Below are 225433 nucleotides of genomic sequence, written 5' to 3'. Positions count from 1 at the left end.
ACAGCACCGTCGACCCGCGGAACCGCAGCTGTGCGAACGCGTACCCGGCGAGCAGGCTGATCGCCGTGGTCAGCACGGCGACCGACACCGCGATCGCCGTCGAGTTGCCGAGCCACTCCACGACCGGGAACGACGAGAACACGCGGTCGAGGTTCTCCAGGGTGAGTGTCCGCGGGAAGAACCGCACGGTCCCGCCGAGCAGTTCGGAGCGCGGGGAGAACGCGACGACGACCATCCAGTAGAGCGGCGCGATGACGATCAGCGCGACGACCACAGCGACGACGGTGCGGAGGACGAACAGCGTCCGGGCCCGGGCGGTCATCCGGCGAGGTCCCGGTTCCTGCTGCCGCGCCACTGCGCGATCGCGAACACCACGGCGAGCAGGAGCAGCACCATGCCGATCGCTGCGGCGTAGCCCTGGTCACGGGTGACGAACCCGGTGTCGTAGGCGTAGGTCACGAGCACCGACGTGGCGTTCCGCGGTCCGCCGCCGGTCAGCACGAACACGATGTCGAACACCTGGAACGAGTAGATGACGTTGAGCACGGTGAGGAAGAACGTCGACGAGCCGAGGAGCGGCACCGTGATCGAGCGCAGGCGTCGCGACCAGCCGGCACCGTCGAGCATCGCCGCCTCCGGGAGCTCCGGGCCGATCCCCTGCAACCCGGCGAGGTAGATGAGCATGTTGAAGCCGACCCGCCACCAGATCGTCACGAGGACCACGGACGCGAACGCCGCGGTCGGGTCCGACTGCCACTGCACCGGGCTGATGCCGACGAGTCCGAGCAGGGCGTCGAGCACGCCGGAGTTCTGGTCGAACACCAGAACCCCGATGAGTGCCGTCGCCACCCCGGACACCGCCATCGGCGTGATGAGCACCGACCGGAAGAACCCCCGGGCGGGCAGCACGCTGTTCAGGAGCAGTGCGGCGAGCAGTCCGAGCCCCATCGAGATCGGTGTCACGAGCACCGTGAAGAGGACCGTGTTGAGCAGCGCCCGCCAGAACAGCCCGTCGCCGAGCAGCCGCTGGTAGTTCGCGAGGCCGGTCCACTCGGCAGCGCCGAAGCCGTTCGTGCGCTGGAAGCTGATCACGAACGCCCCGACGAGCGGGACGAGCACGAACAGCGCCAGGAGCACCATGTTCGGTGCGACGAAGGCGTAGGCAGCACGTTCCTCCCGACGGGCGCTCAGCGACCGGCGCCCGGACGTGCGGTCGGCTCGTGTGCTCGTCGCTCGCGCACCACCTGCGGGCGGGTTGCTCGTCTGCGCGCTCATGCTCGTCCTCCGGTCGCGTCGGCGATGCCACGCTGCAGGGTCGCGACCGTCTCCCGGGCACCGGCTCCGCCGACGAAGGCGTCCTCGAGGCCGTTCTGCAGCACGGTGATGATCGACGCCATGTCCGGCGACGCCACCTGCGCGACGTCCTCCGGCTGGATCACCGACGCCTGGTCGACGAACGTTCGGGTGAGCTCCGGACGCACCCGGAACCGCAGGCCGCCGTCGACGAGGTCGCGCCGGGTCGGGAGCAGCGACGCCCGCTCGCAGAAGTCCTGCATCTGCGGCCGCCGGGTGATGAAGTCGAGGAACGACGCCGCGAGGTCCGGCTTGGTCGTCTGCGCGGTCGCGACGAGGGCGTTGCCGCCGAAGTCACTGCCCCCGCGCTCGTGCCGTGGCGCGTAGGTCGCGGTCCAGGGGAAGTCGAGGGTCTGCGCGGCGTCCGGGATCTGGAACGCACCCGACCACACCATGGCGACCCGCTGCCGGTACCAGGTGTCGCTCGCGTAGGTGGCGGACTTGATCGAGTCGTTGGCCGGCACCCAACGCTCCTCGAAGAACCGCTGGGCGAAGGACACGGCCTCCCGCCCGGCAGCGCTGTCGATCGCGGGTGTCTTCTGATCCGCGTCGAGGAACGCGCCCCCGGCCTGGAACAGCAGGCTCAACCAGCGCGTCACACCGTTCCCCTGCCAGTTGTAGGCGAACGGGTAGACGTCGTCCGGCAGCGCGTCGCGCAGCTTCCCGGCGATGTCGCCGAGCTCGTCCCACGTCCACGCCTCGTCGACGGACCGCGGCAGGCCGGTCACCCCGGCCTTCCGCATCAGGTCGGTGTTCACCAGCATCGCCGAGGTGTCGGTGTGGTGGGGCACGCCGTACGGGCGGCCGTCGGACTGCACCGCGGCCCACGCCGTCGCGGTGAACCGGTCACCGACGCCGGCGTTCAGCGAGCGGGACAGGTCGAGCAGCTGGCCGCGGCCGGCGTACGCGCCGAACGAGTAGTACGGCACGCGGAACACGTCGGGCGGGTTCCCGGCCTGCAACTGCGCGTCGATGTTCGTGAACATCTGCTCGTACGGCACCGCGTTGAGCGCGACCTTCCGGCCCGGGTACGTCCGCTGGAACGCGCGGATGGCGGAGCGGAAGCCGGCCAGCTCCGCGTCGGTGCCCCACGTCGTGAACGTCAGGGTGTCCGCGTCGGCCTGCCCTCCGGTGTCCTGCGGGACGAAGCCGCACCCCGCCAGGGCCACGGGCAGCGTGACGGCACCGAGCCCCGCGAGGAGCGTTCGGCGTGTGATGTGCACTTGTTCTCCGATGATCGGTCCGGGGCTGGGACGACATCTGTTGCGCCAGCATGCTCCCTCGGGGCCGAGCCGGTGCGGTGCGGCGCGATCCGTACCCCGTTCGAACCAATCGGGGGACACGAACCTGCGGCCCGGCCGCGAGCCACACGATCGCGGCTGGTTGTGTTCGTGGCACAGGCGCCGGGGACCCTCGGCGGTTCCCGGAGGAAGGAAGACACCATGTCGCTCGGAGACAAGGCAAAGGACGTCACCCAGAAGGTCGTCGGCAAGGTCGAGGAAGCGGTCGGCAAGCACACCGACGACGACGAGCTCAAGCACCAGGGCCAGAAGGACCAGGTCATGGGCGAGGGTCGTCTCGAGACCGAGAAGGCCAAGGACAAGCTGACGGGCAACTGATCCGCCCGTTGCGCTGACGCCCGTACCGCTCGGCGGTGCGGGCGTTCGCTGTTCGCTGTTCGCCGCTCGCCGTCAGAACGCGTAGCGGATACGGCAGCTCGGCAGGTGCTCGGCCACGAGCTCCCGGAACCGCTCGACGAGCTGGCCCTTCATCCCCGAGCGGTACCGGACGTTGACGGCGCCGTTCTGCGAGACCTTCTGCTCCTGCAGGTCCGGCCGCCACAGCAGGTCCTCCGCCTTGGGGTGCCAGCCGAGGTTGACCTCGTGCAGCGGCTCGTTGTGCGTGAGGAAGATGACCTCGGCCGCGAGTTGCGCCTTCGCCGCCGGGGAGAGCACGTCGTCGACCTGTCGCAGCAGCTCGGCCCAGTCGGACTCCCACGTCGGCGTGAGGATGACCGGCGAGAAGTTCAGGTGCACCTCGTACCCGGCGTCGACGAAGTCGTTCACCGCGGCGATGCGTTCCGCGATCGGACTCGTGCGGATGTCCGTGACCTTCGCGGTCTCGTGCGGCATGAGCGAGAACCGGATGCGGGTGCGACCCATCGGGTCCCAGTCGAGCAGGTCGCGGTTGACGTACTTCGTGGCGAACGACGCCTTCGCGGTCGGGGTCATCCGGAACAGGTCGCAGAGGTCGCGCACGTTGTCGCTGATCATCGCGTCGACCGAGCAGTCGCTGTTCTCACCGATGTCGTACACCCAGGCCTCGGGGTCGCACTGGTTCGGCTCGGTCTTCGGCCCCTGCTTCGCGATGTTGCGGGCGACGTGCTTGGTGATCTGCTCGATGTTCGCGAACACCGTGACGGGGTTCGAGTACCCCTTGCGTCGGGGCACGTAGCAGTACGCACACGCCATGGCGCAACCGTTCGCGGTCGACGGGGCGATGAAGTCGGCGGAGCGTCCGTTCGGTCGGGTGACGAGCGACTTCTTCACACCGAGCACGAGCGCCTCGGTCTTGATCCGCACCCACCGCTGGACGTTGCGTTCGTCCCCGTGGACCTCGGGGATGTTCCAGTGCGAGGCGACGGGGACGATCTCGGCGTCGGGCCAGCGTCCGAGCACCTCTTGCCCGCGGGGCAGCTCGAGCGCGGTGTCCTCGGCGTAGATGCGTCGGACGTCGAGCATCGGACGCGTGCGTGCTTCGCTCATCGCCACCTGTCTACCGCCGACCACCGACGGTGCAGACTCAGGACCATGACCGCCGAGCCCGACGACCACTTCTTCGTCGTCGACGGTCGGCGGTGGCGTCGGACGGACCCGGTGGTCCCCGAGGACGTCGCCGCGGCGCTCCGGTCGCACCTCGGGCGAGGGCGCAATGCCGTGAAGCAGGCGAAGCGGTCCGGTGACGAGGAGGCTCTCGCGGCCGCACGGCACCGCAACGGGTTGGCGAAGCACGGGCTCGGCGAGCGGGGACCGGAGTGGTGGTCACGACCGGAGTCCGATCGGGTCACCGACGCCCGGCGTGCGCTCGAGGAGCTCGACGCCCTCGACCGAGACGGCTAGGGCCGGTACTCGTCGCGCTTCGCGGGGGGCGGGGTCGGCGTCGCTCCGGGGCCCACGTTGCCGTTCGACCCGAGACCGTCGAGCGCGCGGGCGAGCACCTGCAGCACCGTCACGACCGCCCGGCCGGCCGCCTTCACCACGTCCCACATCGCGTTCCCCCTCCGACCGAGCACCAGTGCGGCCAGGGTAGTCGAGCGATCAGCCCTCGGTGTGGCCGAGGTCCGGCTCGGTGAGCAGGCACACCGTGCGGGTCGCCGCGGCGTGGACCTCGAACACGACGACCTCGTTGCGGCCCTCGCGGAGCACCGGACCCGGCACGGCGAGGGTCTTCTGCGGCCCGCGCGACCAGTACCGCCCGAGGCAGAAGCCGTTCACCCAGGCCACGCCCTTGCGGAAGCCGTCGAGGCACAGGTACCGGTCGTCGACGGACGCGAGCTCGAACGACCCGGACGCGAACACCGGTCCAGCGAGCACGTCGCCCGGCTCCGGAGAAGTACCGGCGAGCAGGGCCAGGGCGGCCGGCGCGATCGGGTCGAGGGCGAGCGGCGACGCCGTCCACCGGGACAGCAGCTCGCCGTCGACGCGGACGTCCCCGATGAGGCCCTTCGGCTCGCCGATGCGGGGACCGTAGTCGACGCGTCCCTGGTCCTCGACGAGGAGCTCCAGGGTGCCGGTGACGGGCGGGAGCGTGATGGCGCGGTCGTGGTGCTCACGTTCGAGGACGCCGACGACGACCCCGTCGGCGGAGACGAGCACCCGGTCGCGGACCTCGGTCCCGACGGTGAGCACACCGCCGGACGGCAGCGCGACCTCGGTGCGGTACAGCACGAATCCGGAGGCGGCGCCGAGCGCGTCGAACGTGGGCGGTGCGTCGTGCGCGGTCCACGTGGTGAGCGACGGCAGCAGCGTCGCCAGGGGTGCGACGTGGTCGAGACGGACGGCGACGTCCGTGGCGGGGGCGACCCGTGCCTCCAGGCCGGAGGCGAGGCGACCCGACCCACCCGGCTGCATCGACTCGGGCAGCGGCGGCACGGGCGCGTAGCGCTCGATCACCGCACGGAAGGCGTGGAACTTCGCCGTCGGGCGTCCGGCCTCGTCGAGCGGGGCGTCGTAGTCGTACGACGTCGCGATCGGCCGGTACACGCCCTTGTCGTTCGCGCCGTTGGTGAACCCGAAGTTCGTGCCGCCGTGGAACATGTAGATGTTCACGGAGCCTCCCGCGGCCAGCAGCACGTCGAGCTCCGCCGCGCTGTCCGACGCCGGTGTCGTGTGGTGGTGCTCGCCCCAGCTGTCGAACCAGCCGTCCCAGAACTCCGAGCACATGAGGGGCCCGGTGGGCTGGACCTCACGGAGACGCTCGATGCGGGCGGCGGCGCGGGATCCGAACGAGCCGGTCTTGTGGAGCGACGGGAGCGAGCCGTCCTCCAGCATGGTGCCCATCGGCTGGTCGACGCTCGTGAACGGCACGGTCAGGCCGATGTCGCGGTGCATCTGTTCGAGCGCCCGCAGGTACGACGAGTCGGACCCGTAGGCGCCGTACTCGTTCTCGACCTGCACGAGCACGATCGGGCCGCCGTCGTCGATCTGCCGCGGGACGAGGACCGGGGCGAGCTGCTCGAGGTAGTTCTGGACCGCCGCGAGGAAGCCCGGCTCGTTCCGCCGGACGCCGACCGTGCCGTCTGAGAAGAGCCAGTACGGCAGGCCGCCGTTCGTCCACTCGGCGCAGATGTAGGGGCCGGGCCGGACGATGGCGTGCATGCCCTCGGCGGCGACGAGGTCGAGGAAGCGCCCGAGGTCGAGTCCGCCCGTCAGGTCGAAGACCCCGGGGCGGGGCGCGTGGGCGTTCCAGGCGACGTACGTCTCGATGGTGTTCAGGCCCATGAGCTTGGCCTTGCGGATCCGGTCCTGCCAGAGGTCGGGGTGGACGCGGAAGTAGTGGATCGCGCCGGACAGGACGCGGTGCGGCTCGCCGTCGAGCAGGAAGTCGGTGTCGCCGATGGCGAAGCGCATGGGAGGGGCCTTTCAGTGGTCGGGGCCGCGCGGACGGTGTCCGCGCGGCCCCGCTCCGGTTCGAACGAGTGCGGTGGTTACTTCGAGGTGACCTTGAAGCCCTGCTCGTTGCCGTACTTCACGATGGCCTTCTGCCAGGCCTCGAGTCCGGCGTTCAGGTCGGTCTTGTTCTGGTAGGCCTGGCCGACGGTGTCCGCGTAGACGCTGTTCGCGTAGACCTGGAACGGCAGGTACTGCCATCCCTCGGCCACGCTGGACGACGCCTTCGAGAGGGTCTCGTTGATCGCCTCGCCGCCGAAGTACTCCGGCTTCTCGGCGGTGAAGGACGACGAGGTGAGCTGTGCCTTGGTCGACGGGAAGCCACCAGACTTGAGGAACACGTCGATCGAGTCCTGCGAGGAGTTCAGCCACTTGAGGAAGCCGGCGGCGAGGGCCGGGTTCTTCGACTGCTTCATGACGACCTCGGCGGAACCACCGTTGTTGGCGGTCACGTCGGAGGAGCCGTCGTAGGTCGGGATCGGGGCGACGCGCCAGTTGCCGCTGCCGTCCTTCACGCTCGACTCGAGGACGCCGGGCATCCAGGCGCCGGTGACCATCGTGGCGATCTCACCGTTGCCGAGCTGCTTGTACCAGTCGTCGGTCCAGCCGGGGGTCTGCGAGAGCAGGCCCTTCTCGACGAGCTGGTTCCAGGTCGAGGTCCACTTCTTGGTGCCCTCGTCCTGCAGGTTGACGGTGACGTCGGTGCCCTTGACCTCGAACGGGCGGCCGCCGGCCTGCCAGATCATCGAGGTGGTGAAGCCCGCGTCGCCGGAGTCGGCCGCGATGTAGGCGTCCGGGTTCGACTTGTGGATCTTCTCGGCGTCGGCGACGTACTCGTCCCACGTCTTCGGCGGGGTGGTGATGCCGGCTTCCTTGAAGGTCTTCTCGTTGTAGAACATCGCCATGGGGCCGGAGTCCTGCGGCAGGCCGTAGACCTTGCCGTCGAGGTCGACCGACTGCCAGGTGCCCGCGCCGTACTTGTCGGCGAGCTTGTCGAACCCGTACGACTTGAGGTCGACGAGCGAGTCGCTCAGGGCGAACTGCGGCAGGGCGAAGTACTCGATCTGCGCGACGTCGGGGGCGCCCGAGCCGGCCTTGATCGTGTTCTGCAGCTTCGTGTACTGGTCGTTGCCGGTGCCGGCGTTGACGAGCTTGACCTTCACCTTGGGGTAGGCCTTCTCGAACGCGGCGACCTGGGCCTCGGCGGAGGGGGTCCACGACCAGTAGGTGAGCGTGCCGCCCTTCTCGAGGGCCTTGGTGATGTCGTCGGACGACCCGCCGGAGCCGGAGCCGCCGGAGGCGCAGGCCGTCATGGCGATGGCTGCGGTGACGCCGATCGCGAGGGCGCTGAGCCCGCGCCGGAGACGCTTGTGCATGGGTGTGCCTTTCACTTCTTCGTGGAGAGGGGTGGTGCTGCTGTGTGCCGGGCCGGGAGGCGCGTGGCGGGGTCGCCCCGCGCCTCCCGTCCGGCCGGTCACGCCTTGACGGAGCCGGCCGCGAGGCCGGACTGCCAGGAACGCTGGAGGAAGAGGAACGCGACGACGATCGGGATGATCGTGAGGAGCGATCCGGTGACGACGAGGTTGTAGATCGGGTGGGCGGAGACGCCGACGGCCTGAGCGCTCCACTGGTTGAGGCCGACCGTGAGCGGGTAGAGGTTCGGGTCGCTCAGCATGATCAGGGGCAGGAAGTAGTTGTTCCAGGTCGCGACGACCGCGAACAGCAGGACCGTCACCACACCGGGTGCGAGCAGCCGGAGCGCGATCGTGAAGAAGATCCGGAACTCGCCGGCGCCGTCCATGCGGGCCGCCTCGATGACCTCGGTCGGGACCGCGTCGATCGCGTACGTCCAGATGAGGTACATGCCGAAGGGGCTGATGAGCGAGGGCAGGATGATCGCCCACGGGGTGTTCGTCAGGCCGACCGACGAGAACAGCAGGAACGTCGGGACGGCGAGCGCGGTGCCCGGGATGGCGATCGCGCCGAGCACGACCGCGAAGACCGCGCGCCGACCGGGGAACCGGAACTTCGCCATGCCGTAGCCCGCGATCGTGGCGAGCAGGGTCGCGCCACCAGCGCCGACGACGACGTAGAGGACGGTGTTCGCCAGCCAGCGGAGGTAGATCCCGCCGTCGTAGGTCAGCGTCTCGCCGATGTTCTGGAAGAGCGAGAAGCCGCCGCCGAACCAGAGTCCGAAGGTGCTGAGCAGGTCGTCCTGCGACTTCGTCGCGTTGACGACGAGGTAGAAGAGCGGCAGCAGCGAGTAGACGGTGATGACGATCATCACCACGAGCAGCAGGGGTGACTTGCGTGCGCGCGGTCCGCGGCCCTTCGGGCCGATCCGGCCGTTCGTCCCGTTCGTTCCGTTCGGCCGGGAGGCACGGGTGCGGCCCGCCCCGCTGCGACCGCGGGTGGTCACCGCCTCGGTCACGGTCGCGGCCGGGGTCTGGGTCTCGACGGCGCTCATCGGTTCTCCGCTCGGGTCCCGCGCACCTGGACGATGTACGCGATCACGGCGGTGATGACACCCATGACGATCGCGACGGTGGCGGAGTAGTTGAACTGCTGGCCGCTGAAGGACAGCGAGTAGGCGTACATGTTCGGGGTGAAGGCGCTGCCGATGACGTTCGGGGCGAGGGTCTTCAGGAGGTTCGGCTCGTTGAAGAGCTGGAAGCTGCCGATGATCGAGAAGATCGTGGCGATCACGATCGAGCCGCGGAGCGCCGGGATCTTGATCGACCAGACGGTGCGCAGCGGACCGGCACCGTCGATCTCGGCGGCCTCGTAGAGCTCGGTGGGGACGACGCGGAGCGCGGCGTAGAAGATCAGCATGTTGTAGCCGACGAACTCCCACGTGACGATGTTGCCGATCGACGCGAGGACCCAGTCGGGACTGAACGGCTGCAGGAGGTCGATGCCGAGCGCGGAGTTGATCGAGCCGGTCAGGCCGAACTGGTTGCCGTAGATGAAGCCCCAGATGAGCGCCGCGACGACGCCGGGCACCGCGTACGGCAGGAAGATCGCGATGCGGAAGAACGACGAGGCCCAGAGGCGGGCGCTGTCGAGCGCGAGGGCGGCGACGAGCGCGACCACGAGCATGATCGGCACCTGCACGACGAGGAACAGTGCGACGCGGCCGAACCCGGTCCAGAACTTGGCGTCCTGGAAGAGCTGCACGTAGTTGGCGAACCAGACGAACTGGTTGCCACCGATGAGCTGGTCGCGGAAGAGGCTGAGCCAGAGTGCGTAGCCGATCGGGACGACGAGCATCGCGACGAGGACGACGACGAACGGACCGACGAACATCCAGCCGGTCCAGCGGCCGCGCTGCTTGGTGCGGCGCCGCGGCGGCGTGGCCGGAGCTGCTGCGGCTCCTGGCGCACGCGCTTCGAGCGTGGTCATGTGACTCCCTTGTCGTGCTGGTGCTGCGGCCGGGCGGCGATCGGTGCGCCGGCCGTGCTGCGTTCGGGTGCGTCGATGTTGACGTCAACATCGAACGCCGCGACGATAGCATGGCAACGTCAACATGCGCTAGCGTCTCCGGAGTCGGGCTCGATCACGATCCGATGACGAGCGCCGAGGGAGGCCGCGTGACCACGGAACTCAGCGGCGTGCGCCGTGCCCCGTCGATGGCCGCGGTCGCCGAGGCCGCCGGCGTGTCGATGCAGACCGTGTCCCGCGTCGCCCGGGGGTTCGACAACGTCTCCCCCGACACCCGCGACCGCGTCCAGCGGGCGATGGACGCCCTCGGGTACCGGCCGAACCGTGCCGCTCGGGCACTGCGCTCCGGGCGATTCCGGACGATCGGCGTGATCATGTTCACGCTCGCGTCGTTCGGCAACATGCGCACCCTCGAGGCGATCGCCGACGCCGCGGGCGCCGCCGACTTCACGATCACACTCCTGCCGATGGCCTCCCGGACGGAAGAGGGCGTGCGCTCCGCGTTCTCACGACTCCACGAACAGGCCGTGGACGGCGTGGTGATCATCATCGAGTCGCACATCATCGACACGGCCGAGGTGGTCCTGCCCGACGGTGTCCCGATGGTGGTCGTCGACAGCACGGGCACGACCGAGCACCCGGCGATCGACACCGACCAGGCCGACGGCGCCCGCCTCGCGACGCAGCACCTGCTCGACCTCGGACACGACACCGTGTGGCACGTCGCCGGACCGACCTCGTCGTACTCGGCAGCACGTCGTCTCGCGGCCTGGCAAGACACGCTCGAGCGGGCCGGGCGGACGGTGCCGCCGGTGTTCCACGGCGGTTGGAACACCGAGTCCGGCTACCGCGCGGGTCAGGTCATCGCCGCGCGCCCGGACATCACCGCGGTGTTCGCCGCCAACGACCAGACCGCGCTCGGCGTCCTCCGTGCCGCACACGAGGCCGGCCGGTCCGTGCCGGAGACCCTCAGCGTGGTGGGGTTCGACGACTCCCCCGAGGCCGACTCCTTCTGGCCGCCGCTGACGAGCGTCCACCAGTCCTTCGACGAGGTCGGTCGCCGCGCGGTGGCGAACCTGCTCGCACAGATCGACGGCGACCCGGTGCCGGCGGGGACGGACCTCGTGCCGGTCCGGCTCGTCGTCAGGTCGAGCACCGCCCCGCCGCCCGCCTGACGCGTGCCGTCGGGGCCAGGGGTGACGCGGGCCCCGACGCCCCGGTCGAACTGCGAAAGCGACATGGAACCAGGCGCGGAGCCCGGTTCGATGTCGCATTCGCGGTTCGCAGCGACGGCCCCGGCGCGACGAGCGACGCCGCTCGCGCTCAGTGCAGCCGCAGCGACGTCACCATCGGGCAGGCGAACGGGTCCCGCGCCGCGAGCCCGACCCGGTTGAGGTACGCCACGACGATGCCGTACGACCGCAGGAGTGTCGTCTCCGTGTAGGGGATCCCGAGCGAGCGGCAGTGCGCCTGCACGAGCGGCTTCGCCCGCCGCAGGTTCGGCCGCGCCATGCTCGGGAAGAGGTGGTGCTCGGCCTGGTGGTTGAGGCCGCCGAGCAGGTGGTCCACCCACCGTCCGCCGACGATGTTCCGGGAGGTCCGCACCTGGCGTGAGAAGAAGTCGATGCGCGCGTTCTCGGCGATGACCGGCATGCCCTTGTGGTTCGGTGCGAACGACGCTCCCATCATGACGCCGAACACCGCGACCTGCACGCCGATGAACGCGAAGCCGATGCCGATCGGCAGGAACGCGAACACGGCCCAGAAGTACAGCCCGAACCGGGCGAGGAGGAGCACGCCCTCGACCGCTCGGCCGCGCGAGGTGCCCTTGACGTGCTCGCCCGTGACCACCGCGCGGATGGACAACCAGTGCAGGTTGAACCCCTCCATGGTGAGCAGCGGGAAGAACGCCCAGCCCTGCACGCGCGTCAGCAGCCGCAGGAGCCCGGTGCGCTGCGCGGCGTCCTCCTCGATGAACGACACCGTGTCCTGCGCGATGTCCGGGTCCTTCCCGATGGTGTTGGGGTTGCCGTGGTGTCGCGTGTGCTTGTTCATCCACCACGAGTAGGACATGCCGACGAGGAACACCCCGACGAACCGTCCGGCGTGGTCGTTCCACCGGTTCGACGCGAAGATCTGCCGGTGCGCGGCCTCGTGCGACAGGAACGCGAACTGCGTGAACACCATGCCGAGGACCCCGGCCGGGATGAGCGCGAACCAGCTGTGTCCGACGAACGCGGTCACGACGAAGGAGACCGCACCGACGGCGACGAGGACGGCGAACACCGTCCAGTAGAAGCCGGTGCGGCGCTGCAGCAAGCCGGCCTCCTTCACCTGCTGCAGGAGGTCCTTGTAGGTGGAGGTCCCGGAGCGTGCCCCCGCCGGTCGCGGCGAGGTCGGGCGGTACAGGGTGGACGAAGTGGCCATGGGGCTGCTTCCGTCAGGGACAGCCCTTCGGCCGAACAATGGGTTCCCGCGTGCGCGGTTCCGGCAACCGTAGGGCCTCTCCCCGTACGTCCGCAGGGAGCTGCGCGTACTGTCCGGAAAGAGTCGGTCCAGCTGTACCGGCTCCGGATGGGCGCCGACTCCCTCTGTCCGGAACACTCGTCCGCGCGTGCTCACCCCGCCACCGCAGCACGGATCATGAAGCACATCGTCTACGGACTCACCGCCGTCCTGACCACGGACGAGGCGGCCGACGCCGTCCTGGACTACGCCGCGGCGCTCGCCCACGCCGGTCTCACGGACGTGATCGCCGTCCCGACGGTCGACCCGTTCGGTACCGAGACCACGACGTCGTTCCTGCTCGCCCCGGCGCTCGGGGTCCTCGTCGAGGACGCACCGGACGACCCGCTCGGGCCCGACACCGCTGCGTTCGTCGCCGAGATCACGTGGCGGTCGCAGGCAGTGCGCTCCGCACCGCCCCACCTGCCCCCCGCGTGACGGAACCGCGCAGCGCGCGTCGTTCCCTGGTCGTGACCGCCCGCCGGCCTGGAGGCACGGGTCGGGCCCGCACCGTGCCTCCAGGCCGGTGGTCAGCGCGTCATCACGACGCACCGCCGGGTCGGTGGTCGGCGCGTCAGCGCGCCGGCAGCTCTGAGAGCACGGCCGTGGCGATGCGGTCCGCCGCCTCGGCGGGGCCGATCGTGGTGGTGTCGACGACCTCCGCCTGGACGTGCAGCCAGGTGCGCGCCGCCTCGGCGTAGCGGTCGACGTACCCGAGGCGGAAGGTCGACGGCCCCATCACCTCGTCGTGCAGGATCCGGTGTCGGAGCGTCTCGGGGTCGGTGTGCAGCACGAAGTGCCGGACCGGGATGCCGTGCCCCGCGAAGCCGTCGCTGATCTCGCGCCAGTAGGGCTCGACGAGGACGGTCATGGGCATCACGAGGGTGCCGCCGGCGTAGTCGAGCACCCGGCGCGCGGTCTCCACGACGAGCGGGCGCCACGGGTCCCAGTCCTGGAAGTTGCCGGTCCACGGCAGGCTCGGCGAGACGTCCATCAGCGTCTCCCCCACCTTCTCGGCGTCGAGCACGCGCGCGTCCGGCAGCCGTTCCTGCACCAGGCGACTCGTCGTCGTCTTCCCCACACCGTGCGTCCCGTTCACCCAGACGATCATGCGGGGACTGTAGCGTGTGGTCATCGACGATCGGGGGGACGATGCTCGCAGGGGACGTCGCGGCCAAGCGGTTCGCGCCGACGAAGTGGCGTGAGGGGTACGACCAAGAGCAGGTCGACGACTTCCTCGCGCGGGTCCAGGCCACGCTGGCGGAGTACGAACGCGGACGGCTGGCCGATCCGTTGCGCGCCGAGGACGTCGTGGCGTCGCGCTTCCGGCCGACGCGGTTCCGCCCCGGCTACGCGCAGGACGAGGTCGATGACTTCCTCGACGAGGTCGCGGTGGAGCTGCGCGGGCACGAGGCACGGTGGGGCGCCCGCGACTGACGGTCAGGCGGCGAACGCGGACGCGAAGAGGAGCACGGCCGCGAGTCCGATCAGCAGCCCGACCGCGACGATCGCGCCTGCGGTGAGCAGCGACACCATCCCGACGAACACGGCGCCGAGTCCGCCGAGTCCTGCGGCCTGACCGAGCGCGGACGGTTCCGACACGGACTGCGTTCCGCGAGCGAAGAGCTCGTCCATGTCGCGGGGGACGTCATCAGCGGGCACGCGCCGAGCCTACGACGACGAACGGGAGGCACGGTGCGTCGCCGCACCGTGCCTCCCGTCGGGTCAGCCCGCCAGGGCTGTGCGGCTCACTCGCTCGTCGTCACCCAGTCGATGAGCAGGTTGCCGCTGGCACCCCAGTTGCCGGTCTGGAACATGAACCGGTGCGGGGTGGTCGGGACGTCGTGCGTGATCGTCCCGATGACCTTGCCGTCGACCTTGTACGTGACCGACTTGCCCGGGTCCCAGTCCACCGTGTAGGTGTGCCAGTCACGCCAGGAGACACCCGTGGGGATCTGGACGCGCTCGGCCTCCTGCCCCGGCGTCATCGAGTGGTGGAACGCCATGGGCTCCGACTCGAAGTTGCCCTCGGGGAAGTCGATCTCGCCGTCGGACCACTTGTTCGAGGTCGGCCACAGCATGAACGCCGCGCCGTTGCCGTCACCGCCCGTCGCCTTCGCGCGGACGGAGAACGAGCCGCCGACGTGGTCGTACGCGCCGGTCTTCGTGCCGAAGGTGCCGGCCGTGCCCGCCCCGCCGAGGCGGGCGTCGAGGACGCCGTCGTGCACGGTCACGGTCTGGCTCGGCGCGTAGATGCCGGACGTGCCGTCCGGGTACGGCTGCCACGCCTGCTGGTAGAGGTTCGCGACGTTGCCGAGCGCCGCCGAGAGGTCGAAGTCCTCGACGAACGACGCCTCCGGGGGTGTCGCACCGCTCGGGTTGTCCGCCTGGGCGTCGGCCGACGCCTGTTCGGTCGGCTCGTCGCTCGGCGACTCGGTCGGGGTCGACTCCTCGATCGGCTCGCCGGTGGGCGTCGCGTCGGGGGTCGGGGTCGCGTCGTCCGAGGGCGTGGTGTCGTCGGACGGGTCGGACGTCGCGTCGTCACCAGGCGTCGGGTCCTCCGACGGCGACGCCGTCGGGGTGGGGGTCGGGTGCCAGTGGTGGTGCCAGCCCCACCAGGGGCTCGCGGAGGCAGCCGTCGGGATGCCGATGATGAGCGCGGCAGCGGCGGTCGTCGCGATGACGACGTTCCGGCGCTTCACCGGGCGCTCCGTCCGTCGGCGGACAGGGGGGTTCTTCGCGCGCGGAAGCGCGTGGTCGAGACAGAGATGTCGAGCTCCTCGGAGGGTTCGGGATCAGGGGCGCAGGACGCGGGACGGACGCGGCGAGCGGTGGTGCCGGGCAGTGCTGTGGGGTGCTGTGGTGCTGCGCTCGGTGATGCGTCCTCGAACATTGTGCCTCATGTGTGCCCCGTTCGGGGGGTATTGATGACCCCTCACCAACTGGTGCGTGATCCGGCGAGTACGACTGGGCCCATGACACCTCCCCGGAACCCCTTCCGCGGCCTCCGTGCCGTCGTCACCGGAGCGAGCGGCGGCATCGGCCGTTCGCTCGCCCTGCAGCTGGCGGACGCCGGCGCGGACCTCGTGCTCGTGGCCCGGTCCCGGGATGCGCTCGAGGCCGTGGCGGACGAGGTCCGCGCGCGCGGGACGACGGCGTCCGTGGTGGTCGCCGACCTCGCGACGACCGACGGAGTGGAGCAGGTCGTGACGCGGCTCGCCGGGTCCCGGATCGACGTCCTCGTGGCGAACGCGGGAGTCGGCGCCCACGGTCCGTTCGTCGACGAGTCGCCCGAGCGGACCGCCACGCAGATCGCCCTGAACTGTGCGGCGGTGACGGCCCTGACCCACGCGTTCCTGCCGGGGATGCTCGCCCGCGGAGTCGGCGGCGTGATGACGGTCGCGTCGACGGCGTCGTTCCAGCCGACCCCGGGCATGGCGGTCTACGGCGCGACGAAGGCGTTCGTCCTGTCGTTCACCGAGGCCCTGTGGCAGGAGACCCGCGGGCGGGGCGTCCGGGTGCTCGCGCTCTGCCCGGGCCCGACCTCGACCGGCTTCTTCGACGCGGCCGGGGCCGGCAGCGGGGTGATGGCGCGCGGACGACAGACGCCGGACGAGGTCGCCGCCGTCGGGCTCCGGGTGTTCGCGCGTGCCGGAGGCCCGACGGTGGTGTCCGGTGCCGGCAACCGGGTCACGGCGAACGCGCACCGGTTCGTGCCGCGTGGGCTGATGGCGAGGATGTCGGCTCTGGTGACGGCCGGCTGAGGAGCGGCCGTGGCGGCGACCGCGGCCGGTACTGCTGGCGCTGCCGTCAGTCGTAGCCGAGGACGACTCCGTCCTCGGCAGCGTCGTCCGCGCCCGGTCCCGGTTCGCTCAGCGGGTCCACGTGCCACCCCGTCGCGGCGTCTCCGGCATCGCGCTCCACACGTCCGCCCAGAGCAGCTCGAAGTCCACCGCACTGATCTGCCCGGCGAGCGCCGCCCGTTCGTACACGAGCAACGCGTCGAGCGACCCCGCGAGCAGCCGAGCGTCCCCGTGCCCGCGAGGCCGGCCGCCGCCGTGGAAGGTGGTCACCGTGAGCGTCCGGACCGAGGGCCGTGTCCGCCGCGTCGAACGTCGGAGGACGAGGAACCCGGAGCCGTACAGCGCGACGGCCACGAGGACCCCCCACAGCGCGGAGCCGTTCAGCGCGGCCATCACGCCCAGCGCCGGCAGCGCGCCGACCACACCCCAGACGTGGAGGGCACGCAGCAGGAAGCGCTCGCGGGGACTCGTGCCGGGCGGGAAGACCACGAGCGTGCGCGAGCTCCACAGGGTGCGCCCGGCGGGGTGGACGGTCTCGCGGCCCCACACGTGCAGGTGGCGGTCTCGGAGCGTGGCGAGCGGGAGCGGTGGCTTCGTGGACGAGAACACCCCCGTACCGTGCACCCGCGGCCCTCGGCGGCGCAGCGCTCCTGACGGACTCCTCACGCCCCGCCCCTGGATCCTGATGCGCCGCTCACCGGCCGCGTCGATGGGACGGACCTTCGGGGTTGCGGACCCGGCGGACTGCGGGTATACCTGAACCGGTTCAATGAAACCGGTTCAAACGGTCCGGTCCGATGCACCGCGGCGAGGAGGCCCCCGATGGAACGACGACCCACCATCGTCGACGTCGCGCGGCAGGCCGGCGTCTCGAAGGGCCTCGTCTCCCTGGCGCTCAACGACCGGCCAGGCGTGAACCAGGCCACGAAGGAGCGCATCCAGGCCGCCGCAGCCGAGATCGGCTGGCGCCCGAACCCGGCCGCCCGCAGCCTGACCAGCCGTCGCGCGTACGCCCTCGGGCTCGTCGTGAAGCGGGACCCGCGCATCATCGAGACCGACCCGTTCTTCGCCGCGTTCATCGCCGGTCTCGAGACCGTCCTCGCGGACCGCGGGCAGGTCCTCGTCCTCAGCGTGGTGCCCGATCCCGGTGCCGAGGAGCGTGCCTACCGGTCCCTCGCGGCGGACGGCCGCGTCGACGGGTTCATCCTGACCGACCTCCTGCGCCACGACCGCCGGATCGCGCTGCTCGCCGAGCTCGGCGTCCGCGGGGTCACCCTCGGCAAGCCCGACGTCCCGACGACCCTGCCCGCCGTGCGACGCGAGTACGAGCACGGCATCGACGAGCTCGTCCGGCACCTCACCGACCTCGGGCACGAGCGGATCGCACACGTCGCCGGCAACGAGGACATGCTGCACGGCCGTGCTCGACGGGAGCAGTTCGAACGGGTCGCCGCCGAACTCGGGCTCGATGCTCGCGTGGTCCCGACGGACTTCTCCCCCGAGCAGGGTGCCGAGGCGACCCGGAGGCTCCTGACGCTCGCGCCCGAGGTCCGCCCGACGGCGATCGTCTACGGCAACGACCCGATGGCGGTCGCCGGCATGGCCGTGGCCCAAGGTGCCGGCCTGCGGATCCCGGACGACCTGTCCGTGACCGGACTCGACGGCTCCCAGATCGGGCAGTACGTCTACCCGGCGCTCACCACGCTGGACAACGACCCGGTCGAGTGGGGGCGCGTCGTCGCGTCCACGCTGCTCGACCTCGTCGACGGCAACGACCCCGTCGACCGCACCCTCACCCCGGCACGGCTCATCGTGCGCGGGTCGACGGGCGCGCCCGCACCCCGGCCCTGACGCCGGACCCGACCAGGACGGACACGCGGAGCCCCGCGACTCCGGACGCGTCGGCAGAGCACAGCACACCCGACCACCGACGAAGGAGTCACCATGCAACGGCGCATGCTCGCCATCGGGACCGCGATCGCCGCGGCCACCGCACTCGCCCTGACCGGATGCTCCGGCGGGGGCAGCGCGTCGAACAGCGACGCGATGAAGGCCAAGGGCCCGATCACCATCTGGTACTCGAACAACGCGCAGGAGGTCCAGTGGGGCAAGGCCGCGGTGGCCTCCTGGAACGAGGACCACCCGGACCAGCAGGTCAAGGGCCAGGAGGTCCCGGCCGGCAAGAGCACCGAGGAGGTCATCGGCGCGGCCATCACCGCGGGCACGACGCCCTGCCTGGTGTTCAACAACCTGCCGGCGGCGACGGGGCAGTTCCAGAAGCAGGGCGGCCTGGTCGACCTGTCGAAGTTCAGCGGCGCGGACGCCTACATCGAGGCCCGCTCCGGTGACACGGCGGACCAGTACAAGTCGTCGGACGGTGACTTCTACCAGATGCCGTGGAAGTCGAACCCGGTGATGATCTTCTACAACAAGGAGATCTTCAAGAAGGCCGGGCTCGACACCGAGGACCCGAAGCTCAGCACCTACGACGACTTCCTCGCTGCGGCGGCGAAGATCAAGGCATCGGGTGCCGCGCCGTACGCGATCTACCCGACCCCGACGAGCGAGTTCTTCCAGCCGAACTTCGACTACCTGCCGCTCTACGCCGCGGCGACCGGCGGCAAGGGCATGGCGACGAAGGACGGCAAGGCGACCTTCGACACGCAGGCCGGTCGCGACGTCGCCGGGTTCTGGAAGACCGTCTACGAGAAGGGCTACGCGGGCACCGAGCAGCTGCAGGGCGACGCCTTCGCCACCGGCAAGGCCGCGATGGCGATCGTCGGCCCGTGGGCGATCGCGTCCTACAAGGGCAAGGTCGACTGGGGCAGCGTGCCCGTCCCGACGAAGGACGGCGTCTCCGCCGACCAGACCTGGACCTTCCCGGACGCCAAGAACGTCGGCATGTACTCGTCCTGCAAGAACCAGGGCACCGCGTGGGACTTCCTGAAGTACGCCACGAGCAAGGACCAGGACCAGAAGCTCCTCGAGACGACCGGGCAGATGCCGATCCGTAAGGACCTCGCGACCACGTACGCCGACTACTTCTCGCAGAACCCTGCGTACCAGGAGTTCGGCTCGCAGGCGGCCCGCACGGTCGACGACCCGGCCGGCGCGAACACGATCGCCGCACTCCAGGGCTTCCGTGACTTCTACACGAAGGCCGTCATCTCCGGGCAGGGGAACCTCGACTCGCAGCTCGAGGCCGCCGCGTCGAAGTTCACCCAGCAGATGCAGCAGCAGTAGGACGGGAGGCCCGGCTTGACCACGCAGACCGCGTCACGTGCGCGCGGGGTCACGCCGGGCAGCCCGGCGGGCGGCGGCCGGAAGCCGCTGCACGTCCGACTGCTCGGCAAGAACCCCCTGGGGTGGCTCTTCAGCGCCCCCTACCTGGTGTTCGTCATCGCGATCTTCGCCTACCCGGTGTGCTTCGCGGTGTACATGTCCTTCAAGGACTACTTCTTCGCCGCTCCGGGTGTGAGCGTCGACCGCCCGTGGGTGGGACTGCAGAACTACGTGCAGGTCTTCCAGGACCCGCAGGTGCTGCAGTCGTTCCGGAACGTCGGTGTCTTCCTCGTCATCAACGTGCCGCTCACCGTCGTGCTCGCCCTCGTGCTCGCGTCGGCGCTCAACGGCGCGGTCCGCTGGTCGACGTTCTTCCGGGTGAGCTACTACGTGCCGTACGTCACCGCGAGCGTCGCAGTCGTCGGTGTCTGGCTGTTCCTGTTCAGCCAGGGCGGTGTCGTGAACAGCGTCCTCGGCCCGCTCGCCCCGAGCCCGTCGTGGCTCAGCAACTCGGCCCTCGCGATGCCGATGATCGCGGTCTTCGTGACGTGGAAGCAGCTCGGGTTCTACATCCTGCTCTACCTGGCGGCACTGCAGAACGTGCCGAAGGAGCTGTACGAGTCGGCGTCCACCGACGGCGCGGGCAAGATCCGGCAGTTCTTCTCGGTGACCGTCCCGGGCGTCCGCCCCGCCACGGTGCTCGTGCTCCTGCTCAGCACCGTGACCGGCGCCAACCTCTTCACGGAGCCGTACCTGCTGACCGGCGGCGGCGGCCCGAACGGTGCGTCCACGAGCCCCGTGCTGCTCATCTACCAGCAGGGCATCCAGCAGGGCCACCCCGGGTACGCGGCGGCCATCGGCATCGTCCTGATGATCGGCGTCCTGATCATCGCGTTCCTGCAGAACCGGTTCGCAGGTGGGAGGGAATCATGACCGAGGCGACCATGCCCCAGGCCGCAGGCGAGCTGACGGAGACGACCCGCGCCTCCCGGCAGGACACCCCGAGGCGGCGGCGACCCCGCCGCATGGACGGGGTGCAGCTGACCCGCGGCCAGGCCGCGCTGCGCTTCGTCGTGCTGCTCGCCGGTGCGCTGCTCTTCCTGTTCCCGTTCTGGTACATGGTGATCGGCTCGCTCCAGCGCGAGCCGGACACCTCCGTGGCCGGTGCGTTCCCGAACCCCGCGAACATCGACCTGCACAACTACGCACAGATCGACTCCCGTGTGGACCTGCTGCAGGGCCTCGTGAACTCGGGCATCTTCACGGCCGGGGTGGTGCTCTGCACGGTCGTGTTCGGTGTCCTCGCCGGGTACGCGCTGTCGGTGCTGCAGTGGAAGGGCCGCGGCGTGACGTTCGCACTCGCGCTGCTCGTGCAGGTCGTGCCGTTCCAGCTGCTGATGATCCCGCTGTACGTCCTCATCGCCCGTGACTACGGCCTGAGCGACAACTACCTCGGGATGATCCTGCCGTTCGCGATCAACTCCGCCGCGGTGGTGATCTTCCGGCAGTACTTCCTGCAGGTCCCGCAGGAGATCTTCGACGCCGCCCGCATCGACGGTGCCGGGGAGCTCCGGGTGCTCTGGAGCGTCGCGCTCCCCCTCATCCGACCGGCGCTCGTCACCGTCGTGCTGGTCACGTTCATCGGGCCGTGGAACGAGTTCCTCTGGCCGTTCCTCATCACGAAGGAAGCCTCCATGCAACCGCTCGCCGTGTCCCTGGCGAACTACATCTCGAACGTCGCGTCCTCGACCGCGAACCCGTACGGCGCGATCCTCGCCGGCGCGGTGGTGCTCGCTGCCCCGGTGGTCATGCTGTTCATCGTGTTCCAGCGCTGGTTCATCGCGACCGACATCGGGTCGGGGGTGAAGGGCTGATGCCGGCGCTCACGACCGATCTGCTCGCGGAGGAGTACCAGCGGGCACTGCAGCACACGAACGCGCTGACCGACCGCATCTCGACCGACGACTTCTCGGCGCACTACGCCGACCCGCCCGCGTGGATGATCGGGCCGTTCCGCCGCGACCCGTCGCTCACCTTCACGGCGCCGGAGTGGACCGACCCGACCGACATCGGTTGGACCGCGTCGTCGGTCTTCAACCCGACGCTCGTGGTCGCGCCCGACCAGCGCGGCACCGTGGTCGCGGTGGACCCCGACACCGGCCGGGAGGCACGACACGCCCTCCACCTCGTCTACCGAGCATCCCCGGTGAAGGAGTCGACGTCGTCCCGGATCGGGCACGCGGTCCTGACCGCGGACGGCTGGGTCGACGACGGCGCGCCGATCCTCTGGCCGACGGAGGCGAACGAGGGACTCGGCGTCGAGGACCCGAAGCTGTACCGCGCCGAGGGGCGCTGGTGGTGCTACTACAACGCGATCTGGGACACCCGGGGCAGTGCGCTGCGGGACAGCTACCCGGACGCCGGGGACGTCGGCTGCGACATCGCCCTCGCGGTCTCGGACGACCTCGTGCACTGGGAGAAGACCGGCGTCGTCGTGCCGTACGAGGTCTCGCACCTGTGGGCGAAGGGCGCGGTCATCCCCCGGGACGACCGCGGCAACGCCGTCCGGATCGGCGGCGAGTACCTCATGTACGTGTCCGAGGGGTGCGGCGGGAAGCTGACGGTCGGGCACTCGGACGACATGCTCCACTGGACCTTCACGCACGAGGACTACCTCGACGTCAGCGCGCTCGGCCAGCACGTGCACGAGGTCGCCTGCGCCGTGGTCGACGGCGACCGGCTCGTCCTCGACTTCTTCCTCGCCGACCACGACGGCGCGTTCGCGGCCGGACAGGCGCTGTACGACGTCGATGCGCCGTTCACGCAGCTCGACGTGCACGCCGGTGGTTCCCTCGCCTGGGGCGGACTGCTGCGGTGGCCGACGCCGGACGGTCCGCGGCTCTTCGCACAGGGGTGGGACGCGCCGCGCGGCAGCCGCGAGCTGTACTGCTACGAGGAGGTGCCGGCATGACCCGGACCGTGCCGGCAGCCGACTTCCCGTACGCCCTCGAACGGGTCGGTCTCGTGATGGAACCGCTCGCCGACGAGCCCCTCGAGGCCGAGGGCGTGCTCAACCCGGGCAGCGGGTACGGACCGGACGGCGAGCTCTACCTGCTCCCCCGGCTCGTGGCGGACGGCAACGTCTCCCGCATCGGCATCGCCCGGGTCGTCGTCGAGGACGGCGTCCCGACCGGTGTCGAACGGCAGGGTGTCGTGCTCGAGCCCGAACGGTCGTGGGAGGTCGGCGCGGTGAACGCCGGCGTCGAGGACCCGCGGACCACGTGGGTGTCGGCGCTCGACCTGCACGTGATGACCTACGTGGCCTACGGACCGCTCGGGCCCCACACCGCCGTCGCCGTGTCGAACGACCTCCGGACGTGGCAGCGCCTCGGGCCGGTGCGGTTCGGGTACGACGACGCACTCGACGTCGACCTCGCGATGTACTTCAACAAGGACTGCGTGTTCCTGCCGGAGCCCGTCACGGCGCCGGACGGCACCGAGAGCCTCGCGGTGCTGCACCGGCCGGGCTGGGACCTGTCGGAGATCCGGCCGTCCGAGGGGCTGCACCCGCCGGGCTGGGTCGAGGACACCCGTCCGTCGATCTGGATCTCGTTCGTGCCGCTCGACCGGGTCCGTGCGGACGTCGGGGCGCTCGCCGAGTGGCACGGGCACCGGGTCCTCGCCGGGCCGACGGAAGCGTGGGAGGAGCTCAAGATCGGCGCGGGGCCGGCTCCGATCCGGGTGCCGGAGGGCTGGCTCCTGCTCCACCACGGCGTCACGGGTGAGCTCGTCGGCTCGCTCGCGCAGCAGCAGAACGTGAACTACGCCGCCGGGGGCATGATCCTCGACGCCGAACGCCCGTGGGAGGTGCTCGTCCGGACGGCCGAGCCGCTCATGACCGCGGACACCGACGACGAACGGTCCGGCATCGTGCCGAACGTCGTGTTCCCCACCGCCGTCGAGGAGATCGACGGCGTCCACCACGTCTTCTACGGCATGGCGGACTCCAAGATCGGCGTCGCACGACTCGTGCGGCGCTGATCGCCCCCACTCCCCCCTCGAACGAGGAGATGCAATGGTGCATCGCACCCTCCTGGCCGCGCTCGTCGCGGCTGCCACCGCCGCGGTGACCCTCGTCGCCGCCCCGGCGCAGGCGACCACCCCGCGCACCGCGACCGCCGAGGCGGGCGCGAGCAGTGCCTCCCGGCAGGTCACGAACCTCGACCACCTCGACTTCCTGCTCGACGACGTGCCGCTGCCGGACGTCCCCGGACACAGCACCTACCAGCAGACGCAGCACCCGACCGCGACCGCACCGTGGGTCTACGCGGACCGGAACGCCGACGGGACCTACCGCCGCGTCGGCGGCGGCACGCTCGACCCGGCGACCGGGCACTGGGGGCAGGGCGCGTTCGACGCCGACGACATCAGCCGCGCTGCCGTCGTCTACGTCCGCGACTGGCAGCAGAACGGCACCGCATCGAGCCGGGAGCACGCCCGGGAGCTCCTGCGCTCGCTCACCTACCTGCAGACCGACAGCGGGCCGGACGCGGGCAACGTCGTGCTGTGGCAGCAGACCGACGGGACGCTCAACACCAGCCCGACACCGCCGGACTCGCCGGACCCGTCCGACTCCGCCGACTCGTTCTGGGTCGGCCGCACGATCTGGGCGCTCGGCGAGGCCTACCCGGCGTTCCGGCACGCCGACCCGGGCTTCGCGCGGTTCCTCCAGGACCGCCTGCGTCTGTCGCTCGGCGCGCTCGAACGGCAGTCGCTCGCCTCCTACGGCCGCTACGACACCGTGAACGGATCGCGCGTCCCGTCGTGGCTCATCGCCGACTCGACGAGCGCGACCGCGGAGGCCGTGCTCGGGCTGAGCGCCTACGTCCGGGCCGTCCCGAGTGACCGACAGGCGCGCACGGTGCTGCAGCGGGAGACGACGGGCATCGCGGCCATGCAGCGCGGCGACACGACCTCGTGGCCGTTCGGAGCCGTGCTGCCGTCCGCGACCTCGCAGTCGACCTGGAACGCCTGGGGCGGGTTGGCACCGGCAGCACTCGCGTCTGCCGCGTCGGTGCTGCACCGCGCGGACTGGCAGCGGGGCGCGGAGCGTGAGACCGCGCAGTTCGCCGCCCAGGTGCTGGCCTCCGGCGGACCGGACAACGGGTGGACGCCGACGCCGTTCGACCGGACGCAGATCGCGTACGGCGCCGACTCGCTCGTGCAGTCGTTCCTCGCCGTGGGCGGAGCCGGGCAGGACCGCCTCGCCGCGATCGCCGCGGGCTGGTACTTCGGCGCGAACCCGGCGGGGGTCCCGGTGTACGACCGGTCGACCGGTGCGTGCGTCGACGGCATCGCCGCGGACGGCACGGTCAACCGGGGCTGCGGCGCCGAATCGGCGATCCACACCGCACTGTCGATGCTCGCGCTCGACGCCCACCCGGCGGTCCGTACTGCGGCCGAGACGGTCACCTCCCGGTCCGACGTCGACGGCATCACGACCGTCGAGGCCGAGGGCGGGGCGCTGTCCGGTGGCGGGGGCGGCCACGTCCCGAACGTCGTCCGTCCGGATGCGGCGTGGACCGGCTCGGCGAACTGGTCCGGGCAGGCGTACGTGCACGCGCCCGCCGGATCGACCATCACGATCACCGTGCCCGCGTTCCGCCAGGACACGCTCCTCTCCCCGGTCGTCTCGCAGGCCTCCGGTCCGTCTGGTCGCACGGACTGGACAGTGCGCGGAGCAGACGGCCGGACCCGGTCGCTCGGCTCGACACCGAACGGCGGCGCGGGGCCGCAGGGCACGGCGCCGACCTCGTCGTTCCTGCACCCGCTCTCGTTGGGCCGGACCGCCCCGGCGGGCACGACGACGATCACGGCGACCGTGCGCGGCGGATCGGCCGACCTCGACGCGGTGCTGCTCCGGCCGGTGGTCTCGCACCTCGGGCTGGGGGCCGGTGCGTCGCCGTCGGACCTGTTCGTGAACGGGACGACCTCGGCACGATCGACCACCGCGACCTTCGAGCAGCGCTCGACCGTGTCGGTGTACGACCGCTCCGGTCGGCTCGTCCGGACCATGCAGGTCGCTCCTGGAGCCCAGCGGGTGCCGCTCGTGCCGGCCGGGTTCACGGTGGCGGCACCGCGCTGACGCGGCGGACCACACTCGCCGTGCGCGTGTGCCCCGCTACCGTTGGGGCATGCGCGCACGGCTCCGTCTCCACGCACCGGCCCTCGTGCTGCTGTTGCTCGCCGGGGTGGCCGTCGTGGTGGCGGTCCTCGCGGAGACTCTGGCGTGGCCGGTCGCCCCGGCGTTCCCGTCGCTGCACAGCGGCAGCTACTCGTACGTGGCCGGGTCGGCAAGCTTCCGCGCGGCGCTCGTGGCGCGGGCAGTGGCGTGGACCGCCGCGGCCCTCGTCGTGCCGCTGGTCGTCGCTGCCCTGCTCGCCGTCGTCGTCCGCGGCAGTCGCCCCCGCCGAGGGACGGCCGGGTCGTGATCGCCCTCAGGCCGTGGCGTTCCACCGACGCCGACGCGCTGGTCGCTGCACGCACCTCGACCGACGACCTCGGCACGCAGTTCGCCCCGCTGCCGGACACCGGAGCGGCTGCACGCTTCATCGAGACCGTGCTCGTGACGGCCCCCGACCGGCAGCACTGGGCGATCGTGGTCGACAGTGTCGCGGTCGGCAACGTCGGCCTCACCGCGATCGAGCGACGGCACGACACCGCGTGGGTGTCCTACTGGCTCGCGCGCTCCGGTCGTGGTCGCGGACTGGCGACCCGCGCGGTGGCCACGGTCGCCGAGCGGGCGTTCCGTGACGGGCTGTTCCGGCTCGAGCTCGGGCACCGGGTGAACAACCCCGCGTCGTGCCGCGTCGCGACGGGTGCCGGCTTCCGGGCCGAGGGCATCGAGCGACGGAAGCTCCGGTACGGCGACGAGCGGTTCGACGTCGAGACGCACGCTCGGTTGGCGACCGATCCTTCCCCCGAGGTCGAGCCGCTGCCCGTCGACGCATCCGCCTGACGGTCCCGCCCGGAGCGGGTTCAGAGTGCGGACCACCCGCTCGGGAGCGCTGCCCGTCCGGTGAGCGCGCGGAGCAGCACGGGGGCGTCTCCCGAGGACGGATCGGCGTCGCCGACGAGCAGCCCGAGCACCCGCAGCGCTTCCGCTGACGCTGCCGCTGGCGGATCGAGGTCGAGCCCCGCCGCCACCCGGAGGTCGATCGTGTGCACGGTCAGCTCGAACACCCGCGTCGGCAGGTACGCGGCGAGCGCCCACTCCCCCATCGGCGCATCGATCCGGCGATCTCCACCGGCATCTCGGACCTGGGCGACGACCCGCTCCACGATCACCGCGACGCTCGCCGGACGGTCGGTCCCGAGGTCACGTCCGGCCTGCCGCCCTCGCTCCGCCACGGCCGCCGGATCCGCGCGTGAGGAGCGGACGACCCGGTAGTAGTCGAGCGTGGTCGCGGTCGACGTCGTCGTCCCCTCGTCCAGGTACTGCTCGACCGTGGTGAGTGCCCGCACGGTGTGCCCGACGAGGTCGCTGCGGCTCCATTCGCCGAGTGCCGGACGGTCCCACCCCAGCGGTTCCGCGACGTCGAGCGCCGCCACCGTCGCCGCGAACCACTCCGCGGCGGTCGCGAACGCGTCCAGCGTGTTCGTCCAGGTCATGTCCCACCCTCCCGACCCCATGCTGGCGCGTGCGGTCGATCGGCGTTCAGGCGAACCGCGCTCCCGTCAGCCGCAGGGACTCGTCCCAGACCCGGTGTGCCTCGGTGTCGTCGGTCAGGGACGGCCAGGCGTCGATCCAGCCCGCTGGCCCGCCGACGCCGAGGCGCCACGTCGGGGCCGCGAACCGTCCCGCTCCCGCCGGGTCGGTGGCGGCGAGGAGCACCGGGTACGCGGCCGTCTCGGGGGTGCCGACGACCCAGCCCCGGGCGGAGAGCCAGCGGATGAGCCGGACCGCGGTGGTGTCGGTGCTCCGGCCCATCTCCGGCCGCGCGGCGAGGAGACTCGTCGGCGCGACTCCCGGGTGGCTGATCGTCGTGGTGATCCCCCAGCCCTGGGCCTCGCTCCGCCGTCCGAGCTCGAGCGCGAAGAGCGCCGGGGCGATCTTCGACTGGCCGTAGGCCCGCATCCCGTCGTAGGACCGTTCGGACTGCAGGTCGTCCCACCGCACACGGGCTCGACGGGCGGCGATGCTCGTCTGCACGACGACGCGAGCGCCCGCAGCGCGCAGCAGCGGGAACAGCGCGGCGACGAGCGCGACGTGCCCGAGGTGGTTGGTGCCGAACTGCAGCTCGAAGCCGTCCACCGTGGTCGTGCGCGACGGCGGGGTCATCACGCCGGCGTTCGCGACGAGGAGGTCGATCGGTCGACCGTCCCGGACGAGCCGCTCCCCGAGCGCCGACACCGAGGCCAGGGACGAGAGGTCGAGGGACTCGGCCTCGAGCCGTGCTCCCGGGCGCTCTGCCCGGATGCGGTCCTGCGCCATCGCGAGTTTCGAGGCGTTGCGGGCGGGCATAACGACCTCGGCGCCGGCCGCGGCGAGGTGGGCGGCGATCCGCACGCCGATGCCGTCGCTGGCGCCGGTGACGAGGGCCCGGCGCCCGGTCAGGTCGGGGATGGTCGGTGCGTGGACGGTGCGTGGCATGGTGTGTCCTCCGTGGTCGGTGCCCTCAGCCTGGCCCGCAGCCCGTCCCGGAGCCACGGCCTGACGATCCGTGGCTGGGAGCACCGTGGTGCGAGAGGATCGCCGCATGATCGACCGAACCGGGCTCGCCGACTTCCTGCGGAGTCGTCGCGCCGCGCTCCAGCCCGAGGACGTCGGCCTGCCACGAGGGGCCCGACGTCGCACGAGCGGACTCCGGCGCGAGGAGGCGGCGCTCCTCAGCAACATGTCCGCCGACTACTACGCGCGGCTCGAACGGGGGCGCGGACCGCAGCCCTCGGACCAGATGCTCGCGTCGATCGCGCAGGGACTGCGGCTCTCGCTCGACGAACGCGATCACCTGTTCCGCCTGGCCGGGCACGAACCGCCGACGCGCGGTGCCGGGTCGGACCACGTCGGTCCGGGGATCATGCGGATCCTGGACCGTCTCGTCGACACCCCGGCCGAGATCGTCACCGAGCTCGGTGAGACGCTCCGCCAGACACCGCTCGCCGCCGCCCTGGTCGGGGACGCGTCGATCCGCACCGGGCACGCCCGGAGCATCGGGTACCGCTGGTTCACCGACCCGGCCGCGCGGGCGCTGCACCCCGAGGACGAGCACGAGTTCCTGTCGCGGATGTACGTCTCCGGTCTCCGCGGTGTCCTCGCTCGGCGTGGCCCCGGCTCACGGGCCGCCGCCCTCGCCGAGGACCTCCTCGCCCGGAGCGCCGAGTTCCGCGCGGTGTGGGCGCTCCACGAGGTCGGCATCCGTCCGGCCGAGGAGAAGCACTACGTCCACCCGGAGGTCGGCCCGCTCACCCTGCAGTGCCAGGTCCTGCAGGACACCGACCGCGCGCAACACCTGCTCGTCTACACGGCCGAGCCCGGCAGCGACAGCGCCGACCGGCTCCGACTCCTGTCGGTCATCGGTTCGTCCACCGCGACGCACGCCTGACCGCGCGCGCCGCTGACGCGTCAGCGCCGGAGGAACGCCCCGGCGACGAGTCGGAGCGGCAGCAGCCCGATGCAGGTCGCGGCCCGGACCGCGACCGGCTGCCGCAGCGCATCGCTCGGCACCGCGGCGCGCGCGGTCGCGCCCTCGGTCTCCCAGTCGGTCGGTACCGGCACGGCTCCCCCGCCGTCGGCACGATCCCAGGACGCACCGGTGCCGGCCTGGAGGCACGGCGCGGCTCCGTCAGGACGCGCGGCCCACGGGGTGGTCACGCCGGGTGGGAGCCGCCCCACGTCACGGCGATGATCGTCACGTCATCGGCGCGGTCGCCGCGCTCGGCGAGCGCCGCGACGTCGGCGACGAGACCGTCGATGTCGTCGCGGGCATCGACGAACGCCTGCCAGCGGTCCAGCGACGCGAGGTCGCCGCCGAACAGGTCGAGGACACCGTCACTGACGCTGACGACGCTGTCCCCGGGCTGGAGGTCCGTCTCGACGCTGGTCCACCCGGACCCGACCCCGAGCGGCAGGTGTCCGGAGCGGAGGAACTCGCTGCCGCCTGCCGCCCGACGGACCAGGGTCAGCCCGTGACCGGCGTCGACCCATCGCAGGGTCCCGTCGAGGCTGATGCGGCCGTGGAAGCACGTCGTGAACTGCGCACTGACCATGTCCACGGAACCGGTGCTCAGGCCGGCGGAGGTCCACCGGAACGCGAGCGCGGGGTCCGGCTCCTCGAGGCTGCTCCGAATGACGGCGCGGACGGCGGCGGCGATCATGCCGGCCCCGACGCCCTTGCCCATGACGTCGCCGAGCGTGAAGCCCATGCCACCGTCCGGTGTCGGGTACCAGTCGTAGAAGTCGCCGCCGACGGTGCGGGCCGGGACGCAGGTGCCCGCGACGCGGATCGCCGACGGGAGTCCGTTGCCGTCGACGGGCTGCAGGGAGCGCTGCACGATGGCGGCCTGGGTGACCTCGGCCTCGGCGACCCGGCGGGAGCGCTGGGCGACCGTGAGCTGCGCGAGGGACCGTCGGGAGAGCTCGTTGACCACGGCGGCGGCTGCACTGTAGACGACGGCGGCGATGACCAGACGGACGACTTCGCTGCCCGGGAACGCGCGTCCGGGCGCGAGGGCGAGCGGCAGCAGGATCGTCACGAACACGCCGAGGACGGGGACGAGGACCCGCCACCGTCCGTGCCCGGCGGCGATCCAGACGACGGGGAGCACGAGGATCGCGAGGAACACGGACCGGGTCTCGCCCGTGCCGAACCGCAGGAGTCCGACGGCGACGAAGTCGAGCAGCGGGATGACGATCTCGGCGCGCGCCAGACGGGTCGACCGTGCCATGAGCGCCGCGAGGCCGAGCAGCACGACCGCGAGACCCGCTCCGGTCCACATCGCCGTGGCGTCGGTCACCGTCAACCACACCGGCAGGAGGGTGCTCGCCGCGGCCGCGCCGACGATCAGCGCGGCGACCAGTGCCTGTTTCGCGAGCGGCTCCCACGCGGCCCGCAGCCCGGACAGCACGATGGGACCCGTGTCGGTCGCTCGGACGGTCCGACGGGGTGGTGCCTGCGTCATCCCGCTCCTGTCGACGGCGCTGTCGTCCCGGTGACGGACGACGTTCCCACGGACCACAGTAGTCCGCCGACACGTGTCGAGCGCGCTGATCGCCGCGCCGGCCCGTGGTGCAGGCGACCGTCCTGCCGGAGCCGAGCCGTGCCTCCAGGCAGACCGCGCGGAGCGCGCCGCACACGGCAACGGGTGCCGACCCGCTGTCGCGACCCGGCACCCGCTGTGCTCACTCGACGCTCGCCGTGGCGCGCGCCGAGGCGTCCTCAGCCGATCGAGACGGCCGTCCAGGAGACGGGCGGCAGTTCGATGGTGATCGTGTCGCCCTCGCGGTGGACGGTCTCGTTGGTGCGCAGGCCGACGCGCTCGGTGTCCGAGAGGTCGTTGACGAGGTGCACGTCGTCCTCCCAGATGCCCTCGGCGCGGACCTCGCCGTCCGCGCCGATGCCGGCGAGGTCGATCGTGACGGTGGTCGACTCGGTCTGGTGGCGGTTCACGAGGAACACCGCGGCCGTGCCGTCCTCGATGGTCGCGGCGGAGTCCACGACCGGGACCTCGCCGTACTTGCCGCCGTCGACCGTGTCGCCCGAGGCCTTGACCTGGAGCGAGGTGCCGTTCGCGAGCTTGGACGTCAGCGAGAACGGGAAGAACGTCGTCTGGCGCCAGGCCGGGCCGCCCGGCTCGGTCATGATCGGGCCGATCACGTTGACGAGCTGCGCGATGCTCGCCGAGGCCACACGGTCGGCGTGACGGAGGAGCGAGATGAGCAGACCACCGACGACGACGGCGTCCGCCACGGTGTAGATGTCCTCGAGCAGGCGCGGCGCCACCGGCCAGTCCTGCAGCTCGAAGGTCTTCTGCTGCTCGTTCCACTTGCTGAGCGACCAGACGTTCCACTCGTCGAACGAGATGTCGATCCGCTTGTCCGACTTCTTGTGCGCCTTGACGTGGTCGGCGGCGGTCGTGACGGTGTCGATGAAGTGGTCCATGTTCACGCCGGACGCGAGGAACGACGACATGTCGCCGTCCTCCTCGTAGTAGGCGTGGGCGGAGATGTAGTCGATGTCGTCGTAGGCGTGCTCGAGGACGGTGCGCTCCCACTCGCCGAACGTCGGCATCGACGCTCCGGAGGACCCGCAGGCGACGAGTTCGAGGTCGGGCTGGATCTGGCGCATGGCCTTGGCGGTCATCGCGGCGAGCTTGCCGTAGTCGTCCGCGTTCTTGTGGCCGAGCTGCCAGGGGCCGTCCATCTCGTTGCCGAGGCACCACATCTTCACGGCGAAGGGCTCCTGGCGGCCGTTCGAGCGGCGGTACTCGCTCAGTGCGGTGCCGGCGTCGATGTTCGCGTACTCGAGGAGCTCGATGGCCTCCTGCGTGCCACGGGTGCCGAGGTTCACCGCGAGCATGAGCTCGGAGTCCACCTGGTCGAGCCAGTGCTGGAACTCGTGCAGCCCGACCTCGTTCGTCTCGGTGGAGTGCCACGCGAGATCGAGGCGCCGGGGACGCTGGTCGACCGGGCCGACGCCGTCCTCCCACTTGTAACCGGAGACGAAGTTGCCGCCCGGGTAGCGGATCGCGGACACGTTCAGCTCCTTGACGAGCTCGATCACGTCCTTGCGGAAGCCGTGCTCGTCGGCGGTCTCGTGCGCGGGCTCGTGGATGCCGTCGTAGACGTGCCGTCCGAGGTGCTCGACGAACCCGCCGAACAGGCGACGGCGCACCGGCCCCACGGTGAACGCGGCGTCGAGGACGAGGTGTGTGCGGGGCATGGATCTCCTTCGATCGTCGTGCGTCGGGGTGACACGAAAGTGAGCGCTCACCCAGTCACAACGCTAGCTGGTTCGGGGCGGGGACGAAAGGGGTGGTGCTCCGGCGTGTCCAGCGCTAATGTGAGCGCTCACGGAGCGATGATGCCCCCACGGCACGTCGCCCCGACCGGAGCAGCGAAGGAGCCTCACCACGGGGCTGCGACGCCGCAGCAGTACGGAACACCGACCCTGTTCCGCTCGGCCCGTCCCGATGGAGTGATGCCATGCCGATCCGACCAACCCCGCCCGTGCAGCCGCGCGGCGGGTCCTTCACCCGGCGGAGCCTGCTCGCCGCAGGAGCCGCGGCCGCCACCGTGCTGCCGCTCGCCGCCTGCTCGAGTCCGCTCGCAGCGGGCATCGCCGGTGCCCCGCTCAACCCGGAGACGCTCGTCTTCTGGAACCTCTTCGGCGGCGGTGACGGCGCTCGCATGCAGCAGATGGAGGCGGGCTACGCCAAGCAGCACGGCGGACCGTCCTCGATCCAGGCGACGACGTTCGCCTGGGGCAACCCGTACTACTCGAAGGTGACACTGGCCACCGTCGGGAACAAGCCGCCGGACGTCGCGATCGCCCACCTCACCCGCGCGAAGCCGCTGTGGGACGGCGACCTGCTCGACCCGATCACCTCGGACGACCTCGCGAGCGTCGGCCTGAGCGCCAGCGACTTCAACCAGAAGGCGTGGACGGCGCAGAAGACCGACGGCAAGAACATCTGCATCCCGCTGGACACGCACCCGTTCGTGCTCTTTTACAACGTTGACGTGTGCCAGAAGGCCGGCCTGATCGACAGTGACGGCAAGCTCAAGGACCTCTCCGGACTGGAGGCGTTCGAACAGGCACTCGCGGCCGTCTCGAAGGTCACCGGCGGTGTCGCGCTCAACGTGGCGAACGTCAGCGAGATCGCGACCCCGTGGCGCTTCTTCTGGACGATGTACAACCAGATCGAGGGGTCGACGCCGTTCATCAGCGACGGCGGCTCGAAGCTCACGGTGAACGAGGACAACTACACCAAGGTCACCACGATGACCGAGAAGTGGGTGAAGAACGGCTGGCTCAACAAGGGCCTCGACTACGCCACCGCCGAGACCCTGATGTTCACCGGCAAGGCCGGGTTCTTCATGCAGGGCGAGTGGGAGATCAGCACGGCGCAGTCGATCAAGGGGCTGAAGTTCGGCATGGCGCCGATCCCGCAGCTCTTCGACAAGCCGGCCACCCAGGCCGACTCGCACACGTTCATCCTGCCGAGGAAGGACCGCACGCCGGAGCAGCGGAAGGCGCACATGCTCTTCATCAAGCAGATGCTGGAGCAGAGCATGACGTGGGCCGAGGGCGGGCACGTGCCGGCCTACATGCCCACGTTCGACAGCACGGCCTACAAGAAGCTCGAGCCGCAGTCGGACTACGCGTCCGCTGCCGAGAGCGCCGTGTTCGACGACCCCGCCTGGTACGGCGGCTCCGGGTCGACGTTCGAGAACACCGTCGGGGCGCAGCTCGCGCTCGTGCAGCAGGGCGCCTCGAGCCCCGCGGCGGCCCTCTCGGCGATCAAGAGCCAGCTCAGCACGTACCTCAACACCCCCAGCCCGCTGTAAGCCCCGCGCGAAAGGCACGACGACGTGACCGCAGCACCAGTCCTGACCCGCCCGACGGAGGCCGCAACGGTCCCGCGGCGGCTCCGCACGCGTGTGAACAGCACCACCCGTGGCCAAGGCCGCAGCGGATGGCTGTTCCTCGCCCCCTTCGGCCTGTTCTACCTGGCCTTCCTGCTCGGCCCGACGGTCTGGATGATCGTCTCGAGCTTCTTCAACACCTCCACCGTCCGCACCGGGCTCGGCAGCTTCGCCGGGTTCGCGAACTACGCGGAGATGCTCGGACGCGCCGACTTCTGGTCGTCGCTCTGGCACACCCTGCAGTTCACGCTCTACACGACCCCGCCACTGGTCATCCTGGCGTTCGTGTTCGCGGTGCTCACGAACCGGATGAACCGCGGCCAGTGGTTCTTCCGCCTGGCGTTCTTCCTGCCGTTCATCCTGCCGTCGGCGACGATCTCGCTGATCTGGGTGTTCATCTTCACCCCCGCGACCGGCCTGTTCGCGTCGGTCCAGCAGGCCCTCGGCATCACGCCGGGCGCCGGCGTGCTGGCCAGCCCGAACACCGCGATGATCGGCGTCGCGATCGCCACGGTCTGGTGGACCCTCGGGTTCAACTTCGTGCTCTACCTGGCGGGTCTCCAGGAGATCCCGCGCGAGCTGTACGAGGCCGCGGCGGTCGACGGGGCGTCGAGCTGGCAGCAGATCAAGTCGATCACCCTGCCGCTCCTCGGCCGCACGACGACGCTCGTCATCCTGCTGCAGATCATCGCGAGCCTGAAGATCTTCGACCAGGTGTACCTGATGACGAACGGCGGCCCGGGCATCTCCACCCAGGTGTCGCTGCAGCTCATCACGGGTGTCGGCTTCACCGACAACCGCCTCGGTGCCGCGTCGGCGGCGTCGGTGCTCCTGTTCATCGTGATCGTCGCGATCGCGGTCATCCGGCAGCTCGTCGAGCGCGCTGCCGCCAAGCGAGAGATCGGTGCCTGACGTGACCACCACCGAGAGCGTCACCACCGCCCGGCCGAAGCTCCGTTCCGGGGTGTCGGCCGCAGCCCCCGCGAACGCGGCGAAGATCGGCGTCTCCGGCAGGGGCTTCAACATCGTGGCCGGGATCATCCTCGGGGTGTTCGCGGTCATCTGGCTCATCCCGAGCCTGTTCGCCCTCAAGACATCGCTGTCCGACAACGGTGTCGCCGCGCTCGGGGCGAACTCGATCCTGTCGAACTGGAACCCGACGCTGCACTCCTACGCCGCGCTGTTCCAGGCCGGCGACATCTGGAACTGGTACCTGGCCTCCGGCATCACGAGCCTCGTGACGACGGCACTCACGGTGCTGTTCGCCTCGATGGCCGCGTTCGCGCTGTCGCGCCTGGTGTTCCGCGGTCGCAACGTCGCGTTCCTGCTCATCATCCTGGGCATCATGATCCCGACGCAGGTCCTGATCATCCCGATCTTCCAGGAGCTCAACGCGGTCGGTCTGCTCAACACCTACTGGTCGGTCATCTTCCCGCAGGTGCCCGCGGTCATCGCGGTGTTCATCTTCAAGCAGTTCTTCGACGGCATCCCCCGGGAGCTCGAGGAGGCTGCACGCATCGACGGTGCGGGCATGTGGAAGATCTACTGGTCGGTGATCCTGCCGCTGTCGCGTCCGGTCATCGCCGCGGTCGCGATCCTGACGTTCGTCGGGGTCTGGAACAACCTGCTGCTGCCGCTGTTCGTGCTGTCCAACCCGGACCTCATGACGATCCCGGTCGGGCTCGCCACGGTCCAGGGCAGCTTCGGTCAGCGCTACGCCGACATCCAGGCCGGTGCGATCCTCGCGGCGCTGCCGCTGATCATCCTCTACCTGATCTTCCAGCGGCAGATCGTGGAGGGCGTGACGGGGTCCGGCCTCAAGGGCTGACGCCACCACCTCACGAACGGGAGGCACGGTGCCGGCTGGCACCGTGCCTCCCGTCCGTCTGCTGCCCGCGCAACGCGCGGGGTGCCCCTCAGATCGGCGCGAGCCGCGTGCGCAGCAGGCAGAACTCGTTGCCCTCCGGGTCCTGCAGGACGTGCCAGGACTCCTCCCCCGTCTGCCCCACGTCGGCCGGCCGTGCGCCGAGCGCCAGCAGTCGCTCCAGCTCGGCGTCCTGGTCGCGGTCGACCGGGCTGAGGTCGAGGTGCAGCCGGAGGGGCTGCGCCTTCGCGTGCTCGACCTTCGCGAGGATGATCGTCGGCGTCGCGCCGCCGAACCCGGAGGCCGGACCGATCTCGATGCCGTCCTCGTCCTTCCCGAGTTCGACGTGGTCGAGCACCGCGCACCAGAAGCGCGAGAGGGCCTCGGGGTCGGCGCAGTTGAGGACGAGTTCGCTCAGTCGGCTGCTCATGCCGCGGACGCTACCCGTCGGTGGGCCCACTCGGTCGTCCGCGACGACGACCCGGAGCACAGGCCGCGCGGCTAGCCTTGCTCGTCGTGACGCTCCCCCGCCGGCCCCTGCGCGCCCTCGTGCTCGCCGCGGTGGTGGCGTGCGCGCTGACCCTCGCCGGGTGCAGCGGGACGTCCGGCACGGAGACCGCCCCGGACGGCGGGCGTGGTGGCGGTGGCGGTGGCGACGCGAGGACCACCGGCTGGTCGTACCAGGACGCCACCGGCACGACGATCCGCCTCGACCACCGCCCCGAGCGGGTGGTCGCCCTCGACGACCTCGCGATCTCGATGGTCCGCTCCGGCCTGCACCCGGTCGGGACCTTCGGCCGGCTCCCGCTCGCCGAGGACGACCGGTGGGACGGCCTCGACACCGACGGCATCGCGGACGTCGGATCGGCGAGCACGACCGACGGTGCCGGCGACGGCTCGGACGGCATCGACGTCGACCGGGTGGCCGCGCTGAGGCCCGACCTCATCGTGACCACGATCGCGCCGGTGGACGCCTCGGGCACGCTCCCGACCGACCACGTCGGGACGGGCATCGCCGACGCTCCGCAGCAGCGGGAACTGGCGAAGATCGCGCCGGTCGCCGAGGTCCGGTGGGGTGGTGACGGCGCCGACGTCGTCCGCGACGTGACCGACCTCACGCTGTCGCTCGGCGCCGAGCAGTCGGTCGTCGACGCAGCGGAGACCGAGTTCGACGACGCCGCGTCGGCGCTGGAGGCAGCGACCCGCGACCACGACGTCCGGCTGACCGCGCTCTACGCCGACCACGACGGTGTCTACGTCGCCCGTCCCGAGGACGTCCCCGCGCTGCAGCTCTGGGCGTCGTACGGTGCCGACCTGACCGTGCCCGGGCCGAAGGGCTACGCGTGGGGCGTGTACTCCTGGCCGAACGCCGGCAAGGTCCGGGGCGACGTGCTGCTGCTCTCGGACCAGGGCTACCAGGCGGACGACCTCGTGCGGCAGCCGACCTTCGCCGACCAGCCGGCCCTCGTCGCGGGGCAGGTGCACCCGTGGACGTCGCCCGTGCTCGACCACGCGTCCCAGGCCGCAGCGATGCGCCAGCTGACCACGTGGATCACCGAGAGCGAGCGCCTCGACCGGTAGCGGAGCGCCCGCGCCCGCGAGCGCGCGGGCCCGCGCGCCCGCGCCTGCCCGGCGAGTCTCGGCCCCGCGGACAGTCCCGCAGCCGGAGGGCCGCGAAACTGTCCGCCCAGCCGAGTCTCGGGAGACCGGCAGCGCTGGCTGGCCGTGCTGCGCCCACCCCGCGGCACGGCGGCGGTCACCCCGCCGGGTAGGCCGCGTTCACCGCCTCCTGCGCCTGCTTCCACACCGATGCCCGCGCACCCGCGTACGTCCCGCCCTGGCCGTTGCCGACGTACCGGAGGTTCGTCTTCCCACCGTCCGTGTTGCCCTGCCAGTACGCGGTGACCACGCGGGAGGTCCCACCGACGAGCCACACCTGGTCCGCGACGTCCGTCGTGCCCGTCTTGCCGAACAGCGTCATGCCGTCGGCGGTCTGCCCGCCGGTCGCCGTTCCACCGCGGAACGCGCCCTGCATGACCTCGAACGCGGTTGCGGCGACGGCGGGCGAGAGCACCCGTCGGCAGGTCTCCGGCTGTCCGCCGAGGTCCTTCCCGGTGCGGTCCACGACCTCGTCCACCACGACCGGGTCGCAGCGGACGCCGCCGTTCGCGATCGCGGTGTACGCCGACGCCATGGTGAGCGGCGCGATGTTCTCGGTCCCGAGGATGGCCGCCGGGTTCGCACCGACCCGGCCGCCCGTCGCGAGGTGGACGCCGAGCCGCTCCGCGACGTCCCGGACGTCGCAGAGGTCGAGCTGCGCGGCCATCGACACGTAGGCGCCGTTGACCGACTGCGCCGTCGCCGCACGGACCGAGTACGGACCGGTCTGGCCCGGTGAGTCGTTCCGCGGGTTCCACGGCTCGTCGATCGTCTGTCCGCACTGGGTCCACGTCCGCTGCTCGTGCCGGGTGCCGTCCACCACCGTGTCCGGGCTCCGTCCGGCCTCGAGCCAGGCGAGCAGCGTGAACACCTTGTAGGTCGAGCCGGGCTGGAACCCGGTCGCGTCGCCGGAGGCCTCGTCCACGGCGTAGTTCAGCGAGCTCGACCCTCGGGGTGCCGCCGCCGAGCGGTCGTACGCGGTGTTCTGCGCCATCGTCAGGACACGTCCGGTCGAGGCCTCGACGGAGTCGAACGTCGCGCCCAGGGCGAGTGCGGGTTCGGCGGCCGGGTCGTACCGGTCGAGCAGTGCCTCCTGCTGGGCGTTCCGGTCGAGGTCGAGCGTCGTCTGCACCCGGTACCCGCCCGTCCGCCAGGCCTCGTCGCGTTCGGCCTGCGTCGCTCCGAGCTGCGGCAGCGACCGGGTGACCTGCACGGCGTGTTCGCAGAAGTACTGCGCGCCGTCGACGACCGACGCGCACCCCTGCTGCGGCGCGGTGAGGTGCACGTACTCCGCCGGCTCCGACGCGAGCGCGGTCCGGAGGTCACGGCCCGACAGGTGCCCCTGCTCGTGCATCGCGCGGAGGATGACGTCTCGCCGGGCCTGGTTGTCCCGGTGGTGGGCCGGCGTCGAGAGGTCCCGGCGCTCCGGCCACTGCACGATCGCCACGAGTGACGCCGCCTCGGCCGGGCTGAGGTCCGTGGCGTCCTTGCCGTAGTACCGCTGCGCCGCGGCCTGCACGCCGTAGGTCTGGTCGCCGAAGTACGCGATGTTGAGGTACGCGGTGAGGATCTCCTCCTTCGAGTACCGCTTCGCCAGGCCGATCGCGAGCTTGATCTCCTCGAGCTTCCGCTGCGGGGTCCGGGCCGTGGCCTCCGCGACCGCCGCCTCGGCCTCGGCCGCGGGCAGCTGCGACGCCTGTTCGATCTTGATGTTCCGGACCAGCTGCATCGTGAGCGTCGACCCGCCGGACCCGCCCTTCCCCTGCTTCGCCGCGACGCTGACGACACTGCGGACGAGCGAGGTCGCGTCGACGCCCCCGTGGTGCCAGAACCGCTTGTCCTCACCGTCGACGGCGGCGTGCTTGAGCGTGTCGCTGATCCGGTCGTACGGCAGCTGCTCGCGGTTCCGGTCGAACACGTCCGCGAGGTGCACGGGCTTCCCGCCGCGGTACGCCCACACCTCGTTGCGGCTCGGCAGCTCGCCGACCTCGATGTACTCCGGCAGCGACGAGAACGCGTCGATTGCCGACGACGTCCCGAACCCCGCCAGCGCGACCGCCGGGGTCACGCCGACGCCGACCACCAGGCCCGCCAGCACGCTCCCGCCGACGAAGCCGCTCACGGCCGCGATCGCTCGTCCGAACCCCATGTGTCCCCCTCGTGCACCGCGGATCGGTGCGTTCCGTGTCGGACCGTGCCGGGCGGACCCGGACGGTCCCCGGGATCTCCCGGGGGATCCCCGGCGCGTGGACTGGGAGAGCGCCGAGTCGGTACGGATCGTTACCCCGTGACGGCCGGGAGGCCCGTGGCGGCGCCGCCACGGGCCTCCAGGCCGTCCTCCGGTCACGTTCCGGCAACGGCCGCCGATCCTGGGACCGCCGGCGGTAGCGAGCGCCGCCGTCAGCGGCGCAGCGCTCCGACCGCGGTCTTCGTCGCGGCGGCCACGAGCGCGTCCGAGGGCTCGGCGTCCGAGCGTTCGGTGCGGGTCATCACGACGAGCACGATCGGTCGCCGGCCCGGGGGTGTGACGACACCGATGTCGTTCCGGACGCCGTACGACCCCGTGCCGGTCTTGTCGGCGACCCGCCAGCCGGACGGCACCCCGGCGCGGATCGTCCCGTCGCCCGTGGTGGTGCCGAGCATCGCGGTCCGGAGCACGCGCTGGTCGTCGGCGTCGAGGGCGTCCCCGAGGAGCACGGCACGGAGGTCGTCCGCGAACTGCTCGGGCGTGCTGGTGTCCCGGTCGTCGCCGGGCGTCGCCGCGTTCAGGTCGGGCTCGAGCCGGTCGACGCGGGTCACACGGTCACCGATGCCACGGAGCCAGGACTCGACGGCGTCCGGGCCGCCGAGGCGCTCCACGAGGAGGTTCGCCGCGGTGTTGTCGCTCACACTGACGGCTGCGTCGACGAGCGCCCGGACGGTCATCCCGGTGTCGACCGAGCGCGAGGTGACCGGTGCGTACTCGAGCAGGTCGCCGCGGTCGTAGTGGATGATCGTGTCGAGGTCCGCCGCCGTCGACCGGTCGAGCACGGCCGCGGCGATGAACACCTTGTTCGTCGACGCGAACGGGAAGCGCTCGTCGCCGCGGTACGCGAGCGTCGTCCCGGACTCCGTGTCGACAGCGACGACACCGAGTCGGGCGTCGGACTCCCGTTCGAGCGCAGCCAGGGCGCCGTCTGCCGAGACCGTCGGCGCGGCGGTCGGGACGTCGGTGGGTGCAGCGGCTCCCGGAGTCGTCGCCTGCCCGACCGGTGCGCCGGGTCCGGAGCACCCGACGAGGGCTGCGGTGAGGCCGGCACCGACGACCAGGGCCGTCCATCGTGGAGCACGCACGACCCCAGCCTGCACGAACGACGGCCTCAGGGTTCGATCGACACCCAGTCGATGAGCACGTGGCCGGGCTTGCCGGTGTTGCCGATCTGGAACGTGTACCGGTGCGGGGTGGTCGGCACCGACTCCGTCACCGTCTCGAGCAGCACCCCGTCGAGGAAGTAGCTGACCGACTTCCCCGGCACCCAGACCGTCGTGTACGTGTGCCATTCCTTCCACGACGCGTCGGTCAGGATCCGGTACGCCTTGTCGGCGTGGCCCGGCACCATCGAGTGGTGGAACACGTCCGGCTTGCCGGAGAAACCGCCCTCGGGGTAGTCGAGCTCCCCCTCGGACGCGTCGTTCGACGTCGGCCAGAGCATGACCGCCGTCCCGTTGCCCCGACCGCCCTCGACCTTCATGCGGATGCTGAACGTGCCGCCGGTCTGCGCCCACGCCGTCGCCGGCGGTCCAAAGACCCCGGCCGCGCCCTGGGTGCCGTTCATCGCGACGTCCATGGAGCCGTCGTGCGCGCTGATGAGGGCGCCGGAGTAGTACTTGTCGCTCGTGCCCTCGTCGTACGCCTGCCAGGCGTTCGCGTAGGTCGCGGCGAACTGTCCCTCGCTCGCCGCCGGGGTGGTGAAGTCCTCGAAGAACGCCGCCTGCGGACCGAGCACGGGTTCCGGAACGGTCGGGGTGGGTGTGCGGGGTTGCACGGCGCCCTCCGAGGTCGAGCCGGACGCGTGCCCGGAAGCGGCACCGCCGGCTGGCTCACCGGAGGCGGTCGTGCCGTCGGGAGCAGCACCGTCCGGCGCCTGCCGCGTCGGCGTCGCGCGGCTCGGCGACGCGCCGCTCGGCGACGCGCCGCTGGGCGACGGCGACAGCGACGGGACGAGCTCGCTGCCCTGCGCCGGCGTGAGGAACGCCAGCATCACGGCGACGGTGACCCCGGCGACGACCAGCACGACGGCTCCGCGGAGGAAGCCCCCGCGCGTCGAGGTGGTCCGCTCGCGCCGTTGCGAGGTGCGTTGCCGTGTCACGATCTGCTCCTGTACTGCCCTGTCACCATCAGGTTCACGCACGGAACGAATCGGCGCCTCCCTTCGCAGGGTCCACGGCGGCAAGCCGCACGGGCGTGCGGGAAACCGAGCGCCGGTACCGTGGCCCGCATGGCCGTCCGACTCACCCGTCTCGACCCCACCGGCGCCGACCGGGAGGCCCTGGTCGCCTTCCTCACGACCGAGGAGTTCCCCTTCCACGTGCGGCGCCGCATCGACCGTGCCGACGCCGAGCGCGGCATCGACGCGAGTGCGTGGCGCGACGACGAGCACGACTCGTTCTGGATCGACTCGGACGAGCGGGGCCGCGTCGGGGTGCTCCGGCTGGAGGACCTCGAGGACCCGGTACCGCTCTTCGACCTCCGGATCGCGGGGGCGCACCGCGGCCAGGGACTCGGCGTGCAGGCGCTCCGCGCGGCGACCGACCACGTGTTCCGCACGCTGCCCGAGGTCACCCGGTTCGAGGGGCAGACCCGCGAGGACAACACCGCCATGCGGCGGACGTTCCTCCGCGCGGGGTGGGTCAAGGAGGCGCACTACCGGGAGGGGTGGCCGGTGCCGGGCGGCGAACCGCTCGCGTCGGTCGGCTACGGCGTGCTGCGGCGCGACTGGGCGTCCGGCACCACGACCCCGGTCCTCTGGGACGACGAGCCGTCCTGATCGCCGGGCTCGGCGCTCACGCGGTCGCCCAGCGCGCCGACTCGTCGAGCCCGGGGTCGTAGCCGTCGGTCGTGTCGACCTCGAGCAGTGGGCAGCCGAGGTCGAGCGGCGGCACGGTCGCCGGCGCGTTCGCGAGCGCGCGGTCGTTCAGCCGCGCCTCGTGACCCCGGGCGACGAACCGCTCGTGCCACGTCGGCGTCACGCAGTGGAGGTTCCGGATCGGCCACCGGCCGCCGAGGACGTCGCGGACCTCCGCCTCGGACTGCCCGCGGTACAACGTCGCCTCCGCGATGACGCTGGACCCCGCCCGGGCGTACGCCGCCGTCACGCTCCAGAACGCGGCGACGCCCTGCGGCACGACCTCGTCGCGGTCCCCGTCGCCCGCGGCCGTGATCCCGGCGTAGAGCTCGTCGCGGTGCACCTGCGGCCAACCGAGCTGCGCGGCGAGCGCCGTCGCGAGCGTCGTCTTGCCGCTCCCGGGTGCGCCGCTCACGAACAGGATCGTCACGGCGCTCCCCAGACGACGACGCTCCGCCAGAAGGGTCCCGGCCACACCCGGGCGTCGGGCAGGTGTCGCCGGGCGGACGACCGCAGTTCCCGGTGGGACAGCGTCGGCGCGACCGTCGGTGCGGTCATGTGCTCGGGAGCGCGATCGGTCCCGAGCGGGTGCCGTACGAACCCCACGATCGGGTTGGCCACGAGCGAGAGGACCTCGCGGGGCAGGTCACCCCACGTCGAGCGAGTGGGGGCGATCGCGACGAGTCGCCCGCCGGGGCGGACGAGCGCGCGCAGCCGTGGGAGCGCGTCGTCGGCGTCGAGGTGGTGGAGCGAAGCCACGAGGACGACGAGGTCGACCGGTTCAGCGGGCAGCTCCGCGGTGATCCGCGCGCCGCTGCGCGCGGCGAGTCGCGCCATCCGTGGGTCCGGCTCGACACCGGCCGCGTCCGGGAGCACGCGACCGAGCCGGGTGAGGAGCAGCCCGGCGCCGCAGCCCACGTCGAGGACACTGCTCCCCCCGCGCCGCCGGAGCGCGCGGGCATGGGCGACGACGAACCACGAGTAGGCCGCGTTGTGCGACCAGGGGTGTCGCGCGTTCCAGCGGTCGAGGGTGGCCGCCAGCGCGTGCATGGTGTCCAGCCTACGGACGGGAGGCCCGTGGCGGGAGCCGCCACGGGCCTTCCGTCCGTCTCTCGGTCGCGTGAGCGACGCGCGTCGGGGGACGAATCTGAGCATGCACTCGGAGTCGTTGCACCCAGTGCATCGATGCACCTAGTGTTCACAGACGTGACCCTCGCACCCGACCGCCGTGCCGCCCTCAAGGCGAAGCACCGTGCAGCGATCCTGCAGGCCGCGCGCGACCTCATCGCGGAGCAGGGCGGACGCGAGTTCGGGGTCGACGACCTCGCGGCGCGGGCCGACGTCGCGCGACGGACGGTCTTCAACCACTTCGCGTCCCTCGACGAGGTCCTCCTCACCGTCTGCGAAGAGGAGCTGTCGGTCATCATCGACCGCTTCCTGGCCGACATGGCGAAGACCCCGGTCGGTGACGGGTCGCGGTCGTCAATGTTCGACGAGCTCGAGTCCGCCGCCCGCGGAGCCGACCTCGCGCCGGCGATCGCGAGCATGTACCGGATCCTCGGCGAACCCGGCAAGTCCGACCCGAAGGCCGCGGTGCTCACCCAGACCGCGTTCTCCCGGGTCACCGAACGACTGCGCGACGAGGTCACCCGCCGCCACCCGGCCGCGGACGAGCTCGACGCCGCGCTGCTCGTGGAGTCGCTCATGAGCGGCATCGTCGTGATCGCGGACCACTGGCTCACCCACACGGGCCCCTCGCTCGACCGCGCATCCCTGGACGCGTGGGACGCGCTGCTGAGCAGACTCGTCCACAGCGTCCGCAGCGGCTACATGCCCACCGACTGATCGTCACCCCCAGGGGTCCACCGGCGCACCCCGTCACCACACAGCACGCACAACGAAAGGAACGGGGCTCTCCGCATGGCCGGTCTCCTCTACCGACTCGGGCGCTTCTCCGCCCGCAGGCACTGGCTCGTGATCATCGCGTGGATCGTGATCATGGGCATCGCCGGGCTCACCTACAGCCTGTTCGCCGGCTCGATCTCGTCCTCGATCTCGATCCCGAACACCAAGACCAGCCAGGTGCAGGACGAGCTCGCGGACAAGTTCCCGTCCGCGAACGGCGGTACCGGCACGCTCGTCTTCACGACCACGAACGGCAAGGCGTTCACGGACGACCAGAAGACCGAGGTCAAGGACTTCCTCGACGGGCTGAAGAGCGAGGACGGCGTCAAGGACGTCACCGACGGCTTCACGACGCAGCAGCAGCTCGACGACCAGCGGCAGAAGATCGTCGACGGCCGCGAGCAGATCAGCGACGGCCGGAAGCAGATCTCCGACGGCCGGAAGCAGATCGAGGACGGCCAGGACCAGCTCGACGCGCAGAAGTCGCAGCTCGAGTCGGGCAAGACGAAGATCGAGCAGGCGCAGCAGCAGCTGGACGCGCAGAAGGCCCAGGCCCAGGCCGCCGGTGCCGCTGCCTCCGCAGCCGCGCAGGCACAGCTGCAGCAGGCCCAGGCGCAGATCGACGCGCAGCAGCAGCAGATCACCGCGGGTCAGCAGCAGATCACGGCAGCCCAGCAGCAGATCGACGAGAACACGAAGAAGCTCGACGAGAACGAGCAGAAGCTGGACGACAGCGAGCAGGAGCTCGAGCAGGGGTCGAAGCTCCTCGGCCTGTCGAAGGACATCCGGTTCGTGTCCTCGAACGACTCCGCCGCGATCGGCACCGTGCAGTTCACGAAGTCGACCTACGAGGTGCCGCAGAGCACGAAGCAGGCCATCTCGGACAAGGCCGAGGCGGCGAAGATCAGCGGCGTCGACGTGTACGTGTCGAACGACATCGCGCAGGGCGTGCCGTCGATCCTCGGTCCGGGCGAGATCATCGGCGTGATCATCGCCGCACTCGTGCTGTTCCTCATGCTCCGCACGGTGATCGGCGCCGCGATCCCGCTCGTCTCCGCAGTGCTCGGCGTCGGCGTCGCGTCCCTCGCGGCGCTGTCGTTCTCGAGCCTCGTCGAGTTCATCTCGGTCACGCCGGTCCTGGGGGTGATGCTGGGCCTGGCGGTCGGCATCGACTACTCGCTCTTCATCCTCAACCGACACCGCACGCAGCTGAAGGCCGGCATGGGCGTGCACGAGTCGATCGGCCTCGCGAACGGGACCTCCGGCAACGCGGTCGTCTTCGCCGGTACGACGGTCATCGTGGCCTTGCTCGCGCTGAACATCACGGGCATCCCGTTCCTCGGGCTGATGGGCACGGTCGGCGCCGTCGCGGTCCTGTTCGCGATCCTCATCGCGACGTCGTTCACCCCGGCGCTGCTCTCGCTGCTCGGCATGCGCATCCTGCGTCGCAAGGAGCGCGAGCGGATCGGCAACACGGACTCGATCCGGGTGCCGAACAAGCCGATGTCGACCTGGCGCGCCGTGATCACGCTCGTCGCCGGCGTCGCCGTGCTCGGCACCATCGCCCTGCCCGCGACGCAGATGCGACTCGGCCTGCCCACGGGTGCGTCGGAGGACGTCGAGTCGTCGCAGTACCAGGCCTACAAGACCCTGTCGGACGAGTTCGGCGCCGGTCAGAACGGTCCACTGCTCGTCGTGGCGAACCTGCCGGAAGCGGTCAGCAAGGACGACGTCACCGCGACCGAGGTCACCATCGGCCAGGCCCTGGCGAAGAACGACGACGTCAAGGCCGTGCTCCCGATCGGGGCGTCGAAGGACCGCGACATCATCGCGTTCCAGGTGAAGCCCGCCGGCGGCCCGGACAGCGTCTCGACCGAGACGCTCGTGAAGGACCTGCGCGAGCAGCGGGTGAGCGTCGACGACGGGACGGCCACGCTCGGCGTCGCGGGCAACGCCTCCGCGAACATCGACGTGTCCGAGAAGCTCTCGAACGTGCTGCCGCTCTACCTCGCGGTCGTCGTCGGACTGTCGCTCATCATCCTGATCATCGTGTTCCGGTCGTTCCTCGTGCCGATCACCGCGACGGCCGGGTTCATCCTGTCCGTGCTCGCGTCGTTCGGTGGCCTGACCGCGATCTACCAGTTCGGCTGGCTGGGCTCCGTGTTCGGCGTGCACGACCCGGCGCCGATCCTGAGCTTCCTGCCGATCATCGAGATCGGGATCCTGTTCGGGCTCGCGATGGACTACCAGCTGTTCCTCGTGTCGGGCATGCGCGAGGCGTACGCCCACGGCGCGTCGGCGAAGGTCGCGGTCCAGCGGGGCCTGCACGCCGGACGGGCCGTGGTCACGGCGGCGGCGATCATCATGATCTCCGTCTTCGCGGGCTTCATCTTCTCCGACTCGTCGACGATCAAGCCGATCGGCTTCGGGCTCGCCTTCGGTGTGCTGCTCGACGCGTTCGTGGTGCGGATGCTGCTCATCCCCGCGGTCATGCACCTGCTCGGACGCAGTGCCTGGTGGATCCCGAAGTGGCTCGACCGCATCCTGCCGGACGTGGACGTCGAGGGCGCCAAGCTCGAGCGCGCCCACCCGAGCGGCGGGCACGGCGAGCAGTCGTCCGACGCCGGGTTCGCCCAGCGGGGCGGCGATGCCGAGCACCACGGCGCGCACGCCGCGGCGGCCGAGCCGGACGCGAACCCGCACGAAGGCCACACGCCGACGCACCGCGCGTAGCCCGCGGGGCGCTCCGCGCCCGACGCAACCGCCTGGAGGCGCGGTGCCGGTCGCGCAGCCACCGCGAACCCGGTCGTTCGTGCACGAAGCGTAGGGTGGGGGCATGATCGAGACCGACGTGGACCCGCTCGCCCTCGACCGGCAACTCTGCTTCGCCCTCGCCGCGACGAGTCGGAGCGTCATCGGTCTGTACCGCGACCTCCTCGAGCCGATGGGGCTCACCCACCCGCAGTACCTCGTGATGCTCGCGCTGTGGGAGCGCGATCCGCGGTCCGTGCGGGAGATCGCCCGCGAACTCCGTCTCGACTCCGCGACGCTCAGCCCGCTGCTCAAGCGACTGGAGGCCTCTGGGTACGTCAAGCGTGCTCGCAGCACCGCCGATGAACGCCAGCTCGAGGTCTCCCTGACGACAGCAGGCCGAGCGCTCCGCGACCGTGCCGAGGCCGTGCCGCTCGCCGTGGCCGACCGTCTGGGATGGCCGCTCGACCGGCTCGAGGCCCTCAAGGACGAGCTGACCGAACTGCTGGAACGGGTCGACGACATCTGACCCTGGCGCACCGCAACGCTTCGTGGCAGAATCATTCGTGCACGAACGAAAGGAAGGGCGATGGGTCGCTTCGGCCGCTGGTACGAGAAGTGGAACACCACGCTCATCGAGAAGATGGGTCCGTCGCAGATCGGCGCCGGCCACCCCGAGGGCGTCGACGACCGGACGGTCGACCGCCCCTGCCCCATCTGTGGGCAGCCCCTGTCGCTGCACCAGGTCATCCGACCCGAGGGTCAGGTGCGCTCGTCGACGCTGGTGTGCCCCGGTCGCTGACGATCCGCTCCGAACAGGAATTGCACCCGGCAACACGTGGTTCAACGGACACGTGAAGCTCTTCGAACCCGCCGACTTCGGCGCACTGCACCTCCGCAACCGGATCGTCATGGCACCGCTCACGCGCACCCGCGCCGGCGCCCAGGGCATCCCGAACGACCTGCTCGTCGAGCACTACCGCCAGCGGGCCGGCCTCGGCATGATCATCACCGAGGGCACCTGGCCCGTCCAGGAGGGCCGCTCCTACCCCGGGCAGCCGGGCATCGAGACCGACGAGCAGATCACCGGTTGGCGTCGTGTCACCGACGCCGTGCACGCCGAGGGCGGCACGATCGTCATGCAGCTCATGCACGGCGGCCGGGTCTCGCACACGTCGATCTCCGACACCCCGCGCATCGTCGGCCCGAGTGCGATCGCCGCACCCGGCCAGACCCACCTCGCCGACGGCACCAAGGCCGACATGCCGGTGCCGCACGAGCTGACCACCGACGAGGTCCGCGAGGCCGTCCAGGGCTTCGTGCAGGCTGCTCGCAACGCGGTCGCCGCCGGCCTCGACGGCGTCGAGGTCCACGGCGCCAACGGGTACCTCGTGCACGAGTTCCTCTCCCCCGTCTCGAACACCCGCACCGACGAGTACGGCGGCTCCCCCGAGAACCGCGCGCGCTTCGCCGTCGAGGTCACCACCGCCATCGCCGAGGCCATCGGGGCCGACCGCGTCGGCATCCGCCTCTCCCCGCAGCACAACATCCAGGGCGTGCTCGAGGAGGACGACGCCGACGTCCTCGCGACCTACACCGCGGTCGCGGAGGGCCTGGCGCCGCTCGGGCTCGCGTTCGTCGACGTGCTCCAGGCCGACCTGACCTCGGACCTCGTGCAGACGATCCGTCGGACCGCCGGCGCGCCGTTCATCGCGAACTCGGGCTTCTCGTCGGTGACCACCCGTGAGGAGGCGATCGCGCTGCTCGACTCCGACCACGTGGACGCCGTTGCCGTCGGTCGTCCGGCGATCGCCAACCCGGACCTCGCGCTCCGTTGGGAGCAGGACGAGGAGCTCAACGAGCCGCGTCCGCAGTTCTTCTACGGCGCGACGGCCGAGGGCTACACGGACTACCCGACGCTGGCCGAGTCGCGCGTGCAGGTCGCGTAGTCGACGCGACCACCGAGCTGACGGGAGGCGCGGTGCCGGCTGGCACCGCGCCTCCCGTCCGTCTCGGGGATGCGCGTGCACGCGCGAGCCTCACGAAGCGAGCGATCGTCATCGATAGCGTTGCACCGTGAACAACGGTTGGAGAGACGGCATCCTGGCCGTGTGGGTCGTGTCCCTGATCGCTGCGATCGCCCTGTGGGTCACCGCGGTGGTCCTCGTCAACAAGGGGCCGGACGCGATCGACCTCCTGGCGGCCGTGCCGTTCGTGGCCGGTGCAGCCGCGCTCATGACCTTCTGGTGGTTCGTGTCGATGCTCCTGTGGTTCGCCGTGAGCGCGATCGTGCGAGAGCACCACAAGGACCGCGAGGCGCTCCGCCGCGGCTGACGGGAGCCGCGATGTCGGCGGCCGCTGCTCGCCCGCTGCCCTGCTCGAAGCGCCGCCTGGGCTGGGCTGAGCAGGGCGCGCTCTGGTCCGTGGAGGGTGTGTCAGGACGCGAGGCGCGTGATCAGGTCCGCCGCGAGGCCCGTGCGCTGCACCATGCCGTCGATCGACACCCACTCGTGCCGAGCGTGTGCGCCGTCGCCGACGGCTCCGAGGCCGTCGAGGACGGGCAGGCCCAGCGCGGCCGCGAAGTTGCCGTCGCTGGCGCCGCCGACGGAGACCTCCGCGGCTTCCCACCCGTGGTCGACCGAGACGGCCCGGGCGGTCTCGAAGAGGGAGGCGATGGCGGCACTCCGCTGCATCACCGGCCGGTTCCATCCCCCGGTGACCTCCAGGCGCGCGCGGTCGCGGTGCGGCCGGAGCGCACCGAGCGCGGCGTCCACACGGTCCATCTCGGAGCGTTCGGCGACGCGCACGTCCACCTTCGCCGACGCCCGACCGGCGGTGACGTTGGACCGCGAGCCGCCGACGATCGTGCCGACGTTGACGCTGGTCCCCGCGGCGAGGTCCGCCGTGCCGTGCAGCGCCAGCACCGCTCGTGCCATCTCGTCGATCGCGCTGACGCCGTTCTCCGGGTCGAGTCCGGCGTGCCCCTCGATCCCGTGCGTGGTCACCTCGAAGATGCCGACACCCTTCCGTGCCGTCTTGAGCGCCCCCTGCGCGCTCGCTTCGAACACGAGCACGGCGTCCGATCCGGCGACCGCGTCCTCGATCACCGGCCGGGATGCGGGAGACCCGATCTCCTCGTCGCCGTTGAGCACGAGACGGATCGCGGGGAGAGGACGTCCGGTGCCCCGGGCGAGTGCGAGGCCGTGCACCGCCTGCACGAGGCCCGCCTTCATGTCGAACGCGCCCGGGCCGGTCAGGCGGTCACCGTCGATGGAGACGGGCCATTCGGCGAGCGTGCCGAGCGGCCAGACCGTGTCGTAGTGGCAGAGCAGCACGACGGTCCTCGCGCTGCCGCCCGTGGCCGGCCAGTCGAGGACCGCGCTGTCGCCGTGGATCCCGCCCGCGACGGTCCGCTCTGCCGCGGGCACGCCGAGGTGACGCTCCACGAACGCCCGCACCCACCCGAGTCCCTCGGCGAGCGCTGCACGGTCGTCGGAAGGCGTCTCCTGCTCGATGTACTCGGTGACGTCGGCGACGAGGCGGTCGCGCAGCGCTTCGGCTGCCTGCACTGTGGTGGTCATGCCGCGGCCAGCCGATCGAGTTCCGCGAGGTGTGCTTCGTCCATGGCGACCGCGTGCGTCTCCAATGCGGTGATCCGGTCGACGAGCCACGACAGGAGGGGGGTCGGGATGCCGTGACGCTCGGCCGCGGAGAGCACCGGACGGTACTGCGTCGGGACCTCCGTCCGGCGCCCGCGGACGGCGATGTCCCGCCAGATGCCGGACCGCTTCTTCGTCTGGGCGCCGAGCCAGGCGACGAGCCCGTCGGTGGCGGTGTCCGCAGCGGTCGCGGTGTCCGCGTCTGTGGCGGGGTCCGCTGCGATGGAGGTCGGCGTCAGGTACGCCTCGGGGTCGAAGGCGTCGAAGCGTTCGAGTGCGATGCCCTCGGCGGTGGCGACCGTCAGCACCTCGCGCACGAGGGCGTGCATGCCCGTGCGGTGGCGGTCGATGAGGTCGCCCATGTCCTCGTCGGCGAGCGCGGTGGCGACGAGCATCGCCCCGAAGCCGAGCTTGGACCAGAGGTACCCGGGCACGTTGTCCGACACGATCGGTGTGCCCCAGTGGTGCAGGTCGCGCGCCAGGGCTTCGACCCGCGGGCTCGATCCCCCGGCGTACTCGCCGAGGGCGATGTCCCCGATGCCGCCGTCGCGCACGACCCCGGGGCCGACGACGTCGGCGAACAGGTCGACGAACGCCGCGACGGTCCGGTCCGCGCCGACGTGCTCCGCGATGGTCGACTCGTTCAGGCCGTTCTGCATCGAGACCACCCAGCCGTCCTCGGCCAGACGCGGAGCGATCCAGGCCGCAGCGGCGTCGGTGGCCTGGGCCTTCACCGCGAGGAGCACGGCTCCGAGCTGCTCCGGTGCGTCCTCCGGTGTGGAGATCGTGGGCCGTGCCGTGAGGGGGCCGTCCGGTGCCTCGATCCGGAAGCCGCGCTCCCGGACGGCTGCGACGTGTTCCTCGTCGGCGTCGACCAAGTGGACCTCGGCTCCACCGAGCTGGAGGTGCACGGCGAGCGTGCCCCCGATCGCTCCGGCGCCGACGATCGTGTACTGCGGGGTCATGCGTGTTCCTCCCGGCCGTCGGCCGTCCAGTGCTGCGGGAGGTTCCACGCGCCCGTCGACGATCCGCCGTCGACGCGCAGCACCTCCCCGGTGATCCAGTTCGCCTCGTCGCCCGCGAGCCAGACGACCGCGCGAGCGATGTCGTCGGGCAGGCCGCGTCGCCCGAGGGGGTTGTCGCCGACGGCGTCCGCGTACTCGTCCGTGACCGGGTTGACCGCGGAGTCGACGGTCACGAAGCCCGGGGCGACGGCGTTCACGCGGATCCCGTGGTGGCCGAGCTCGAGCGCGGACGCCCGTGTGGCGGCTTCGAGCGCTGCTTTCGAGGTCGAGTACGGCGCGGCTCCCGGGCGGGCCCGCAGTGCCGAGCCCGAGGAGATGTTCACCACGCTCGCACCCCGGCCCGCGGCGACGGCTCGACGGGCGAGCGCGACGGTGAGGAGGACGGGTGCACGTGTGTTGACGTCGAGCACGCGGTCCCAGGTCGTCGCGTCGAGGTCGAGGAACGGCGTCGCCGGGTACACGCCGGCGCTCGAGACGAGGACGTCGACCGGAGCGTGGTCCCACGCTCCGTCCACCACCGCGCCGGGGGCGTCGCCGTCCCGCAGGTCGGCGGTGAGCACGATCACCCGACCGGCTCCGGCCTCCCGGGCGAGTGCCTCGGTCTCCCCGAGCGGCCCGGCGGTGCGGTCGCAGAGCGTGAGGTCCGCACCGGTGCGCGCGAAGGCGAGGGCGATCCCACGGCCGATGCCGGATCCGGCACCCGTGACGAGGACGTGCCGCATCAGTCGAGCACCTTGCCCTTCGTCTCCGGCATCGTGAGGTAGACGACGAGGCCGATCGCGGCAGCGGCCGAGGCATACACCCACACCCAGCCGCTGAGGCCGACGGTGTTCATCCAGGTGGTGACGTACGGCGCGGTGCCACCGAACAGGGCGACGGCGATCGCGTACGGCACACCGATGCCGCTCGCCCGGACCTCCGGCGGGAACTGCTCGGCCATGATGACCGCGCAGTTCGCCGAGTACCCGAGCAGCAGGACGATCCCGACGAGCTCGACGAGCAGGAGCGACCAGAACCCACCGCCGATGATCTGGAACGCGGGCCAGGCGAAGATCAGGAACCCACCGGCGAACGCGGCCATCGTCGGCTTGCGGCCGATCCGGTCGGACAGGATGCCCGCGAACGGCAGGAGCACGAGGAACACGATCATCGCGATCACGTTCGCGAGGAGGGCCTCGGAGAGCGGGATGCCGGTCGTCACCGCGGCGTAGGTCGGCATGTAGCTGACCCACATGTAGTAGAGCAGCGTGCCGGCGATGGTGATGCCGAAGACACGGGCGACGGCTGCCGGGTGCTCCTTGAACATGCGGAAGAACGAGCTCTTGTGGTCGCCGGCTGCTTGGTTCGCGGCGTTGCGGTCCGCCGCGACCTGGAACGACTCGGTGTCCTCGACGGAACGGCGGAGCCACAGGCCGACGAAGCCGAGCGATGCTGCGAGGACGAACGCGAGCCGCCAGCCCCAGCTGTCGACCGCGTCCTCCGGGAGGGCGCCGGTGATGAGTGCACCGATGCCCGAGGCGATGAGGACACCGCCGCCCACCGAGACCTGCTGCCACGAGCCGGCGAAGGCGCGTCGGGTGGGCGCCGCGGACTCGACGAGGAACGCCGACGACGAGCCGAACTCGCCGCCCGCTGCGAAGCCCTGCACCATGCGGGCGAGGACGAGGAGTGCCGGCGCGATGATGCCGATCTGCGCGTAGGTCGGCGACAGGCCGATCACGAGCGTCGCCCCGGCCATGAGTGCGATCGTGAGGACGAGACCCTTCTTGCGACCGTGGCGATCGGCGAAGGCCCCCATGACGGCGGCACCGACCGGTCGCATCACGAACCCGACAGCGAAGATCGCGAGCGTCGACAACAGCGCAGCGGCCTCGTTGCCGGCAGGGAAGAAGTGGTGGGCGAAGATCGAGGAGAAGGTGGTGTAGACGGCCCAGTCGACCCACTCGACGGCGTTGCCGATCGAACCGGCGACGATCGCCTTCTTCCCCTTCCTGCTGAGTTTCGTCGCGTGGACGGTGTCACGGGCGGTGGTGGTCATCTGCGGGCTTCCTCGCGGGTCGGGCGGAGCTGTGGACGGCGGGGTGGAGCTGCGGTGCTGGTGGGGCTGCTCCGGTGGCGTGCCGGAGCGGGTGTCAGAGCTGGGTGCGGACGTGCGCGGCGAGGTCGGCGTGGGTGCCGATCCAGACGTCGTCGTACGAGCGGATGTGTGCGAGCAGGTCGTCGAGGATCCGGAGCCGCGACCGGTGGCCGATGATGTGCGGGTGCATGGTGAGCTGGAACACGCCGCCCTCGTCACGCGCGGCGTCGAACTCGTCGATCCAGATCTGCAACAGGCTGCGCGGCGGCATGTGCGGCCGCAGCCCGCCGAAGCGGTCCATCATCAGGTACGGAGCATCGTCGCGGATCCACTCGACGGGGATCTCGACGACGCCGGTCCGCGCCCCGTCCTCGAGGAGCTCGTACGGTTCCGCGTCGGCCATGAGCGACGAGTCGTACACGAAGCCGAGCTCCCGGATCACCGCGAGCGTCGACGCGGAGAAGTCCCACGACGGCGTCCGGATGCCGGTCGGGCGCAGGCCCGTCTGCCGCTCGAGGACCCCGAGGCTGCGGTCGACCAGCTCGAGCTCGTCGTCGTGCCCGAGCGCGGTGTTGCGCTCGTGGATCCAACCGTGGACCGCGACCTCGTGCCCGGCGGCGACGTAGCCGGGGGCTTCCTCCGGCCGGAGCAGCGCACAGACAGCCGGCATGAAGAACGACGACGGGGCCTCGTGCCGGGCGAGGAGGTCGAGGATCCGCGGGACCGCGAAGCGTGCGCCGAACTCCCCCTGCGCCATGCGTCCCGGCGAGGTCTCGCCGTCCCGGAGCGCTGGCGTCTCGTGGTCAGAGTCGAACGACAGGAGCACGGCGACCTGCGCCCCGCCCGGCCACCGCTCGGTCGGGTCGTCGTGCACGAGGCGCTGCCCGGCACGGACGTGCTCGACGTGTCCGCGCCACTCGTCCTCGCTCCACTGCCACGGCTGCTGCGTACCCATGCGTTCCCTCTCGGACGAACTCGGCGACCACGGTGTCGCCGATGTAGGCGACTGTAGGAAAAGAGACAATCATGCGCAAGTCAAATGGGGATATCGATCGTGTTTCGGTTCTGTGACGGGGAATCCGGTGCGTGACGCTCCACGACGGCGCCGCCGGTACATTGATCGGGTGCCCCGCCACAGTTCCCGCGCCGCTCGGCCGGCCCTCGACGAGGTGGACCTCGACGTCGTCGCCGCGCTCCACGTCGCCCCACGCGTGCCGATCGCGGCACTGGCCGACGTCCTCGACATCCCCACGAGCACCGCCGCGCGCCGGCTCGCCCGGATGCAGGACGAGCGACTGCTCCAGGTCGTCGGGCGGTTCGCCTGGGAGCTCATCACGTCGAGCAACCCGTTCGAGCTCTGGATCACCTCGGCACCCGGACGGTCGCGGGCGGTGCTCTCCGAATTGCTCCGGATCCCGGACGTCCAGTTCGTCCTGCACACCTCCGGTCCGGCAGACCTCTACGTGAACCTCTTCCCGCTGCTCGGGTCGGACCACGAACAGCTCCTGACCGAGACCATCCCGAGCATCCCCGGCATCCGTGCGACCGACAGCCGGATGATCCTCGAGCCCGCGAAGGTCGGCCAGTCCTGGCGGTTCCGACGACTGGACGCCGAGCGGACCGCGGCGCTCGAGGGGCACGCGACGGTCACGACCGGACCGCCGGTCCGAGACCTCCGCGACCTCTCGGACCTGGAGTTCCGCACGATGCGGCTGCTCGGCACGAACGGACGCATCACCGCGGCCGAGGTCGGTCGCACCCTCGGGGTGTCCGCGTCGACCGCTGCCCGTGCGATCCGGCTCCTGGTCGGCTCCGGAGCCGTGTCACCGCGCGTCGAGGTCCAACCCGAACTGCTCGGTTTCCCACTGAACGCCATCGTGACGATCGACGTCCGGCCACGGGACGTCCGGGGCGCGCTCGACGCCCTCGCCGCCCACCCGAACGTGCGCCTGCTGTCGACGGTGACCGGCTCGGCCCCCGTGAGCCTCGCCGGGGTGTTCGAGGGTCCGGGAGCGCTCGCGACGTTCGTACGGGACGACCTCGGGGCGCTGCCCGGCGTCCGGTCCGTGCAGTCGGTGGCGGGTCTGCGTCTCGAACGCCGGTACTGGATCGACCGGGAGGGACCGCGGCTGGGCGGCCAGGTGCAGGACGTCCTCCGGCTGCCGCACTCGAGCTAGCGTCGACGCGGGGCCGTCGCGAAGGCGACGACGACAGCCGCGACGACGAGAGCGGCGTCCGGGAACAGAAGACGCCCCCGGCTCCGATGGAACCGGGGGCGTCATCCCTGCTGTCTCAAACAGTGTGCGCTCGAAGGGACTCGAACCCCCAACCTTCTGATCCGTAGTCAGATGCTCTATCCATTGAGCTACGAGCGCGTGGCGTTTGCGGCCGTGGAAGACTCTACAACAGGTGCGGGCCACGCGCCAATCGAGGGCCTCCGGACCGGCCGCTCGGCGTGTCGCGCCATCGCCGACGACCTAGGCCTCCTCGTCGAACACCTCGCCGAGGAACGTCTGCAACGCCTGCCACGACCGCCGGTCCGCCGTCGCCTGGTACTGCGCGCCGTGGTCCGGAGCGTCCGTGCCCGGGACGGCGAACGCGTGCATCGCGCCCGAGTAGGTGACGACCTGCCAGTCGACCTCGGGCGCCGCACGCATCTCGTCCTGCCACTCGTGCACCTTCTCGTCGGGGACGACCGGGTCGGAACCACCGGTGAGCACCAGGAGCTTCGCCCGGATCTGGTGCGCGTCGGACGGTTCGTGGGCGATCAGACCGCCGTGGAACGACACGGCGCCGACGAGGTCCGCTCCGGTGCGGGCGAGCTCGAGGGCCGTCGAGCCGCCGAAGCAGTAGCCCATGACGGCGATGCGGGTGTGGTCGACGTCGGGGTCACGGCGGAGCTGCTCGAACCCGGCGAGTGCACGCGCCCGGAGCAGCGGGAGGTCCTGGTAGTACGAGCCGGCGACCTGGCCGGCCGTGTCGTCGCCGGGTCGGACGTCGGCGCCGTAGATGTCGGCGCCGAACGCGACGTACCCGAGGCGCGCGAGCATCGTCACACGGGCGTGCACGTGCTCGTTGACGCCGTGCCAGTCGTGCACGACGAGCACGGCGGGGCGCGGGCCCGCGATGGCGTGGTCCTTCGCGAGCACGCCCTCGAGGACGGTGCCCTCGAGGTCGTAGCGCACGGTCTCGACGCGCACGTCGGCGCCGGCGGGGTCGGGGACGGTCTGCAGGATGTCGTCGATGGTGGTCACGAGCCGACGCTACGCCCGCTGACCGGGCGGCCGCCCCGCCCAGGTGCGTGGTGACCGGACGACGGACGGGAGGCACGTGACGGCCCCGCCACGTGCCTCCCGTCCGGTGGTCGGCCGCTCAGGCGTCGATGTTGTCCCAGCCGTCCGGTCCCTCGGACCCGGCGGCGTAGTCGTCGAGCGGCGTCTTCCCGTCGCGCCAGGCCTGGAGGAACGGCTCGACGACCTTCCAGCCCTGCACGGCGCTGTCCCCGCGGACGGAGAGCGTGGCGTCGCCCTCGAGGACCCCGGCGAGCACCTCGCCGTAGGCACTCAGCCGGCCGGGGTTGAAGGTCACCGACAGCGCGGTGTGGTCGATCGTGTACGGGTCGCCGGGGCCGTTCACGTTGAGTTCGAGCTGCATCTCGTCCGGGGCGATCCAGATGCGGAGCCGGTCGGGCCGCTCGGCGCCGGACAGCCCGTTCGGCACGTGCGGCGAGTCCTTGAACGTGATGACGATCTCGCGACGCTGCTGCCCGAGCGCCTTGCCCGACCGGAGCGTGATCGGGACGCCGGCCCAGCGCCAGTTCGCGACCTCGAGGGTGAGCTGCGCGAGCGTCTCGGTGCCGAGCGAGGGGTCCACGCCGTCCTCGTCGACGTAGCTCGGGAGCTTCCGGTCGCCGACCGTGCCGGCCGTGTAGCGCGCCCGCTTGCCGGCCGCGACGACGTCGCCACCCCAGGGTCGGACGGCGCGCAGCACGAGTTCCTTCTGCGTGCGGAGGTCGTCGGCGTCGATCGACGCGGGTGCCTCCATCGCGACGACGGCCATCACCTGGAGCAGGTGGCTCTGGATCATGTCGACGAGGGCGCCGGCCTTGTCGTAGTAGCGGGCACGTCCCTCGAGTCCGAGCGTCTCGTCGTAGACGATGTCGATGCGCTCGACGTGCTGGGACGACAGCAGCGGCTCGACGATGCGGTTGGCGAAGCGCAGGCCGAGCAGGTTGAGCACGGTGGAGCGGCCGAGGAAGTGGTCGACGCGGTGGATGCGCTCCTCGGGCAGGAACCCGTGCAGCACGTCGTTCAGGTGCTCGGCGCTCGCGGCGTCGGTGCCGAACGGCTTCTCGAGCGCGAAGCGGGTGCCCTCCGGCAGGTCGAGCCCGGCGAGCACCTCGCAGCTCTTCTCGGTGACGGCCGGGGGCAGGGCGAAGTACACGGCCGGGTCGTGGTGGCAGTCCGCGAGGAGGGCCTTGAGGTCGTCGGCGCTGGTGACGTCGGACTTGCGGTAGCTCGACGCCTCGACGACGGCGCGGAGCCGGCCGCTCAGTCGCTCGGAGCCGTCGTGCGCGCCCTCGTCCTCCTCGTTCTTCGACGCCTGTGCGTTCTCGAACGCATCGTGCACGAGACGCTTCCAGTCGTCGTCCGACAGGTCCTCCGTGCCGGCTCCGACGAGCTGCACGTCCCAGTCCTCCTTCACCTCCAACAGGGTGGCGAGACCGGGGAGCAGCAGCCGCTTGGAGAGGTCGCCGCTGGCACCGAGGATGAGCAGGGTGGTCTGGAGGCTCGACATGCCCCAGAACGTACTCACGAGTCCTGCAGGTGGCCGGGTCCGGACCCGTCCCGTCGGGCTGCGCGCCGCGCACACCACCGGCGGGCGTGGGCCCGGTCGCGCCGCTACGGTGGGGGCAGTCCGGCGCGAGGGAGCACCATGAGCAGTGAGCACGACGGGCGGCGCCTCCGCGTCGCGGTGATCGGCACGGGCATGATCGCGGGCGTGCACGTCCGCGCGGCGTCGGCCGCGGGTGCCGAGGTCCTCGGGGTCCTCGGACGCACCCCGGACCGGTCCGCCCAGGTCGCCGAGCAGCTCGGGCTCCCCCGTGGGTACGGGTCGCTCGACGAGGTCATCGCGGACGCTCCCGACGTCGTGCACGTGTGCACCCCGAACGGCCAGCACCACCCGCAGTCCCTCGCGGTGATCCGCGCCGGCATCCACGTCGTCTGCGAGAAGCCGCTCGCGCTCGACCCCGAGCAGGCCGACGAGCTCGTCGCCGCGGCGGCGGAGGCCGGTGTCGTCGCGACCGTCCCGTTCGTGTACCGGTACCACCCGGTCGTCCGGGAGATCCGCGCCCGTGTGGCCGAGGGCGAGCTCGGTCGGCTGCTCGCCGTGCACGGGCACTACCTGCAGGACTGGATGCTCGACGAGGACGCCTCCTCATGGCGGGTCGACCCGTCCTCGAGCGGTGCATCGCGGGCGTTCGCCGACATCGGCTCGCACTGGTGCGACCTCGTCGAGTTCGTCACCGGCCAGCGCTTCGTCGAGGTCTCGGCCGCCACCGACGTCGTCTACCCGACCCGACCCGCGGCGTCCGGCCCGTCGTTCTCCGGATCCCCCGACCCGGACCCGCTCGCGGACGCCAGCCAGCGCGCCGACGTCACGACGGAGGACACCGCGGTCGCCACGTTCCGCACCGGTGCCGGCCGCATCGGGAACGTCGTCATCTCGCAGGTCTCCGCCGGCCGCAAGAACCGGCTCTGGTTCGAGGTCGACGGCACCCTCGGGTCGGCCGCCTTCGACCAGGAGCAGCCGGAGTCGGCCTGGTTCGGCACCGAGCGCGGCGCCCAGATCATCGTGCGCGACCCCACGCAGGGCACCCCGGACCAGCGGCGCCTCGCGGTCGTGCCGGCCGGCCACCCGCAGGGCTACCTCGACGCGTTCACGGCGTTCGTCGCCGACACCTACGACGCCGTCCGTGGCGGGTCACCCGAGGGACTCCCGACCTTCGCGGACGGCGCGCGCGCCGCGGCGATCATCGCGGCGGTCCTCGACAGTGCGCGCGACCGCGCCTGGCACGCGATCGGCTGAGCGCTCCGCGCCCGACGGGAGGCCCGGACCACGTGGCCGACGTCGGTCACGTGGTCCGGGCCTCCAGTCTGAACGCGTACAGCCTGCGGGAGGCACGCTGGTCGCATGGGCACCACCGTGAGCGACTTCGTCATCGACCGCATCAAGTCCTGGGGCGTGTCCCGGGTGTTCGGCTACCCCGGGGACGGCATCGGCGCGTTCGACGGAGCGCTCGGCAAGGCGGACGGCAGCGAGCGTGCCCTCGAGTACGTCCGGCCGACGCACGAGGAGATCGCCGCGCTCATGGCGACCGCGCACGCGAAGTTCACCGGCGAGGTCGGCGTGTGCGTCGCGACGTCCAGCCCCGGAGCGTTCCACATGCTCAACGGCCTCTACGACGCGCAGATGGACAACCAGCCGGTCGTCGCGATCGTCGGACAGCAGGGCCTGGCGTCGATCGGGACCTTCACGCAGCAGGAGTCGAACCTCGAGCGGGTGTTCGCGGACGTGGCGTGCTACGTCGAGACCGTCGCCTCGCCGGACGCAGCCGGGGTCGTGATCGACACGGCGTTCCGCACCGCGATGCTCCGGAAGCAGCCCGCCGTGGTGGTCCTCCCCCACGACGTGCAGGCGATGGCGTGGGAGGAGCCCGCGGCCGAGCACTGGGTGTCGCGGTCGAGTGACGTCCCCGCCTCCACCCGCATCACGCCGTCGGCCGACGACGTCCGGCGGTTCGCGGAGATCCTCAACGCCGGCGAGAAGATCACCTTCCTCGTCGGGGCCGGTGCCCGCGGTGCGACCGACCAGGTCCTCGCCGCCGCGGAGAAGACCGGCGCCGGCATCATCACGGCCCTCCGCGGCAAGGACGTCGTGCCGTCGGACGTGCCGTACCACACGCAGCAGGTCGGGCTCCTGGGGTCGCGGCCGAGCCTGACGCAGATCAAGGAGTGCGACACGATCGTGCTCCTCGGCACGAACTACCCCTACGGCGAGTACCTGCCGGCGACCGGGCAGGCCCGCGGGGTGCAGGTCGACATCAAGCCCGAACAACTCGGCCTCCGCTACCCGACCGAGCTCAACCTCTGGGGGGACGTCGGGGCGACGCTCGAGGCGGTCCTGCCGCTCCTCGAGCAGACCACGGACTGCTCGTGGCAGGAGCAGCTCGCCGGCGAGATGCGGGAGTGGGAGGCCGAGATGACCCGCCAGGCCGAGGTCTCCTACAGCGACGGCGTCAACCCGCGGCGGGTGATCAGCGCCGTGAACGAGCGCCTGCCCGAGGGCGTCACGGTGACCTGCGACGCCGGGACCACGGCGGACTGGTACGGACACCACATCCGCCTCCGCCGGGGCATGCACGGCGACATGTCCGGCCGGCTCGCGACCATGCTCGCCGCCATGCCGTACGCCGTGACCGCCAAGTTCGCCTTCCCGGACGCTCCGGCCGTGTGCACCATCGGCGACGGCGCGTTCCAGATGCTCGGCATGAACGAGCTCATCACCGTGAAGAAGTACATGGCGAGCTGGCCGAACCAGCAGCTCGTCATCGTGATCATGCACAACGACGACCTCGGGCAGGTGTCGTGGGAGATGCGCACCGAGGACGGCAACCCGATGTGGCGGGGCTCGCAGGACGTCGAGACGATGGACTACGCGGGCTACGCCGAGCTCCTCGGGTTCACGGGCATCGCCGTGCACGACGACGCCGAGGTCGAGTCGGCCGTCGAGCGCGCGTTCGCGAACCCGGGCGTGACCGTGATCGACGCCTACGTCAGCCGGAGCGTGCCGCCGCTCCCGCCGCACATCACCGCGGAGTACGCGATCAACACGGCGAAGAGCCTGCTGAAGGGCGACCCGGTCGAGCTCGACGTCGTGAAGGACTCGGCGAAGGCCATGGCGGCGGAGGCCGTCGAGCGGGTGAAGGGCGCACTCGGGCGCGACTGAACGTGTTGCTCGTGTGAACATCGTGTGACGCGTTCGGGGGGCGCCTGGCGTGTTGCCTGTGCGTCCTCCTAGGTTCGTCGCCGATGAACACTTCCCACCACTCCCGAACGCGTCGTGGGCGCCTCGTCGCGGGCGCTGCGCTCGCGACCGCCGCTGTCCTCGTCGCGCTGTCCGTGCCGTCCGTCGCCAGTGCTGCCGAGAGCGACACCACGATCGACATCGTCGACATCAACGACTTCCACGGCCGCATCGAGTCCGAGGGCACGACCGCCGACAAGGCAGCCGGCGCAGCGCGGCTCGCGAACGTCGTGCAGGCGTACCGCGAGGCGAACCCGAACACGATCTTCACGAGCGCCGGGGACAACGTCGGCGCCTCGACCTTCACGTCGCTGATCCAGCAGGACACACCGACCATCGAGGCGCTGAACGCCATGGGCCTGGACGTCAGCGCGATCGGCAACCACGAGCTCGACAAGGGGCAGACCGACTTCATCGACCGCATCGAGGAGGCGGCCGCCTGGCAGTACGTCTCAGCGAACATCGTGCAGGAGGGCACGACGACGCCCGCCTTCGAGCCCTTCAAGGTCGTCGAGAAGGACGGGGTCAAGGTCGGCTTCATCGGAGCGACCACGGAGGACCTCATCCCGGGCCTCGTCAGCCCCGGTGGCGTCGAGGGCCTCGCGATGGCCCCGATCGTCGGTCAGGTGAACCGCTACGCCGAGCAGCTCAAGGACGGTGACCCGGACAACGGTGAGGCGGACGTCCTCGTGCTCCTCGTCCACGAGGGCGCTGCGTCGAACACGATCGCCGACGTGACCGGCACCAGCAGGTTCGCGCAGATCGCCGCGGGCGTCGACGAGCGGGTCTCGGCCATCGTCTCGGCGCACACGCACTTCTCCTACGACCACGAGGTCGCCGGGCCGACCGGCAAGCTGCGGCCCGTCATCCAGACCGGGTCCTACGGCATGAACTACGGGCACCTGCAGCTCACCGTCGACAGCGCGAAGCAACTGACGAACATCACCGCCGAGGTGAAGCCCGTCAACACCGATCCGCTCGTCCCGACGAACACCCAGCCGGCGCAGGACGTCGCGAAGATCGTCGCGGACGCGAAGACCGTGGCTGACGAGAAGGGCGCGCAGAAGCTCGGCACCGTCACGGGTGACCTCCGGCGCGCCGTGCAGTCCGACCGCACCTCCGAGAACCGCGGCGGCGAGTCCGTGCTTGGCAACAACATCGCCGAGGTCCAGCGGGCCGCCACCGAGCGCAACGGGTCGCAGGTCGCGTTCATGAACCCCGGTGGACTCCGCACCGACATCCTGTACGCGTCGAGCGGTGCGAACGATGCGGACGGGGTCGTCACGTACAAGGAAGCCGCCCTCGTGCAGCCCTTCGCCAACACGCTCGTCACCGAGGACATGACCGGCCAGCAGATCAAGGACGCGCTCGAGCAGCAGTGGCAGCCCGACGGGGCCGACCGGCCGTTCCTCAAGCTCGGCGTCTCGAACGGCTTCGCGTACACCTACGACCCGTCGAAGGGTCGCGGCGAGCGCATCACGACGATGACCCTGAACGGGAAGCCGATCGCGCTCACCGACACCCTCAAGGTCACGGTCAACTCGTTCCTCTCGACCGGCGGTGACAAGTTCTCCGCCTTCACGACGGGCAGGAACATCGCCGATTCCGGGCAGGTCGACCTGCAGGCCCAGGTCGACTACTTCACGGCGAACCCCGTCGTCACGCCGCCGACGGACCAGCGCGCCGTCGGGGTCACGGTCACCCCGACACCCGCCGACGGCTTCCAGCCCGGCGACGAGGTGACCGTGCGACTGTCCTCCCTGGTCTTCTCGTCCGACGAACCTGCGGAAGCGGGCTCGGTCTCGATCAGCGCCGACGGTGACGAGCTCGCCTCCTCGGCCATCGACCCGACGATCGAGGACACGACGGACGAGCAGGGCAAGGCCACGCTCACCTTCCGCGTCCCCGGCGGCGAGGACGAGCAGGCCGACGCCGACCAGGCAGGGGTGGCGCGCTCGGCGCTGACGACGCGCGCGGCGGCCACGACCGACGAGCCGCTCGTCGTGACGCTGCCGAACGGGCAGACGATCACCCTCGCGGTCACGATCCCGGTCGCCGCCGAGACCGAGGACCCCGGCACTGACCCCGGAACCGACCCGACCGACCCCGCTGACCCGGGCACGACGCCCGGCGCGGGCACCGTCGGTGCCGTCGACGGCGGCGCGGGAACGGGTGTCGACACGGACGGTGACGGCACGGTCGACGTGGTCGTCGCCGACGACGCCGACGGCGAGCTCGCCTTCACGGGCGCCGAGTTCACCGGTCCGGCGATCGCCGCCGGGCTGCTCTTCCTCGCCGGCATCGCCGGTCTGGTGGTCGCTCGACGAGGACGCGCCCTGCGCGTCGGAGCGGTCACGACCGACTGACGACGCGACCGGATGACGGACTGGAGGCGGGGGGGGCCCGGGGGCCCCCCCCCCCCCCCCCCCCACCCGGCGGCCGGGCGGGGGGGGGGGGGGGGGCCCCCGCCCCCCCCCCCCCCCCCACGCCGTCATCCGGTTCGTTCAGGTCCCTGTCCCTGCGGGGTGGGGCGGCGTATCCTCAGCCGTGTCGCACAGCGACGCGTCGCGCCGGGTCATCTCTCATCCGCCGGCGGTGGTTCCGCTCGGTGCGGACTCCGCGGCGCGGGTGCTCTCCGTCTCCAGGGAAACGACGGAGGGCACCCACCACCCGGCCCGTCAGCGGAAGAGCTGCTCCGCGATGTACGAACCCTTCCGGGGCGCCGGCGGGACCGCGAAGACCCCGGATCCGATGTGCGAGACGTACTCGTTCAACCGGTCGGACGCGCCGAGCTTCCGCTGCAGGCGCGTGAAGTGCTCCGGGTCGGACACGTACGCGGCGAACAGCAGCCCGGCGTCGAGCTGCCCGTACTGGTTCAGCCCGTCCGTGTAGTTGTAGCCGCGTCGGTGGATCTTCACGCCACCGTTCGCCTCGTGCGCCGCGAGCGCGATGTGCGAGCGGACGTCGATCTTCGTCGTACCGTCACCGTGCGCCGCGTGGAAGTCGGGCGTCGTGTGCTCGGAGCCGCCGGACAGCGGGGCACCCTCGATCTTCGTCCGGCCGAAGACGCGCTGCTGGTCGCTGACGTTGTCGGCGTCCCAGGTCTCGAGGTTCATCCGGATCTTCCGGACGACCTGGTACGTGCCGCCGCGCATCCACGCGGCGCCGTCGCCCGGGTCGTCGACCCACACGAAGCGGCTGAACTCCTCGTCGGTGGACACGTTCCGCGTGCCGTCCTTGAACCCCATGAGGTTCCGCGGCGTCGACTGCGAGGGGCCGGCGGAGGCCCGTCCGAAGCCGAGCACCGTCCAGCGCACGGTCGCGGTCCCGCGGGCGATCCGGGCGAGGTCGCGCACCGCGTGGTACGCCACCTGCGGGTCGTCGGCGCACGCCTGCAGGGACAGGTCACCGCCGGTCAGCTGCTCGTCGAGGTTGTCGCTCGGGAGCGTCGGGATCGCGGCGAGACTCGCCGGACGCTTGTCGGCGAGACCGAAGCGCTCGTCGAACACGCCGGGGCCGAGCCCGACCGTGACGGTGAGGGACGCCGGGCCGAGGTCGAGGGCCTCCCCCGTGTCCGCTCCGACGCCGTTCTCGTGCGCAGGCTCGACGCTGCCGACGGTCTTCCCGGCCTGCAGCTGGGCGATCGCCGCCGACCAGCGGGCGAGGAGCACCTGCAGGTCCGTCGTCACCGACGTCGACAGGTCGAACGTCATGAACACGCAGTGCCGTTGCGGGACGGTGCGGATGCCGCCCTGGGGCTGCCCGGACGCCGTCGCGTAGAACGGGTGCTCCTGGGACAGGTCGATCGACTCGTCGCCGTTCGCGGCCGCGGCGAACGGGTTCACCCCGGTGGCTACGGTCGCGCCGGCGACGCCGACCGCGGCGCCGACACCGGCCCCGGCCGCGGCGAGGCCGGCGCCGAACAGGCCGCGTCGGGACACGCCGCCCCGGCCACGATCGGCCGACGCGGCGGGCGAGGCCGCACCGGGCGCGCCCGCGACGTCACCGCCGTACGCGCCCGGCGCGGCGTCGCCGTGCTCGTGCGTCACGCGGTCGCGACCTTCTCGGCCAGTCGGGACAGCGGGTCCTGCAGCGCCTGGACCTGCTGCGAGATCGCGTTCGCGTCGTCGCGCTTCAGGTCGCCGGTCCAGGACTCGAACCCACCGAGTCCATCGGCGTCACGGTAGCCGTCCATGAGCGTGTTCGTCGCGTCGAACTGCTCCGCGATCTGCTTCGTCAGCGTGGGGTCGGTCTTGGCGAGCCCCGGCTTGAGGTACGCGAAGGCCTGACGAGCGCCCTCGACGTTGGCGGCGAGGTCGACGAGGTCGATGTGGCTGTAGGCCTCCTCCTCGCCGGTGATCTTGTTCGACTGGACCTCCTCGAGCAGGCCGGCCGCACCGTTCGCGAGGTCCTCGGGCTTGTAGTCGAGCGTCGGGACGAGCTTCGCGAGCAGGTGCACGTTCTCGGTCAGCGCCGCGGCGGTCTTCTTCGTCGACGCGGTGATCTTCCCGGCCTCGAAGAGGTCCTTCTCCACCGCGTGGAAGCCGCTCCACCCGACGGACTCGTCGAGGTTCGAGGCACGCATGTCGATGAGGTAGTCGAGGTTCCCGGCGTTGTCGGTCGCCTTGTAGCCCTGCTTGACGAAGCCGTCGACATCGCTCTCGATGTGCTCGTAGAACGGCCGGGCGTTCGCGTAGTCGGTCTTCGCCGCGGCGAGGTCGCCCGCGTCGACGTGCGCCTGCAGCTGCTCGACGGCCGCCACCATGTCGGTGACCTGGCCGTCGACGTAGGTCGCGTAGCCCTTCGTGCCGTCGGCGAGCAGGGTCGCCGCGCTGCTGTTCGCGGTGTTCGCGACCTTCCCGGTCACGGTGAAGTCCGTGAGCTCGGTCGTCGCACCGGGGCAGTAGACCTGGTACTCCCCGCCGCTCAGCGTCGCGGTGAAGTGCACGGGGTCGAGGCCGGGCGCGAGGTTCTCCTTCTCGCCGAGGATCCGCTGGTCCTGGAGGAGCTCGACCTCGGTGATCGCCGTCGACGACTCGTTCTTGACCGTGAAGGTGACCGGTCCCGCCGGCACCTTCGTCGTGGAGACCGCGCAGGCGTCGGAGCCGTCGTTCGTCAGCGTGACGGTGACGCGGGCGACCTTCCCGGAAGCGGACGGGTCGCTCGACGCGGAGGACGAACCGGACGCGCAGCCGGTCAGCGCGAGCGCGGTCACGGCGCCGAGGGCGCCGAGGGTGATCAGGGGACGGACGGTGGACTTACCGAGCGGCATACGCGGGGCTCCTCGTGGGGTCGTCGGCGGGCGGGCCGCGCGACGCGGTGGTGTCGGGGTCGGGCGCAGGGGTGGCTGTGGTGCGGCGGCGGTCACGGAGCGCGAGCAGCAGCTGTGCTGCGGCCGCGATGCCGAGCGCGAGCGGCAGCCAGGCTGCCCAGAGCTGCAGTTCCGCCCCGCGAGTCGCGGCGGTGGCCGCGGTCGCGGCGGCGCGCTGGGCGACGGCGTCGGGGACGCTCCACACGGCGCGGTCGAGCGTCGTGGTGCGAGCGGACGGGAGGCCCCCACCGCTCAACGTGAGCACGTCGCGTTCCGAGGCGGTCGCGTCCAGGACGCCGCCGGCTGCGGTCCAGAGGGTGGTGGTCCGCTTCGTGGCCCACTCCGCCGTGAACGGGCCGGGGTTGGTGGACGGGGAGATGCCGACCGGGATGCGGCCGAACAACCCGACGAGGTCGTCGAGTGTCAGGCTGCTCGGCTGCGCGGAGGACGCACCGGCGTCGACGACCTGCCAGCGGTCGGCAGCGACGCCGTCGCGGGTGACACGGCGGTGCGTCGACGCGGGCAGCTCGACCTCCGCCTGCGAGCCGTTGCCCCGGGTGCGGAGTGCACCGGCCGAACCGTGCACCTCGGCCTTGAGGCTCGTCTGGTCGCCGTCGAGGCGGACGGTGTCGGACAGGTGCGGGGCGGAGGCAGCGACGGCCGGGACGCCGACGGCCAGCGCGACGGCGGCAACGGCCAGACCACCGGCGACGACCGTGCGGACGAACGGCACCCGCGCCGGGGCCGGGCGCCAGGCACGCGGCCAGAGGGACAGCGCGAGCACGGGCACGAGGTAGAGCACCCAGCCGAGCACCTCGATGACGCGGGGGTCCGGTGGGATGCCCAGCACGCCGGTGACGAGGGCGCCCTGCACCGAGCCGTTCGGCGCGAGCCAGGACAGGTCGACGGTGCGCTGCTGCCCGATGACGACCCAGCCGGCCTCGTGGGCGTGACGGATGGCAGTGAGGACGAGCCCGGCCGCGACGAAGACGAGGAACACCCCGGTGCCGGTGAAGAACCGCGACAGGTTCAACCGGACGCCGCCCGTGTAGATGCCGTAGCCGATGAGGACCGCCGCGGCGATGCCGATCACCGCGCCGAGGGCGGCCGAGCCGGTGTCGCTCGACGCCTGGAACGTCGCGAGCAGGAAGACCGCCGTCTCGAAGCCCTCCTTGAGGACGGCGAGGAAGGCCATGCCGGCGAGGGCCCACGCCGTCCCGCGGCCGAGGGCTGCCGTCGCACTGGCCTCGAGGTCCTTCCCGAGCGACCGCGCATGCCTGCGCATCCACACGATCATGCCGGTGACGAAGACGACCGCGACGATGCCGATGATCGTCTCCATGCCCTCCTGCTCGGCCTGCGGCAGCGCCTGCTCGACGAGCTGGAGCCCGAAGCCGACCGCGATGCTGAGCAGCACGGCCGTGCCGACGCCGAGCCACATCGGCGCAAGGGGGACGCGGTTGCGACGCAGGAACGCGGCGATGATGCCGACGATGAGCGTCGCTTCGAGGCCTTCGCGGAGGCCGATGACGAGTGTGGCGAGCATGGCGTAGGTGAGGCTAACCTAACCCGGGCTCGGCTCGCCACTCCTGCCGCGTGGGGTTTGATGGTTCTCATGAACCTGCTGACCGCCGAGAGCCTGGCATCGGTCACGAACGTGCTCGACCTCGCCGGTGTCTTCGCGTCGGCGCTGCTCGGCGGGTCGATCGCTCGGACGATGGACTTCGACCTCTTCGGGTTCCTCGTCGTCGGGTTCGTCTCGGGCCTCGGCGGCGGCATCCTGCGCGACACCCTGCTGCAGAACGGTCCCCCGGTCGCGCTCGTCGACCCGCTCTACGTGCCGGTCGCGATCGCCGGGGCGCTCGTGGCGTTCTTCGTGTCGTTCTCCGAAGTGACGTGGGACCGCCTCTTCACGATCCTCGACGCCGCCGTCATCGGCATCTGGTCCGTCGTCGGCGTCCAGCGCACGTTCGACGCGGGGCTCGGCTGGCCCGCCGCGATCATCATGGGCACGATCACCGCGGTCGGCGGCGGTGCGATGCGTGACCTGCTGCTCCGCCGGGTCCCCGCCGTGTTCGGCGGGAACGCCCTGTACGCCACCGTCGCCGTCGCCGCCTCGTCCGTGATGGTCGTCGCCTCGTTCCTCGGGTCGCCCTCGATCGGCATCGTGGCCGCCATCGTGCTGTCCCTCGCACTCCGGTGGGGTGCCGTCCGGCGTGGCTGGGGGCTGCCGAACGGACGCGACTGGCAGCCGCAGTCCACCCTCGGCTCCCTGCTCCGCCGCGGTCGAGGCCTGCGGGTCGTGCGGCCGGACGCCCTGCGCCTCCTCCGCCGACCGGGTCGTCGTTCGGGCGTCGGCAGCGTGCACGAGCACCACGACCCGGACGCGGAGAGCCAGGACACGTAACGGACTACCGCCGCGAGGTCGCGCGGGCGTAGCATCGAGACCGCCGGGTATCGAGTCCGGCGCACGTGACACCGAGCACCGACGCGACCCGAACGCGGCGGTTCACGAGCAGCGTGCCGAGGGGGCTTCGCTGATGCCGCGCGGGATCAGACGCGCGGCGCGGCAGGTCTCCGCGGACCGAGGACGTCCGGACGACGCGAGCGTGTCGGACGGTGTCGTCGGACCCGCCAGAATGGTCCCGACCACCACCACACGCTCCACGACGTCGACCCGACGACGAGCGAGGGGGCACTGTCGAACCAGGATCAGATGAGCGACGTCGCTTCCCCCACTTCGCGAACCCCTCGGGCAGAGGTCCGAGAACGACTGCTGACCGCGGGCGCGCAGGTGTTCGCCGAGCAGGGCGTGCACGAGTCCCGGCTCGACGACGTCGCCGCGCGCGCCGGCTTCAGCAAGGGTGCCGTCTACTCGAACTTCAGCTCCAAGGAAGACCTCGTCGCACAGGTGATGCAGCGCGCGACGAACCTCGTGCTCGGGTCGTTGCAGGAGCTCGTGCACGCCGACATCGCCTCGGTGCAGATCGGCGACGTCGTCCGGCAGGCGTTCGGCCGCCACGACCAGAGCGCGCAGTTCGCCCTGCTGTCGGAGTTCCGCGGCTACGCGACGCGCCACCCGGAGCTCATGCCGGAGTTCGTGGCGCAGCGCCGGAGCCTGCAGGACGGCGTGCGGGAGCTCGTGGACCTGTGGTTCGGCGCCCACCCGGAGATCGACCCGGGCATCCCCCTCGACACCTTCGCGACCGCCCTGATCGCGGCGAACGTCGGCCTCGTGTTCGACGCGCCCGCCCTGCCCGGGGTCAATCCCGGCGAGGTCGTCGCGGCGCTCGTCGAGGCCGTCGTCCGCCCGCGCTGACCGAGCGCACCACCGGCCTCGACGCCTCGCCGGACGTCGCGCCGCGACCGCTCGCGACGGGGACCCGACGCTACGCCGGGCTCCGGCGTGTCCGGCGTCCCTCGTGCGACCACGCCGACGAGGGCAGCAGGCTCGGCGGCAGCACGCGCGATCGCACCCGCCGACCGGCGGACACCGACGCGTCCAGCGCACCACGGGCCTCCCGGATGGCCTGCTCGAGTGCGTCGCGATCGGACGCGTCGGCCCCGGTCGCCCCGAACCGCTCGTGGTCGACGGCGTCGACCACCCGGTCGAGCGCCGGGACGACGGCCGGCGGCAGGCCCGGACGCAACCGACCGAGCACCGCCCGTGCGGTCCGGGCGGCGGCTGCGGCGTCACCCGGTGGTGCCAGGCCCGGCGCGTAGCCGTGGTCGGCGACGTCGTCGAGGACCTCACGCCAGGCAGCCGCGGCCGGGGAGCGTCCCGACCGGACTGCTGCGAGTCGCGACCGGCGACGGAGAGCACGCACCACACCGGGTGCGAACAGGAGCGCGACGGCGAGGACGATGCCCGCGGCGAGGCCGAGCGCGCCGTTCCCACCCCCGGTGCCCGGCGTGGCCGCGGCACCCGGCGCTGCCGAGGCCGACGGGGTGGCCGAGGGCTCCGTCTCGGCGGGTGCGGAGCGGTCCGGCGCCGGGAGCGGGGTGTCGGGCGTCCCCGGTGTCGCGGACTCGGAGGGCTCGGTCGAGGGCTGCGCCGCTTCGTCGGAGTCGGGCGTCGGCTCGAACGCCACCCACCCGGCGCCCTGGATGTACAGCTCCGGCCAGGAGTGCAGCTGCCGGTTCGACACCGTGTACTCGCCGTCGGCCTGGTCCGTGCCGGCGCGGTAGCCGACCGCGATGCGGGACGGGATGCCGAGCGTGCGGGCCATCACCGCCATGGCGGACGAGAAGTGCACGCAGTACCCCTCGCGCACCCGGAGGAAGGTGTCGATGACGTCCATGCTGTCGCCGTCGTAGCCCTGCTCGACCGGGGCGGTCTCGGAGTAGGTGAAGAGGTCGCTCCGGAACCACCGCTCGAGGGCACGTGCTTCTTCGTAGTCGTTCCCGGCGCCGGCTGCGACCCGCGACGCCGTGGACGCGATGTCCTTCGGGAGGTCCTTCGGGAGCGCGAGGTCGGTGCGGAGCTGCTGTTCAGACGGCCGGGCGAACCCGCGCCCGTCGACCCTGGCGAGCATGCCCGTGCGGGCGAACGCGTCGAGGTACTCGTTGGCGAAGGTGGAGGCGCCGTACACCTCGTAGGTGGCGCCGCGCGGCGTGGCCGGGCCGGTGGACCGCAGCGTGTTCGACTGTCCCATCCACCGCCACTGCTGCAGGTCGAGGTTGGTCGAGCGCGCCTGGACGGACACCGCGCCCGACGGCACGGGCAGGTAGTTGCTCGACAGCCCGGTGATCCGGATCGTGACGTCTCCGCGTGTGGAGAGCCGCGGGTTCACCCCGACGGCCCACTGCTGCTGGTCGGCCGTCTCCGACTGGCTCGCGTCGGTGACCGTCGGGACCCAGTCGCCGCTGCCGAACTCGTCGAGGTCCGCGAGCTTGAGGTACTCCGGCTGGCCGTCGGACGACCGGTACCGGAAGACCTCGAGCGCGTTCGGCCGACGGAGGTCCTGCCCGAGGTTGAGCAGCGTGCCGGGACGGCCGGGCTGGATCGGCGACTGGATCGCCCCCGTGACACCGGAGAGCCAGCTCGCGTTGAGCGGGATCACCGACGGCAGACCGACCGCGACCACGAGGCCGATCGCCCCGACGACGGCCGCGGGCAGCGCGCGTTGCACGGGCCGGACCGACAGCCAGAGGATCGCGAGGAACGCCACTGCCGTGAGCACCACGAGCACCGGCGACGCGGGCGTGCCGGTGATGATGCCGGGGACGATGAGGATCACGAGCGCGGGCGTCGCGGCGAGGGCGGCCGTCGGGGCGACGGCGGCGAGGAAGAGGGACACCGCGGCGACCCAGGCGATCGCGACGACCACGACGAGCCGGATGGCGTCGGTCTGCGGCAGTGGCGCGGGGTTCAGCCGGATGGCGGCGATCGTCTCCCCGAGCGCGCCGTTCCGGTCGAGCCACCCGAGGGGTTGCACGTCGTTCACGAGTGCTGCGGCGCACGAGCACGCGATCACGGCGGCGACGAGCGCGACGAACCGGATGCCGGGTGCGCGTCGACGCACGGCGAGCACGACGGCGACGAGGACGGCCGCGACGACGACGCCGCCGACCCACCACGCGATCCCCTGCACGAGCGGGCGCAGGGCGAGCGCGGCGATCAGGACGGGCACTGGCGCGAGGACGGTGATCCACGCGCCGGGGGTGTCGCGCTGCTCGTCCGGTCGGTCGAGGATCTCGTGCACGTCGACCCCGCGCCGACGGGCGGGCGTCTGCGTCCCGGTCACCGGATGCTCCCGGGTGCGGACGCCCCGGCGACGGGGACGACGAGCGTGCGCCAGCCGCCGCGGTCGAGGATGCCGCGGACGACCGGCTCCGGCGGGACGATGGTCGCCAGGATCCCCCGGCTCGACCCGATGGTCGCCGACACGAGCTCGGCGGCCTGCTCGGCGGTGCACCGCCCGGTGACGACGGCGGTCATGCCGTGCACGTCGCGGCCCCGGACGTCGGGGAGCACCTCGGTGACGTCGCGGGCGTCCGAGCGCACCTGCACGTCGGCGAGGCCCACCAGGACGTCGGTGAGCCCGCCGGCGTCACCCGCGTGCCGGGTGACGCCGTCCGGGTCGTCGCTCACGAGGACGACCCGCGAGGTCCGGGCGGCGAGGGCGCGGGCGACGCTGGCGGCGACGACGACCGCGTGCTCGAACGCGGCGTCACCGCCGAGGTCGGACAGTTCGGCGAGGTCGTCACGGCCGAGCGCCTGGTAGGACTCCCGGCGGACGTCGAGCGCGATCACGGCCTCCGGCGGCTGTGCCTGCGTGGTCTGGCGGACGTGGAGTTCGCCGCGCCGGGCGCTCTGTCCCCAGTGCACGCGGCGGATCGGGTCGCCAGGACGGTACGGGCGGAGTTCGCTGTCGTCCGCGGAGCCGCCCTGGCCCACACGGCCCTCGTCGGCGGACACCGCACCCGCGAGGGCACCGGTGTCGATCGCGGTGAGCGGCGTCGACGCCGGCACCACCACCACCTCCTCCGCGCGGACGACGGGCCGGTCGATGCGCAGCAGTCCGAAGGGGTCCTCGACGCGGATCGTGACCGGGCCGACGAGCCCGCGGCCGCGGTGCATCGCCAGCGCCTCGACGTCGAGCACGGCCGGCGGGGTGCGGGGTCCGACGGTCGCGTACGTCTCCGCGTCGGACACGCTCGCGAAGACGTCGTCGAGCTGCTCCCGGACGAGCAGTGTGGACCGGGGCCCGAACTGCAGGCCGGTGCCCCGCAGGGTGACGCGCTCGCGGTACACCTCGCCGACCTGGACGATGGCCCGCGCGGCGCTCCGGCTCCCCCGCAGCGGTGCCGCGACGACGAACGCCATCACGGTGCCCAGCACGAGCAGGACGAGCAGCAGCAGTCCTGCCGACACCGCGACGCTCGTGCTGCCGACGAGCCCGCCACCGACGAGACCGATGCCGACCGCGAGCAGCGTCCATCCGCGCACGGTCGGGCGCGGGAACGGCGTCCGACGCGCCAGCGCCAGACCGCGTCGCCCGTACCGCACCGCGACCGAGCGCGCCGCTCCCGCCCGCCGGGCGAGCGACGAGGGTGCCGCGGACGAGGACATCAGGACCGGACGGGGGTGGCGGTGAACGGCACGCTGGTGTCCGAGACGATGCGGACCACGATGTCGCGGACCGTGTCGTCACCGGACCCGCCGAGGCCGCGCGCGACCGGCACGAGACGGTGGGCGAGCACGATCGGTGCGAGCGCGGCGACGTCGTCCGGCGTGACGAAGGGGCGGCCGATGAGCGCGGCGTGCGCCCGGGAGGCCTGAGCGAGGTGGAGGGTGGCCCGGGGGCTCGCCCCGAGCACGAGGTCGGGGTGGTGTCGTGTCGCGCGGACGATCGCGACGATGTACGCCTCGACGTCGGGCGAGACGTGCACGCCCCGGACGGCGGCGATCATGCCGCGGAGCGTCGCGACGTCGACGATCGGTCGGAGTGCGGACAGCGGGTCGCGGCCGCCGCGGTTCGCGAGCATCTGCCGCTCGGCGTCGAGGCTCGGGTACCCCATCGCGATGCGCGCGGTGAAGCGGTCGCGCTGGGCCTCGGGCAGCGGGTACGTGCCCTCCATGTCGATCGGGTTCTGGGTCGCCACGATCATGAACGGCGACTCGAGCGGCCGCGTCACGCCGTCGACGGTCACCTGGGCCTCGGCCATGGCCTCGAGGAGCGCCGACTGGGTCTTCGGGCTGGTCCGGTTGATCTCGTCGCCGATGACGACGTTCGCGAAGACCGGGCCGGGCGAGAACCGGAAGGTCCCCGACGACTGGTCGAACACGTTCACTCCCGTGACGTCGGAGGGGAGCATGTCGGACGTGAACTGGATGCGGTTCACGGACCCGCCGACCGACGCGCCGAGTGCCTTCGCCAGCACGGTCTTGCCGACCCCGGGCACGTCCTCGACGAGGAGGTGTCCCTCGGCCAGCATCACCGTCAGCGCTGTCCGGATCGCGTCGGTCTTGCCGTCGACGACGGTCGAGACGGCCGCGACGATCGCGGCGCCCGCGTCGCGGACGTGCTCGAGCGGGACGGCTGGGGCGGTCGGTTCCGGCACGCAGGCCTCCTCGGCTCGGGACAGGTGTCGTGCATGCTACAACGGCCCGGTGACAGCCAGCGGAGGATGCGTCACCGACCGGACCCACCGCTCTCGACGCGGCGAGGGACGGACGGGAGGCACGGCATCCGCTGGCACCGCGCCTCCCGTCCGACCTGTGGTCGCGTCTCAGACGCGGGCCGCCAGCGCCGCGTCCGCCGCCGTCAGGACGCGCGCCGCCACGGCGACGCCCTCCTCGCGCCCGAGCTCGGTGTCCTCGTGCTCGATGTTCACCCAGATGTCGGGGTCGACCTCGTGGAGCGCGGCGAGGAACTCCGTCCAGTAGGCGACGTCGTGCCCCTTGCCGAGCGCGACGAAGTCCCACGCGGCCGGCTTCGGCCACTCGTTCGCCCACTCGTCGCCGCCGAGGTTCGTGCGCGCCTCGCCGGGCGACAGGCGACGGAAGGAGTTGTCGAGCACACCGTTGATCGCCGCGTGGGGGTTGACGCGGACGTCCTTCGCGGCGGCGTGGAAGACGAGCGGGCCGAGGTCGCGCACGACCGCCACGGGGTCCATCTGCTGCCAGAACAGGTGGCTCGCGTCGAGTTCGACACCGGTGTTCGTCAGCCTGCCCCGCTCGACGAGCTCGCGGACCGACGCCGGGTTGAACACGAGGTTCTGCGGGTGCAGCTCGAGGGCGACCCGCACACCGAGCTCCCGGGCGAGCGCGTCGATCTCCTGCCAGAACGGCACCGCGACGCTCCACTGGTGCTCGAGCACGTCGAGGGCGGCGGAGTTCCACGCGTTGACGATCCAGTTCGGTCGACGCCCGCCCGGCTCACCGGCGGGGAGGCCCGACATGGTGACGACCCGGGTCTGCCCGAGGCGGGCTGCGAGCCGGATGCTCCGACGGAGGTCCTCGGCGTGCGCCGGTCCGATCGCGGGGTCCGGGTGCAGCGGGTTGCCGTTGCAGTTGAGTCCGGCGATCTCGACCCCGGTGCCCTCGAACTGCGCGAGGAACGCGTCGCGTGCGGCGTCGTCAACGAGGATCGCGTCGATGTCCGGAACGTGCACCGGGGGCAGGAACCCGCCGGTGTTGAGTTCGATGCCGGTGAGGCCGTTGCCCGCGATCGCCGTCAGGGCGTCGGCGAGCGGCCGGTCGTGGAAGATCGCGTTGTAGAGACCGAGCTTCATGCGAGCGCTCCTTCGGTGGTGGGGACGTCGACGGTGGCCCCGCCGGCCGCGGCGGACCGTGCCACCGCGTCGAGGACCTCCATGTTGTGGACGCCGTCGTCGAACGTGGCGTTGGCCGGCAGCGGGTCGGCGGTGTTGCCGACGACCTCGTCGAGGAAGGCACGGGCCTGGTACTCGAACATCTGGTTCTGGCCCCAGCCGACGCCCGGCGCGTCCATCGCCATGCCGCCGGCGACGTACGGGTGGTCCGGGCCGAGCACGACCTGCCGGAACCCGCCCAGCCGTGCGCCGTCGGAGCGCAGGGCGAGGCCGATCTCGCTCGGGCGCTCCTGGTCCCACCGCGCAGCACCCTGCTCGCAGAAGACCTCGACGACGAGGCCGTTCGGGTGCCCGGCGGCGACCCGCGAGACCTCGAACGAGCCGACCGCGGCGCCGTCCCCGAGCCGCGCGCCGAACGTGGCGTAGTCGTCGTTCTCGACGTCGGCGTACTCGCCGGTCAGCGGGACCGCCTGGCCGCGGAGCGCGAACCCGGCTGCGATCGGACGCTTCGTGATCGCGGTCGTGAACATGCCTCCGTTGACGCTCCGGACGTCACCGGTGAGGAACTCGGCGACGTACGTCAGGTGCGATCCGACGTCGGCGAGTGCGCCGGTCCCGGGAGCGCCGGCGAACCGCCACGAGAACGGCACCTCGGGCGAAACGCCGTAGTCGGTCCAGTACCGCCCGGAGACGTGCAGGACCCGGCCGAGTGTGCCGTCCTCGACGAGCTGCCGGATCGCGGCGAGCCCCGGGGCACGCCGGTAGGTGAAGCCCACACGGCCGAGAACGCCGTCCGCCTCGGCGGCACGAGCCGCGTCCGCCATGGCGCGCGCGTCGTCGAGCGTGTCCGACAGCGGCTTCTCGCACAGCACGTGCTTGCCCGCCGCGAGCAGCCCCTCGACGATCTCGCGGTGCAGGTGGTTCGCGACGACGACGCTCACCACGTCGACGTCGTCCGCCTCCGCGACCGCCCGCCAGTCGGTGTCGTGCCGCGCGTAGCCGAACCGCCGCGCCGCTTCGTCGGCGAGCGGCTCGTAGACGTCACCGACCGTGACGAGCCGGACGGGCGGCAGGCTCCGGCCGAACAGGGACGGGGCGTTCCGCCACGCGGCCATGTGGGCCTTGCCCGCCATGCCCGCGCCGATGACGGCGACGCCGATGCTGTCGCTCATGGTCTCTCCCTCGAGATCGTGGCCGATTCTGGAACGTTCCAGACCGTGCGGCTAGACTGTACCTCCCCGAACCCATGTCCTGTCAAGGAGTGCCCGTGCCGGACCGCGCCCCGACGATCATCGACGTCGCCGCGCGCGCCGGGGTGTCGAAGTCGCTCGTGAGCATGGTGATGCGGGCGGACGCCGGCGTCTCCCCACGACGTCGGGACGCGGTGCTCGCCGCCGCCGCCGAACTCGGGTACCGGCCGAACCGCGCGGCGGCGATCCTCGCCGGCACCCGGACCCGCACGATCGGCGTCGTGGTCGACGACTTCCGGAACCCGTGGTTCGTGCCGCTCCTCGACGGCATCCGGGACGCCCTCGCACCGCACGGGCTCCGGCTCACCCTCGCGGACGTCCGCGCGAACGCGCACCTCGGGTCCTCCCCCATCGACGACCTCCTCTCGCTCCGTGTCGACGGGGTCGTGCTCGCCGCCGAGGGCTTCCCCGACCTGGTCGCACCGTCCGGCACCCCGGTCGTCGTCGCCGGCGCGCGCGGTGACGTCCCCGGGGACCTCGACGTCGTCGCGTCGGACGAGTCCGCCGGCGGGCGACTGGCGGTGGCGCACCTGGTCGGTGCGGGTCACCGGCACGTCGTGCACGTGACCGGCTCGGGAGGCCCGGCAGCGGTCCGTCGTTCGGCCGCCGTCGCCGAGATGATCGCCTCCGGCGTCGAACCGCTCGTGCACGGCTCCGGGCCGACCTCGGAGGCCACCGGCTACGAGGGCACGCGGCGGGCGCTCGCGGAGCACCCGGAGGTCACCGCGGTGTTCGCCGCGAACGACGTCATGGCGATGGGCGCGATCGCCGCCGTCCGCGAGGCCGGACTCCGGGTGCCGGAGGACGTCTCGGTCATCGGGAACGACGAGACACCGCTCGCGTCGTCACCGCTGTTGCGCCTGACGACGGTGGACCCGCACAACGAGGAGGTCGGTCGGCTCGCCGCCACGCGCCTCGTCGAGCGGATCGCCGGCGGCGTGGTCGCCACCGCTGCCCCTCCGCCGACACGGACCCTCGTCGACCCGACGCTCGTCGTCCGCGCGACGACGGGGCCGCCGCGCCGCTGACGTCCCCGCGGCGACGCTGGGGCCCGCCGCCGCGCCGCGCTCGTCGCGCCGCGCCGGCGCTCGTCGCGCCGCGCCGGCGCTCGCCGCGTTCGCACAACCGAAGTCATCCGGCACCACGGTTGCGCGTGGTGTCGTCGGTCTTCGGTTGTGCGACGGCCACTCGCGCCGGGTCAGGTGCGCGGCAGCGCCTCCAGGTTCAACGACCAGAGCGCGACGCCGTGCAGGTGGAGCGTCGTCGCGAGGGCCACGCGGGCGCGGTAGGACCGTGCGTCCGACCAGTGCACGCGGACGCCGTCACGCAGCGCCGCGGACCACTCGCCGTCGCGGGCCGACCAGGTCGCGGCCTTCCCGGCGAGCTCCGCAGCCCGGGCAGGCGTCACCTGCTCGCCGTCGTGCTCACCGCCCCACACGTAGCCGTAGCCAGCGATCCCGAGGTCGATCCGGCTCCGCGGGACGCCCTCGGCCTCGGCTGCGCGGACGACCCGCTCCGTCCAGGGCAGCGACCCGATCGTGCCGGGGCCGCTCCACGGCCCGTGCTGGTCGTAGGTCATGAGCACGACCCGGTCGACGTGCCGGGCGAGCCGCCGGAGGTCGTAGCCGGTGTCGCGGTAGCCGTCGGCGTCCGTCGAGGCCATGACCGCGATCGAGACCCGTGCGCTCCGGCCGAGGCGGTCGTGCACGGCGTCGGACAGCTCGCCCGCGAACGCGACGAGGCCCGCCCGGTCGCGCGCACGGAGTGACTCGAGGTCGATCTGCACGCCCCGCATGCCGAGGTCGTGCGCACGCCGGGCGAGCTCGTCGGCGACGGCTGAGCGGTGCGCTGCGTGCGACAGCAGGGCGGTGCCGATCTGCGGGGAGAAGTCGCCGAGGTCGGACGAGAAGTTGCTCACCAGGAGCTCGGGCGACGAACCCGCCCGGGTGGCCGTCCGCGCGAGCGCAGCGGTGCCGTCGGGCGGGTCCAGCAGCGTCGCGCCGTCGTCCGCCAGGGTCACACCGTCGATCCCGATCGTGCTCGCCCGGTCCGCAGCGGCCGTCACGCGGCCCGCCGCCCCCGACCCGGGTTCGACGTAGCCCTCGACGGCGAGCCGACCGGCGGCGACGCTCGGATCGGGCGAACAGCCCGCGAGCAGGATGCCGGCCAGCAGGACCGCGGCCACGGTGATTCCTCGACGCACCATGCGATCACCGTAGCCCGCGGGGCGGGGTCGACCCGTGCCTCCCGGCCGGGTCTCCCACCTGCGATCGTCAGGCGTGCACGCCCTCGAGGCGATCGACCGACGCCGCGAGTTCCTCGAGTTCCGGGACCTCGCGCGCTTCGGCGAGCGCCTCCTCGAGCGCCGCGGCGTGGAGGGGCGTCGCCGCGTCCAGGAGCACCTGGCCGGCGTGGGTGAGCTCCGTGTAGAGGCCACGACGGTCGTCGGCGCAGAGCACGCGGGTGAGCAGCGCCCGGTCCTCGAGCCGGTTGACGAGCCGCGTCGTGGCACTCGGGCTCAGGGCGGCCGCGCGGGCGAGCTGCTGCATCCGCATGTGGAAGCCGTCCTGTCGCCGGAGAGCATCGAGCACCGTGTACTCGACGACGGACAGGTCGACGGCCCGGAGTGCTTGCTCGAGTCGCGTCTCGATGAGGCCGTGCAGGGCGGCGAGGGTCCGCCAGCCGTGCGCGCGGACAGCGGTGGACGTGTCGTCGACACTCATCAGGACCTCCGGGCACACATGTTTGCTTGCGCGGATACCCAGCGTGTACAACTATCGATACCCCGCGTCTGCAACAACCAGCGTACGCGGGACACGCTTGCTGCACAACGGAAGGACCACCATGCCCGCGGGACTCATCGCCCTCGCCCTCGGCGGGTTCGGGATCGGACTCACCGAGTTCGTCATCACCGGACTGCTGCCCGAGGTCGCCGCCGACTACGGCGTGACCGAGACCACCGCCGGATGGCTCGTCACCGGGTACGCCCTCGCCGTGATCATCGGGGCGCTCGGCCTCACCGCCGCCACCACGCGACTCCCCCGCAAGCAGGTGCTCCTCGGGTTGCTCGTGCTCTTCGTCATCGGGAACACGCTGTCCGCGGCCGCGCCGACGTACGGCGTGATGATGGTCGGTCGGGTGGTCGCTGCGCTCTGCCACGGCGCGTTCTTCGGCATCGGCTCCGTCGTCGCGTCGAACATGGTCGCCCGGGAGCGCCGCGCGTCCGCGGTCGCCCTCATGTTCACCGGCCTCACCGCGTCGAACGTCCTCGGCGTGCCGTTCGGGACCTTCCTCGGGCAGGCACTCGGCTGGCGAGCCACGTTCTGGGCGATCGCCGGCATCGGGGTCGTCGCGCTCGTCGGGGTCCTCGTCCTCGTGCCGGCCGTCCGGCAGACCGAGCAGCCGTCGCTCGTCCGGGAGCTGGGCGCCTTCCGCTCCGGCCAGGTCTGGCTGTCGCTCGGGATCACGGTCCTCGGGTACGGCGGGATGTTCGGCGCGTTCACCTACATCGCGTACACGCTCACCTCGGTCAGCGGCTTCGCGTCCTCCACCGTCCCCTGGCTGCTCGTGGTGTTCGGCGTCGGGCTGTTCATCGGGAACTTCGTCGGCGGCAAGCTCGCCGCACGGTCGATCGACGGCACGCTCCTCGTCGTCCTGTCCGCACTGACGGTCGTGCTCGCGCTGTTCGCCCTCGTCGCGACCTCGCCGGCGCTGACCGTGGTCGCCCTCGTGCTCATGGGGGCGTTCGGGTTCGCCACGGTGCCGGCGCTGCAGACGCGGGTGATGCACCACGCGGACCACGCGCCGACCCTGGCGAGCGGCGCGAACATCGCGGCGTTCAACCTCGGGAACGCACTCGGGGCATGGATCGGCGGCCTGACGATCGCTGCTGGGTTGGGCTACACGTCGCCGATCTGGGCCGGCGCGGCCATCACGGTGGTGTCGGTCGCGCTCACCGTCGTCGCGACCACGGCGGGTCGACGGCACCGGCGCGCAACGGCCGCGGCGAGCGGGACCGGCTCGGTCGCGACCGCGTAGCGACGCGGTGGGCGGCGAGGGTCAGGCGCCCGGCGTCGAACCGCGAAAGCGACATCGAACCGACCGTGCGGCGGTGGTTCGACGTCGCTTTCGCGATGCAAAGCGACGATGCAAAGCGACGAGGCACGGCGGCGGCAGCGCACGGCGGCGGCAACGCACTGCGGCAACCCCGGGAACGACGAGAGCCCCGGTCCGACGGACCGGGGCTCGCATCGAGTGCGGAGACGGAGGGATTTGAACCCTCGGTCCCCTCAAAGGGGACTCCACCTTAGCAGGGTGGTGCACTCGGCCTGACTATGCGACGTCTCCAAGCGCCCTCACGAGCGCTGCCCCCACCATACAGGAGGACGAGCCTGCTCTCGACCCGGACCACGACGGCCGCGCGCGCCGTGAACGACAGTCGGTCCCCCGAAGTGGGGACACGCGGGGGTTGTCCGGGCGTACCCCGGTGCATAGCATCATCGAGACGCGGCGATCACGTTCCGGAGTCCTGCTCCGTAGTCGCGACACAGCACCCGACGTCGCTCCCCCGGCTTCTGGATCCGCGCGCCCGATAGCGATGCGTCCGCCGGAGGGAGCGACTCGACGGGGGCGCGGCCCAGCGCCGCGTCCCCGTTCAGGTCGCCCGCGGTCCTCGGCCAGCAGCAGGTTCACGCCGACAGCGCCACCCCGAACCGCTCGGGCATCCCGATCAGCGCGTCCGCGAGCTCGACCAGCGCCTCCGTGCACGCCGTGACGGCATCACGCTCCGCCGCCGACCGCGCCCGGTCGAGGAGCTCCACCCGGTACCGGCGGTCCACCGCGGCGTCGATGCCGTTCGCCAGGCAGACGTCGTCCGTGAAGAAGAGGTCGAGCACCGCGAACTGCGACTCCAACCAGTCCGCGCTCACGGAAGCCCCCGATCGCCGGAGCACCCACGCCCCGAGCTCGACGAAGCACCCGGCCTCGGTCCGGCACTCCGCGATGAGTCGGCGGTCGAACCGGTCGGCGACGCCAGCGCTGCCGCCGAGGGGATCGACGAGCATTGACCGTGCGATCCGCAGTCGTTCGCACATCTGCCCGACGGTCCAGTCCGCGATGACGACACCCACGTACCGCTGCACCGACACCAGCCGCAGCGCTTCCAGCGGCGCGAGGGCCTCGCGCACGGGTGTGCGCGACACCTGCAGGTCCTCCGCGATCTGCTCGAGCCGCAGCCGTTCGCCCCGCCGGTACACGCCCAGCAGGACGTTCTCGAGCAGGATCGTGAAGGCCGCGTCCCGGAGCAGACTGCGGCGCACGGTGAGGTCGTCCGGCTTCCGGGTGCGTCGACGGTCTGGTCTGCGTTCCACACCGCCAGGCTCACGCACGACGGCCACCGCCCGGTCGGGGACGGCGGCCCTCGTGGATCGTCATCGCGTCGATCGTGTTGTGGAGGAGTGCCATGCCGAGGAGCGTGACACGGACGCGGCCCGCACGCAGAACACTCTGTATCCAGAATTCCACTAGCGCTTCGCGGGCTCCTCCTCCCCGGTGAGGACCGACAGCGGCTGTGTGATGTCCTCGAGTCCCTTCCGGGCCGAGTCCACGCCGAAGATCAGCGCGATCACCCCGCCGACGATCATCACCGCCGAGCCGAGCAGGTAGCCCCAGAAGAGCGGTTCGCGGGAGGAGCCGTCGCCGATGAACGCACCGTAGATGGCGGGGGCGATCGCACCGAAGATCTGCGCGAGCGCGAAGAAGTACGAGATCGCCTGCGACCGCAGCTCGAGCGGGAAGATCTCGGACACCGTGAGGTAGGCGCTGGACGCACCGGCCGAGGCGAAGAAGAACGAGACGCACCAGAACACGACCTGCACCGTGGCACTGATCGCGTCGGCACGGAACAGGAACGCCGACGTCGCGAGCACGAGCCCGGACACGAGGTACGTCAGGAAGATCATCTGCCGGCGACCCCAGGTGTCGAAGAACCGCCCGAGGATGATCGGGCCGAGCAGGTTGCCGATCGCGAACGGGAAGAAGTACACCGACGTCTGCGCGGTCTTCAGCCCGAAGAAGTTCGTCAGCACGAGCGCGTAGGTGAAGAAGATCGCGTTGTAGAGGAACGCCTGCGTGATCATCATCGTCGCGCCGACCAGCGTGCGGGTGGGGTACTGCTTGAAGAGCACCTTGACGATGGTCAGGAACCCCACGCGGTCGAGTGGTGTGACCGTCATCGCCTTCGACTGGTCGACCTCGGGCAGTCGTTCGCCCGTCGACTCCTCGACCGACCGCTCGATCGACGCGACCGTCGCCTCGGCTTCCTCCTCCTTGCCGTGCGTCATCAGCCAGCGCGGACTCTCCGGGATGTGCCGTCGCAGGAAGATGATCGCGATGCCGAGCACCGGCCCGAGGAAGAACCCGATGCGCCACCCGATGTTCTCGGCGAAGTACGACGTGTCGAGCAGGTAGATGTTCGCGAACGCACCGAGCGCCGCACCGCCCCAGTACGTCCCGTTGATCGCGATGTCGACGTGCCCGCGGTACTTCGACGGGATGAGCTCGTCGATCGCCGAGTTGATCGCCGCGTACTCACCGCCGATGCCGAGGCCCGCGACGAACCGGAACGCAGCGAGGAACCAGAAGTCCTGCGCGAGGCCGGCGATGCCCGACCCGATCAGGTAGATCGCGAGCGTCAGGATGAACAGCTTGCGCCGACCGAGTCGGTCGGACATGCGCCCGAAGACGAGCGCGCCGACGACCTGTCCGACCAGGTAGATCGTGCCGAGGGAGGTCACCTGCTGCGTGGAGAGGTCGAGGTCCTGCTGGAACCCGGCGTTCGAGACGATCTGGATCTCGAGACCGTCCAGGATCCACGAGACCCCGAGGCCCACGACGACGCTCCAGTGGAACCGCGTCCACGGCAGCCGGTCCATCCGGGCCGGTACAAGACTCTTGACTGTGCTGCTCACGGATGGAGAACGTACGCCGGGAACGCGCAGGTGGTTCGCAGGTCCACGGCGTCGCGTCACCAGGGTCCGGCGCGGAGCCGGATCCCCCTACTCGAACCCGGCTCCGGCGCCGAAGCCACAATCATCGCAAGTGCAATGACAACCCACAAGCGGACTGGCGCGCCCCGCTCAGCGGCAACGCGGAGCGTTGCGCGGGGCGCGCCGACCGAGCCTGCGAGGGAGGACGGGGCGGGCCCGCCACGCGCCTCTCCCCACCGGCACGGCCGGACCGCCGCTGGCGCGTCGCCCCGGAACCGGCGGCGTGGGCCCGACCGCTTGCTGGTCGCCCCGAGACCGCCGGTGGTGCGTGTCGGAGACGCGGCGTAACGTCGGCGACGTGACCCGACCTGACATCCGTACGGTCGGCGAGCTCCGCGCTTCTGGTCACGTCCAGAAGTCGGTCCGCGCCGAGATCCGCGACAACCTCCTCCAGGCCCTCCGCGAGGGCCGCGACCCGTGGCCCGGCCTGCACGGCTTCGAGACCACCGTGATCCCGCAGCTCGAACGCGCCCTGATCGCCGGGCACGACGTCGTCCTGCTCGGCGAACGCGGTCAGGGCAAGACCCGACTGCTCCGCACCCTGCAGGGGCTGCTCGACGAGTGGACGCCGGTGATCGCCGGCTCCGAGCTCGGTGAGCACCCGTTCGAGCCGATCACGACCGCCAGCACCTCGCGGGCGGCCGACCTCGGCGACGCGATGCCGATCGAGTGGCGGCACCGTGACGACCGCTACGTCGAGAAGCTCGCGACGCCCGACACGAGCGTCGCGGACCTCATCGGCGACGTCGACCCGATGAAGGTCGCGGAGGGCCGCAGCCTCGGTGACCCCGAGACGATCCACTTCGGCCTGGTCCCGCGCGGACACCGGGGCATCGTCGCGATCAACGAGCTGCCCGACCTCGCCGAGCGCATCCAGGTCGCGATGCTCAACGTGATGGAGGAGCGGGACGTCCAGATCCGCGGCTACGTCCTGCGGCTGCCGCTCGACGTGCTCGTCGTGGCGAGCGCCAACCCCGAGGACTACACGAACCGCGGCCGGATCATCACCCCGCTGAAGGACCGGTTCGGCGCCGAGATCCGCACGCACTACCCGATCGAGCTCGCGGACGAGATCGCCGTCATCAAGCAGGAGGCCGCGATCACGGCCGACGTGCCCGACGCGCTCATCGAGATCCTCGCGCGGTTCACCCGGGCACTCCGGCAGTCGAGCGCGGTCGACCAGCGCAGCGGAGTCAGCGCCCGCTTCGCGATCGCCGGCGCCGAGACGGTCTCCGCGGCTGCCGTGCACCGAGCGGCGCGCCAGGGCGAGGAGCACCCGGTCGCCCGCCCGATCGACCTCGAGACCGCCGTCGACGTCCTCGGCGGCAAGATCGAGTTCGAGAACGGTGAAGAAGACCGCGCCGACGAGGTCCTCGAACACCTGCTCCGCACCGCCACGGCCGAGACCGTCCGCGAGCGCTTCCGCGGCATCGACTTCGGCGTCCTGGTCGAGGCCCTCGACGGCGGCACGATGGTCACGACCGGCGAGCAGGTCAGCGCGCGCGACTTCCTCGAGGGGCTGCCGTCCATCGGGGAGTCCGACGTGTACGACCAGGTGTGCGAGCGGCTCGGGGCGAACGACGACGGTGAACGGGCCGGGGCGATCGAACTCGCGCTCGAGGGGTTGTTCCTCGCCCGGAAGATCAGCAAGGAGTCGGGAGGGGGCGAGGCCGTCTATGGCTAGCCGCCAGAACCGACGCCTCACCCGGGACGCCCGCTACGGGAGGTACGAGGGCGGCCCGGACCCGCTCGCCCCACCGGTCGACCTTTCCGAGGCGCTCGACGCCATCGGCGAGGACGTCATGGGCGGCACCTCGCCCGAGCGTGCGCTGCGGGAATTCCTGCGCCGCGGCGGTCGGACACAGCGGGGCCTCGACGACCTCATGCGTCGCGTGGCCGAACGGCGCCGTGACCTCACGAGCCGGAACAACCTCGACGGCACGCTGCAGCAGGTGAAGCAGCTCCTCGACGAGGCCGTGCTCGCCGAACGCGGCGAACTGGCACGCAACGTCGACATCGACGACGGCGACCGCGCCCTCGCCGAGATGCAGCTCGACAGTCTCCCGCCGTCGCCCGCCGCAGCCGTGCAGGAGCTCGGCGGCTACGACTGGACGAGCCCGACCGCCCGCCGGAAGTACGAGGAGATCAAGGACCTCCTCGGCCGCGAGGTCCTCGACCAGCGTTTCGCGGGGATGAAGCAGGCGCTCGAGAACGCCACCGACGAGGACCGCGCCGCCGTCTCGGAGATGATGCGCGACCTCAACGAACTGCTCGAGTCGCACCGCGCCGGGACGGACACGCAGGAGCAGTTCGACGACTTCATGGCGAAGCACGGACAGCACTTCCCGTCGAACCCGAAGGACGTCGACGAGCTCCTCGACGACCTCGCCGCCCGTGCCGCGGCCGCCCAGCGGATGCGCAACTCGATGACCCAGGAGCAGCGGGACGAGCTCGACGCACTGGCCCAGCAGGCGTTCGGCTCCCCCGACCTCATGGGGCAGCTGAGCCAGCTCGACGGCAACCTCCGCGCTCTCCGCCCCGGTGAGGACTGGGGCGGGTCCGAGCGGATGGACGGCGACCAGGGGCTCGGGCTCGGCGACGGCACCGGGGTCTTCCAGGACATCGCCGATCTCGACGCACTCGCCGAGCAGCTCGCGCAGAGCGGGCCCGGCTCGGACCTCGACGACCTCGACCTCGACGCGCTCTCGCGGCAGCTCGGCGACGAGGCGGCCGTCGACGCCCGGACGCTGCAGCAGCTCGAGAAGGCGCTCCGCAACTCGGGCACCGTCCGACGCGGTCCGGACGGGCAGCTGCAACTCACCCCGAAGGCGATGCGGCAGCTCGGGAAGAGCCTCCTCAAGGACGTCGCCGAGCGGATGTCCGGCCGTCAGGGCGCGCGCGACCTCCGACGATCCGGCGCCTCGGGCGAGCCGTCCGGCGCGACGCGTCCGTGGGAGTACGGCGACACCGAGCCGTGGGACGTCACGCGCTCGATCACGAACGCCCTCGTGCGCACCGCGGCGGCCGGACGCTCCGGTCCCGGCGTGCGGCTGGAGATCGACGACGTCGAGGTGCAGGAGACCGAGGCCCGGACGCAGGCCTGCGTGGCGCTGCTCGTCGACACCTCCTTCTCGATGGCGATGGAGGACCGCTGGGTCCCGATGAAGCGCACCGCCCTCGCCCTGCACACCCTCGTGTCCACCCGGTTCCGCGGCGACGACCTGCAGCTGATCGCGTTCGGCCGCGAGGCCGAGGTGATGGACATCGAACAGCTCGTCGGACTCGACGCGATGTGGGACAAGGGCACGAACCTGCACCACGCGCTGCTCCTCGCGAACCGGCACTTCCGGAAGCACCCGACCGCACAGCCGGTGCTGCTGATCGTCACCGACGGCGAGCCCACGTCGCACCTGGAGCCGAACGGGCAGGTCTGGTTCAACTACCCGCCCGACCCGATCACGATCGCGCTCTCCGTCCGCGAGCTCGAGAACGCCGGACGGCTCGGCGCCCAGACCACCTTCTTCCGGCTCGGCGACGACCCGGGGCTCGCCCGGTTCATCGACGCGATGGCGAAACGGGTGGACGGCACGGTCGTGGCGCCGGAGAACGACGACCTCGGGGTCGCCGTGGTCGGCTCCTACCTGGGTTCGCGACGCGGCGGTGGCGCGTACGGCGGCAGCGCCCTCGGCGGCGGCCTCTTCGGCGGGTACGGCCGCAACGACTGGTCGTTCTGAGCCGATCCCGTGACGGCCTGGAGGCCCGTGTCGGCGCCGCCACGGGCCTCCAGGCCGTCACCCGCTCACGCCGCGTCGGAGCGCGACAGCACGATCGAGCCGGGCCGGCACGGTCGGGCGGGATCGGCTCAGAACAGCGGCCAGGGCACGGCCGAGCCGTGGCCGGGCGGCGGCGGGAAGATCCCGACGGCGCGGAGCGCAGCGCACCGCGCCGCGATCGTGTCGACCTCCTGCCCCGTGAGGTGTTCCCGCAGCGCACGACCGAGGTCGCCGCTGAGCGCGCCGGAGACCCGGTCGATGCCCTCGAGTTCGTCGGGGGTCAGGGGTTCGCCGATCCAGCCCCACAGCACCGTGCGGAGCTTGTGCTCGACGTGGAAGGTCAGGCCGTGGTCGACGCCGTACCGGTGGCCGTCCGGCATCGCGAGCACGTGCCCGCCCTTGCGGTCGGCGTTGTTCACGACGACGTCGAACACCGCCATGCGTCGGAGCTGCTCGGAGTCCTCGTGCACGAGCGTCACGGGCTGCTCGTGCTCGTCGATCGCCTCGAGGACGGGCAGCCACGGGGACCCCGGCGCCTCGGCGACGTCCGGCGCGACGATGTCGACCGCGTCCTGCTCCGGGTCGACGTCCTGCCAGCGCTGGAGCATGCCGGGGCCGAACGGCCCGTCGCCGAGCCAGGTCGGCGGGACGACGCCCCAGCCGAACGCCTCCGAGACGAGGTACGCCGCGACCTCACGGCCGGCGAGCGTGCCGTCCGGAAAGTCCCACAGGGGGCGCTCGCCCTCGATCGGCTTGTAGACGACGGCCTCGCCGTCGAGGTCGGCGAGGAAGGTCGCGTTGGACGCCTCGCGGATCCGGGCGCGGATCGTGACCTCGCTCATGCCACCCCGGGTGGGCGTCCGGCGGCGACGACCTCGCGGGTGCGCTCGACGAAGGCGCGGGCGGTGCCGACCGGGATCTTCACCTGGAACAGCTCCGCGGGCTCGGGGATCTCGACCACCGCCTCGACCTCGCCGTCCTCGCCGGTCTCCTCGGCGACGATCTCGACCTCGTCGTCGATCGGGTAGGCCTCGATGACGACCTGTGCCGTGGCGGGGTCGAAACCGAGGCTCAGGGCACCAGCGCGGAACTCCGGCTCGACGGGCTGGTCGAGCGGGTCCCCGTCGAAGAGCTCCTCCGGCGCGGTGTCCGGGACGCTGAAGCGGTTGTCGTCGACCGTCGCGACCTCGTCCAGGAGCTCGTCGACCTTCTCGGCGAGGACCGCCGACTGCTCCTTCTCGAGGGCGACGCTCGTGACGCGCTTGCCGTCCCGCGCCTGCAGGTAGAACGCACGCTCACCGGGGCGTCCGATCGTGCCGACGACGATGCGGTCCGGCCAGTCGAAGCCGTGGACGATGGTGGGCATACCTGGATTGTAGGAGCGTCGTGCTCCGCTCGTTCAGGGAGCGGCGGTCCCCGGATCCCGGTCCGACGCATCGGCCGCGGAACCGGGTCCCGCTCCCCCGCCGACGGCCGCGTCGCCGCTCGGGGCGGGGGCCGCCGCGAGCCACGCCAGGTCACCCGACTCGGTGTTCGTCGCGACGACCTCGGGCCGGTGCTCCCCGTAGCGGACGATCGACACCGAGGCGGGCCCGACCGCGATCCGCTGGAAGAGGTCGAGGTGCATGCCGAAGGCGTCGGCGAGCACGGACTTCACGATGTCACCGTGGCTCACCGCGACCCAGACCGCGCCGGGCCCGTGCTGCCGCTCGACCTCGGCGTCGAGGCGCCGGACGGCCGTGACCGCGCGGGACTGCATCGTCGGCATGGACTCCCCGCCGGGGAACACGACCGCGCTCGGGTTCGACTGGACGGTGCGCCACAGGGGTTCCTTCGCGAGGTCGGTGAGTTTCCGGCCCTGCCACTCGCCGTAGTCGGCCTCGGTGATCGCTCGTTCGACGGTGGTCTCGGGCACGTGGCCGTGCGTGTCGCGCTGGGCGTCGGCGATCGCGCGGGCCGTCTGACGGCAGCGCTCGAGGGGGCTCGTGACGAGGGCGGCGATCGGGACCGCGGCGATGCGCTCCGCGGTGCGCTGGGCCTGGCGCCGTCCGACCTCGTCGAGCCGGACCCCGGCCGTGCGTCCGGCGAGCAGGCCGGTCGCGTTCGCGGTGGTGCGTCCGTGCCGGACGAGGAGGACGGTCGCCATGCCCCGATCCTAGGCCGCGTGCAGTGCGGCGCCGGCGGCCTCCGGGACGAGCCGCCCGTCGACGACCGTCACCAGCCGGTCGAGCGCGCCGCGGTGCACGAGGTCGTGCGTGACGAGGAGCGTCGCCGTTCCGCGCTCGTGCGTGAGCCGGGCGAGGAGGTCCATCACCGCGCCACCACGCTCCTGGTCGAGGGCACTCGTCGGTTCGTCCACGAGCAGGACGTCGGGGTCGTGCACGAGCGCTCGGGCGATCGCGACGCGCTGCCGTTGCCCGCCGGACAGCTGCGCGGGGCGCTTGTCCGCGTGCTGTGACAGCCCGACGGCGTCGAGCAGTTCCGCGACGCGGGCACGGTCGACCCGGTGACGACCACCGCCGCGACCGGCTCGGTCGGCTCGACCCCCGTCACGCGCCCCGCCGAGGTGTCCCATCACGAACAGCTGCTCTTCTGCGGTCAGCGACGGCAGGAGGTTCGACTGCTGGAACACGATGCCGATCCGCTCCCGTCGGAGCGCGGCGGCCTCGCGGCGGGACAGACGGGCGGCGTCGACCGGCGCACCGTCCGGCCCGCCGATCAGCACCCTGCCGGAGTCCGGCCGGATGAGCGTCGCGGCGACCGCGAGGAGCGAGGACTTCCCGGAGCCGGAGGGCCCGGTGATGCCGGTGACCACGCCCGGCGCCGCGGTGAGCGACACGTGGTCGACGGCGGTGACGCGGCGGTCGCCGTCGGGGAAGGTCAGGGTGACGTCGTCGAGGGTAATCATCGGTTGCTCCCCAGTGCGGTGAGGGGGTCGGCTGCGGTGACGGTCCGGAGGGCGACGGCCGCGCCCGCGAGACCGAGGAGGGCCATCACCACCCCGGGGACGAGCGTGGTGAGTGGGCTGAGGAGGAAGGGCAGGGTCCCCCCGGCGAGCGTCCCGAGCCCGACGACGGCAGCGGTACCGACCCCGATGCCGACGACGAGCACCACGAGCGCCTGCCCGAGGGCATCGCGGACGAGCGACGGCGTGCTCGCGCCGAGGGCCTTGAGCACGGCGACGTCGCCGGAGCGCTGCATCGTCCACACCGTGAAGAACGCGCCCACGACGAGTGCGGAGACCCCGAACAGCATCGCGATCATGAGTCCGAGGGACCCGACCTCGGACTTGAACGTCTCGAGCGCGGTCAGCGAGGCCAGCGGTGTCGCGGCCGAGGTGTGGGTGCGCTCCGCGACGGTCGCCCAGTCGGGGTCACCGCTGACGGCGAGCACGGTCGGGTCGCCGTCCCCGCCGAGGCGCTGGTCGGCCGTGGACCACGCTCCGGGGGTCATCGCGACGACCGGCGTGTGGCTGTACCAGGCGTCGCCGCCGACCGTCGCGACCCGGAACGTCGTCCCGGCGATCGTGACGCGGTCGCCGGCACGGACACCGAGGTCGTGCGCGGCCCCGGCGGAGAGGCCGACCTCGTCGACCGAGCGGGGTGCGAGCGCTGCGACACCGCCACGGTCCGCGGACGCCGGCAGGCCGAAGAGCGCGACGCCGACGGCGGCGCCGTCCGCAGTCGCGCCGACGGCGGACCCTGCGGCGCCGGCGGCGGATGCGTCCGTCCCGTCGACCGCGGCGCGCACGGCACGACCCTGGACGATGCCCACCGGCACCACCTCGTCGACCCCGGCCGACGCTCGCCAGCCGGCCAGTGCCTCCCGGCCGATCCGCGAGTCCGCGAACGACGGCTGCCCGTCGGACGGTTGCTGGAGGACGATCCGGTCGCCCGGCAGGGCGAGCACGGCGGAGACGTTCTGCGCCGCGAGGCCGCCGGTCAGTCCGGCGAGGAACCCGACGAGCAGCGTGATGAGTGCCACGACGGAGCCGATGAGCACGAAGCGTCCACGGGCGAACCGGAGATCGCGCCAGGCGACGAACACGGTGGTCCTTCCTGCGGCCACGGACCCTCCACGACCACGCTGTCCAGCCTCGCGACCAGGGCGGCGACCGGCATCGGCGGTCGAGAGGGTCCTGCGCTCCGACTTTCGGTTGATCCCCGTGCGCGGCGACGACCGTACGCTGACGGGGACATGGCCCACAGCACGCTCACCCCGGTCTTCGTCGGTCTCCGCACCGGCCTGCACGTGCTGTCCGCCGCGCTGCTCGCGCTCGTCGTCGTGCGGATCGCGGTCGTCGGGGGGCCGTGGGCGCTGCCGTCGCTCGTGCTCGCGGCGGCGTTCGGCGCGGTCTACCTGCTCGGCGCTCGGGTCGCCCGGGTCGCCGAGGGGCGACGGTCGCGTGCCGGAGCGCTGTGGCTGCTCGCCCTGACGGTGTTCTGGGCGGCGCTCCTCGTCCTCGTGCCGGAGGCCGCCTACCTCGTCTTCCCGCTGTTCTTCCTGTACCTGCACGTCCTCCCCCGCATCGTGGGGCCGGTCGCCGTCCTCGTCGCCACGGCCGTCGCGATCGTCGCGATCGGCCTCCACGGCGGCTTCACCGTCGGCGGCGTGGTCGGTCCGGTCGTCGGTGCCGGCGTCGCCCTCCTCATCGGGCTCGGGTACCGTGCCCTCGCCCGCGAGGCGTCGGAACGCGAGCAGCTCGTCGCCGAACTGCTCGCCACCCGCGACCGCCTCGCCGCGACCGAACGCGAGCAGGGCGTCCTCGCCGAACGGGCACGGCTCGCGCGGGAGATCCACGACACCGTGGCGCAGGGCCTGTCGAGCATCCAGATGCTGCTGCACGCCGCGGAACGGGCCGACGGCGAGCGTCCGGGTACGGAGCACATCCGACTCGCTCGGCAGACCGCCGCGGACGGCCTCGCGGACACCCGCCGGTTCATCCGCGAGCTCGCACCGCCGGCGCTCGAGGCGGGTCTGCCAGCGGCGCTCGGCCGACTGGCCGAGACGCAGTGGTCGTCGGACGGGCTGACGGTCACGGTGGACGCCCCGGCGAACGTGACCCTCCCGATGGACGTGCAGACCGCGCTGCTCCGCATCGCGCAGGGTGCGGTCGCGAACGTGGTGCAGCACGCCGGGGCGGCGACGGTCCGGCTCGTGCTCGCGGTCGACGGCCGGGAGGCACGGCTCACCGTCACGGACGACGGTCGCGGCTTCGACGTGGTCACGGCCGACCACCGCGCGGGCTCGTCCGACTCGTTCGGCCTGCGCGCGATGGCGGACCGCGTCGCCCAGTTCGGCGGCCGCCTGGACGTCGACTCCGCACCGGGCGCCGGCACGACCGTCGTCGCCACCCTGGAGGTCCCGTGATCCACGTCGTGATCGCCGACGACCACCCCGTCGTGCGCGCCGGGCTCCGGGCGCTGCTCGACGGCGAGGACGACATCACCGTCGTCGCCGAGGCCGCCACCCCGGACCGGGCGGTCGAGCTCGCCACGGAGCACGCGCCCGAACTCGTGTTGATGGACCTGCAGTTCGGCGAGCGCACCACCGGGGCCGACGCCACGCGCCGGATCCGGGCGCTCGAGGCCGCGCCGTACGTGCTCGTGCTCACGAACTACGACACGGACGGCGACATCCTCGGCGCGGTCGAGGCCGGAGCGAGCGGCTACCTCCTGAAGGACGCGCCACCGGAGGACCTCGTCGCCGCCGTCCGGGCAGCGGCCTCCGGACAGAGCGCCCTCGCACCCACGATCGCCGGACGGCTGATGGCACGGATGCGGGCACCGCAGGTGTCACTGTCGGCCCGGGAGATCGAGGTCCTCGCGCTCGTCGCCGAGGGTGCGTCCAACGGTGACGTCGCAGCGCGGCTGTTCATCTCCGACGCCACCGTGAAGTCGCACCTCGTGCACGTGTTCTCGAAGCTCGGGGTGTCGTCGCGCACGGCGGCGGTCAACGAGGCACGTCGACTCGGTGTCCTGCGGCGCGGCGCTTGACCCGGCCGCGCGGGCACGGTCTGATGGGGCGATGAGGGCCCGACACCGCGCAGCCCTCTTCGCCACGTCCACGATGACCGGGTTCGGCATCGCCTCGTGGATCACTCGCACGCCGGCCGTCCGCGAGGAGCTCGGCGCGAGCATCGAGACGATGGGCATCGTCCTGCTCGGGCTGTCGCTCGGGTCGATGATCGGCATCCTCGGTGCCGGCGCCCTCGTCCGCCGCACCGGCACACGGCCCCTCGTCCTCGTCGGCGGTGCGCTGCCGGTGCTCGGCATGCTGCTCGTCGCACTCCTCGCCCCGGCCCACGTGGCCGCGGGCGTCTGGGCGGGGCTGTTCTGCGTCGGGTTCGGCTCCGGCGTCGCCGAGATCGGGCTGAACGTGGAGGCGGCCGCGGTGGAGCGGCAGCTCGGTCGGCCGGTCGTCCCGGTGCTGCACGCCTGCTTCAGCCTCGGCACGGTCGTCGGTGGTGCGGCGGGGATCGGCCTGACGGCGCTCCGGACACCGGTCACCGCGCACCTCGTCGTCGCGACCGTGGCCATGGCCGGACTGGCCGCCTTCGCCGCGACGAACCTCCGGCCGGTGGCGCGCGGCGAGCCCGCCGAGGACGAGCCGTCGGCACGGCCCCGGCTGCGGTCCGTGCTCACCGTGCAGGTGCTCCTGATCGGGGTGGTCACGCTCGCGATGGCCTTCGCGGAAGGCGCCGCGTCCGACTGGCTTCCGCTCCTCATGACCTCGGGGCACGACGCGCCGGAGGTCGTCGGATCCCTCGTGTTCACCGGCTTCGCGCTCGCGATGTTCGTCGGTCGCTCCGCCGGGACGCCGCTCGTCGCACGCTTCGGCCGAGCACCGGTCGTCCGGGGCTGTGCGGCCGTCGGCACCGTCGGGGTGCTGCTCGTCGTGACGGCCGGGTCACCCGTGGTGACCGCGATCGGTGCCGCGGTGTGGGGCCTCGGGATCGCACTCGGGTTCCCGCTGGCGATCTCGGCCGCCGGCGACCACCCCACGGACGGCGACCGGCGCGTGTCCGTCGTCGCGACGGCCGGGTACGTGGCGTTCCTGGCGGGGCCGCCGCTCCTCGGCTTCCTCGGCGAGCACCTCGGGCTGCAGGCGGCGATGCTCGTGCCAGCGGCGCTGCTCGTCGTCACCGTCTGCATCGCCTCCGCCACCCGGACTGCGCGATCCGGACAACGTTCGGGCGTCGAGCGGTGAGACGCCAGGATGGGACGGTGCTCGTCTCCATCCTCTACATGAGCCGCGCTGACGTCCCCTTCGACGACGCTGACATGCAGGAGCTGCTCCGCGAAGCGCGGATCCGCAACACGGCGCTCGGGGTGTCCGGGCTGCTCGTCGCCAAGGACGGCCGGTTCATGCAGCTGCTCGAAGGCCCGGCGTGGAGCGTGGACGACCGGTTCGCGGCGATCTCCCGCGATGCCCGGCACGGAGACGTGAAGTCGCTGGTCCGCGAGGACATCGACCGTCGCCGCTTCGACGGCTGGGCGATGGCCTACCGCTCGCTGGAGGACGCGGACGTCGAGCAGCAGGAGGGGTTCAGCCCGTTCCTCACCGGCGACATGGACTTCCCGTCCGAGTTCGACCGGACGAGTTCGGCGTGGCTCCTGAAGTGGTTCCGCTCCCGCGAGCTCAACGACGCCTGAGCGGCCCGGACTCGATCGTCACCGCTCGAGCATCACCGCTCGAGAGTCACCCACTCCTCGTCCCGCACGTAGCCGACGGCGGTGCCCGCAGCGATGATCGCCGGGTTGTCGTCGGAGCCCCCGGTCCGGAAGCGGACGACGTGTTCGTCGAGCAGCGCGAGGACCGACGCCGCCTTGAGCGCGGTGCCGATGCCCCGACCGCGGTGGTCCCGAGCGACGACGGTGAACGCGGTCTCGACCGTGTCGCCGTCGACGTCGAGGTACGTGGTGCCGACGAGGTCGCCCGACAGCGTCCACGCGCCGAACCCCCGCCGGGTCTGGGAGAGTGCGGCCGATGACCCGGTCAGCGCCTCGTGCTGCGTCGCCACGCTCCCCGGGTAGTCGTCGACGGTGGCGGCGTCGAGCGCGAGGACGGCGGGGAGGTCGGCTGGGCGGAGCTCCTGCACCACGACCGGCGCCACCCGGTCGACGAGCTGGCGGAGCACGCGGCGGTCGGCACGGTCCGCGTCGAGCTGCGCCGCCCACGAGCGCGCGGTGATCCGCCACCCGGCCTCGAGGAGTGCCGGGACGCGCTGGTCGTCCGCGCGCAGCACCGCCGTCTCCCCCACGTCGCGAGCCTAGCGACCGACGGGCTGCTCGCTGAACGCCTCGGCGACGACGTCGAGCAACCGGTCGCGGTGCCGCGGGTCGGCGATGGCGTCGAGGACGATCCGCCACATCGCGGCCACGGCCGGGAACAGGTCGTGCCGACCGGTCCGGACGGCCGACACGAGCTGGACACCCGTGAACATCGGCACGACGGTCGCGCCGAGCTGCTCGGCGGAGAGGTCGGTGCGGAGCTCCCCGGCGGCGATCGCGAGCCGGAACAGGTCGCTGATCCCGCCGATCCACTGCTCGTAGAAGGCGGCGGTCGCCGCGCCGAACTCGCCGCGCTCCAGGGACAGACGGATGCCGGCGCTGACGACGGGATCGGTGAGCAGCATCCCCGCGATGCCCCGGGACGCCGCGACGAGCGCTTCCGTGGGCGAACTGTCGACGTGGCTCACGACGTCGAACGTGCGCACGTTCTGCTCGTCGATCACGCTGAGCGCGAGCGACACCTTCGACGGGAAGTGGAAGTGCAGGGCACCCTGGGACACGCCCGCCTCGCGGGCGACCGCCGCGATGGTCGTGGCGGCGTAGCCGACACGCTCGAACTCGCGGGCGGCGGCCTCCAGGATCAGTGCGCGGCGTTTCACGCCACCAGTCTGACGGCATGGCGCGCCTCGCTGTGCAGCAACGCGGAGCGTTGCGCGAGGCGCGCCGACCGAGCCTGCGAGGGAGGTCGGGGCGGGCCCGCACCGTGCCTCCAGTCCGAGGGGTGGTCGCGTCCACGGCGGCGCCGACGCGGCTCAGCCGTGGAGGTGGTCGGTGCGTTCCGGCACGTCCTCCGTCTGCAGGCGGACCTTCACCACCGGACCGGAGTGCGGCGTCGTCGGACCGGGCACGGCGACCTCGAGGGCGTCCGGGGTCTGCGTCCACGCGACCTCGCCGTCGACGCCGAGCACCTCGACGCTCCGGATCGGGCGGCCGAGCAGGTTCGCCGAGCTGCCGAACGAGCGGATGCGTGCGGTGCCGTCGCCCGGGTGGGCGAGGAGGACCGCGTGCACGTACTCGCCCGTGGCGTCGACGCGTCGGGTGAAGCGGACGTCGGCCGAGGTGTAGACCGGGGCGTCGCCGTCGACGAACGACCCCGCCTGCACGTGGGTCGGCCCCTCGCCGGGGATCACCCACGGTCGGGTGCCGTACACGGCCTGCCCGTTGACGACGAGCCAGCGGCCGATCTCCTCGAGCAACCGCTGTTCGGGCTCGGCGATCGTGCCGTCCGCCTTCGGCCCGACGTTGAGCAGGAGGACACCGTTCTTCGCGACGACGTCGACGAGCTCGGCGACGAGGTCGGCCGTCGACTTGTAGTCGTGCCCCTCGACGAAGCACCAGGCGGTCTTCGACACCGACGTGTCGTTCTGCCAGACGAACGACGGGGTCCCGCCCATGGCACCGCGCTCGATGTCGTACACCGCGGAGCCCTCGGCGAAGGCGTTCCACTTGTAGTTGATGACGACCTCGCGACCCCACTCGGCCGCCCGGTTGTAGTAGTACGCGGCGAGGGTCCGGAGCCAGGGCTCGAAGGCGGGCTGCTCGATCCACCAGTCGAACCAGAGCACCTGGGGCCGGTAGCGGTCGATGACCTCGACGGTCCGGAGCAGCCAGTCCTCGAGGTGCCGCTCGTTCGGCGCGGTCTCCTCGCGCTGGGCGGGACCGTAGAAGTCGATGAAGCGCGGGTCGAGGACGTCGGAGTCGAACCGGGTCCCGCCGTTCATGAAGAACCAGTGCTCGGCCCGGTGCGACGAGGCCCCGCGGACCATGAAGGCGTCGTCCACGGCCTGGAGCAGGTCGCCGAACACGTCGCGCTCCGGGCCCATGCGGGCGGCGCTCCAGCGGGACCGCTCGGTGTCGTACATCGCGAAGCCGTCGTGGTGCTCGGCCACCGGGACCACGAACTGCGCTCCGGCGCGCCGGAACAGCGTCGCCCACGCCCGCGGGTCGAAGTGCTCCATCGTGAAAGACGGGATGAAGTCCTTGTAGCCGAACTCCGACTGCGGGCCGTACGTGGCGACGTGGTGTTCGTACTCGGGCGTGCCGGCGCGGTACATGTCGCGGGAGTACCACTCGTTCCGGAACGCGGGGACGGAGTAGACGCCCCAGTGCAGGAAGATCCCGAACTTCGCGTCCTGGTACCAGCGCGGCGGCTCGTACTGCTGGAGCGACTCCCACGTGGCGTCGTACGGGCCCGCGGCGACGACGGCGGCGACACGCGCGAGCGCCTCGGAGTTGTCGGACACGTCGACGGGTGCCGGCAGGCCGTCCGGGTCGATGCGGGGCAGGTCGTGCGGTGCGGTCATGTCTCCTCCTCGAGCTGCACGAAACGTTACGTGTTCCGGATGCTGCGCGCTAGTGTTGCGCTCACCAGGCGGAGCGAAACGTTCCGCTCTCGACGGGGAGAGGACCACGTGGACACGCTGACCCGCACGCTGCGCACCGGAGCGCAGATCCCGCTGATCGGCCTCGGCACGTTCGGGTCGGACCGCTACGGCCCGGACGAGGTCGCAGCAGCCGTCCGGGGCGGGCTCGAGGCCGGCTACCGGCTGGTCGACTGCGCGTCCGTCTACGGCAACGAGTCCGAGGTCGGTGCGGCGATCGTGGCGAGCGGCGTCCCGCGTGACGAGCTGTTCGTGATGTCGAAGGTCTGGAACGACGCGCACGACCCCGACGACGCGGTCGCCTCGGTCCGACGTTCGCTCCGTGACCTCCGGCTCGACCACCTCGACGCGGTCTTCGTGCACTGGCCGTTCCCGAACCACCACGCGCCGCACGCCTCGGCGGAGGACCGGGACCGATCGGCTCGCCCGTACGACCACGCCGCGTACCTCGCGCTGTGGCGGGTGCTCGAGGGACTCGTCGACGAAGGGGTCGTCCGGCACCTCGGGACGTCGAACACGACCGTGCCGAAGCTCCGGCTGCTCCTGCGCGACGCCCGGGTGCTGCCGTCACTCAACGAGATGGAGCTGCACCCGACGTTCCAGCAGCCGGAGCTGTTCGACCTGTGCGTCGCGAACGGCATCCAGCCGGTGGGGTACTCACCGCTCGGCTCCCCGTCGCGGCCGGAGCGCGACCGCACCGACGACGACCCGGTGGACGTCGAGCACCCCATCGTCCGCCGCATCGCCGAGGCCCACGGCGTCCACCCCGCGGTCGTGTGCCTCAAGTGGGCCGTCGCCCGCGGGCAGGTACCGATCCCGTTCGCGGTCAAGCCCGAGCAGTACCGCGCCAACCTCGAGGGCGCGCTGACCGACCCGCTCACCGCGGACGAACTCGTGGCCATGGCGGACGTCGACCGCGGGGCACGGCTCATCAAGGGCCAGGTGTTCCTCTGGGAGGGCGCGTCGAGTTGGCACGACCTCTGGGACGAGGACGGCACGATCCGGGGCGGTCGCGTGTGACGGCGACGTACAAGGACCTCCAGCGCGAGACCGGGCTCTCGCTCGCGACGATCTCGAAGTTCTACAACGGCGGTGCGGTCCGCGACGAGAACGCCCGCGCGATCGAACGCGCCGCGTCGGCCCTCGGGTTCCGGCCGAACGCCTTCGCGCGGAGCCTGCGGTCGCGCCGCTCCGGCACGATCGGGGTGCTGCTCCCCGCGCTCGACAACGACTTCCACCTCACGGTCATCGCCGGCGTCGAAAGCGCGCTCCGGCCGTCCGGGACGAGCGTCATCGTCTCGTCGAGCCCCGATGCCGGGGCCGGCGCGGTCGACCTCCTGCGCAGTCGGATGGTCGACGGGATCATCGCGGTGCCGTCGCCGCACGACGTCGAGGCGCTGTCCCGGGCGGCCGAGCAGATCCCGGTCGTGCAGATCGACTGGCGCGCGGACGACCTCGTCGTCGACGGGGTCTTCCTCGACAACCACCGCGCCGGAGCCCTCGCGGCGCGGCACCTGCTCGACCACGGGCACCGGCGGCTCGGCGTCGTCGGGGGCGACCCGGCCGTCTCGACGATGCGCGGGCGGGTGGACGGCTTCCGCGAGGTCGCTCGGCAGGCCGGCGCCGACCTCGCGCCCGACGCCGTGCTCGCCGGCCCGCTCACGGTCGCGAACGGCCAGGCCGCGATGCAGCAGTTGCTCGTGCTCCCCGAGCGCCCGACCGCGGTGTTCTGCGCCAACCACGAACTCACGATCGGCGCGGTCATCGCCGTGAACGAGTCGGGCCTCAGCCTCGGGCGTGACCTGTCGGTGCTCGGCTTCGACGGTCGTGAGCTCGCGCAGGTCACCGTGCCGAAGCTCACGGTCATCGAGCAGCCGACGCACGAGATCGCAGTGCGGGCGGCCGAGCGGATCCGGGAGCGGCTGGACGAGCGGCGCTCCGAGCGGCGGGTGTCGGGCGCGTCCGTCGCGGCCGGTCCCGTCGACGTCCTCGTCGCCCCACGACTCGTCGCCGGCGGGTCCGTCGCACGGGTCGGCCCACCGATCACCGGCCCCACGGAGGCATGATGCTGCGCTACACCCTGACGCACCGCCCGACCCTGAGCGCGCTGGCGTCGCTCGGCCACGGCTCGAGGGTGCTCATCGCGGACGGGAACTACCCGTTCGCCACCGCGATGCACCCGCGCGCGGAACTCGTGCACCTCAACTGGCGTCCGGGGCTGCTCGACGTCGACGAGGTCCTCACGACGCTCCTCGACGCGGTCCCGTTCGAGGCGGCCACCGTGATGACACCACCCCCGGACGCCCCGGTGGCGGCGCACGACGGGTACCGCCGGGTCCTCGGGCCGGACGTGCCGCTCGGGACGCTCGACCGGTTCGCGTTCTACGACGCGATCCGGGCGCCGGAGACAGGGCTCGTCATCGCCACGGGTGACCAGCGGTCGCACGCCAACCTGCTGCTCGAGGTCGGGTTCGTCGCGGCGCGCTGAGCCCAGGGGCGCGACCGGACGACCGGTCGCTCCTCGACGGCGGCGACGGGCCCCGGCGGAGCGCCCCGCGCCCCAGCTGGCCGCGCGACTCAGGCGGCGTGCCTGCCCAGGGTGATCCGTTCCTCCCGGCCGGTGCCGAGGTCACGACCACGGAACCACCGCAGCAGGAAGTCGGCGGAGGTGCCGGACAGCGACGCCGGGAGCCCCTCTCGGCGCTGCAGGAAGCCGCTGAAGCCGGGCTCCTCGAGGACGTCGGCGTCGGACGGTGCGCCGAACGCCATCGCCCACCCGTCGAACCGACGCGCGCCGATCGGCTCGCGCGACAACGACTGCACCTCGGTGTGCCGCGGGTCGCGCTCGATGGCGGCGTAGCGGTCCTCGACGCTCCACTCCGGCCCCTCGAGCACCTGCATGAAGCGACCGCCCTTGGCGAGCAGCAGGCCCGAGACGCCGAGCGCCTCGTTGCGGAGTCGTGCCTCGCGGAGCATCGCAACGAGGTCGGCGTCGGTGAGCTCGTCGACGGCGACGGACATGTAGACGAGTGAGGTGAGGGAGGTCATCGGCGCCAGTTTCGTTTGACGGTGGAACATCCGTCAACGCGGTCGTCCACGCACCGCACCGGGCCCGTGGACGACCGCGTGTTCCGGACGACTCAGGTGAGCGCCAGGAGGGTGTTGACCTGCTCGTTGACCGCCGTGAGCGAGGACACCGGCTTGCCGTTGGCGTAGATCCCGTCGAACGCGGGCTGCACGAGCGCCTGCACGTCGGCCGGGTTCCGGGTCACCGGGAAGAGGAACGTCGTGCCGTCCTCGACCTGCTCGGTGAACGCCGTGACGTCGAGACCGCGCTTCGCGTAGGCCGCGACCGCGGCGTCCGTCCCCGATCGGCGGGCCGGGAACACGATGCCCGCCCGGCCGACGATCTCCTGCGCCGCGGCACTGCCGAGGAACGCGACCCACTTCGCCGCCGCCTCGGGGTTCTTCGCCTGCTTCGTGATCGAGTCGCCGAGCCCGTTGAACATCGACGCACGGTGCCCGATCGGCCCGGCGGGCGTCGGGGCGATGCCGACGTCGATCCCCTGCAACCCGAGGTAGGTGCCGATCATCCACGAGCCGTTGAACGACAGCGCCACCTTCTTCGAGCCGAGCTGCACGTCGGGGCCGGTCGTCGTCGAGAACACCCCGTACTTCGGCATGTAGCCCTTGTCGGCGAGCCCGAAGTACCAGGAGATCGTCTTCTGGAACTCGGTGTCGTCGTAGCGGAACTTGTTGCCCCACGGGTTCGAGTTCGTGTAGAACCAGTCGATCGACCCGGTGAACGGCGACCATTGCGTCTGGCCGAAGCCGTCCCCGCCGCTCCCGTTGGCACTCATCCCGTAGACGGCGATGTCGGTCTTGTCGAAGCCGGGCTCGTCGCCGCGGCGTCCCTTGCCGTCGACCGTCAGGTGGGCGATCGCTTTCTCGAACGTCCCGCCGTCGTCGGGGTTCCAGGACAACGCGGCGAGGTCGTCGGCGGTGTAGCCCGCCTTCGCGATGACCTCCTTGTCGTAGAACATCGCGATGGTGTCCCAGTCCTTCGGGGAGCCGTACCGGTGCCCGTCACGGCCCTTCCAGAGCTGGGCGAGACCGGACTGGTAGTCGTCGTCGCGGATGGCACTCGTCGCCTCGAGGTCGTCGAGCTTGTACAGCACGTCGAGGTCGGCGAACTGCGGGAACTTCGACAGGTGGTCGGTGAACACGTCGGGCGCGGTGCCGGCGATGAACCCGGCGGTGAGCTTCGTCCAGTAGTCCGCCCACCCGAGCTGGGTGATCTTGATGCGGATGTCGGGGTTGTCGCGCTCGAAGGCCTTCGCGACGGCCTGGTAGGCGGGCAGCTGGTTCGCGTCCCAGAGCCAGTACGACACCGTGCCGGTCGCACCGCTCCGCGGGTTCGGTGTGCTCGGACTCGAGCAGGCCGCCAGCGCTCCGAGGGCCAGGGCCGAGGCGCCGCCGGCGAACAGGGCGCGGCGGGTGATGGGGTTCGTCATGAGCTGGTCCCTACTTGATGCCGGAGAAGCCGATGGAGTTGACGATGCGCTTGGCGAAGAGGCCGAACAGCACGATCATCGGGAGCGCCGCCACGAGGGTCGCGGCCATCAGGCCCGCCCAGTCGGTGCCGGACTGCGGCGACTGCGACTTGAAGACGCCCAGGGCCACGGTGAGCACCCGAGAGCTGTCCGTGTAGGACACCATCAGCGGCCAGAAGTAGTCGTTCCAGGCGGTGATGTACGTCAGCACGGCGAGCGTCGCGATCGGTGCGGAGGCCATCGGCAGGATGAGCCGGAAGAACACCCGGACCTTGCCGGCGCCGTCGATGAGCGCCGCTTCCTCGACCTCGCGCGAGATGCCGAGGAAGAACTGCCGCAGGAAGAACACCGCGAACGGGGTCATCAGCATGGACGGGAGCGCGATGCCGAGCAGGGTGTCCACGAGTCCGAGCGACTTGATGAGGGCGAAGTTCGGCAGGAGGGTGAAGATCGTCGGCACCATGAGCCCGGCGAGGAACACCGCGAACACCTTGTCGCGTCCGGGCCACCGCAGGCGGGCGAAGGCGTAGGCGGCGCCGGCCGAGAAGAACACCTGGCCGACGGTGATGAGCGTCGCCGTGATCACCGAGTTGAGCAGGTACTGCCAGAAGTTGATCGCCGCACCCGACCCGCCCTGGGCGAGCGCCTCCTTGGTGGACTGCAGGCCGAAGACCCGCTCGAACCCGCCGAGGCTGAACCCGGTCGGCAGCAGCGACGTGGGGTCGGCGGAGATCGCGCCGTTCGACGACAGGGCGGTGCGCAGGATCCAGTAGAACGGGAACAGGGTCACGACGATCACGGCGATCATCGCGATCCAGGCGATCACCCGTCCGACGGAGGGCTTGCGACGCGGCGGACGTGGGCCGCCGCGGGTGGTGATCGCGCGGGTGGCCTGGGGCTCGACCACGGGGGGCAGGGTGCTGGTCATCTCGGACTCGCTTTCCGGGAGGTGTGGTGGGCGGCCGCGTCAGTCCAGGTCGCTCTCGCCGGAGCGCGAGAGGCGGTACTGGATGAACGTGATGACGCTGAGGACGATGAGGAGGGCCACCGAGACGGCGGACGCGTAGCCGAACTGGAACCGGCCGAAGGCGAGGTTGTAGATGTAGTTCTGCACCACGTTCGTGGCGTTCGCCGGCCCGCCCTGGGTCGTGACCGCGACGGTGTCGAACACCTGGAACGAGCCGATGATCGTGATGATGAGGACGAGCGAGAGGATCGGCCGCAGGAGCGGGACGGTGATCCGCCAGAACATCTTCCACTCGCTCGCACCGTCGATGCGGCCCGCTTCGTAGACCTGCTCGGGCAGCGCCTGGAGCCCCGCGAAGATGAGCAGAGCGGTGTACCCGACGTTCCGCCAGACGTTGATGAACGCGATCGTCGGGATGCCCCAGAAGTCGCTCTGCAGGAACGGGATGCGTCCGACGCCGATCGCCGACAGGATCTCGTTGCCGATGCCGAGCTGCGTGTCGAGGATCCACAGCCAGATGAGCGCGGCGACGACGTTCGACACGAGGTACGGCGCGAGGACGATGCCGCGGACGAACGTGGACTTCGTGAGCCGGTGCATCATCACGGCGATGAACAGCGCGAGGATCGTCTGGAAGCCGATGTTGAGGAGCACGTACTCGACGGTCACCGCCATCGAGTTCCAGAAGATCGAGTCCTGCACGAGACGGACGTAGTTCTGCAGGCCGGTGAACACCGGCGGGGTCAGCAGGTTGTAGGTCGTGAAGCTCAGGTAGATGCCCCGGACCGTCGGCCACGCCAAGAACAGCAGGAAGCCGACCGTGGCGGGCGCGATGAAGACCAGCGCGAGCCAGAGGTCATTCCGTGGACGGCGGCGTGGGGAGGTGGTGCCGGCACGGGCATGGTCGGCGACGCGACCCTGCCGTCTCGTGCTGGCGGTCGTCAGGGGTGACGACACGGGGCTCTCGGTGACCATCGCGACTCCTTCGTCTGCGGTGGACTGGCTCGAAGCAGCAGTCCGTGGCCGGGAATCTACACGTGGAGACTGTCGCCGACAAGGGGCAGTTTCAGCAGTCGTAACAGGGGGTTGTCACGAGTAGACGATCGTGGAATGCTGACGGGGATCGCACCGGCGCGACCTGCCCGGCGATGCATCCACACCACTTCGGAAAGGTCCCCGATGATCTCCATCGCCATGGTCGGAGCCGGCCAGTTCGCGCCCCAGTTCGCCAAGCTGTTCAAGCTCCACCCCGACGTCGACCGGGTGTTCGTGACGGACCTCGTCGAGGACCGCGCGTCCGACCTCGTCGCGGAGCAGCACCTCGACGGCACCTTCGCGGACTTCGACGCCGCGCTCGCGTCCGACGTCGACGCGGTCGCGATCTTCACGCAGCGCTGGACCCACGGACCGCTGGTCGTGCAGGCCCTCCGCGCCGGCAAGCACGTGTACTCCGCCGTCCCGATGGCGATCTCGGTCGACGAGATCCGCGCGATCATCGACACGGTCCGTGAGACCGGTCTCACGTACATGATGGGCGAGACGAGCTACTACAACCCGGCGACGGTGTTCGCTCGGAAGAAGGTCGCCGAGGGGGCGTTCGGCCGGGTGTTCTACGCCGAGGGCGACTACGTCCACGACATGGACCTCGGGTTCTACGCCGCGTACCAGTTCAGCGGCGGCGAGGACTGGAAGCGCACGGCCAGCTACCCGCCCATGCTCTACCCGACGCATTCCGTCGGCGGCGTCCTCGGCGCGATCCCCGGCCACGCGGTCAGCGTCAGCTGCATCGGCGTCAAGGACGACCGCGGCGACGGCGTCTTCGACAAGGACGTCAGCCAGTTCGACAACGACTTCTCGAACGCGACCGCGCTGTTCGAGCTCGACAACGGCGGCGTCGTCCGCATCAACGAGATGCGCCGCGTCGGCTACCCCTCGCACATCCGCGAGTCCCGCTTCCGGTACTTCGGCACCGAGGGCAGCTTCGAGCAGCTCGCGAAGGTCAGCGTCTGGCAGGACAAGCAGGACTCGGTCGACATCAGCGACCAGATCGACACGCAGGCGACGATGTCCCTCGACGACCCCCGCCTCGCCGGCGTCGACCCGTCCCTCCGCGACGCGTTCGTCTCCGGGTACGCCCCGGTGCACGACACCTCGCGTCTGCCGTCCGAGTACGACGGGGTGCCGACCGGCCACGAGGGCAGCCACCAGTTCCTCGCCGACGACTTCGTCCGCGCCGTCGTCGACCGCACCCTGCCCCCCGTGAACGCCTGGACCGCCGCTCGGTTCACGCTGCCCGGCATCATCGCCCACCAGTCCGCGCTGCAGGGCGGCGTCCGCCTCGAGGTGCCGGACTTCGGCGACGCCCCGGAACCGGCCGGCGCCGCCGCCGCGCCGGCGAGCGCAGCGGGGTCGGACGACGCAGCCGGGGCCGGCGGCCCGTCGACCGCCGTCTAGGATCGCAGCGACGACAGCGGTCCGGCTGCCGGCCCCTCCGGGTCGGCGGCCGGACCCCACCGTTCGGGTGCCGGGCCGCACGGTCCGGCACCCGATCGCCATCCAGGAGGCCCCCGTGAGCACCCCGACCACCCCCCGGGCGGTCACGCGCGCGGACGTCGCTCGGTACGCCGGGGTGAGCACCTCCGTCGTGAGCTACGTCGTGCACGACGGCCCACGCCCCGTCGCCGCGGAGACCGCCGCCCGGGTCCGCGAGGCCATCCGCGTCCTCGGCTACCGCCCGAACGCGAGCGCGCAGGCCCTACGCACGGGCTCGTCGAAGATGCTCGGGCTCATCGTGCCCGAGCTCGACAACCCGTTCTGGTCGGAGCTCGCCGTCGAGGTGACGCACGCCGCGGCCGCGCGCGGGTACGACGTGCTCCTCGCCAACAGCGACGGGGACAGTGTGCAGGAGCGCGAGCGCCTCCGTACCCTGTCCGCCCGTCAGGTCGACGGCATCATCGTGACGAGCATCCAGACCCACCCGGACCTCTCCACCGTGACCGACCCCGGCATCCCGATGGTGCTGCTCAACACCTTCTTCGAGGTCCCCCACTACGTCAGCATCGGAGTCGACGCGTTCCGAGGCGCACTCGACGGCACCCGGCACCTCATCGAGCACGGCTACGACTCGATCGGTCTCGTGATGGGCCACGCCGGCGAGATGGAGCTCCGCGAGCAGGGCTGGATGCGGGCACTCCGCGACGCCGGTCGCCCCGACGGCCCGATCGCCCGCTGCGACTTCACCCGACGCGGCGGGTACGAGGCGGGCCTCCGCATGTTCGGCGACGGCACCGGCCCCCGCGCCGTCTTCGTCAGCTCGGACATGCAGGCGATCGGGGTGATGCGGGCACTGTTCGAGCTCGGACTGTGCGTCCCGGAGGACGTCGCGATCGTCTCCTTCGACGGCGCCGCGGAGGCGGACTACACGAACCCCCAGCTCACCACCGTGCGGCAGCCGATCGAGGAGATGGCGCGCGAGGCGGTCGACCGCGTCCTGGGCGGCGGCGACGAGGGCAACCGACGCCTCGTCCCGCCCGAGCTGGTGCTCGGTGCGAGTTGCGGGTGCGACGTGCGTCGCTGACGCACCCACCCACCGGCCGGGAGGCACGGTGCGGGCCCGCCACGGGCCTCCCGTCCGACGCCGGGTCGCGCCGGGCCGGTCTCGCACCGCACTCCCGACGAGACACGCGTCGATCGCACGGTGTTCCGCCGCTCGATCGTCGACTCGTCGGGGAGACGGTACGCGCACTGCGGCGCCCCGGTTGCTCTACATCTTGTAGAGTCACTGTCCGTGCGGCACGAGGTCGCGCCCGACACCGGAGAGTCCCGATGCCGCACGCTCCCGCACGCACACACACGCCCGCGCCGGCGGTCCCGCGCCCGCCCGCGAGTGCCGGCTGGTTCCCCCAGCTCCTGCTCCGCCTGCACTTCCTCGCCGGACTGTTCGTCGGCCCGTTCATCCTCGTCGCCGCACTGTCCGGTGCCCTGTACGCCGTGGCGCCCTCGATCGAACGAGCCGTGTACGCCCACGAGCTCACCGCCCCGGTGACAGCGACGACGCTCCCCCTCGCCGAACAGGTGTCCGCCGCTCAGCAGTACGTCGACCGCCGGCACCCTGGCGACACCGTCACCGAGGTCCGCCCGGCCCCGACCCCGGGCGCGACCACGCGCGTGATGTTCACCGAGGACGGCCTCGCGGAGTCCACCACCCGCGCGGTCTTCGTCGACCCTGGTACCGCCGACGTCCGCGGCGACCTGCCCGTCTACGGCACGTCCGGGTCGCTCCCGTTCCGCACGTGGGTCAGCACGGTGCACCGCAGCCTGCTGCTCGGCGACGTCGGCCGGCTCTACAGCGAGACCGCCGCGTCCTGGCTCGGCATCGTGTCACTCGCCGGGATCGCGCTGTGGACGGCGCGGATCCGTCGAGTCCGCCGCAAGCGCGAGCTCGTCGTCCCCGACAACCGGGCGCGCGGGTACCGGCGGACGTTCTCCTGGCACGCGGCCACCGGCGTCTGGGTGCTGCTCGGCGCGCTCTTCCTCTCGGCGACCGGCATCACGTGGTCGCACTTCGCGGGCGACAACGTCACGGCGTTGCGTTCCGCGCTGAGCTGGCAGGCGCCCGCGGTCGACACGGCCCTCGGCGGCGCGGCGGCCACCAGCGCGGGAACTGCCGGCGGCCACGGGGAACACGCCGGGCACCACGGCAGCGACGCCCAGCCGGCCGCTGCCGCCGAGGTCACGCCGGACCAGTTCGACACGGTCCTCGCCGCAGCACGCGGGGCCGACCTCGACGCCGCGGAGCTCCGCATCCACGTCCCGACCGCGTCCGACGAGGCGTGGACGGTCGAGGAGAGCAAGCAGACCTGGCCGGTCGCGATGGACGCCGTCGCGGTCGACGCCCGGGACGCGCAGGTCGTCTCCGAGGTCCGGTGGGCCGACTACCCGCTCATGGCGAAGGCCGCGAAGCTCGGCGTCAACACCCACATGGGCGTCCTGTTCGGCGTCGCGAACCAGATCGTGCTCGTGCTCGCCGCCCTCGGCATCGCCGCGATGGTCGTGTTCGGGTACGTGATGTGGTGGCAGCGCCGCCCCGCCGGCGCCCGCACCGGCCGCGCTCCCGCCGCAGGAGCGCTCGCCCGTGCGCCGGGCTGGGGCGTCGCGCTCGTCGCACTGGTCGCAGCGCTCCTCGGCGCACTGCTCCCGACCGTGGGCGTCACGCTGCTCCTGTTCCTGCTCGTCGACGCGGTGGTCGTCACCGTGGGGTCCGCCCGCGCCCGCTGAGCGTGCGAGACTCGGTCAGTGCACCAGCCACCGATCGCGGTCGTCATCGCCGCCATGAGCGAGGAGGTCGGCGCCTTCGCCGGTCTCCTCGGCGGAACGCCCATCCTCGACGGTCCGGTCGGCGGCCACGACGAGCACCACCTGCTCGACGTCGGAGGGCGGGTCGTCGCGGTCCGCCGGAGCGGCATCGGGTTCACGAACGCCACCGCCGCAGCGGCGCACGCCTTCCACGACTTCGGCTCCGGCATCCCGGTGATCAGCGTCGGCACGGCGGGTGGGCTCATGCACGGTGTCGCGATCGGCGACGTCGTCGTGGGTGACCGCTACGTCAACCTCAACGCCGACGCGACGGCCTTCGGCTACGCGCTCGGACAGGTGCCGGGGATGCCCACCGGGTACACGCCGGACCAGCGGCTGGTGGACCTCGCACTCGCGTCTGACGCCGGGTACCCGCTGCGCGCGGCGACCATCGGGTCGAGCGAGATCTTCGTCACCGAGGGCCGTGCACGCCTGCTCCGCGAGGCCTTCCCGACGGTGGCGGCGGTCGACATGGAGACGGCGGCGATCGCGCAGTTCGCCCACGTCCACGACATGCCGTTCGTGTCGGTCCGCTGCATCAGCGACCTCTGTGCTCCCGACGGGGACGAGTTCAAGGAGCACCTCGACGACGCGGCGGCGCGCGCCGCGCGCGTCGTGCACGACGTGGTGACCGGTCTGGTCGGCTGACGTCGCGCAGTGGTCGCGACCCTGCAACGGATTGGAGGCTCGACACCAGCTGGTGTCGGGCCTCCCGTCCGTGGGGTGGTGAGGATCAGGCCGCTGCGGGCTCCGTGATCGCGTCGCGCAGCGCGGACGCCGCCGCGGCGACGTCGTCGGCGCTGTAGATCGCGCTGCCGGCGACCGCGACGCGGGCGCCCGACGCCTGGACGGCGGCGATCGTGTCCGTGGTGATGCCACCGGCGACCGAGAAGTCGACGCCGGAGGCCTCGCCGTCGCGCAGGAGCGTCTCGAAGGTGAAGCCCTCCTCGGCCTGCTCGTCGAGCCCGGCGTGCATCTCGACGAACTCGACGCCGAGCGCGGTGACCTCCTTCGCGCGGGCCGCCTTGTCGGGCACGCCGATGAGGTCGACGACGATGCCCTTGCCGTGCTGCTTCGCGGCCTTGACGGCACCCGCGATCGTGCTGTCACCGGCGACGCCGAGGACGGTCACGAGGTCTGCACCGGCCTGGAAGGCGATGTCGGCTTCGAGCTCGCCGGCGTCCATCGTCTTGAGGTCCGCGAAGACGATCTTGTCCGGGTGCGCCTCCTTGACCGCGGTGATGGCGGAGAGGCCGGCGCTCTTGATGAGCGGCGTGCCGAGCTCGATGACGTCGACGTACGGTGCGGCCTTGCCGGCGAGTTCGAGGGCGTGCTCGGTGGTCAGGGTGTCCATGGCGAACTGGAGCTGCATGGTGGTGTCCTTCCGGTGGTGGGTCATTCGAGGTTGGCGTGGCGGGGCCACAGGTCGTCGGCGGAGTGTCCGCTGCGTTGCCAGAGCGCGTGGAACAGGGCGTCCCCGAGCAGGGCGACGGCCTGCTCGAAGAGGCTCCCGGCGTACTGCGCGGAAGCGGTCCCGGAGCGGTCGGTCTTCGTCGCCGCCGGCACCACGAGCGTGGTGTCGGCGACCTCGGACAGCGGCGCGTCGTCCGTCGTGCTGACGGCGAGCACCCGGGCGCCGACTCCGGCTGCCGTGCGCGCCGCCTGGACGATGCCGCCCGTGGTACCGGACCCGCTCGCGATGAGGAGCACGTCGTCCTCGCGGATCGCGGGGGTCGTGACCTCTCCGACGACGTGGACGGTGAGTCCGAGGTGCATGAGGCGCATCGCGGTCATCCGGAGCGCGAGGCCCGATCGTCCGGCCCCGTGCACGAACACTCGATTGGCCTCGGCCAGCAGCGTGAGGGCACGCTCGAACGGGACGGGGTCCGCCGAGCGGAGAGCGACGAGGGTGTCCTGCAGTTCGCTCCCGATCGTGCCGAGGGCATCCGCGACGGTGGTGGTGGGCATGGGTCCGATGGTGCACTGGTGGCACGGCGCACGGAGCCGCCCGGGCGCACGGTCGCCCCGTCCGATCGGGTGGGACGGTCCGTCCGGGTGGGACGGGTAGGTTCGGTCTCCGTGGGATCGGACGTGCACACCTCGGCCAGTCGGACGGCCACGTCCGAGCACGCCCGGACCGTCGCCGAACAAGCCGACCGACACGCCCTGACGCTCGAGTCCGTGCTCGCTGCCCTCCGCTCGGGCAGGCTCTCCGACGCGGCCGCCCGCGCCGAAGCCGTCGAGATCGCCTCCGCCGCACTCGTCGAACTCCGGACGTCGAGCGACCGACAGCGCAGCAGCCTCCTCGAACCCGTGACCGGCGCGTTCTCACGGCTCCGCGCCGACCTCCGTCCGCTCGTGCGCTTCGGCGACCTCGACGTGCAGTTCGTCGAGCCGCCCGCGACAGGACGGGCCCTGCCAGGGGACGTCGCCCACAGCGCCCGTGCGATCGTCCGGACCGCGGTCCTCGCGCTCGTCGACGACGGGGCGGCACGGAGGGTGCGCATCCAGTGGGACTGCGACGGGCGGAACCTCCTCATGCAGCTCCGCGACGACGGCGCCGGCACACTCGACGCGCACGACGACGCCGTGCGCCCCATCGCCGAGCGGGTCGTCGCCCTCGACGGCACCCTCGCCGTGGACTCGACCCCGGGTTGGGGTTCCACGCTCGACATCGCACTTCCACTCGACCCCTCGCCGACAGCGCTCGACGTGCCGGACGACACCGACCTCACCGCACGGGAGCGCGACGTGCTGCGGCTGGTGGCGACCGGGGTCGGGAACCGGGAGATCGCCGAGGGGCTCGGCATCAGCGTCAACACGGTCAAGTACCACGTGGCGAACCTGCTCCGGAAGCTCGGGGCCCGCACCCGCGCGGAGCTCGCCGCGTTCAGCGTGCGGGGCTGATCCGGCCGTACGGCGACCCGACGGACCGGCGCCCGTCGTGCACTTTCCGCACCGGCCCCGTCGTCGGCGACCGTCCGGCGGGCATCGTGGTTCCATCACTTCGGACACGAGCTGCGTGTTCCCGACCGCGCACCACGACCGAGAGGCCACGACATGCCGTCGAGATCGAGCAGGTCGGTGCGGGAGCGACTCGGCGGGTGGACCTACGTCCTCGTCGGGTGCGCGGTGGTCGTCCTCGTCGAGGTGATCGGCCACGCGCTGTCGTTGACCGAGCTCGTGGTCACCGAGGACGCTCCGGGAGCACCGCCCGCCAGCGCTGACCGCCAGCCTGCCGCAGCGCGGTCACGCTGAGGACGACGACGGCCCCGGCGCGAGCACCTGGAACATGACGTGGTCGCGCCACTCCCCTGCGATGCGCAGGTACTCCGGCGCCGTCCCGAAGCGCACGAACCCGTTCCGCTCGAGCACCCGTTGCGACGCGACGTTCTCGGGGAGCGTCTCCGCTTGGACCCGGTGCAGCCCGAGTCGTCCGAACGCGTGCGCGACAGCGAGCCGGACCGCGGTCGTCGCGTGCCCCCGGCGGAGGCGGTCACCCCGGACCCAGTACCCCATAGCGCACGACTGGAGTGCTCCCCGGGTGATGCCGCTCAGGTGATGCGCCCCGTGATCTCGCCCTCTGACTCGATCACGAACGGCACGGTCGTCCCGGCTCGGGCCGCTGCCAGTGCATGCACGATCACGTCGTCCTGCCCGAGCTCGGGCCCGCGCCGATCGTCGACATCGACGACGACGACACCGTGGACGTGCGGCTGCGCTTCGTCGAGGTCCACGTGCAGGAACGGGCCGTCGTCGTCGCACACGACGACCGCGCGGTGCGTGTGGAAGTACGCCGGCGCAACGGGGTCGAGCTACCGGGTGTGGGTTTGGCTGGGAGCCGTCACACGCCCGGGACGGGACCGGTAGAGCGCCGGGAGACAGTGCCGGGTTGTTGGGCAGCAAAATCCGAAACGTCCCCGTGCAAGGTTGTACGGGGACGTTTCGGAGGATGGGTTACCAGAGCCAGTAAATGTTCTGGAACCAGTTCCACGCTTCGTACGCGTACGTATCAGCGGTGATTATTGCGCTGACTGTGGCCATGATCTTTACGAAGTTTTCCAACGAGTCGTGCTTGAAAATACGGAAAAAACGGCCGTAACCGACGCAGCGTGTAGTACGGTGGGCAGACGGATCGGGATTCGGAACGGGACTACTGACGGTCATGTGAGGGCTCCTTCGGGAGTCTGAGCGGGTCTGGCAAGGGTCATGGGACGTCTCTCTCCGACAGTGGTGCGCCCTCGCCGTCCAAAGTTCGGACGCAACACTGACTATGTGAAGCAGTCGCCTCAGCCCAGCGCTGAGGCGTTCTGCATTTCTTGCTGCCCTCAGGCTACAGCCGACCACCCATTTCCGGGAACGAGAGCGAGAGAAAGTGTTACACGCGTGGGATTCGACTTATGGGTGGGGTGTCAATGCCCCCGCAGGCGGATCCCTTTGTTTATGCGGAAGTTAGGGCCGGCCCTGCGAGGCGCCTAAGCCGGAGAACATCGCAACTCGATCCTGGTGAGCGAGCGTCATCGGCGTGTCGATCCGTGCGAGAGTGACGGGTGAGGGCCAGACCGCCCGCGACACGTCCGACCGGTCCACACGCACCGGCTACGGCAGCCCCGCGGCTCTTGCTCGAGTGATGAGACGAACCGATCGTCCTCGCACCAAGCACCACCAGACGAGTTCTACACAGTGACCTGATCAGCGCTGGCACGCGGGGGTCGGCGCTTGACTGTGGAGGCGAGCATGAACTTCTGTTCGATGCTCTCAGTGGTGGTCCCCTAGATCCCGCCCGCGGCAGTCGCCGTCATCCTCTTACTGTCCCGGCAGACAGTGGCCGTACCGATCTTCGGGCTGGTGGCCTTCGCGTTGGCCGCTGACAGGCAGCACGAGCAGAAACCGCCCAGCACGTGGTGGACAGGCTCACGGGCGAGGAACTCGACGGAACCGCCGGGTCCCCGGCCCCTCCTGACGAAAAGAACTAGCGATGGACCTCCGAGTGAACCTCATCTCATCTACGCTCTGCTCATGAGTGTCACCGTGATCATCCGGCCCAAGCAACGGACCGAAATTCAGCACCTGCCCTGGCAGGCGAAGGGGGCTGGCTACAAGACCCTGGAGGACATGATCGGAGCTTCCCGTCGGGGTCAGGTTGAGTACGACGCCAGCACTAGAACCTGGTCTGTGTCCCGAACCCACTCGAACGCCGTCATCCTCGGTCTGGCTGCTCGGTACGGTCGAGTGAAGGTCATTCAGCACGGTGGAGTCGACAAGTGTGTCGAGGCCTGCTGGAAGTCCGGGCATCCCGAGAAGGCCTGGGAGTGCGAGTGCGCGTGCGCTGGGCGCAACCATGGGTCGGGATACCCGTACAAGGTCAACGTCGGCGGCAACAGTGCCGGCGGGGACCTCTCCGTTCAGGCAAGCGAGCCGCGGGTCTTCTACGTCGACTAGCGGCGGACGCGACCGCTCCACCGGAGGCGTATTGGCAGGCGGTCAGCGTTCCACGCCGGGCGAGCTCGGCGCGCAGCGCACCGCGGAGGGCGACGAGGACCGCGCATCGCGCGCTAGCTCACGATCGGCGTGTGACGATCGCCGCCAGCTCCGCGGCGCCCCGTGGCTCGACCAGGCGCAGGCTCGTGGTGCTCATCGTGCGGAGGGTGTGGGATTCGAACCCACGAGACATCACTGCCCACCTGTTTTCAAGACAGGCTCCATCGGCCGCTCGGACAACCCTCCAGTGACGCGACCACGTGGCGAGACGTGACCGCGTCCCGGGAAGTCTAGCGGGCCTCCAGGACGACGAGCGAGGCGACAATCGCCGCTGGGTGTCAACGCTACCGCGGCAGCGTGTCGAGCGCTGCGGCGAGCCCGTCGTCCGTCACGCCGCCCGTGAGCTCGTTGCCCGCGTCGACCACGTCGTCCGGGGCCTGGCCCATCGCGACCCCGCGTCCGGACGTCGACGCCCACCGCAGCATGTCGATGTCGTTCCGACCGTCCCCCGCGGCGAACACCCGGGAGCGCGGGATGTCGAGCCACTCGCGCACCCGCTCCATCGCGGTGGCCTTCGTCACGCCCTCGGGAGCGATGTCGAGCCACGAGGTCCAGCCGACGGAGTACGAGACCTTGTGCAGTCCCATCCGCTCGACGACCTGCAGGAAGTCCTCGGTGTCGTGTCCCGGGGAGATCACGACGACACGGGTCGCCTCGACGCCGAGCAGTTGGTCGAAGGGGACGTGGTCGCCCTGTACAGTCATGGTGTCGTCGGGGAAGTTGCCGGACAGCAGGAAGTGTCCGTGCTCGTCCTCGACGCCGAACGCGGCGTCGGCGAGGGCGCCGTGGATGGTCTGCAGTACCTCGGTCGGGTCGAACCGCTCGACGTGCGCGTGCTCGTAGGTGCCGTCCTCGCGGCGGCGGAGCGTGAGGGCGCCGTTCGCGACGACGAGGTACTTCGGGCGGATGCCGAGGGTGTCGAGCAACGGCACCGTCATGCTCTCGCTGCGCCCGGTGGACAGCATGACCTCGTGCCCCGCGGCCTCGGCGTCACGGACGGCGGTGACGACGGTGTCGGTGATGACCCCGTCCTCGCGCATGGTCGTGCCGTCGATGTCGAGCGCGACGAGCCAGCGCTTCGTCCGCGCCGGGGCACCGCCACCAGCGGCGGCAGCAGGGCCGGCAGCCGCGGCTCCGCCCTCGCCGGACCCGTCGACGAACCGCTCGTGGGAGGTCATCGGGGCTCGATCACCTCGACGCCGCCGAGGTACGGACGGAGCACCTCGGGCACGACGACCGAGCCGTCGGCCTGCTGGTGCGTCTCGAGGATCGCGACGATCCACCGCGTGGTGGCGAGCGTGCCGTTGAGGGTCGCGACGGGCGCGGTCTTCCCCGACTCGGTGCGGTACCGGATGTCGAGCCGACGGGCCTGGAACGTCGTGCAGTTCGAGGTCGAGGTGAGCTCGCGGAAGGTGCCCTGCGTCGGGACCCACGCCTCGATGTCGAACTTGCGCGCCGCACTCGTACCGAGGTCTCCGCCGGCGACGTCGATCACGCGGTAGTGCAGCCCGAGGTCCTGGAGCATCGACTCCTGGTACCCGACGAGCTTCTCGTGCTCGGCCTCGGCCTGGTCCGGGTGGACGTAGGAGAACATCTCGAGCTTGTTGAACTGGTGCACGCGGAGGATGCCGCGGTTGTCCTTGCCCGCGGACCCGGCCTCGCGGCGGTAGCAGGTCGACCAGCCGGCGTAGCGGTGCGCCTCGCCCTCCGCGAGCGGGAGGATCTCGTCGGCGTGGAACCCGGCGAGGGCGACCTCGCTCGTGCCGGTGAGGTAGAGGTCGTCGGCCTCGAGACGGTACACCTCGGCGGCGTGCTCCCCGAGGAACCCGGTGCCGGCCATCGTCTCCGGTCGGACGAGCGTCGGGGTGATGAGCGGCTCGAACCCGGCGGCGACGGCACGGTCGAGGCCGAGCGACATGAGCGCGATCTCGAGCCGTGCTCCGAGGCCGCGGAGGAAGTAGAAGCGGGAGCCGGAGACCTTCACACCGCGCGGGATGTCGATGATGCCGAGGTGCTCGCCGAGGTCGGCGTGGTCCTTCGGCTCGAAGTCGAACTCGGGCTTCGTGCCGACGGTGCGGAGCGTGACGAAGTCGTCCTCGCCACCCTTGGGCACGTCCGGCAGCACGACGTTCGGGATCGCGCGGACGACCCTGTCGAATGTCTCCTCCGCGGCGGTGACGGTGGCCTGCGCCTCCTTCACCTGCGCGGCGAGCGCCTGGGCCTGCTGCACGAGGGCGGCCTTCTCGTCCTTCGGCGCCTTCGCGACGGTCTTGCCGAAGGCGTTCTGCTCGGCGCGGAGGGACTCGAACGAGGTGATCGCGCTCCGCCTCGCCGCGTCCGCGGCGACGGCGTCGTCGACGACGTCGACGGAGGCGCCGCGCGCCTCCTGCGAGGCCTTGATGACGTCCGGGTTGTCACGCAACAGCTGGGGGTCGATCACCGCACCATCCTAAGGGGACCGCGCCCGCAGTCGGCCTGGAGGCCCGTGGCGGGCCCGCCATGCGCCTCCAGGCCGGTTCATGGCCAGCCGGGCATCCCCTCGCAGCATCCGGTCGGTACCGTGGCAGCATGTCGACCCCATCGGAGACCGCATCTGCGGATGCCCTCCAGACCGAGCAGCGGACGGCCGCGGTGGTCTACAACCCGGTCAAGGTGCACCTGCCGACCCTCGAGCAGACGATCGAGCAGCTCCAGCGCGACGCCGGCTGGGCCGAGACCCTGTGGTTCGAGACGACGGAGGAGGACCCGGGTGGCGGGATGGCACGCGCCGCGATCGAGGCGGGGGCGGACGTCGTCGCAGCCGCCGGCGGTGACGGAACCGTCCGGGCGGTGGCCGAGGTCGTGCACGGCTCGGACGCGGCCCTCGCGCTCCTCCCGAGCGGGACGGGCAACCTGCTCGCCCGCAACATGAAGCTCCCGCTGGACGACCTGCAGGCGAGCGCGCGGACGATCTTCCACGGGGACGACCGCCCCATCGACTTCGGCACCCTCACGGTCGAACGAGAAGGCGGTGAGCGCGAGCAGCTCGGCTTCCTCGTGATGGCCGGTCTCGGGCTCGACGCCCGGATGCTCGCCAACACCCGGCCCGAGCTGAAGAAACGCGTCGGGTGGCTCGCGTACGTCGACTCCCTCTTCCGCTCGGTGCGCGACGCCGACGCGTTCGAGTTCCGCTACCAGCTCGACGACGAGGGCAACCACTCGGCGCGGGCGCACTCGCTCATCGTCGGGAACTGCGGGCAGCTCCAGGCCGGGGCGATCCTGCTGCCGGACGCCGAGATCGACGACGGTGTGTTCGACATCGCGGTGATGCGACCGCGCGGGTTCTTCGGGTGGGTCCGGATCGGCGCCCGGGTGTTCTGGGAGAACGGGATCCTGCGGACGTTCCGGCGGTCCTCGTTGGCGAAGACGGTCGTCGGGCAGAAGCTCGTGACGGCCTCGCGTGAGGAACGCCCCCTGCGGTACCTCCGCGGGCAGGAGTTCACGGCACGGCTCGAGCGTCCGGACGAGTTCGAGGTCGACGGCGACCCGGTGGGGAAGATCGTGGCGTTCCGCTCCCGCATCGACCCGCTGGGCCTCCGGGTCCGCGTGCCGGCGCCGGGCGACGACCGCCACGGCTCGCGCCAGGTCCCGTAGGGGGCGGGCGCGGCGCTACCGCGCGTCCGGGCGCGACTCCGTCGGCCGACGGCCGTTGCCGACGGCCGTTGCCGACGGCCGTTGCCGTCGGCCGTCCGCGTCGTCGGCCGTTGCCGCCGGCCGTCCGCGTCGTCGGAGGGCGTCGCACAACCAAAGTCGTGCCGAACCGCCGATCCGCGTGGTTCGGCACGACTTTGGTTGTGCGCCGACGAAGCGCGCCGCAACCGCCGCCACCGCTGAGCGGGCCGCGGCCGCGGCCGGGCGCTACCGCGCGTCGGGCTCGCCGGAGACGATCGCCCGCAGCCAGTCGCGCGCCTCGACGAACGCCTCGTCCGAGTACCGCGCGGGCACCTCGGGTCGCTGCCCGTCGGCCCGCGGGTAGGACCCGAGGAACGTCACGCGCGGGCTGAAGCGCCGGAGACCGAGCAGCGCGTCCGCCACCCGTTCGTCGCGCACGTGCCCGTCGAGGTCGATGACGAACCGGTAGCGGCCGAGCTCGTCGCCGATCGGCCGCGAGGACAGCAACCCCATGTTGATCCCCCGCGTCGCGAACTGCTCGAGCATGTCGACGAGGGCGCCGGGGTGCTCGCTCGGCAGCTCGACGATGACGCTCGTCTTGTCGGCTCCGGTCGGCTCGGGCAGCGCGAGCGTCCGCGACACGAGCACGAACCGCGTCACGGCCGAGGCATTGTCACCGATCGAGGACGCCAGCACCGCGAGGTCGTGGTGGTCGGTGATCCCGGGAGGCGCGACGGCGGCGTCCGCGATGGGGTGCTCGTCGAGCAGGGACACGGCGGCGGCGACGTTCGAGGACGCCGGGATGTGCCCGTGTCCGGGGAGGTGCTGCTCGAGCCACTGGTGCGTCTGGGCATAGGCGACGGGGTGGGCGTTCACGGTGCGCACGTCGGCGAGGGTCGTGCCGTGCCGTGCGACGAGGACGAAGTCGACCGGGACGAGGTACTCCCCCACGATCCGCACGCCGGGGATCCGGGCGAGGGCGTCCTGCGTGGCGCTGACTCCGCCGTCGACGCTGTTCTCGATCGCGATGACGGCGCCGACCGACCGCCCGCTCATGACGTCGTCGAGCGCTTCGCCGACGTTGTTCACGCTCCGCCAGGGCTTGCCGGCGGCGGCCTCGACGAGCTTGAGCGCCGCTTCGGTGAAGGTGCCGGCCGGTCCGAGGTAGGAGTACGTGTCGGAGGGCTCGGCGGGCGTGTTCATGCGGCGAGCCTATTGCAGCCCGAGCGCGCGCCTACTGCGGCGGCTGCCGCTGCCCCGTGAGCCGCTCCTCGCAGATCGTCGGGGCGTCGTCCTCGCGCGGGTAGGTCAGCGCGGCGAAGCGACCCTCGGGGTCGAGCCGTCCGAGCAACGCCTTCGTGATCGCGTCGAGTTGCCCCGTCTGCTCGTCCGTCAGCGCGTCGATGACGAACGTCCGCGCGGTCCGCACGTGCTGCGGCGCCGCCTCGACGATGGCCGCGTAGCCGTCGTCGGTGAGCCGCACGTCGGTCGCCCGGCGGTCGTCGGTGGAGGGGCAGCGTGCGACGAGCCCGCGCTTCTCGAGCCGCGACACCACGTGGGACAGCCGGGGCAGGGAAGCGTTCGTCGCCGAGGCCAGCGCGGACATCCGCAGCGTGCGCGACTCCGTCTCGGAGAGCATCGCGATGACCATGTAGTCGAAGTGCGTCAGGTCGGCGTCACGCTGGAGCTGCTGGTCGAGCGCCGCCGGCAGGAGCTCCATGACCGCGACGAGCTTCATCCACGCACGGAGCTGCGCGCGGTCGAGCCACGGGGTGTCGTCGGTCGGCTCGGGCATGGGCCGAGTCTACCGATTGGTTGTCGGTTCAACCAGTGCTCGTGGACGATTCCTCGACATCAGGCCGCCGACGACGAGGACCGCGATCACCACCACGAGCAGCACCCCCTCGACGATCGCCAACCGGACGCCGTAGTCGAACGGCAGGATCGTCGGGTTCTTCTGCTCGTGTGCCTTCGCCGCGATCTCGGGCAGCACCACGAGGGCCAGCACGCTCCCGAGCACCACGGCCGACTGGACGACAACGAGCACCCACGCCCGGATCGAGCGCCCGGTCCGGCGGAGCAGGAGGCCGGCACCCACGACGAAGGGTGAGAGCACGGCGTCGTGCAGGACGACAGCGCCGAGCAACCAGGTCGCGAGTCCCCAGATCCGGTTCGGTCGCACGGTCGTCACGAGGACGTACGCACCGAACGCCATCACCAGGACACCGAGCACGACGAGCACGATCCGCGCGGCCCTCATGCGATCACCTCGATCTTCTCGATCCACTTCGTCTGCAGCACGCCGGGCCGACCCGGAGCGATGATGCGCGCCGGGAACCCGTGGTCGAGGTCGAGCGTCGCACCGTTCAGCTCGAGGGCCACAAGGGTCGTCGGGTCCTCCGCGTACTCGGGCCCCATGTCCATGATCCGGTAGCCGCCGTGCCGCTCGAGGCTCGTCACGCGGACCTTCGACCCCGGCTCCGCCTGGACGGCGAGCAGCAGGTCGCGCATCCGCACCCCACGCCAGGTCGCCATCTGACTCCAGCCCTCGACGCAGGAGATCGGTAGTTCGGCCTGCGCCGTCCCGAGCGCGACGAGCTCGGCGCGCGAGAACGTCCGACTGACGGCCGGTCCGACGACGGTGAGCGCCCAGTCCGCGGCGGTCGCGGTCGCGAGGACCCCCGCCGCCCGCGCCGTCCGGTTGACGGGCAGGTCGTTCGGACCGCGGTGCCGCTGGCGCGCACCGAACACGTTGAACGGCTCGGCGAGCGTGCTCGACTGGCCGGCGGTCAGGGCGACGACGCCGACGGTCGCGGCGGTCACCCCGGCGAAGAACCCGCGTCGGGCGATCCGCTGCCGTCGACCGTCGGTCGCCTCTGCGGACGGCCTGGAGGCACGGCTTGCCTCCGCCTCGTCGGCCCGCGTCGACGGTGCGGGAGCGCCGTCGACCCAGCGGAGCAGGCGGCCGGTGAGGCCGCGGGGGTACGAGGTGACCGTCTGCCGGCCCGGGTGGTCCGTAGCGGGGTCGAGCCGTGCCTCCCGGTCGACCGCCGGCGGCAGCAGCTCGCTGCCCACCGACGCGTCCGGCACGAACCGGCCGTGCTCGTCGTACGAGTCGCGCGACCGCCAGTACCGCGCGATGACCCGCAGCTTGACCGCGACGTGCACGATGAGCGAGCCGATGATCACGTAGGCCAGCGCGTTGTGCACCTGCTTGAACGGGAACGGCCACGGGTACCACTGGTACGTGTTCAGCAGCCCGGTCCCCACCTGCACGATGGCCGCCGCCACGAGCACCGCGATGGAGAGCCGCTCGAGGAGGTGCAGGAAACCCCGCACCGGGGGGACCTGGACCAGGGCGGGCATCACGGTGTTGAGCTTCGCGAGGAGCAGCGGGATGATCGCGATCCCCGTGGTGATGTGCAGGCCCTGCGTGAACTGGTAGAGCTGCACGGGACGGGTGGGGAAACGCATCCACGGGAACGGCTGCTGGAGGAGGTAGCTGTAGACGCCGGTGCCGAAGCACACGAGGAACGCGATGCCGAGCAGGCGACCGAGGACCACGGCCGAGCGGGCGTTCCGGTTCGGCGACGCCATCGCGGATCGTGCATCCAGGAGCAGCCGCCGGACCGTCGCTAGCCTCGACCCACCATGAGTGAACGTCTCCGCCCCGGCCGACCCACGCCGACCGTCCTGGTGCCGACCGTGCTGGCGGTCGTCGGGGTGCTCGCCCTGGCGGGCGTCGTCGCCTACGGCGTCACGCATCTGGGGTTCCTCCGAGCTGGTCATCGTTCCCCATTCGTCGCGTGGACCCTGATCGCTTGGACGGTGTTCGCGGCGTCGGTGCTCGCGCTGCGGTTCGTCCCCTCGCGGTGGACGACCTGGCTCGTCGTCGGCGGCGGCCTGGTGGTCGGGCTCGCCGCGCTCGCGGGTCCGCCGAACACCAGCACCGACTCTGCCCGGTACGCCTGGGACGGGATCGTGCAGCACGCCGGGATCTCACCGTACGCGCACACCCCGCAGTCCGAGGCGCTCGCCGGGCTCCGGCCCGACTGGCTGTTCCCCGACAAGGTCGACGGCACGTGCAAGCCGATCGAACCGCGGTTCCGGGGGCTCGGGGACGGCGCCGACGGGCACTGCGTGGCGATCAACCGCCCGGACGTCGTGACGATCTACCCGCCGATGGCCCAGCTGTGGTTCGCGCTCGTGCGCGCGTTCGTCCCGGCGACCGCGCAGTACATGCCGTTCCAGGTCGCGGGGCTGCTGCTCTCGCTCGGCGTCACCGTCGGGCTCGTCGCGGTCCTCCGGCGCACGGGCCGGCCGGTCTGGTGGGCGGCGCTCTGGGCGTGGTCGCCGCTCGTGGCCTCCGAGGCGGTCACGAACTCCCACGTCGACGCCCTCGGGGCCGCGCTGGCGACCGCGGGGGCGGTGCTCGTCGCGTTCGGCCGGCCGATCTGGGGCGGCATCGCGCTCGGGGCGGCGACCGCGTCGAAGCTCATCCCCGCACTCGTCTACCCGCCGCTCCTCGGCAGGCGTCGGCACTGGTGGGCGATCCCGGTCGGCATCGCCGTGTTCGCGCTGCTGTACGTGCCGTACGTCATCTCGACCGGGCCGAAGGTGCTCGGGTACCTGCCCGGGTACCTCTCCGAGGAGGGCTACGAGGACGGGTCCCGGTTCGCCCTCGTGTCGCTGGTGTTCCCCGGCGACGCGGGCACGGTCGTCGTCGGGCTGCTCGTCCTCCTCGCGGCGTTCGTCGCCTGGCGCCTGGCCGACCCGGCGGCGCCCTGGTCCGGCGAGGTGCTGCTCATCGGCGTGACGTTCCTCGCCGTGACCCCCCGCTACCCCTGGTACGCCCTGCTGCTCATCCCGTTCGTGGCGCTGTCCGGCCGGTGGGAGTGGCTGTCGATCGGGCTCGCGATCGCCCTGCGCGGGGTGTGGCCGTCGACCCCCGCCTACCGGTGGTGGCTCGCCGCGGCGGTCCTCGTCGTGGTGGTCGGCACGCTCGCCCGCACCAGACGCTCCGACTGGGCCCGGTGGCGAGACCGGCTGCTGTTCCGCGACGGCCGGGCAGCGCACGCACCCGCGATGTCGTCAGGTATGCGGCCCCCCGAGGACGTACGCTGACGCCATGGCTCCCGCGACGCTGCTCGGTTCGACCGGCGCTCCCTCGGCGGACGCGCTGCTCGACCGCTTCGGCCGCCGCGCCGTCGACCTGCGGGTGTCGCTGACCGAACGCTGCAACCTCCGCTGCACCTACTGCATGCCGGCCGCCGGTCTGCCGTTCGCCCCCGACGACGCACTCATGACCGCGGCGGAGATCGAACGGCTGGTCCGCCTCGGGACCACGCGGTTCGGAGTGCGCAAGGTCCGCTTCACGGGCGGCGAGCCGATGCTCCGGCACGACCTCGTCGACGTGATCGCACGCTGTGCAGCGCTGCCGGACGCCCCGGAACTGTCACTGACGACGAACGCGATCGGTCTGGCGCACCGAGCCGACGCGCTGTACGCCGCAGGCCTCCGGCGGGTGAACGTGTCGCTCGACACCGTCGACCCCGACGTCTTCACCGAGGTCACCCGGCGGCCCTTCCTCGACAAGGTCATCGCCGGACTGTCGGCCGCCCACGACGCCGGACTCGCGATCAAGGTCAACGCGGTGCTGCTCCGCGGCGTCAACGACCACCTCGCGCCGGACCTCATGCGTTGGTGCCTCGAGCGCGGGTACGAGCTCCGCTTCATCGAGCAGATGCCGCTCGACAGCGACCACGCCTGGGAGCGCTCGACCATGATCACCGCGGCCGAGACCCGTGCGATGCTGTCCGCCACGTTCGGGCTCGTGCCGGACGAGGCCCCGCGCGACGGCGCTCCCGCCGAACGGTTCCGGGTGTTCGCACGCGGGGCGGACGGCACCCTCGGTGCGGAGCTCGGCACGATCGGGATCATCGCGAGCATCACCGAGTCGTTCTGCGCCGACTGCACCCGCACGCGCCTCACCGCCGACGGCCACGTCCGGAGCTGTCTGTTCTCCGACGACGAGACCGACGTCCTCGGCCCGATGCGGTCGGGCGCGACGGACGACGAGGTCGCCGAGCTCTGGCAGCGGGCGATGTGGGCGAAGCCCCGCGACCACGGCGACGACAGCGACGACCTCGTGCACCCGACGCGGGGCATGAGCGCGATCGGGGGCTGACGGTGACGACGGTGCGGTTCTTCGCGGCGGCCCGGGCCGCGGTCGGTGCGGACGAGGTCGCGGTCGACGTCGCGACGCTGCCGGTCGCCTCGCTCGACCAGGTGCTGGCAGCGGTCACGGCGGCAGACCCGGAGCGGTGGTCGGCGCTGGTGGAGCGGTGCTCGTTCCTCGTCGACGGGGTCAGCACGCGGGACCGCTCGACCTCGCTCGTCGGGGTGGAGACCGTCGACGTCATGCCGCCGTTCGCCGGCGGCTGACACCCGGGCGACCCGGGGCGCTCGCCCGCGCTACGGCGCGATCGACAACACGATGAACGCCGCGAAGATCACCAGGTGCACCCCGCCCTGCAGCCGCGTCGCTCGCCCGGGCAGCACGGTGAGCACCGCGGCGACGATCGTCAGCGCGAGCAGCACGATCTGCGCCGACCCGAGCCCGAGCAGCAGCGTCCCGGGCATGAAGAGCGACGCCACCGCGATCGACGGGATCGTCAGACCGATCGACGCCATGGCCGACCCCATCGCGAGGTTCAGGCTCGTCTGGATCCGGTTGCGCGCCGCGGCCTTCGACGCCGCGATCCCCTCCGGCAGCAGGATGAGCAGGGCGATCACGACACCGACGAACGACGGCGGGAAGCCCACCGCCGCTACGCCGGCCTCGATCGCGGGTGACTCCACCTTCGCCAGGCCGACGACGGCGACGAGCGCGAGGAGCAGCAGCCCGAGCGACACCAGCGTCTGCCGACCGGTCGGGGTCGCCGCGTGCACGGTCTCGTCGTCCGGCGTGGCCCGGGTTCCCGGACCCACCGGCAGGAAGAAGTCCCGGTGCGCGATCGTCTGGGTGAAGACGAACAGCCCGTAGAGCGCGAGGGACGCGATCGCCACGAAGACGAGCTGCACGCCGGTGAAGGAGGCATTGTCCGTCCCCGTGGTGAACGTCGGCAGGACGAGCGTCAGCACCGCCAGCGCCGCGACGGTCATCGTCGCCGCGGAGGCACCCTCCTGGTTGAACCGGACGGTGTGGTGCCGGATCGTCCCGATGAGGATCGCCAGCCCGACGAGCCCGTTCATCGTGATCATCACCGCGGAGAAGACCGTGTCGCGGGCGAGCGTCTCGGCCTTCGCCCCGCCCGAGCTCGACAGCGCGATGATGAGCGCGACCTCGATGATCGTGACGGCGACCGCGAGCACGAGTGACCCGAACGGCTCCCCCACCCGGTGCGCGACGACCTCGGCGTGGTGCACCGCGGCGAGCACCGTCCCCGCGAGCACCACGGCGACGAGGACGACGACCACCGTGCCGAGGTCGTGCCGGCCGAAGGTCAGCGCCAGGACGACCGCCGCGACGACGGGTACCGCGACGGGCCAGGCCTTGCCGATCCAGGAGGTCATCCGTCGATCCTCCCACCGTCCGGCTCGTAGACCACCACCTCGTCGGCCGGGACGCTGATCCGACAGGTGTCGCCGACCGCGAGTCCGAGCGCCGCGAACCGTGTCAGGGTGACGTCGGCCACGAGCTCGCCCGCCACGACCCGGACGAGGCCGTCCCGGGGTTCGACGGCGTCCACGCGACGCCCCGCCCCGTCGTCGTCCCGCGTCAGGAGCGCGGCCGTCGGGTGGTAGGCGGCCAGGGCGGACCGGCCGGGAGGCACGGTGCGCGTCGCCGACGCCAGTTCACCGCCGTCGTTGGTCACCACCCCGCCGCTGGTCGCCCTCCCGGGCACGGTCACCAGGCCCGAGAACCGGGCGGCGAAGGCGCTCCGCGGACGGCCGAGGACCGCATCCGGAGTGCCGCGGTCGACGACGCGACCGGCTTCGACCACGACGACACGGTCGGCGAGCGCCATCACCTCGACGGGGTCGTGCGTCACGAGCAGCGTCGGACGTCCGGCGGCCGCGGCGACGAGGGCGGCGCGGACCTCCTGCCGGGCGGTGACGTCGAGCGCCGAGGTCGGCTCGTCGAGGAGCAGCACCGCCGGGTCGGCGGCGAGGGCGCGGGCGATCGCGACGCGCTGGGCCTGACCGCCCGAGAGCGTCCTCGGTGCCCGGTCGGCCAGCGGGAGCGCCCCGACGGCGGCCAACGCGTCGCGGGCGCGGCCACGGGCCTCCCGGCTGGTGGCACCGACCGCTCGCGGTCCGAAGGCGACGTTCGCGACGACGGAGCGGTGGGGGAAGAGGTCGGGGCGCTGCGCGACCAGGCCGATGCGTCGGCGGTGGGTGGGCACCGAGCGGACGTCGTCGGAGAGCGTGCGTCCGTCGAGGACGACCGCACCGCCGTCCGGACGGACGAGCCCGGCGAGGACGTCGACGACCGTCGACTTGCCGGCGCCGTTCGGGCCGACGAGGGCGACGCACTCGTCGGGACCGACCTCGAGCGCGACGTCGACGTCACGGGCGCGGACGACGACGTGCGCCTCCAGGCCGCTCACGCGAGCACGCTCCGGTTGCGCAGCGACGAGACGCCGATGACGACCACGGCGACGACGACCAGCACGAGCGAGAGCGCGACCGCGGTGTCGGGGTCGATCTCGCGCTGGAGGTAGATCTCGAGCGGGAGGGTCCGCGTCACGCCCTGCAGGCTGCCGGCGAAGGTCAGGGTTGCTCCGAACTCGCCGAGGGCCCGGGCGAAGCAGAGGACGAGCCCTGCCGTGATGCCCGGGAGGATCCGCGGCGTGGTGACGGTCAGGAAGGTGCGGGTGGGGCTCGCGCCGAGGGTCGCCGCGACCCGTTCGTACCGGTCGCCGCCGACGCGGAGCGCACCCTCGATCGACGACACCAGGAACGGCATCGACACGAAGGTCTGTGCGATGACGACCGCGGCCGTGGTGAATGCGATCCGCACCCCGTGGTCGTCGAGGAACGCGCCGATCGGGCCGAGCCTGCCGAACGCCGCGAGGAGCGCCAGGCCGCCGACGACGGGCGGCAGGACGAGCGGCAGCAGCACGACGGCGCGGGCCACCCCGGTCCACCGCGACGTCGACCGGGCGAACACCACGGCGAGCGGGTAGCCGAGGACGAAGGCGATGCCGGTCGTCGCGGCGGCGGTGCCGAGGCTCAGTCCGAGGGCGGTGCGGGAAGCGGGCGAGGTGACGAGTGCGACGAACGACCCCCAGTCGACGCGACCGACCATCGCGAGGACGGGCACGACGACGAACAGACCGCCGAGCACCGCCGGGACCGGGAGCCACCACGGGAGGGGACGGCGCATCGGTCAGGGCTTCCCGAAGCCGGCGTCGGCGAGCACCTTCTGGCCCGCCTCGGACAGGACGTAGGCGGTGAACGCCTTCGCGAGCTCGGGGTCCGTGGACTCCTCGAGCACCCCGATCGGGTAGGTGTTGACCGCCTTCGACGCCTCGTCGAACCGGACGCCGTCGACCTTGCCGTCCGCACCCGCGACGTCGGTGACGTAGACCAGACCCGCGTCCGCCTGCCCCGACTCCACCTTGCCGAGGACGTCCGTCACGGACTGCTCCTCGCTCACCGGGTGGAGCTCGATGCCGGTGGCCCGTTCGACCTCAGCCGTGGCCGCGCCGCACGGCACCGGCGCGGCGCACGTGACGACCTGCAGCCCGTCGCGGGTGAGGTCGTCGAGGCCGGTGACGTGCTCCGGGTTGCCGGGGGCGACGGCGATCTCGAGGGTGTTCGTCGCGAAGTCCCTCGGCCAGCCCGCGGCCACGTCGGTCCCCGCGATCTTGTCCATGTTGGCGTCGTCCGCCGAGGCGAACACGTCCGCGGGTGCGCCGTTGCGGATCTGCGTGACGAGGTCGCTCGAACCGGCGAACGAGAAGCGGACCGTCGTACCGGGGTGCGCGCGCTCGAACCGGTCGCCGAGCGTGGTGAACGTCTGCTGGAGCGAGGCGGCGGCGAAGACCGTGATCGAACCGGAGAGCGCGCCGGACGACGAGGACGCGGAGTCCGTCGCCGTGGGTGCGCCCTGCGTGGAGCACCCCGCGAGCGCGAGCGCCGCGATGATGCCGGTGGTCAGGGCCGTCGTCCGCAGGAGCGTCTTCACTCCGTCAGCGTAGCCGCATCTGCGTCTGCGTCTGCGTCTGCGTCTGCGTCTGCGTCTGCGTGCACCGTCGGTCGTCCCTCGGCTCGCCAACCGGCGATCCCGCCGTCGAGGACGACGACCGGGCGGTCGAGCGTGCGCGCGTAGGCGGTGGCCCGTCGCCCGCTCGCACAGACGGCGACCACGGTGCGGCCGTCGGGTCGCAGCAGCTCGGGCGTGATGCTGCCGGAGATGATCCCGGTCGCGCGTTCCTCGGGCGTGCGGACGTCCACGAGGACGAGCGTCGCGGCCCCGGCACCGGTCCGGGGCGCGTCGGCGCCGAGGGCGTCGGCGAGCGCCGACGGTGCGATGGTCTCGGGCTCCGCGTCCACCACCGGCGTCGGCCGTCGCGAGCCGGGCCCGCGCCGCAGGGGGCTCTCGGTCCACCGCCACCGCCGGGCGTCGACCGTGAGCACCCGGCCGAGGAGCGGCTCACCGAGTCCGGCGACGAGGGCGGTCACCTGCGCGGCCATCACCGAGCCGACCGCACCGCAGAGGGCGGGCAGGACGCCGTCGAGCGCGCACGAACCCTCGTCGGGCAGCACGTCGGGGTGCAGGTCGTGGAAGTCGACCGGGTCCGCTCCGGCGTCGTGGAACACCGAGACCTGGCCGTCGTAGCCGAGGACGGTGCCCCAGACGAACGGGATCCCGTGGGCCGCGCACGCGTCGGACACGGACCGGGTGACGACGACGCTGTCGGCGGCGTCCACCACGACGTCGTACCCGGCTACCTGCTCCGGTGCGAACGTCGTCGTGAGCGCGACGACCTCGAGCGACGGGTCGACCGCACGCAGGCGCTCCGCAGCCACCTCGGCCTTCGGGCGCCCGACGTCCGCGAGGCCGAACAGGACCTGGCGGGCGAGGTTCGACGGGTCGACGACGTCGTGGTCCACCACGGCCAGTCGACGGAGACCCGCGCCGGCGAGGTACTGCAGCACGGGGGCTCCGAGGCCGCCCGCCCCGACGACGAGGACGCTGGCGTCGGCGAGTGCGGCGAGGGCGCGGTCCCCGGCGCCCTGCAGCGCGGCGGTGCGGGAGGTCAGCGCCCGGCGGACGTCCACGGGCGGGGTCACTCGCGACCCGCCGTGAGGTCGGGCTCCGGGACCTCGACGGACACCATCGTGGCCTTCACCGACGCGACCGCGACCGAACCGACCTCGAGCCCGAGGTCGCGTGCTGCCTCGGCACTCATCAGCGACACGACCCGGTGCGGGCCGCTCTGCAGCTCGACCTGGGCCATCACCCCGTCGACCACCAGGTCGGTCACGATCCCCACGAAGCGGTTGCGCGCCGAGCTCCGGACGCCCGACGGGTCGCCGAGTTGCGCGCCCCGACGTCGGGCGTGCTCGGCGAGCTCCCGCCCGTCGACCACCGCACGGCCCGCACCGTCGTCGTGGCGGGTGAAGGTCCCACCGTCGACGAGTCGTCGGACGGTGTCGTCGCTCACCCCGAGGTACGTCGCCGCGTCGCGGATCCGGAGCATCGTCATGGTGCCTGACGATAGTCCGTGCTCCGGCACGGAACCGGCATGTGAACTCTCAGTGGACGGCACGGTGCACCCCGGCACTCGCCCAGGCCGCCCGGATACGGTGCAGGACGTGAGTTCCCCCCGTACCGACACCATCAGGGTGCAGCCAGGCCTGTCCACGGCCTCGGTACGGGAGCGTCTGCGGGCGGTCCCGAGCGGCGTGCGCGTCGCCGTCGTCCGGACGCCCGAGCTCACGGTCGGCGCCCTCGGGGTCCTCGTGGCCGCCGCCTTCGCCTGGGTCCCGTCGCTCTGGTACGACGAGGCCGCCACCGTCACGAGCGCCCAGCGCACGTGGCCGCAGCTCTGGGCCGAGCTGCACAACGTCGACGCCGTGCACGGGCTGTACTACGCGCTCATGCACGGGTGGTTCTGGCTCGTGGGGTACACGCCGTTCACGCTCCGCTTCCCGAGCGCCCTCGCGATCGGCGTCGCCGCCGGCCTCGTGGTCGCACTCGGGCGTCGCCTCGGCGGGCGGCGGTTCGGCATCGCCGCGGGGCTCGTGTTCCTCGCACTCCCCCGTGTGCAGTGGGCCGGCAGCGAAGGACGCTCGTACGCGACCATCACGACGTTCGCGGTGTGCCTGACGCTCGTCGGGCTGACCGCCGTCCGTCGGTCCCGGTCCGGCCGGAGTCTCCACTGGTGGGTGGCGTACGCCCTCCTCGCCGTCGTCGCGATCACCTTCAACGTCTACCTCGCCCTCGCGGTCGTGGCGCACGGCGTGACCTTCCTGTGGACGATGCTCGCCGACCGCCGTGCCCGGAGCGCCGACCACGGAGTCCGCCCCCTCGCACCGGGCGGCTCCCTGCTGCGCTGGGCGATCGTCTCGGTCCTCGTCCTCGTCGCGGTCACACCGTTCGTGGCCGCCGTCGCCAGCCAGTCCAAGCAGGTCGCCTGGCTCGCCCCGATCAACGACCGCACGTTCGCGCAGGTGTTCGCGACGGCCTGGTTCGGTGGCGTCGACGTGTACGCCGCCGTCGCGTGGGCGCTCATGGTCCTCGGCGTCGTCACCGCCCTGGTCGCGGCGCACCGCTCGTCCGCCACGGTCCGGTCGCTGTTCCGCGCCCAGGCCGTCCGCGTCGCGCTGCCGCTCGTCGTGGTCCCGACGCTCGCGCTCCTCGTCGCCACCGCGATGGGCCGACACCTCTACACGCCGAAGTACGCCACGTTGAGCCTGCCGTTCGTGGCGCTGCTCATCGCGCTCGGCATCACGGTCATCCGGAAGCGTGCACTGCTCGCCGGGGCGCTCGTCGCCGTGCTCGTCCTGTCCGTCCCGACGTCCGTGCTGGTGAAGCTCCCCCGGTCGAAGCAGGACTCCACGTGGTCCGTGGCCGCCTCGATCATCGCCTCCGAGCGGTCGCAGCAGCGCGACAGCGACGAGGGGGTCGTCTTCGGCAGCGTCTACGGCCACCCCGGGACGACCGCCGACATCATCCGGCAGTCCTACCCGAACGCGTTCGCCGGCATGACCGACCTCGCCGTGCGGAAGGACGGACCCGCTGCCGGCGTCCTCTGGGACCAGAACGGCGACCTCTCCTCGACGATCCCGAGCCGACTCGGCGACATCGACACCGTGTGGTTCGTGGGCGGGACCGTCAAGGCGCGGAACATCGAGCCCGAGACCACGCAGGTCCTCGCGGAGCACGGCTTCACCGCCGTGCAGCACTGGAAGACCGGCACCGTGGTGCTCACGGAGTACCAGCGCTCTTGAGCAGGGCCGGCCGCCGCACGGCGCGTCCGCTGTCAGTGCACGACTGTCAGTGCACGACTGTCAGTGCACGACGCGGGCGCCGTGCACCGGGCCCGCGGCACGCACCGCCACCAGCCCGGCGGCGCTGAGCTCCACCTGCACCTCGAGCGCGGCGTCCCGGTCCGCCACGAGGAACGCCACCGTCGGTCCGCTCCCGGACACGAGTCCCGCGAGCGCTCCGGCCTTCTCGCCGATCTCGAGCGTCTCCGCGAGCGAGGGCTGGAGCCGCATCGCCGGGGCCTGCAGGTCGTTGTGCAGGCAGTCGGCGAGCAGGTCCGGGTCTCCCGCGCGGAGCGCCTGGAGCACGTTCGCCTCGACCACCGGGGTCGTGGGCGCCGGGGCGATGTCGGCACGGTACCGCTCCCGGTGCTCGTCGAGCGCACGGTAGACGGCGGGTGTCGACAGTCCGGAGTCGCTGAGCGCCAGCACCCACCGGAACTCCCCCTTCGCGAGCGCCGGGCTGAGTTCGTCACCGCGGCCGGTGCCGACCGCGGTGCCGCCGGCGAACGCGAACGGGACGTCGGCGCCGAGCTGTGCGGCGAGCCGCAGGAGTTCATCGCGGCCGAGGGCGGTCCCCCAGAGTGTGTCGACCGCCAACAGGGTGGCCGCGGCGTCCGCCGATCCCCCGCCCATCCCGCCGGCGACGGGGACGTGCTTCTCGATCGTCAGACGGACCCCACCGCGGTGTCCCGAGGCGTCCGCGACGAGCCGGGCTGCCCGGATCGCGAGGTTCGACTCGTCCGTGGGCACCGCCGTGGTGTCGATCGGACCCGTGAAGGAGACCGAGAAGTCATCGGCCGGCTCGGCGATCACGTCCTCGTAGAGCGACACCGCCTGGTACGCCGTGGCGACGTCGTGGTAGCCGTCGTCCTGCAGCGCACCGACGGACAGGAACACGTTGATCTTGCCGGGGGCGCGCGTCCGCACGCGGGTCGGTGCGGCCAACGAGGTCATGGCTCCAACCTATCCCGCGGCCGGAGCACGTTCCTGCGCGTGACGGCCGAGCTGCCGGCACCCGCCCCAGCAGGCAGCCGGCAGCCGGCTACGACCGTGCGGCCGCGAACCCCTGTGCGAGGTCCGCGAGGACGTCGTCGATGTGCTCGAGCCCGATCGACAGACGGATGAGGCCCTCGCCGACACCCGCGGCCGCACGCTCGGACGGCGTCATCTGCACGTGCGTGGTCGACGCCGGGTGTACGACGAGCGATCGGACGTCACCGATGTTCGAGACGTGGTCGAACAGCTCGAGGGCCCCGACGAACCGACGACCGGCCTCGAGCCCGCCGTCGAGGTCGAACGCCAGCACGGCGGACGGCCCGGCCGGCACGTAGCGCTGCGCCAACGCGTGCCACGGCGACGAGGGCAGCCCGGCGTAGTGCACGCCGAGGACCTGGTCGTGCGCATCGAGCCAGGACGCCACGGCGGCGGCGTTCGACACGTGCCGCTCCATCCGCAGCGACAGCGTCTGGATGCCCTGCAGCACGAGGAACGCCGTGAACGGGGCGATCGCCGGGCCGAGGTCAGCGGAGAGCTTCGAGCGGGTGCGCTGGATGAACGCTCGCGGACCGAACTTCGCCGCGAAGTCCGTCCCGGCGAACCCGGAGTGCTCGACGCTGGTCAGCTGCGGGTACTTCTCCGGGTGCGCCGCCCAGTCGAAGTTCCCCGAGTCGACGATGAGCCCGGCGATCGCGCTGCCGTGGCCGGCGAGGTACTTCGTCGCCGAGTGCACCACGATGTCCGCACCGTGCTCGATCGGACGCACGAGCCAGGGCGTCGCGATGGTGTTGTCGACGATGAGCGGCACGCCGGCCTCGTGTGCGACACCGGCGACGCCCGCGAAGTCGAGTACGTCGCCGCGCGGGTTCGGGATGGACTCACCGAAGAACGCGCGGGTCTCCGGACGGACGGCAGCCGCCCACTCGGCGAGGTCGGTGGGGTCCTGCACGAAGGTGAACGTGATGCCGAGGTCTCGGAGGGTCGACGCGAAGAGCGTGTACGTCGCGCCGTACAGGGAAGCGCTCGACACCACGTGGTCCCCGGCACGAGCGACGCCGAGCACCGCGAGGGACGTGGCGGCCTGTCCCGAGGCCAGCGCGAGCGCACCCACCCCGCCCTCGAGGTCCGCGATGCGCCGTTCCAGCGCGGCGGCCGACGGGTTGTTCACGCGCGAGTACGTGTGGCCCGGTGCGTCGAGCAGGAACCGCGCTGCGGCGTCCTCCCCCGAGGGGTACACGAACGCGGCGCTCTGCGCGATCGGCGGCACGTTCGCGCCCCAGCCCGGGTCAGCCTTGAACCCTGCTCGGATCTGCCGGGTCTCGAAGGCCCAGTCGTCCTCGACCGTGGCCATCAGACACCCGCCCCGGACGGCACCGGCACGGACGGACGGACGAGCGGGATGACCTGCTCGCCGAAGCGCTCCATCTCCTCGAGCTGCGGCGAGAACTGCAGCAGCAGGGTGTCGACCCCGGCGTCCTCGAACTCCTTGATCCGGTCGGCCACCTGCGAGGGGGTCCCGACGAAACCGGGGCGCAGCCCGCGGTTCGACACCGAGTAGTCCTCCAGCGAGGGCACGTGCTCGAGCTGCGACTTCGAGATGAAGTCCTGGTAGGACTCGTAGGCCTTGCCGTGCTGCACGTCCGTGATCCGGGCGAGCTCGGCCTGCGCCTCCGCCTCGGTCTCGCGGACGATGACGTACGCCGCCATCCCGAACGCCTCGAACGGCTCGAGCCCCGCGTCCTCGCGCCGGCGACGCATCTCGGCGATCTTCGTCCGGAGCTCCTCGACGGTGCCGCCGTGGGTCACGTACGCGTCGGCGTAGCCCGTGATCGCAGCCTTGCCCGCCTCGCTCTCACCGCCGGCGTAGATGCGCGGCGTCACGCGCGGCTTCGGTTCGAGGTGGGCGTTCTCGACGTCGTAGTACTCGCCGTGGAACGAGTACGGCGTCTCGCGCCAGAGGCCCTTCATCACCTCGACGAACTCCGCCGTGCGCTTGTAGCGGTCGTCGTGCTCCGAGAAGATCCCGCCGTACTGCTTGGCCTCCTCGGCCCACCAGGCGCTCACCACGTTGAAGGTGAAGCGGCCGCACGAGATGTCGTCGATCGTCGCCGCCTGCTTCGCGGTGACGGCCGGCAGGTGGTAGCCGGGCCGCATCGCCGCCATGATCTCGAGCCGTTCGGTCGTCGCCGCGATGGCGGCCGCGAGCGACCACGCCTCGAGCGACGGCGCAGCCGTCCCCTTGATGTCGTTGAGGTTCAGCTCCGGCACGAGCGTCAGGTCGAAGCCGATGCGCTCGGCTCGCTGCGCGAGCCGCTTGACGTAGTCGAAGGTGACGGGCATGTCCTCGTCCTCGACGTTGCGCAGCCAGCCGCCGAAGAGCGGGGTCCAGTATCCGAATCGCACGGGTGGGTTCCTTGGGTGGTGAGTACCGGCCTGGAGGCACGGGGCGGGCCCGCACCGTGCCTCCAGGCCGTGGGTGGCTTGGTCCTCAGACCGCGGCGGTCTGGTACTGCGCGGCCAGCAGGCCGCCGGTGAAGCGCGCGATCGCGCGCGGTCCCGAGACCGGTGCGACGGCCTCGACCGCGGGGTTGTAGTTCGTGTTCGTGTTGATGTCGTAGACGACGTGGCGGCCGTCGGTGGTCTCCATGAACTCGACCCCCGCGATCGGGATGCGCTGCTCGGCCAGGAACGTGCGGAGCTGCTGCACGAGCGGGTGCGACGCGGTGACGTCCTCGCGGACGCTGAACGCGGCCGGCGCGTCGGCCGGGGCCTCGGTGCCCGGCACGTCGCACACGGCACCGGCGATGGCCTGCGGGACCTCGCACGCGTCGGCGGGGCAGAGCTCGAAGCTGCCGGCGCTCGTGTCGACACGGACGGCGTACACGAACTCGCCGCCGACGAACTCGAGGCGCGTGATGAACGGCTCGCGGGCCGTGAGGTACTCCTGCAGGAGCGTGATGCCGTCGACCGGGGCCTCGAACTCGGGGCTGTCGACGTACGCGTCGAACTCGGCGAGCGAGTCGAACCGGCGCACCCCGAGGCCCTTGCCGCCCTGGTTGTGCTTCGTGATGAAGGGGACGTCCTGCCCGCCCGTGAAGGTCCGGGCGGCGTCCTTGAGTCCCGCTGCCCCGAACACCGCCGTGGTGCGCGGCACGTCGAACCCGGCGTCGCGCAGCAGGCCGTGCTGGGCGACCTTGGACACCTCGAGCTCGAGGACGTGGCTGCCGTTCACGACCGTCCGGCCGGAGCGCTCGAGCCAGCCGAGGAGCGCCCGGGTGTACTCCTTGCTGTGCTCGTGGCCGCGGGTGTGGCTCGACGCCGACATCCGGCTCCAGTAGACGCCCGGCGCCGGCTCCGCGGCGAGGTCGATCTGCCCGTCGGTGAGGAGGATCTCCTCGACCGGGACGCCCTCGGCTGCGAAGGCGGCGGCGAGCGGCGGGAACCACTCGGGGTTCTCGTGGATGACGTACACGCGCGGAGAGCTCACGCGCCCACCCTAGGCACGGCGTGTGACAGCGAGCCAGGTGTGTGACGCGGTGCTACCTCGCCGCACCGGATGCGTCGAACTGCTGCGAGCCGACGACGCCGAGGAGCTCGAGCTTCTGCGCGTCCTCGGTGCCGGGCGGCGCCGTGAAGAGCAGGAGGGCCTGCGCCCGGTTGTCGGTGTGCAGCACCTGGCAGTCGACGGTGATGCGGCCCAGCTCCGGGTGGACGAAGGTCTTGTGGTCCTCCCACCGCGTGCGGACCTCGTGGAGTGCCCAGAGCTCCCGGAACGTGGGACTCTCCCGCTCCAGGTCGGCGATCAGCTGCTGTGCCCGACGGTCCCCGGGGCCGGCAGCACCCACCGCCGCGCGGAGACTCGCGACCTGTGCCCGCGCGAGGCGGTCGTGCTGCTCCGGCGCGTACTTCGCCCGCTCGGCGTCGGTCGTGAACCACCGCCACGGCTGGTAACGCTCGTTGCCCGGCAGGTCCACCGTCGAGCCGAGGAGTGCCGCCGCGAGCCGGTTCTCCACGAGGGTCTCACCGAGGTCGTTCACCACGATCGCCGGGGTGTCCGAGAGCCGGTCGAGCACCCGGAGCACCGCCGGGTCGACGTGGTCCGAACGGTGCACCCGGACCGGCGCGTTGTGGCCGGCCAGGTGGAACAGGTGGTCGCGCTCGTCGAGGGAGCAGCGGAGCGCGCGAGCGACGGCGGCGACCATCTGCTCGGACGGCTGCGGCCCACGCTGCTGCTCCAGTCGGGTGTAGTAGTCGGCGGACATCCCCGCGAGGGCCGCGACCTCCTCGCGCCGCAGACCCGGCGTCCGCCGGCGTGCACCCGACCCGAGGCCGACGTCCTCGGGCCGCAGGGACTCGCGGCGGCGGCGGAGGAAGTCGGCGAGGGCAGCACGGTCCATGCAGACATCGTGCACCGCGTACCCGGTCCGAGCCAGGGATCGGCGGTCCCCCGATGAGCGCGCTCTGGTTCCACGGGCGACCGGCGAGGATCGTCGAGGACATGGACATCACGAACGCCACCGTCTTCATCCCCGGCGCGACCTCCGGCATCGGCCTCGGACTCGCGCTCCGCCTGCAGGCCGCCGGCAGCACCGTCGTCATCGGCGGGCGTCGGGCGGCCCTGCTCGACACCCTCCACGAGGAGCACGGCTTCGACACCGTGGTCGTGGACGTCGCCGACCCGGCGTCGGTCGCCGCGGCCGCCGACACCGTGCTCGCTGCCCACCCGACGCTGGACTCCCTCGTCACGATGTCCGGGATCATGCGGACCGAGGACCTCCGGGACCCCGGGCACGTCGAGACCGCGGTCGCCACGATCGAGACGAACCTGCTCGGCACCATCCGGCTCGTCGACGCGTTCCTGCCGCACCTGCTCACCCGTCCGGCCGCGACCGTCGTCACGGTGTCGTCGGGCCTCGCGTTCACCCCGCTCGCTGCGACGCCGACCTACGGCGCGACGAAGGCCGCCGTGCACTCGTACACGCAGTCCCTGCGACAGCAGCTCGTCGGCTCGTCGGTCACCGTCCTCGAACTCGTCCCGCCGGCGGTCGCCACGGACCTGCTCGGTGGCGCGGACTTCGGGGGCATGCCGCTCGACGACTTCCTCGACGAGGTCGTGGGGCTGCTCGCGTCCGGGGCCGCGCCGGAGATCCTCGTCGAGAACGTGCTGCCGCTCCGCTGGTCCGAGCGGGACGGGACGCAGCAGCAGCTCATCGAGGTGCTCGCCGGTCGCGGGCACTGACGGCGAGCGGCCGGACACTCAGTCCGTGGCGGGCCCCACGTCACCGTCGCGTGCCTCCCGTCGGCGCACCCAGCGGTCGACCGCGCGGCTCACGAGCCACAGCGCCAGGACGCTTCCGACGGCCACGAGCGACGAGTCGACCGGACGGCCCACCATGCGAGCGGCGACGTACCCGAGCAAGAGCGCGATCACCCAACTCAGCCGGGTGAGCGGTGCGGGGCTCGGCGCTTCGTTCTCGGTCTCGTCGTCGTCGGGGCTGTCGTCAGCGCTCATCCGAGCGAACGCGACACCCCAGACGACGAGCAGCACGCCGAGCGGGATCGCGACCCACGCGGCGTCACTCGTCGGGTCGTGCACGGCCGCGGCGACGGCGAGCACAGCGACCACGACGCCGCCGACGACGAACGACGCGGTGATGGCACGGGCGAACTTCGAGGGACGTTGCGGCACCCGGTGAGCGTAGCGGTGTTCCGGGTGTCCGAGGACTCCCCCGTTCGGCCGTGACGCCCGTTCGGCCGCCGCGCCCGTCCGGCCGTCCGGTGGTCAGAGGCCGGCGAGCAGTTGCTGCAGGTCGGCCTTCGCGTCGGGCATCCGCTCCGGACCGGTCAGCCGCTCGCGTTGCACGCTGACCCGGACCGTCCCGGGCTTGGGGCCGTCCTCGGTGTTGAGGAGGACCGACTCACGATCCGGGAAGGTCCAGCGAGCCGACGGTCGCTTGCCGCCGCGACTCTGCGACGTCGGGTCGGACCCGAGCGCGTCGGTGACGACGGGGAGGATGCGGTCGAGCACGGCATCCCGCTCGCCGGGGAGCTGCCGTGAGGCCGAGACCGCGAAGGTCCCGTCGGAGCGCTGCCCTGGGATCCGCAGCCCGCGCGCCTGCTCGTAGCCGATCGCGACTCCCTGCGCCCACCATCCGTCGACGCCCTGCTCCACGAGCCAGGCGGCGATCGCGGTGTGACCGAGGTGCTGGCCACCGGCGGCGTCGAGCTCGGCATGCCAGTCGTCGGGGTACCTCCCCGTGGCCGCGAAGATGCGCTCCGGTCCTGCGCCCTGCGAGTGCGATCGCACCGTCCCGTCGTTCATGCGGTCAGCGTAGGGCCGGCGCGATCGCACCACACCGTTCGGCGTGTCAACTACGGAGAGCGCGCACTGCAGCGACCGTGTCGTTGCTCACGCACAACGGGAGCTCGCCGACGGACGCGAAAGCGGCGCGAGTGGTGACGACCGCTGACGCTCCAGCGGCCCACGCGGTCACGATCTGCAGCGCCACGGAGACCGGCACGCCAGCCGCAGACATCAAGTCCTTCACGTCGGGCAGGACCCCGTCGAGCGGCACCACGTGCACGCTCGACGATCGCAAGTGTTCCTGCCACGCCTCCACCAGCTCAGGTCTCCCGAGGTGGTCGACGATGTCGAGCAGTTCGACTTCGAACACAGACGACACGATCATCGCTGTCTCGTGGAGATCGAGGTGGGCCAAGAACGCGGCAGCGTTCTCGTGGCCCGGTTCCGACGCGACGAGGGCGCGGAAGATGAACGCCGGATCGAGCAGCACTCGGTCGATCGGGCCCGTGCATTCGTCGAAGGTCAGGACGCCGTCGCAGCCGAAGTCGATGTGCGCTCCAGGAGCAGCGTTCACGCGTCGTACCGGGATGCGAGGTACTCGCTGATGGGCTTGTCGAGCCGCACCGTTTCCGAAGCGCGGCGCAAACGCTCCTGCCGCTCCGCGGGGGTGCCCTCCAGCGGTGGCCGCCGCGCGAAGAACGCAGCCATCTCTTCAGGGGCGTACTTCCGGACGCGTTCCCGGATCACAGCGACTCGCTCTGCCTGTGTGGCGCGGCCTCGGTGCGGTGCAAGCATCGTTCCTCCTCGGTTGGTCTCGGAGAAACTACGCACTTCGCGGACGGGTCACCAAACATTTCGGATGTCCAGTGCATGCTGGTCAGCCCGCCGCGAGCACCGTCCGCCCGAGACGCACGAAGTCGTCCACTCTGATGACCTCCCCGCGCGCCGTGGGGTCGATGCCGGCGGCGGTCAGCACCTCGGCCGCCCGGGCGCTTCCGCCGAGCACGCCCGACAGGCTCTGCCGGAGCATCTTCCGCCGCTGCTGGAACGCGGCATCCACGAGCACGAACACCCGCGACCGCAGGGCATCGTCGCCGGGCTGCTCACCGCGGTCGAACCCGACGAGCACGCTGTCGACGTTCGGCACCGGCCAGAACACCTGACGGCTGACCTGACCGGCGATCGACCACGAGCCGTACCAGGCAGCCTTGACGCTCGGGGATCCGTAGACCTTGCTGCCCGGGTCGGCTGCGAGCCGGTACCCGACCTCGGCCTGCACCATGACGAGCGCGCGCTCGATGCTCGGGAAGGTGGCGAGGAGGTGCAGCAGCACCGGGACGGAGACGTTGTACGGCAGGTTCGCCACGACGTGCGTCGGTGCTTCCGGGAGGTCGGACGCCGCCACGGTCAGGGCGTCCTGGTGCACGACCCGGAGCCGCGCGTCCGGCTGCATGGCCGACACCGTGGCCGGGAGCTGCGCAGCGAGGCGTCCGTCGATCTCGACCGCGGTGACGGACGCGCCTGTCTCGGTCAGACCGAGGGTGAGCGAGCCGAGGCCCGGGCCGATCTCGAGGACGCGGGACTCCGGCGTCACCCGCCCCGAGGCCACGATGCGACGGACGGTGTTCGCGTCGTGCACGAAGTTCTGCCCGAGCTTCTTCGTCGGGGTGACGTCGAGCTTCGCGGCGAGGTCACGGATCTCCGCCGGTCCGAGGAGCGCACCCACGACTACTCCGCCACCGTGACGGGTTCGGCGTCCCACGCGCCGTAGACGGTCTCGGTGTTCGACGCGATCTGCGCGGCGAGCATCGACACGTCGGTGCGCAGGGTCTCCGCCATCGAACGCAGCGTGAGCGGGATGAGGTACGGCGCGTTCGGCCGGCCACGGTAGGGCGTCGGGGTGAGGAACGGCGCGTCCGTCTCGACCATGATGAGGTGACGCGGTGCGACCTCGAGCGCATCGCGGAGGTCCTGCGCGTTCTTGAACGTCACGGTGCCGGCGAAGGACATGTACCAGCCCCGCTCGGCGCAGAGACGGGCGAGGTCGGGCCCACCCGAGAAGCAGTGGAACACCGTGCGCTCCGGTGCGCCGACGCGGTCGAGGACCTCGACCACGGCGTCGTGCGCGTCGCGGTCGTGGATCGTCAACGCGAGGTCGTGCTCCTTCGCGATGCGGATGTGCTCCTCGAACGAGCGGACCTGGGCGGCGCGACCGTCCTCACCCGTGCGGAAGAAGTCGAGGCCGGTCTCCCCGATCGCGCGGACACGGGGCAGGGCGGCGAGCTCGGCGATCCCCGCGAGGTGCTCGTCGAGGCTGCCGGCCGCATCGAGCACGGGTGCTTCGTTCGGGTGCAGTGCGACGGCCGCGAGCACGCGCGGCTCGCGGGCGGCGATGGAGGCGGACCACTGCGAGGTCGCGAGGTCGGTACCGACCTGCACGACGCCCCGGACACCGACGCTCGACGCACGGTCGAGGTGCTCGCGGTACTCGAGCGGCCCGTCGCCACCTTCCCCGACGCCGTCGGCGATCTCCATGTGGGTGTGGTTGTCGTACACGGGGACGACGAGCGCCTGCGGCAGGGGCGGGTACGTCAGGTCGCGCTTCGACCCGCCGCCCGATCCCTCGCCGCGGGCACGGACGTGCGCCGCGTCGGTCACGCTGCGCCCTGCTCCGGCTGCTGCTCGATGCGCGGGAAGAGCCCGGACTCGAGCGGCACGACCTGCGCCGCCGCCTGCCACTCCCATGCCCGGTCGATGCGCTGCTCGGCGATGGACCCGCCGGCTCCGATCGACGCCCAGAGCTTCTCGGTCGCCTTCGGCATCACGGGCGAGACCAGGACCGCGACGGTACCGAGGCCGCGCAGCGCGGTGACGAGCACGGTCGCGAGCCGCTCGCGCTTCGTGTCGTCCTTCGCGAGGGCCCACGGCTCCTGCTCGGTGATGTACCCGTTCAGGGCGTCGACGAGCTCCCAGACGGTGGCGATCGCGTCGTGCGGCGCGAAGGAGCCCACCGCGGCGTCGGCCCGCTCGGTCACCGAGCGGGCGAGGTCCTCGACGGCACGATCCGCGTCGGTCGACGCACCGGCCGCCGGGACGACGCCGTCGAAGTACTTGCCGAGCATCGCGACGATGCGCGACGCCAGGTTGCCGAACCCGTTGGCGAGCTCGGCCTGGTACCGGGCGGAGATGTCCTCCCAGCTGAAGTTGCCGTCCTGCCCGAAGGTGATCGCGCGGAGGAAGTAGTAGCGGAAGGCGTCCGACCCGAAGGTGTCGGTGATCTCCGACGGCGCGATGCCGGTCAGCTTCGACTTGGACATCTTCTCGCCGCCGACGAGGAGCCAGCCGTGCCCGTAGACGCGCTCCGGCACCGGGAGCCCGGCGGCCATGAGCATCGCCGGCCAGATGACGGCGTGGAACCGGGCGATGTCCTTGCCGACGATGTGCACGCTCGGCCAGAGACGCTGGAAGGCTTCGTCGTCCTCGGAGCCGTAGCCGAGCGCGGTGACGTAGTTCAGCAGTGCGTCGAACCACACGTAGAGGACGTGGTCGTGGTCCCAGGGGATCTGGATGCCCCAGTCGAAGCTGGACCGCGAGATCGACAGGTCGCGCAGACCCTGCTTCACGAACGAGATGATCTCGTTCCGGACGCTCTCGGGCTGGATGAACTCGGGGTTCGACTCGTAGAGGTCGAGCAGTCGCTGCTCGAAGTCGGACATGCGGAAGAAGTAGTTGCGCTCGGACAGCACCTCGACCGGGATCGAGTGGATGGCGCAGACCTGCTGCCCCTCGTACGCCCCGGTGCCGGCCACGAGGTCGCTCGGCTGCTTGTACTCCTCGCACCCGACGCAGTAGAACCCCTCGAACTCGCCGGCGTAGATGAAGCCGTCGTCGTACAGCTTCTGCAGGAAGGCCGTGACGCCGCGCTCGTGACGCTCGTCCGTGGTGCGGATGAAGTCGTCGTTGGCGACGTCGACCGTCTCGAGCAGGGGCTTCCAGGCATCGGTGACGAGCCGGTCCGCCCACTCCTTCGGGGTGACGTCGTTCGCCGAGGCGGTGCGCAGGATCTTCTGCCCGTGCTCGTCCGTCCCGGTGAGCAGCCAGGTGTCCTCGCCGCGCTGACGGTGCCAGCGCGCGAGCATGTCCGCGGCGACCTCGGTGTACGCGTGCCCGATGTGGGGCACGTCGTTCACGTAGAAGATCGGCGTGGTGATGCTGAAGGAGGACCCGTCGGACATGCGGACCATCCTACGGGCGCGCGGAGCGCGCATGACGCGGCTGTGGAGAAGCCGGCCTGGAGGCGCGTGGCGGGCCCGCCCCGTGCCTCCAGGCCGCTGATCGCCACGTTACTTCGCGGCCAGCGCGCCCTCGTAGAGGTCGCGCTTGGACAGGCCGGTCGCGTCCGCGACCGCCGCGGCGGCCTCCTTCATGCGCGACCCGGCGGCGACCCGCTCGAGCACGAGCCGGACGCCGTCGTCCAGCGACGTGACGTCGTCGCTGCCGGACGATCCCTCGACGACGACGCAGATCTCCCCACGCGATCCGTCGGCGGCCCAGGCGGCGAGCTCACCGAGCGTGTCTCGGCGGACCTCTTCGTGGAGCTTCGTGAGTTCCCGACACACGACCGCGCGGCGGTCGTCGCCGAACGCGGCGACCATGTCGGCGAGGGTGTCGCCGAGCCGGTGCGGCGACTCGAAGAAGACCATCGTGCGACGCTCGCCCGCCAGCGCCTCGAACGACCTGCGCCGCTCGCCCTGCTTGCGCGTGGGGAAGCCCTCGAAGGTGAACCGGTCGGTCGGCAGGCCGGACACGGCGAGCGCCGTGAGGACCGCCGACGGACCGGGGATCGCCGTGACCGTGACACCGGCCTCGGCGGCCGCTGCCACCAAGGGGAACCCGGGGTCGCTGATCGCGGGCATGCCGGCGTCGGTGAGGACCACGACGTCGTCGTCCTGGGCGAGTGCGACGACGTCGGCGGCACGCTCCCGCTCGTTGTGCTCGTGCAGCGCGATGAGCCGCGGCCGGTTCTCGATCCCGAGCGCGCGCATGAGGTGCACCGCGGTGCGGGTGTCCTCGGCGGCGACGACGCTCGCGTTCGAGAGGGTCTCGACGAGCCGGCGGGAGGCGTCCCCGAGGTTGCCGATGGGGGTTGCTGCGAGCACGATCACCCGTCCATTGTCGCCGCACGACGACTGTCCACAGCACCCCGGAGGTCGCAGCCGGGTCATGGAGAGCCTCCGTAGGATGTCCGCGATGACCAGCGAGCTGACCGACGACCGCCGGGACGTGGCGGACCGCCCGACCGGCTCGCGACTCGACGACTGGTGGGCGCACGTCCTCCGGACCGGCACCCAGGTCGCGGTGTGGCGGTGGACCGGGCCGCTCGCGGTGACGCTGCTCGCTGCCGTGCTGCGGCTCGTCGGCCTCGGCCACCCGCACTCGCTCGTGTTCGACGAGACGTACTACGTCAAGGACGGCTGGTCGATCGTGCACCTCGGGTACGAGGGCACGTGGCCGGCGAACCCGTCGGAGAAGGGCGCACCGACGACGGACCAACGGTTCGCCGACGGACAGACCGACCTGTTCTCGCAGGCGGCGGAGTTCATCGCGCACCCGCCGCTCGGCAAGTACCTCATCGGCCTCGGCATGCTGGTTTTCGGGGCGGACAGCTCGTTCGGCTGGCGCATCACGGTCGCGGTGCTCGGCATCGCCACGGTCTTCCTCACCGCCGTCATCGCCCGGTCCCTCTTCCGTTCGACCGCGATCGGCACCCTCGCCGGTTTGCTGCTCGCGGTCGACGGCCAGGCGATCGTGCTGTCGCGGGTGACGCTGCTCGACGGAATCCTCACGTTCTTCGTGGTCCTCGGTGCCGGTGCCCTGCTGCTCGATCGCCGGTGGACGGAGCGTCGACTCGACCGGTGGGTCGCGCGACGGACCGCGGCCGGGCGGGACACCCTGTGGGGGCCGTTCCTCTGGTGGCGGCCGTGGTTGATCGCGATGGGGCTCGCGCTCGGGCTCGCGACGGCGACGAAGTGGTCGGGGATGTTCTTCCTGGCGTTCTTCGCGGTGTACTCGGTGCTCAGCGACATGATGATGCGGCGGCGGGCGGGCATCGAGTTCTGGTCGTCGAGCGCGTTCCTGCAGCAGGCTCCGGTGTCGTTCCTGCTCACCGTGCCGATCGCCGCGGCGACGTACCTGGCGTCCTGGACGGGCTGGTTCACGTCGCGGGACGGGTGGGACCGCGACTGGATCGCGAACGGCGGCGAACGTTGGACCGGTCTGCTCGCGTGGGTGCCGGACAGCCTGCAGAACTGGTGGCACTACCAGTCCGAGATCTACGGGTTCAACATCGGGCTGCACACACCGCACTCCTACCAGGCGAACCCGCTCCTGTGGCTCGTCATGCAGCGACCGACGTCGATGTACTACGTCGGGACCGATGCCGGTCAGGACGGCTGCACGGCGTCCCGCTGCGGCGAGGCGATCACCGGGATCGCGAACCCGTTCATCTGGTACGCCTCGGTCATCGCGGTGGTCGCCTTGCTCGTGTTGTGGGTGCTGCGTCGGCGCTGGGAGTACGGCTTCGTGCTGATCGGTGTCGCGGCGGGCTACCTGCCGTGGCTGATGTACGTGAACCGGACGGTGTTCCAGTTCTACACGATCGCCTTCGAGCCCTTCATGGTGATGGCACTCGCCGCGGCGATCGGGTTGGTGCTCGGTCGCCGGACGGACGAACGGTCGCGCCGGACCCGGGCGATCGTCTGGGTCGGCGTGTACCTCGGGGTCGTCGTGCTGGCGTCCGTGTACTGGTACCCCATGTGGACCGCGATCCAGATGCCGTGGGACTTCATCCGGTCGCACTACTGGATGCCCAGCTGGCTGTAGCAGCCTCGGCCGGGTTCAGCTGCCCGGCTGCAGCGCCCGCTCGAGGGCTTCCCGGTCGAGCGGCGTGCCGGACATCGGGTCGGCGTGCTCCGGGGGCATCACGCCGTCGATGAGCACCTGGGCGTAGCGCCGCCAGGCGTCGGGGTCGGTCGCGCGGGTGGTGTCCGCGACCGCGCCGAGCATCTGCGTGAGCATCGGCAGGTCGCGGTAGTCGAAGCCGTCGCGCACGACGCCGGCGGTCTTGGCGCGACGGATGATCTCGGACACCTGGGTCTCGAGCCGGTTGCGCTCCTCGACGATCGACGGGCGGGCCTTGCCGGCACGCACGATGGCGTCGGCGAGCGCCCGGTCGCGCGCGCGGAACTCGAACACGCCCATCAGGTACACGCGGAGCGACTCGCGGGGGTCGAGCTCCTCGGCAGCGCGGGCGGCGGCACCGTTCATCGCCTCGAACTTCGTCGCGAGCAGTGCCTCGATCAGGGCGTCCTTGTCGGCGAAGCGGCGGTAGACCGTGCCGACGCCGACCCCGGCCTCGTGCGCGATGTCGTTGAGCGTGACCGAGAGACCGCGTTCGGCGAAGCACTTCCGCGCCGTCTGCAGGATCAGCTCGCGGTTACGTGCTGCGTCCGCGCGCAGGGGGCGGTCGAGGTCGGTGGTGCTCATGTGGCCAAAGCTAGTTGACGATTCTGGGAACAAACGGATGCGGTGACTCCGTTTCGGTCTACACTGGGACACAAGCGGATGCCGAGCATCCGTTTCTCTCCGGTCGATCCGACCACCCTCCCCCCTCCACCTTCCAGAAGGAGGCTGCCCGTGACGGCAGAACAGACCGCGCCGACCCCGACCGGGTCCGCGCCCACCATCCAGGACTCCCCGCCCGCCGCTCCCGAGCGCGCCAGCCGCCGCTGGATCGCCCTCGCGGTCATCGCCCTCGCCCAGCTCATGGTGGTGCTCGACGCCACGATCGTGAACATCGCGCTGCCGTCCGCCCAGGCCGACCTCGGCTTCGGGACCGACCAGCGCCAGTGGATCGTCACCGCCTACTCGCTGGCGTTCGGGTCCCTCCTGCTCCTCGGCGGACGACTCGGCGACCTCTTCGGCCGCAAGAACACCTTCATCATCGGGCTCGTGGGCTTCGCGCTCGCCTCCGTCCTCGGCGGCCTCGCGGACTCGTTCGGGCTCCTCGTCGCGGCACGCGCACTGCAGGGCGTCTTCGGCGCGCTGCTCGCCCCGTCCGCGCTCGGCATGCTGACGACGACCTTCCGCGACCCGAAGGAGCGCGGAAGGGCCTTCGGCATCTTCGGGTCCATCGCGGGCTCGGGTGCTGCACTCGGCCTGCTGCTCGGCGGGGTCCTCACCGAGTACGCGACCTGGCGTTGGTGCCTCTACGTCAACGTGGTCTTCGCGGTCCTCGGCGTGATCGGGGCGCTGGTGTTCATGGCGAAGCCGCCGAAGGCCGACCGCCCGCGGATCGACGTCGCGGGCGTGCTCACCATCACGGCCGGTCTGGTCGGGATCGTGTACGGCTTCTCGAACGCCGAGACGAACGGCTGGGACGACCCGCTGACCATCGTGATGCTCGCGGCCGGCGTCGTGCTCGTCGCCGCGTTCGTGGTCATCGAGACCCGGGTCGCGCACCCGCTGCTGCCGCTCCGCGTGGTGCTCGACCGCGACCGAGGCGGTTCGTACATCGCGATCGGCCTCGTCGCGATCGGCATGTTCGGCATCTTCCTGTTCCTGACCTACTACCTCGAGCAGACGCTCGGGTTCACGTCGCTGCAGACCGGTCTGGCGTTCCTGCCGATGCCGCTCTCGATCATCGTGTCGTCGACGCAGATCGGCGGACGGCTGCTGCCGCGGGTCGGCCCGAAGGTGCTCGTGTTCGCCGGCGGTCTCGTCGCTGCGACCGGGCTGCTCCTGCTGCTCCGGACCGACCTCGACAGCACCTACGCGGGCACGGTCCTGCCCGCGCTCGTCGTCATCGGGCTCGGGATGGGCACGATCTTCTCGTCCGCCATCAACACCGCGACGACCGGGGTCGCCCGGGCCGACGCCGGAGTGGCGTCCGCGACGGTCAACACCATGCAGCAGATCGGCGGGTCGATCGGCACGGCACTCCTCTCGACGATCTTCACGGACGTCGTGAAGGACCGTCTGTCAGACCTCTCCGCGGCGCCGACGAAGCTCCAGGAGGCGCAGGCGGTGCTCGACGGCTACCACGTGGCGTTCGGCATCTCGGCCGGCGTCCTGGTGCTGGTCGCCCTCGCGGGCGGGCTGCTCATCAACCGGCAGTCCGTGCGGCTCGCGAAGCTCGAGCACGCCGCGACGACCGCGACGGGGAGCATCGCGACCGCCGCGCACTGACGGTCCCAGGCACGTCACGACGACCCGCTCGGCTCGGTGCCGGGCGGGTCGTCCGCGCGTTGCGTGGGCGGGGCCGCACTCGTGGGTGGCTGGGGCTCGTTGCCGCTGCGGAACGACCGGACCGCTGTCGGACGACGACGGTCCGGTCGCACGTTGCACGCGACGGAGATCGCGGACGCGGGGCTGCGACACCGGCCGACCACGGCCGCGCGCCACGCCCGCGCGCCGCGCCCGACCGCGCCAGCGCGCCGCACCGGGCCCCGCCCGCACCGCCCGGGAGCCGAATCGCGCGGCACGGAACGGCCCGCAGTTGCGCAGTGTTGCGGTTCCCCTCGCAGGCGTCAGGGGTCCTCGTTACGGTGGGCGGCATGGCCCCCGTCCTGACCTCGCCGCTCGTGTCGACGCAGTGGCTCGCAGACCACCTCGGTGCTGACGAGCTCGTGGTGCTCGATGCCTCCGTGCACACGTCGGGGACCGGACTCGAGACGACCTGGCGGTCCGCGGAAGACGCCTACGCCGACCGTGGGCACGTGCCCGGCGCGCGCTACGCCGACCTGCTCGACGACTTCTCCGCGCCGGACGGCGACGTCCCGTTCACGCGGCCGAGCGCCGAACGGTTCGAGTCCGCCGCGGGGCGCCTCGGCGTCACGAACACGTCGACGGTCGTGGTCTACGACGACGGGGTCGGGCAGTGGTCGGCTCGCCTCTGGTGGATCTTCCGGTCGTTCGGCTTCGACTCCGTGGCCGTGCTCGACGGTGGCTTCACGAAGTGGCGCGACGAGGGGCGTCCGGTCCGGATCGGTTCCCTCGCCCGCTCGGCGCAGGCTCCCGGGTCGCACGCGTTCCTCGCGGGTGAAGAGCGGCCGCTCTGGGTCGACCACGACCGGGTGCGGCGTGCGACGACTGGTGTCGAGCCCGCAGCGCTCGTCCTCGCGGCGGACGACACCGCGCTCGGCGACGACCACGCTCCGGTGATCCCCGGCAGCACGGCGATCCCGGTCGGCGCCCTCGTCGACCCCGACACGAACGCCTACCTGAAGGGGCGCGCGCTCGAAGCGGCCTTCGCGGAGGTCATCGGGTCGGACGAGATCGTCACGTACTGCGGTGTGGGCACGGCCGCGTGCGTGGACGCCCTCGCGCTCACCGTCCTCGGGCACGACCGGGTGCAGGTGTACGACGGGTCGCTCATCGACTGGTGGCGCCGCGAGCCGGAGTCGGTCGCGTCCTGAGCGCGCGAGCGCACGCGCGCACAGCGGCCGCGCAGCGTGCGAGCGCACGCGCACGCACCGGCTGCGCAGCGCACACACGCACGCGCACAGACCGGCCGCGCAGCGCGGCGCGGCGCGGCGCGGCGCGCGAGCCCACGCGCGCACACCGTCGGCGCCACCCGCGCCCGGACCCGCACGCCGACGCCGCGCCAGCGCAGGCCGAGCCCCTTCGCGACGTCCGCCGCGCGACCGACGCGCCCCGCGCCTCCCGGCCGCACTACCGTTGCACCATGAGCACGAGACGCGCGGTCATCCTCGGCGGCACCGGGGGCATCGGCTCCGCGGTCGCCCGGCACCTCCTCGACGCCGCCGACGACTGGCAGGTCGAGGTCGTCTCCCGCCGGGGCGGACCCGTGGCGGACGCCCTCGTCGCCGACGGCGCGACCTCGACCACCGGCGACGCCCGTGACACCGCGCTGCTCCGGTCGCTGCTCCGACCCGGCGCCGACCTCGTCGTCGACACCGTCGGGCGGACGCGCGACGACGCCCTGCGGCTCCGGCCGTTCCTCGACGACGCGGGGTCCACCGTGTTCGTGTCCTCGAAGGCGGTGTACGTCGACGAGCAGGGACGGCACGGCAACTCCGTCGAGCGTCCGGTGTTCGGCGGCCCGGTGAGCGAGCTGCAGCCCACGGTCGTGCCGAACGACGCCGACCCGACGAGCCGCGACGGCTACGGCGCTGCGAAGGTCGCTGCCGAACAGGTCCTGCTCGACCACGGCGCCCCGGTCACGGTGCTGCGTCCGTCGAAGGTGTACGGCCCGCACATCGGGCGTCCGCGGGAGTGGTTCGTCGTCCGACGGGTGCTCGACGGTCGGGAGCGCGTCCTGCTCGCGGACCACGGTCGCGGCGTCGACCACACCACCGCCGCATCCGGCATCGCCGACCTCGTGGGGCTGGTCGCGGACCGGCCGGACCGCCGCATCCTCAACGTCGCCGACGAGATCGCACCGTCCGTCCTCGAGATCGTTCGGAGCGTCGCGGGCCACCTCGACCACGAGTTCGACGAGGTGCTGCTCGACGAGGACGCCCCGGCGTTCGTGGGCGTCACGCCGTGGTCGTCGCCGAGCCCGTTCGTGCTCGACACGACTGCCGCGCGGGCGCTCGGCTGGCATCCACCGCGCTTCGACCAGGCCGTCGTCCCCGAGCTGGACTGGCTCGTCGACACCGCGCACCGGATCCCGACGGACGGCGACGTGCCGTGGGCCGACGACCCGTTCTGGGAGCGGATGTTCGACTACGGCCCGGAGGACGCCGCGCTCGCCCTCCTCATGCTCGGTCGGGGCTGACACGTGGTGCGCTCGGAGGTGCTGTTCATCGGCGGCCGGTCCGGCGTCGGCAAGTCCACCGCCGCCGAGGCACTGCACGACCTCCTCGTCGCCGCCGACGTCCGGCACGTCGTCATCGAGGGGGACGCGCTCGACCTGGCGCACCCCGCGCCGCACGTCGAGCACCCCGAGGCACACCTCGCGGAGCGGAACCTCGCGACGATGTGGGAGCGGTACCGTTCGCTCGGGCACCACCGCTTGATCTACACGAACACGAGCTCGGTGCTGCACCTGGACGTGCTGACCGCCGCGATGGGCGACGACCCCCTGGCCACCGCGGTGCTGCTGCGTGCGGGCGACGCAGCCGTCACGGACCGCCTGCGTCGGCGGTCCGGTGGTCGCCTCCCCGAGGCGCAGCTCGCGCACAGCACCAGGACGGCCGGGAGGCTCGACACGGCTGTCCGAGGCGACGTCACGCGGGTGGACACGGACGACCTGACGCCGGAGGACGTGGCCCGTCGGCTCGCGTCGCTCACGGGGTGGCACTTCCCGCGACCGGCTGTGGACTGAGCGGTTCCGTCCACAGTCTGACTCGCACGCTGGCCCGCCCAGGGCGGTCGGGGCAGGCTGGACGCATGAACGACAACCGCCTCGGCTCGGCCGTCAGCCCCTACCTCCGCCAGCACGCTGCGAACCCGGTGGACTGGCGCGAGTGGGGCCCGGAGGCCTTCGCCGAGGCTCGCGAGCGGGATGTCCCCGTCCTCGTGTCGATCGGGTACGCGACCTGCCACTGGTGCCACGTCATGGCACGCGAGAGCTTCTCGGACCCGGCCGTGGCCGACCTCCTGCGGCAGGACTTCGTGGCCGTCAAGGTCGACCGCGAGGAACGCCCGGACGTCGACGCGAGCATGATGGCCGCGGCGAGCGCCTTCACCGGACAGCTCGGCTGGCCCCTCACCGTCTTCACGACGCCCGATGCGCACGTGTTCTTCGCGGGGACGTACTTCCCGCCGGAGCCGGTGCAGCAGGTGCCGTCGTTCCGGCAGGTCCTCGGCGCGGTGCTGGACGCCTGGCGTGAGCGGCGAGCCGAGGTGGACGCGAACGCCTCGGCCATCGCGGCGGCGATCCGGCAGGGCGCCGAGGCGGACGCGATCGTCGCGTCCGGCGACCGACGCGACGGGGACGAGCCGCGCCTCCCGTCGTTGGACACGATCCATGCGGTCCTCGACCAGCTGCGGCAGGCGGAGGACACCACGTACGGAGGTTTCGGGGGCGCACCGAAGTTCCCCGGTGCGCCACTCCTCGAACTGCTCGGCGACCTCGCGGCGGACGACCCGGCCGACGGTGCGGATGCCCTCGGGCTGCTCGGCCGCACGCTGGGGGCGATCGCCGGCTCCGAGCTCACCGATGCCGACGGCGGGGTCTTCCGGTACGCGACGCAGCGTGACTGGAGCGTCCCGCACTACGAGCGGATGCTCTACGACAACGCGGGACTGCTGGCGGTGGCCGAGTCCGCGCAGGCACGGGGCATCGCCGCGTTCCTCCGCGACACCCTGCGTCGACCGGACGGTGCGTTCGTCGCGGCGCAGGACAGCGAGTCGACGATCGACGGGCGCCGGGTCGAGGGCGAGTGGTACCGCCGTCCGCTGGCCGAGCGCGCGACGCTCGATCCGCCGCCCCTCGACGACCAGGTGCTGACGGGCTGGAACGGCCTCGCGGTCCGGGGGCTCGCCATCGCCGGAGCGCGGTACAGCGACGACGAGATGATCTCGCTCGCCAGGGGCGCGGCGGACGCGGTCCTCGCGGCGCACGTGCGTGACGGGCACGTGGCGGTCCGGTCGAGTTCGCCGCGTGGCACGTCGAGCGCTCCGGCGACGATCGAGGACGTCGGCCTGCTCGCCGAGGGGCTGCTCGAACTCGCGCTCGTCACGGGCGAGGTGTCCTACGCCTCCGCCGCACAGGTCCTCGTCGACGACGGCCTCGCCGGTCGCTTCGGTGTCGACCCGGTCCTCGACTCGGCGGGGACGTCGACCGGCGAGCAGCCGCAGACGGCGCTGCGGTCGGGGACGGTCGGCCTCGCGTCGGCGGCGGCGACGCTCGCAGCGCTGACGGGTGAGCGCTCGTACCGCGACGCGGCCGATCGGCTCGTCGCCGATCGTGCCCGGTCCGGGACGGAACGACCGCTCGGGTACGCCGACGCTCTGGGGCTCGCCCTGGCGCTCGGGCGACCGTCGCGCGAGGTCGTCGTCGTGACCGCCGACCTGGCCGACCCGATGCGGTCAGCGGCGTTCGGTGCACGACGTCCCGGCACGACGATCGCCGCTGTGACCCCGGCGCAGGCCGATGCGTGGGCGGCCGCGGGCTTCGGACTGTTCGAGTCGCGGGCCGCGCTCGATCCGGCGGCGTACGTGTGCCACGACCGGGTGTGCGCACTGCCGGCGACGACCGTGCGCACGCTGGTCGACCAGCTCGCGAGCTGAGCGGACGGCGTCGAACGGACCGGACGTCTCAGCGGCGGCCGCGCACCACCCGACCGGTCCGTGCGAGGTTGCCGCAGATCTCGGTCGCGAGCACGGCGATCAACGGGACCGTGAAGGTGACTGCCCAGACCGCGGCGGAGAGGCTGAAGGCCCAGTTGTCCGGGCTCCCGGAGCCGGGAACGAGGGCAGACCAGCTGAAGGCAGCGGCGATGAAGAGCACGGCTGCGAGCGCCGTCCGCGCGATGCTCTTCCCCGTGAGCTGCCCCGTGAAGACCGACGCGGGTCCGAGCGGTGCCGCGAGCGCGGACCAGGCGACGAACGCCTGCACGACCGCGTGTCGAGCGCGGAGGACCGAGACGCCCAGCCACAGCGCGCAGGCGAGCAGCAGCGTCGTGATGAGCGCCACGGTGACGACGGCCCCGGTGCCCCCGGCCGAGCCCAGCCCGGACGCGACCGCACCACCGACCACAGCGAGGGCGACCGCTGCGGTCCCACCCCAGAAGCGGCGCGCGGTGCTCAGTTCAGCGTCGAGCGTCCGCACCGACGCCGGTGCGTCCCAGGCGTGCTCGCGCGCGTTCGCCGCTCCGTGCACGGCATCTCGCGCACCGGGACGGATCCACGTGTTCACCGTCGCTGTCCCTCTCCTCCGACGCTCGTCGGTGCCGCCACCGGCGTGTCCGACCCTCGGACGACGCGGTGGACGCTCGTCGCGATCTGCGCTCCGAGCCAGGTCATCTGCGGCACCTCGGCCTCGTCGGGCGCCAGTCCCACGGTCAGGGAGAGCGTAGCGGGCAGCCCCGGCACGGGGAGCATGCACACCCATGCGCCGAGGCGGTCCGGGTCGAGCTGCGGGAGTCGACTGCGTGCCGCGACGATCTGTTCGTCGTCGACCTCGACGGCCGTGAGGAGCACGGCGACGCCGTCTCGACCGTCATCGAGTCGGAACGACTCGACGGATCGCACCACGCCGACCGAGCCGACCACGCGTTCCGCCACGCCGACGGGGTTCAGGTCGCCGAGGTCCGGCAGCCGGAAGAGTCGTACTCCGAAGGCCCAGACGGTGGTCTGCCACGGGACCTCGTCGTCACGGTCCTCGGGGCGCCTCGTCGGCACCTGGGTGACGACCGCGCCGAAGTGCTGCCACACATCACTCCCGACCGTCGCCCGGAGGTGCTGTGCTGCGTCGACGAGTGCGTCGAGCGACGCCCCGTCGAACGCGTCCCCGTCCACCGCTGCCTGCGCGCGCAACTGCTCCGCCGTCTCGTCGGCGGTGTCCTGCGCGGCGACCTCGATCCAACCCGCGGGCAGCGCGACGGCGATGTCCGTGGTCACCGGGTCTCGTCCCGGAGCGTGGTGCCGGAGTCGACCAGGTCCTTCGCGCTCGTGATGCTCCAGTACATGGCCGAGTGGAAGAAGTCGTTGTTGACGGCGTACGAAGCCGTGGCGACCGCACCGCCGCCGTTCGTGCCGATCCCCGCGAACGACACCTGGGGGACGAACGCGCCGGCCCGGATGTTGCTCGTGGCCTCGGTGGCGACGGGACCGATCGCGCGGGCGACCCCCATGCCGACGACCGTCGCCGCGCCCTGCACGACGAAGGCCTGCGCCGCGCCCCGTTCGCCGTGGACGACACGGAGTCCCTGGATCCCCAGATCGACGAACGACGACACCTTCGCGACCGTGCCGGCCACGCTCGCCACGGCGAACGCGGGCGGGAACACGAAGCCGACGAGGAACGCCACGACGGAGACGATCGTCGCGACGGCGCCGATGATCTTCGCCAGCTTCTGCAGGATGGGCGCGACGTTCTCCATGAACCAGTCGAACTTCTCGGAGATGAAGTCCCCGAGTGCCTTCCAGTCCACGAGGCCGGATGCCCACTGCCCGGCCCGTTCGAGCCACCCGGGTTCGGTCGGAGCAGCCTGCATCGCCGTGTCGAAGGCTGTCGCGACGACACCGGCGCGCTCGGTGACCTCCGCCTGCAACGCCCGGGCACGGCTGAGCACCCCCTGGAGCGCATCGTGTGCGGCGCTGACGGCGAGGTCTGCGTCGCGGACCGCGTCGTCGTGGTCGTCCTTCGCCTGTTGGTCGGCGTCGTCCGCTGGCGACTCGATCGACGAGCGGTAGCTCATCGCGGTCTGGACGCTCGTCGCTGCGGCGGCCGCCTCCTGCTCGAGCGCGTCCGCACGGGTCCGGTAGCGCGGGAGTTCACCGACCCATCCGTCGAACGCCCGGCTCGCCTCGGAGAAGCTCTGGTGCGCTGCGCGGACCCGGGGTCGGAGCTCCTCCGACATGGCGGACCGGAACGCCTCCGCGGTCCGTCCCTCCCAGTCCTCCTCGCCTGTACCGCTGAGGACGGCATCGACCTCGGCGAGCTTCTCGGTGGCGGCACGGAGTTCAGCAGCGACGTCCGCGCCCGTGGCGGAGTCACTGGCGACGGGATCGAACCCGAGGGTCGGGTACGAAGCGGTCACGACGTCCCCTCGATCCCGTCGGCCAACTGCTGGTCGGCGTCGGTGAAGGTCTTCGCGATCTGGTCCAGTGCGTCGCTGCTGGCACCGGTGTACTTCGCGAGCTGCCCGATGCCGTAGTCCCACGTGTCGCCGAAGTCCTGGAGCTTGCTCCGCAGGACCTCGATGTCGGTCGTCGCTCCGGCACGGGAAGTCATGGTCGCGAGCGGGTCGCGCACGAGTCCGCCGACGTGGTCGAGCGACGTGCGCGTTCGTTGCAGTGCGCCCAGGTCGATGAACAGGTCGGCCATGGTTCGGTTCTCCCCCCGGAGGATCTCGGTCGGTCGTTCAACGCCGGAACGTTACCGCACCGGATCGTCGAGCGTGCTCTGCGGGGTAACCTGGAATGCTCATGACTGCCACGCCCGTCATCACGTACCCGCCCGAGCTGCCCGTCTCGCAGCGGCGGGACGACATCGCCGCCGCGATCCGCGACCACCAGGTCGTGATCGTCGCCGGTGCGACGGGGTCCGGCAAGACCACCCAGCTGCCGAAGATCTGCCTCGAACTCGGCCGCGAGTCGATCGGGCACACCCAGCCCCGCCGGATCGCAGCGCGCACCATCGCCGAGCGGGTCTCCGAAGAGCTGGGCGGCGAGCTCGGCGACCTCGTCGGGTACCAGGTCCGCTTCACCGACAAGGTGTCCGCGAACACGAAGATCAAGCTGATGACGGACGGGATCCTCCTCAACGAGATCCACTTCGATCGTGATCTGAAGCGTTACGACACGATCATCATCGACGAGGCGCACGAGCGGTCCCTGACGATCGACTTCCTGCTCGGCTACCTCAAGCGGCTCCTCCCCCGGCGGCCGGACCTCAAGGTCATCATCACGAGTGCGACGATCGACCCCGAGTCGTTCTCGCAGCACTTCGGTGGCGCCCCGATCATCGAGGTGTCCGGCCGGACGTACCCGGTCGAGGTCCGGTACCGCCCGCTCGTCGCGGACGACGGCGACAGCGCAGACAGCGACGGCGCAAGCAGCGACGGCGGCGACGACGACGAGGACGACCCGCGGACCGACGACCACGGGAACGGGAACGGAAACGGCCGTACCCCGGACGACCGTGACGTCCTCCAGGGCATCACCGACGCACTCGACGAACTCGCCCGCGAAGACCCGGGCGACGTCCTCGTGTTCCTCTCCGGCGAGAACGAGATCCGCGACGCGCAAGAGGCGATCGAGGGCAAGCGCTACCCGGGCACCGAGGTCCTCCCCCTCTACGGTCGTCTGTCCGCCGCCGACCAGCACCGAGTGTTCGAGCGACGCAGCACGCCGGGCATCCGACGCCGGATCGTGCTCGCGACGAACGTCGCGGAGACGAGCCTCACGGTGCCCGGCATCAAGTACGTCGTCGACACCGGGACGGCCCGCATCTCCCGGTACTCGCCGCGGGCGAAGGTGCAGCGCCTCCCGATCGAGGCGATCAGCCAGGCGAGCGCGAACCAGCGTTCGGGTCGCGCCGGCCGCACGAGCGCGGGCATCGCCGTCCGGCTGTACTCGGAGCAGGACTTCGAGCGTCGGTCCGAGTTCACCGATCCCGAGATCCTCCGCACGAACCTCGCGGCGGTCATCCTGCAGATGATCTCGCTCGGCTTCGGTGACATCGAGTCGTTCCCCTTCCTGCAGCCGCCGGACTCCCGGGGGGTGAAGGACGGTCTCGACCTGCTGCGCGAGCTGCGGGCCGTGGACGGTGACGGGCGGATCACGAAGGCGGGTCGACAGCTGACGCGGCTGCCCATCGACCCGAGGCTCGGCCGGATGGTGCTCGAGGCCGGTCGCCAGGGCGTCGGCCGCGAGGTCATCGCCATCGTCAGCGCCCTGAGCATCCAGGACCCGCGCGAGCGTCCGCTCGAGAAGCGTGCACACGCCGACCAGCTGCACGCCCGCTTCGCCGACCCCACGAGCGACTTCCTGACACTGCTCAACCTGTGGAACCACATCGAGGACAAGCAGGACGAGCTCTCGTCGAGCGCGTTCCGGCGGTTGTGTAAGGCCGAGTTCCTCAACTACCTCCGCATCCGCGAGTGGCAGGACCTGTACCGCCAGCTCTCGCGCGCGGCGAAGCAGGTCGACGTCCGCGTGGGGCAGTCGCGGAGCGAGGACGGCGACGCGGTGCACCGGTCGCTGCTCGCCGGACTCCTCAGCCAGATCGGGCTCCGCGACCGCGAGAAGCGCGACTACCTCGGCTCCCGGAACACCCGGTTCGTGGTGTTCCCGGGCAGTGTCCTCGCGAAGAAGCAGCCCGACGCGGTGATGGCCGCCGAACTCGTCGAGACGAGTCGGCTCTTCGCCCGCACGGTCGGCAAGATCGACCCCGCGTGGGTGGAACCGCTCGCCGGTGACCTCCTCAAGCGCACCTACGGTGAGCCGCACTGGGAGAAGAAGCAGGGCGCCGTCGTCGCCCACGAGCGCGTGACCCTGTTCGGCGTCCCCGTCGTCCAGCGGCGGCGCGTGCAGTACAAGCGCGTCGACCCCGAGCACTCCCGTGAGCTGTTCATCCGGCATGCCCTCGTCGAGGGCGAGTGGGACTCGCAGCAGGCCTTCGACCGCGAGAACCGCCGTCTCCGCAAGGAGCTCGAGCAGCTCGAGGAGCGCACGCGCCGACGGGACATCCTCTTCGACGACGAGAAGATCGTCGACTTCTACGACGCCCGCATCCCCGCGGACGTCGCGACCACCCGCGATTTCGAGGGATGGTGGCGGAAGGCGAGGCGCGATCAACCGGACCTGCTCACGATGCGCAGGTCGGACCTCCTGGCCGAGGACGCGGCGGAAGCCGCGCAGGACCAACAGGAGTACCCGGCCCAGTGGCGGTCGGGCGACCAGCGTCTCGCGATCAAGTACCGCTTCGAGCCGGGTGCGCAGGACGACGGTGTGAGCGTCCAGGTGCCCCTCGCGCTGCTCCCCCGGATGCGCGAGGAGGGGTTCGACTGGCAGGTGCGGGGCCTGCGCAAGGAGCTCGTCACGGCGCTGATCAAGTCGCTGCCGAAGCAGATCCGCAAGAACATCGTGCCCGCGGCGGACTGGGCGGAGAAGATCGTCGCCGAGCTCCCCGACGACGCGCCGACGGAGCCGACCGAGTCGTTCCGGTCGACGCTGGCCCGGACCATCCAGCGCATGACGTACGTGCCGGTCTCGGAGTCCGACTTCGACCTGACCCGCGTGCCGCCGCACCTGCTGCCCACCTGGGCCGTGGTCGACGAGCGCGGGCGGAAGGTCGAGACCGGCAAGGACCTCGCGGCCCTGCAGACGAAGCTGAAGGACCGGACGCAGCAGAGCGTCGCCTCCGCCACGGCGAAGGCGAACCGGCCTGGAGGCGCTGCTCGCGTCGCGCAGGCCGGTACCGACCTCGAGCGGTCGGGTCTCACCGCGTGGCCCGCCGGTGACCTCCCTCGCGTCCTCGACACGAAGCAGTCCGGCGGGGTGATCCGCGCCTACCCGGCGCTGGTCGAGGAGGGCTCCGGTCCGAAGGCGACGGTCGCGGTGCGGCTGCTCGCCACCGATCGCGACCGTGCGGTCGCGATGCCCGCGGGTGTCCGTCGACTCGTCATGCTCGCGGTGCCCTCGCCGGTGTCGTACATCCAGCAGCACCTCACCGCGCAGGAGAAGCTCGCCCTCGCCGCCTCGCCGTACTCCTCGACGCAGGCGCTCTTCGACGACGTCCTCGCCGCGGTCGTCGACGCCGGCATCCGCGCCGCGCACCCGGACGGTCTCGTGTTCGAGCGGGCCGCGTTCGAGCGGGTCCGCGACGCCGTGTCCTCCACCGTCGTCGACACGATGTTCACCGCGGTGTCCGAGGTCGCGGCCGTCCTCACCGCGCACCGCAACGCCGAGCGGGCGATCAAGCAGGCGAACGCCATGTCGCTGCTCGGGGCGCTGACGGACATGCGGCAGCAGCTCGAACGGCTCGTGTTCCCCGGGTTCGTGGCAGTCGCCGGGCTCGACCGGCTCCGGCGCATCCGCGTGTACCTGCAGGGGGTCGAAGCGCGCGTGCAGAAGCTCCTGCAGAACCCCGGGCGCGACGCGGCCTGGATGCGCGAAGTCACCGTCGCCACCGACCGCTACACCGACGCCGGCGGGGCGTTCCCGCCGCAGGTCGGTGCGCACGCCGAACTCGTCCACGCGCGCTGGATGCTCGAGGAGTTCCGCTTGAGTCTCTTCGCGCAGGAGCTCGGGACCGCCGAGACGGTGTCGCTGCAACGGATCACGAAGGCCCTGGCCGCCGCGCGCTGACGGGGCTAGCGTGTCGGCCATGATCGGCACGCTCGACGTCGTCGTCCTGGACTGCCCGGACCCCCGCGCACTGGCGCGCTTCTACGTGGAACTCCTCGGCGGCGAGATCGTCGCCTTCGACGAGGACTGGGCGGAGATCGCGCTCCCCTTCACCGACCTCCGGCCGATCCTCGCGTTCCAGCAGGTCGCCGACTACCGCGCGCCGGAGTGGCCCGGGCAGGACGTCCCGCAGCAGAGCCACCTCGACGTGAAGGTCGACGACCTCGACGCCGGGCAGACCGCGGTGCTGGCGATCAGCGGGACGGCGATGGGATCCGGGACCGAGACGTTCCGCGTGTACCTCGACCCGGCCGGGCACCCGTTCTGCCTCATCCGACCGAACGACTGAGCGGGCGCACCGACCGGGCGCTCCGACCCAGCCGCAGCGCGCTTCACCGGGCCGGGTCGGTCGCGAGCCGGGCGTACACGCACAGGTCGTGCCGCACGCCCTCGATCGGGTACGCCTGCCGCAGCGTGCCCTCGAGGGTGAACCCGAGCCGCTCCGCGACCGCGCGGCTCGGCAGGTTGTCGGCTGCGGTCCGGAGTTCGACGCGGAACACCCCGTCGTCGAACAGCGCGTCGAGGAGGGCCTCGACTGCGCGAGTCATCACGCCCCGCCCAGCGGCACCTGACGCCAGCCAGTAGCCGACCTCGGCCTTCGCCGTCGCCGGGGTGATGCGTGCGACGAGCGCGCCGACGACGGCTCCGTCGAGCACGATCGCCGTCGGGACCCCGGTGCCCTCGGCCCACCCGGTGAGTCCCGGGGTCAGGTACGTGAGGACGTCCTCGGTGGTGAGGTCCGGCCGGGCGAGTTCCTCCCACGGCCGGAGGTGGTCGAGGTCGGCCAGCACGAGGTCGCGGTACGCCTCGGCCACGGAGTCGTCGGCGAGGACGAGCGACACGTGGTCGTCGACGACGATCGGCAGCCGGACCGTCATGCGCCGGGTGCTGCGGTCGCGAGGCCCTCGACGACCTGCACGTGCGGCAGCCCCGCGAGCACCGCGCCCGGCAGGAACAGCTTCGCGCCACGGAGCCCGGCGCCGATGACGACCTCGGGAGCGTCCTGCACGCGCGCGTCGACGTACACCGGCCACGACGACGGGAGGCCGATCGGGGTGATGCCGCCGTACTCCATGCCGGTCAGCGCGACGGCCTCGTCCATCGGGGCGAAGCTCGCCTTGCGGACGTCGAGGAGCTTCTTGACGACGCGGTTCACGTCGAGACGGGTGTGGGCGAGCACGATGCACGCGGCGTACCGGACGTCCTCGCCGCGCCTGCCCGCGACGACGATGCAGTTCGCGCCGCCCTCCACCGGGAAGCCGTACGCCTCGGAGAACGCCGCCGTGTCCGCCAGCTCCGGGTCGATCGACGCGGCCTGGACCCGACCGACGACGTCGGCGGGCAGTGCGACGAGCGCCTCGGCGACCGGGATCGCCAACTGACCGGAGGCGACGAGGGCGGGGACGCGCTGCAGTGTCGGCATGGCTCCACCCTAGGGATCGGGGCCACACTGGCTCTCATGACCGCGCTCCGCCCCGTCGACCTCGCCGCCTGGCCCCGCCGCGAACACTTCGAGCACTACCGCGACCGGGTGCCGTGCACGTGGGAGATGACCGTCGAGCTCGACGTCACCGACTTCGCCGAGACGGTCAGCCGCACCGACCGTCGCACCTACGCCTCACAGCTGTGGGCGATCGCGTCCGTGGTGAACCGCCACGAGGAGTTCCGGATGCAGCTCCAGGAGGACGGCTCGCCGGCGGTGTGGGACGTGGTGCACCCGATGTTCACGGTGTTCCACCCCGACACGGAGACGTTCTCGGTGCTGTTCGTCCCGTTCGACGAGGACCCGGCACGGTTCCACGCGGCGGCCGTGTCGACGATGGAGCGCTACCGGGACGATCACCGGATGTTCCCGCAGCCCGAACGTCCCCGGAACGTGTTCGACGTGTCGACGCTGCCCGGGACGTCCTTCACCGGCTTCGCGCTGCACGTGAAGGAGGGCTTCGACCACCTGCTCCCGGTGTTCACGATCGGGCGCTACCGGTACGTCGAGGGCCGGACGATGATGCCGATCGCGGTGCAGGTGCACCACGCGGCGGTCGACGGGTTCCACGGTTCGCGGTTGTTCGCCGAGTTGCAGACGACCTTCGCGGAGGCCGGCTGGCTCCGCGGCTGACGCTGCACACACCGAGCGAGACCGCACGACCAGCGCCGGAACCCGCAGCCGCTCAGGCCCGCTCGTCGATCGACCGCGCTCCCGGCACGGGCGGCGCCGGGTCGTCGGCGGCGTCGGGGTCCTCCGCCCGGGCCCACTTCACGGTCCACCGCACGAGGGGCTGCACCCGCTCCCATGCATCGACGACGTCGGACAGCGGGCTGGTCAACGGCAGGTGCCGGAGCGCAGCGTAGTGCTGCATCCGGAGCAGCTCGATGCGCGGGTGGTCCGCGTCGAACCCTCGCGGCGCGGTCTTGAGCGGCGGCCCGGCGAGCTCGAACCCGGCGTCGGTGAGGTCGTCCAGCACCCGCTGCAGCGCCGCGGCGGCCTGCGGGTGCTCGTCGATCGCGGTCCGGGCGGCGTCGAGCTGCGCGCGCGACGGGGTGTAGAGACCACCGCCCGCCTGGATGCCGTCGGCACCGGCGCTGAGGTACACCCCGCCCGCGGTGAGCCCGGTGTCCTCCCGGTAGGGCCGCTTGTCCGGCGTGAAGCGGAGGTCCCGGTGCTGCCGGAGCACTCGTCCGGGCCCGTAACGTCGCTCGGCCTCGTCGAGCAGGGCCTCCATCGGTGCCTCGACGTGCCGCTCCCATTCCTCCCGGTGGTCCTCGAACCAAGACTTCTCGTTGTGCTCGGCGAGCCCGCGGAAGAACGTGGCGAGCGCGGGGGTGAAGGGCCGATCGGTCATGCCGGCCAGTGAACCGCCGCCGACTGCGACCCGCCCGACGCCCCGGGGTACGACGCCACCCACCGCCCGGGCAGCCGCCGGGAGGACGGTGGGCCGATGCCCCACGACGAACCCACCACACCGACCGACTTCACGGCACTGGCGGTCTCCCGCGCCCTCGACAACGTCGCCGACGGGGGCAAGCCCTTCGCCTGCCTGATCGTCCGCGACGGCGAGGTCGTCGTCGAGGCCGTCAACCACGTCGCCCAGACCGGCGACCCGACGGCGCACGCCGAGATCCGCGCGATCCGTGCTGCCGCCGAACAGGGCATCACGGACCTCGGCGGGTACGACGTCTTCGTGACGGCGTACCCGTGCCCGATGTGCCTCGGTGCGCTCTACTACGCGCAGCCCGACCGGGTCGTGTACGCCGCGACACGGGAACAGGAGGGCGAGCACTACGAGGACGGCAACCGCCTGATGACCCTCGGCAGCTTCTACGACGAGTACGCCAAGCCCGTCGAGGAGCGCACGCTGCGCGCCGAGCAGGGCCGCGTCGACGACCCGACCGCGCCGTTCCGAGCGTGGAGCGCCCGGCACGCGGACTGACGCAGTGGACGCACCCCGGTGACGGACGGGAGGTTCGGGGCGGGCCCGCACCGTTCCTCCCGTCCGTCACGTCGTCCGTCAGGACGCGCGTGCCTCGAGCGCCTCCTCGAACTCACGACGGACGGCGTCGCCCCCGCGACGCCGCCATTCCCGAACGGTGTCCCTCCAGGACGCCACCGGCGCCCTGCCGAGCAGGACGTCGTTGATCGCGTTGGTCGCGAACGTACCCACGGTCGGTCCCTTCGTCGAGTTGGTCGGCGAGTACAGGCCGTAGGTGGGGTTGGGCAGGCCGTCGTCCAACCACGACGCAAGGGACCGGTACACGGTGTCGGTCATCCCGGGTCGCCCCGCGTAGTAGAGCGGCAGCGGGCACTCCGTGAAGTACTGCAACGGGAACTCGCCGAGGGCCGTCTCGCTGTTGCCGACCGTCGTGAGCACGGGGGCGCCGTCGCGGTACTCGAAGTCGCGTCCCTCGATGCCGAACTTCCGGTACGTCCAGGCCTCCGTGCCGAACGGTGAAGCGCACCAGTCCAGTACCTCGAGGAGCATCCGCACGCGGCGATCGTCCCCGGCGGCGACGGCTGCGATCGTGTTGTTCGGGTCACCGAGCCAGGGCTTCGGCTTCGCCCCGCCGGGCCCGACGAACGGTGCGAGACCGAGCTCGAACCCGCTGCCGGGCGTCGCCTGCCCGAGGATGCCCGGGATCGCGCTGTACGTGTCGGACAGCATGAGCGCGGACCCCTGCACGAGCCACACCTTGCCGTTGTAGGCGGTGATGCTGTCCGGGTGCACCAGGTCCTCGGCGATGAGTCGACGTGACACGTCGAGCAGTTCCCGGTACTCCTCGGTCTCGTACATGTGCGTCAGGGATCCGCCGTCCTCCCGCCACTGGTTCGGGACGCCGAGCATCGGGGCGAGGATGCTCGTCGGGACCGAGGCCAGCGCCCACCGGTTCGCGTGCGGGTCGGACACCCTGCGGCAGAGCTGGAGGAACTCGTCGAGACTGCCGAACCCCGGGTCGACACCGAGCCGGTCGAAGCGGTCCTGGCGCAGGTGGAGGACCTGGGAGGTCAACGGACCGCGGGGCACCGGCACACCGTAGATACCTCCGGAGAAGACCGTCCCGCGCCACGACGCAGTCGGCAGGTTCGCCAGGTACGGGTAGTCGCGGACCCCGGCACCGGAGAGGTGTGGGCTGAGGTCCGCCGCCTTCGCCTCGAGGAACTGGGGCAGGTAGGAGAAGCCCTGGTTGATGGTGAAGACGTCGCCCAGGGTGTCGCCGGCGACCTGCGTGGCGAACTTGTTGGGGAAGTCCGCGTTCGGTGTGATCGTCAGCCGCAGGTCGACCCCCATGTGCTCGTCGAGACCCTGCCAGTACGGGTTGTTCCCCTTCGACGGCGGCACCGGGGAGTTCGTCGGCACGCTGCCGCGGACGATCGACCCGTCGCCGGGTCTGCCCCGCGTGGGTACGAGCCGGTCGGGGATCGACCGGAACGCGCTCGGCATGAGCGCGCTCGTCTTCGGCAGGACGGGCGCAGGTCCGCCCTGCCACGGCACGTAGTCGGGCAGCGCGACGGCCTTGTTGATCGCCTTCACGTCAGTGGAACGGGTCACGGTGCTGCACCCGGCCAGGAGGCTCGTGGCCGCGATCCCGAGTCCGCCCCCGATGAGGGCGCGGCGGGTGATGTTCGTGGTCATGGTTCAGCCCTTCACCGCGCCGGTCAGGACACCCTTGGCGAAGTGTCGCTGGAGGAACGGGTAGACGACGAGGATCGGCACGATCGAGACGACGAGGATCGCCATCTGGATCGAGGCCTGTGGGGGCAGCGCGTCCGAGGAGGTCCCGAGGTCGGATCCGCCGAGTTGCGCGTTGTTGATGACGTAGGTGCGCAGCACGAGCTGCAGCGGCCACTTCGCGGTGTCGTTGATGTAGAGCAGCGCGTTGAAGAACGCGTTCCAGTAGCCGACCGCGTAGAAGAGGCCGATCACGGCGAGGACCGCCTTGGACAGCGGGAGCACGATCCGCCAGAACACCGCGAAGTCGCCGGCACCGTCGATCCGCGCCGACTCGATGAGCTCCTTCGGGATCGCCATGAAGAACGAGCGCATGACGATGACGTTGAACGCGCTGAGTGCCGTCGGGAGGATCAGTGCCCAGTACGAGTCGAGCAGGCCGAACTGCTTCACGACGAGGTAGTTGGGGATGAGTCCTGGCGCGAAGAGCAGGCTCACGAGCACCAGGGACAGCACGAAGCCCGAGCCGTACGAACCCGGCCGGCTGAGGGCGTACGCGAGCATGGCGCTGACGAAGAGGCTGATGAGGGTCCCGACGAGCGTGATGCCGATGCTGACGACCATCGCGCGGGTGACCACACCGCCGGCGAAGATGCTCCGGTACGCACCGAGGTCGAGCCCGCGTGGCCACATCACGAACCCACCTGCCTCGTTCACCTGGCTGGTCGGCGCGAGGCTCGTCGAGACGATGCCGACGAACGGCAGGATCACCGCGAGGCAGATCACCAGCAGCACCGCGCCGGTGAGCAGTCGTCCGGGGAGCGGTGCCTGGTCGGGTCCGCCCCGCTTCCGCTTCGTCCGGCGGGGCACGGTCACGGTGTGGGTCGCGGTCACTTCTGGTCCTTCTGGTAGACGCCCGCTTCGCCGAAGACGTGGGCGAGCTTGTTGGCGCCGAGCACGAGCAGGACGCCGACGACGCCCTTCACGAGTCCGACCGCGGCGGCGACGCCCCACTGGCCGCCCAGCACGCCGTTGTTGTAGACGTACGTGTCGAGCACCTCGCTGGCGGCTCGGCCGACGGCGGCCTGCTGCAGGAGGATCTGCTCGAAGCCGACCGTGAGCGAGTCGCCGAGCCGGAGGATCAGGAGCAGCACGATGATGCCGCGCATGCCCGGCAGGGTGACGTGCCACAACTGCCGCCACCGCGAAGCGCCGTCCATCTTCGCCGCCTCGTACAGGCTGGTGTCGATCTGACTCAGCACGGCGAGGAAGAGGATGGTCGCCCATCCGGTGTCCTTCCAGATCACCTGGCTCGTGAGGAGCGCGATGAACCCGTCCGGGTTACCGAGGAAGTCGATGGCATCGCCGCCGGCCGCACGGATCGCGTTGTTCACGAGCCCCGAACCGCCCAGGATCTGCTGGAAGACCGCGACGACGATCACCCAGGAGAGGAAGTGCGGCAGGTAGAGGATCGACTGCACGACCTGCTTGATCCGATCGGACAGCAACGAGTTGAGCATGAGGGCGAGCACGATCGGCGCGGGGAACACGAAGACCACCTGCACGAGCGTGATCACGAGGGTGTTCCGGAGGGCGCCCAGGAACTCCGGGTCGCCGTCGAACACCACCGAGAAGTTGTCCCACCCGACCCACGGGCTCCGTCCGAGCGGGACGAACGGCAGGTACTCCTGGAACGCGATCGCGTTGCCGAGCAGGGGTAGGTAGTGGAACGCGAAGAGCAGCGCCACCCCGGGCAGCCCCATGAGCAACAGCACCCGGTCCCGCCGGATCCGCTGCCACGCCGTCCGTCGTCCGTCAGGCCGCCGTGGCGGCGAACCTCGTCGATCAGCACGTGGTTCGGTGTGCGCGCGGTCCGGCGCGCGGACGTCGAGCTTCGTCACTCGGTGGCCCCCTCCGTTGGATTCCTGCAGGCGACCCTCCCGCCGCGAGCAACCGTTCGGCAACGTGTTGCCACCTGTTTCCATCGTTGTAACGGTCCATCGCTCCGCAGCGCTCCCCTGCTCGCGGCGGTCCGTACCAGCTGCGTGCCAGGGTGGGGACATGACCTTCGAGCAGCACGCGCGCTCCTTCGGCAGCGCGGTCGAGGCCTACGAGCACGGGCGACCGGGGTACCCGGCCGAGGTGGCCGACTGGTTGGTCCCCCACGCGGCGCGGCGACTCGTGGACGTCGGGGCGGGGACCGGCAAGTTCACCCGGACGCTCCTCGGCCGCGGCGCCGAGGTCGTCGCGGTCGAGCCGGACCCGGCGATGCGGGCGCGGCTCGCGACGCTGCTGCCGGATGTCCGCGCGCTGGACGGCACCGGTGAGGCGGTGCCGCTGCCCGACGCGTCCGCGGACGCGCTGACCTTCGCGCAGTCCTGGCACTGGGTCGACCCGGCCGCCGGCATCACCGAGGCCGCACGGGTCATCCGGCCCGGCGGCGTGCTCGGCCTCGTCTGGAACGTGCGCGACGAGTCCTCGGACTGGGCGCAGCGGCTCGGCGACGTCATCACGCGGCCCGAGGCCCAGCGGATGTCGTACGACGACGAGTCGGTGCCCGACGGGCCGTTCGGGAAGCGGGAGCACCGCGTGTTCGAGTGGGTGCACGAGCAGGACCGGTCGGCGTTCCTCGACATGGTCCTGTCGCGCAGCTACGTCATCGTGCTGCCGGACGCCGAGCGCGCCGGACTGCGTCGAGCGGTCGAGGAGCTCCTCGACACCCACCCGGACACGGCCGGGCACGACGTCGTCCGGGTGCCGTACCGCACGCACGTCCACCGGTACGAGCGGCGGCCGTAGCGCGGCCAGCACTGGCGCGGCCAGCCCGTGCACGGCCGACCCCGGGCGGTACGCTCGGACGATGCGCGCGACCGTGCGGGAGGTGGCCGCCCTCGCCGGGGTGTCACCGAAGACCGTCTCCAACGTCGTCAACGGCGGCGTCCCCGTGCGCCCGGAGACCCGGGCGCGCGTCGAACAGGCGGTCGCCGAGCTCGGGTACGTGCCGAACCTGTCGGCCCGCGGGCTGCGGAACGGCCGGTCGGGCGTCATCGCGCTCACCCTGCCGGAGATGCGGAACCCCTACGCCGCCGAACTCACCGAGTGGTTCGTCGAGCTCGCCCGCGACCACGGCTGGGTCGTGCAGCTCGACCAGACGGGCAACGACCCCGAACGCGAGCAGGACCTCGTGTCACGCGCCCGCGCGCACCTCGTCGACGGGCTCGTGCTCAACCCGGTGACGCTGAGCGCGAGCGTGCTGGCCTCGACCGAGGGGCTCCCGCCGACCGTCGTGATCGGCGAGGTCGAGCCGGAGCACGTCGACCAGGTGCACGTCGACAGCCGGGCCGCGGCGGAGGAGGCGACGGCGTTCCTCCTCGGCGCCGGTCACCGGCGGATCGCGATCGTCGGTGCGGCGGCCGCCGTCCGGGCGACCGCGACGAGCGAGCTCCGCGAACGCGGACACGGCGATGCGCTGACCGCGGCGGGCATCCCCGTCGACGCAGGGCTCCGGGTGCCGCTCGACGACTGGTCGACGGCGACGGCAGCCCGCGCGTTCTCTGCGTGGCTGGACCGGAACGACCTGCCCGACGCGGTGTTCGCGTTCACCGACTCGATCGCGTTCGGCGTCCTGCACGTGCTCGCCGCGCGTGGGGTCCGGGTGCCGGAGCAGGTCAGCGTGATGGGGTTCGACGACATCGCGGCGGCGGCGTTCGCGATCCCCGCCCTCACGACGGTGGCGTTCGACCGGAAGACCCTCGCGGGTGCAGCGCTGCGGCTGCTCGCCCGGCGGATCGACGACCGGACCGCGCCGCCGGAGACGTTCGTGGTGCCGCACCGGATCGTCGAGCGCGCGAGCGTCACCCCGCGCTGACGCCCGGCAGGGCGCGCGTACGCTCCGCCGCATGACGAGCGACGACGCGACGATGCCGACCCTCGTGGCCACGGTGCTGCAGTCCCCCGAGCCGATCCGGTTGGCGCGCTTCTACGGGGCGCTCACGGGGTGGACGGTGCACGAGGACGACCCGACGTGGGCGCGGGTCCGGCCGGTCGACGGCGCTGGTCTGTCGGTGCAGTACGACCCGGAGTACGTCGCCCCGGTCTGGCCGAGCGAGGCCGGCGCGCAGAACATGCAGCTCCACGTCGACTTCCAGGTGGAGGACCTGCCCGGTGCCGTCGCCCGGGCCGTGGAACTGGGCGCCCGCGAGGCGGCGTTCCAGCCGCAGGACGACGTCCGCGTGCTGCTCGACCCGGACGGGCACCCGTTCTGCCTCTTCCTGCCCGGCGTCTGAGCGGACCGCGGGCGCGGGCGGGCGGGCGCAGGCGCCGAGACTCGGCTGGGCGGACAGTTCCGTGGTCGTCGCGCCGCGAAGGTGTCCGCGGAGCCGAGACTCGGCCCGGGCTGAGCCCGACCGAGCCCGCCCGGCCGCGTCTCAGTCGGTGGCGGCGAGCACGGCCTCCCGGGTGCGCGGATCGCCGAGGATCCGGAAGTGCCCGCCGACCGGCAGCCGCACGTTCGTCGCCCCGGCGAGCTCCGACCCCTCCGGGATGAGCGTGTCGAACACCCCGTAGACCGAGGTGATCCGCGCGTTCACCGCGAGCTCCCGCCCTATCGCCGCGAGCACCGGGTCCGCGGCACGGAAGACACGGAGGTGCGCGACGGGGGCCAGCCTCGCGAGCGACGAACCGCCGAACGGCGTGGAGACCGCCACCATCCGGTCGATCCGGCGGTCGGGGTCGAGCGACGCCATCGCGTACTTGCCGATGAGGCCGCCCTTGCTGTGCGCGACGAGCAGCACCTCGTGCAGGTCGTGTTCCTCGAGGTACGCGACGACCTCCTCCGCCGAGGCGGGCACGGGGCGGACGTTGTGCCGGAGGACGGGCAGCACGTGCACGGGGTGGCCACGGTCGTGGAGCGCGTCCATCAGTGGTCGCATGAAGTGCCACGTCTCGTAGACGCCCGGGATGACCACGACGGGCGGCCGGTCGCCGTCGAGGTAGTCGTCCGCCGTGGTCGGTCCGAGGCTCCGCACCTGCCACCGGGCGGCGTAGAGCCAGTCGCGGACGGCCCACGCGGCGCGCGTGAGCAGCCCGACGGGAGGCACGGATCGCCCCTCCGGGTCGGCCTGCGTCGTCGAGGCGGTCGGGTCGGTCATCCGAGGCGCTCCAGGGTCTCGACGCGGCGGAACTCCGCCACCAGGTCGGCGAACGCGACCGGGCGGTGCTCCTGCACGTGGTGCGCGCCGGGGAGCTCGACGAACGCGCCGCGGCGGGCGTGGGCGGCGACCCGGGCGGCCCAGGCGTGGCGGGCGATCGGGTCACGGTCGCCGCGGACGACGAGCACCGGGACGTCGAGGCCGGTGACCCGCTCGAGCAGCGGGTAGCGGAGCATCGGACCGAGCTCCCGGACGTACTGTCGGACGCTGCGCAGGTAGTCGGTGAGGACGACGGCGTTCATCCGCGGCCCTTCGGCGAACGAGTCCCGACCGAGGTCGACGGCCTGGTGGAACAGCGTCCGTCGACGATCGTCCACGACGGGCCCGACGAGGACGACCGACGACACCGCGTCCGGGTGGCGGAGCCCCGCCTCCACGGCGACCTGCGACCCCATCGACTGCCCGACCACGACGAGTTCCCCGGCGCCGCGGGACCGTGCCGCGCGCACCACGAGGTCGGCCAGCTCCTCGGCGTCGAGCCGTCGACCGGCCGGTGGCAGCCCGCCGAAGCCCGGGAGGTCGACGGCGACCGTCCGGTGCGTCCTCGCCAGCGCCTGCTGCGAGCGGGCGAACGAGCGGTGGGACATGCCGATGCCGTGCACGAGCAGCACCGTCGGGACCAGGGCGTCGTGGAGGCGACCGGCCGGCGCCAGCGTCCGGAGCCGCACGGGCAGCCCGTCGACCGACACCGTCTCGACCTTCGCGCGCACGGCACCGACGCTACGCCCGGGTCCACAGTGCAGCGTCAGCGTCGTCATCACCGGTTGATAGCCGGGCGGTGTGCACTCGTCACCATGAACGACACCGATCCGACGACCCCGTCGGCCGAACCCCGCCGGTACCCGTCCGCCCCGGACGGCTGGGGCGCCGCGCCCGCCGCCGCTCCGAGCGGGTGGGACGCCGCACCGACCGCCGGTCAGACGGCGACGGACACCCGCACACCCGGCACGGACCCGTACGCCGCCGAGTGGGACACCGCGCGGCAGACACCGACTCCCTGGTACGGCAACGCCCAGGCCCAGGGGCGAACGAAGCCACGCCCGCCGTGGTTCTGGCCGGTCATCGCGGCGGCGGTCGGGGTGGCTGCGCTCCTCGTCGGCGGCGGCGTCGGCTTCGCGATCGGGCACGCGATCGGCGGAACGCAGTCCCAGGGCACGTCGCAGTTCCCCGGCCGTGGGACGAACGGCTTCCCGGGGTACGGCGGCGGCACCGGGCAGCAGCCCGGCAGCACCCAGGGCGGCACCGACTCCGGGTCTGGTAGCTGACCAGGCGCGCCGCTATCCTCCGAGCATGCGGAAGGTCACCTCGGGTCTCTTCACCTCGGTCGACGGCGTGGTCGACGAGCCCTACAAGTTCCAGCACGACAGCTTCGACGACGAGCTCGGCGCGGGCATGACGGCGTTCATGTCCCGCACCGACACGGTCCTCCTCGGCCGGAACAGCTACCTCGAGTGGGCGGAGTGGTGGCCGGCGCACGCCGACGACCCGTTCGGCCGGTGGATCAACCCGATGCCGAAGTACGTCGCGTCGACCACGCTCGGCGACGACCTCGCGTGGGAGAACAGCACGCGCATCACGGGCGACCTCGACGCCTTCGTCCGCGACCTCAAGCAGCAGGACGGCGGCGACATCGCGGTCACGGGCAGCATCTCGGTCGTCCGGCACCTGCTCTTCGCCGGGCTGCTCGACGAACTCCAGCTCATGATCCACCCGGCGGTCGCCGGCCCCGGCCGGCGGCTCTTCGAGCCGACGGACCCGCCCACGCGCCTGACGCTGGTCGACAGCACCGTGACGAGCAAGGGGAACGTGCTGAACACCTACACGCGGCGAGACGGCTGACGGAGCCTGGGCGGGCCTCCAGGCCGGGTCGGTGGTGAGCGCCCCGGTCATCGGAGGGCCCTGAGCGCGCGTACCCTCGGAGGCGACCATCCGCCGTCCGAGGAAACCAGGGAGCTCATGCCGCAGGACACCCGCCCACACGTCGTCATCGTCGGTGGAGGCTTCGCCGGCATCGCGGCCATGCGGGAGCTCGCGGACGCCGACGTCCGGGTCACACTCGTCGACCGCCACGTCTACAACATGTTCCAGCCCCTCATGTACCAGGTGGCGACCGGCGGCCTGAACGCCGGCGACGTGACGTACTTCCTCCGCAGCCTCCGGGCGAAGCAGTCGAACGCCGAGTTCCGGCACGGCCTGCTCACCGGCATCGACCCGGTCGAGCGGATCGCCGAGATGTCCGACGGCGAGCACCTGCACTACGACTGGCTGATCCTCGCCAACGGCGTGAACACGAGCTACTTCGGCACACCCGGCGCGTACGAGTACGCCTACTCGATGTACTCCCGGTCCCAGGCGCTCCGTATCCGCGACGAGCTGTTCACCCGGCTCGAGGAAGCCGCCGCGAACCAGGGCCCGGACGAGATCAAGATCGTGATCGTCGGCGGTGGTGCGACCGGCGTCGAGATGGCCGGTGCGCTCGCCGAGCTCCGTGACCAGGCGCTCGTCGGCGCCTACCCCGAGATCGAGCGCGGCAACATCTCGATCACGCTCGTGCACCGCAGCGGCGAGCTCCTCAAGCCGTTCGCGCCGCGCCTGCGTCGCTACGCGGCGAAGATCCTCCGGAAGCGCGGGGTCGTGCTGCGGCTCAACACGGGCGTCGCCGAGGTCCGTCCGGACGGCGTCGTCACCGCCGAGGGCGAGTTCATCCCGGCCTCGCAGGTCATCTGGGCCACCGGTGTCGCGGCGCACAAGGAGGTCTCGGGCTGGGGCATGCCGCAGACCCACGGAGGCCGGATCCAGGTGGACGACGACCTCCGCGTCAAGGGTGTCGACCGGGTCTTCTCCGCCGGTGACATCGCCGCCCAGGACGACGCGCTCGCCCAGCTCGCCCAGCCGGCGCTCCAGGGCGGCAAGCACGTCGCGAAGCAGATCAAGCGCCTGCTCGAGGGCAAGCCGACCGAGCACTTCAAGTACTTCGACAAGGGGACGATGGCCACGATCGGCACGAACGCCGCGGTCGCACAGCTCCGCGGCGGGATCACGATGGTCGGCCCCGTGGCGTGGGCGGCGTGGGTCGCGGTGCACATCGCCTCGCTGCTCGGCAACGGCAACCGGCTGTCGACGCTGTCGCACTTCTTCGTGCGGTACCTGTGGTTCATGCGGAAGCGGGCGATCCCGATCGTCGGCGACGTCCGGCCCGTACGGCCGAACGGCGACCGCGAGCCCGAGCCCTGGCAGATGCAGAAGGCCGAGTAGGCGTCGGGAGCGCGGGGACGGTTCCTGCACTCGTCGTCCGCGACGACACACGCGTCGATCGACGCCCGCGTTGTCGAACCCGCTCGGCACGCGTCAGGCGCGAGCGGCAGGAGCACGCACGGCGCGCCGTGGACGCGACCCGACGCCGGACGGGAGGCGCGGTGCGGGCCCGCACCGTGCCTCCCGCCCGGCGGGTGGTCCGCCGGGCGCGGCCGCGCTACGCGCCGCGGACCGGGAAGTATGCCCCGCCCGCGATGTCGTCGAGCAGCCCGACGCCCGTCGGCTCCCACCCGAGCAGTTCGCGCGTCGCGTCCGAGGTCGCCGACATCTCCATCGCGAAGAAGCGGCCGATGAAGCCGAAGTGCTCCTCGGCGTCGGCCGGGTCGACCGACGTGATCGGGAGGCCGAGTCCGGCCCCGATCGCCTCGGCGATGTCCCGCGTCGGGATGCCGGACTCCGCGACGGCGTGCAGCCGCGTCCCCGCCGGGGCCTGCTCGAGTCCGAGCCGGACGAGCCGGGCCGCATCCGTGACGTGCACGGCGGCCCACTGGTTCGTGCCGTCCCCGACGTAGCCGGACACCCCCGTGCGCTGGGCCGCAGCGACGATCGCCGCGATGAAGCCGTGGTCGCCGGTGCCGTGCGTGGTCGGGCTGAACCGGGCGGCGATCGCACGGACGCCCTGCGCGACGAAGTCGAAGCCGCGGTTCTCGCTCCCACCTCGTGGGTGTCCGGGCCGACGTACGGGCTGGCGTCCGACTCGGTCGACGGGCGTCCCTGGGCGAGCATGCCGACGCCCGAGGCCACGACGAGCGGCCGGTCGGTGCCGACGAGCGCCGACGCGAGGGTCTCGACGGCAGCACGCTCGGCGGCGTTCGTCGCGACCGGGTCCGCCCAGTCGTGCTTGTTGGCGAGGTGGAGGACCCCCTCGGCGTCGGCGGCGCCGCGGTGCAGGGCCTCGAGGTCGTCGAGGTCCCCGCGGAGCACCGCGGCACCCTTCCCCTCGAGCGCGGCGGCGGAGGCGTCCGAGCGGGCGAGGCCGGTGACGGTGTGTCCAGCGGCGAGCAGCTCGTCGACGGTGTGGGAGCCGATCCATCCGGAGGCCCCGGTGACGAACACGTGCATGTGCGTTTCCCTTCACGGTGTCCGTGGCGCTGATGTCACGAACTGACATCACGGTAGCACTTGATGTCAGTCGCTGTCATCAGTAGACTGCCGACATGGTCCGATGGCAACCCGGTACGCGCGAGCGACTGCAGTCGACGGCGATGCAGCTCTTCGCCGAGCAGGGCTACGACGCCACGACCGTGGCCGAGATCGCCGGGGCGGCCGAGGTCACCGAGCGCACCTTCTTCCGGCACTTCGCCGACAAGCGCGAGGTGCTGTTCGCCGGGCAGGACGACTTCCTCGCGATGTTCGCGGACCCGATCGAGCAGTCCCCGGACGGCACCGCGCCGTTCGAGCTGGTCCGCCTCGCGATCACCGCCGCGGGTTCGTTCTTCGACCACGAGAAGCGGCCGTTCTCCCGCGCCCGCCAGGCGATCATCGAGGCGAACCCGGCCCTGCAGGAACGGGAGCTCGCCAAGCTCGCGACCCTGAAGATCCACCTGGGTGCCCTCCTCCGCCACCGCGGCGTGGGCGAGCCCGCCGCGACGATCGCCGCCGAGACGGCCGTCACGGTCTTCCACCTCACGTTCCAGCAGTGGATCGCGCCGGACGAGGACCGGTCGTTCGAGGACGTCGCGGCCGAGCGGCTCGACGCCCTGACGGAGCTCGTGCACCCCGTTCGTTGAGACTCCTCTTACCTCGGGCGAGCATCCTGTAACGATCAGGTCACGGTCCGCTCGTCGGTCCGGGCAGCAGAACGATCTCGCAGGAGGCGACCGTGGCGACCACCACGATCTCGCCGGAGCGGACCCGCAGCACCTCCGCACCGGCCACGACCGACGGCAGCACGCACGCCGACGGCACCGCACGCAGGGACGGCAGCACGACTCCCCCGCCGCCGTTGACGTCCCGTGCGCCCGCGCTCGACGGGCTGCGCACGATCGCGATCCTCGCCGTGATCCTCTACCACCTCCACGTGTCGCACTTCGACGGCGGCTTCATCGGCGTCACGGTGTTCTTCGTGCTCTCCGGCTTCCTCATCACGACGCTGCTGCTCGGCGAGCGCCGCAAGACCGGCCGCATCCGCCTCGGCTCCTTCTGGGGCAAGCGCGTGCTGCGGCTCTACCCGGCCCTCATCGCCTTCGTGGTCGTCGGACTCGCGCTCTGGAACTGGGTCGGCGACTACAAGGGCGCGACGTTCTCCGCCGGCGAGGCCGCGTTCATCGCCCTGAGCTACACGGGCAACCTCTTCCGCTCGTTCTGGGACACCACGCAGGGCGTGTTCGCGCACACGTGGAGCCTGTCGATGGAGGAGCAGTTCTACCTCGTCTGGCCGCCCGTGCTCGTGCTGCTCTTCGCGATCCGGTCGCGTCGCCGGTGGCTGATGGCCGGGCTCGGCGTGGTCATCGTCGGCGCTTCGGTCGCGTCGTTCCTCAGCTACGAGAAGCCGAACGGCGGCGCGACCCCGGACGTGTACTTCTCGCCCGTGCTCGGCGTCGTCCCGCTCGCGACCGGGTGCCTGCTCGCGCTGCTGCTCGACGACGAGCGCGTCCGTCGCGTCGCCGCGGGCATCGCCGGCCACCTGGCGACATGGCTCGGGCTGGCCGCCCTCGTCGGTGTCCTGCTCTGGATCGACGGGGACTGGACGCAGCACGCCTCGACGTTCGGTGTGGTCCTGCCCGTCACCGGCCTCGTGTCCGCGGTGCTCATCGGCGGGCTCGTCTCCGTCCGCACCCCGGTGTCGGCGGTGCTCGCGTGGACGCCGATGTCCTGGTTCGGCCGTCGGGTGTCGTACTCGGCGTACCTCTGGCACCCGCTCGTGATCGCGCTCCTCGGGACGTTCGCGATCGGTGCGTGGGGCAAGGTGTGGCTGGTCGGTGCGGCGCTCCTCGTGGCGGTCGGCGCGGCCTACGCGGTCGAGGTGCCGGTCGAGAAGGCCCGCAAGCGCTTCCGCGAGGCCAAGCGTCTCGTCGCCGCTGATCGCGCCGCGCGCGAGCACGCCACCGCGTAGCGCCGGCAGCGGCTGTCGGGCGCGACCAGACGACCGACGGGAGGCCCGTGGCGGCGCCGCCACGGGCCTCCCGTCCGTGTGGTGGTCGCGTCCAGACCCTGCAACGGCACGCGCGCGTTCCGACCACGCGCGCGTCGTTCGACGGGTGCGGTGTCGAACGCGCGCGGTTCGTGGATCCGGTGGCGGAACCCAGCGCGCCGCACGGAGGACAACCTGGGACACCGGCGGCGGGGTCGGGCCTACGGTCCGGTGGGCGTCGCCACGGTGGCGGCGCCCGAGGAGCGACCATGACCCAGCGCGGCACGACCGCCACCCCTGCCGGACGGAACGGGTTCCTCCGGCGCATGACGTTCGCGTGCGCGTGGGGTGAGGGCCTCGACGGCTTCGACCTCGGCGTCATCAGCGTCGCCCTGCCGTCCATCACGATCGCGCTCGGCCTCGACCCGGTGCTCGCCGGGCTCATCGGCGCGAGCTCGCTGATCGGCATCTTCATCGGAGCGCCACTCGCCGGGTGGCTCACGGACCGGTTCGGCCGCAAGCGGGTCTTCACGATCGACGTCCTGCTGTTCATCGTGCTCGGGCTGCTGCAGGCGTTCGTGGCGGACGGCTGGCAGCTCTTCGTCGTGCGCGTGCTGCTCGGCATGGCGATCGGTGCGGAGTACTCGATCGGCGCGGCGATGCTCGCCGAGTTCGCGCCGTCGAAGGACCGGGGCCGACGGCTCTCCGGACTGCTCGTCTGCTGGTACGGCGGGTACCTCGTCGCCGTGGTCACGGCCTACGCCCTGATCGACTGGGCCGGGCTGAGCTGGCGGTGGGTCCTCGTCACGAGCGCACTCCCCGCGGTCGTCACGGCGCTGGCGCGGCTGGGCTTCCCCGAGTCACCACGGTGGCTGCTGCAGCACGGACGGACGGAGGAGGCCCGGACGATCGTGACCGAGCGGCTCGGCGGCGACGCGTACTTCCGCGACGAGCAGTACGCGGCCGAGGAACAGCGCGAGGGCGGGTACCGGGTGCTGTTCGCGAAGGAGAACCGGCAGCGCCTCGCCTTCATCTCGCTGTTCTGGGCGTGCAACGTCGCACCGTACTTCGCGATCTTCACCTTCGCGCCGACCGTCCTGAAGTCGCTGCAGCTGCACGACGAGGCGACCGGCACGATCATCGTCAACGCCATGGCCGCGATCGGTGCGCTCGTCGGCATGCTCACGATCGAGCGGCTCGGCCGACGCCGCCAGCTCATCCCGCCGTTCTGGATCATGGCCGTCGCCCTCGCGGTCGTCGGGCTGTGGGGCTCGGCTCCGGGCATCGTCGTCGTCCTCTGCTTCGCGGTGTTCTCGTTCATGAACGCGGCGCAGGGCAACCTCACCGCGGTGTACCCGATCGAGGTGCTGCCGACGGAGGTCCGCTCGACCGGCGTCGGCTTCGCGGCCGCGTGCAGTCGGGTCGGTGCCGCCGCGGGGACCTTCCTGCTGCCGATCGGCATCGACTCCATCGGCATCGGTGCGTGCATGCTCATCGCCGCCGCGATCTGTGTCGTCGGAGCGCTCCTGTCCCAGGTGACGGCGCCGGAGACCACCGGCAAGGGTCTGCACGACACGAGCACCCAGCCCCTGCGCGAGCAGGCCCGGACGACGACCGCCGCCCGGTGAGCCGGTCCGGGGTGCGCACCTGCACGGGGACGGCGGCCGTGGTCCGTAGGCTCCGAGCGTGACCACCGAGCGCGTCGACGTCCTCGTCGTCGGCGGCGGCCCCGTCGGCTGCTTCGCCGCGGCGCTCCTCGCCGAGCGCGGCATCGACGTCGCGGTCTGGGAACGACGTGCCGACCCGCCGAGCGGCTCCCGCGCCATCGGCATCCACCCGCCGTCGCTCGACGCCTTCGCAGCGATCGGTCTGGACCGGGCGGTCCTGTCGGAGGCCGTGCTCGTCCGCACCGGTGTCGCCCGGAGCCGGGGCCGCGAGCTCGGTGCGCTCTCCTTCGCGGGCGCCTCGGCCACGCACCCGTACGTCGCGACGCTCGACCAGCACCGGACGGAGACGCTCACGCGCGGGCGGCTGCCAGCGGGAGCCCTCCGGACCGGCACGACACTGACCGGCCTGCACCAAGACCGGTCACGTGTCCTCGCCGAGGGGACCGGACCGGACGGCAGCCCACGGTCGGTCGAGGCGGCGTTCGTCGTCGGCGCCGACGGCGGCCGCAGCACGGTGCGGCAACTGCTCGGCATCGCGACCCGTGGGCGGGACTACCGCCACCGCTACGTGATGGGCGACTTCGCCGACCCCGAGGACCCGTCGGCACGATCGACCGCGCTCGTCGACGTCGGGCCGGACGGGGTCGTCGAGTCGTTCCCGCTGCCGGGTGGTCGACGGCGGTACGTGGCGCTCGTGGGCACGACCGGCGAGGGCTCCGACCGCTCGGACTCCACCGGAACGGCGGCCGCCCGTCTCGCCGACGTCGTCGCCGAGCGCACCGGGTCGACCCCGGACCCGTCGACCTGCACGATGACGAGCGACTTCGGCGTCCGCCGACGGGAGGCCACCCGGACCGGCATCGGTCGGGTCGTGCTCGTGGGCGACGCGGCGCACGAGATCAGCCCGATCGGCGGCCAGGGCATGAACCTCGGCTGGCTCGACGTGGCGTCACTCGTGCCGATGCTGGCGACTGCGCTCCGGGCCGGTGCGGGCGCGACGGTACCGACCACCGCGCGGACGGCGTGGGCGCGGCGTCGCCGAGCCGCTGCCCGGCGTGCGGCGCGGCAGGCCGAGGTCAACATGGCGCTCGGACTCCCCGCCGGGGTCGTCGGGTCCGGTGGCCGGGACGCGCTGCTGCGCACGGCGTTGGCGCTCCCCACGGCGTCGACGCTCTCCAGCCTCTACGCGATGCGCTGGGCCTGAGCGGGGCCCGCGCCCCGGTCGATCAGGGGACCAGCCGAACCCCGCCGGTCAGGGGACCAGCCGAACCCCGCCGGTCAGGCGACGAGCCGCGCCCCGGCCGGTCAGGCGACGAGCCGCGCCCCGGCGACCGCGAGCTCGACGACGAGCACGAGCGACGACGCGATCACCAGCCGGAAGAGCCCGCGCTTCGGCCGACCGGCGAACACGAGCCGCACGCCGACCACGGCCAGCACCACCACGACGACCGTCCCGACGACCGCCAGCACCGCAGCACCCGCGCCCGTGGCACCGGCCCCGCCGAGCTGCCCGCCGAGCACGAGCAGCGCCGCGACGACGAGCGCGCCGAACGCGAGCACACCCGCACCGCGCAGCCCGAGGCGGTGCGGGAAGCCCCGGACCCCGGTCGCCGCGTCGTCGAGCAGGTCCGGCAGGACGTTCGTGCAGTGGATCGCGACACCGAACACCGCTCCGGTCGCGATCGCCCACCACGCCGGCCAGGCACCGCCACCGCCGGCCGACACGGCGACGACGGGCAGCAGGCCGAACGCGACGACGAACGGCACGACGGACCAGACGGTGCGCTTGAGCCACGCGTCGTACGCCCAGCCCGCAGCGACGAGGACGACGTGGGCGACGGCCGCGACCGGGCCGAGCAGCACCGACAGCACGACGGCCACGCCGGCCGTGACGAACGCCGCCGTCCGGACGGTCCCGACGGCGATCAGGCCTCCGGCGACGGGCTTGTCCGTCCGCCCGACCGCGCGGTCACGGTCGGCGTCGATCCAGTCGTTGGCGAGACCGATCGACAGCTGCCCGGCGACGACCGCGAGGGCGACGAGCACGACCAGCCACACGGGGTGCCCGACGGCCGCGGCGGCGACCGTCGCGAGGACCGTCACGGTGACGGTCGGGCCGGGGTGCGACGACGCGAACAGCAGCCGCGCGGTCGAGGGGTGGCTCACCCGGCCGAGCGTACCGACGGTCGACTGCGCGTCGCGTCGGGGTGGCGGCGGCGCAGCACACCGGACGCGAGCGCGATCCCGAGCAGCACCACCAGTCCGCCCACGGGCTCGTTCCAGCGCAGCGGCTCACCGAGCACGAGGACGCCGAGGGCGACCCCGACGACCGGCGTCAGGTACGTCACCGTGGACGCCCGTCCCGCGCCCCACGCCCCGACCAGCCGCGTGTTCCAGGCGTAGGCCAGCCCCGTGCCGACCGCGCCGAGCGCGACCATCGCAGCCACGATCCTCCAGTCCAGCCGCACCGGACCGGTGGCGATGACGGGCGCGACCAGCAGCATGAGGACCGCCGCGAGCGTGAGCTGCACCGTGGCGACGGTCGTCGGGTCCTGTCCGCTGCCGACGCCGAACCGGCGCAGCCACGCGAGGCCGATGCCGTACGACGCGGTCATGCCGAGCAGCGCCACCTGACCGGGGACCGTGGCGAGCACCGCCGGGTCGCCGACGAGGTCCCACGGTCCGACGAGGACGAGCACCCCGACGATCCCGAGCACGATGCCACCCAGCTGTCGGCGGCTGAGTCGCTCGGACGGCACGAGGACCGCGAGCGCGAGGAGCGTCATGATCGGCGTCGTCGCGTTGTAGATGCTCGCGAGGCCGGACGGCACCGTCTGCTCCGCCCAGGCCATGAGCGACGACGGCACCGCGTTGAGGAACACCGCCACGACGAGCAGGTGTCCCCACACCCGCGGCTCGCGGGGCCACTTCCGACGAGTCGCGAGCAGCACGACGACGAGGGTGACCGCGCCGAGGGCGGTCCGCACGGTGGCGACCTGCTGCGGCGCGAGGCCCTCGAGTCCGATCTTCGCGAAGAAGAAGCTCGAACCCCAGGTGAGGGCGACGAGGACGTAGAGGAGGGCGTTCACGAGGGCTAGCATCGATCACCACCGCACATGTGTCGAACGCATGTGCCTCATGCCGCCATGAGGAGGACGCATGACCGTCTCGATCCCCCAACTCCGAGCCTTCACCGCCACGGTCGACGCCGGATCGTTCACCGGCGCCGCCGCTGCCCTCGGCGTCGGACAGTCCGCCGTGTCCCATGCGGTCGCGGGGCTCGAGCGCGAGGTCGGCGGTGCCGTCGTGCACCGCGGAGGCGCCGCGACCGCCACCCCGCTCGGGGAACGCCTGCTCGCCCACGCCCGCAGCGCGGTCGCCTCGATCGACGCCCTGGAGGCAGTGGTCACCCCCGCCACGGCGCGCGGCACCGTGCGCCTCGCCGCCGTCCCCACGGTTTGCCAGGGGCTGCTCCCCCGCCTCCGCGAGCTGTGGGCGGTGACGCTGCCGGACGTCGACGTACAGGTGTACGAGGGCGACGACGAGGAGATGCCGGAGTGGCTCGAGGGCGGCACCGTCGACGCCGCCGTGCTCGTCGACCCCGCGCCGGTACCGACCGGTGCCGTGGTCGTCGCGCGGGACGAGATGGCCGCCGTCGTCCGCCGGGACCACCCGCTCGCGAGCCAGACGGCGCTCACGCTCGACGACCTGCACGAGGACGGCCTCGTCGCGGGTGGCGGCGGGTGCGAGGAGCAGATCCAACGGCTGCACGAGCTCGACGGGCAGCCGTTCCGGTGGGCGCACCGGGTGCGGGAGATGAACACGATGTTCGGGATGATCCAGCGTGGCGAGGGCGTCTCGATCGTGCCGACGCTCGGACGGAGCATGCTGCCGGACGACCTCGTGATGCTGCCGCTCGAACGACGGCTCACCCGCACGCTCGTGCTGAGCGGACCGTCGTCCCGGCCGTGGCACCCGCTCGCACAGGCGCTCGTCGACGCGGTCCGGTGACCACCAGCGGCCGCGAGCAGGATGGCGTGATGGCCGAGACCTACGTGAAGACCTTCACCGACCAAGACGAGGCGACCGCGGAGGCCGCCGGGCTGGAGTGGCTCGCCGAGGCCGAGGACGCCGGCGGCACGCGGATCGCCCGGGTCCTCGCGCACCCGGAGCCGCGGGTCCTGCACCTCGAACAGATCAGCGACGGGGCGCCGGCGGCGGAGCAGGCCGAGCGCTTCGGCCGGTCGCTCGCCCACACGCACGCGGCCGGTGCTCCGCACTGGGGCGCGCCCTCGCCGGGGTTCCCGCAGCAGGGCTCGCTGCGGATGGGTCGGTCGCGGACGGCGTTCGTCTCCGCCGCGGACGCCCCGGACACCTGGGGCGAGTTCTTCGCCGAGTACCGGATCCGCGACTACGTGTCGCGCATCGTCGACCAGGGCGGGTTCGACGGCGCCGAGGCCGCGGTGTTCGAGCGGGTGGCCGAGCGCCTCGAGGACGGCGAGTTCGGCGCACCGCAGCCGTCGCTCGTCGGGGACGGTCCCGCGCGGCTGCACGGTGACCTCTGGGCGGGGAACGTGCTCTGGCCGACACCGGGGCAGCCGGTGGACGGCACGACGCCGACGGGCGCCGTGCTCATCGACGCGAACCCGCACGGAGGGCACGCCGAGACCGACCTCGCGCTCCTCGGGCTGTTCGGGCTGCCGCGGCTCGAGACCGTCCTCGCGGCCTACGACGAGGCGTCCCCGCTCGCCGACGGCTGGCAGGACCGCGTGGAGCTGCACCAGCTCGCGCCACTGCTGCTGCACGTCTTCCTGTTCGGCGGGTCGTACACGGGGGCGGCGCTCCGGGCAGCCCGGCGCTACGCCTGACGCGGACCCCCGCCGACAGGTCTTAGGGAGCGCCAAGGCGGCACATCGGCGCGTTCGGGGAACGCCCGGGAACCTCATCGTCATGACCACGTACCCGACCCCCGTGACCGACCGTCGCGAGCGCACCCACCCCGGGACCACCACCCGGGACCGCCGCCCGCCACTCGCTCGCCTGTTCCTCGGCGAGCGTGAGGACGCCCGCTGGCTCCGGCCGGCGTTCTGGGCGCTCCTCGCCCTGACCGCCGTCGTGTACCTGTGGGACCTCAGCATCTCCGGGTACGCGAACAGCTTCTACGCCGCCGCCGTCCAGGCCGGTACGAAGTCGTGGGAGGCGTTCTTCTTCGGCTCCCTCGACTCGTCGAACTTCATCACGGTCGACAAGCCGCCGGCATCGCTGTGGGTGATGGTGCTGTCCGCGCGGCTGTTCGGCTTCTCGTCGTTCAGCCTCCTCCTCCCCCAGGCGCTCATGGCCGTCGGGTCGGTCGCGCTCGTCTGGGGCACCGTCCGCCGCACCCTCGCACGTCTCGGGGCGACGACCGCGAACGTCGGGGCCCTGCTCGCCGGGTTCGTCGTCGCGGCCACCCCCGCGGCGGCGCTCATGTTCCGGTTCGACAACCCGGACGCGCTGCTCGTGCTGCTCATGACCGCCGGCGCCTACTGCACCGTGCGGGCACTCCCCCGGGGCAGCTGGCGGTGGATCGCCCTCGCCGGGGTGGCACTCGGGTTCGCGTTCCTCACGAAGATGCTGCAGGGGCTCCTGGTGCTGCCGGCGTTCGGCCTCGTGTACCTGGTCGCCGCGCGGACCTCGTGGGGTCGTCGTGCGATCGGACTCGGCATCGCGGCGGTCTCGCTCGTGGTCTCGGCCGGATGGTGGGTCGTCGCCGTGTGGCTCTGGCCCGCGGAGTCCCGCCCCTACATCGGCGGCTCGACGAACAACACCGTGCTCGACCTGGTCTTCGGCTACAACGGCCTCGGCCGCATCTTCGGCGGCTCGGGCAACGGCGGCGGGATGGGCGGCGGGACCGCCGGGTCGTCGTTCGGTGGCTCGACCGGGCTCGACCGGCTGTTCTCGTCCGAGATGGGGCTCGAGATCTCGTGGCTCCTGCCCGCGGCGCTCCTCGCGCTGGTGCTCGGCCTCGTGGTCGTCGGTCGGCGACACCTCGGTGACCCGGTCCGCGTCGGACTCGTGCTCTGGGGCGGCTGGCTGCTCGTCACCGGCCTCGTCTTCTCGTACATGTCCGGGACGATCCACCCGTACTACACGGTCGCCCTGGCCCCGGCGATCGCCGGCCTCGTCGGCACCGGCGGCGCCCTCCTCTGGAGCGTCCGGCACCGCGTGATCGGCCGCCTCGGACTCGCGGGCATGGTCGGCATCACCGCGTACTGGGGGTTCTGCCTCCTGAACGAGGACCCGACCTGGCTGCCCTGGCTCCGGTGGGTGGTACTCGTCGGCGGTCTCCTGTCGACCGCCGCGATCCTCGTCGGCAGCGTGCCGACGCTCCGGAAGCTCGTCGCGGTCGGTGTCCTCGCCGGCACGCTCTTCGGACTCACCGGCACGACGGCCTACGCCCTCGCCACGACGACCGTCGCGCACTCCGGTTCGATCCCGAGCGTCGGTCCGTCCGGCAGCGGCTCCGGTGGCTTGGGTGGCGGCACCGGCGGCGGACAGCCGGGAGGCACGGGAGGCCCCGGCGGATCGGCCTCCGGTTCCGAGGGCGACAGCTCCGACAGCTCGGACGGCACCCAGCAGGGTCCCGGCGGCACGCCGCCGGACGGCGCCTCGGGCGAGGCCCCGTCGATGCCGGACGGCACGTCCGGTAGCCAGGGCGGCACCGGCACCCAGGAGGGAGCGGGCACTCAGGAGGGATCTGGCGGCGCGACGTCCGACGGCGGGTCGGGGACGGGCCTCCAGGCCGGTGGCGGCGCGATGGGAGGCGGAGGCGCGTCGACCTCGTCGGCCCTCACGAAGCTCCTCGAGTCGACGGACACGACCTGGTCCGCCGCCGTCAACGGATCGCAGTCCGCCGCGCAGCTCGAACTCGACACCGACACCGCCGTCATGGCGATCGGTGGCTGGTCGAGCGACCCGACGCCCACCCTCGCCGAGTTCAAGGCGTACGTCGCCGCGGGCAAGATCGGCTACTACATCTCGTCCGGCAGCGGCGGCGGGATGGGCAGCGGCTCGTCCACGGCCTCGGCCATCCAGGAGTGGGTCGCGGCGAACTACAGCAGCACCACGGTCGGTGGCTCCACGGTCTACGACCTGAGCGACCCGACGTGATGTGCGACGAGGGCGCGGATAGGCTCGCCGACATGGCCGGCACCCCGCTGCAGCGCACGGACGGCACGCCCGTCCGCGCCCTCGTCGTCGACGACGAGCACGCGCTCGCGGACGCCGTCGCCCTCGCGTTCGCGGGCGACGGCTGGGCCGTGCGCGCCGTGCACCGCGGACGGGACGTGCTGTTCGCCGCGCGGGAGTTCCAGCCGGACGTCATCGTGCTCGACGTCATGCTGCCGGACATCGACGGGTTCGAGGTGCTCGAACGGCTCCGCGACGCCCGGGACGACGTCCGCGTCCTGTTCCTCACCGCGCGGGACGCCCCCGAGGACCGGCTCGCCGGGCTCACGGGCGGCGGTGACGACTACCTGACCAAGCCGTTCGGCATCGAGGAGCTGCTCGTGCGGGCACGCATCCTCGCCCGGACCTCGGCTCGGGTCGCGGCAGCAGGACCGGCCGGGATCGTCGTCGGCGACCTGCACCTCGACGAGGACGCCCGGAGTGTGACCCGGGACGGCGACCCGCTCGAACTGACGCCGACGGAGTACGAGCTGCTGCGGCACCTCGCCCGGAACGCGAACCGGGTGCTGTCGCGGGAGCAGATCCTCGCGAGCGTGTGGGGCATGGACTTCGGGGCGTCGTCGAACCTCGTGGACATGTACGTGTCGTACCTCCGCAAGAAGCTCGACGCCGGCCGGGAGCCGATGCTGCAGACCGTCCGTGGGGCCGGGTACGTGCTCCGCCCGACGACGTGAGCCGGATGCGTCGGCCGGGTGCCGACCCGGCGGGTGCCGTGCGGGCGCCGTCGCTGCGGTGGCGGATCGTCGGGGCGGTCGCGCTGCTGCTCGTCGTCACGAACGTCGTGGTCGGGGCGGTCACCGTCGTGGCGTTCCGGGAGTACCTCGTGGGGCGGCTGGACGCGGAGCTCGCCACGGCAGCGGGGCGGGTCGTGGGGGACGGGAGGCCGCCGGGGTCGGGGTCGGGGTCGGGCTCGTCCGGCGGTTCCGCCGGGCAGCCGGACCCGGACAACGAGTTCATCGGTGCGCCGGGGCAGGCCGCCGGGACGGTCGTGGCCGTCCTCCGTTCGGGGTCCACCGTGCTCGCCGGCTACACCGACAGCGAGGGTCGGCAGCACGGGCTCACGGCCGCGCAGAAGCGCACGCTGTCGGCGATCGACCGCGACGGCACGCCCGTCACGGTGCAGCTCGGAGCGCTCGGCGCCTACCGGGCGCAGGCCGTCGGCAGCGGCGGGGACGTCTTCGTCACGGCGCTCCCCCTCGGGGCGCTCGACTCGACCATCACCCGACTCGTCCTGGTCTTCGGCGGCGTCACCCTGCTCGGGCTCCTCGTCGCCGCATGGGCCCTCGCACTCACCGTCCGACGGGCGCTGCGGCCGCTCGAACACGTCGCCGGCGTCGCCTCCGACGTCGCCGCACTCGACCTCGAACACGGCGAGACCGACATCACCGCCCGGGTCGGCGCAGCCGACCTCACCGCGAACCGCGAGGTCGGGCAGGTCGGCACCGCGCTCAACCGCCTGCTCGGCCACGTCGGTCAGGCACTCACCGTCCGCCGCGAGGCCGAGTCCGGCATGCGGACCTTCGTCGCCGACGCCTCCCACGAGCTCCGCACGCCGATCGCCACCGTACGGGCCTACGCCGAGCTCTCGACGACCTCGACCGACCTCGACGCGGTGCACGCGAACGTCGGCCGGATCGCGACCGAGGCCGTCCGGATGGGTGACCTCGTCGAGGAACTGCTGCTGCTCGCACGGCTGGACGCCCGGGCGCTCGCCGGGACCCCGCCGCTCGCCGTCGACACTCTCGACCTGACCGCGATCGTGGTCGAGGCGACGATGGACGCCCGCACGACAGCGCCGGACCACCGCTGGACCCTGGAGGTCGACGACGACCCCGTGACCGTGGACGGCGACGCGGCGCAGCTCCGGCGACTCGTGCGGAACCTGCTCTCGAATGCGGCGCACCACACGCCGAGCGGATCGGCCGTCGTGGTGTCCCTGCGGCGTGCGCCGGGAGCGCCTCGGCCCTCCGTCCGACTCGTCGTCGCGAACGACGGGCCGCCGATCGATCCGGAGCTCCTGCCGAACCTGTTCGACCGCTTCACGCGCGGCGAGGCCTCACGCTCACGGGAGCACGGCACGAGCGGCCTCGGTCTGGCGATCGTGCGGGCAGTGACCACGGCCCACGACGGGACGGTCCGTGTGGTGTCCGAGCCGGGGCGCACAGCGTTCACCGTGGAGTTGCCCGCGACGTCCTGAGCCGTTCCGGTACGCTGCGGGGAACGAACGGGGGCACCATGCCGGACGACTACACGCGACTCCCGGAGAGCCCGCGCCCCGAGGACCTCGTGGTCGAGGTCCCGGCGTTCGAGGACGACCGCCCGCAGCCGGAGCCCGAGCCGCCAGCGGCAGCTCCGGAGCTCGTCGCCGCGACGCGGTTCGCCCAGACCTCGCACGCGGCGCCGACGATCCGGCGGACGCAGGTGCGCGCCGGCCTGTGGATCGCGGGCGTGCCGATCGTCGTGCTCGCCGTGATCGCCGTGGTGCAGGTCCTCACCGGCGTCGTCGACTGATCGCCCGGATGCCCGCGGGGCGTTCTTAGGGCCGCCACAGGGTCCTGCTGCGGAGCGCATGAGCCGGCTGCCGAACCTGATCGGCATGACGGAGACGAACCAGCCCCTCGACATCGACATCGTCGTCCCCTGCCACAACGAGCAGGACACGCTCGCCGCGCACGTCCGCCGGCTCCACACCTTCTGTCGCACCTCGCTGCACCACACGTGGCGCATCACCATCGCGGACAACGCCTCGACCGACGACACCGCCCGCATCGCCGACGACCTCGCCGCGATGCTCCCCGAGGTCCGCGCGGTGCACCTGCCTCTGAAGGGCCGCGGCCGGGCGCTCAAGGCGGTGTGGGGCGCGTCCGAGGCGCAGGTGCTCGTCTACGTCGACGAGGACCTCTCGACCGACCTCGCCGCACTCGAGCCGCTCGTCGCCCCGCTGCTCTCCGGACACTCGGACCTGGCGATCGGCACGCGGCTCGCGGGGTCGTCGCGGGTGGTCCGGGGCGGGAAGCGCGAGTTCATCTCCCGCTCGTACAACCTGCTGCTGCGCACGACGATGAGCGTCGGGTTCTCGGACGCGCAGTGCGGGTTCAAGGCCGTCACCCGCGAGGCCGCGCAGCACCTCCTGCCGCTCTGCGAGGACGACGCGTGGTTCTTCGACACGGAGCTCCTCGTGCTCGCCGAGCACGCCGGGCTCCGCGTGCACGAGGTCCCGGTCGACTGGGTGGACGACGTCAACTCCTCGGTGCACATCGCCTCGACGGCGACGGAGGACCTCAAGGGGATGTGGCGGGTGTCACGGGGCCTCGCGACCGGACGCATCACGGTCGCCCCGGTCTACGACGCGATCGGCCGCCGTCCGTTCACCCCGCCGCACGTCGGGATCGTCGGGCAGGTCCTGCGCTTCGGTGCCATCGGTGTCCTGTCGACGGTCGCGTTCGCGGTGCTCTACGCGCTGTTCCGGCCGGCGATCGGGGCGCAGACGGCGGACTTCACCGCGCTGCTGCTGACCGCGATCGGCAACACCGCGCTCAACCGGCGCTTCACGTTCGGGGTCCGGGGCCGGGCGGGCGCCGGGATGCACCACGTGCAGGGGCTCGTCGTGTTCGGCATCGCGTGGGCCATCACCGCGGGGTCGCTCGTCGTCCTGCACGCGACCACCCCGGACGCCACGCACGGGACGGAGATCGTGGTCCTCACCGCGGCGAACCTCGTCGCGACGCTCGTGCGGTTCGTGTTGTTCAAGGCGTGGGTGTTCCGCTCCCGTCGGCGCCCCGAGCTCATCCGCCCCTGTACCACGCCGGCGGCGGACGCGTCCACGGCGGCGCGCACCGAGCCGATCCCGGTCGACCAGCACCGCGCGGCCTGAGCGGCGCGGAGCGCGCCGCACAACCGAAGGCACCTCGAACCACGGAGATCCGCGGCGCGAGGTGCCTCCGGTTGTGCGGACGTGAAGCGCACCACGCGCCGCGCCGCGCGCCGCGCCCGTGCGCGGGCGCCGCGCCCGCGCACCACGCGCCGCGCCCGCGCACCGCGCGGCGCCCGGAGCGCCCGGAGCGTCCGCGCACCGGGCCGGACGCGCCTGCCGGAGCCGCGCCGCGCCTCCCGTCCGGCCGGTCTGTTGCGTCGGCGGTATACCAACCCGTAGCATCACCTCACCGCACCACAACCCCACAGGGCCCGGCCGTCACCACCCGACGGCCTGCCCGCGGCGAGCGCTCCGAGGATGCAGCGTGGCCGTCCGCTGCCTGTCGGCACACGCTCCACTGGACCCGCACGTGAACCACTCCTCCTTCGGTCTGTACGACCCTGCCCGCGAATCGAGCGATTGCGGCGTCGGCTTCATCACCCGCCTCGACGGCACGCCGACCCACGACGTGATCCGCAAGGGCGACGAAGCGCTCTGCTCGATCCCGCACCGCGGCGGCAAGTCCGCCGAGGGCGTCGGCGACGGTGCGGGCGTGAGCATCGACCTGTCGGTGGAGTTCTTCAGCGCGATCACCGGCGAGGCACTGCGCGCCGGCCACTTCGGTGTCGCGAACTGCTTCGTGCCGGGCGACACCACGCCGGCCGGCGCCGCCGAGCGCGCCGCCGCCGTGCAGACCGTGACCGACGCGATCGAGCACGAGGGCTTCGAGCTCCTGCTCGTCCGCGACGTCCCGGTGGACCACTCGGTCGCCCGGCCCGAGGCCGAGCAGTACCAGCTGCCGATCGTGCAGTGGGTGTTCCGTGCGCCCTCGTCGTGGGAGCGCTCGGAGGTCGACGCCGCGGCGAACCGGGCGCTCCTCGCCGTCGAGCGGGTCTCGTACACGCAGGCCGCCGAGGCGCACGCCCCGCACGCCGCCCTGTACCCGCTGTCGCTCAGCGCCCGGACCCAGATCCTCAAGGGCCGCCTGAACTCGGGCGAGGTCATCTCGTACTTCCGCGACCTCACGGACCCGCGGCACTCGGTGCGGACGCTCTACTTCCACACGCGGTTCTCGACGAACACCGAACCGCACCCGACGATGGCGCAGCCGTTCCGCCTCATGGCGCACAACGGCGAGCTGAACACCGACCGGAAGAACCGCCTGTCGGACGAGGCGCTCGCGCGCGCCCGTACCCGGAGCATCGTGCGTCCGCCGGGGCAGTCGGACTCGAGCCGGCTCGACCAGACCCTGCAGAGCCGGGTGTTCGACGACGGCCTGGACATCGTCGAGGCCGTGGTGTCGCTCATGCCGCCGGCGTGGGAGAACGACCGCACGCTCTCCGCCGACGTGCGGGACATGCTCGAGTACTTCTCGCTGTACGAGGAGAAGAACGACGGCCCGGCCGCCGTGATCTTCAGCGACGGCGACGTGGTGGGCGCTCGGCTCGACCGGCTCGGGCTCCGCCCGCTGCGCACGGTGCAGACCGACGAGTACCTGATGGTGGCGTCCGAGGCCGGCCAGGTCACCTTCGAGCCCGAGGGCGTCGTGCACCGGGGCCGGATCGAGGCGGGCGGCATGCTCGTCGTCGACCACCGCACCGGGTCGCTCATGCGCTCGGACGACGTGCTGCGGATGCTCGCCGGCCGCCGCGACTACGGCAGCCTGCTCGACGCCGCGCGCGTGAACCTCGACGACCTGCCGGCACCGGACTACCGGCGCGGCACGACGACCCTCGGCTACGACGGCGACCTCTCGCTCCCGGGCCGGTACGTGGCGTACTCGCTGAACCAGGAGAGCTTCCGGTTCATGCTCGACCCGATGCTCGCGAACGGGTCGGAGCGGATCTCGGCGATGGGCTACGGCAACGCCATCAACGCGCTCAGCGACACCGAGGGCGGCATGGCGAAGTACTTCTCGCAGCGCTTCGCCCAGGTGACGAACCCACCGCTCGACTCGATCCGCGAGGCCGACGGCATGTCGATGCGCGTCGCCCTGGGCAGCAAGCCCGACGGGACGGGCAGTGGCGACGGCACCGCGGCCCGACAGCTCGTCGTGCAGTCCCCCGTGCTCGGGCACCTCGACATGGTGCGCCTCCGCGACCAGGACATCGTGCCGCTCGAGCGCTTCGACATGCTCTACGTGCCGGTCCTCGGAGACGAGCAGGCGAACGCGGACGCCGTGCGCGCCGCGACCGAGGAGCTCGCGGACGCCGTCGCCGCGTTCGCCGAGCGCACCGGCGGCATCGCGGTCCTCACCGACCGCAGTGTCTCGTCGACGCATGCTGCCCTCCCCGTGATCCTCGCCGTGGCCGCGGTCAACCAGCGACTCATCGAGACCGGGCTGCGGCTGCGGGTCTCGATCGTCGCCGAGTCCGGTCAGCTGCCATCGTCACACCACGTCGCGACGGCCCTGGGCTTCGGGGCGTCGGCTGTGTACAGCCTGTCGGCACGGCTCCGTGCGGAGGAGAAGTACCCCGCCGAGGCTGCCCCGGCCGGCGAGTACACCGCGACCGACCTCGCCCTGAAGCGCTTCCGGAAGGCCGCCGAGAAGGCCCTCGCGAAGACGATGGGCCGCGTCGGCCTGTGCACCGCCGAGAGCTACATCGGCGGCGAGTTCTTCGAGCCGAACTACCTCGACACCGGCGACGACCTGTTCGCCCGGGTCTTCCCGCACATGGACGCTCCGGTCGGCGGTGTCGGCTTCGCCCGCATCGCGCAGGCCGCGACGGACTGGCACGAGCGCGCCCGGAGCGTCGCGACCGAGGGCCAGGTGCCGCTGCTCGGCCTCTTCAAGGAGCGCTCGGACGGCGCCGGACACTCGTTCGGCGTCGCGAGCGTCCGCGGCTTCGGCGGCATGACCGAGGAGCGTCCCGCATTCGAGCGCTCCGGCGACTCCGACGCGCTCCGGCTGCTCACGCTCGGGCAGCTCGACGACTCGTTCGGCATCACGGACGCCGCGTACCGGAACACCGGGTACGACCGGCTGAGCGACGCCGAGATCGACGCGCACCGGGTCACGCCCGGCTACGTGTCGTTCCTGCAGACCACGCACGACGAGCGGTCGCGTCGCCCCGCGGCACTCCGCGACGTGCTCGCGCTCCCCGCGGACGTCACGGGCATCGACGAGGCGGAGGACTTCGCCCGCGAGCTCGGCCGCTTCGCGACGCGCGGGAACGCCAGCATCACGGTGCGCGGGCTCGCCGGTTCCCGTGACGACGCCGAGGGACTCCCGGGAGGCACTGGGGCCACGCCGCCGGTTCCGGGTCGACGCGCCAGCGGCGAACCGGCCGTGCCGGTGGGGACCCGCTTCCGCCTGCAGCTCACGTCGACCGGGTCGACGGGTGCACTGCGCCACCAGGCACTCGCAGACGGGCTCGCCCTCCTGCACCCCGGCACGGTCGACGTCGACTCCGTCGCCGACGACCAGGTGACGCTGCGCGCCACCGGCGCGGCCGCCGACCTGCTCGGACTCCTCCAGCAGGCCCCGGCGAGCGTGGACGTCGCCGAGGTCCAGCCGGCGCACGAGATCACCCGCACGCTGGCGTCCGGCGCGATGAGCCACGGTGCGCTCGTCGCCACCGCGCACGAGGCGGTCGCGCACGGCACGAATATGGTCGGCGGGATGTCGAACTCGGGCGAGGGCGGCGAACACCACTCCCGCTACGGCACGATCCGCGGCTCGCGCATCAAGCAGTTCGCGTCCGGTCGGTTCGGCATCTGGGCGGGCTACCTCGCCGACCCGATGCTCGAGGAGCTCGAGATCAAGATCGGCCAGGGCGCGAAGCCCGGCGAGGGCGGGCAGCTCCCCGCGCCGAAGGTCACGGTCGACATCGCCGCGGCCCGTGGTGGCACGCCCGGCGTCGAGCTCATCTCGCCGCCGCCGCACCACGACACGTACTCGATCGAGGACCTCGCGCAGCTCATCCACGACTGCAAGGCCGCCCGGGTCCGGGTGATCGTGAAGCTCGTGTCCTCGGAGGGCATCGGGACGATCGCGGTCGGCGTCGCGAAGGCCGGCGCGGACGTCATCAACGTCGCGGGGAACACCGGCGGGACCGGTGCCGCCGCGGTCACGAGCCTGAAGTACGCCGGACGTTCGGCGGAGATCGGCGTGGCCGAGGTCCACCAGGCCCTCGTCGCGAACGGCCTCCGTCAGAAGGTCACGCTCCGCTGCTCGGGTGCGCACCAGACCGGCTCCGACGTCGTCACGAGTGCGCTGCTCGGCGGGGACTCGTTCGAGTTCGGCACGACCGCGCTGATGATGCTCGGCTGCGTCATGGCGAAGAACTGCAACGTGAAGTGCCCGGCGGGCCTCACCACGAACGCCGAGGCGTTCGAGGGCGACCCGCGTGCGCTCGCGCAGTACCTGCTCAACATCGCCCACGACGTGCGGCAGATCCTCGCGCGCCTCGGCCTGCGCTCCCTGCGCGAGGCCCGCGGGCGCACCGACCTGCTGCAGCTCCTCGACCACCCGGCGAGCGTCGGTCGGCTCGATGTCCGGAACCTGCTCGCGCAGGTGCCGGAGAAGGTCGTCACGGACCCGGAGTACCTCGAGAAGGACTTCCGGACCGACGACGCCCTCATCGAGCAGGTGCGTGCAGCGCTCATCGACGGCCACGAGCACGCCCTGACCGTGGACGGCATCGCGCTGGGCAACGCCGACAAGTCCGTCGGCGGGCAGCTCGGCATCGACGTCGAGCGCATCCTCAACCACGAGCTGCGCGGCGTCGACCTGTCGGCGCACCCCGCGATCACCACCGACGACCGCGGTCGCCGACGGCTCGTCGACGGTGCCCTGACGATCCACACGAGCGGGTCCGCGGGGCAGTCCTACGGCGTCTTCACGAACGACGGCACGACGCTCGAGCACGTCGGCACCGCGAACGACGGCGTCGGCAAGAGCCAGTCCGGTGGTCGGATCGTCGTCCGGGCGCCCGGCGGCGGCAGCGTCGAGCGCGGCGGGAACGTCCTCGTCGGCAACTTCGCCCTGTTCGGCGCCACGGGTGGCCGCACGTTCGTCGAGGGTGAGGCCGGCGACCGGTTCGCCGTCCGCAACTCCGGCGCGACCGCGGTCGTCGAGGGCGTCGGCGACTTCGGCTGCGAGTACATGACCGGCGGTGCCGTGTTCAACCTCGGTGCGTACGGCAAGGGGCTCGGCAACGGCATGTCCGGCGGCTTCCTGTACCAGTACGACCCGTCGGGCGCGGTGACCGAGCGGGCGAGCACCGACTCGCTCCTCGTGTTCCCCGTCACCGAGACCGAGCGCGGTGCGTTCCACGAGGCCGCTGCGAAGCTCCTGCTCGAGTGGCACCTCGAGGCCACGGGCTCACTGCTGGCCGCACGGCTGCTCGACGAGTGGGAGACCACCCGTGCGCACGTGTACGTCGGCATGCCCCGCGCGCTCCTGCTCAGCCAGGACGCCGACGAGATCCTCGCGGCCGCGACCCGTCCGGAGCTCCTCGACGAGCTCGCGAGCTCCGTGGCGACCGACAAGCTCCGCGCGTTCAAGGTCGACTACCGCGACCAGCGCACCGTGCTCGACGGTCGTGCCCCGGCGCTCGGTGACCAGGGCGAGGACATGTTCTCGCTGCTGTCGTCGTACACCGTGCTCGGGGTCGCCCAGGACGTCGCGCACGAGCGGGTACCGGGCGCCGGAGCGTCCGACCCGCGCGTGACCGAGGCCGTGAAGAACCTCATCCTGACCGAGGACTTCCAGGTCAAGCAGCGCGTCGTGAAGTACCTGCGCGGGACGTTCGACCGGTTCGCCGACGACGAGCTCGCGACCCTCATCGCCGTCAAGCGGCTCGACGACTCGAAGCGTGCGCTCGCGCAGCGGAACAACCGGAGCACGGACATGCCGGGCACCACGGGGTGGATCATGCACCAGAACGCCAAGAACGCCGGACGCGTCCGGGCTGCCCGCTTCGACGAGCTGCTCGCGAACGCCGCGCTCGAGGACATCGCCGGCCGCGCCCCGCAGGCCCCGACCGAGGCGGTGTCGGCATGACCACGCTCCCGCCCACCGGGCAGCTGATCCCGGTCGACGCCCCGTTCTCCGCCGCGCAGGAGTCCTGGCTCGCCGGGTTCATCGCGGGCATCGCCGCCGCGGGCAAGCGTGCCGCCGGTGGTGCCCCGACGACGACGATCGACGTGCTGTTCGGCACGCAGACGGGCAACGCCGAGTTCCTCGCGGACGAGCTCGTCGCCGGCGCGAAGGCCCGCGGGCTCGGCGGCCGGGCGACCCCGCTCGACGCCGTCACGCCGGAGCAGCTCGCCGGGATGTCACACGTCCTCGTGGTCACCTCGACGTACGGCGAGGGCGAGATGCCCGACAACGCCGGACTGTTCTGGGACGCGATCCAGGCGTCGACGGTCCCGCGGCTCGAGGGCCTGCAGTACGCGGTCCTCGGTCTGGGCGACACGAGCTACGACGAGTTCTGCCAGGCCGGCAAGCTCCTCGACACCCGCTTCGAGCAGCTCGGCGCGACCCGCATCCACGACCGCGTGGACTGCGACGTCGACTTCGAGGACCCGGCCGCCCTCTGGAGCGCCGCGGTGCTCGACCGCCTGGCCGCCGAGGCCGGCGCACAGCCGGCCGCTGGTGGCCCCGCCGCCGGGGCGACCACCGGGTCCGCCGCAGCCGACGGGGCGGGCGCGAGCCGTGCCTCCCGGCCGGGTTCCCAGTGGAACAAGCGCAACCCGTACCGCGCACCGCTCGTCGTCAACCGCTTGCTCTCCTCGCCGCGCAGCGCGAAGGAGATCCGGCACTTCGAGTTCGACCTCGGCGACTCGGGCATCGAGTACGCCGCCGGCGACGCGCTCGCGGTGGTGCCGCACAACGACCCGGCGCTCGTCGACCAGCTGCTCGGGCACCTCGGGGCGGACGGCTCCGCGGACTTCGACGGGCGGCCGCTCGCCGAGGTGCTGCGGCTCGACCGCGAGATCCGCACGCCGTCGAAGGACCTCGTGGCCGACCTCGTGCAGCGTGCTCCCGCGTCGGAGCTCGCGGCCGTCGTGTCGCACGGCGACAAGCACGAGCTCGACCGGTGGCTCTGGGGGCGGGACGTCCTCGACCTCCTGCGCGACGCCGGGAGCGCGGCGCCGACGATGGAAGAGCTGCTGCCGAACCTCCGCGGGCTGCAGGCTCGGCAGTACTCGATCTCGTCGAGCCCGCTCGCGCACGAGGGCCGCGTCCACCTCACGATCGCGTCCGTCCGCTACGGCGACGTGCACCGCTCCCATGCGGGTGTCGCGTCCACCTACCTGGCCGACCGTGTGCAGGCCGACGGCGAGGTCGACGTGTACCTCCAGCCGAACGCCGCGTTCGGGGTGCCGGCCGACGGCGACGCTCCGGTGGTCATGATCGGCCCGGGCACCGGCATCGCACCGTTCCGCGGGTTCCTGCACGAGCGCGCCGCCGCCGGGGCGACCGGCCGCAACTGGCTGTTCTTCGGCGACCAGCACCGCGACACCGACTTCGTGTACGAGGACGAGCTCACCGACCTGCAGGAACGGGGCGTGCTCACCCGGCTCGACCTCGCGTTCTCGCGCGACCAGGCCGAGAAGGTCTACGTGCAGACGCGGATGCGGGAGCAGGCGGCGGAGCTGTACCGGTGGCTCGAGGACGGAGCGTTCGTGTACGTGTGCGGCGATGCCTCGCGGATGGCGAAGGACGTCGAGCAGGCGCTGCTCGACGTCATCGCGGAGCAGCGCGGGCGCGGTGTGGACGACGCCGCCGCGTACGTGGTCGACCTGCGGCGCGCGAAGCGCTACGTGCGCGACGTGTACTGAGGCGGATCGCCCGGCGCCTGGCGCCCGGCGGCCGGCGGCCCGACGCGCGGCGCGGGGCGGCCCGACGCGCGGCGCGGGGCGGCCCGGCGCGCGGGGCACCCGGCACTCGGCGCGCGGTGACGCTCGTCGCGAGTCGCCCTGCACACGGGGACCGCGAAAGCGACAGACGGGCATGAAGCGCGCTCGACCGGACCGCGGAAGCGACAGATCACGCTGGCGGACGCCCGCGATCTGTCGCTCTCGCGAAAGCGACAGATCCCGGGGCCGCCCACGCACCCCTTGCGCAGTGCGCGCAGCCGGCGCAACGTGCAACCAGATGGTTGTACGAACCGAACTCACCGACGCCGAGGTCGACCGCGTGTTCCACGCGCTCGCCGACGCCACGAGACGGGACATCGTGCGGCGGACCCTCGCCGACGGTGTCACGGTCTCGGTCCTCGCGGCGGCCTACGACATGTCGTTCGCCGCCGTGCAGAAACACGTCACCGTCCTCGAGGGAGCAGGACTCGTGACCAAGGAACCCCGCGGGCGCGTCCGCATCGTGCGCGCCGACCCCGAGCAGCTCGACCGTGTGCGCGGCCTGCTCGAGGAGTACGGCCGGCTCTGGCACGGCCGTATCGACCGACTCGACTCCCTCCTGGCGAGCGACGACGAGCGCTGACGCACAGCAACGACGAACACCAGCACGACCACGACCTGCGACCACCGACTCGACGAGGAGCCACCATGCCCGTGACCAGCGTCCACACCGACCCGGAAGCCCTGACGACCACGCTCGTCGCGGACTTCCCCGTCCCGGTCGAACGACTCTGGGGAGCGTTCACCGACCCCCGGCAGCTCGAACGGTTCTGGGGCCCGCCGGGCTTCCCCGCGACGTTCTCCGCGTTCGACCTCCGCCCGGGAGGCCGTGCCCGCTACGACATGACCGGCCCGGACGGCGAGGTCTACCGCTCCGTCTGGCTCGTCATCGCGGTGGACGCCCCGACCCGACTCGCGTTCGACGACCTGTTCGCCGACGAGTCCGGCGAGGTCGATCCGTCGCAGCCGGCGAGCACGAGCGTCCTCGACTTCGAGGCGACGGACACCGGCTCACGCGTCCGGGTCACCACGACGTTCCCGGACGCGGCCGCGCTCGAGACCCTCCTCGCGATGGGCATGGAGCAGGGCTACGCAGAGGCGTTCGGGCAGCTCGACCGGGTGCTCGCGGACCTCCGGGAGTACGCGCTCGGGAAGGGCGTCGTCACCGAGGTCCTCGACGACACCCACGTCCGCTTCACCCGCGCGTTCGAGGCCCCGCGACACGTGCTCTGGCGCGCGCACACCGAGCCGGAACTCGTGCGTCGGTGGCTGCTCGGCCCGGACGGCTGGGCGATGACGGTCTGCGAGAACGACCTCCGGCCGGGCGGACGGTACCGGCAGGCCTGGGCGCCCGTCGGGGACACCGAGGGCGAGCCGTTCGGCTTCGAGGGCGAGAACGCCGTCGTCCAGCCGGAGCGCCGACTCGTCAGCACCGAGGCGATGACCGGGGCACCCTACCCGCCGAACACGAACGACCTCACGTTCGACGAGGTCGACGGCGCGACGCTCCTGACCCTGCTCGTCACGTACCCGAGCGTCGAGCAACGGGACGCGATCCTCGCGACCGGCATGACCGACGGCATGGAGGCGAGCTACCGGCGTCTGGAGCGCGAGGTGCTCGCGACGGCGTGACCGGTCGCGTCACGGCGTGACCAGCAGACGGCCGGGAGGCCCGTGGCGGCGCCGCCACGGGCCTCCCGGCCGTCACCGGGTCGCGCCGGGCGCGGGGCGCCGCGAACGTGACAGGGTGCGGCCCAGGGCGCCCCCGCGTCAGTCCTGCGTCGTCGGCTCGTAGCGGCGGGCACCGCCACGGACCCCGGCGAACCGGTACGGCCCGGTCGTGACCCGCGGCCGCTCGGTGTCCTCGCTCGTCGCGGCACCCGCGGCGTGGAGCTCCCGGTACGCGTCGACCGTCAGCGGGACGCGGGCGTCGAGCATCGACCGGACGCGGCCCTCCCGGCGGTGCGAGCGGTACCCGGGCCGGACGATGCCGGTCAGGAGCTCGCCGACGCTGCCCGAGCCGTAGCTGAACATCGCGATCCGCTGCCCGTCGAGGTCGTCGTCGAGGTCGAGCAGTGCCGCGAGGGCGATCCAGATCGACGCCGTGTACGTGTTGCCGGTCTGCTTGTTGTACGTGAAGCCGATCGCGAGCTCGGCGTCGTCGAACGGCTGCCCGACGTGCTGCGCGAGCTTCCGGTGCGCCTTGATCGCCATCTTCGTGAACGGCTGGTGGTGCACCCAGCGCGTGATGTCCTCGTAGCCGGGTCCACCCTGCGCCACGAGGTCGTCCCAGGCCCCGACGAACGCGTCGACGTAGGCGGTGACCGACAGGCGACCGTCGACGAGCGCTGTGGAGCGGTCGTTCGGCCGCCAGAAGTCGTCGACGTCGGCGGTGAACACACCCGCGGCCGGTTCGATCTCGATGAGGTCGGGGTCGGCGGTCACGAGCACCGCCGCGGCACCGGCACCCTGGGTGGGCTCGGCCGCCGTGTCGACGTCGTACCGTGCGACGTCGGCGGCGATGACGAGCACCCGTTCGTGCGGCGCCCGCGCGACGATCCCGAGGGCGAGCTGCACGGCGGCCGTCCCGCCGTAGCAGGCCTGCTTCAGCTCGACGACCCGGACGGACTGCGGCAGCCCGAGCAGGCCGTGCACGAACACGCCGGCGGCCTTCGACTGGTCGACGCCGGACTCGGTGGCGAACAGCACGGTCCGGATGCCCTCGACGCCGTGGCGGTCGATGATCTCCTTCGCCGCCGCTGCTCCCATCGTCACGATGTCCTCGTCCGGCGCGGGCACGCTGAAGGCGTCCTGCCCGATGCCGACGTGGTACTTCGCCGGGTCGACGCCGAGCCGCTCGGCGAGGTCGTCGAGCTCCAGCACGTGGTGGCCGGTCGCGATCGCGATGTCGTGGATGCCGATGGCGGTCATGCTGCACCTCCTGCTGCCGCGCCGCGTCGTTCCATCGCGACGTGCGCTGCCATGAGTTCTCCCGGGTTCGTCTGCGCCGCGAGGAGCGACAGCTCCCCGCACAGCACGGTCGCCGCGCACAGGGCGGCCAGGCGGCGGGCGTTCTCACCGGGGGCGCGGTCCTCACGGCAGCCGAGCCGCACGAGGGCGTCCTCGACGACGGGCAGGTCACCGCCCTTCCCGTTGCCGACCGTGCCGACGATGAGGTGCGGCAGCGAGGTCGCGAAGTACAGGTCGTCGCCGCGGACCTCCGCGGACGTGATGCCCTGGGACCCCTCGACGATGTTCGCCGCGTCCTGGCCGGTGGCGAGGTAGAACCCGAGCAGCATGTTGGCGTAGTGGGCGTTCGCGGAGCGCAGGGCGCCGGCGATCGTGGAGCCCACGAGGTTCTTCGCGACGTTCAGCTCGGCGATCCGCTCGGGGGTGGAGCGCAGGCGCTTCGAAACGACTTCCCCCGGGATGACGATCTCGGCGATGGTGTTGCGGCCGCGACCGCGGATGCCGTTCACCGCGGTGGCCTTCTTGTCGGTGCAGAAGTTGCCCGAGATGCTGACGTAGCGCAGACCCGGCTCCCACGACAGGATCGCGGGCAGCAGCTTGTCGGCCGCCTGCGTGACCATGTTGTGGCCCGAGGCGTCCCCCGTGGTGAACGCGAAGCGGAGGAACAGCAGGTCGCCGACGATCTCGGGGTGCACCTCGATGAGCTTCGCGAACCGGCTCTGCCCGGTCACCAGCGCCTCGAGCTCGTCCTGGCGCGCGAGGATGCGACCGGCCGCGACGTGCGCTGCCGCGGCGCTGTCCGCCCGGACCACGACGGACCGGGTCATGCGCTCGTCGACGACGGTCGCGACGATGCCGCCCTCGACCATGCGCGAGATGCGCGCCCCGCGACCGACGGACGGCCACAGCGGCGATTCGTAGGTGGCGAGCGGGACCTCGTGCTCCCCCTCGACCGCGTTCCCGGAGACGCGGATCGGCCCGACCCACTTGGTCGGGATCGGCGTGGTGGTCGGGTCAGTCATCGAGGTCTCCTTCGGGCGCCTGCACCGCGACGCTGAGGTGCCTGATGTCGTGCGCCTCCCAGGCGCGGTGAATGGCGGTGAGGTCGGTGTCCGCCGGGACGAGCGCGATGCCGCAGTCGCCGCCGCCGGCTCCGGACGGTTTCGCCGCGCCGCCGGCCTGCTCGACGACGTCGCACAGGGTGGCGAGCCGTTCGGTCTCGATCTGCGACCCGACGGACGCGCCGAGGCGCTGGAGCAGGACGCGGGCGCGTCGGAGCGCGTCGAGCGTCCGCTCGGCGTCGCCGGACTGGAGGCCCGTGGTCAGGTCGTCGACGCAGGCCCGGCTCTCGTCGAGGAACGCCTGGTACCCGCCGTCGCGGTGCTCGCGCACGACGCTGACGAGCTTGGTGGTCGACGCGGGCGAACCGGTCCAGCCGACGAGGAGGCGGAGGTCGGTCGGCGCCGGCAGACGCTGCACGTCGAAGCCGGTCCAGGCGTCGGTGTCGTCGAGGATGCCCGAGACGCTGCCGTCGCCGCGGTCGGACGCGGATCGCAGCATCGCGGCGAGCAGTTCGCGGTCGGGGGCGCTGTAGCGGAGCCACCCACCGAAGGTGCTCGCGGCGAGGTCACCGCCGGAGGCCCGCGGGTTCACCCGGATCGTCGCCAGCAGCGCCACGCGGAACCGGTCGCGCTGCGTCAGGCCGATGCCGTAGAAGCGGTCGAGGGCGCCAACGGTCGCGACGGTGACCGCGGCGGACGACCCGAGGCCGAACTTGCGCCCGCTCGCGTCGTCGAGCTGGCTCTGGATCCGGAGGTCGTGGAACCGCGGCGCGATCCCCCGCTCGGCGCGGAGCTTCTCGACGAGGTCGATCGTCGCCATCACGTAGTCGTACGGGTGGTGCTCCCGGTCGAGCGCGAGGCCGTCCTCGGCACGGGTCCACGTCAGCGGCAGGTGGCCGTACTCTTCCGAGTGCACGCTGCCGGACCCGTGGCCCTCGCTGACCCGGGCCGTGATGGCGCGGTCGAGCGCGATGAGCACGGACGGTTGCCCGGGCTCGACGACGGCGTACTCCCCGGCGACGAACAGCTTGCCGTGGGCGCGGAACTCGATCACTCGGCGGACTCCTCCGGTCGGACGACGACCGGGGCGGGTGCCTCTCCGGTCGTCGCGGTTCGTTCGGAGCGGACGAGGTGCGCGCCTGGTCCGGTCCCGGACTCGATGACGTCCCCGTGCCCGGCGAGGGCGGTGGCGACGGCGGACCGGTCCTGTGGTGTGGTGAGCACGACCACGTTCGGGCCCGCGTCGGCGGTGGCGTACGCCTGCAGTCCGGCGGCGCGGAGCTCGGCGACCGCGTCGAACACGGCGACGCTGCGAGCGGTCAGGTAGCGGATCGGGGGGAAGGCTCCCTCGATCGTGGCGTGCATGCGGAGGGCGTTGCTCTCGGTGAGCTCGCCGATGCGGAGGAAGTCCCCGGCTGCGCAGGCCGTGAGCACCTCGGTGACGGTCTCCGTCGTCGAGGTCACCCAGGCCGGGTAGAACGGCGACGTCGCGATGGTGCGGCGCATGGCCTCGCGGGAGCCGATCGGTTTCGGACCGGCGTCGATCGTCACCACGACCATGGCCATCGGCGGGGCGGGGACCGTCTCGGCGTACGAGCCCTGGTCGTCACCGGCGTGCCAGACCGCGACGCCTCCCGGGATCGACCGCGTGGCTGACCCGGAACCCCGGCGGGCGAGCCGGGACAGGTCACGCTCGGACAGGTCCAGCCCGTACGCGGCCGCGGCGGCGGTCGCGAGGGCGGCGAAGCCCGAAGCGCTCGACGCGAGGCCGGCACCGGTCGGGACGGTGTTCTCACTGACGACCGAGGCGTGCTCGGTCGACCCGGCGAGCGTGCGCACGAGGTCGAGGAACTGCGTGACCCGCACCAGCGCACCGTCGGTCGTGACGGCGCCGTTCAGCGTCAGGGTGTCGTCCGCCGTCCCGCCGACCGTGACCGTGGTGGTCGTCGGGAAGACGTCGAGCCCCATCGAGACGCTGCCGGTCGCCGGCAGCGCGAGGGTCGCGTCCGCCTTGCCCCAGTACTTGACGAGGGCGATGTTGGGGTGCGCGACGGCCGTTGCGGTGGTCATGCGCGGTCTCCGATCGTGGTGGTCCAGGTGGCTGCGGCACCTGCGCCGCGCAGGGCTGCCGCGATGCGGTCAGCGTGGTCGTCGTCGGTGGCGAGGGCGAGGACGCAGCCCCCGCGGCCGCCGCCCGTGAGCTTCGCGCCGAGGGCACCGGCCGCACGTGCCGCGGAGACGAGCCGGTCGAGGTCGTTGCTCGAGACGTCGAGGTCGGCGAGCAGCCCGTGCGCGGCGTCCATGCTCGCACCGAGCGCCTGGGCGTCCCCGCGCTCCAGGGCGGTCCGGGCAGCTCGGGCGAGCTCGCCGATCGCGTCGACCGTCGCTCGGACCGCGACCGGGTCACGCTCGAGACGGTCCCGGACGGACGCGACCGCTTCGCGCGTGTGCCCGGGGACGCCGGTGTCCGCGACGACGAAGGTGCACCGCGCTCCGAGGGCGACGGGTTCGACACGGCCGCCCTCGAACCAGACGGGGGCGTCCGCGACGACCCCGCGCGCGTCGAGTCCGGACGGGCGCCCGTGGGCGATGCGCTCGCACTCCTGGACCAGCTCGTGGTGGGCGTCGGCGTCGAGGGTCTCACCGAGGGCGTCGGCCACGGCGGCGGTGACGGCGGCGGCGACCGCAGCACTCGACCCCATCCCCCGGGCGGTCGGGACGTCGCTGTCGACGCGGACGTGGAACCGGCGGTCGGTCACGCCGAAGTGGCGCAGCGTCGCGGTCACCGCGGTGACGGTCGGCAGGACGGCCGCGGGCGCGGTGTCGAGGGGGCCGGTGTGCACCGCGGACTCGAGCAGGTGACCGGTCGCGGGGTCCGTGTCGGGGCCGCGGTCGACGCGCGCGGGGTCGGGCTCGACCGGGGTGACCGTCGCGACCACGACCGCGTCGAGGACCGGCAACACGAGGGCGGGTGCGCCGTGGACCACGGCGTGCTCCCCGATGAGGATCGTCTTGCCGTGGGAGGCGGCGCGTCCCGTGCGGCGGGTGTCGCCGGCGGCGGGGGCCGCGGTGTGGTCGAGGTGGTTGCTGGTCATCGTGGGTCACGTCAGCCTAACCGTCCGTGCCCATGCGCGTGCTCGACGCCGGCCGTACCCCGTCGGTGAGCGACCTCCACGCCGGCGCGGCAGGCGGCGTACGGTGATCGTCAGCATGCTGACGATCACAGGAGGCACCGCATGAGCACCCCACACCCCCGCGCCGTCGAGGACCCGGCCGCGATCGACCGCCGGCGCTGGGCCGGCCTCGTCGTGATCAGCGTCGCCGTGTCGCTGATCATCGTGGACTCGACCATCGTCAACGTCGCGATCCCGAGCATCGTCCGAGACCTGGACATCGGCTCGACCGCGGTGCAGTGGGTGCAGGAGAGCTACACCCTGGTGTTCGCGGCGCTGCTGCTCGTGTTCGGCTCGCTCGCCGACCGCCTCGGGCGACGGCTCCTCATGGTGACCGGCGTCGCGGTGTTCGCGGCGGCGTCGGTGCTCGCCGCGCTGGCACCGACCGGCGAGCTGCTCGTGCTCGCCCGCATCGTCCAGGGCGTCGGCGGCGCGATGGTCCTCCCGACGACGCTGTCGCTCGTCAACGCGAACTTCACCGGCCGCGAGCGCGGCATCGCGTTCGCCGTCTGGGGGTCGACGATCGGGGGCATGGTCGCCGTCGGGCCGCTGCTCGGCGGGTGGCTCACGACCTCGTTCTCGTGGCGCTGGGCGTTCGGCATCAACATCCCGCTCGGCGTCGCGATCGTCGTCTGCGCGTTCCTCTTCGTCCGCGAGTCCCGCGACGCCGTGCACGCCGGCCGGATCGACGTCGTCGGGGCGGTGCTCAGCGTGCTCACGAGCGCGTCGCTCGTGTTCGGACTCATCGAGGGGCGGACCTACGGGTGGTGGACGAACGCCGAGCGGCTCCGGATCGGCGACTGGTCGTGGCCCGGCCCGCTCTCCCCCATCCCGTACGCGTTCGGGCTCACCGTCGTCGCCGGCGTGCTGTTCGTGCTCTGGACGCTGCGACGGCAGCGGCACGGCCGCTCGACACTCATCGCCCTCGACCTGTTCGGCATCGCGTCGTTCCGCGGCGGCTCGATCGCGGCACTCATCGTGTCGCTCGGCGAGTTCGGCATCATCCTGTCGCTCCCGCTGTGGCTGCAGAACGTGCTCGGCTACTCGGCGCTCCAGACCGGGTTCGTGCTGCTCGCCCTCGCCGTCGGGTCCTTCGTGGCGAGCGGGTTCGCCGCGACGGCCGGACAGCGCATCGGCGCCCTCCGGATCGTCCGGCTCGGCATCGGCGCGGAGATCGTCGGCGTCGCCGCGGTCGGGTTCGTCGTGTCGTCGTCGACGCCGTGGTGGGCGATCGTGCCGTGCCTGTTCGTGTACGGCTTCGGTGTCGGTCTCGCCACCGCGCAGCTCACCGGGGTCGTGCTCCAGGACGTCCCGGTCGAGCGGAGCGGTGAGGCCTCCGGCGCACAGAGCACGGCGCGGCAGATCGGGTCCGCGCTCGGCATCGCGGTGCTCGGCACCGTCCTCTTCACCTCGACGAACACGCTGCTCGAACACCGACTGGAGGACGCCGGCACCCCGTCCGCGACCGCCTCACAGGTGGCCGACGCGGTCGTGACGTCCTCCGGCGGGGCGATCGCCGGACTCCGCGAGCAGGACCCGTCGGCCGCGGACGCCGCAGCGGAGGCCTTCAGCGACGGGACCCGCGCGGCGGCGTGGTCCGCTGCGGGCTTCCTCGTGCTCGGTCTCGCCGCGACGCTGCGGCTCCGGGCATGGCGTCCCGACGACGAGGACTGACGCATGTATCGGTTGTGCACAACTGAGTTGCGTGCAACACTGTCGTCATGCCCGTGACCGACGAGATGGTGTGCTTCTCCCTCTACGCCGCCTCCCGCGCGACGACCCAGGCATACCGGACGATGCTCGAGCCCTGGGGCCTGACGTACCCGCAGTACCTCGTGCTGGTCACCCTCTGGATCGAGGGCGACCAGACCGTCTCGTCCCTCGGCGACCACCTGCAGCTCGACTCCGGCACCCTGTCGCCGCTCCTGCGCCGCATGGAGCAGGCCGACCTCGTCCGCCGCGAGCGACGGAGCACCGACGAGCGCGTCGTCACCGTCAGGCTCGGCGACCGCGGGCGCTCGATCCGCCCCGAACTCGCGCACGTCCCCGCCCGCATCGCACAGGGCATGGGGCTGCCGGACGAGCAGGCCGCGCTCGAGCTCATCGGCACACTCCAGCGCCTCACCGCCACCATGCACGCCGCAGCCGAGCCCCGGGCCGACGAGCCCGCCGGCGCGACGCAGCAGCAGCACTGACCCCCACGAAGGAAGGAACCACATGGAAGCCCTCTACACCGCCGAGGCCCTCTCCACCGGTGCCGGCCGCGACGGCCGTGTCGCGACCAGCGACGGCTCGTTCGCGCTCGACCTCGCGATCCCGAAGGAGATGGGCGGCTCGGGCAACGGGACGAACCCGGAGCAGCTGTTCGCCGCCGGGTACGCCGCCTGCTTCCACTCCGCACTCCAGGGCGTCGCCCGGGCGCAGAAGGTGAAGATCACGGACTCGTCCGTCGGCGGCCGTGTGCAGATCGGCCCGAACGGCGACGGTGGCTACCAGCTCGCCGTGCTGCTCGAGGTCGTGCTGCCCGGACTCGAGCACGACCAGGCCCAGGCCCTCGCGGACGCCGCGCACCAGGTGTGCCCGTACTCGAACGCCACCCGCGGCAACATCGACGTCACCATCACCGTCTCGGAGGACTGACCATGACCGACACCACCCCCACCGCCATGCGCGCCGTCGTCCACCACGAGTTCGGCGAGCCCGCCGACGTGCTGACCGCCGAGGAGCGCCCGGTCCCCACCCCGGGCGCCGGCGAGGTCCTCGTCCGCACCGTCCTCTCCCCGATCCACAACCACGACCTGTGGACCATCCGCGGTACGTACGGCTTCAAGCCCGAGCTCCCCGCGGCCTCCGGTACCGAGGCGCTCGGCGTCGTCGAGGCCCTCGGCGAGGGCGTCACGAACCTGTCGGTCGGCCAGCGCGTCGCCGGTGGCACCTTCGGCGTCTGGGCCGAGTACTACGTCGCGAACGCCGCGGGTCTCGTGCCGGTGCCGGACGCGATGACCGACGAGGACGCCGCGCAGCTCGTCTCGATGCCGTTCAGCGCCATCAGCCTGCTCCACTCGCTCGACCTGCACGAGGGCGACTGGCTCATCCAGAACGCCGCGAACGGTGCGGTCGGCCGCATGGTCGCGCAGCTCGGCAAGGCCCGCGGCATCAACGTCATCGGGCTCGTCCGGCGCGCCGCCGGTGTCGAGGAGCTCCGCGAGCAGGGCATCGACCGCATCGTCGCCACGGACGCGGACGACTGGCAGGACCAGGTCCGCGCGATCACGGGCGGCGCCCCGATCATCGCGGGCGTCGAGTCCGTCGGCGGCAAGGCCGCCGGTGACATCGCCTCGGTGATGGGCGAGAACGGCACCCTCGTCGTGTTCGGCGCGATGGCCTCCCCCACCCTCGAGATCCCGTCCGGCAAGGTCATCTTCGGCCAGCTCACGGTCAAGGGCTTCTGGGGCGCGGTCGTCAGCAAGACCATGGACGCGCCGCTCAAGCAGCAGCTCTTCGGTGAGCTCATCTCGCGCGTGCTCGACGGCTCGCTGACCCTCCCGGTCTCCGAGGTCTTCCCCTTCGAGGAGGCCCGCGCCGCGGCGCGCGCCAGCGACACCGCAGGCCGCGTCGGCAAGGTGCTCCTGCGCCCGTAGCGCACGCAGCAGACGGACTGGAGGCGCGGTGCCAGCTGGTACCGCGCCTCCAGTCCGTCAGGCGGCGGGGACCAGAGCCCGCAGCGCGTCTGCCTGACCGAGCCACCCGACCGGGCGGCCGTCCCCGTCGACCACCGGCAGGCCGGCGGTGTCCGACGCCTCGATCACGTCCTGCACGACCCCGTCGAGCTCGACGTCGTCGTGGACCGCCGTCACGTCGGACGCGACGTCGAGCACCGGACGGTCCGCGAAGTCCACGTCGGTGAGCACCGATTCGCCGGCGGACCGCGCGGACACGACGCCCGCGAAGCATCCCTCGGCGTCCACCACGACGACCGGTGCACCACCGCCGGACTCGACGGCCACGAGCGCCTCGGCTGCGGTCGCGGTCACCGGTACCAGCGCGCCGAGCGGCCGCGCGGCACCACCGACCGTCGCCCCCGAGGACCGGCGGACCGGGACCGCCGAGTCGGTCAGGTCCACGCCGCGGCGACTGAGCTTGAGCGTGTACACGGTGTCGCGCGACAGGACCTTCGACACCGCCGTCGCGATGACGACCGCGACGACGACCGGCAGGACGAGCGCGTAGTCGCCGGTCAACTCGAAGAGCATGATGCCCGCCGTGATCGGTGCGCGGGTCGACCCGGCGAACACCGCTCCCATCCCGACGACCGCGAACGCCCCGATCTGCCCGTGCAGGGCCGGCTCGACCACCGCCGCGGCCTCGCCGAAGGCCGCGCCGACCATGGCCCCGATGAACAGCGACGGCGCGAACACCCCGCCGGAACCGCCGATCCCGAGCGTCAACGAGGTGGCGAGCACCTTCCCGACCACGAGCACGGCGAGGAACCCGAGCGCGTACTGCCCGGCGACCCCGTGCTCGAGGACCGGGTACCCGACGCCGTACATCTGGGGCAGCGCGAGCAGGAGCAGGCCGAGGAGCAGGCCGCCGACGACGGGCCGCAGCCACTCCGGACCGCGGCTCGCCCGCCACAGGAGGTCGCAGGCGTCCTCGACGAGGTACAGCACCCGGGTGAAACCGATGCCCACCGCTCCCGCGACGAGCCCGAGCAGCGCGAAGAGCAGGTACTCCGGTGCGGTGACCCCGCCGATCGCCGGCAGGTGCAGGAACGCCGAGTCGCCGAAGACCGCGCGCCCGACGAGCGCCGCTGTCACGCTCGCGATCGCCACCGCGCCGAACGACGTCGGCGTGAAGTCGCGGAGGAGGAGCTCCAGCGCGAAGAAGACCCCGGCCACGGGAGCGTTGAACGTGGCGGAGATGCCGCCGGCCGCACCGCACGCGACGAGGGTCTTCAGCCGGACCTCGGGCATCCGCATCCACTGGCCGATCGTCGAACCGAGTGCCGAGCCGATCTGGATGATCGGCCCCTCCCTGCCGACGGAGCCGCCTGCCCCGATGCAGATCGCGCTCGCGAGGGTCTTCACGACGGCGACGCTGCCGCGGATCCGACCGCCCTTCCGGTCGACCGCGAACATGACCTCGGGCACGCCGTGCCCCCGCGCCTCGCGCGCGAACCGGTGGATGAGCGGCCCGTAGAGCATCCCGCCGACCGCGGGGGCGAGCACCACGAAGCCGGCGCCGAGCCACGGGACCCACGGGTTCGCGGGGTGCCCGCTGGTCGCGGAGTAGTCGGCGTGCCCGCTGAGGACCCACGTGGCGTGCTCGATGAGCCAGCGGAAGACGACGGCGGCGAGCCCGGCGCCGGCACCGACGACGAGGGCGGGCAGGGCGAGTCGGACGGCGGCGCCGCCGAAGCGGGTACCGGCGGCGTGCAGGTGGGAGCGGGCGGGAGCGGATGTCGACACGGTCCTCCAGAGTTGTACGAGCACAATGATTGTACGCGTGCAACTACAGGGAGGCGAGCACTGCTGGGTCAGCCCCCGAAGGCCGAGACCTCCTCCGGCAGCGGCTCGTCCATCGCCGTCCGCAGCGCCCGCATCCCGGCGACCACCGCGGGCCGCTCCGCCTCGGGCACCCGCTCCAGCACCTCCGCCAGCTCACGGCTCCGTCGCGCGCTGACCTCGTCGACGAGCGCCCGACCGCGGTCCGTCGCGGCCACCAGCACCTCACGCCGGTTCGCAGCACCCGGCCGGCGCTCGACCCAACCTCCGGCCACGAGGCGGTCGACGTTGCGCGTCAGCGTGGAGGGTTCGACCGCCAGACGCTCGGCGAGGTCGCCGGCACGGGTCGGCCCCAGCGTGGTGACGAGCACGATCAGCCGGAACTGCGGGACGGTGACGTGCTCGAGAGCGGGCGTCAGCGAACGCGCGACGATGCCGAGCAGCCCTCGGGACGCCGCGAGCACCTCGTCGATCTCAGCCATGCCCACCATCCTCGCAGCCCGTCACATGGCTTCCTTGATCCCGCGACGCACCAGCCAGGCGTTCACCGGGTAGGCACACACGAACCCGGCGACCATGGCGAGCTGCATCGCCACCCAGAACTCCGGCGAGAAGACACTCGCCCGCCCGCCGAAGAGCGCGGGGAACACCACGAGCTGCCACACGGCCATGAGCCCGTACATCCCGATCTGCCACGCGACGATGCTCAGCGTGTCGGCCTTGAGGGCGGCGACGAGCCCGGCACGGACGCCGAGTCCGCGCATCGGGGCGATGGCGAAGTACTGGAAGCCGATGCCGAGCAGGTAGGCGAGGACGAAGTCCACGATCCACCCTGCGACCATGCGGTCCTGGTAGAGCGAACCCAGCCCGACGACGGCACCGATCGCCGGGAACCAGGCGAGCCCGAACTCGCCCACCAGGTCGCCGAGGGCACACCCCGCGCCACAGTGGCTCGTGTCGATCGCCGTCCCGGCCCACCGGCCGTGGTCCGGCGCGGTCGCCCTCCCGCGTCGGAGGTAGATCACGAGCCAGACGACGCTGCCGAACAACATCGTCAGTGGCCAGACGAGCGCCATCACCCGCATCTGCGGCGGGTGCCGGACGACGTCGACGGCGACGAACGCCGCGCAACCGACCGCGACGACCAGGAGCACCGCGCAGAGCGCGGTGAGCGGGGACGGGAAGGCATGGATCCCGAGCTCGACCACGGCCACCACCTCGACTTGTACGCGTACAACGACAGGACGAGCCTACGGTCGGGTCACCACGCTGCTCTCAGCCGGCTGACTGACGGACGGGAGGCCCGTGGCGGATCCGCCACGGGCCTCCCGTCCGTCAGTCGTGCGCGGTCAGGCGCGCGCCTTCTTCTTGTCGACCACGAAGATGTTGCCGGTGGTGACGCCCTCTTCGACCTCCTCGAGGGTGCGGCCGCGGCTCTCCGGCACGAACTTCCAGATGAAGAGCAGAGCGAGGACGCCGACGACCGCGAAGCCGAAGAACGTCCCGGTGATGCCGGTCGCCGCCACGATCGTCGGGAAGTACAGACCGAGGAACGCGTTCGCGATCCAGAGGCAGAACACCGCGATGCCCATGCCGAGCGCGCGGATCTGCGTCGGGAAGATCTCCGACAGGACGACCCACACGGCGATGTTGAGGAAGGTCTGCATCGATCCGACGAAGGCGACGACGAGGAACAGGATCACCCACGGGCGCGCCGGGTTGCCCGTCACGAGCAGCATCGAGGCGATGCCGATGAGGAAGTGGCACACGGTGGTCAGCGAGAACCCGATGAGGAGCGTGGTCCGCCGGTTGATGCGCTCCATGTTCGCGAGGGCGATCACACCACCGATCACGGCGATGACACCGGGAGCGATGTTGGCGATGAGCGCTGCCTGCGCCTCGAAGCCGGACTCGATGAGGACCGTCTGGCCGTAGTACATGATCGAGTTGATGCCGGTGAGCTGCTGGGCGACGCCGAGCCCCGCGCCGATGAGCACGATGCGGATGAGCCACTTGTTGCCGAGCAGCGTGCGCCACCCGCTCTGCCGCTGGACCTTCGCCTCGAACTCGTTCGTCCGCTTGATGTCCTCGAGCTCCGCCGTCGCGCGCTCCTTCGAGCGGATCTGTCCGAGCACCTCGAGGGCCTCGTCGTTGCGCCCCTTCGACGCGAGCCACCGCGGCGACTCTGGTACCCGCAGCATGCCGACGAACAGCGCGATCGCAGGGAGGGCACAGACGGCGAGCATGACGCGCCAGACGCCACCACCCTCACCCCAGAGGCTGCCGATGATCGCGTTCACCACGAACGCGGCGAGCTGCCCGATCACGATCATGAGCTCGTTGCGGCCGGACAGCGAGCCGCGGATCTCGTAGGGCGCCAACTCGGCGAGGAACACCGGCACCACCGTCGACGCACCGCCCACCGCGAGTCCGAGCAGCACGCGGCCGACCACGATCACGCCGAAGGACGGGGCGAAGACGCAGATGAGGGTGCCGACGAAGAACGCGACGGCGAGCAGGATGATCGTCTTCCGGCGCCCCCACCCGTCGGCGACCCGACCGCCGAGCATCGCGCCGATCGCCGCGCCGAACAGCAGGGAGCTCGTGACGACGCCCTCGGTGAGGTTCGTCAGGCCGAGCTCGGCCTTCATCGGGTTCAGGGCACCGTTGATGACACCGGTGTCGTACCCGAAGAGCAGGCCGCCGAAGGTGGCGACGAGGGCCAGCACGCCGAGGCGGCGGCGGTGCGGCCCCGTGCCGACGGGGGGCAGTGCGACAGCCGGTGCTGTCGGCTTGATGTCGACCATTCGGTGACTCCTTCGTCCGTGATCGCGCTTCATCGCGTGGAGCGATCGTAACCCGAATCCATGTCCTGTCAATCAGTCATTCTGTCGTCAGGGCAATTGGATCGGTCCATAAAAGCCCTGATCAGTGTCGGAGCGGTCCAAACGGTCAGTGCTCGTCCGGCTCCCGCCGCGGGGACTCGTCACCGAGGACGTCCCCCAGTGAGGCCATGCCCGCACCGTGGTCCGTGTACCGACGCACCGTTCGGCGTGCCGCAGCACTCGCGGCCCCGGCGAGCTTCGGGTCGCGCCGAGCGGCGTCGGCGACACGGCCGGCGTGCCCCGCTGTGGACAGCAGCACGTTCGCGAGGGCTCGGGCACCACCCTGCTCGGGGACACCGGCGATCGACCACGCGGAGCGGACCTGCTCGTCGGGGCTGACACCGCGACGGGTACCCATCCGGTGCCAGTCCGACAGCACCCCCTCGGTGCGGTCGGCGGCGCGGGCGGATTCGTCGGACCGTCGACGAGCGGCATCCCGGGCGGCATCGTCGGCCAGGGCATCGCGTGCCGCGACCGACTCGGCTCGCGCTCGGGCCGCAGCGTCGTCCCCGCCGGACTCGGCGATGCGGGCGGCGTGGGCGGCTGCTGCTGCGGCGAGGATCTCGGAACGGTCCATGCCGACGACGCTAACGCCTGCGGCCGACAGCGAGCGACCGACGAGAGTCGTGGTTGACAGGAGCTCCCCTTGGTCTGTACCTTTTGGTACACACAAAACCGATCGGTACAAACTGTGTCGAACGGTACAAGCCGACCGGAGGAACCCGCGATGCCCCGACCACCGCTCCCCCCGTTCACCGCCGGATCCGCCGCCGTCAAGGCCCGAGCCGCCGAGGACGCGTGGAACACCCGCGATCCCGAGCGGATCTCCCTCGCCTACAGCGAGGACAGCTGGTGGCGGAACCGCTCGACCTTCGTGCAGGGCCGCCCCGCGATCGTGGCGTTCCTCGCCGACAAGTGGGAGCGAGAGCTCGACTACCGCCTCATCAAGGAGGTCTGGGCGTACACGGACGACGTCATCGCCGTGCGCTTCGCGTACGAGTACCACGACGCCGGCGGACAGTGGTTCCGTGCGTACGGCAACGAGAACTGGAAGTTCGACGAGGATGGTCTGATGACCCACCGCCACGCTTCGATCAACGACGTCCCGATCGACGAGTCGGAGCGCAAGTTCTTCTGGGACGCCTCCGGCCCGCGCCCGACCGACCACCCGGGCCTCAGCGAGCTCGGGCTCTGATGGCCCGGACCGTCCTCGACCGGTCGGACGTCGTCCTCGCCCTCGCGGGGGTGTTCCGCCGGCGTGGCTTCGACGGCGGATCGCTCTCCGTCATCCAGCAGGAGACCGGTGTCGGCCGCGGCAGCCTGTACCACTTCTTCCCGAACGGCAAGACCGACATGGCGGCCGCCGTGCTCGACCAGGTCGGCGAGTGGTTCGAGGAACACGTCTACGCTCCGCTGCGCACCGCCGAGGACCCAGCGGAGGCGATCGGCGCGATGGCGGAGGAAGTCGCGGGGTACTTCGTCTCCCGTGAGCGTGTGTGCCTGTTCGCAGCGATCTCACTGGGCGACGAGCAGGGAGCGTTCACCGGCCCCGTGCGGCAGTACTTCACCGACTGGGTCGATGCCCTCGCGACCGCGCTGCGCACCGGCGGGCTCCCCGCCGACGAAGCAGCCGAACGCGCGCTCGACGCGGTCGCGGCGATCCAGGGCGCGCTGGTCCTCGCGCGCGCTCACGACGACGACGCGGTCCTCCTCGGGATCGTCGACCGCACCAGGCGGAACCTCCTCGCCGACCGCTCCGAGCCACCGACCCGGTTCGCGCTGGCGCCCTCGCCCGGTTAGCATCGCGCCGGAGGGGGAACCATGAGGAAAGCACCGAGGACTGCCGCCGCACTGGGGCTCGTGACGATCGGCGCCGTGACGCTGAGCAGCTGCGCGCTGCTGCGGAGTCCGGAGCCCGTTCCGGAACCGACGCGCACCTCGCCGTCCGCGAGCGTCTCCGCGAGCCCGACCCCGACGCCGGACGAGTCGTCGGCCGAGGCCCTGCTCGAGGCATCGGCACACCCGCGGACACCGACCCCCGAGCCGTCGGAAGCGGCGGCTCCCGCGCCGACCCTGAGCCGGATCGCCGCCGGCACGGTCGTGGCGGAGGGGAACGTCGCGTCACCGCTCGGCAGCGTCCACTTCCACTTCCGCATGGTCTCCGACGGGGACGACACGTTCTCGGCGCAGTACTCCGGCTTCACGTCGACGCTGCCCGTCCCGGTGTCGGTCTCCCTGTTCGAGAAGCCGCGGGCGGTCGGCGACGGTCTCACCTACCGTGGCGTCGGCGACCACCAGCTCGGCGGCGCGACCGCGGCACCGGGATCCTCGGCGACGGTGCCGCTCGACGGTTCGGGCGTCGACCCGTCCGGGCTCACCACCCTCGTGACGTACTCGTCCGCCGGGCCGGACGCCGGGGTCCCGGTCGAGCTCGGCCCCGGCAAGGTCCTCGCCGTGACGACGGTTCGCTGGTCGGTGCCCGCACGGACGACGAACGTGCGACCCGTCGACGGTGGTGCGCGGTCGAACGCTGCCGGGAAGGTCACGGCGACGACGCCGAGTGGCGCGCCGAGGTCGTACGTCGTGGCGCCGGACGACCTCATCGGTGACGTCGCGGCGCGGTTCGGCATCAGCGTGCGCGCGCTCGTGTGGTTGAACGAGGGCGTGCAGGTGTTCGGCGACGACCAGTACCTCTACGAGGGAACGACGCTCAACCTCGACCCACTGGCGCGCTGACCCGCAGCCGTCACGGCCCGAGTCTCAGAGCGCCTGGCCCGAATCTCGGACTCAGCGACACTTCTCGGTGTGCGCGCACCGAGAACTGTCGCTCACGTCGAGATTCGGCCCAGATCCGACCCGCACGTGCGTGCGTGCAGACGGGAGGCCCGTGGCGGATCCGCCCCTCGCTCGCAGGCTCGCTCGGCGCACCCCGCACGACGCTCCGCGTCGCCGCCGAGCGGGGTGCGCCCGTCTGCTGTCCGGTCGCGTGCTACTTCCGCAGCTCCAGGTACTTCGCGATGAGCGCCTTGGTCGAGGAGTCCTGCGCGTCGAGCGCATCGCGGTCGCCCTCCACGGCCGGGGTGACCTGCAGCGCCAGCTGCTTGCCGAGCTCCACGCCCCACTGGTCGAACGAGTCGATGCCCCAGATGGTGCCCTCGGTGAACACGATGTGCTCGTACAGCGCGATGAGCTGCCCGAGGACGCTCGGGGTGAGCTCCGGCGCGAGGATCGACGCGGTCGGCTTGTTGCCCGGGAACGTGCGCGCGGCGACGATCCCCTCGTCCGTGGTGCCCTCGGCGCGGACCTCGTCGGCGGTCTTGCCGAACGCGAGCGCCTTGGTCTGCGCGAAGAAGTTTGCGAGGAACAGGGTGTGCACGTCGGTGCCCGGCTGGACGCCCTTGCCGTCGCCGGTCTCGTCCGTGAGGGGACGCGGCGGGTTCGCGATCGTGATGAAGTCCGCCGGGACGAGGTTCGTGCCCTGGTGGATGAGCTGGTAGAACGCGTGCTGGCCGTTCGTTCCGGGCTCGCCCCAGAAGACCTCACCGGTGGAGGTCGTCACCGGGCTGCCGTCCCAGCGGACGCGCTTGCCGTTCGACTCCATGGTGAGCTGCTGCAGGTAGGCCGGGAAGCGGTGCAGGTACTGCGTGTACGGCAGCACCGCGTGGCTCTGGGCACCGAGGAAGTTCGAGTACCAGACGTTGAGCAGCCCCATCAGGACGGGGACGTTCTGCTCGAGCGGGGTCGTGCGGACGTGCTCGTCGATCGCGTGGAACCCGGCGAGGAACTGCTCCCAGTTCTCCTTGCCGATCGCGACGACCACGGCGGTGCCGATCGCGGAGTCGACCGAGTAGCGGCCGCCCACCCAGTCCCAGAAGCCGAAGGCGTTCTCCGGGTCGATGCCGAACGCGGCGACCTTGTCGAGGGCGGTCGAGACGGCGACGAAGTGCTTCGCGACCGCGTTCGCCTTGTCCTCGTCGGAGCCGTCGGTGAGCCCGAGACGCTCCCAGAGCCACTGGCGTGCGAGCCGGGCGTTCGTCAGGGTCTCGAGCGTGCCGAAGGTCTTCGACGCGACGATGAAGAGCGTCGTCTCGGGGTCGAGGTCGGCGGTCTTCTCGTAGATGTCGGCCGGGTCGATGTTCGAGACGAAGCGGGCCTCGAGCCCCTGCTGCACGTACGGCTTGAGGGCCTCGTAGACCATGACCGGCCCGAGGTCGGAGCCGCCGATCCCGATGTTGACGACGGTCTCGATCCGCTTGCCGGTCACGCCGGTCCAGGCGCCGGAGCGGATCTGCTCGGCGAACGCGTAGACCTTGTCGAGCGTCGCGTGCACGTCGGCGTCGACGTCCTGCCCGTCGACGACGAGCGCCGGGGAGGCTCCGGCCGGGCGACGGAGCGCCGTGTGGAGGACGGCGCGGTCCTCGGTGACGTTGATGTGCTCACCGGCGAGCATCGCGCGGAAGCGCTCGGCGACGCCGGTGTCCTCGGCGACCTGCAGCAGGTCGGCGAGGATCTCCTCGGTCACGAGGCCCTTGGACAGGTCGACGGTGAGGTCGGCGGCCTGGAACGTGTACTTCGCAGCACGCTCGGGGTCGCTGTCGAACCACCCACGCAGGTCCGGGGTGAAGCCGTCGGCGATGGCGGCGAGCTTCTTCCAGCCGTCGGTCGATGTGGGGTCGACGGGAGCGGATTCGGTCACGAGGGGTCCTCCTGGATCACGTGGGAACACAGTCCGCCGGTCACCGCAGCACTGCGTCGCGGACCACGTTCGAGCGTAGTGCCGTCGCGGTGCGCCCGCGCACAGTCCGCGTTCGCTGTGGACGGACCCTCGCCGGGCCCCGCCTGTGCAGGACAGGTGCCGGATCCGGACCACCTCGGCGCCCGCAGCGTGCCCGGGTCAGGCGAGCAGCGCCTCCAGGGCGTCGGCGACCGGACCGTCGGACGCGGCCCGCCAGGCACGACCCGCCCACAGGTGCAGGCGGTGCGGATCGCCGCTCGCGGCGGCGTCGGTCCGGAGCGGCCGCGTGAGGTGGTGCAGCGCCGGGTAGCCGAGCGGCGCGTCCGGGTGCGCGCGGGTGAAGGCGTTCGCGAGGGCCCGGGCCGGGCGACCCGTGAAGGCCCGCGTGAGCACCGTGCGGTCGAAGGCCGCGTCCGCGAGCGCTGCGCGGTGGGTCGGCGACGTCTCCGCCTCGTCGGTCCGCAGCACGGCGGTGCCCACGGCGACCGCCGAGGCTCCGGCCGCAAGCTGCTCGCCGACGTCCTCCGCCCCGCCGATGCCGCCGGCCGCGACGACCGGCAGCGGCGTCGCCGTCACCACGGACCGGACCAGCTCCACGAGCGGCACCGCCCGCACGGGCACCCGCGGATCGAGCACGGCGGAGTGCCCACCGGCGGCCTCCCCCTGGACGAGCAGGACGTCGACGCCACGCTCCGCTGCCGCGACCGCCTCGACGGGGTCCGTCACCGACTGCACCGTGACGACGCCGCGACGCCGGAACGCCCGCACGACCGACGTGTCGGGCAGGCCGAACGTGAACGAGACGACCGGGACGGGGTCGTCGAGGAGCGCCGCGACCTTGTCCGACCAGGCGTCGTCGTCCTCGTGGCGGGGCGGCAGTGTCCGGCCGGCCTCGTGCTCGAGCTCGGCGCGGTAGGCCTCGTACGCCTCCGGGTCGACCGGGACCGGGTTCGGGACGAAGAGGTTCACCCCGAAGGCCTCAACGCCGGCTGCTCGGACCGCCGCGACCTGCGAGGTCATGGCGTCGACCGTCTGGTACCCGGCGGCGAGCTGCGCGAGGTGCCCGGCGCTGGCTGCGGCGACCACGAGGCCGGGCGCGCTCGGGCCGCCGGCCATCGGTGCGACGTGGACGGGCGCTGCGGTACCGAGGACTCCGGGCAGGGAACGCATGTGCCCATCCTGCCGCGGCAGCCGGCGAGCGTCGGGCCGTCGAGTATCAGGCCGTCGAGCATCAGGCCGTCGGTCGGAACCGCCGCAGTCGCAGGCTGTTGGTGACGACGAACACCGACGAGAACGCCATCGCCGCCCCCGCGAGCACCGGGTTCAGGAGTCCCGCCATCGCGAGCGGGATCGCCGCCACGTTGTACGCGAAGGCCCAGAACAGGTTCCCCTTGATCGTGCGCAGGGTCGAGCGGGACAACCGGACGGCGTCCGCCACGACCGTCAGCCGGCCGCTCACCACGGTGATGTCGCTCGCGGCGATCGCCGCGTCCGTCCCGGCACCCATCGCGATGCCGAGGTCGGCCGCCGCGAGCGCTGCCGCGTCGTTCACGCCGTCGCCGACCATCGCGACGACCCGGCCCTGGGCCTGCATCCGCCGCACGGTGTCGAGCTTCGACGCGGGGGTCGCCCGGGCGTGCACCTCGTCGATGCCCACGGCGTCGGCCACCACCCGTGCGGCACCGCCGTTGTCACCCGTGAGGAGCACCGGGCGCAGGCCGAGCGCGCGGAAGCGCTCGACCGCGATCGCCGACTCGTCCTTCACGGTGTCCCCGACCACGACCACGCCGAGGACTGCGCCGTTCCGCGCGACCACGACGGCGGTGGCTCCGTCGGCCTCCGCACGAGCGACCGCGTCCACCGTGTCCGACGGGACGTCGACCGCCCACGCGTCGCGCACCCATTCCAGGCCGCCGACGAACACGGCGTCGCCGTCGACGACGGCCTGGACACCGGCACCCGGGGTCGCGACGAAGTCGTCGGCGCGGACGACCTCGACACCGCGGTGTCGTGCAGCAGCGACCACTGCCCGGGCAACGGGGTGCTCGGAGCCGTCCTCGACGGCGGCGGCCAGGGCGAGCAGGTCGACGTCGCGGAGTCGGGGTAGGGGTCCAGCGCCGTCCGCGGGCACGACGGCCCGCACGGTCATCGCACCCGTCGTCACCGTCCCGGTCTTGTCGAGCACGATCGTGTCGACCGTCCGGGTGCGCTCGAGCACCTCCGGACCGCCGATCAGGATGCCGAGCTGCGATCCCCGTCCGGTCCCGACGAGCAGGGCCGTGGGTGTCGCGAGTCCGAGCGCGCACGGGCAGGCGATGATGAGCGTCGCCACCGCAGCCGTGAACGCGGCCGTGACGGAGCCACCGAGGACGAGCCAGCCGACGAACGCGAGCAGTGCGAGTCCGATGAGCACGGGCACGAACACCCCGGACACCCGGTCGGCCAGCCGCTGCACGTCGGCCTTGCCGGTCTGGGCCTCCTCGACGAGCCGTCCGATGCGGGCAAGCTCCGTCTCGGCACCGACCGCGGTGGTCGTCACCTCGAGCCGGCCGCCGACGTTCACGGTCGCCCCGGTGACGTGGTCGCCGGTCCGGACCTCGACCGGGACCGCTTCGCCCGTGAGCATGCTGAGGTCGACCGCCGACGACCCCGCCCGGACGACGCCGTCGCTCGGGATGCGCTCGCCCGGCCGGACGACCACCACGTCACCGACGACGAGGGACGACACCGGCACGCGCGACTCGTCCCCACCGCGGAGCACGGACGCGTCCTTCGCTCCGAGTTCGAGCAACGCCCGCAGCGCCGCCCCGGACTCCCGCTTCGCGCGGGCCTCCATGTACCGCCCGGCGAGCACGAAGACCGTCACGGCGGACGCGACCTCGAGGTAGAGCTCGGTCCCCTCCGGATCGGCGGCGAACCACGAGAACGACATGTGCATGCCGGGCATCCCGGCGTCGCCGAGGAACAGCGCGTACAGCGACCACAGGAAGGCCGCGGCCACGCCGACACTGACGAGGGTGTCCATCGTCGCGGCACCGTGCCGCGCGTTCACCCATGCGGCACGGTGGAACGGCAGGGCGCCCCACACGGCGACGGGCGCGGCGAGGGCGAGCGCCGCCCACTGCCAGTTCGGGAACTGCAGGACCGGCACCATCGAGAGCACGACGACCGGGAGCGCGAGCACCGCCGACACCACGAGACGTCGTCTGAGCAGTGTCGTCTCGTCGTCCGCGCGCGGCGTGTCCGTGGGTGCCGCTGGCGGAGTCGGGACCGTCGCCCCGTAGCCCGCCGACGCGACGGTGGCGATGAGCCGGTCGACGTCGACGTCGGCGGCGTCCTCGACACGCACCTGCGCCTTCTCGGTCGCGTAGTTGACCGTGGCCGTGACCCCGGGGAGCTTGCCGAGCTTCCGCTCGATGCGGTTCGCGCACGAGGCGCAGGTCATGCCCGTGATGTCGAGCTCAACGTCGCTCACGACCGCACGACCTCGTACCCCGCTTCCGCGACCGCGCTGCGGAGGACGTCGTCGTCGACGGGCGCGTCCGAGGTGACCGTGACGGTCGACGAACCGCCGGGCACGAGGTCGACCTCGACGCCCTGGACGCCGTCGACCTCGGACAGTTCCTCGGTGACGCTCATCACGCAGTGCTCGCAGGTCATGCCGGTGACGAGCAGGGTCTCGGTGGTCATGCTGGTTCCCTCCATCGGGTTCGGTCGGTTCAGGAGCGGACGAGGCGGGCGATCGCGTCGCTCGCCTCGCGCACCTTCTGGTCGGCGGCCTCGCCGCCCTCGGCGACGGCCTCGGCGACGCAGTGCTTGAGGTGGTCCTCGAGCAGCGAGAGTGCCACCCGTTCGAGCGCACGGTTCGCCGCGGAGATCTGGGTGAGGACGTCGATGCAGTACGTCTCGTCCTCGACCATGCGCGCGATGCCGCGCACCTGGCCCTCGGCGCGGCGGAGCCGCTTGAGCAGGTCGTCCTTGTCGCCGATGTACCCGACGTGCGCGTGCGTGTCCTCGTGCATGGTTCCTCCGCCCACGACAACAGGGTACCCCCCTGGGGTATTCCGGGTCACCAGGTCGCGGGACCACGACACCCGGACAGGGCCCACGCCGCCGGTTCCGGAGCGACGCGCCAGCGGCGGTCCGGCCGTGCCGGTGGGGAGAGGCACGGGTCGGCTCCCACGGATCGAGTCACGCCCGTCGGGGGGGGCGGTTGTCCACCCCGATCGTGTAAGCAGTCCCCATGAGCACCGCGTCGTCCAACGGGTTCCGGAAAGCGCGGTACACGCACGACGACGGCACGGACTACGGCACGATCTTCACGTCCGAGTACGCCGGGCGGCAGTTCGCGAGTGAGACCTACGCGACGCAGGACACCCGCTACGAGTACACGGTCGTCGGTGACGACGACCTCACCCTCCGCTCGATGCGGGCCCTCGGTGGCCGCCGTGGCGGGGTGATCGGACCGCGGACCGACCACGTGGTGTTCTGGCTGACCGAGGGCGAGCTCGAGATGCACTTCCCGGACCGGACGCGGGTCGTCCGACCGGGAACGCCGTACATCGCATCCGCGTCCGAGGCGTACCGCTTCGAGTCGTCCGGCACGATCTACCACGGCATCCACGTCGCTGACTCGTTCCTCCGGGAGGTCGGACAGCAGCTCGGCTTCCGGCTGCCCGACGGCCCGCTGCTCTTCGACCAGCAGGACGAGGCGATCGCACGACGTGAGCCACTCCGTCGGCTGCTCCGCGAACTGCAGTGCTCCCTCCTGGACGAGCGCGTGACCGGGCCCATGCGGACGGCCCTCAACCGCCGGCTGGCGACCGTGGTGCTCGACACGTTCCCGATCCGGAACCGCGGGGACGACGTGCCGGTGGCGAACCGGCTGCGGGACGCCGTGCGCTTCATCGAGGAGCACGGCGCCGAACGTCCGTCCGTCGCCCGCATCGCGGCGTCCTGCGGGCTGAGCGAACGCGGCCTCCAGGAGGTGTTCGCCCGCACGATGGGCACGAGTCCGCGCCGGTTCCTCCGCGACCACCGACTCGACCGGGTCCGGGACGAGCTGCTCCAGGGCGATGACCAGACCGTGTCGGCCGTGTCCGCCCGCTGGGGCTTCACCAACCCGGGGCGGTTCGCACGCGACTACCGGGAGCGCTTCGGCGAGGACCCGGCGGCGACGCTCCGTGACCGGTCGAGCGCGCGACTCCGGCTCGCGGTCGCGTTCATCGAGCAGCACGTCGACGACCGCCTGACGGTGTCCCGGATCGCCGAGGCCGCCGGTGTCCGACCGCGTCGACTCCAGCAGCTGTTCCAGGCCGAACACGGCACGACGCCGAGCGCCTACGTCGCCGCGGTCCGGCGACGGAAGGCTCCGGAGCCGGCCGCAGTCCGGACGCACTGAGGCAGCCGTTTCCCGCGTCCTGGTCGTCCGTGTCCCCCGCGGGGGTACAGGAATCAGTGCGCTCCGCGACCCTTCCTGGGAGTCCACTGATTCCTCTCAGACCGCCGTGACGACGGTCGGTGGTGCCCCGTCTCATCCGTGAACAGCAACCGCTGGGAACGCCCGGCGGGACACGGAAGGAGCAACCATGGCTGACACCACGACCACCTCGACCACCACCACGCCGCGCACCGCCGCAGCGAGCTCGTCCAGCGCCTCGGGCAAGACCGTCATCGATGACACGGTCGTCGCGAAGGTCGCCGGCATCGCGGCCCGCGAGGTCAACGGCGTGCACTCGCTCGGCACCGGTGCGGCCCGTGCGATCGGTGCGATCCGCGACGCGATCGGCCAGCGCGACTTCGGCCAGGGCGTCAAGGTCGAGGTCGGCGAGAAGCAGGTTGCCGCTGACGTCGTGATCGTCGCCGAGTACCCGGTCGCCCTCCAGCAGGTCGCCGACGGCGTCCGCTCCGGTGTGGCACGTGCCCTCGAGCAGATCGTCGGCATGGAGGTCGCCGAGGTCAACGTGACCGTCCAGGACGTCTACATCCCGGGCGACGACGACAACGACGACGAGAAGAAGGAGTC

General features: G+C 71.9%; 212 protein-coding genes, 3 tRNA genes and 3 pseudogenes (1 of these 218 cut by a window edge). 98 read left to right on the top strand and 120 right to left on the bottom strand.

Translation table 11 applies throughout. The features are described from left to right. The 3 genes in view from ACIPYW_RS09255 to ACIPYW_RS09245 are tightly spaced (each overlapping or abutting the next) and all read right to left on the bottom strand, a layout consistent with a single transcriptional unit that may run on beyond the window. Positions 1-322, bottom strand: the beginning of a protein-coding gene (locus ACIPYW_RS09255) for a carbohydrate ABC transporter permease (RefSeq protein WP_400412807.1). Its footprint begins 503 nt before the window's first position; only the first 322 of its 825 coding nucleotides appear in the window; its start codon is at positions 320-322; its stop codon lies beyond the left edge, outside the window. Beyond that, positions 319-1275 (bottom strand): carbohydrate ABC transporter permease, encoded by a 957-nt coding sequence (locus ACIPYW_RS09250; RefSeq protein ID WP_400412805.1) that lies wholly within the window; start codon positions 1273-1275, stop codon positions 319-321. The genes ACIPYW_RS09255 and ACIPYW_RS09250 overlap by 4 nt, the downstream gene beginning before the upstream one ends. After that, entirely contained in the window at positions 1272-2576 is a 1305-nt protein-coding gene (locus ACIPYW_RS09245) for an ABC transporter substrate-binding protein (RefSeq protein WP_400412804.1), read from the bottom strand. Before ACIPYW_RS09245 ends, ACIPYW_RS09250 begins: the two co-directional genes overlap by 4 nt. A gap of 219 nt (positions 2577-2795) precedes the next feature. On the opposite strand from ACIPYW_RS09245, the gene ACIPYW_RS09240 reads away from it, so the two are divergent. Continuing rightward, entirely contained in the window at positions 2796-2972 is a 177-nt protein-coding gene (locus tag ACIPYW_RS09240; protein ID WP_290130992.1) for a CsbD family protein, read from the top strand. A gap of 72 nt (positions 2973-3044) precedes the next feature. On the opposite strand, the gene ACIPYW_RS09235 is transcribed toward ACIPYW_RS09240, so the two are convergent. Continuing rightward, on the bottom strand, positions 3045-4118 hold the full coding sequence (locus ACIPYW_RS09235) for a spore photoproduct lyase family protein (RefSeq protein WP_400412803.1): 1074 nt from the start codon (positions 4116-4118) through the stop codon (positions 3045-3047). A gap of 45 nt (positions 4119-4163) precedes the next feature. Here ACIPYW_RS09235 and ACIPYW_RS09230 point away from each other — a divergent pair, with 45 nt between their 5' ends. Continuing rightward, the gene (locus ACIPYW_RS09230) at positions 4164-4472 is read left to right on the top strand and encodes a biopolymer transporter Tol (protein WP_400412801.1); all 309 of its coding nucleotides are present in this window, start codon (positions 4164-4166) and stop codon (positions 4470-4472) included. Here ACIPYW_RS09230 and ACIPYW_RS09225 read toward each other — a convergent pair. The 5 genes from ACIPYW_RS09225 to ACIPYW_RS09205 form a co-directional block, all read right to left on the bottom strand. Next, entirely contained in the window at positions 4469-4621 is a 153-nt protein-coding gene (locus ACIPYW_RS09225) for a hypothetical protein (protein ID WP_400412800.1), read from the bottom strand. The genes ACIPYW_RS09230 and ACIPYW_RS09225 overlap by 4 nt on opposite strands. Before the next feature lie 49 nt (positions 4622-4670). Further along, positions 4671-6482, bottom strand: coding sequence for a beta-galactosidase family protein (locus tag ACIPYW_RS09220; protein ID WP_400412798.1), 1812 nt, complete (start codon positions 6480-6482; stop codon positions 4671-4673). Positions 6483-6559: 77 nt separating this feature from the next. Next, positions 6560-7897, bottom strand: a complete 1338-nt coding sequence (locus ACIPYW_RS09215; protein ID WP_290130986.1) for a sugar ABC transporter substrate-binding protein — start codon at positions 7895-7897, stop codon at positions 6560-6562. Positions 7898-7995: 98 nt separating this feature from the next. Then, positions 7996-8988 carry a carbohydrate ABC transporter permease gene (locus ACIPYW_RS09210; protein ID WP_400412797.1) on the bottom strand — a complete coding sequence of 331 codons (993 nt, stop codon included), beginning with the start codon at positions 8986-8988 and terminating at the stop codon, positions 7996-7998. Continuing rightward, positions 8985-9923, bottom strand: coding sequence for a carbohydrate ABC transporter permease (locus ACIPYW_RS09205; RefSeq protein ID WP_400412796.1), 939 nt, complete (start codon positions 9921-9923; stop codon positions 8985-8987). The genes ACIPYW_RS09210 and ACIPYW_RS09205 overlap by 4 nt, the downstream gene beginning before the upstream one ends. Before the next feature lie 227 nt (positions 9924-10150). Between ACIPYW_RS09205 and ACIPYW_RS09200 the strand changes: the two genes are divergently transcribed. Continuing rightward, positions 10151-11137: a LacI family DNA-binding transcriptional regulator gene (locus ACIPYW_RS09200; protein ID WP_400413580.1), complete on the top strand. Its 987-nt coding sequence runs from the start codon at positions 10151-10153 to the stop codon at positions 11135-11137. Between the two features lie 148 nt (positions 11138-11285). On the opposite strand, the gene ACIPYW_RS09195 is transcribed toward ACIPYW_RS09200, so the two are convergent. Continuing rightward, entirely contained in the window at positions 11286-12389 is a 1104-nt protein-coding gene (locus tag ACIPYW_RS09195) for a fatty acid desaturase family protein (RefSeq protein WP_400412795.1), read from the bottom strand. 216 nt (positions 12390-12605) lie between these two features. On the opposite strand from ACIPYW_RS09195, the gene ACIPYW_RS09190 reads away from it, so the two are divergent. Continuing rightward, a complete protein-coding gene (locus ACIPYW_RS09190) occupies positions 12606-12905 on the top strand; it encodes a hypothetical protein (protein ID WP_400412793.1) in 300 nt (99 codons plus the stop codon). Between the two features lie 136 nt (positions 12906-13041). On the opposite strand, the gene ACIPYW_RS09185 is transcribed toward ACIPYW_RS09190, so the two are convergent. Further along, positions 13042-13578, bottom strand: a complete 537-nt coding sequence (locus tag ACIPYW_RS09185) for an AAA family ATPase (protein ID WP_400412792.1) — start codon at positions 13576-13578, stop codon at positions 13042-13044. A 41-nt stretch (positions 13579-13619) separates the two neighbouring features. Between ACIPYW_RS09185 and ACIPYW_RS09180 the strand changes: the two are divergent. Next, positions 13620-13715: pseudogene (locus ACIPYW_RS09180) on the top strand (DivIVA domain-containing protein); the annotation flags it as partial. Between the two features lie 45 nt (positions 13716-13760). Beyond that, positions 13761-13871 (top strand): annotated as a pseudogene (locus ACIPYW_RS09175) (DivIVA domain-containing protein); the annotation flags it as partial. Positions 13872-13907: 36 nt separating this feature from the next. Here ACIPYW_RS09175 and ACIPYW_RS09170 read toward each other — a convergent pair. Next, positions 13908-14129 (bottom strand): hypothetical protein, encoded by a 222-nt coding sequence (locus ACIPYW_RS09170; RefSeq protein WP_290130979.1) that lies wholly within the window; start codon positions 14127-14129, stop codon positions 13908-13910. A gap of 86 nt (positions 14130-14215) precedes the next feature. Continuing rightward, positions 14216-15169: a family 16 glycosylhydrolase gene (locus ACIPYW_RS09165; protein WP_400412790.1), complete on the bottom strand. Its 954-nt coding sequence runs from the start codon at positions 15167-15169 to the stop codon at positions 14216-14218. Between the two features lie 273 nt (positions 15170-15442). Here ACIPYW_RS09165 and ACIPYW_RS09160 point away from each other — a divergent pair, with 273 nt between their 5' ends. Then, complete coding sequence (locus ACIPYW_RS09160; protein WP_400412788.1) at positions 15443-16231, top strand: SDR family NAD(P)-dependent oxidoreductase; 789 nt, start codon at positions 15443-15445, stop codon at positions 16229-16231. Between the two features lie 108 nt (positions 16232-16339). Here the strand turns inward: ACIPYW_RS09160 and ACIPYW_RS09155 are convergent, their stop codons facing one another. Beyond that, entirely contained in the window at positions 16340-16879 is a 540-nt protein-coding gene (locus ACIPYW_RS09155; protein WP_400412787.1) for a DUF6611 family protein, read from the bottom strand. A gap of 213 nt (positions 16880-17092) precedes the next feature. On the opposite strand from ACIPYW_RS09155, the gene ACIPYW_RS09150 reads away from it, so the two are divergent. The 9 genes from ACIPYW_RS09150 (at position 17093) to ACIPYW_RS09110 (ending at position 26570) form a co-directional block, all read left to right on the top strand. After that, a complete protein-coding gene (locus tag ACIPYW_RS09150; protein WP_400412786.1) occupies positions 17093-18121 on the top strand; it encodes a LacI family DNA-binding transcriptional regulator in 1029 nt (342 codons plus the stop codon). A 93-nt stretch (positions 18122-18214) separates the two neighbouring features. Beyond that, positions 18215-19513: an ABC transporter substrate-binding protein gene (locus ACIPYW_RS09145; protein WP_400412784.1), complete on the top strand. Its 1299-nt coding sequence runs from the start codon at positions 18215-18217 to the stop codon at positions 19511-19513. Positions 19514-19528: 15 nt separating this feature from the next. Then, the gene (locus tag ACIPYW_RS09140; RefSeq protein ID WP_400412783.1) at positions 19529-20485 is read left to right on the top strand and encodes a carbohydrate ABC transporter permease; all 957 of its coding nucleotides are present in this window, start codon (positions 19529-19531) and stop codon (positions 20483-20485) included. Further along, on the top strand, positions 20482-21426 hold the full coding sequence (locus ACIPYW_RS09135) for a carbohydrate ABC transporter permease (protein WP_400412782.1): 945 nt from the start codon (positions 20482-20484) through the stop codon (positions 21424-21426). The genes ACIPYW_RS09140 and ACIPYW_RS09135 overlap by 4 nt, the downstream gene beginning before the upstream one ends. Beyond that, positions 21426-22523, top strand: a complete 1098-nt coding sequence (locus ACIPYW_RS09130; RefSeq protein WP_290130973.1) for a hypothetical protein — start codon at positions 21426-21428, stop codon at positions 22521-22523. Before ACIPYW_RS09135 ends, ACIPYW_RS09130 begins: the two co-directional genes overlap by 1 nt. Beyond that, positions 22520-23593, top strand: a complete 1074-nt coding sequence (locus ACIPYW_RS09125) for a glycosidase (RefSeq protein WP_400412780.1) — start codon at positions 22520-22522, stop codon at positions 23591-23593. Before ACIPYW_RS09130 ends, ACIPYW_RS09125 begins: the two co-directional genes overlap by 4 nt. A 34-nt stretch (positions 23594-23627) precedes the next feature. Next, positions 23628-25697, top strand: coding sequence for a hypothetical protein (locus ACIPYW_RS09120; RefSeq protein WP_400412778.1), 2070 nt, complete (start codon positions 23628-23630; stop codon positions 25695-25697). A gap of 49 nt (positions 25698-25746) precedes the next feature. Continuing rightward, positions 25747-26043 (top strand): hypothetical protein, encoded by a 297-nt coding sequence (locus ACIPYW_RS09115; RefSeq protein WP_400412776.1) that lies wholly within the window; start codon positions 25747-25749, stop codon positions 26041-26043. Then, positions 26040-26570, top strand: coding sequence for a GNAT family N-acetyltransferase (locus ACIPYW_RS09110; protein WP_400412775.1), 531 nt, complete (start codon positions 26040-26042; stop codon positions 26568-26570). Before ACIPYW_RS09115 ends, ACIPYW_RS09110 begins: the two co-directional genes overlap by 4 nt. 20 nt (positions 26571-26590) lie before the next feature. On the opposite strand, the gene ACIPYW_RS09105 is transcribed toward ACIPYW_RS09110, so the two are convergent. Both ACIPYW_RS09105 and ACIPYW_RS09100 read right to left on the bottom strand, forming a co-directional pair. Then, entirely contained in the window at positions 26591-27223 is a 633-nt protein-coding gene (locus tag ACIPYW_RS09105) for a maleylpyruvate isomerase N-terminal domain-containing protein (RefSeq protein ID WP_400412773.1), read from the bottom strand. Positions 27224-27269: 46 nt separating this feature from the next. Further along, positions 27270-28205: an SDR family oxidoreductase gene (locus tag ACIPYW_RS09100; protein ID WP_400412772.1), complete on the bottom strand. Its 936-nt coding sequence runs from the start codon at positions 28203-28205 to the stop codon at positions 27270-27272. A 106-nt stretch (positions 28206-28311) separates the two neighbouring features. Here ACIPYW_RS09100 and ACIPYW_RS09095 point away from each other — a divergent pair, with 106 nt between their 5' ends. After that, a complete protein-coding gene (locus tag ACIPYW_RS09095) occupies positions 28312-29157 on the top strand; it encodes a helix-turn-helix transcriptional regulator (protein WP_400412771.1) in 846 nt (281 codons plus the stop codon). A gap of 20 nt (positions 29158-29177) precedes the next feature. On the opposite strand, the gene ACIPYW_RS09090 is transcribed toward ACIPYW_RS09095, so the two are convergent. The 3 genes from ACIPYW_RS09090 to ACIPYW_RS09080 form a co-directional block, all read right to left on the bottom strand. After that, entirely contained in the window at positions 29178-29426 is a 249-nt protein-coding gene (locus tag ACIPYW_RS09090; RefSeq protein ID WP_400412769.1) for a hypothetical protein, read from the bottom strand. Then, the gene (locus ACIPYW_RS09085) at positions 29423-30733 is read right to left on the bottom strand and encodes a PP2C family protein-serine/threonine phosphatase (protein WP_400412768.1); all 1311 of its coding nucleotides are present in this window, start codon (positions 30731-30733) and stop codon (positions 29423-29425) included. The genes ACIPYW_RS09090 and ACIPYW_RS09085 overlap by 4 nt, the downstream gene beginning before the upstream one ends. A 257-nt stretch (positions 30734-30990) precedes the next feature. Continuing rightward, the gene (locus ACIPYW_RS09080) at positions 30991-32493 is read right to left on the bottom strand and encodes an alpha-N-arabinofuranosidase (RefSeq protein ID WP_400412766.1); all 1503 of its coding nucleotides are present in this window, start codon (positions 32491-32493) and stop codon (positions 30991-30993) included. Between the two features lie 263 nt (positions 32494-32756). Between ACIPYW_RS09080 and ACIPYW_RS09075 the strand changes: the two genes are divergently transcribed. The 3 genes from ACIPYW_RS09075 to ACIPYW_RS09065 are packed head-to-tail and all read left to right on the top strand — an operon-like array spanning position 32757 to position 36027. Further along, on the top strand, positions 32757-34121 hold the full coding sequence (locus ACIPYW_RS09075; protein ID WP_290130961.1) for an extracellular solute-binding protein: 1365 nt from the start codon (positions 32757-32759) through the stop codon (positions 34119-34121). 24 nt (positions 34122-34145) lie between these two features. Beyond that, positions 34146-35111 (top strand): carbohydrate ABC transporter permease, encoded by a 966-nt coding sequence (locus ACIPYW_RS09070; RefSeq protein ID WP_290130960.1) that lies wholly within the window; start codon positions 34146-34148, stop codon positions 35109-35111. Between the two features lies 1 nt (position 35112). After that, the gene (locus tag ACIPYW_RS09065) at positions 35113-36027 is read left to right on the top strand and encodes a carbohydrate ABC transporter permease (protein ID WP_290130959.1); all 915 of its coding nucleotides are present in this window, start codon (positions 35113-35115) and stop codon (positions 36025-36027) included. Positions 36028-36115: 88 nt separating this feature from the next. On the opposite strand, the gene ACIPYW_RS09060 is transcribed toward ACIPYW_RS09065, so the two are convergent. Then, a complete protein-coding gene (locus ACIPYW_RS09060) occupies positions 36116-36493 on the bottom strand; it encodes a VOC family protein (protein ID WP_400412764.1) in 378 nt (125 codons plus the stop codon). Between the two features lie 86 nt (positions 36494-36579). On the opposite strand from ACIPYW_RS09060, the gene ACIPYW_RS09055 reads away from it, so the two are divergent. Next, entirely contained in the window at positions 36580-37644 is a 1065-nt protein-coding gene (locus ACIPYW_RS09055) for an ABC transporter substrate-binding protein (RefSeq protein ID WP_400412762.1), read from the top strand. Between the two features lie 175 nt (positions 37645-37819). On the opposite strand, the gene ACIPYW_RS09050 is transcribed toward ACIPYW_RS09055, so the two are convergent. The 3 genes from ACIPYW_RS09050 to ACIPYW_RS09040 form a co-directional block, all read right to left on the bottom strand. Next, positions 37820-39871 (bottom strand): transglycosylase domain-containing protein, encoded by a 2052-nt coding sequence (locus ACIPYW_RS09050; RefSeq protein WP_400412760.1) that lies wholly within the window; start codon positions 39869-39871, stop codon positions 37820-37822. Positions 39872-40122: 251 nt separating this feature from the next. Continuing rightward, positions 40123-41055: a class A beta-lactamase gene (gene bla / locus ACIPYW_RS09045; protein ID WP_400412758.1), complete on the bottom strand. Its 933-nt coding sequence runs from the start codon at positions 41053-41055 to the stop codon at positions 40123-40125. A gap of 26 nt (positions 41056-41081) precedes the next feature. Continuing rightward, positions 41082-42071 carry a glycoside hydrolase family 16 protein gene (locus ACIPYW_RS09040; protein ID WP_400412757.1) on the bottom strand — a complete coding sequence of 330 codons (990 nt, stop codon included), beginning with the start codon at positions 42069-42071 and terminating at the stop codon, positions 41082-41084. A gap of 129 nt (positions 42072-42200) precedes the next feature. Between ACIPYW_RS09040 and ACIPYW_RS09035 the strand changes: the two genes are divergently transcribed. After that, positions 42201-42749 (top strand): GNAT family N-acetyltransferase, encoded by a 549-nt coding sequence (locus ACIPYW_RS09035; protein WP_400412755.1) that lies wholly within the window; start codon positions 42201-42203, stop codon positions 42747-42749. A 16-nt stretch (positions 42750-42765) separates the two neighbouring features. Here the strand turns inward: ACIPYW_RS09035 and ACIPYW_RS09030 are convergent, their stop codons facing one another. After that, positions 42766-43242: an AAA family ATPase gene (locus ACIPYW_RS09030; protein ID WP_400412754.1), complete on the bottom strand. Its 477-nt coding sequence runs from the start codon at positions 43240-43242 to the stop codon at positions 42766-42768. Between the two features lie 11 nt (positions 43243-43253). Beyond that, the gene (locus tag ACIPYW_RS09025; protein WP_400412752.1) at positions 43254-43877 is read right to left on the bottom strand and encodes a class I SAM-dependent methyltransferase; all 624 of its coding nucleotides are present in this window, start codon (positions 43875-43877) and stop codon (positions 43254-43256) included. Positions 43878-44033: 156 nt separating this feature from the next. Here ACIPYW_RS09025 and ACIPYW_RS09020 point away from each other — a divergent pair, with 156 nt between their 5' ends. The 6 genes from ACIPYW_RS09020 to ACIPYW_RS08995 all read left to right on the top strand — a co-directional run bounded on the left by ACIPYW_RS09020 (position 44034) and on the right by ACIPYW_RS08995 (position 49817). After that, positions 44034-44672, top strand: a complete 639-nt coding sequence (locus ACIPYW_RS09020; protein ID WP_290130948.1) for a TetR/AcrR family transcriptional regulator — start codon at positions 44034-44036, stop codon at positions 44670-44672. A 75-nt stretch (positions 44673-44747) separates the two neighbouring features. Then, on the top strand, positions 44748-47465 hold the full coding sequence (locus tag ACIPYW_RS09015; protein WP_400412751.1) for an MMPL family transporter: 2718 nt from the start codon (positions 44748-44750) through the stop codon (positions 47463-47465). A gap of 103 nt (positions 47466-47568) precedes the next feature. Next, positions 47569-48012, top strand: a complete 444-nt coding sequence (locus ACIPYW_RS09010; RefSeq protein ID WP_400412750.1) for a MarR family winged helix-turn-helix transcriptional regulator — start codon at positions 47569-47571, stop codon at positions 48010-48012. A 60-nt stretch (positions 48013-48072) separates the two neighbouring features. After that, positions 48073-48285 (top strand): hypothetical protein, encoded by a 213-nt coding sequence (locus ACIPYW_RS09005; protein ID WP_290130945.1) that lies wholly within the window; start codon positions 48073-48075, stop codon positions 48283-48285. A gap of 52 nt (positions 48286-48337) precedes the next feature. Beyond that, a complete protein-coding gene (locus tag ACIPYW_RS09000) occupies positions 48338-49432 on the top strand; it encodes an alkene reductase (RefSeq protein ID WP_400412749.1) in 1095 nt (364 codons plus the stop codon). 127 nt (positions 49433-49559) lie between these two features. Continuing rightward, positions 49560-49817 carry a hypothetical protein gene (locus tag ACIPYW_RS08995; RefSeq protein ID WP_400412747.1) on the top strand — a complete coding sequence of 86 codons (258 nt, stop codon included), beginning with the start codon at positions 49560-49562 and terminating at the stop codon, positions 49815-49817. 101 nt (positions 49818-49918) lie between these two features. On the opposite strand, the gene ACIPYW_RS08990 is transcribed toward ACIPYW_RS08995, so the two are convergent. The 5 genes from ACIPYW_RS08990 to ACIPYW_RS08970 form a co-directional block, all read right to left on the bottom strand. Then, positions 49919-51064, bottom strand: coding sequence for a M20 family metallopeptidase (locus ACIPYW_RS08990; RefSeq protein WP_400412746.1), 1146 nt, complete (start codon positions 51062-51064; stop codon positions 49919-49921). Continuing rightward, positions 51061-52107: a ketopantoate reductase family protein gene (locus ACIPYW_RS08985; protein ID WP_400412745.1), complete on the bottom strand. Its 1047-nt coding sequence runs from the start codon at positions 52105-52107 to the stop codon at positions 51061-51063. The genes ACIPYW_RS08990 and ACIPYW_RS08985 overlap by 4 nt, the downstream gene beginning before the upstream one ends. Next, on the bottom strand, positions 52104-52889 hold the full coding sequence (locus ACIPYW_RS08980) for an SDR family NAD(P)-dependent oxidoreductase (protein ID WP_400412744.1): 786 nt from the start codon (positions 52887-52889) through the stop codon (positions 52104-52106). The genes ACIPYW_RS08985 and ACIPYW_RS08980 overlap by 4 nt, the downstream gene beginning before the upstream one ends. Next, positions 52889-54205: an MFS transporter gene (locus ACIPYW_RS08975; protein ID WP_400412743.1), complete on the bottom strand. Its 1317-nt coding sequence runs from the start codon at positions 54203-54205 to the stop codon at positions 52889-52891. The genes ACIPYW_RS08980 and ACIPYW_RS08975 overlap by 1 nt, the downstream gene beginning before the upstream one ends. A gap of 94 nt (positions 54206-54299) precedes the next feature. Continuing rightward, positions 54300-55199 carry a polysaccharide deacetylase gene (locus tag ACIPYW_RS08970; RefSeq protein WP_400412742.1) on the bottom strand — a complete coding sequence of 300 codons (900 nt, stop codon included), beginning with the start codon at positions 55197-55199 and terminating at the stop codon, positions 54300-54302. 169 nt (positions 55200-55368) lie between these two features. On the opposite strand from ACIPYW_RS08970, the gene ACIPYW_RS08965 reads away from it, so the two are divergent. Further along, positions 55369-56421, top strand: coding sequence for an Lrp/AsnC family transcriptional regulator (locus ACIPYW_RS08965; RefSeq protein ID WP_400412740.1), 1053 nt, complete (start codon positions 55369-55371; stop codon positions 56419-56421). A 125-nt stretch (positions 56422-56546) separates the two neighbouring features. On the opposite strand, the gene ACIPYW_RS08960 is transcribed toward ACIPYW_RS08965, so the two are convergent. The 3 genes from ACIPYW_RS08960 to ACIPYW_RS08950 all read right to left on the bottom strand — a co-directional run bounded on the left by ACIPYW_RS08960 (position 56547) and on the right by ACIPYW_RS08950 (position 59041). Continuing rightward, positions 56547-56619, bottom strand: a tRNA-Arg gene (locus tag ACIPYW_RS08960). Positions 56620-56721: 102 nt separating this feature from the next. Beyond that, entirely contained in the window at positions 56722-57498 is a 777-nt protein-coding gene (locus ACIPYW_RS08955; RefSeq protein WP_400412739.1) for a dienelactone hydrolase family protein, read from the bottom strand. Positions 57499-57616: 118 nt separating this feature from the next. After that, the gene (locus ACIPYW_RS08950) at positions 57617-59041 is read right to left on the bottom strand and encodes a glucose-6-phosphate dehydrogenase (RefSeq protein ID WP_400412738.1); all 1425 of its coding nucleotides are present in this window, start codon (positions 59039-59041) and stop codon (positions 57617-57619) included. A 138-nt stretch (positions 59042-59179) separates the two neighbouring features. Between ACIPYW_RS08950 and ACIPYW_RS08945 the strand changes: the two genes are divergently transcribed. From ACIPYW_RS08945 to ACIPYW_RS08935, 3 genes are all read left to right on the top strand, one after another. Then, positions 59180-60334: a Gfo/Idh/MocA family protein gene (locus tag ACIPYW_RS08945; RefSeq protein ID WP_400412737.1), complete on the top strand. Its 1155-nt coding sequence runs from the start codon at positions 59180-59182 to the stop codon at positions 60332-60334. Between the two features lie 105 nt (positions 60335-60439). Further along, positions 60440-62254, top strand: coding sequence for a thiamine pyrophosphate-requiring protein (locus tag ACIPYW_RS08940; protein WP_400412736.1), 1815 nt, complete (start codon positions 60440-60442; stop codon positions 62252-62254). 83 nt (positions 62255-62337) lie between these two features. Continuing rightward, positions 62338-64698 carry a bifunctional metallophosphatase/5'-nucleotidase gene (locus ACIPYW_RS08935; RefSeq protein ID WP_400412735.1) on the top strand — a complete coding sequence of 787 codons (2361 nt, stop codon included), beginning with the start codon at positions 62338-62340 and terminating at the stop codon, positions 64696-64698. A gap of 312 nt (positions 64699-65010) precedes the next feature. On the opposite strand, the gene ACIPYW_RS08930 is transcribed toward ACIPYW_RS08935, so the two are convergent. From ACIPYW_RS08930 to efeU, 3 genes are read right to left on the bottom strand one after another with little or no spacing between them, the layout of a single operon-like run. Then, positions 65011-66381 carry a Dyp-type peroxidase gene (locus tag ACIPYW_RS08930; RefSeq protein ID WP_400412733.1) on the bottom strand — a complete coding sequence of 457 codons (1371 nt, stop codon included), beginning with the start codon at positions 66379-66381 and terminating at the stop codon, positions 65011-65013. Continuing rightward, the gene (gene efeO / locus ACIPYW_RS08925) at positions 66378-67604 is read right to left on the bottom strand and encodes an iron uptake system protein EfeO (RefSeq protein ID WP_400412732.1); all 1227 of its coding nucleotides are present in this window, start codon (positions 67602-67604) and stop codon (positions 66378-66380) included. Before efeO ends, ACIPYW_RS08930 begins: the two co-directional genes overlap by 4 nt. Continuing rightward, positions 67591-69189, bottom strand: a complete 1599-nt coding sequence (gene efeU, locus ACIPYW_RS08920) for an iron uptake transporter permease EfeU (protein WP_400412731.1) — start codon at positions 69187-69189, stop codon at positions 67591-67593. Before efeU ends, efeO begins: the two co-directional genes overlap by 14 nt. 69 nt (positions 69190-69258) lie before the next feature. On the opposite strand from efeU, the gene ACIPYW_RS08915 reads away from it, so the two are divergent. Both ACIPYW_RS08915 and ACIPYW_RS08910 read left to right on the top strand, forming a co-directional pair. Further along, positions 69259-70050 carry a trimeric intracellular cation channel family protein gene (locus tag ACIPYW_RS08915; protein ID WP_400412730.1) on the top strand — a complete coding sequence of 264 codons (792 nt, stop codon included), beginning with the start codon at positions 69259-69261 and terminating at the stop codon, positions 70048-70050. Between the two features lie 309 nt (positions 70051-70359). Continuing rightward, complete coding sequence (locus tag ACIPYW_RS08910; RefSeq protein WP_400412729.1) at positions 70360-70962, top strand: TetR/AcrR family transcriptional regulator; 603 nt, start codon at positions 70360-70362, stop codon at positions 70960-70962. A gap of 70 nt (positions 70963-71032) precedes the next feature. Here ACIPYW_RS08910 and ACIPYW_RS08905 read toward each other — a convergent pair whose 3' ends face one another. From ACIPYW_RS08905 to ACIPYW_RS08885, 5 genes are all read right to left on the bottom strand, one after another. Continuing rightward, positions 71033-73390, bottom strand: a complete 2358-nt coding sequence (locus ACIPYW_RS08905) for a transglutaminaseTgpA domain-containing protein (protein ID WP_400412728.1) — start codon at positions 73388-73390, stop codon at positions 71033-71035. Continuing rightward, positions 73387-74718 (bottom strand): DUF58 domain-containing protein, encoded by a 1332-nt coding sequence (locus ACIPYW_RS08900; RefSeq protein WP_400412726.1) that lies wholly within the window; start codon positions 74716-74718, stop codon positions 73387-73389. The genes ACIPYW_RS08905 and ACIPYW_RS08900 overlap by 4 nt, the downstream gene beginning before the upstream one ends. Continuing rightward, on the bottom strand, positions 74718-75710 hold the full coding sequence (locus tag ACIPYW_RS08895; protein WP_400412725.1) for an AAA family ATPase: 993 nt from the start codon (positions 75708-75710) through the stop codon (positions 74718-74720). Before ACIPYW_RS08895 ends, ACIPYW_RS08900 begins: the two co-directional genes overlap by 1 nt. 168 nt (positions 75711-75878) lie before the next feature. Then, positions 75879-76883, bottom strand: coding sequence for a sugar phosphate isomerase/epimerase family protein (locus ACIPYW_RS08890; RefSeq protein ID WP_400412724.1), 1005 nt, complete (start codon positions 76881-76883; stop codon positions 75879-75881). Further along, positions 76880-78094, bottom strand: coding sequence for a Gfo/Idh/MocA family protein (locus ACIPYW_RS08885; protein WP_400412723.1), 1215 nt, complete (start codon positions 78092-78094; stop codon positions 76880-76882). The genes ACIPYW_RS08890 and ACIPYW_RS08885 overlap by 4 nt, the downstream gene beginning before the upstream one ends. A gap of 95 nt (positions 78095-78189) precedes the next feature. Between ACIPYW_RS08885 and ACIPYW_RS08880 the strand changes: the two genes are divergently transcribed. After that, entirely contained in the window at positions 78190-79200 is a 1011-nt protein-coding gene (locus ACIPYW_RS08880) for a LacI family DNA-binding transcriptional regulator (RefSeq protein WP_400412722.1), read from the top strand. A gap of 170 nt (positions 79201-79370) precedes the next feature. Here the strand turns inward: ACIPYW_RS08880 and ACIPYW_RS08875 are convergent, their stop codons facing one another. Further along, positions 79371-80378 carry a glycosyl hydrolase family 18 protein gene (locus tag ACIPYW_RS08875; protein ID WP_400412721.1) on the bottom strand — a complete coding sequence of 336 codons (1008 nt, stop codon included), beginning with the start codon at positions 80376-80378 and terminating at the stop codon, positions 79371-79373. Positions 80379-80445: 67 nt separating this feature from the next. Continuing rightward, positions 80446-80895: a MarR family winged helix-turn-helix transcriptional regulator gene (locus ACIPYW_RS08870; protein ID WP_400412720.1), complete on the bottom strand. Its 450-nt coding sequence runs from the start codon at positions 80893-80895 to the stop codon at positions 80446-80448. Positions 80896-81016: 121 nt separating this feature from the next. Between ACIPYW_RS08870 and ACIPYW_RS08865 the strand changes: the two genes are divergently transcribed. Further along, the gene (locus ACIPYW_RS08865; protein ID WP_400412719.1) at positions 81017-82210 is read left to right on the top strand and encodes an MFS transporter; all 1194 of its coding nucleotides are present in this window, start codon (positions 81017-81019) and stop codon (positions 82208-82210) included. A 219-nt stretch (positions 82211-82429) separates the two neighbouring features. Here ACIPYW_RS08865 and ACIPYW_RS08860 read toward each other — a convergent pair. The 3 genes from ACIPYW_RS08860 to ACIPYW_RS08850 all read right to left on the bottom strand — a co-directional run bounded on the left by ACIPYW_RS08860 (position 82430) and on the right by ACIPYW_RS08850 (position 85140). Continuing rightward, positions 82430-82519 (bottom strand) — tRNA-Ser (locus ACIPYW_RS08860). Positions 82520-82860: 341 nt separating this feature from the next. Further along, complete coding sequence (locus tag ACIPYW_RS08855; RefSeq protein WP_400412718.1) at positions 82861-83541, bottom strand: GntR family transcriptional regulator; 681 nt, start codon at positions 83539-83541, stop codon at positions 82861-82863. Positions 83542-83694: 153 nt separating this feature from the next. Beyond that, positions 83695-85140, bottom strand: coding sequence for an MFS transporter (locus tag ACIPYW_RS08850; protein ID WP_400412717.1), 1446 nt, complete (start codon positions 85138-85140; stop codon positions 83695-83697). A 376-nt stretch (positions 85141-85516) separates the two neighbouring features. On the opposite strand from ACIPYW_RS08850, the gene ACIPYW_RS08845 reads away from it, so the two are divergent. Continuing rightward, the gene (locus ACIPYW_RS08845) at positions 85517-86902 is read left to right on the top strand and encodes an AAA family ATPase (protein WP_290134114.1); all 1386 of its coding nucleotides are present in this window, start codon (positions 85517-85519) and stop codon (positions 86900-86902) included. Beyond that, positions 86895-88952: a VWA domain-containing protein gene (locus ACIPYW_RS08840; protein WP_400412716.1), complete on the top strand. Its 2058-nt coding sequence runs from the start codon at positions 86895-86897 to the stop codon at positions 88950-88952. Before ACIPYW_RS08845 ends, ACIPYW_RS08840 begins: the two co-directional genes overlap by 8 nt. 128 nt (positions 88953-89080) lie before the next feature. Here ACIPYW_RS08840 and ACIPYW_RS08835 read toward each other — a convergent pair whose 3' ends face one another. Genes ACIPYW_RS08835 through ACIPYW_RS08815 form a run of 5 tightly spaced genes read right to left on the bottom strand, consistent with a single transcriptional unit; the run spans position 89081 to position 93038 of the window. After that, on the bottom strand, positions 89081-89833 hold the full coding sequence (locus tag ACIPYW_RS08835) for an SCO1664 family protein (RefSeq protein WP_400412715.1): 753 nt from the start codon (positions 89831-89833) through the stop codon (positions 89081-89083). Next, positions 89830-90357 (bottom strand): DUF3090 domain-containing protein, encoded by a 528-nt coding sequence (locus ACIPYW_RS08830; RefSeq protein ID WP_400412714.1) that lies wholly within the window; start codon positions 90355-90357, stop codon positions 89830-89832. Before ACIPYW_RS08830 ends, ACIPYW_RS08835 begins: the two co-directional genes overlap by 4 nt. Positions 90358-90390: 33 nt before the next feature. Beyond that, complete coding sequence (locus tag ACIPYW_RS08825; protein ID WP_400412713.1) at positions 90391-91137, bottom strand: histidine phosphatase family protein; 747 nt, start codon at positions 91135-91137, stop codon at positions 90391-90393. A gap of 9 nt (positions 91138-91146) precedes the next feature. Then, on the bottom strand, positions 91147-91899 hold the full coding sequence (locus tag ACIPYW_RS08820) for an ABC transporter ATP-binding protein (RefSeq protein ID WP_400412711.1): 753 nt from the start codon (positions 91897-91899) through the stop codon (positions 91147-91149). Then, positions 91896-93038: an ABC transporter permease gene (locus ACIPYW_RS08815; RefSeq protein ID WP_400413577.1), complete on the bottom strand. Its 1143-nt coding sequence runs from the start codon at positions 93036-93038 to the stop codon at positions 91896-91898. The genes ACIPYW_RS08820 and ACIPYW_RS08815 overlap by 4 nt, the downstream gene beginning before the upstream one ends. 150 nt (positions 93039-93188) lie before the next feature. On the opposite strand from ACIPYW_RS08815, the gene ACIPYW_RS08810 reads away from it, so the two are divergent. Genes ACIPYW_RS08810 through ACIPYW_RS08795 form a run of 4 tightly spaced genes read left to right on the top strand, consistent with a single transcriptional unit; the run spans position 93189 to position 96646 of the window. Continuing rightward, a complete protein-coding gene (locus ACIPYW_RS08810; protein ID WP_400412710.1) occupies positions 93189-94361 on the top strand; it encodes a sensor histidine kinase in 1173 nt (390 codons plus the stop codon). Further along, positions 94358-94987, top strand: coding sequence for a response regulator (locus ACIPYW_RS08805; RefSeq protein ID WP_400412709.1), 630 nt, complete (start codon positions 94358-94360; stop codon positions 94985-94987). Before ACIPYW_RS08810 ends, ACIPYW_RS08805 begins: the two co-directional genes overlap by 4 nt. Positions 94988-95018: 31 nt before the next feature. Next, positions 95019-96200 carry an MFS transporter gene (locus ACIPYW_RS08800; protein ID WP_400412708.1) on the top strand — a complete coding sequence of 394 codons (1182 nt, stop codon included), beginning with the start codon at positions 95019-95021 and terminating at the stop codon, positions 96198-96200. Between the two features lie 17 nt (positions 96201-96217). Further along, on the top strand, positions 96218-96646 hold the full coding sequence (locus tag ACIPYW_RS08795; RefSeq protein WP_058725964.1) for a BLUF domain-containing protein: 429 nt from the start codon (positions 96218-96220) through the stop codon (positions 96644-96646). A 32-nt stretch (positions 96647-96678) separates the two neighbouring features. On the opposite strand, the gene ACIPYW_RS08790 is transcribed toward ACIPYW_RS08795, so the two are convergent. The 3 genes from ACIPYW_RS08790 to ACIPYW_RS08780 form a co-directional block, all read right to left on the bottom strand. Next, the gene (locus tag ACIPYW_RS08790; RefSeq protein ID WP_400412707.1) at positions 96679-97254 is read right to left on the bottom strand and encodes a GNAT family N-acetyltransferase; all 576 of its coding nucleotides are present in this window, start codon (positions 97252-97254) and stop codon (positions 96679-96681) included. Between the two features lie 9 nt (positions 97255-97263). Next, positions 97264-97884 (bottom strand): ScbR family autoregulator-binding transcription factor, encoded by a 621-nt coding sequence (locus tag ACIPYW_RS08785; protein ID WP_400412705.1) that lies wholly within the window; start codon positions 97882-97884, stop codon positions 97264-97266. Between the two features lie 153 nt (positions 97885-98037). Next, complete coding sequence (locus tag ACIPYW_RS08780; protein ID WP_400412703.1) at positions 98038-99588, bottom strand: alpha-L-fucosidase; 1551 nt, start codon at positions 99586-99588, stop codon at positions 98038-98040. Between the two features lie 108 nt (positions 99589-99696). Between ACIPYW_RS08780 and ACIPYW_RS08775 the strand changes: the two genes are divergently transcribed. The 3 genes from ACIPYW_RS08775 to ACIPYW_RS08765 are packed head-to-tail and all read left to right on the top strand — an operon-like array spanning position 99697 to position 102154. Further along, on the top strand, positions 99697-100686 hold the full coding sequence (locus ACIPYW_RS08775; protein ID WP_400412702.1) for an aldo/keto reductase: 990 nt from the start codon (positions 99697-99699) through the stop codon (positions 100684-100686). After that, positions 100683-101732, top strand: a complete 1050-nt coding sequence (locus ACIPYW_RS08770) for a LacI family DNA-binding transcriptional regulator (protein ID WP_400412701.1) — start codon at positions 100683-100685, stop codon at positions 101730-101732. Before ACIPYW_RS08775 ends, ACIPYW_RS08770 begins: the two co-directional genes overlap by 4 nt. Further along, positions 101729-102154 carry an RbsD/FucU domain-containing protein gene (locus ACIPYW_RS08765; protein ID WP_400412700.1) on the top strand — a complete coding sequence of 142 codons (426 nt, stop codon included), beginning with the start codon at positions 101729-101731 and terminating at the stop codon, positions 102152-102154. The genes ACIPYW_RS08770 and ACIPYW_RS08765 overlap by 4 nt, the downstream gene beginning before the upstream one ends. Positions 102155-102243: 89 nt before the next feature. On the opposite strand, the gene ACIPYW_RS08760 is transcribed toward ACIPYW_RS08765, so the two are convergent. From ACIPYW_RS08760 to ACIPYW_RS08745, 4 genes are all read right to left on the bottom strand, one after another. After that, entirely contained in the window at positions 102244-102714 is a 471-nt protein-coding gene (locus ACIPYW_RS08760; RefSeq protein ID WP_400412699.1) for a BLUF domain-containing protein, read from the bottom strand. Between the two features lie 92 nt (positions 102715-102806). Next, entirely contained in the window at positions 102807-104180 is a 1374-nt protein-coding gene (locus ACIPYW_RS08755; RefSeq protein ID WP_400412698.1) for an ABC transporter substrate-binding protein, read from the bottom strand. Between the two features lie 10 nt (positions 104181-104190). Further along, positions 104191-105147, bottom strand: a complete 957-nt coding sequence (locus tag ACIPYW_RS08750; RefSeq protein WP_400412697.1) for a carbohydrate ABC transporter permease — start codon at positions 105145-105147, stop codon at positions 104191-104193. A 39-nt stretch (positions 105148-105186) separates the two neighbouring features. Beyond that, entirely contained in the window at positions 105187-106161 is a 975-nt protein-coding gene (locus tag ACIPYW_RS08745; protein WP_400412696.1) for a carbohydrate ABC transporter permease, read from the bottom strand. Positions 106162-106365: 204 nt separating this feature from the next. Between ACIPYW_RS08745 and ACIPYW_RS08740 the strand changes: the two genes are divergently transcribed. The 4 genes from ACIPYW_RS08740 (at position 106366) to mtnN (ending at position 111189) form a co-directional block, all read left to right on the top strand. Continuing rightward, positions 106366-107640 carry a Gfo/Idh/MocA family protein gene (locus tag ACIPYW_RS08740; RefSeq protein ID WP_400412695.1) on the top strand — a complete coding sequence of 425 codons (1275 nt, stop codon included), beginning with the start codon at positions 106366-106368 and terminating at the stop codon, positions 107638-107640. A gap of 115 nt (positions 107641-107755) precedes the next feature. Continuing rightward, positions 107756-108763, top strand: a complete 1008-nt coding sequence (locus tag ACIPYW_RS08735; protein WP_400412693.1) for a LacI family DNA-binding transcriptional regulator — start codon at positions 107756-107758, stop codon at positions 108761-108763. Between the two features lie 248 nt (positions 108764-109011). Then, positions 109012-110463 carry a PepSY-associated TM helix domain-containing protein gene (locus ACIPYW_RS08730; protein WP_400412691.1) on the top strand — a complete coding sequence of 484 codons (1452 nt, stop codon included), beginning with the start codon at positions 109012-109014 and terminating at the stop codon, positions 110461-110463. Positions 110464-110481: 18 nt separating this feature from the next. Next, positions 110482-111189, top strand: a complete 708-nt coding sequence (gene mtnN / locus ACIPYW_RS08725) for a 5'-methylthioadenosine/S-adenosylhomocysteine nucleosidase (RefSeq protein WP_058724509.1) — start codon at positions 110482-110484, stop codon at positions 111187-111189. A gap of 85 nt (positions 111190-111274) precedes the next feature. On the opposite strand, the gene hxlA is transcribed toward mtnN, so the two are convergent. Both hxlA and hxlB read right to left on the bottom strand, forming a co-directional pair. Then, positions 111275-111913, bottom strand: a complete 639-nt coding sequence (hxlA, locus tag ACIPYW_RS08720; RefSeq protein ID WP_400412690.1) for a 3-hexulose-6-phosphate synthase — start codon at positions 111911-111913, stop codon at positions 111275-111277. A 23-nt stretch (positions 111914-111936) separates the two neighbouring features. Beyond that, positions 111937-112509 (bottom strand): 6-phospho-3-hexuloisomerase, encoded by a 573-nt coding sequence (gene hxlB, locus ACIPYW_RS08715; RefSeq protein ID WP_400412689.1) that lies wholly within the window; start codon positions 112507-112509, stop codon positions 111937-111939. 111 nt (positions 112510-112620) lie between these two features. On the opposite strand from hxlB, the gene ACIPYW_RS08710 reads away from it, so the two are divergent. After that, complete coding sequence (locus ACIPYW_RS08710) at positions 112621-113448, top strand: LuxR C-terminal-related transcriptional regulator (RefSeq protein WP_400412688.1); 828 nt, start codon at positions 112621-112623, stop codon at positions 113446-113448. A gap of 177 nt (positions 113449-113625) precedes the next feature. Beyond that, the gene (locus tag ACIPYW_RS08705; protein WP_400412687.1) at positions 113626-113799 is read left to right on the top strand and encodes a hypothetical protein; all 174 of its coding nucleotides are present in this window, start codon (positions 113626-113628) and stop codon (positions 113797-113799) included. On the opposite strand, the gene ACIPYW_RS08700 is transcribed toward ACIPYW_RS08705, so the two are convergent. Beyond that, complete coding sequence (locus ACIPYW_RS08700; protein ID WP_400412686.1) at positions 113791-114060, bottom strand: GNAT family N-acetyltransferase; 270 nt, start codon at positions 114058-114060, stop codon at positions 113791-113793. The two genes, ACIPYW_RS08705 and ACIPYW_RS08700, sit on opposite strands and share 9 nt — an antisense overlap. Positions 114061-114095: 35 nt before the next feature. After that, complete coding sequence (locus tag ACIPYW_RS08695; protein WP_400412685.1) at positions 114096-114308, bottom strand: hypothetical protein; 213 nt, start codon at positions 114306-114308, stop codon at positions 114096-114098. A gap of 1252 nt (positions 114309-115560) precedes the next feature. Here ACIPYW_RS08695 and ACIPYW_RS08690 point away from each other — a divergent pair. Then, positions 115561-115983 (top strand): hypothetical protein, encoded by a 423-nt coding sequence (locus ACIPYW_RS08690; protein ID WP_400412683.1) that lies wholly within the window; start codon positions 115561-115563, stop codon positions 115981-115983. Between the two features lie 200 nt (positions 115984-116183). Here the strand turns inward: ACIPYW_RS08690 and ACIPYW_RS08685 are convergent. The 3 genes from ACIPYW_RS08685 to serS form a co-directional block, all read right to left on the bottom strand. Then, positions 116184-116268: transfer RNA gene (locus ACIPYW_RS08685), tRNA-Ser, on the bottom strand. Between the two features lie 98 nt (positions 116269-116366). Next, positions 116367-117260 (bottom strand): HAD family hydrolase, encoded by an 894-nt coding sequence (locus ACIPYW_RS08680; protein ID WP_400412682.1) that lies wholly within the window; start codon positions 117258-117260, stop codon positions 116367-116369. Continuing rightward, positions 117257-118522 (bottom strand): serine--tRNA ligase, encoded by a 1266-nt coding sequence (gene serS, locus ACIPYW_RS08675; protein ID WP_400412681.1) that lies wholly within the window; start codon positions 118520-118522, stop codon positions 117257-117259. Before serS ends, ACIPYW_RS08680 begins: the two co-directional genes overlap by 4 nt. A 128-nt stretch (positions 118523-118650) precedes the next feature. On the opposite strand from serS, the gene ACIPYW_RS08670 reads away from it, so the two are divergent. Beyond that, entirely contained in the window at positions 118651-119715 is a 1065-nt protein-coding gene (locus tag ACIPYW_RS08670) for a diacylglycerol/lipid kinase family protein (RefSeq protein ID WP_400412679.1), read from the top strand. A gap of 264 nt (positions 119716-119979) precedes the next feature. Here ACIPYW_RS08670 and pheA read toward each other — a convergent pair whose 3' ends face one another. From pheA to ACIPYW_RS08650, 4 genes are read right to left on the bottom strand one after another with little or no spacing between them, the layout of a single operon-like run. Then, a complete protein-coding gene (gene pheA / locus ACIPYW_RS08665; RefSeq protein ID WP_400412678.1) occupies positions 119980-120936 on the bottom strand; it encodes a prephenate dehydratase in 957 nt (318 codons plus the stop codon). A gap of 31 nt (positions 120937-120967) precedes the next feature. Then, positions 120968-121528, bottom strand: coding sequence for a MarR family winged helix-turn-helix transcriptional regulator (locus tag ACIPYW_RS08660; protein WP_400412677.1), 561 nt, complete (start codon positions 121526-121528; stop codon positions 120968-120970). 9 nt (positions 121529-121537) lie between these two features. Then, positions 121538-121993 (bottom strand): hypothetical protein, encoded by a 456-nt coding sequence (locus tag ACIPYW_RS08655; protein ID WP_400412676.1) that lies wholly within the window; start codon positions 121991-121993, stop codon positions 121538-121540. Next, a complete protein-coding gene (locus tag ACIPYW_RS08650; protein WP_400412675.1) occupies positions 121990-123330 on the bottom strand; it encodes a molybdopterin-dependent oxidoreductase in 1341 nt (446 codons plus the stop codon). Before ACIPYW_RS08650 ends, ACIPYW_RS08655 begins: the two co-directional genes overlap by 4 nt. 54 nt (positions 123331-123384) lie before the next feature. Between ACIPYW_RS08650 and ACIPYW_RS08645 the strand changes: the two genes are divergently transcribed. The 3 genes from ACIPYW_RS08645 to ACIPYW_RS08635 are packed head-to-tail and all read left to right on the top strand — an operon-like array spanning position 123385 to position 126177. Next, the gene (locus ACIPYW_RS08645) at positions 123385-124857 is read left to right on the top strand and encodes a glycosyltransferase 87 family protein (RefSeq protein ID WP_400412674.1); all 1473 of its coding nucleotides are present in this window, start codon (positions 123385-123387) and stop codon (positions 124855-124857) included. A 4-nt stretch (positions 124858-124861) separates the two neighbouring features. After that, positions 124862-125920: a GTP 3',8-cyclase MoaA gene (gene moaA, locus ACIPYW_RS08640; RefSeq protein WP_400412673.1), complete on the top strand. Its 1059-nt coding sequence runs from the start codon at positions 124862-124864 to the stop codon at positions 125918-125920. A 2-nt stretch (positions 125921-125922) separates the two neighbouring features. Beyond that, positions 125923-126177, top strand: coding sequence for a MoaD/ThiS family protein (locus tag ACIPYW_RS08635; protein WP_400412672.1), 255 nt, complete (start codon positions 125923-125925; stop codon positions 126175-126177). A 30-nt stretch (positions 126178-126207) separates the two neighbouring features. Here ACIPYW_RS08635 and ACIPYW_RS08630 read toward each other — a convergent pair whose 3' ends face one another. The 6 genes from ACIPYW_RS08630 to ACIPYW_RS08605 are packed head-to-tail and all read right to left on the bottom strand — an operon-like array spanning position 126208 to position 131453. Continuing rightward, positions 126208-127308: a calcium:proton antiporter gene (locus tag ACIPYW_RS08630; protein ID WP_400412671.1), complete on the bottom strand. Its 1101-nt coding sequence runs from the start codon at positions 127306-127308 to the stop codon at positions 126208-126210. Then, on the bottom strand, positions 127305-128345 hold the full coding sequence (locus tag ACIPYW_RS08625; RefSeq protein ID WP_400412670.1) for an ABC transporter ATP-binding protein: 1041 nt from the start codon (positions 128343-128345) through the stop codon (positions 127305-127307). Before ACIPYW_RS08625 ends, ACIPYW_RS08630 begins: the two co-directional genes overlap by 4 nt. Next, positions 128342-129124: an ABC transporter permease gene (locus tag ACIPYW_RS08620; protein ID WP_400412668.1), complete on the bottom strand. Its 783-nt coding sequence runs from the start codon at positions 129122-129124 to the stop codon at positions 128342-128344. Before ACIPYW_RS08620 ends, ACIPYW_RS08625 begins: the two co-directional genes overlap by 4 nt. 3 nt (positions 129125-129127) lie before the next feature. After that, on the bottom strand, positions 129128-129928 hold the full coding sequence (gene modA / locus ACIPYW_RS08615; protein ID WP_400412666.1) for a molybdate ABC transporter substrate-binding protein: 801 nt from the start codon (positions 129926-129928) through the stop codon (positions 129128-129130). Beyond that, a complete protein-coding gene (locus ACIPYW_RS08610) occupies positions 129925-131037 on the bottom strand; it encodes a ThiF family adenylyltransferase (protein ID WP_400412665.1) in 1113 nt (370 codons plus the stop codon). Before ACIPYW_RS08610 ends, modA begins: the two co-directional genes overlap by 4 nt. Continuing rightward, a complete protein-coding gene (locus tag ACIPYW_RS08605; RefSeq protein WP_400412664.1) occupies positions 131034-131453 on the bottom strand; it encodes a molybdopterin-binding protein in 420 nt (139 codons plus the stop codon). The genes ACIPYW_RS08610 and ACIPYW_RS08605 overlap by 4 nt, the downstream gene beginning before the upstream one ends. Positions 131454-131562: 109 nt before the next feature. On the opposite strand from ACIPYW_RS08605, the gene ACIPYW_RS08600 reads away from it, so the two are divergent. Further along, positions 131563-133200, top strand: coding sequence for a hypothetical protein (locus ACIPYW_RS08600; RefSeq protein ID WP_400412662.1), 1638 nt, complete (start codon positions 131563-131565; stop codon positions 133198-133200). Positions 133201-133260: 60 nt separating this feature from the next. Here ACIPYW_RS08600 and ACIPYW_RS08595 read toward each other — a convergent pair whose 3' ends face one another. The 5 genes from ACIPYW_RS08595 to ACIPYW_RS08575 form a co-directional block, all read right to left on the bottom strand. Next, positions 133261-134193, bottom strand: coding sequence for a 4-(cytidine 5'-diphospho)-2-C-methyl-D-erythritol kinase (locus ACIPYW_RS08595; RefSeq protein ID WP_290134064.1), 933 nt, complete (start codon positions 134191-134193; stop codon positions 133261-133263). An 88-nt stretch (positions 134194-134281) separates the two neighbouring features. Continuing rightward, positions 134282-135586 (bottom strand): O-acetylhomoserine aminocarboxypropyltransferase/cysteine synthase family protein, encoded by a 1305-nt coding sequence (locus ACIPYW_RS08590; RefSeq protein ID WP_400412661.1) that lies wholly within the window; start codon positions 135584-135586, stop codon positions 134282-134284. Continuing rightward, positions 135586-136638 carry an LLM class flavin-dependent oxidoreductase gene (locus ACIPYW_RS08585; RefSeq protein WP_400412660.1) on the bottom strand — a complete coding sequence of 351 codons (1053 nt, stop codon included), beginning with the start codon at positions 136636-136638 and terminating at the stop codon, positions 135586-135588. Before ACIPYW_RS08585 ends, ACIPYW_RS08590 begins: the two co-directional genes overlap by 1 nt. Positions 136639-136723: 85 nt before the next feature. Beyond that, on the bottom strand, positions 136724-137722 hold the full coding sequence (locus ACIPYW_RS08580) for a RimK family alpha-L-glutamate ligase (RefSeq protein WP_290134061.1): 999 nt from the start codon (positions 137720-137722) through the stop codon (positions 136724-136726). Positions 137723-137774: 52 nt separating this feature from the next. After that, entirely contained in the window at positions 137775-138632 is an 858-nt protein-coding gene (locus ACIPYW_RS08575) for a helix-turn-helix transcriptional regulator (RefSeq protein ID WP_400412659.1), read from the bottom strand. A 101-nt stretch (positions 138633-138733) separates the two neighbouring features. Here ACIPYW_RS08575 and ACIPYW_RS08570 point away from each other — a divergent pair, with 101 nt between their 5' ends. Next, positions 138734-139474 carry an SDR family oxidoreductase gene (locus tag ACIPYW_RS08570; RefSeq protein ID WP_400413574.1) on the top strand — a complete coding sequence of 247 codons (741 nt, stop codon included), beginning with the start codon at positions 138734-138736 and terminating at the stop codon, positions 139472-139474. 18 nt (positions 139475-139492) lie between these two features. Here the strand turns inward: ACIPYW_RS08570 and ACIPYW_RS08565 are convergent, their stop codons facing one another. The 8 genes from ACIPYW_RS08565 to rsmI form a co-directional block, all read right to left on the bottom strand. Continuing rightward, positions 139493-139924, bottom strand: coding sequence for a hypothetical protein (locus tag ACIPYW_RS08565; protein ID WP_400412657.1), 432 nt, complete (start codon positions 139922-139924; stop codon positions 139493-139495). Between the two features lie 93 nt (positions 139925-140017). Then, positions 140018-140557 carry a hypothetical protein gene (locus tag ACIPYW_RS08560; RefSeq protein ID WP_400412656.1) on the bottom strand — a complete coding sequence of 180 codons (540 nt, stop codon included), beginning with the start codon at positions 140555-140557 and terminating at the stop codon, positions 140018-140020. A 46-nt stretch (positions 140558-140603) separates the two neighbouring features. Continuing rightward, positions 140604-141113: a type II toxin-antitoxin system VapC family toxin gene (locus ACIPYW_RS08555; RefSeq protein WP_400412655.1), complete on the bottom strand. Its 510-nt coding sequence runs from the start codon at positions 141111-141113 to the stop codon at positions 140604-140606. After that, a complete protein-coding gene (locus ACIPYW_RS08550) occupies positions 141110-141286 on the bottom strand; it encodes a hypothetical protein (RefSeq protein ID WP_400412654.1) in 177 nt (58 codons plus the stop codon). Before ACIPYW_RS08550 ends, ACIPYW_RS08555 begins: the two co-directional genes overlap by 4 nt. A 130-nt stretch (positions 141287-141416) precedes the next feature. Beyond that, positions 141417-142265 carry a 16S rRNA (adenine(1518)-N(6)/adenine(1519)-N(6))-dimethyltransferase RsmA gene (gene rsmA, locus ACIPYW_RS08545; RefSeq protein ID WP_400412653.1) on the bottom strand — a complete coding sequence of 283 codons (849 nt, stop codon included), beginning with the start codon at positions 142263-142265 and terminating at the stop codon, positions 141417-141419. 2 nt (positions 142266-142267) lie between these two features. Next, positions 142268-143197: a TatD family hydrolase gene (locus tag ACIPYW_RS08540; protein ID WP_400412651.1), complete on the bottom strand. Its 930-nt coding sequence runs from the start codon at positions 143195-143197 to the stop codon at positions 142268-142270. Then, positions 143194-144774: a methionine--tRNA ligase gene (gene metG, locus ACIPYW_RS08535; RefSeq protein WP_400412649.1), complete on the bottom strand. Its 1581-nt coding sequence runs from the start codon at positions 144772-144774 to the stop codon at positions 143194-143196. Before metG ends, ACIPYW_RS08540 begins: the two co-directional genes overlap by 4 nt. Before the next feature lie 108 nt (positions 144775-144882). Next, entirely contained in the window at positions 144883-145704 is an 822-nt protein-coding gene (gene rsmI, locus ACIPYW_RS08530; protein ID WP_400412647.1) for a 16S rRNA (cytidine(1402)-2'-O)-methyltransferase, read from the bottom strand. Between the two features lie 85 nt (positions 145705-145789). Between rsmI and ACIPYW_RS08525 the strand changes: the two genes are divergently transcribed. Next, entirely contained in the window at positions 145790-147421 is a 1632-nt protein-coding gene (locus ACIPYW_RS08525; RefSeq protein ID WP_400412645.1) for a dolichyl-phosphate-mannose--protein mannosyltransferase, read from the top strand. Between the two features lie 15 nt (positions 147422-147436). Here ACIPYW_RS08525 and ACIPYW_RS08520 read toward each other — a convergent pair whose 3' ends face one another. Continuing rightward, the gene (locus ACIPYW_RS08520) at positions 147437-148084 is read right to left on the bottom strand and encodes a TetR/AcrR family transcriptional regulator (RefSeq protein WP_400412644.1); all 648 of its coding nucleotides are present in this window, start codon (positions 148082-148084) and stop codon (positions 147437-147439) included. 150 nt (positions 148085-148234) lie between these two features. Here ACIPYW_RS08520 and ACIPYW_RS08515 point away from each other — a divergent pair, with 150 nt between their 5' ends. The 5 genes from ACIPYW_RS08515 to ACIPYW_RS08495 all read left to right on the top strand — a co-directional run bounded on the left by ACIPYW_RS08515 (position 148235) and on the right by ACIPYW_RS08495 (position 154798). Beyond that, the gene (locus ACIPYW_RS08515; protein WP_400412643.1) at positions 148235-149785 is read left to right on the top strand and encodes an MFS transporter; all 1551 of its coding nucleotides are present in this window, start codon (positions 148235-148237) and stop codon (positions 149783-149785) included. A 368-nt stretch (positions 149786-150153) separates the two neighbouring features. Next, the gene (locus ACIPYW_RS08510; RefSeq protein WP_400412642.1) at positions 150154-151014 is read left to right on the top strand and encodes a sulfurtransferase; all 861 of its coding nucleotides are present in this window, start codon (positions 150154-150156) and stop codon (positions 151012-151014) included. A gap of 269 nt (positions 151015-151283) precedes the next feature. After that, positions 151284-152339, top strand: coding sequence for an NAD-dependent epimerase/dehydratase family protein (locus ACIPYW_RS08505; protein ID WP_400412641.1), 1056 nt, complete (start codon positions 151284-151286; stop codon positions 152337-152339). Between the two features lie 3 nt (positions 152340-152342). Further along, positions 152343-152888 (top strand): ATPase, encoded by a 546-nt coding sequence (locus tag ACIPYW_RS08500; protein WP_400412639.1) that lies wholly within the window; start codon positions 152343-152345, stop codon positions 152886-152888. A gap of 65 nt (positions 152889-152953) precedes the next feature. Continuing rightward, positions 152954-154798 (top strand): thioredoxin domain-containing protein, encoded by a 1845-nt coding sequence (locus ACIPYW_RS08495; protein ID WP_400412638.1) that lies wholly within the window; start codon positions 152954-152956, stop codon positions 154796-154798. A gap of 28 nt (positions 154799-154826) precedes the next feature. Here ACIPYW_RS08495 and ACIPYW_RS08490 read toward each other — a convergent pair whose 3' ends face one another. The 4 genes from ACIPYW_RS08490 to ACIPYW_RS08475 are packed head-to-tail and all read right to left on the bottom strand — an operon-like array spanning position 154827 to position 157559. Then, positions 154827-155426 (bottom strand): hypothetical protein, encoded by a 600-nt coding sequence (locus tag ACIPYW_RS08490; RefSeq protein WP_400412636.1) that lies wholly within the window; start codon positions 155424-155426, stop codon positions 154827-154829. Further along, the gene (locus tag ACIPYW_RS08485; RefSeq protein ID WP_400412634.1) at positions 155423-156130 is read right to left on the bottom strand and encodes a hypothetical protein; all 708 of its coding nucleotides are present in this window, start codon (positions 156128-156130) and stop codon (positions 155423-155425) included. The genes ACIPYW_RS08490 and ACIPYW_RS08485 overlap by 4 nt, the downstream gene beginning before the upstream one ends. After that, positions 156127-157272: a hypothetical protein gene (locus tag ACIPYW_RS08480; protein WP_400412633.1), complete on the bottom strand. Its 1146-nt coding sequence runs from the start codon at positions 157270-157272 to the stop codon at positions 156127-156129. Before ACIPYW_RS08480 ends, ACIPYW_RS08485 begins: the two co-directional genes overlap by 4 nt. Then, on the bottom strand, positions 157269-157559 hold the full coding sequence (locus tag ACIPYW_RS08475; RefSeq protein WP_400412631.1) for a hypothetical protein: 291 nt from the start codon (positions 157557-157559) through the stop codon (positions 157269-157271). Before ACIPYW_RS08475 ends, ACIPYW_RS08480 begins: the two co-directional genes overlap by 4 nt. Positions 157560-157654: 95 nt before the next feature. Between ACIPYW_RS08475 and hrpA the strand changes: the two genes are divergently transcribed. Next, complete coding sequence (hrpA, locus tag ACIPYW_RS08470) at positions 157655-161545, top strand: ATP-dependent RNA helicase HrpA (RefSeq protein WP_400412629.1); 3891 nt, start codon at positions 157655-157657, stop codon at positions 161543-161545. A gap of 19 nt (positions 161546-161564) precedes the next feature. Further along, on the top strand, positions 161565-161933 hold the full coding sequence (locus ACIPYW_RS08465; RefSeq protein WP_400412628.1) for a VOC family protein: 369 nt from the start codon (positions 161565-161567) through the stop codon (positions 161931-161933). Positions 161934-161976: 43 nt separating this feature from the next. Here the strand turns inward: ACIPYW_RS08465 and ACIPYW_RS08460 are convergent, their stop codons facing one another. Both ACIPYW_RS08460 and ACIPYW_RS08455 read right to left on the bottom strand, forming a co-directional pair. After that, complete coding sequence (locus tag ACIPYW_RS08460; protein ID WP_400412627.1) at positions 161977-162522, bottom strand: GNAT family N-acetyltransferase; 546 nt, start codon at positions 162520-162522, stop codon at positions 161977-161979. Further along, complete coding sequence (locus tag ACIPYW_RS08455) at positions 162519-163067, bottom strand: YbaK/EbsC family protein (protein WP_400412625.1); 549 nt, start codon at positions 163065-163067, stop codon at positions 162519-162521. Before ACIPYW_RS08455 ends, ACIPYW_RS08460 begins: the two co-directional genes overlap by 4 nt. A gap of 36 nt (positions 163068-163103) precedes the next feature. Between ACIPYW_RS08455 and ACIPYW_RS08450 the strand changes: the two genes are divergently transcribed. Then, positions 163104-163760 carry a CatA-like O-acetyltransferase gene (locus ACIPYW_RS08450; RefSeq protein WP_400412623.1) on the top strand — a complete coding sequence of 219 codons (657 nt, stop codon included), beginning with the start codon at positions 163104-163106 and terminating at the stop codon, positions 163758-163760. Between the two features lie 52 nt (positions 163761-163812). On the opposite strand, the gene ACIPYW_RS08445 is transcribed toward ACIPYW_RS08450, so the two are convergent. Then, positions 163813-164484 (bottom strand): TIGR02453 family protein, encoded by a 672-nt coding sequence (locus ACIPYW_RS08445; RefSeq protein WP_400412622.1) that lies wholly within the window; start codon positions 164482-164484, stop codon positions 163813-163815. Positions 164485-164580: 96 nt separating this feature from the next. On the opposite strand from ACIPYW_RS08445, the gene ACIPYW_RS08440 reads away from it, so the two are divergent. Further along, entirely contained in the window at positions 164581-165072 is a 492-nt protein-coding gene (locus ACIPYW_RS08440) for a nucleoside deaminase (RefSeq protein WP_400412621.1), read from the top strand. A gap of 78 nt (positions 165073-165150) precedes the next feature. Here ACIPYW_RS08440 and ACIPYW_RS08435 read toward each other — a convergent pair whose 3' ends face one another. The 3 genes from ACIPYW_RS08435 to ACIPYW_RS08425 are packed head-to-tail and all read right to left on the bottom strand — an operon-like array spanning position 165151 to position 168707. Further along, on the bottom strand, positions 165151-166770 hold the full coding sequence (locus ACIPYW_RS08435) for a hypothetical protein (RefSeq protein ID WP_400412620.1): 1620 nt from the start codon (positions 166768-166770) through the stop codon (positions 165151-165153). Between the two features lie 3 nt (positions 166771-166773). Further along, entirely contained in the window at positions 166774-167700 is a 927-nt protein-coding gene (locus ACIPYW_RS08430) for a carbohydrate ABC transporter permease (protein ID WP_400412618.1), read from the bottom strand. Then, positions 167697-168707: an ABC transporter permease gene (locus ACIPYW_RS08425; RefSeq protein ID WP_400412617.1), complete on the bottom strand. Its 1011-nt coding sequence runs from the start codon at positions 168705-168707 to the stop codon at positions 167697-167699. Before ACIPYW_RS08425 ends, ACIPYW_RS08430 begins: the two co-directional genes overlap by 4 nt. A 160-nt stretch (positions 168708-168867) precedes the next feature. On the opposite strand from ACIPYW_RS08425, the gene ACIPYW_RS08420 reads away from it, so the two are divergent. The 3 genes from ACIPYW_RS08420 to ACIPYW_RS08410 all read left to right on the top strand — a co-directional run bounded on the left by ACIPYW_RS08420 (position 168868) and on the right by ACIPYW_RS08410 (position 171092). After that, positions 168868-169605 (top strand): class I SAM-dependent methyltransferase, encoded by a 738-nt coding sequence (locus ACIPYW_RS08420; protein WP_400412616.1) that lies wholly within the window; start codon positions 168868-168870, stop codon positions 169603-169605. Positions 169606-169666: 61 nt separating this feature from the next. Beyond that, positions 169667-170674, top strand: coding sequence for a LacI family DNA-binding transcriptional regulator (locus ACIPYW_RS08415; RefSeq protein ID WP_400412615.1), 1008 nt, complete (start codon positions 169667-169669; stop codon positions 170672-170674). A 31-nt stretch (positions 170675-170705) separates the two neighbouring features. Beyond that, positions 170706-171092, top strand: coding sequence for a VOC family protein (locus ACIPYW_RS08410; RefSeq protein WP_400412613.1), 387 nt, complete (start codon positions 170706-170708; stop codon positions 171090-171092). A 141-nt stretch (positions 171093-171233) separates the two neighbouring features. Here the strand turns inward: ACIPYW_RS08410 and ACIPYW_RS08405 are convergent, their stop codons facing one another. Then, complete coding sequence (locus ACIPYW_RS08405) at positions 171234-171956, bottom strand: esterase/lipase family protein (protein ID WP_400412611.1); 723 nt, start codon at positions 171954-171956, stop codon at positions 171234-171236. Further along, positions 171953-172726 (bottom strand): alpha/beta fold hydrolase, encoded by a 774-nt coding sequence (locus ACIPYW_RS08400; protein WP_400412610.1) that lies wholly within the window; start codon positions 172724-172726, stop codon positions 171953-171955. The genes ACIPYW_RS08405 and ACIPYW_RS08400 overlap by 4 nt, the downstream gene beginning before the upstream one ends. 84 nt (positions 172727-172810) lie before the next feature. Here ACIPYW_RS08400 and ACIPYW_RS08395 point away from each other — a divergent pair, with 84 nt between their 5' ends. The 3 genes from ACIPYW_RS08395 to ACIPYW_RS08385 all read left to right on the top strand — a co-directional run bounded on the left by ACIPYW_RS08395 (position 172811) and on the right by ACIPYW_RS08385 (position 175271). Then, positions 172811-173281 (top strand): hypothetical protein, encoded by a 471-nt coding sequence (locus ACIPYW_RS08395; RefSeq protein WP_400412608.1) that lies wholly within the window; start codon positions 172811-172813, stop codon positions 173279-173281. 25 nt (positions 173282-173306) lie between these two features. Continuing rightward, on the top strand, positions 173307-173855 hold the full coding sequence (locus ACIPYW_RS08390) for a dihydrofolate reductase family protein (RefSeq protein ID WP_400412606.1): 549 nt from the start codon (positions 173307-173309) through the stop codon (positions 173853-173855). Positions 173856-173972: 117 nt separating this feature from the next. Then, positions 173973-175271 carry an NAD(P)/FAD-dependent oxidoreductase gene (locus ACIPYW_RS08385; RefSeq protein WP_290134020.1) on the top strand — a complete coding sequence of 433 codons (1299 nt, stop codon included), beginning with the start codon at positions 173973-173975 and terminating at the stop codon, positions 175269-175271. 217 nt (positions 175272-175488) lie between these two features. Here the strand turns inward: ACIPYW_RS08385 and ACIPYW_RS08380 are convergent, their stop codons facing one another. Both ACIPYW_RS08380 and ACIPYW_RS08375 read right to left on the bottom strand, forming a co-directional pair. Next, entirely contained in the window at positions 175489-175851 is a 363-nt protein-coding gene (locus ACIPYW_RS08380) for a nucleoside-diphosphate sugar epimerase (RefSeq protein ID WP_400413616.1), read from the bottom strand. 218 nt (positions 175852-176069) lie between these two features. Then, positions 176070-176393, bottom strand: a pseudogene (locus tag ACIPYW_RS08375) (NAD-dependent epimerase/dehydratase family protein); the annotation flags it as partial. Positions 176394-176488: 95 nt separating this feature from the next. Here ACIPYW_RS08375 and ACIPYW_RS08370 point away from each other — a divergent pair. From ACIPYW_RS08370 to ACIPYW_RS08355, 4 genes are all read left to right on the top strand, one after another. After that, the gene (locus ACIPYW_RS08370) at positions 176489-177061 is read left to right on the top strand and encodes a TetR/AcrR family transcriptional regulator (RefSeq protein ID WP_290134018.1); all 573 of its coding nucleotides are present in this window, start codon (positions 176489-176491) and stop codon (positions 177059-177061) included. 92 nt (positions 177062-177153) lie between these two features. Continuing rightward, positions 177154-178386, top strand: a complete 1233-nt coding sequence (locus ACIPYW_RS08365; protein WP_400412604.1) for an acyltransferase family protein — start codon at positions 177154-177156, stop codon at positions 178384-178386. A gap of 287 nt (positions 178387-178673) precedes the next feature. Beyond that, entirely contained in the window at positions 178674-180032 is a 1359-nt protein-coding gene (locus ACIPYW_RS08360; protein ID WP_400412603.1) for an MFS transporter, read from the top strand. A 58-nt stretch (positions 180033-180090) separates the two neighbouring features. Next, positions 180091-181275 carry an FAD-dependent oxidoreductase gene (locus ACIPYW_RS08355; protein ID WP_400412602.1) on the top strand — a complete coding sequence of 395 codons (1185 nt, stop codon included), beginning with the start codon at positions 180091-180093 and terminating at the stop codon, positions 181273-181275. 101 nt (positions 181276-181376) lie between these two features. On the opposite strand, the gene ACIPYW_RS08350 is transcribed toward ACIPYW_RS08355, so the two are convergent. Both ACIPYW_RS08350 and ACIPYW_RS08345 read right to left on the bottom strand, forming a co-directional pair. Beyond that, positions 181377-182237, bottom strand: a complete 861-nt coding sequence (locus tag ACIPYW_RS08350; RefSeq protein ID WP_400412600.1) for a UbiA family prenyltransferase — start codon at positions 182235-182237, stop codon at positions 181377-181379. Continuing rightward, positions 182234-183160 carry a DMT family transporter gene (locus tag ACIPYW_RS08345; RefSeq protein ID WP_400412599.1) on the bottom strand — a complete coding sequence of 309 codons (927 nt, stop codon included), beginning with the start codon at positions 183158-183160 and terminating at the stop codon, positions 182234-182236. Before ACIPYW_RS08345 ends, ACIPYW_RS08350 begins: the two co-directional genes overlap by 4 nt. 70 nt (positions 183161-183230) lie before the next feature. Between ACIPYW_RS08345 and ACIPYW_RS08340 the strand changes: the two genes are divergently transcribed. From ACIPYW_RS08340 to ACIPYW_RS08290, 11 genes are all read left to right on the top strand, one after another. Beyond that, positions 183231-184082: a LysR family transcriptional regulator gene (locus ACIPYW_RS08340; protein WP_400412597.1), complete on the top strand. Its 852-nt coding sequence runs from the start codon at positions 183231-183233 to the stop codon at positions 184080-184082. 29 nt (positions 184083-184111) lie between these two features. Then, complete coding sequence (locus tag ACIPYW_RS08335) at positions 184112-184939, top strand: fructosamine kinase family protein (protein ID WP_400412595.1); 828 nt, start codon at positions 184112-184114, stop codon at positions 184937-184939. An 82-nt stretch (positions 184940-185021) separates the two neighbouring features. Continuing rightward, entirely contained in the window at positions 185022-187220 is a 2199-nt protein-coding gene (locus ACIPYW_RS08330) for an ArnT family glycosyltransferase (protein ID WP_400412594.1), read from the top strand. A 32-nt stretch (positions 187221-187252) separates the two neighbouring features. Beyond that, a complete protein-coding gene (locus ACIPYW_RS08325; protein WP_400412593.1) occupies positions 187253-187972 on the top strand; it encodes a response regulator transcription factor in 720 nt (239 codons plus the stop codon). A gap of 5 nt (positions 187973-187977) precedes the next feature. Further along, the gene (locus ACIPYW_RS08320; protein WP_400413571.1) at positions 187978-189495 is read left to right on the top strand and encodes a sensor histidine kinase; all 1518 of its coding nucleotides are present in this window, start codon (positions 187978-187980) and stop codon (positions 189493-189495) included. Positions 189496-189533: 38 nt separating this feature from the next. Further along, positions 189534-189809: a hypothetical protein gene (locus tag ACIPYW_RS08315; protein ID WP_400412592.1), complete on the top strand. Its 276-nt coding sequence runs from the start codon at positions 189534-189536 to the stop codon at positions 189807-189809. 85 nt (positions 189810-189894) lie between these two features. Next, positions 189895-191172 (top strand): glycosyltransferase, encoded by a 1278-nt coding sequence (locus tag ACIPYW_RS08310; RefSeq protein WP_400412591.1) that lies wholly within the window; start codon positions 189895-189897, stop codon positions 191170-191172. Between the two features lie 409 nt (positions 191173-191581). Next, the gene (locus ACIPYW_RS08305) at positions 191582-197218 is read left to right on the top strand and encodes a glutamate synthase-related protein (protein ID WP_400412590.1); all 5637 of its coding nucleotides are present in this window, start codon (positions 191582-191584) and stop codon (positions 197216-197218) included. After that, positions 197215-199002: a sulfite reductase subunit alpha gene (locus ACIPYW_RS08300; RefSeq protein ID WP_400412589.1), complete on the top strand. Its 1788-nt coding sequence runs from the start codon at positions 197215-197217 to the stop codon at positions 199000-199002. The genes ACIPYW_RS08305 and ACIPYW_RS08300 overlap by 4 nt, the downstream gene beginning before the upstream one ends. Positions 199003-199318: 316 nt before the next feature. Further along, complete coding sequence (locus tag ACIPYW_RS08295) at positions 199319-199663, top strand: ArsR/SmtB family transcription factor (protein WP_400412584.1); 345 nt, start codon at positions 199319-199321, stop codon at positions 199661-199663. A 65-nt stretch (positions 199664-199728) separates the two neighbouring features. Continuing rightward, entirely contained in the window at positions 199729-200712 is a 984-nt protein-coding gene (locus tag ACIPYW_RS08290) for an SRPBCC domain-containing protein (RefSeq protein ID WP_400412580.1), read from the top strand. A gap of 138 nt (positions 200713-200850) precedes the next feature. On the opposite strand, the gene ACIPYW_RS08285 is transcribed toward ACIPYW_RS08290, so the two are convergent. From ACIPYW_RS08285 to mvk, 5 genes are read right to left on the bottom strand one after another with little or no spacing between them, the layout of a single operon-like run. Next, on the bottom strand, positions 200851-202011 hold the full coding sequence (locus ACIPYW_RS08285; protein WP_400412579.1) for a hydroxymethylglutaryl-CoA synthase: 1161 nt from the start codon (positions 202009-202011) through the stop codon (positions 200851-200853). Then, complete coding sequence (locus ACIPYW_RS08280) at positions 202008-203072, bottom strand: hydroxymethylglutaryl-CoA reductase (RefSeq protein WP_400412577.1); 1065 nt, start codon at positions 203070-203072, stop codon at positions 202008-202010. Before ACIPYW_RS08280 ends, ACIPYW_RS08285 begins: the two co-directional genes overlap by 4 nt. Next, complete coding sequence (locus ACIPYW_RS08275) at positions 203065-204165, bottom strand: phosphomevalonate kinase (protein WP_400412575.1); 1101 nt, start codon at positions 204163-204165, stop codon at positions 203065-203067. The genes ACIPYW_RS08280 and ACIPYW_RS08275 overlap by 8 nt, the downstream gene beginning before the upstream one ends. Further along, entirely contained in the window at positions 204162-205181 is a 1020-nt protein-coding gene (gene mvaD, locus ACIPYW_RS08270) for a diphosphomevalonate decarboxylase (RefSeq protein WP_400412574.1), read from the bottom strand. Before mvaD ends, ACIPYW_RS08275 begins: the two co-directional genes overlap by 4 nt. Then, positions 205178-206206: a mevalonate kinase gene (mvk, locus tag ACIPYW_RS08265; protein WP_400412572.1), complete on the bottom strand. Its 1029-nt coding sequence runs from the start codon at positions 206204-206206 to the stop codon at positions 205178-205180. The genes mvaD and mvk overlap by 4 nt, the downstream gene beginning before the upstream one ends. Before the next feature lie 141 nt (positions 206207-206347). Here mvk and ACIPYW_RS08260 point away from each other — a divergent pair, with 141 nt between their 5' ends. Genes ACIPYW_RS08260 through ACIPYW_RS08245 form a run of 4 tightly spaced genes read left to right on the top strand, consistent with a single transcriptional unit; the run spans position 206348 to position 209925 of the window. Continuing rightward, complete coding sequence (locus tag ACIPYW_RS08260) at positions 206348-207958, top strand: DHA2 family efflux MFS transporter permease subunit (RefSeq protein ID WP_400412570.1); 1611 nt, start codon at positions 206348-206350, stop codon at positions 207956-207958. A 47-nt stretch (positions 207959-208005) separates the two neighbouring features. After that, the gene (locus ACIPYW_RS08255) at positions 208006-208479 is read left to right on the top strand and encodes a MarR family winged helix-turn-helix transcriptional regulator (protein WP_400412567.1); all 474 of its coding nucleotides are present in this window, start codon (positions 208006-208008) and stop codon (positions 208477-208479) included. 22 nt (positions 208480-208501) lie between these two features. Then, positions 208502-208924, top strand: a complete 423-nt coding sequence (locus ACIPYW_RS08250; RefSeq protein WP_290133993.1) for an organic hydroperoxide resistance protein — start codon at positions 208502-208504, stop codon at positions 208922-208924. A gap of 26 nt (positions 208925-208950) precedes the next feature. Then, positions 208951-209925 carry a zinc-binding dehydrogenase gene (locus ACIPYW_RS08245; protein ID WP_290134193.1) on the top strand — a complete coding sequence of 325 codons (975 nt, stop codon included), beginning with the start codon at positions 208951-208953 and terminating at the stop codon, positions 209923-209925. Positions 209926-209982: 57 nt separating this feature from the next. On the opposite strand, the gene ACIPYW_RS08240 is transcribed toward ACIPYW_RS08245, so the two are convergent. From ACIPYW_RS08240 to ACIPYW_RS08220, 5 genes are all read right to left on the bottom strand, one after another. Then, positions 209983-211752 (bottom strand): chloride channel protein, encoded by a 1770-nt coding sequence (locus ACIPYW_RS08240; protein WP_400412564.1) that lies wholly within the window; start codon positions 211750-211752, stop codon positions 209983-209985. Between the two features lie 68 nt (positions 211753-211820). After that, positions 211821-212270, bottom strand: coding sequence for a MarR family winged helix-turn-helix transcriptional regulator (locus ACIPYW_RS08235; RefSeq protein ID WP_290133991.1), 450 nt, complete (start codon positions 212268-212270; stop codon positions 211821-211823). Positions 212271-212291: 21 nt separating this feature from the next. Further along, a complete protein-coding gene (locus ACIPYW_RS08230; RefSeq protein ID WP_400412562.1) occupies positions 212292-212996 on the bottom strand; it encodes a DUF4396 domain-containing protein in 705 nt (234 codons plus the stop codon). Between the two features lie 141 nt (positions 212997-213137). Next, positions 213138-214595 (bottom strand): sugar porter family MFS transporter, encoded by a 1458-nt coding sequence (locus ACIPYW_RS08225; RefSeq protein WP_400412560.1) that lies wholly within the window; start codon positions 214593-214595, stop codon positions 213138-213140. Positions 214596-214740: 145 nt separating this feature from the next. Continuing rightward, positions 214741-215250 (bottom strand): hypothetical protein, encoded by a 510-nt coding sequence (locus ACIPYW_RS08220; protein WP_400412558.1) that lies wholly within the window; start codon positions 215248-215250, stop codon positions 214741-214743. Positions 215251-215400: 150 nt separating this feature from the next. Between ACIPYW_RS08220 and ACIPYW_RS08215 the strand changes: the two genes are divergently transcribed. The 3 genes from ACIPYW_RS08215 to ACIPYW_RS08205 are packed head-to-tail and all read left to right on the top strand — an operon-like array spanning position 215401 to position 217409. After that, complete coding sequence (locus ACIPYW_RS08215) at positions 215401-215868, top strand: DUF1348 family protein (protein ID WP_400412556.1); 468 nt, start codon at positions 215401-215403, stop codon at positions 215866-215868. Next, positions 215868-216473: a TetR/AcrR family transcriptional regulator gene (locus tag ACIPYW_RS08210; protein ID WP_400412554.1), complete on the top strand. Its 606-nt coding sequence runs from the start codon at positions 215868-215870 to the stop codon at positions 216471-216473. The genes ACIPYW_RS08215 and ACIPYW_RS08210 overlap by 1 nt, the downstream gene beginning before the upstream one ends. 21 nt (positions 216474-216494) lie before the next feature. After that, positions 216495-217409, top strand: coding sequence for a LysM domain-containing protein (locus ACIPYW_RS08205; RefSeq protein WP_400412552.1), 915 nt, complete (start codon positions 216495-216497; stop codon positions 217407-217409). Between the two features lie 253 nt (positions 217410-217662). On the opposite strand, the gene pgi is transcribed toward ACIPYW_RS08205, so the two are convergent. The 5 genes from pgi to ACIPYW_RS08180 all read right to left on the bottom strand — a co-directional run bounded on the left by pgi (position 217663) and on the right by ACIPYW_RS08180 (position 223430). Continuing rightward, positions 217663-219369 carry a glucose-6-phosphate isomerase gene (pgi, locus tag ACIPYW_RS08200; protein WP_400412551.1) on the bottom strand — a complete coding sequence of 569 codons (1707 nt, stop codon included), beginning with the start codon at positions 219367-219369 and terminating at the stop codon, positions 217663-217665. A gap of 198 nt (positions 219370-219567) precedes the next feature. Further along, positions 219568-220578 (bottom strand): nitronate monooxygenase, encoded by a 1011-nt coding sequence (locus ACIPYW_RS08195; RefSeq protein ID WP_400412550.1) that lies wholly within the window; start codon positions 220576-220578, stop codon positions 219568-219570. A 61-nt stretch (positions 220579-220639) separates the two neighbouring features. Further along, the gene (locus ACIPYW_RS08190) at positions 220640-222883 is read right to left on the bottom strand and encodes a heavy metal translocating P-type ATPase (RefSeq protein ID WP_400412548.1); all 2244 of its coding nucleotides are present in this window, start codon (positions 222881-222883) and stop codon (positions 220640-220642) included. Next, positions 222880-223098, bottom strand: coding sequence for a heavy-metal-associated domain-containing protein (locus tag ACIPYW_RS08185; RefSeq protein ID WP_400412547.1), 219 nt, complete (start codon positions 223096-223098; stop codon positions 222880-222882). The genes ACIPYW_RS08190 and ACIPYW_RS08185 overlap by 4 nt, the downstream gene beginning before the upstream one ends. 29 nt (positions 223099-223127) lie before the next feature. Next, positions 223128-223430, bottom strand: a complete 303-nt coding sequence (locus ACIPYW_RS08180) for a metal-sensitive transcriptional regulator (RefSeq protein WP_400413569.1) — start codon at positions 223428-223430, stop codon at positions 223128-223130. A gap of 221 nt (positions 223431-223651) precedes the next feature. Between ACIPYW_RS08180 and ACIPYW_RS08175 the strand changes: the two genes are divergently transcribed. Both ACIPYW_RS08175 and ACIPYW_RS08170 read left to right on the top strand, forming a co-directional pair. After that, positions 223652-224809: a helix-turn-helix domain-containing protein gene (locus ACIPYW_RS08175; protein ID WP_400412546.1), complete on the top strand. Its 1158-nt coding sequence runs from the start codon at positions 223652-223654 to the stop codon at positions 224807-224809. Between the two features lie 187 nt (positions 224810-224996). Continuing rightward, a partial coding sequence (locus ACIPYW_RS08170; RefSeq protein ID WP_400412544.1) for an Asp23/Gls24 family envelope stress response protein occupies positions 224997-225433 on the top strand: 437 nt, incomplete at its 3' end.

The organism is Curtobacterium sp. NPDC089689, assembly GCF_044749145.1.
Lineage (GTDB): Bacteria > Actinomycetota > Actinomycetes > Actinomycetales > Microbacteriaceae > Curtobacterium.
This window is presented reverse-complemented; position numbering and strand designations above follow the sequence as displayed.

What these genes read in the sequence shown, in the direction of transcription:
- ACIPYW_RS09250 (WP_400412805.1), bottom strand. Translation starts at nt 1,275, where the DNA reads ATGAGCGCGCAGACGAGCAACCCGCCCGCAGGTGGTGCGCGAGCGACG.
- ACIPYW_RS09240 (WP_290130992.1), top strand. Translation starts at nt 2,796, where the DNA reads ATGTCGCTCGGAGACAAGGCAAAGGACGTCACCCAGAAGGTCGTCGGC.
- ACIPYW_RS09235 (WP_400412803.1), bottom strand. Translation starts at nt 4,118, where the DNA reads ATGAGCGAAGCACGCACGCGTCCGATGCTCGACGTCCGACGCATCTAC.
- ACIPYW_RS09230 (WP_400412801.1), top strand. Translation starts at nt 4,164, where the DNA reads ATGACCGCCGAGCCCGACGACCACTTCTTCGTCGTCGACGGTCGGCGG.
- ACIPYW_RS09225 (WP_400412800.1), bottom strand. Translation starts at nt 4,621, where the DNA reads ATGTGGGACGTGGTGAAGGCGGCCGGCCGGGCGGTCGTGACGGTGCTG.
- ACIPYW_RS09220 (WP_400412798.1), bottom strand. Translation starts at nt 6,482, where the DNA reads ATGCGCTTCGCCATCGGCGACACCGACTTCCTGCTCGACGGCGAGCCG.
- ACIPYW_RS09215 (WP_290130986.1), bottom strand. Translation starts at nt 7,897, where the DNA reads ATGCACAAGCGTCTCCGGCGCGGGCTCAGCGCCCTCGCGATCGGCGTC.
- ACIPYW_RS09210 (WP_400412797.1), bottom strand. Translation starts at nt 8,988, where the DNA reads ATGAGCGCCGTCGAGACCCAGACCCCGGCCGCGACCGTGACCGAGGCG.
- ACIPYW_RS09205 (WP_400412796.1), bottom strand. Translation starts at nt 9,923, where the DNA reads ATGACCACGCTCGAAGCGCGTGCGCCAGGAGCCGCAGCAGCTCCGGCC.
- ACIPYW_RS09200 (WP_400413580.1), top strand. Translation starts at nt 10,151, where the DNA reads ATGGCCGCGGTCGCCGAGGCCGCCGGCGTGTCGATGCAGACCGTGTCC.
- ACIPYW_RS09195 (WP_400412795.1), bottom strand. Translation starts at nt 12,389, where the DNA reads ATGGCCACTTCGTCCACCCTGTACCGCCCGACCTCGCCGCGACCGGCG.
- ACIPYW_RS09190 (WP_400412793.1), top strand. Translation starts at nt 12,606, where the DNA reads ATGAAGCACATCGTCTACGGACTCACCGCCGTCCTGACCACGGACGAG.
- ACIPYW_RS09185 (WP_400412792.1), bottom strand. Translation starts at nt 13,578, where the DNA reads ATGATCGTCTGGGTGAACGGGACGCACGGTGTGGGGAAGACGACGACG.
- ACIPYW_RS09160 (WP_400412788.1), top strand. Translation starts at nt 15,443, where the DNA reads ATGACACCTCCCCGGAACCCCTTCCGCGGCCTCCGTGCCGTCGTCACC.
- ACIPYW_RS09150 (WP_400412786.1), top strand. Translation starts at nt 17,093, where the DNA reads ATGGAACGACGACCCACCATCGTCGACGTCGCGCGGCAGGCCGGCGTC.
- ACIPYW_RS09145 (WP_400412784.1), top strand. Translation starts at nt 18,215, where the DNA reads ATGCAACGGCGCATGCTCGCCATCGGGACCGCGATCGCCGCGGCCACC.
- ACIPYW_RS09135 (WP_400412782.1), top strand. Translation starts at nt 20,482, where the DNA reads ATGACCGAGGCGACCATGCCCCAGGCCGCAGGCGAGCTGACGGAGACG.
- ACIPYW_RS09130 (WP_290130973.1), top strand. Translation starts at nt 21,426, where the DNA reads ATGCCGGCGCTCACGACCGATCTGCTCGCGGAGGAGTACCAGCGGGCA.
- ACIPYW_RS09125 (WP_400412780.1), top strand. Translation starts at nt 22,520, where the DNA reads ATGACCCGGACCGTGCCGGCAGCCGACTTCCCGTACGCCCTCGAACGG.
- ACIPYW_RS09120 (WP_400412778.1), top strand. Translation starts at nt 23,628, where the DNA reads ATGGTGCATCGCACCCTCCTGGCCGCGCTCGTCGCGGCTGCCACCGCC.
- ACIPYW_RS09115 (WP_400412776.1), top strand. Translation starts at nt 25,747, where the DNA reads ATGCGCGCACGGCTCCGTCTCCACGCACCGGCCCTCGTGCTGCTGTTG.
- ACIPYW_RS09105 (WP_400412773.1), bottom strand. Translation starts at nt 27,223, where the DNA reads ATGACCTGGACGAACACGCTGGACGCGTTCGCGACCGCCGCGGAGTGG.
- ACIPYW_RS09100 (WP_400412772.1), bottom strand. Translation starts at nt 28,205, where the DNA reads ATGCCACGCACCGTCCACGCACCGACCATCCCCGACCTGACCGGGCGC.
- ACIPYW_RS09095 (WP_400412771.1), top strand. Translation starts at nt 28,312, where the DNA reads ATGATCGACCGAACCGGGCTCGCCGACTTCCTGCGGAGTCGTCGCGCC.
- ACIPYW_RS09085 (WP_400412768.1), bottom strand. Translation starts at nt 30,733, where the DNA reads ATGACGCAGGCACCACCCCGTCGGACCGTCCGAGCGACCGACACGGGT.
- ACIPYW_RS09080 (WP_400412766.1), bottom strand. Translation starts at nt 32,493, where the DNA reads ATGCCCCGCACACACCTCGTCCTCGACGCCGCGTTCACCGTGGGGCCG.
- ACIPYW_RS09075 (WP_290130961.1), top strand. Translation starts at nt 32,757, where the DNA reads ATGCCGATCCGACCAACCCCGCCCGTGCAGCCGCGCGGCGGGTCCTTC.
- ACIPYW_RS09060 (WP_400412764.1), bottom strand. Translation starts at nt 36,493, where the DNA reads ATGAGCAGCCGACTGAGCGAACTCGTCCTCAACTGCGCCGACCCCGAG.
- ACIPYW_RS09050 (WP_400412760.1), bottom strand. Translation starts at nt 39,871, where the DNA reads ATGGGGTTCGGACGAGCGATCGCGGCCGTGAGCGGCTTCGTCGGCGGG.
- ACIPYW_RS09035 (WP_400412755.1), top strand. Translation starts at nt 42,201, where the DNA reads ATGGCCGTCCGACTCACCCGTCTCGACCCCACCGGCGCCGACCGGGAG.
- ACIPYW_RS09025 (WP_400412752.1), bottom strand. Translation starts at nt 43,877, where the DNA reads ATGCACGCGCTGGCGGCCACCCTCGACCGCTGGAACGCGCGACACCCC.
- ACIPYW_RS09015 (WP_400412751.1), top strand. Translation starts at nt 44,748, where the DNA reads ATGGCCGGTCTCCTCTACCGACTCGGGCGCTTCTCCGCCCGCAGGCAC.
- ACIPYW_RS09010 (WP_400412750.1), top strand. Translation starts at nt 47,569, where the DNA reads ATGATCGAGACCGACGTGGACCCGCTCGCCCTCGACCGGCAACTCTGC.
- ACIPYW_RS09005 (WP_290130945.1), top strand. Translation starts at nt 48,073, where the DNA reads ATGGGTCGCTTCGGCCGCTGGTACGAGAAGTGGAACACCACGCTCATC.
- ACIPYW_RS08990 (WP_400412746.1), bottom strand. Translation starts at nt 51,064, where the DNA reads ATGACCACCACAGTGCAGGCAGCCGAAGCGCTGCGCGACCGCCTCGTC.
- ACIPYW_RS08985 (WP_400412745.1), bottom strand. Translation starts at nt 52,107, where the DNA reads ATGACCCCGCAGTACACGATCGTCGGCGCCGGAGCGATCGGGGGCACG.
- ACIPYW_RS08980 (WP_400412744.1), bottom strand. Translation starts at nt 52,889, where the DNA reads ATGCGGCACGTCCTCGTCACGGGTGCCGGATCCGGCATCGGCCGTGGG.
- ACIPYW_RS08975 (WP_400412743.1), bottom strand. Translation starts at nt 54,205, where the DNA reads ATGACCACCACCGCCCGTGACACCGTCCACGCGACGAAACTCAGCAGG.
- ACIPYW_RS08970 (WP_400412742.1), bottom strand. Translation starts at nt 55,199, where the DNA reads ATGGGTACGCAGCAGCCGTGGCAGTGGAGCGAGGACGAGTGGCGCGGA.
- ACIPYW_RS08950 (WP_400412738.1), bottom strand. Translation starts at nt 59,041, where the DNA reads ATGTCGAGCCTCCAGACCACCCTGCTCATCCTCGGTGCCAGCGGCGAC.
- ACIPYW_RS08945 (WP_400412737.1), top strand. Translation starts at nt 59,180, where the DNA reads ATGAGCAGTGAGCACGACGGGCGGCGCCTCCGCGTCGCGGTGATCGGC.
- ACIPYW_RS08940 (WP_400412736.1), top strand. Translation starts at nt 60,440, where the DNA reads ATGGGCACCACCGTGAGCGACTTCGTCATCGACCGCATCAAGTCCTGG.
- ACIPYW_RS08935 (WP_400412735.1), top strand. Translation starts at nt 62,338, where the DNA reads ATGAACACTTCCCACCACTCCCGAACGCGTCGTGGGCGCCTCGTCGCG.
- efeO (WP_400412732.1), bottom strand. Translation starts at nt 67,604, where the DNA reads ATGCCGCTCGGTAAGTCCACCGTCCGTCCCCTGATCACCCTCGGCGCC.
- efeU (WP_400412731.1), bottom strand. Translation starts at nt 69,189, where the DNA reads ATGCTCGCCACACTCGTCATCGGCCTCCGCGAAGGCCTCGAAGCGACG.
- ACIPYW_RS08915 (WP_400412730.1), top strand. Translation starts at nt 69,259, where the DNA reads ATGAACCTGCTGACCGCCGAGAGCCTGGCATCGGTCACGAACGTGCTC.
- ACIPYW_RS08910 (WP_400412729.1), top strand. Translation starts at nt 70,360, where the DNA reads ATGAGCGACGTCGCTTCCCCCACTTCGCGAACCCCTCGGGCAGAGGTC.
- ACIPYW_RS08900 (WP_400412726.1), bottom strand. Translation starts at nt 74,718, where the DNA reads ATGTCCTCGTCCGCGGCACCCTCGTCGCTCGCCCGGCGGGCGGGAGCG.
- ACIPYW_RS08890 (WP_400412724.1), bottom strand. Translation starts at nt 76,883, where the DNA reads ATGAAGCTCGGTCTCTACAACGCGATCTTCCACGACCGGCCGCTCGCC.
- ACIPYW_RS08885 (WP_400412723.1), bottom strand. Translation starts at nt 78,094, where the DNA reads ATGAGCGACAGCATCGGCGTCGCCGTCATCGGCGCGGGCATGGCGGGC.
- ACIPYW_RS08875 (WP_400412721.1), bottom strand. Translation starts at nt 80,378, where the DNA reads ATGGTGCGTCGAGGAATCACCGTGGCCGCGGTCCTGCTGGCCGGCATC.
- ACIPYW_RS08870 (WP_400412720.1), bottom strand. Translation starts at nt 80,895, where the DNA reads ATGAGTGTCGACGACACGTCCACCGCTGTCCGCGCGCACGGCTGGCGG.
- ACIPYW_RS08865 (WP_400412719.1), top strand. Translation starts at nt 81,017, where the DNA reads ATGCCCGCGGGACTCATCGCCCTCGCCCTCGGCGGGTTCGGGATCGGA.
- ACIPYW_RS08840 (WP_400412716.1), top strand. Translation starts at nt 86,895, where the DNA reads ATGGCTAGCCGCCAGAACCGACGCCTCACCCGGGACGCCCGCTACGGG.
- ACIPYW_RS08835 (WP_400412715.1), bottom strand. Translation starts at nt 89,833, where the DNA reads ATGAGCGAGGTCACGATCCGCGCCCGGATCCGCGAGGCGTCCAACGCG.
- ACIPYW_RS08830 (WP_400412714.1), bottom strand. Translation starts at nt 90,357, where the DNA reads ATGCCCACCATCGTCCACGGCTTCGACTGGCCGGACCGCATCGTCGTC.
- ACIPYW_RS08825 (WP_400412713.1), bottom strand. Translation starts at nt 91,137, where the DNA reads ATGGCGACCGTCCTCCTCGTCCGGCACGGACGCACCACCGCGAACGCG.
- ACIPYW_RS08820 (WP_400412711.1), bottom strand. Translation starts at nt 91,899, where the DNA reads ATGATTACCCTCGACGACGTCACCCTGACCTTCCCCGACGGCGACCGC.
- ACIPYW_RS08810 (WP_400412710.1), top strand. Translation starts at nt 93,189, where the DNA reads ATGGCCCACAGCACGCTCACCCCGGTCTTCGTCGGTCTCCGCACCGGC.
- ACIPYW_RS08800 (WP_400412708.1), top strand. Translation starts at nt 95,019, where the DNA reads ATGAGGGCCCGACACCGCGCAGCCCTCTTCGCCACGTCCACGATGACC.
- ACIPYW_RS08780 (WP_400412703.1), bottom strand. Translation starts at nt 99,588, where the DNA reads ATGACCGCACCGCACGACCTGCCCCGCATCGACCCGGACGGCCTGCCG.
- ACIPYW_RS08765 (WP_400412700.1), top strand. Translation starts at nt 101,729, where the DNA reads ATGATGCTGCGCTACACCCTGACGCACCGCCCGACCCTGAGCGCGCTG.
- ACIPYW_RS08760 (WP_400412699.1), bottom strand. Translation starts at nt 102,714, where the DNA reads ATGACCTCCCTCACCTCACTCGTCTACATGTCCGTCGCCGTCGACGAG.
- ACIPYW_RS08755 (WP_400412698.1), bottom strand. Translation starts at nt 104,180, where the DNA reads ATGACGAACCCCATCACCCGCCGCGCCCTGTTCGCCGGCGGCGCCTCG.
- ACIPYW_RS08750 (WP_400412697.1), bottom strand. Translation starts at nt 105,147, where the DNA reads ATGACCAGCACCCTGCCCCCCGTGGTCGAGCCCCAGGCCACCCGCGCG.
- ACIPYW_RS08745 (WP_400412696.1), bottom strand. Translation starts at nt 106,161, where the DNA reads ATGGTCACCGAGAGCCCCGTGTCGTCACCCCTGACGACCGCCAGCACG.
- ACIPYW_RS08740 (WP_400412695.1), top strand. Translation starts at nt 106,366, where the DNA reads ATGATCTCCATCGCCATGGTCGGAGCCGGCCAGTTCGCGCCCCAGTTC.
- ACIPYW_RS08730 (WP_400412691.1), top strand. Translation starts at nt 109,012, where the DNA reads ATGCCGCACGCTCCCGCACGCACACACACGCCCGCGCCGGCGGTCCCG.
- hxlA (WP_400412690.1), bottom strand. Translation starts at nt 111,913, where the DNA reads ATGCAGCTCCAGTTCGCCATGGACACCCTGACCACCGAGCACGCCCTC.
- hxlB (WP_400412689.1), bottom strand. Translation starts at nt 112,509, where the DNA reads ATGCCCACCACCACCGTCGCGGATGCCCTCGGCACGATCGGGAGCGAA.
- ACIPYW_RS08700 (WP_400412686.1), bottom strand. Translation starts at nt 114,060, where the DNA reads ATGGGGTACTGGGTCCGGGGTGACCGCCTCCGCCGGGGGCACGCGACG.
- ACIPYW_RS08690 (WP_400412683.1), top strand. Translation starts at nt 115,561, where the DNA reads ATGAGTGTCACCGTGATCATCCGGCCCAAGCAACGGACCGAAATTCAG.
- ACIPYW_RS08680 (WP_400412682.1), bottom strand. Translation starts at nt 117,260, where the DNA reads ATGACCTCCCACGAGCGGTTCGTCGACGGGTCCGGCGAGGGCGGAGCC.
- ACIPYW_RS08670 (WP_400412679.1), top strand. Translation starts at nt 118,651, where the DNA reads ATGTCGACCCCATCGGAGACCGCATCTGCGGATGCCCTCCAGACCGAG.
- pheA (WP_400412678.1), bottom strand. Translation starts at nt 120,936, where the DNA reads ATGAACACGCCCGCCGAGCCCTCCGACACGTACTCCTACCTCGGACCG.
- ACIPYW_RS08660 (WP_400412677.1), bottom strand. Translation starts at nt 121,528, where the DNA reads ATGCCCGAGCCGACCGACGACACCCCGTGGCTCGACCGCGCGCAGCTC.
- ACIPYW_RS08655 (WP_400412676.1), bottom strand. Translation starts at nt 121,993, where the DNA reads ATGAGGGCCGCGCGGATCGTGCTCGTCGTGCTCGGTGTCCTGGTGATG.
- ACIPYW_RS08650 (WP_400412675.1), bottom strand. Translation starts at nt 123,330, where the DNA reads ATGGCGTCGCCGAACCGGAACGCCCGCTCGGCCGTGGTCCTCGGTCGC.
- ACIPYW_RS08645 (WP_400412674.1), top strand. Translation starts at nt 123,385, where the DNA reads ATGAGTGAACGTCTCCGCCCCGGCCGACCCACGCCGACCGTCCTGGTG.
- moaA (WP_400412673.1), top strand. Translation starts at nt 124,862, where the DNA reads ATGGCTCCCGCGACGCTGCTCGGTTCGACCGGCGCTCCCTCGGCGGAC.
- ACIPYW_RS08630 (WP_400412671.1), bottom strand. Translation starts at nt 127,308, where the DNA reads ATGACCTCCTGGATCGGCAAGGCCTGGCCCGTCGCGGTACCCGTCGTC.
- ACIPYW_RS08620 (WP_400412668.1), bottom strand. Translation starts at nt 129,124, where the DNA reads ATGCGCCGTCCCCTCCCGTGGTGGCTCCCGGTCCCGGCGGTGCTCGGC.
- ACIPYW_RS08605 (WP_400412664.1), bottom strand. Translation starts at nt 131,453, where the DNA reads ATGACGATGCTCCGGATCCGCGACGCGGCGACGTACCTCGGGGTGAGC.
- ACIPYW_RS08595 (WP_290134064.1), bottom strand. Translation starts at nt 134,193, where the DNA reads ATGACCTCGTTGGCCGCACCGACCCGCGTGCGGACGCGCGCCCCCGGC.
- ACIPYW_RS08590 (WP_400412661.1), bottom strand. Translation starts at nt 135,586, where the DNA reads ATGGCCACGGTCGAGGACGACTGGGCCTTCGAGACCCGGCAGATCCGA.
- ACIPYW_RS08575 (WP_400412659.1), bottom strand. Translation starts at nt 138,632, where the DNA reads ATGGACCGTGCTGCCCTCGCCGACTTCCTCCGCCGCCGCCGCGAGTCC.
- ACIPYW_RS08570 (WP_400413574.1), top strand. Translation starts at nt 138,734, where the DNA reads ATGGACATCACGAACGCCACCGTCTTCATCCCCGGCGCGACCTCCGGC.
- ACIPYW_RS08560 (WP_400412656.1), bottom strand. Translation starts at nt 140,557, where the DNA reads ATGAACGACGGGACGGTGCGATCGCACTCGCAGGGCGCAGGACCGGAG.
- metG (WP_400412649.1), bottom strand. Translation starts at nt 144,774, where the DNA reads ATGTCCGACGGGTCCTCCTTCAGCATCACCACGCCGATCTTCTACGTG.
- ACIPYW_RS08525 (WP_400412645.1), top strand. Translation starts at nt 145,790, where the DNA reads ATGACCAGCGAGCTGACCGACGACCGCCGGGACGTGGCGGACCGCCCG.
- ACIPYW_RS08520 (WP_400412644.1), bottom strand. Translation starts at nt 148,084, where the DNA reads ATGAGCACCACCGACCTCGACCGCCCCCTGCGCGCGGACGCAGCACGT.
- ACIPYW_RS08510 (WP_400412642.1), top strand. Translation starts at nt 150,154, where the DNA reads ATGGCCCCCGTCCTGACCTCGCCGCTCGTGTCGACGCAGTGGCTCGCA.
- ACIPYW_RS08505 (WP_400412641.1), top strand. Translation starts at nt 151,284, where the DNA reads ATGAGCACGAGACGCGCGGTCATCCTCGGCGGCACCGGGGGCATCGGC.
- ACIPYW_RS08495 (WP_400412638.1), top strand. Translation starts at nt 152,954, where the DNA reads ATGAACGACAACCGCCTCGGCTCGGCCGTCAGCCCCTACCTCCGCCAG.
- ACIPYW_RS08475 (WP_400412631.1), bottom strand. Translation starts at nt 157,559, where the DNA reads ATGGCCGACCTGTTCATCGACCTGGGCGCACTGCAACGAACGCGCACG.
- hrpA (WP_400412629.1), top strand. Translation starts at nt 157,655, where the DNA reads ATGCTCATGACTGCCACGCCCGTCATCACGTACCCGCCCGAGCTGCCC.
- ACIPYW_RS08465 (WP_400412628.1), top strand. Translation starts at nt 161,565, where the DNA reads ATGATCGGCACGCTCGACGTCGTCGTCCTGGACTGCCCGGACCCCCGC.
- ACIPYW_RS08460 (WP_400412627.1), bottom strand. Translation starts at nt 162,522, where the DNA reads ATGACGGTCCGGCTGCCGATCGTCGTCGACGACCACGTGTCGCTCGTC.
- ACIPYW_RS08455 (WP_400412625.1), bottom strand. Translation starts at nt 163,067, where the DNA reads ATGCCGACACTGCAGCGCGTCCCCGCCCTCGTCGCCTCCGGTCAGTTG.
- ACIPYW_RS08450 (WP_400412623.1), top strand. Translation starts at nt 163,104, where the DNA reads ATGACCGCGCTCCGCCCCGTCGACCTCGCCGCCTGGCCCCGCCGCGAA.
- ACIPYW_RS08445 (WP_400412622.1), bottom strand. Translation starts at nt 164,484, where the DNA reads ATGACCGATCGGCCCTTCACCCCCGCGCTCGCCACGTTCTTCCGCGGG.
- ACIPYW_RS08440 (WP_400412621.1), top strand. Translation starts at nt 164,581, where the DNA reads ATGCCCCACGACGAACCCACCACACCGACCGACTTCACGGCACTGGCG.
- ACIPYW_RS08435 (WP_400412620.1), bottom strand. Translation starts at nt 166,770, where the DNA reads ATGACCACGAACATCACCCGCCGCGCCCTCATCGGGGGCGGACTCGGG.
- ACIPYW_RS08420 (WP_400412616.1), top strand. Translation starts at nt 168,868, where the DNA reads ATGACCTTCGAGCAGCACGCGCGCTCCTTCGGCAGCGCGGTCGAGGCC.
- ACIPYW_RS08415 (WP_400412615.1), top strand. Translation starts at nt 169,667, where the DNA reads ATGCGCGCGACCGTGCGGGAGGTGGCCGCCCTCGCCGGGGTGTCACCG.
- ACIPYW_RS08410 (WP_400412613.1), top strand. Translation starts at nt 170,706, where the DNA reads ATGACGAGCGACGACGCGACGATGCCGACCCTCGTGGCCACGGTGCTG.
- ACIPYW_RS08405 (WP_400412611.1), bottom strand. Translation starts at nt 171,956, where the DNA reads ATGACCGACCCGACCGCCTCGACGACGCAGGCCGACCCGGAGGGGCGA.
- ACIPYW_RS08395 (WP_400412608.1), top strand. Translation starts at nt 172,811, where the DNA reads ATGAACGACACCGATCCGACGACCCCGTCGGCCGAACCCCGCCGGTAC.
- ACIPYW_RS08390 (WP_400412606.1), top strand. Translation starts at nt 173,307, where the DNA reads ATGCGGAAGGTCACCTCGGGTCTCTTCACCTCGGTCGACGGCGTGGTC.
- ACIPYW_RS08385 (WP_290134020.1), top strand. Translation starts at nt 173,973, where the DNA reads ATGCCGCAGGACACCCGCCCACACGTCGTCATCGTCGGTGGAGGCTTC.
- ACIPYW_RS08370 (WP_290134018.1), top strand. Translation starts at nt 176,489, where the DNA reads ATGGTCCGATGGCAACCCGGTACGCGCGAGCGACTGCAGTCGACGGCG.
- ACIPYW_RS08360 (WP_400412603.1), top strand. Translation starts at nt 178,674, where the DNA reads ATGACCCAGCGCGGCACGACCGCCACCCCTGCCGGACGGAACGGGTTC.
- ACIPYW_RS08340 (WP_400412597.1), top strand. Translation starts at nt 183,231, where the DNA reads ATGACCGTCTCGATCCCCCAACTCCGAGCCTTCACCGCCACGGTCGAC.
- ACIPYW_RS08335 (WP_400412595.1), top strand. Translation starts at nt 184,112, where the DNA reads ATGGCCGAGACCTACGTGAAGACCTTCACCGACCAAGACGAGGCGACC.
- ACIPYW_RS08330 (WP_400412594.1), top strand. Translation starts at nt 185,022, where the DNA reads ATGACCACGTACCCGACCCCCGTGACCGACCGTCGCGAGCGCACCCAC.
- ACIPYW_RS08325 (WP_400412593.1), top strand. Translation starts at nt 187,253, where the DNA reads ATGGCCGGCACCCCGCTGCAGCGCACGGACGGCACGCCCGTCCGCGCC.
- ACIPYW_RS08320 (WP_400413571.1), top strand. Translation starts at nt 187,978, where the DNA reads ATGCGTCGGCCGGGTGCCGACCCGGCGGGTGCCGTGCGGGCGCCGTCG.
- ACIPYW_RS08315 (WP_400412592.1), top strand. Translation starts at nt 189,534, where the DNA reads ATGCCGGACGACTACACGCGACTCCCGGAGAGCCCGCGCCCCGAGGAC.
- ACIPYW_RS08310 (WP_400412591.1), top strand. Translation starts at nt 189,895, where the DNA reads ATGACGGAGACGAACCAGCCCCTCGACATCGACATCGTCGTCCCCTGC.
- ACIPYW_RS08300 (WP_400412589.1), top strand. Translation starts at nt 197,215, where the DNA reads ATGACCACGCTCCCGCCCACCGGGCAGCTGATCCCGGTCGACGCCCCG.
- ACIPYW_RS08295 (WP_400412584.1), top strand. Translation starts at nt 199,319, where the DNA reads ATGGTTGTACGAACCGAACTCACCGACGCCGAGGTCGACCGCGTGTTC.
- ACIPYW_RS08290 (WP_400412580.1), top strand. Translation starts at nt 199,729, where the DNA reads ATGCCCGTGACCAGCGTCCACACCGACCCGGAAGCCCTGACGACCACG.
- ACIPYW_RS08285 (WP_400412579.1), bottom strand. Translation starts at nt 202,011, where the DNA reads ATGACCGCCATCGGCATCCACGACATCGCGATCGCGACCGGCCACCAC.
- ACIPYW_RS08280 (WP_400412577.1), bottom strand. Translation starts at nt 203,072, where the DNA reads ATGACTGACCCGACCACCACGCCGATCCCGACCAAGTGGGTCGGGCCG.
- mvaD (WP_400412574.1), bottom strand. Translation starts at nt 205,181, where the DNA reads ATGACCACCGCAACGGCCGTCGCGCACCCCAACATCGCCCTCGTCAAG.
- mvk (WP_400412572.1), bottom strand. Translation starts at nt 206,206, where the DNA reads ATGACCAGCAACCACCTCGACCACACCGCGGCCCCCGCCGCCGGCGAC.
- ACIPYW_RS08260 (WP_400412570.1), top strand. Translation starts at nt 206,348, where the DNA reads ATGAGCACCCCACACCCCCGCGCCGTCGAGGACCCGGCCGCGATCGAC.
- ACIPYW_RS08255 (WP_400412567.1), top strand. Translation starts at nt 208,006, where the DNA reads ATGCCCGTGACCGACGAGATGGTGTGCTTCTCCCTCTACGCCGCCTCC.
- ACIPYW_RS08250 (WP_290133993.1), top strand. Translation starts at nt 208,502, where the DNA reads ATGGAAGCCCTCTACACCGCCGAGGCCCTCTCCACCGGTGCCGGCCGC.
- ACIPYW_RS08245 (WP_290134193.1), top strand. Translation starts at nt 208,951, where the DNA reads ATGCGCGCCGTCGTCCACCACGAGTTCGGCGAGCCCGCCGACGTGCTG.
- ACIPYW_RS08235 (WP_290133991.1), bottom strand. Translation starts at nt 212,270, where the DNA reads ATGGCTGAGATCGACGAGGTGCTCGCGGCGTCCCGAGGGCTGCTCGGC.
- ACIPYW_RS08225 (WP_400412560.1), bottom strand. Translation starts at nt 214,595, where the DNA reads ATGGTCGACATCAAGCCGACAGCACCGGCTGTCGCACTGCCCCCCGTC.
- ACIPYW_RS08220 (WP_400412558.1), bottom strand. Translation starts at nt 215,250, where the DNA reads ATGGACCGTTCCGAGATCCTCGCCGCAGCAGCAGCCGCCCACGCCGCC.
- ACIPYW_RS08215 (WP_400412556.1), top strand. Translation starts at nt 215,401, where the DNA reads ATGCCCCGACCACCGCTCCCCCCGTTCACCGCCGGATCCGCCGCCGTC.
- ACIPYW_RS08210 (WP_400412554.1), top strand. Translation starts at nt 215,868, where the DNA reads ATGGCCCGGACCGTCCTCGACCGGTCGGACGTCGTCCTCGCCCTCGCG.
- ACIPYW_RS08205 (WP_400412552.1), top strand. Translation starts at nt 216,495, where the DNA reads ATGAGGAAAGCACCGAGGACTGCCGCCGCACTGGGGCTCGTGACGATC.
- ACIPYW_RS08195 (WP_400412550.1), bottom strand. Translation starts at nt 220,578, where the DNA reads ATGCGTTCCCTGCCCGGAGTCCTCGGTACCGCAGCGCCCGTCCACGTC.
- ACIPYW_RS08185 (WP_400412547.1), bottom strand. Translation starts at nt 223,098, where the DNA reads ATGACCACCGAGACCCTGCTCGTCACCGGCATGACCTGCGAGCACTGC.
- ACIPYW_RS08180 (WP_400413569.1), bottom strand. Translation starts at nt 223,430, where the DNA reads ATGCACGAGGACACGCACGCGCACGTCGGGTACATCGGCGACAAGGAC.
- ACIPYW_RS08175 (WP_400412546.1), top strand. Translation starts at nt 223,652, where the DNA reads ATGAGCACCGCGTCGTCCAACGGGTTCCGGAAAGCGCGGTACACGCAC.